Raw genomic sequence first — 230,686 nt, forward strand, 5'->3', positions numbered from 1 at the left:
TCATCTTTCCTGGCAAGTTCCGTTGTGTCGTTCATGATGCCCTCCTCGGTTCGGCGACGGGTTTTATTGAACGGTGATAGCCCGCGGCTTTGACGTCTCTCGCTTGCCGACGCTCACGGTCAGGCAGCCATTGGTGTACTGCGCCGTAACCTTGTCGGGATCCGCGTGCTGGGGCAGTTCGATGACGCGCCGGAAAGCGCCGACGAACCGCTCCTGTGCATAGGTACGGGTGTCGTCGCCCACTTCCAGCTGTGCGGGTCCGCGCTCGCCGCTGATGGTCAGCAGACCCTTGTCGATCGAAACGTCGAGTTTTGCCGGATCGACACCCGGCGCGAACGCGACGATTTCAATCGAGTCGTCGGTCGAGCCGATGTTGATCTGCGGGAAGGCGCCAAAGCGCCCGGAACGGATGCTTGACGGGAAACCGCCGAAGAGGCTCGCCATCTGCCGTTGCAGACGGTCGAACTCGCTGAACAGATCGGTCCCGAAGTAGAGATCGCTCATGGTCATTTCCTCCTTCAACCAGCAGGAAGACGAACCGGCCTACGCGCTCCAGTCCGTCTGCCGTGCTGCGGGCAAACAAATCGAAACACGCAGCGCGCCGGACTGCTGGCGCGACTGCCTGAGCGGAATTCAAGATAGGATTTCGGGCGAAAATTTCAAGGGGAGATTGCGACTTTCTGCTCTTGAATTCGGGTCACCCCATCCTACCTTCACCACGCCCCCAACGGACCATGCGAGGACACCATGGAATTCGACTACGATTGGCCGACCCTTGGCCGGCACCGGATCCGCTTGCGCTCAACAAAGGGTTTCCCGACCGAGACGATGCGTACCGCGGTCGAGGTGGTGCCGCCTATCCAGTGATGCGCCGCGGCAGGCACAGGCAAGGGCCGGATGCCACGCTCAGCTGCGATTGATGAGTGCCTGATCTGATCCGCAGGCCCAATCCGCGGGCATCCGGCAACTGGGGCGCAAGCCTGACCTTCTACGTCATCCGACACGGTGCGGTTATGTCCGGGCAAAGCAGCTTCGCGGCGGTGCTCATGTTCGCGCGACCTGCGAGCCGCTGGTCGGCCGGGCGAGGCTGACCTCGCCCAGATAGACACTTTCGCCGAGCTCGCATTCGCGCGAAGCGTTGCCGAGATCATGACGGATCTCGACCCGGTAGATGCCGCTGCCCTTCGCCAGGCCGCTGAAGCGGAAATCGCCGAAGCCGTCCGTGACGGTTTCGGCCTGCTTCTGGTTGCCGACGTACAGGGTCACCGCCGCATCCGTGACGCACTCGATCACGTCTCCCATGCGAGCGCTGACGCTACCGCCGATAAAGCAGCTTTCCCAGCGCTCAAGGCCGCTGTACCAGAAGCGCGGCTTCGTGCCCAGGTTGGGCCGCAATCCCTTGAGGCCCTCGCGCCGGGCCTTCTCGTCCATCGCGGCGTCATCCAGTTTGACCGTCTCGAAGACGTCGGTGGGGCATGACTGCTGGCAACGAGGCTGAGGCCAACCCTGGTCGAGCAGATGGGCGTCGACGGCATCGTCATTATCGACCCGGACAAGGCGCGAGGCCGGAAAGACATCGTGAAGGCATGCCCGTACAAGGCAATCGTCTGGAATGAACGAACTCCATGCCGGGCTCCTTCGCCCACAGGCGCCGCGGCGTCCCCTCGAATCCCGCATAGGCCCCGTTGGTGCTTTCCGGATCGCAGGACCAGAAGACGATCATCTCCGCTTCCTGGAGGCAATCCTCGACGCCGCCATAGCCGGATGGCACGCCGATGCGCATCGAGTTGCCGAAATGATGCATGGCACCCCAATACCAGCCTTCCCAACTGTCCGGATTTGCGGCGACCCGGGTAAAGCCGATCAGGTTGGCAAATCGCGTCAGCGCGCTGAGGTAGTAGCCCACGTTGCCCCACTGATGGTGGGACGACAGCGGAAAGGTAATCGAACCGGGACCGTGAACGCGCTTCTGCCGGGTGATTTCTTTAGCGAGCATGTCAAGCGCCTCGTCCCAGCCAGCGGCGAGGCCAAGATGCCGTCCGCAACTCAGCAAGACTCGCTGGCCGCGACTGAGCGCGTCCGCGCCCCATTCGGCGTCTTTCTAACGAATTCTCAAGCGCGAGCAACCATGCTATGTCGCGTTATCAAGCTCACGCATCTCGATGAACCTCTGTGTTTCCTTCAACCTGAAATCAGGTTCGCCTTTGCCCCCCGCACCCCGATGTCGTTACACTCGATGTCTGGCCATCGCTTCCTCACCTCCCGGCTCATGGATCTAAAGCAGATTCAATATTTCATCGCGCTGTTCGAAGATGGCTCCGTAACACGCGCCGCCAAGCGGCTCAATATCGTGCAGCCCGCGCTCAGCATGCAGATCGCAAAGCTCGAAACGGAACTGAACAGCCGGCTCTTCGAGCGCGGCCCGCATGGCATGACGCCCACCGACGCCGCGCGGCAGATGTACCGCCTCTACATGCCGATCATGCGTGACATCGAGCACGCGCGCGAGCAGCTCAGCCGGCACGACGTGATCGTCGCCGGGCGTATCTCGCTCGGGATGGTGGCGTCGGAAGCGCAGAGCGTCCTGCCGGAATCGCTCGCGCTATTCAACGCGGTCTATCCGCATGTCGAGGTGTCGGTGGCCGATGGTTTCAGCGCGCAACTGATCGACGCGGTGGAAGCGGGCCGGCTAGACGCGGCTATCATCAACCGGCCCCGCGGGCGGCTGTCGCTCGATACGTCGCCACTAGTCGTCGAAGAGATGGTGCTCGTCACGAGCGCGGAACACGGCCCGGCGCTGCCCGACACCATTACGGCATCCGCGCTGACGAAGCTCGAGCTCGTGCTTCCGACGCGCCGCAACGGCCTGCGCGGCGCGCTCGACGCCGCACTGCTGAACGCCGACATCGTGATCAAGCCGCAGTTCGAGATCGACCTGCTTACCACGATCGTGCAATTTGTCGAACAAAGCAGCATCGCGACGATCATGCCGCGCGTGGTCGTGCAGCGGAAGGTCGACGACGGCCGGCTGCGCGCGACGCCGATTTCGGCGCCGCGCATCGTGCGTCACATTGTTTGCGTGAGCCATCCGAAGCGGCCGATCGGTCCTGCCACGACCGAGCTCATCGACATCATCGCCGATCAGATCCGCCGCGTCACCACGGGGATCGAGATCGCGGACCCCGATCCAGCCGACGGCAACGAGGCGTGAGCCGCTTCGCTGGCGCCGGCTTTACGCCGGCTGGCGCGCGTCGCCAGGCGCATCGCTGCGGGTAGCGAACGGCGCGACGCGAGCCTGCCTGTCGCGCGCGATCAATGGGGGTCGCGCACCGGCGTGTTGTCGAGCTTGCCGAGCGTCTCAGGCACGACGAACGCGCCGATGAGAAAGATCACGCTGATCGCGCCGACGAACACGGCAAGCGTCATCGGCAGATCGAGCGGCGTCTTCGCGATCAGCGAGACGAGCGTGGGCATCATCCCGCCGATCGCAAAGCCGATATTCCACGACAGACCCGTGCCGGTCGCGCGGATCGCCGTCGGAAACCGCTCGTTCAGGAAGATCAGGATCGGCGCATAGCCGGCGCTGCCGAGCGCACTGAGGATGACCGCGTAGACACCGACCATCGTGATGGTCTGCGCCGTCGGCAAGAGCAGGAACAGTGCGGGCAATGCAAACAGACGGATTGCGCCGAGCAGGATGAAGGTCCGTTTGCGGCCGATGAACGTGCTCAGGTGACCGGCCGCGACCGATGCGATTACCACGGCCACGCTGCACAACATAAGGATCGCAGCAGCCGTCCCGTTCGGTGCGTGATTGACGACCTTGAGGAAGGTCGGCAGATAGCCCGAGGTCAGGTAATAACCGCTGCCGCCGCCGATCGTCAGCAGCAGGTTGACGAACAGGATCGAACGATAGTCGCGCGAGAACAGCGTGCGGATCGGCGAACGGACCACCTCGACCGGCGCGTTACGCGTCTTGTCGGCGGCGGCACGCACGGCCTTTTCCGCGGCGAGCTTCTTCCACAGCGGCGATTCCTCGAGACTGTTGAAGACGAAGAGTCCGAGCACCGAGCTGATGATCCCGGTGAAGAACATGCAGCGCCAGCCCCACACGTCGAACAGGTCGCCGGGAAACAGCGACGACATCGCGAGATACGTCAGCGAAGCGAGCAGCGCACCAAGGCCCGCCCCGCCGCCGCCGATCAACCCCGACACCGCGCCGCGATACTTCAGCGCAACGGATTCCGTGCCGATCGTGTGCGTCGACGCCACCACGCCGCCGACGAATACGCCCTGCACGAGACGCAGCAGCAGAAAGAGCACCGGCGCGATCACGCCCACCTGTGCAACGGTAGGCAGCAGACCGAACGCCGCCGTCGACAGACCGACACCCACCACCGCGAGAATCATCGCGCCTTTGCGGCCGCGCCGGTCCGCATATGAGCCGAACAACGCGGATCCGAGCGGCCGCATCAGCAGCGTGACGGCAAACGACGCATACACCGCGGCGAGCGACAGCATCGCGTGTTCGGAGGGGAAGAACAACCGGCCGACCACCGGTGCGACGAACAACAGGACGAACAGATCGAACAGATCGAGTGCCCACCCCAAACACGAGGCTACCACTGCGCCCATCACCTGCCGCCTGTTGATTGCGGGCACGGCGGCGCCACTTTGCGCTGCAACGGACATCATCATCTCCTAAGTTATTACCGGGCTGGTCCAGATGTGAACTCACCCGATGTGCGACGCGCTTCGGCCTCGTGAAAGGCACGGCGCGCTCTTGTTGCGTTGACGAAAATCGTTATGACGTCAGGCGCGCCAGACCGCGCTGGTCTCGCGCTGCAAACTGCGTCCTGCCGAGCATCGCGTCGGCGATCTTCTCGGCGATCATGATGGTCGGAATGTTGGTGTTGGCGGACGGCAGACGCGGCATCAGCGAAGCATCGACCACCCGTAGCCCATGTGCGCCATGCACTCGCCCTTCGGTATCCGTCACGGCGCTGCGCTCGCGCGCGTCGCCCATCCGGCAAGTACCGCTCGCATGCCAGACGCCAAACACGTTCGCGCGAATGAAGTCGTTCAATGCGCGCTCGTTGGCGAGTACCGACGACATCTGCACGCCGCGCGTGGCGAAGCGTTCGATCAACGCGTGGCGAATCGGCGCGGGTGTATCGAGCAGCAGTCCCAGCAGCGACGTGATCGCCGCATTGGTTTTGCTCACGCGGCTTAACGCCTTCACGCGCGGCGAAAAAGCGGCGGGGAAAAAGTCGCGCAGATCCTCGCTCAGGCCCGAGGCCGCGACCACCCGCGCCAACACGCGCACGCCCGCGGCGAGCCGTGCGACATCGCGTTCGTCATCGAGCAGATTGAGATCGACCTGCGGTGCGGCGAACGGATCGCTCGAAACGAGCTGCACGCGGCCGCGCGAATACGGACGGTTGCACCACAGGAAAAACAGGCCCAGCCGGCTACCGAGTGCATGCCACGCAGCGCGCGTCGCGCTCGACAGATACAGATCGGACGCCTCGCAATCCGCGACGCCCGAGGTGAATCGCGCGGCCGTCATGCTGGCGCGGCGCCGCGTGAGCGGCATGCGAAAGCGCGGCTCGAGAAAATGACAGAACGTCAACGACGGATGGTCCTGCAGATTCCGCCCGACGCCCGGCAGATCGAGCACACGCTCGATGCCGAGTGCGCGCAGTTCGCTCGCGTCGCCCACACCCGCTCGCATCAGCAGAGCCGGCGACTGCAACGCGCCGGCGCACACGATCGTTTCCCGCGCCTCGAAACGCAGACGCTCGCCGTGCGGCGAAACGGCAACCACGCCGCGTGCGGCCACCCCTTCCATCACGATGCGCTCGACGCGCAGGTTCGAAAAGATATGCAGGTTCGGCCGCTTGCGTGTTTCTGCATCGAGATAGGCGACCGCGGTCGATACGCGCCGGTCGTCGCGATTCGAAAACGCGCCGGGAAAATAACCGTCGCCGAACTGCGCGTTCTGGTCCTGCAACGCCGCGAAGCCGTTGCTGCGCAATCCGTGGGCGAACGCGTTGCAAAATGGCGGCCACTGCTGCGGCATAATGCGCCGGATCGGCACCGGCCCATCCGCGCCGTGCAGCGAACCGTATGGAAAGTCGACGTCGCTCTCGAGCTTGCGGAAATACGGCAGCACGTCATCCCACGCCCAGCCTGCCGCACCGCTCGCGGCCCAGTCGTCGTAGTCGCGCGGCAGGCCGCGATTGGCCGACTGCACGTTGATGCTCGAACCGCCACCCATCACGCGGCCCTGCTCATACACTTTAGCCGCGGAGTTCCGCGTAGCCTTCGCCTTGAGCTCAGGCCAGATCCAGGTCTCCCCGCAGAAAACAGGCATCGGGTAGCTGTCGAGGATCGCCTCCGGCACCGCGCCAGGCGGCGTATCCGCGCCCGCCTCGATCAATGCGACGCTCACCGACGGCACGGCCGACAGCCGATGCGCGAGCACGCATCCTGCCGACCCGCCGCCGACGATCACATAATCGAAACGCGCGCTTACCCGCTCCATGCCTGTCTCCTGAATTGCTCGATCTATGCGCTGCTATCAGCTGCCGCGAAACACGGGCTTGCGCTTGCCATGAAACGCCTCGACGCCTTCACGGAAATCGTCCGAACTGCGCAGCCGGCTATAGCAATGTCCTTCCAGTTCGATCGCGATCGAAAGCGGCGCGTCTTCGGTGTCATTCAGCAGCTTCTTAGCCGTGCGCTGAGCGAGCGGCGAGAAGGCGCGCAACTCGTCGACGAGTGCATCGGTCGCGGCTTCGAGCTCCGCATCGGGCACGCAGTCGACCACGATGCCCCAGTCATACGCCTGCTTGCCCGGAATGCGGCGCGAGCGCATCACGATGTCCTTCGTGCGGCCGACGCCGACCATCTTCTGCAGACGCGCCGAGCCGCCCGAACCCGGAATCTGGCCGAGCTTCTGTTCCGGCAGCGCGTAGAAGCTGGTGTCGGTCGCGATGCGGAAATCACAGGCGAGCGACAGTTCGAAGCCGACGCCGAAGCAGAAGCCGCGATTGGCCGCGATCACCGGCTTCGAGCACCGCGCGGGCGCGGCGACATTCCACGCCAGCTTCGACACGAGTTCCGGCGACGCTTCGAGAAAACCCTTGATGTCGCCGCCGCTCGAGAAGTGCTCGCCTTTCGCACGCAGCACGATCACGCGGACGCGGTCGTCCTCGTCGAGTGCTTCGAATGCGGCGCGCAGCTGGTCGCGTGCATGCATCGAGATCACGTTGAACGGCGGGCGGTGCAGGATGATGTCGGCGCGTTCGCGCGCGGCGTCGATTTCGATCGAGAAGCCGTCGAGTTCCTGCAGCAGCGTCTGGCCGCGATGAGTCAGGTCAGTCATGTGATACTCCTTTTGTGGTTCGGTCAGGTTGTGCGGCGTCGTGCTCCGGTTCGTACTCGCCCGCAGAAAGCTTGCGGCGCAGGATCTTGCCGACCGGCGATTTCGGAATGTCGTCGACAAACACGTATTCGCGCGGGCGCTTGAAGTTGACGAGATCGGAGGTCCGGCAAAAGTCGTCGAGCGCCCCGGCTTCGACGTATTGGGTCCGCTTGATGAAAGCGACAACACGCTGCCCCCAGCGCTCGTCTTTCACGCCAGCGACGGCCACTTCGTCCACCGCCGGATGCAGCGACAACACCGATTCGATATCGACTGGCGAGATGTTCTCGCCGCCGCTGATGATCATGTCGTCGACGCGGCCCGACACGAAGAGATCGCCGTCGTTATCGAAGTAGCCGGTGTCGCCGGTGAAATACCAGCCGTCGCGCAACGACTTCGCGTTCGCGTCCGGCCGGTTCCAGTAGCCTTCGAACGACTCGTCGCCGAGCAGGTCCGCGATGATCTGGCCTTCTTCGCCGGTTTGCGCGAGTTCGTCGGGCGACGTCGCGTCGAGCTTCACGACGCGCAGCCGCGTATTGATGCCGGCGCGGCCCGCGCTGCCGGGTTTCAGCGTCGCGTCCTGATCGATACTGAACGTGTAGACCTCGGACGAGCCGTAGTGATTGACGAACAGTTCCGGCTTGAAAGCAGCGGAAAGACGCTTCAGCAAACCGTCGTTCATCGGCGCGCCGGCAAAGCCGAGTTTCGTCACCGAACTTTTGTCGGTGCGCGCGAACTCCGGTGCGGCCAGCAGATCGTGATAGAGCGTGGGCACCAGATACAGACACGTCAGCCGGTACGTGTGGATGGAATCGAGCGCAAGGGTCGCGTTCCAGCGGCGCACGCAGACGAACAGCCCGTCGACGAGCGCCATCGCCAGCAGCGAGCGCACGCCCATCGTGTGATAGAGCGGCATCACGCCGAGCGTGCGTTCGCCGTGGCGATAGAGGTTCTGTGCGACATGCGCGAGCGCGGCGGCGCGTTCGTGGCGATGCCGGCGCGGCACGCCCTTCGCCTTGCCCGTGGTGCCCGACGTATAGAGGATCAGCGAGCAGTCTTCCGCGGTGGCCTGCGGGGTGACCGCGGCAACAACTGCGCCTTCGCGCCGGCGCTCGCGCAGCAGTGCATCGAACGAACTCGACGCGCCCGCCGCATCGTCCAGCGCAATGCGCGCAACGGCCTTGGCGGCGGCGCTTTGCGTGACGGCTTCGGCGCAAACCGGCTCGTACACGATGGCTTTGACGCCCGCATCGGTCACGCAGTAATCGAGCTCATCGGGTTTCGCCCGCCAGTTCAGCGGCACGATCGCCACGCCGGCGAACTGGCACGCCCAGTGCAGCGTCGCCATTTCCCAGCGGTTTTGCAGCACGACGAGCAAACGGTCGCCGTGTGCGAGACCGAGTTCGTGCAGACCGTCCGCAACGTTAAGGATGATCCGGTGCCACTGCGCATACGTGAGCGTCAGTTCACCATCGACGAGCGCCAGCGCGTTCGGGCTGCGCTCCACGCTTTGCAGAAAGGTTCGGCCGAGATCAAGCATCGCTCGTCTCCTTCTCTTCCTGCGCCTGGCGCCGGCGCGCCGCCACATCGAGCACGGCGGCGACGATCGGCGTATAGCCCGTACAGCGGCACAGATGGCCCGACAGCATGTCGCGCACCTGCGCCTCGTCTAGATCCGGCACGCGCTTCAGATAGTCGGCGCACGACATCAGAATGCCGGCGGTGCAAAAGCCGCACTGCAGCGCGTGATGACGCTGGAACGCCTGCTGAAGGTCGCCGAGCGTCTGGTCGGGTGCGAGGCCTTCTACCGTATCGATGCGGCGGCCGTCCGCCTGCAATGCGAGCATCAGGCACGAACGTCCCGCCACACCGTCGATATGAACCGTGCAGGCGCCGCACACGCCGTGTTCGCATCCGACGTGCGTGCCGGTTGCGCCCAGCTCGTGCCGCAGAAGATCGGACAGCAGATCGCGCGGCTCGCAATAGCCGCTTCGTTCGCGGCCGTTGAGCGTCACGGTGATTCGCTGCCGTTCGCCGCGCGGTTGTATGCCATGCGGCATCGTATTAACAGGGGTCTTCGGGGTCTTGCTCACATCGCCTCCTCTATCACGCGCCATCCCAGTTGCCGGACCAGATGCCGGCGATATGTCGCACTGACATGCGCGTCGTCCTGCGCGCCCAGCTTCCAGCTCAAATCGTTCAATGCAGTACGCAAGTCGTCGCCCTGCAGACGCGGCCAGCGCTCCACCACCGGCCGGTCGGCGACGCCGCCCACAGCGATCTGGATCGCCTTATCCGTCACCACCGCCGCGCACGACACGAGGGCGAAATCGCCATGACGGGCGGAGAATTCCGCAAAGCCATAGCGCTCGCCCGGCTTTTTCAGCGGAAACCGCACGGCCTCGACAAGTTCGTCCGGCTCGCGCGCCGTCATCAACATCCCCTGAAAAAAGTCCTCGGCGGCGAGCACGCGCCTGCGCTTTGTCGAGCGCAGCAGCACATCGCCGCCAAGGGCTGCCAACGCGAGAGGCAACTCGGCGCTCGGATCCGCGTGAGCGATCGAGCCGCACACGGTCCCGCGATTGCGGATCTGAAAATGGGAAATGTGCGGGAACGCGAGAGCGAGCAACGGCACTTCGTCGCGCAGAGACGGGCGCCACTCGACGCTGCCCTGCGTTGCCGCCGCACCGATAACGAGCTGCCCCGCCTCGTTGTCGACACGCACCGTATTCAACTCGTCGGTGCGGGAAATATCGACGAGCCAGCGCGGTTGCGCGAGGCGCATGTTCAGCACCGCCATCAGCGACTGGCCGCCGGCCAGCACGCGTGCGTCTTCGCCGCCATGCGCGAGCGCTTCGAGCGCATGTTCCGTACTCGTCGCGCGCAGATAATCGAACGGCGCCGGCTTCATGTTCTGCTCCTGAAGATTGCGAGGAAGCGCGAGAGCCACGAGCCTTGCGCGCGGCCTTCGTCGACGGGCTTGCCTGATGCTTGCCGGCCCAGTGATTCGAACAGTTGCCGCAGCACGACCTTCGCCGCGCCTTCGAGCATCCGCCCGCCGACTGCCGCAACCTTGCCCGACACCTGCGCTTCATAGTCGTACGACAGCCGCGTGCCGTGCTCCGTGGGCGTCAGTTCCACGAGTCCTTCGCCACGCGCGGTGCCAAGCGGCGAACTGCCGGCGCCCGCGAGGCGCAGACGATGCGGCGCGTCGATATCCGACAACCCGATCCGCGCTTCGAAGCGCGCCTTGATCATGCCGACGCCGACCGTCACATCGGCGCGATACTGGTTCGGTCCGGTCGCTTCGAGCGCGTGGCAGCCTGGAATGACCTTCGCGAGCGCCTGCGGGTCCAACAGCACCGCAAAGATCGCTTCGGGTGTGGCGTCGAGATCGACAGTGCCCCGCGCCGTCAGCGCCTTGCCGCCTGCAAGCGCCTTGTTCGACGCGGCGGCCGCAGCCGCTTCAAGTAACTCGGGACGCGAAGGCGGCGGATCGTCAATGCCGATCAGGTGCATCACCTTCGCAGGCGTGAGCGGCAAGCGGATATCCTCGACGCCGAGTGCATCGGCCACTGCGTTTGCGATGCACGGCGGCGTGCTCATGTTGTTGCCTTCGCCGAGCCCCTTCGCACCGAGCGGCGTGAACGGCGACGGCGTTTCCAGATGCACGATCATCGGATCAGGCACTTCGCACGAGGTTGGCATCAGGTAGTCGGCGAGCGTGCCCGACTGGAAACTGCCGTCCGCGCCGTAGCGGAACTCTTCCATCAGTGCCGCGCCCAGGCCCTGCGCGAACGCGCCGCGAATCTGGCCGTCGGCGAGTGCCGGATTGAGCAGCGTGCCGGCGTCGTGTGCGGTCACATAGCGGTCGATGCGCACCCGGCCGGTTGCGCGGTCCACTTCGACCGCGCACATGTCGAACGCGAAACCGTAGGCCGCCGATGTGTTGATGCGATCCTGCTCGTCGGGCGCGTCCATGTGCGGCGGCGTCCAGAACACCGTCTCGCGCAGGCCCGGCTCTTCGCCCTCGGGCAACAGCGCGGGCGCCCAGTGCGGCGCATTGCTCGCGACGCGGCCAAACGGCAGCGCGCGGTCTTCCTTGCCCTTCGCAAAGACGCGGCCGTCTTCGAAACAGATGTCCTCGGGCGCACAACCCGCTTGCTTCGCGACGATGCGGGCCACCTTGTCGCGCACACGCATCGCTGCCAGATGCACCGTGCCGGCCACCGCACCGGCAAAACGACTCGAATAGTTACCCGCCGCCACTGACCACGCGTCCTTGTGCGTGTCGAACTCGACGTTGACGACGATGTCGTGCGGATTCAAACCCAGCACATCGGCGACAACCTGCGCGCAGACCGTCATATGCCCCTGTCCCGCCGGCGTCGATGCAATCGTCACCACCACGCCGCCGAGCAGATCGACGCTGACTGTCGCGCTCGCGATGGCGCCGCTCTTCGGGCCGGCTTTCTTGCGCGCCTCGGCGGGCATCACGGTCGTGATGTAGCCCATGTTCGACACGGACGGTTCAACGATCGCCGCAAAGCCGATGCCATACAGACGTCCTGCGCGGCGCGCCGCATCGCGGCGCGCGACGAGTTCGTCGTAGCCGCCTTCGGCGAGCGAGCGGCGCAGCGCTTCCTGATAGTTGCCGGAATCGAGCAGCGCACCCGCTGCGGCGCGATACGGGAACGCATCGGCGGCGACGAAGTTGCGGCGATACACGTCGAGCACCTCGAGCTTCAGTTCGATCGCGATGCGCTGCATCAGACGTTCAAGCGCGAAATACACCTGCGGCCCACCGAAACCGCGGACGAGGCCCGTCGGCGTTTTATTCGTGAGCGCCACGCGGTTGCGCACGACGAGATTCGGAATCGCGTAAGCGCCCGTCAGGCAGCCGTGCATCCGGTAGAACGTGGCAGGCTCCGGCGCACGCAGATAGCCGCCGCAGTCCTCGATCTGGTCGTATGAAAGCGCGGTAATGCGGCCGTCGCTTTCAACGGCGGCTTCGAGCGTCGTCAGGCGCGCGGTGGCCGAGGTGGCCGCGCTCAGATGTTCGAGGCGATCCTCGACCCATTTCACCGGCGCACCGGCCTTGCGCGACGCAAGGCACATCAACACCACATACGGAAACACCGCCTGTTTCACGCCGAAGCTGCCGCCCGAGTCGCGCGGCGCCTTGTGCCGCAGACGATTCGCCGGCACGTTCAGCGCCATCGACATCACCGCATGCAGCGAGAACGGCCCCATGAAATTCGACGTGACGTCATAACCTTCATCGCCGGACAGATACTCGGCGATCACCACGCCGCATTCGATCGGCGCACACGTGTTGCGTGGATAGTGCGCGTCGATGGTCACGCGATGCGGCGCGCGTTCGAAAGCCGCTTCGGGCTCGCCATAGCGATAGTGACGATCGCTGATCACGTTCGTGCCGACCTTCGGATGCAGAACGGGCGCATCGTCGGCGATCGCGTTTTCGATCGAGGTCACCGGCGGCAGCGTCTGGTACTCGACCTTGATCAGATCGAGCGCGTCTTCAGCGAGCGCACGCGATTCGGCCAGCACCACGGCAACCGGTTCGCCGACGTAGCGCACCCGGTCCATCGCGAGCGCCCACTGCTCCATGGGCGACTTCACGCCGACCACGAACGGCCGCGACCAGCCCGGCAGATCGTCACGTGTGAGCACGGCGCGCACGCCGGCCAGTCTGAGCGCAGCGTCCGTGTCGATGCTGCGCAGTTCCGCATGGGCGTGCGGCGAGCGCAACACCGCGGCGTGCAGCGTGCCGGGTTTGACGGCGATGTCGTCGCCGTAACGTCCGCGGCCGGTCAGGATCGCCGGATCTTCGACGCGTTCCATCGAACGGCCCACGTGCCGCTGGCGCTGGCGCTCCGACGTGTCGGGCTCGCCGGCGGGCCGTGCATCCGCCACCAGTTCGGCAACTGTATCGCGCTGATTCAATTCATTGCTCCCTGCCCGCGCGTGGCGGCTGCATGGGCGTCGTCGCCCTCGTCGTTCTCGCGTCGGTTGAACTCACTGGCAAGACCGCTCCAGCGGCGCGCAATCTCGCGATGCTCGATCCCGAACAGATCCATGATCCGGCCGACCGTGTGATCGACGATGTCGTCGACGGTTTGAGGGTGCGCATAGAACGCGGGCACTGGCGGCATCACGATCGCGCCCATTTCGGTGGCGAGCGTCATGTTGCGCAGGTGCGCGAGATTGAGCGGCGTTTCGCGTGCGACGAGCACGAGACGGCGACGCTCCTTGAGCATCACGTCCGCGGCGCGCGTCAGCAGGTTGTCGGCGAAACCGTTGGCGACGCTCGCCAGCGTTTTCATCGAGCACGGCGCGATCACCATGCCCGCGGTGACAAACGAGCCGCTCGCCACCGCCGCGCCGATGTCGCGCACGTTGTGGACGACGTCGGCGAGGCCGTCGAGGTCTGAACGCGTAAGACCGAGCTCCTGCGCAGCGGTAATGGCGCCCGACGGCGACACGATCAGATGCGTCTCAACCGTGCCGAGCCGGCCCAAGGCCGCCAGCAGCCGCACGCCGATGACTGCGCCACTCGCACCCGAAATGCCGACGACGATCCGTTCACGCGATTGCGTTGACTGCATGGCTGTGCCTCGCTCAGACCGCATCGCGCAACTGGTCGCTGTGCAGGTAGGCATCGAACGGCGCGTTGTTCGTGGCGACGAGCCGGTCGAGATCGACGGTGTCCTGCCCCGGAATCCGCACGCGGGTGAATACATGTGCGGGATAGACGACCGGGCGCGTCGCATCGAGACCCATCTTGGCGCTGACGCCCTGCATGTGCGGCGGCGCATCGTCGGGCTGGCCGACGGTCGTCGATGGATCGAGCGGCGAGCCCTGTGCGCCGGCCACGATCACGAGATCCCGATCCGCCTGGAAGCGCGTCGCGACCGCCCATTCGATTTCGGCGGGATCGTGCACGTCCACATCGGTATCCACGACGACGACCTGCTTGATGTCGTAGTGCGCGCCGAACGCGCACAAAATCACGTTCTTCGCTTCGCCTTCGCGCTTCTTGTCGAACTGGACCCACAGGTGATACCGGCACACGCCGCCCACCGACAACTCCACGTCCTTCACGCCCGGATGACTGCGCTGCAGATGCGCCAGCAACGTCGCTTCGCGCGGAATGGCGCCGAGCAGCAGATGCTCCATTTCAGCCGGAACAATCGTGTGATAAATGGGCTGTTCGCGGTGCGTGACTGCCGTCACCTCGATCACCTCACGCGCTTCGCGCGCGCTGTAGTACTTCGGGAATTCGCCGAACGGACCTTCGGGCTCGCGCACCTTGGGCAGGATGCGGCCCTCGATCACGATTTCCGAAAACGCGGGTACACGCACGTCGTTCGTCGCGCACTTGACGACCGGCAGCGGCGCGCCGTGCAAGGCACCGGCGATCTCCAGTTCGTCGCTGTCGATCGGGGAAATGGCCTGCGACGCCAGCATCGTCAACGGATCGACGCCGATCGCGATCGCCACGTCGAGGGCGTCTCCCGCCGCTTCCGCAGCCTGATAGAACGCCAGCAGATGACGCGGCAACATCAGGATCGCCATGCGGTCCGGGGCGTGCACCTGAATGCGGTTGATCGACACATTCTGGATGCCGGTCCGCGGATTACGCGCAATCACGAGCCCGGCCGTGATGTAGGGACCGTTGTCGTGCTCGCTGTGTGTCGGGATCGGCAGCAATGCGTGCAGATCGATGCCCTGCGTGCGGACGACCTGCTGGCACGCGGCCTCCTCGCGTGGCAGTTCGTGCCAGGCAAGCGGATGCCCGGCCGCATCGCGAAAGCGTTCGAGCAGCGCGGCCTCGGGCACGCCCATCGCCTCGGCGATCCACGCGCGCTTCGACATGAAGCCGCTCACCACCGGAATGGCGTGGCCGCCGGGCTTGAGAAAGATGGCGGCCTGTTCTCCGTCGAGCCGTTTGGCGACTGCCGCGAGTTCGTGCTGGAGCGAAACCGGCTGATCGATGGTCGCGACGCGGCCCGTTGCCGACAGGCGTTCAAGCCAGTGGCGAAGCGTCGGCGCGATGCTCTGCGGTGCCCATGAGGATTGAGGTGTGCCGCTGCCTGCGGCATCGCGTGAGTTCATTTGCGTCTCCATCGGTGCTTGCCGTCGGGCGCCGGAACGAGTCTGTCGGGCGGATATGCAGCAAGTTGGAATGAAGCGTAACGAGAACGGGCTATAACTTCTAATATTGTTTTTTGATGCTTTTCATCATTTGTTTTGATATCAGTGTTAGCCCCGATGACGCCCTTCGTGCGCTCGGTTATCAATAGGCAACCCTTCCAGTAAGGGTCTTTCTCAGCTTTTCAGATAGTTACGCGGTGTGCGGTTTTCGCCGGCTTTCGTGAGTGACCTGATGGCCCGCGCAGCGGATATTAACTTTCGTGATGCACCCCGCAGCGCCCCGTCTGGACGTCAAATGGACCTCTCATGGACCTGAAGCAGATCCACTATTTCATCGCGCTGTTCGAGGACGGCTCCGTGACGCGCGCCGCCAAACGCCTGAACATCGTGCAGCCGGCGCTCAGCATGCAGATCGCCAAACTGGAGGAAGAACTGCATCAACAACTGTTCGACCGCGGCGGGCACGGCATGGCGCCCACCGCCGCCGGACGGCTGATGTACCGCCTCTTTCTGCCGATCGTCCGCGATCTCGCGCATGCGCGTCAGCAAATGGTTCAGCGCGACGAGATCGTAACGGGCCACGTGTCGATCGGGCTGATCGCATCGGTGACGGAAAGCGTGCTCGCTGATTCGCTGTCGCGCTTTCACGCGCGCTATCCGCATGTCGAAGTCACCGTCGCCGACGGCTACACCGCGACCTTCATCGACTGGGTGTCGGGCGGCCAGCTCGACGCCGCGCTGATCAACAAGCCGCGCTCGCGCCTGTCGCTCGACTCGCAGCCGCTCCTCGATGAAGAAATGGTGCTCGTCACCAGCGCTGAACACGGCCCGGAACTGCCGCATGCGATCGAGCTCGCGCAACTACCCGAACTCGAACTCGTGCTGCCCACCAAGCGCCACGGCCTGCGCGGCGTGCTCGATACGGCCGCGCAACATGAGGACGTGCTGCTTGCGCCGCGCTTCGAAATCGATGTGTTGAGCACGATCGTGAAGCTCGTCGAAAGCACCCGCTTTGCGACGATCCTGCCGCGCATCGCGGTTGAACGCGCGGTGCGCCGAGGCGCGTTGCGCGCCTATCCGATTCTCGCGCCGCGCATCGTACGCCATATCGTGCGCATCAGTCATCCGCGGCGACCGTTGAGCGCTGCTGCCGAGGCGCTCATCGACATCATCGCCGACGAATTACGTGAAGTGTCGAGCGAATCGACGCCCTGTGCCACGGATGATCAAGGGACCGCTTCGAGAATTGATTCATGATCGGCTTCCGTCCTGTCAGAAAGCCGTTAGGACATGAGCGGATAAGCCACTGATAGATTGCGCCGGTGGCGTCTCGCCGGCCATGCCGTCCTGCGATGTCGCTAGCTGCGGAATGGTTCTCCGCCCGGCCGCGTGCGAACTCCGGCAGCCAGACGCGTCCATGGAAGATCAGCGGGATCCGCGGTCATCGGGCCGGGAGCTTTCGCGACGAGCACCGCTTCGGCGATTGGCTCGAAGTCGGCCCGAAAATGCACCGAACTCTTGTTGACGAGAATTTTCATCTCTTCCGGCTGGATGCCCGCCACGCGATACAGATTGCGATCGAGCATTTGCGCCTTGCCGGAACTGACCGCGACCAGCACATCGTCGATGCGCAGGCACGCGACCGGGCCAAGTTCCGCGAGCATGCCGTTCATCATCGGGCCGTCGTAGCGGCAGCGGCCATCAGAGAGGAACATCATTTCAAAACGCCCGGTAAACGGTCGGTCACCAGGCACGCCCGACTGTCCGCCCAGCGCGATGTCGATCCGCGCGTGCAGGCCCGCTCGATGCGCCGCCGCCGTAGCGTCCGGATCGCAGATCAGGCCGATCGCCGCCCGCTTCGCGCCGTGACGCACGAGCGCGCGCAGCATCTCCATCGTGTTGGCATCGCCGCCCGCGCCGGGATTGTCCTGCGTGTCTGCAATCACGACCGGACGGGTCGCACGTTCCGACAACTGCATTGCTTGACGCACGGCGTCGTCCGGTGAGAGGAATGGGACACGCCACGCGAGTTCGTCATCTATCATGCGTCGATAAAACGCCTCGACGGCGGTATCCGCGGCGTCGGCGGTACTGCCGTATGCCCAGATGACCGGGCCGCATTCGGGGAAGTCTGCCGCCGGAAAACCCGGCGCGAACGAAGCCGACAAGACGTCACCCGCCTCAGCAGCGCCAACGCGCTCGAACATGCTGCGCGCCGGTTCCAGCAGCGTGCAACATGCCATTGACGGGGATGAGAAACGGCAGCCGGCGCGATGCCCGATGCAGCGTCTCGCCCGCCATCAGCCGTTCGAGCAGCATGGCCGCGCGCTCGCCGGTTGCCGCCATGTCGACGTGCGGATACGTCCGGTACGCGACGAGCGCATCGGCTGAACACAGCATACGCTCGGTGACGTTCGCATGCAGATCCACCGATGCGACGATCGGCACGTGCCCGCCGACTACCTCACGCACGCGCGCGAGCACTTCGCCTTCTCCATCGTCGACATGCTCGGCGACCATTGCGCCGTGCAGGTCGAGATAGACGGCGTCGAACGTGTGAGTACGCGGTCGCGAGCCCAGGCGTCGCCGAGCCGATGAGCGCCGGTACCGCGCTGTGATAGCGGCGCTCGCCGCGCCGGTCCGAACTGCGTCCCACGAGCGTCATGGCGATCGCCGCCGCGACGTACGGAATTGCTGAGTACAAGCCGATCTCCATCGTGTCGCTGACGCCCGCCGACTTGATGATCGATGGCAGCCAGAAGCTCACCGCGTAGATGCCGCAGATGAAGCAGAAGTACGGCAGCGCCAGCAGATAGACGCGCGGGTCCTTCGCGACCTGCGCGAACGAATGATGCGATCCGGACGAATCGATCTCGGAGGAGAGCAGGCGTACCTCATCGTCGCTGAGCCAGCGCGCATCGGCGGGCCGGTCGTCGAGCACGAACAGCGCGAGCACGCCGAACAGCACGCACGGCAGCCCTTCGATGAGAAACATCCACTGCCAGCAGTCCAACCCGTGCGTGCCCGAGAACGACGTCATGATCCACGTCGACAGCGGGCCGCCGAGCATGCCGCCGATCGGCCCGGCGAGCATCACGATCGCCATGACCTGCGCCATGCGGGCGCGTCCATACCAGTAGGTCAGATAGAAGATCATGCCGGGCGCGAAACCCGCTTCGAAGGCGCCGAGCAGGAAGCGCATCGCGTAGAACATTGGCTTGGAATGAACGAACAGCATGGCCGCCGATGTTGCACCCCACAGCACCATAATCCGGCTGATGGTCTTTCTCGGACCGATCTTCGGAAGCAGCAGATTGCTGGGCACCGGTCGGACAGCACGCCTCTCGCAGGTTGGCGACCCGTATCGGTCTCCATGTCGCCACAGTCTCCATGGCGCCCAGGGGCCTGGACCATCTTCCGCTTTCGTGTCGCCACGTCGCCAATGTCGCCCAGGGCTGCGATGACCGCCAGGGGACTACTTCCCTACGTACCGGGCCGCCACCTTCTCCCTGTTCTCGGAGTACCTGACGATCGGCTTTATCGCGAGATCCCGAAGCCTCTTTCGGGTCTCGCCCGGAGATTCATTGAATTCAACCGCGCCGTTTATCTCCTACTTCCCAGAACCTCCTTTGACAAGCGACGTTGGCCGCTTTCTCCCAGGCAGCCAAACAATAGGAAAACGCGCGCGACCATCGGCAACAATTCAGCGAACCATGCGACGGGTTGCTTCACGGCACGCTTCTGCTAGCGGTTATACAACCCATCGCCCATCGATGCCGTTCGTCTATTGGGCGGCATGAGGAGCCATAGGCATTGCCGGCGCGTCCACGCGCGCCGGCCCTCATCAACCGCGGCTGTCAGCCGAAATGGTCGGATTGGCCTGCATCTTGCCCCGGAAGAAGCTTGCAACGCCGAGCACGCCACCGATAGCGATCCACGCCTCGGGCGGGAAGCTCGGCTGCGCGATGTTCGGCCACCAGCCGCGCAGCACCGGGATGATGAAATACGCACCAATCCACGCAAACCCGAAACAGAACCCGACGAACGGCCGCCATGCATACGTGCGCCAGTGATCTGCCCTCGCCTCAACCTGCATCGTCTGATTGACTGTCGCCGTGTTCGCCTGATCGGCAGCGAGCTCGGCCTTCTCGACGCCGGCAGCAATCTGAGTTTGCGGTCGGCGACGTAATGACGAAGCCCTGCCCGCCTTTATATGGGTATAGCCGAAACAGAGCGCAGTCGCGCCTTCGCTGCCAGAGGATTGACGCAAATTGGACCTGTCAATCGGCTTGCGGCTGATCCTGTCTTTCCATATCGATCCGTGTCTATTTCTTATCGTCTTTTACCGCGAGACTGCGAACCGCGCAGGCGAGCGACGTGACAAGTCGATCGCCTGGCGGTGGGTGTCGGGGAAGATCAAGTGCGCGAACGAGGATGACACGTGCCCGGTGTCAAACTCCTGAAATTCGGTAACTTTCGCCAGTTACCAAAAAGCAATGAATGAAATAATAGAGTTGAAGGCCAGTCTGGCACAGCAGACGCTGTTCGCTACATCGGACGGAAAAACAATTGAGCGTCTTGCGAACGCAGCGCGGGTGGTGAACTTCAAAAGCGGTGCCTATGTGGCGTTTCAAGGGGAGGTCGAATCACCGCTGTTGCTCATCCTATCGGGGCAGCTAAGAGTATCGAGGCTACCGGAGAAAGGCGATGAAGCACCCATCACCACTGTTTCCGCCGGTGGATCCATAGGAGCGGTTCCAATCATTTCAAGCCGACCAAGTAACATCAATGTGATAGCCAATCGCGAGAGCACGGTGGCCATGATAGGCCGGACGCTGGCGCGCCAGGTACTTTGCGAACCTCTTGTGTCAATCGCGCTGAACGGCGTTCTCGCGTCTTTAGTTGGACACCTCGTCCATTGCCACAGCAGGCGTGATCCCGCGCGCCGCTGCGCGTGTAGCTGCGGTAATCGTTGACGATCTGGATCTGGCTGCTGATTTGGATGCAGCGCCCGCTGACCCGCGAAGTCACGCGACAATTGCCGCGATGGCAAAGGTGAGTCGTGAGACAGTTTCACGGGTGCTTTCGTCTCTAGAACTTCGAGGTCTCATTGCGAAGGAGGGCCGCCGTATCCGCGTTCTCGACCCAAATGCATTGCGCACGCTGGGCAATGGATAGGCTGGCCGTTCCAAATTTTGATCAAGGCGCGGGGCAGCAGTGATCGTCGAAAATGGGCCGCTTCGTTACGCGAAAGGTAGTTGCTACGTTAGACGTCCCGCCCGGTCAGCGAACCTCCGCCGCCCATGCCTCGGCATCCGCACCGGCCGGAATGCGCATTGGGGACGACGGGTCCGTCGCGGCGCGCCACACGGCTTCGGCGACGTCCGCTGCCCGGGTGATCGGCGAAGACGTGTCCTGCAACCCCGCGACGACTTTGCCGGCGAGATCCGCGTATGCCGCGTGGTCGAAGCCGTGTATGCGGGCTCGCGCGTTCTCACCGAACCGGGTGTCGGGCGCCCGGCCCGGCAGTACCAGCCGGACCCGCACGCCGAACGGCTCGACTTCGAGCGCCGTGGACTCGGTAAAGGCGTTAACCGCAGCCTTGCTCGCGCTATAAGCCGCGATCAGGGGCAGCGCCTTGAGCGTGACGCTCGACGTGACATTCACGACGACGCCAGCCCGACGCTGCCGGAACTGGGGCAGCACCGCTTGCGTCAATGCAATCGTGCCGAAGGTGTTGGTCTCGAAAATGTCGCGCACTGTCGCCATCGGGATCAGTTCCGCGGGAGACGCCGCGCCAAAGCCCGCATTGTTGACGAGCACGTCGATCGGGCCGGCCGCCACGACAGCTTTGCGGATGCTTTCCCGATCGGTGACGTCGAGCGTCAGCACGCGCAAGCGGTCTGAAGGCGGCAGCACGTCAGCGCGTGGCGTGCGCATCGTGGCCACGACTTGCCAGTCACGGTTCAGAAAATAGCGGGCGATTTCGAGGCCGAATCCGGAAGAGCAGCCAGTGATCAGAACAGTTTTCATGAGAACTCCTGGGGTGAGGTGGTTTACGTATGCCCTTACGATAGACCGCTGATACCGTACTCGCTACAATCTAAAATCCAAATTTCATTTGCAAGAGTCCGGCGATGATCGATCCGTTGGCCGAAGTCGTGACGCTGCTGCAGCCGGGCGCGCGTTTTTCCAAAGTGGTTCTCGGTGCGGGCTCATGGCGCGTGCGCCGCTCGGATAGCGGTCAGCCGCTTTACTACGTGATCCTCGAGGGCGCGTGCCGCATGCAGATCGACGAACACGAGCCCATCGACCTCGTCTCGGGAGATTTCGTGCTGATTCCCGCGGCCTATGACGTCGCGATGTCCAGCCTCGTACCGCCACCGTTGGGAGTTGAAACGCTCGCGCCGATCGCGCTGGGCAACAATGAATTCGGAATCGGCGAGCCGGATGGCCGGGTGGATTTGCGCATGATGGTCGGCCACTGCAGCTTCGGTTCACCCGACGCATCGCTGCTGGTCTCTCTGCTACCGCAAATCGTGCACGTCCGCGGCGTAGAGCGGCTGGCCACCCTTGTGCAACTGGTACGCGACGAATCACGTGCGCAGCGGCCTGCGCGTGAGGTCGTGCTGTCACGATTGCTGGAAGTGCTGCTCATCGAGGCGCTGCGGTCCACGGCGGAAACGACTGCGTCGCCGGGGCTGGTTCGCGGATTGTCCGATACCCGCCTCGCGGCCGCGATCCGCGTGATGCACGAACACCCTACCCGCGCGTGGACGGTTGCCGAACTCGCGAAGGAAGCCGCCCTGTCGCGCTCGACCTTCTTTGAACGCTTCAACCGCACGGTCGGGATGGCGCCCATGGAATACTTGCTCACCTGGCGCATGGCGCTCGCGAAGGACCTGCTACGCCGCAATAAAGAGCCTGTCGCCGAGGTCGCACAACGCGTTGGCTACAGTTCCGCCAGCACCTTCAGCGTCGCCTTCACGCGGCACGTCGGGCGGCCGCCTGCACAATACGCGCGCGAGGAGCAGGTGATCACCGACGACACGTGAGATAGAGACAAGACCACACGCCCGACAGGACGCGAGGTTGGTTACCCATGCGGCCGAATGCCGATGCGCTAGTCGAATTGCCAGTGGCTCGGAATCGCAGCGATAGCCGAATCACGAATTGGTGATTTCGCGCGTGATCGCTCATGCCGAAGGTGCCCTGATAAGTCAGCCCCGTGGTCAAGCCGAGCGGCAGCATCAAATCGACGCCCACGGAGGTTGTCAGCTGGTCGCAGATACGCCGATACCATTTGCCATCGGTATATGTTCTCTCAGGTTTTAGCCACCTCATGTCGGGAGTCGCGATGGATTGCCCTTAAGCTTTCCTTCAGCATCGCCCTCTACAATCGAATAGAGAATAATGAGAGGACGTCAAGCAGCGGAAAATGCAGCTAGTTTCTTCCACGCGCGATAAAGTCCAGAAAAAATGAGAGCGAAAAGGAACAATGCCACGGAGCCGAAGAAGCGGAGAGACGTTATCGTCTGCACGCAGCACTTATCTGGTGGAGCTGGCTCGGGGATGCTCCCATATCGCGAGCATGCTTACGCCCGAAACCGAGCAACGCGCCATTCGTGAGGTAATCGAAGAATTCCTCAAGCTGTATGGTCAAAAAAATACGGCGCTATTCCAGACACTGCTCGCGGAAGAACTGCAGCTGCGAAAGAAGAGCGCGGCGGCCCATGCTGTGCGCGCCTTCAAATCGACCAACGGTTGAACGATCCACCACTTTTAGTGCGATAGTGCTGGAGCAACTTGTCGGCGTAATCGCTAAAAAACCAGGCCTGATTTTTTGTCCGCCCTGATACTTAGTCGTACAACTGATTGTGCTGGCTGTACGACTGGCAAATCTACCTCCATGCAGCAGTTACGGCCATTTCTGGACAGGTGCCCGCCAGCTCGCGCATGCGTGCCGGTCATTGCGCGCGAGTGTGCTTAGAAGATCGATCGACGATTGCCAGCCCGAAGCGTCCAATAGGAGTGACGCTATACGCTTGAGGGAAACGCTCGATCAGCGCCAGGCGGGAACCTCCGGCCCGTGCGGATAGCACTCGAACGCGCTCGACACCTGGGTCTCAGCGTGCCTGACCACGACAGACCCAGATCCCTCCAGACGATGCAGGCGGTGGCCGAATCTCCCAAGTCTAAACGCTGGGAACAGCGTGTCCGACGCGGGCGGGCCGCTGGCCGTGACGTGCGAACCCGACATGCACTTGTAACCGACAGTAAATGTACAAACCATGGAAGCAGAATCTGACTGAGGGTGTGAGTGTCCCAGACACGTCTGTGCCAACAGAGCCAACGTCAATCAATCCATCGCCCCGAATAGCGCCTTCTTTAAAGTACACATCTCGTTACAAACAGATACTGTTGCCGGTCAATTGGCAGCGGACACTGGCTCTGTGCCACGTCTCCCTGTCTTCGCTCGAAATCGTCTCACACCGGCGGCTGAGTAACGCTATCGGATGCGCACTCTGCGAGGCAGCGTTTCGAGACGCTCGCGCGCAGGACGGCCAGGACTCGTGGACCCACGCGGCTCATATGAAGTAGAACAGATACACAAAGCCGCGCCTGTCGCTCTCAGAAATTGCGTGAACATTGCGATCGTTGCTCACTTCCCACGAGAGTTCAGCGTGGACATCCCTTTTTGGCGGCAAAATATGCAACAGACATTCGTACCCGTTCGGCGCTTCAAAAAAAATACGTCTGGTCGCGATTTTGTGGTCGGTGACCTCCACGGATGTTTTACGCGGCTAGGAAGGGAACTCGAGGCTAGCCAGTTCGACCGTTCCCGGGACAGGGTCTTTGCCGTCGGCGACCTGATAGACAGAGGATTCGAATCGCCAGCGGTCCTCGACGTGGTGCGTCGGTACGACATCCAGTCGGTGCGCGGCAATCATGAGGATTCGATCGTACGCTGGCGTCTTTGTGGCGCCAGTGACGGCTTCGTTCGGAACAATGGCGGCGGCTGGTTACTCGACATGGCGGGAGACGAAAGGTCCATCGACGCTATCGTTGCCTATATGGCGGCCCTTCCCTACGCGATAGAAATCGAGACGGACTTTGGTCTGGTCGGCATCGTGCATGCCGATGTGCCTCTGCGATCGTGGTCCAAAACGGTCGAAGCGCTGATGCAGGAAGGTATTGACGGGAAGATCCGCAGTAAGGCGATCTGGGACCGGTCACGCTGGAATCTGCGAGGAAAGAGAAGTTTCGGGTCGATGCGCCGCGTCGCAGCGCGAATGCTCAAGCGGTTTGGGTCCGGACACCGTGGCGCGTATGGCTGGGTGGAAGGAGTCGCGGCTGTCATCGTGGGACACACGCCCTCACCTGAGCCGAAAGTGAGCCACAATGTGATAAACGTGGACACGGGCGCTGTGTACGGCGGCAGCCTGACACTGCTGCGCCTCGATGAAATCCCCACCCTGCTGAGCCAAGGCGCCCGCGCGACACCTGCATTTAGCCAGATAGCGCAATACTTGCCGGCTCGCAAATCTGGGCAACTCTAGTAACGACAAATGTTTAGGCGCCACGGGTCCGGGAGGCGGCAAGACTGGGACACGCAAATGAAGGATGAGAGTCATTCGCCGCGTCTCAGACTATCTTGCAGCGCACACCTAGCAATCGACCTACATCGTCTCGTTAACCTGGCGGTCATGCGAACGCACGCCTTCCTCGAACAGTGAGGATGCGCCGGAATAGACCCGCTTCTCGGGTCAACAGTCCGCGATCCAGGAACCCCATTCGCGCTCCTTTACGCGCAACCTGTCCACTAACTCGACGTCCCGTGTCGCCGCCGGGTGCCGCAACCTCTCTCGGGACGTCGCTCATGGCAAAGACCCAGGCGAAGGGGAATGCGAGGGTCCGATAAGCAAGCGACGACGGATTCGGACACCTTTTCTGCATGTGTGTGGCAACGCGCGCGAGTCCCGTCAATTCTTTGCCATGCATCGCCTCCCATCGCTGCCTTTAGCGCGGAGAAAAGTATTCTCGACAGCCGGCAGAAATAGAAAGCAGTTTGAAACATAGGTGACGGTCAGCGCTCGCCCACCCGGACGGCCATGACCTCACAAACGCTGACGGCATGGGAATAAAAGATGTCCCCCTTCGGTAATACCTGTGTGTGCCGTTCTTTCAGGGCCGTCTGACGCCCTTTCGTGACCCGGCACCAAGTCCGGCGCCGCTGTCGAGCAAGTTGTACTGCGCCGGGGCATTTCCACGGACACTCTGGAGAATACGATGAAGATCCTTACCCTGATCCCTGTTGCCGTCTTGACGTTAGGCATGACACTGGCCTATTCGAATGAAAACGCGGATACGTCCAGCACGGCATCCAACAGCAACGCTGCGATGACGTCGGACGCAGTGGGCGGCACATTGGCGAGTGGAAGCGATAGCGGTGCACACGTCGGAAAGACCCGCGCCGAGGTCTATCAGGAATTGTGGCGTGCCGAAAAGGACGGCACATTGAATCGATTGAATGCGCTCTATGGCGGTGGTAACTGACGGGAAATGGTTTCCTGGCGCCGCGCGCCGTTCAGCGCCGCGCGGAGTTACAGGCACCGTTGGAAATGCACTCGTTTTTTTGCCGGAATCACGAGACCGAGTCGCGCGGATTACACTTATGAGACCCAGGTCGGAAGTAACGCAGACGCGGCGCAGGGCCGAACTAGTATAAGAAGCGACTGTCTGCTCGTTTGGCCTTTCGACAGGGCCGTTTTGTTGTAATCCGCATTGCACGGCCAACGACGCGGCCCACATAAGCGGCTCATCCCGGCGATAACAGACTGCCCTTTGGCATACGCCAAAGCAGGTCCGTGCGAATCGTCGCCTGGCCATAGCCATGATGATGATCCAGTAAAAAAATCATTCAATTCGCGCCGCACACAGCCGTTAACTCAGACAACATCTCACACCGATTCGTCGTCGCACGTCGCGCGCTGCGACGCCCGGCTTCGAATCGTCAGGGTCCGGACTGCAAGTTTGCCAGTGTTGGCAACACCGCACTATGCGCGCCCATGATGCAAGGCGTGCGATCGCACCATATATCCGTTATGTTCCTCAAAGGACTTTGTAGCGCGTTTGTCGCAGTAATGCTGAGCGCAGCAGCTGTATCGGTTTGCGATGCGCAATACTCGACCGGCTGGGTAGCCAACACCCATGGCACGGGCACCACCCGCGTGGGCAACGTGGCCCGCTCGATGTGGGTCGCACCCGAAGGTGTGATCTACACATCGTCGATGTGGGATGAAAACGAAGGCGGCATTGCGATCTATCAGAACGCCCGCAATATCGGTTCGATCGGGGCGCATGGCGAGTTTCAGGGCGGCGCGATCACGGGCAACTCGACCTCGCTATTCGCTTCGCTGCAGATCAGCGCCACCTACGGTAGCGGCAAAGTCGGCCGATACAACCGCACCAGCCGCGAGCGCGACTTGCTCATCACGGTAAGCGAGACGACCACCGAACGCCTCGCGGATGTCGTCACCGGACTCGCGACGTCCGGCTCGCTGCTGTATGCGAGCGATTTCCCGGGCAATCGCGTGCGCGTGTTTACGACGTCTGGTGTCTGGGTACGCGATATCAGCGCGGCGGGGCCGGGCGCCCTGGCGGTCGACGGGGGCGGAAACATCTGGGTTGCGCAACAGAGCCTCGGGGCTGTGGTTGAGTTCAGTCCGACCGGTGAGCGCCGCAACACCATCCAGTTGCCGGCGAAAGCGCGGCCCTCGTCTCTATATTTTGATTCGGCCACCGGCCAGTTATGGATTGGCGACGCGGGTCCGGATATGAACATCAAGATCTATGACGTGGCCGGCGCACCGTATGCCGCGAGAACGTTTGGTGTTCAAGGCGGCTTTCTCAATACAGTGACTGGTGTAAAGGGACAGGTGGGCGACAGACGCTTTACGCGCGTCGCCGGCATCGGCAGGGATTCCGCGCGCAACCTCTACGTTCTGAACAACCCATGGGGCGGGTCGTGGGACCTCGGGCGCAACGGCGGCACCGACATCCACGCATACGACGGAACCGGCGTTCTGCGCTGGCAGCTCCAGTCGGTCAACTTCGAAGGCAATGCCGCCCCGGACCCGTCCACCGACGGGGCGATTTTCTACGGCGGAATGAACATCTATTCGGGTACGGTGGGCGGCACTTTCGTTGCCAACACAATCGACCCATTCACCTACCCGTCCGATCCGCGGATCAATCTCGCCGACCACGAGCGCGGCGAACATTTTGCCCAGATCGCCAGCGTGGGCGGCCACCGGATACTCGTCGCCGCGAGCCAGAACCCCGATACCTTCTACTTTTTCCACTTCAACCCGGCGAGCGGATACATTGCGATTCCAGATGGCGCATTGCCGGGAACGGCCTTCGCGACGACGGCAAAAGTCCGCAATGGTTTCTGCCTGGATAGCAATGGCGATATCTGGGCGGGACTCGACAAAACCAACGCCATTTCACATTATCCGCTGACAGGTTTCGACTCGACCGGCAAACCGCTCTGGGGGGCGGCGATTACGATGCCGCTTCCACGCACCATCTCGCAGCTGACGCGCATTATCTACCTGCGTGAAAGCGACACGATGATCCTCACCCAGGGGGCAGCCGGCAGTTCGGACTGGACTGCGATCGGATCGCGCGTCGAGGTCTATCACGGCTGGCTGGCCGGCAACAGAACCAGCCCCAACCCGGTGATCACCCTCACTGCCGCGAATCCGAAATCCATTGCGGCCGCCGGCAATTACCTGTTTGTCGGCTACGTCCATACCGTGGCGAATATCGATGCCTTTAACCTCACAACCGGTAAGCTCGATATCACGCTCACCAATAGCAATCCAAACATGGTCGACGTGGGCAACGACGTGGACTCGATGTACGGACTTCGGGCGTATCGACGCTCGACCGGCGAATATGAAGTCACGAAGGACAACTACAACGGCTCAAGCATTGTGGTGTATCGCTGGACGCCATCTGTATCGACCGGAATTCAGGTGAGCCCGATGAAGACGATGTTGGCGTCGCCCTTCAGCGTCAATTGACGAATTGACGATGGGGGCGAGGCTGGTGTGTCAACTGCGATAGACCACTCAGCCTTCAAACGAGCCTGATTTCCCTAAGCTGCTATGAAGGTTGTACTTCCACGGTGACATGCGACAGGCCCTTGAAACGCTTGAGCACCGCATGATAGAAGCGCGAGTCGCGATGCGATTCATGGGTCGCAACGGACACTACAGCGCTCATATGGCCGGGGCCGAGTCGCCACACGTGGAGGTCGATGACCTTGTCACCCGCGTCTTCAATCACCTGACGGACGTTGTCCGCCATCCGCCGGTCAGGGTTGACGTCGAGCAGGATCGCCCCGGTGTCACGCATCAGTCCGTAGGACCAGTTTGCAATCACGAGCGCCCCGATCACGCCGGCGAGCGGGTCCATCCACAGCCATCCGAATGCGCGCGCCAGCAGGAGGCCCACAATGGCCAGCACCGAGACCGCTGCATCTGCTATCACGTGGATGTAGGTAGACCGGATGTTGTGGTCGCGAACGGCCGCATGGTCCACATCGTCGTGATGCTCATGTTCTTTGAATTCGACTTCGTACTCGCCGCCCGCCATCCGCACCATGGCTCTAAATGCATGCGGCTCCGGAATGTGGTCCTCGGACTCCAGATACCCACCCCGGTCTACCAAAGCAAACACCTGTCGCGATCCGTCAGCTCGTACGGTCGTAATGGCTCCCCCGGCCGCTTCCAGCCGCGAGCCCACAGTCGCAGGTGCAACACGAAAGACTGGAGGCACGCCGTCTTCGAAGATAGACACGTCAAACAAGCCGGACGCGGTCAAGACCGTCTGTACGTCGTCTTCGTGAGCATGGTCGTCGTGACCGTGCTCACGACCGTGCCCGTGACTGTGAGCATGGCCATGGCCGTGATGGTCGCCGCTCAGAAGCCAGACACTCGCGAGGTTGACCAGCAGGCCGACTACCGCGATCGGAATTGCTTCACCGAAATGGATGGGCACCGGCGAAAGGAAGCGTGACACCGCCTCGTAGCCAATCAACAAGGCAATCATTGCCAGCACGATGGCGCTAGTAAATCCTGCCAGGTCGCCCAACTTGCCCGTACCGAATACGAAGCGGGAATCCGTGGCATGGTTGCGGGCGTACGTGTAAGCAAGTGCCGCAATCAGCATTGCGCCCGCGTGCGTCGACATGTGGAGGCCATCGGCGACGAGCGCGAGCGAACCGAACACGCTGCCGCCGACGATTTCCGCGACCATCATGGCCGAGCACAGCACAATCACCGCCCACGTCCTGCGTTCGTTCTGTTCATGGGCTGAACCCAGAAAAATGTGGTCATGCCCAGCAAGGACCACGGCATCTTCGAAATCACTCATTTTTGACTCTACTTGAAATAGCTGTGAACAACTTCGATGAGCTGTTCGGTCGCGCTGTCACCTGGCTTCTCGCCGCTATCCGCATCGACAAGGTGGTTTCTGATATGGTCCTCCAGCACGACGGCAAGCAGGCCATTTATCGCTCCGCGACAACTCGTAATTCGCTGCAGAACGTCGGAGCAGCCATGCTCTTCTTCAAGCGCCCGCTCGATGGCTTCAACCTGCCCCTTGATCCGGCGAACCCGGTTGAGAAGTTTCTGTTTTTCCTGAACCGTATGACTCACCACGCTCCCCAGACACCCCTCGCGGGGCGAAAAATGAACCAGATTTTAACATAGGGGGTAGGGGTATCTTTGGTTTTTGCGACCTCGCAACCTTTGTCCACAACCGTGGTCCATGCGAGGCATGTCAAGACGGACAGTTGGTGACGGGGCAGGACCTCGGCTAACCGGAGGGAAGCGCCAAAGCAGTCATGAAGATGCTGGCCTGAAATGCGGCGAAGTGGTTAAAAACCCCGAGCAATTGCGGTGTCGGCGCTGTGGCCTCGCAGGACCACTTCGTAACGCTTGCACTTTGTGCGAGTGCATTTTTCCGGGGCGCGACGGCACCATCGTGTGCGCGCCACGTGAGGTCTCCCAAACTTCTTCGAGCGCTTCTTTAAGTTCGTCGCCAGAGGGTAAATGACTATCGTCGCAGAGTCGGCTAGTTAAAACACAGCAAGTGTGCGGCCCAACGGGCCTCATCAACGCAAGGACCCTGCGCGTCAAATCAGGCTTCGCGTCATGCGGCATTCAGCCATTGCAGAACGCGTCGCCAGTCCTGCGGCGTCATGGCGTCGAACCAGCTGTCGTGATCGGCGCTGGGCAACAGCATGAGCCGGGCGTGATCGTGTTCGCTCGCGAAACGCTGTGCATGCGCGACCGGAATCAGATCGTCCCGCTGCGCGCCGACGATGACAAGTGGACCGCGGTAACGCGATACGGCAGCGATCGAATCAAAGCCGTCGTGCAGCAGCCACCGCACCGGGAAAATCGGATACTTCTCAGCGGCCACATCGGCAAGCGAATCCCACGGCGTGATTAGCACCACGCCCGCGATCGCTGACTCGTTGCCCTTGACCACTTGCGATGCCATCCCCGCGCCCAGCGATTCCCCCACCAGATAGACCGGCCCGCGCCAATCCGAGAGTACGGCCGACAAAGCGTCACGCGAAGCAACGGTCGCCGCTTTCATGGCGCGCTCGCCGCGCCGTTTGCCGTGCCCCGGATACTCGACGATGACGATGCGATACCCGGCGCGCACGAATACCTCGGCAAGCGGTAACTTGGTCTCCGCCGACTCTTCGTTGCCGTGATAGAGGATGAACGTACCGCGGGGTTCGTGCCCGGTCGGCGTGACGAGATAACCCGCGTACGCGCCTTGCGCTTTCCACGCTTCAATATGGCTAACCGTGTTCACGACCGAGCGCAGATCGGCCGTGTCGGGCGTGGACGGAAGCAGCATGCGGTCCTGCATCAGATACAGCGCGAGCGCCGCTGCCAGGTAGGCGGCCATCGCCAGGCATAAGGCATAGGTGAGCAGGCGCATGCTTCATCTCGCACGGTAAGCTTCATTGATTTTGGCGCTAATACAAGGACTATTACCGGAACGATGCGCCAATCGCCATGTTTAGTTTGCCGCCATCGCACCGATGGGAAATACCGTCCGCTTCAAAATTTTGCCCGATATACCGAGTTATGTCACAAAAGTGTCTGGCACAATCACCGGTTTATGCGTCAACGTCACCGCGCTGTATAAAACGAATGAAAGTCAAAAATTCCCGACGATGGGCTCCGCGAGGCCGCAAACGGTGGATCATCGCAGCGGCGGCACTTTTTACCGCCGCCGCCATTCGCACGATGCTTCACCCTCTGCTCGGGCCGATCATGCCGGGTACCGCCTTTCTTATCGCCGCCGTGCTGGTGGAATATTATTGCGGCCTCGCGCCCGCGCTGAGCGTAATGCTCGCGGGACTCTGCCTCGCGGATTACCTGTTCGTCCCGCCGTACGGACGCATCGACATCATCGATGAATCGGACATCCGTCTGCTTGTCTCGTATACGCTCATCACGGTTTTGGTCATCACGCTGGTCGAGCGTCTGAGACGCGCGCAGTATCGCGCCGAACTGCTGGCGTCTGTCGCGCTCTCGCGCTATGAAATGCTGCTGCGCGGCGATAACGAACGCCTGATCGCGCGTCGTGCCACCGATGAAATGCATCGCATGCTGCATCACATCGCGCAGCACAACCAGTCGCTCATTCTCATCAAGGCGCTCGACCCGGCAACGAGCGCACCGCCTGGCAGTTTTGTCGCGACCGCGGCAACCTCCACGGCCGCCGGAATCATCGACGACGAAACGTTTCTTACGGGTATCGCTTACGGCGCCAGGCATTCACAAGTACATCAGGATGATCTCGCGCGCGTGAACGACCGGCTGGTGCCGGGTCATCACCGCATGCGCTTTCTATCAAATGGACACGGTTGGCGCGCAGTCGAATGTGTGTGCGAACGCTTCACTACGCCGTCAGGCGACTTTCTGATCCTTCGGGCGGAAGATTGATCATGAACACATCTCCATTTCCCACGGCTCAGGGCAGCGATCACGCCGTCCTGCTCTTGCACGGCCTATCGAGTTCTCCGGCGGAATTGCGGTTCCTTGCGCGCGCGTTGGTCGAAGAAGGGTTCATGACTCACACGCCGGAAATTCGTGGCTACAGCGCCGACACGGGACATGTCCCGATGGAACAGTGGATCACCGCAGCCGTCGCGGAATTTGACGCGCTTGCATCGCGACACCGACATGTTTCGGTATGCGGCCTCTCCATGGGCGCGACGCTGGCCGCCGCCGTCGCTCAGCAGCGCCCGGCCGCGCGCGCGTTGCTGTTGTTGTCGATCACGCTCAGTTACGACGGCTGGGCGATTCCCTGGTATCGATTCTTGCTCGACTACGCCTATTACACGCCACTGCGTTCGCGCTACCGTTATCGCGAGCACGAACCCTATGGCCTGCGCAACGAAGCGCTGCGCTCGAAAATTGCACGCGTGATGCAGAGAGGCGAGATCAGCGAAGTGGGACCCGCATCCATTGCGCTGCCCGCGCTTCATGAAGCGAGCCGGCTAGCGGGCTCGGTGCGCAAAAAGCTGAAGAGCATCAGCACCGACTGCCTCATCATTCATGCGATCGACGACGAGACGTCCAGCCCGCACAACGCGCGCTACGTCGTGACGAATGTGGGAGCGTCGTTTCTACGCACCATCTGGCTCGACGACTCGTACCACATGATCACATCGGACAACGAGCGTGAGGTCGTCGCGCGGGAATGCGCGCTCTTCATGCGCGAAAGCGCTGCGGCGTCGGCGTGCTGCAACAATCCGACGCCTGTCGTATCACGGGCGCTCGCGCGGCGCCTGAGACAACTGGCCGCTGTGGCGAGGAAAGCATGAGGCAGGACATGACAACTTTTGCACGCCGTTTTTTAGCGCTCGCGGCGGTCACGGCATGCTGCACGATGGGCGTCGCGCACGCCGATGAACCGCAGGCGGACAGCGACTGGAAAATTTCGGTCGGACCCGGCATGTACGTGTTCCCCAAGTTCCCTGGCTCCTCACAGCTCCAGGTGCTTCCCTTCCCCGTGCAGGACATTTCATGGAAGGAGCGAGTTTTCTCGCAGGGTCCCGATGTGCTCGGCGTCAACGTACTGCATGGAGAGAACTATCACCTCGGTATGTCGGTGAGTTTCGACTTCCAGTCGAGATCATCGTCCGACGATGCGCGGCTCAAAGGCCTGCCCGATGTGCACTATGGACCCAAGCTGCGGCTCTTCGGCGATTACACGTGGTGGGCGTTCACCGGCGCGGTGGCGGCCTATCAGGACATCGCGGGAACCGGGCAGGGTCTGACGGCGATGGCCGATCTGTTCGTATCGGCGCCGATCGGCAACTGGCTTATTTCGATGGGTCCGGGCCTCACCTGGGCCAACGCGACCTATACGCAGACCTTGTTCGGCATCACGCCGCAGGAAAGTGCGGCATCGGGATTGCCACGCTACGATACCGGTTCCGGCTTGCGTGATATTCACCTCAACGTGAATGCAACTTACAAAATCAGTCCGCACTGGTCGGCGAACGTTGCAGTAGTCGCGGGACGCCTCGAGCGTTACGCCGCGGGCAGTCCGATCACCGAGCGTCGACTCGACCTCAACGGGATGGCGTCGGTCCTGTACCGCTTCTAGCAGCGAACGTCGACTAACCGCTCGATGTGTACCAAGTAACCGTTTAGCGAGGCGAGCGGAGTTTCGACTACGCGCCGCAACATCGGCATTGTTCATGCTCGATCGCCGTTGGAAACATATGAACTCGCGTGATTACTGCGACGCGGCAATAGCCTGAATACTGACTCGCTATGATTGTTGCATCGCTCCTGTTTGGGGAGCCACTTCTTTTTTCCATCGGAGTTCAGCGACAGTCACGCAAAGGCCGCCAACGAGCGTAGGGCCGACGCAGCCGATGGCACCGAACAACCGACAGTTTGCCCGGGTTCCGACAGGAGGCAGCGATGCCGCAATATTCCGAGGAGTCGCGAGTTTCCCGGCGCAACATATTGTGCACGTGTGGGGCGGCGATGTTCACTTCTCTCCTCTCCGGCACCCTCGGGGGTACAACGTCCGCCCATGCGGAACCACTGACCAGCCCTGTGCCCGAAGTCGACCGCCTCGCGGTGCGAGTCGTCACCGATAGCTACCATTTGGCGATCTCACCCAACCTCAACGTGGGCGAGGTGCAGGTCCTGCGCTTTGGTATGCCTCCGGCGGGTAAATCGCTGTTAGAAGAGTTCGGCCTGGCGATGCACCTCGAATCGAAACGGGGCGAAGAAACGAGAAACATACTGCTTGATTTCGGCTTTACCCCGGAGACTTTCAACAACAACATTGCCATGCTCGGTATCTCGCCGAGGTCCGTCGATGCACTGATCCTGAGCCATGGCCACTACGACCACTTCGGCGGGTTAGTCGGTTTTCTCAAGCAGAACAGGGGTAAGCTGCGCACGGGTCTTCCTCTCTACGTGGGTGGCGAAGAGACCTTCTGCACCCGGGAATGGACCGTCGGCAAAGTGGAAGACTTTGGATATCTTGATCGAAATGCGCTACTCGGCGCCGGAGTAAAGATTGTCTTCGCGCCCACTCCGAGTGTCGTGGCGGACCACGCCTTCACCACCGGCACGATCCCGAATATCTCGTTCGAAAAAGTACTGGCGCCAACGCGCATGACCGTCGGCGTCAGAGACGGCATTGGCTGCTCTGCCGACAAACTTCCAGAGGCAAAGCAAACCGCCAAGGTCGTGCCCGACGACTTTCAACATGAACTGGCGACCTGTTTCAACGTCAAGAATCGCGGCCTGGTCGTGATCACTTCATGCAGCCATCGCGGGGTCGTGAATTCGGTCAAGCGTGCCGTTGAGGTGTCCGGCATCGACAAGGTCCATGCGGTGATTGGAGGATTTCATCTGGCGCCCCAAAAGGCCGATTACGTACACGAGACCATTGTGGCTCTGAAAAAAATCAATCCCGACGTCGTCATTCCGATGCATTGCACCGGCGAGACCTTCATCGAATTCATACAACAGGAAATGCCGGAAAAATTCATTAGATCTTACGCGGGCAGCCAGTACATCTTCGGAACATAGCGCGACGCCCGCCGCGTAGCGATGCGTTCTTGCGGCGCTGTCATGAATGTCTAACGTGGCGCATGGATTCGTTTCGGATCGAGCACGACATGCTTGATGTGAATCTTTTTCCATGTGTAGGTGATGTGAACCAGGCCGTCTGGAGATTGAATGATCGCCGGGTACGAAAACTCCTGATTCGGCTCGTTCTCGAGGTCCAGCACGCTACGATAGGTCTGATGATCGGTAGAGATAAGGACAGACAGCCTGTGTCGGTCCCAACGACCTTCGACGTAAGGTAGCGGATTCGTCACGATCAGATCGCGCCCGTCGGTCAAGGTCACTGCGTCCAGACCGGAATTCGAGTTAGGAATATCCAGCGGTGAGAGAGCGCTCCACGTCTTTCCCCAATCTCGCGACCTGGTGCTGAATACAAAGCCGTTTTTCGTGCGGACGAGCGCCTGCAACTTCCCGTGACCATGGTCAAGGATCGCAGGCTGGATCGCCTGAACTGGACGTGGCCCGGCCGGCGGGTACACGACGTCCCACGTATTGCCTCCATCCATGGAACGCTCGAAGTGGACTTTCCATCCGTCATACTCGGTGCTGCTTCCGGCTATCACGATTCCGTTTGATAGTTCCACGGGCTTGTCTTTCGCCGGCCCGGAGACACCTGGGCCAAGAGCAACCGGCTCTGACCAGGTCGCGCCGCCGTCGGGCGAAATCATCCGGAGCGGATGCCAATCCGCCGGCAACTTCCCACGGCTGTAGAACAACATCAAAGGGCCGTGTCGGGGAGAAAAGAGAATCGGATTAATCACCGTCAAAGCCTTACGGTCAGGCGACAGCCCATCTGCGACGCGGACAGGCGCACTCCATCGGCCGCCGGAGAAGCGCGCCACCCACACACCAACGTCGTTCGCCGCTTCTTTGCTGCCAGCCAGCCATGCAGCGACTAGATGGCCGTTCGAGTAGGCGATCGTCGACGCATGACAAAAGGCGATGTTCTGCGGCGGATTGATGATTTCCGTCGACAACATCGCATTGGAGTTGTTCCCGCTTTCCGCAGACGACTGGATCAACCACAAAGAAAGGATGACGAAAGATATATGTCGGCAATTTGATAAAATTCGCCGCTTCATACAGAATGGGCCGTTAGCATCGTTAATCATCGTTTTCAAAGACGAAAGATGGTAACCGATCTGAATGCTATATCTTCCGGATAAATTTCATATCCGGCCTTCTTTGCCCGTCATTCGGATCTTGCAAGCTCCGAAGCGCGGGCGGCGACGGGGTGTTCATCACCACATACGGGACTGGCTATCGTTTAGAGCCGGTCGTCAATGCCAGGCCGCCATCAAGCGGACGGGCAACGAGAGACGCGTAGCGGTAATCGTTCAACGTCCTGCCCCACCGCTCAGGTGCTCATCGAATGCTTTTGACGGCAGCGAGTCGATCAACTCGTGATCGACGTCCTTTAACTCGATTCCTTGTGCGTCACAGAGCGTACGGAGAGTGTCGCCGACGAAATCGATCACGTCGGCGAGGGTAACTTCTGGATCATCCATACAGTCGGTGATCGAGAGATCGCTTGCATTTGTTGGGGCATCTGATGACACGGCGACCTGTTCTTTTCAGAGGCGCTGATGGTGCGCGCCGCTTTGAAAAGGCCACAGGCCCAAGGGGCGGCCGATGATTTCAGCCAACCGTGCCAGCGCCGAATCCATCGACCTCGTCGTCGTCCAGCGCCGCCAGCACGTCAAGCAGGAACGCTTGAACAACCCTCTCGTATTCCGGCGTATCCTGGACACAGTCGTCAGGGTTCTTCAAACCGCGTGCCTTACGAATGGCTCCCACGGATATTTCAACGGCTTGCGAGACATCCCAGTTCGGGTCGTCTCGATCGAGTTTGGGTGGGGTGTTTGTATCCATGCCGGTTTTGTCGGCTCACCGGACGAAAACTTTAGAGGTATGAAATGAACGCGCGCCGTATTCTTTCGGCCACTCGATAGCGCGCACTGCTCGACGACAGCAACGCAATCGCGGTGCATGGCAAAACCGCTCGCGCAGCCGGCCCATTGGTTTCGTCGACCGCTCCGGCAACACTCAGCACTGCCGTATACGCAGGCCCGAACGCTGGTCGAAGAAATAGACACGCTCGCGGTTCGCCCGCAGGCCGACCTCCATGCCAATCTCTCCAGCAAACATGTTCGACACCTTGACGACTATTTGCTGCTCTCCGACGTTCAGCGTGACGAGCGAATGATCGCCGATCAATTCGACCGAATAAATGTGTCCCCGGAACTCACCATCAGCCGCGGTGACGAGCATGCAGTCTTCGGGACGCACGCCAAGCACGGCCTCCCCGTGATGATTGACGTCCGCAACCAGCGTCAGGCCTTCCGCCTCGAAGCGGTTGTTCGCCAGCGTACCGCGCAGAAAATTCATTGGTGGCGAGCCAATGAAGCCCGCGACGAACAGATTGGCGGGGTCCGAATAAATGCGCGCCGGGACGTCGAGTTGTTGCAGCACGCCTTTGTCGATCAGCGCAACACGATGCGCAAGGGTCATTGCTTCGATCTGGTCATGTGTGACGTAGATCGTAGTGACACCCAGTTCGTGCTGCATGTGCTTGAGTTCGGCGCGCATATGGCCGCGCAGCTTCGCATCGAGGTTCGACAGCGGTTCGTCCATCAGAAACGCCGCGGGACGGCGAACAATGGCGCGAGCGAGCGCGACGCGCTGCCGCTGGCCGCCCGACAGCTGGCGCGGATACCGGTCGAGCTGTGGTTCAAGATGAACGCTCGCCGCCACGTCGCGCACCGCCGCATCGATCTCTGCCTTCGCGCGCTTTCTCACGATCAGCGGGTAGGCAATGTTCTCGAACACCGTCTTGTGCGGATACAGCGCGTAGGACTGAAATACCATCGCAACATCACGATCGCGCGGCAGTTGCTGGGTCACGTCGTTCTCGCCGACGTAGATGCTCCCCTCGCTCGCCGATTCGAGTCCCGCGATGATGCGCAACGCGGTCGTCTTGCCGCAACCCGATTCGCCGAGAAGGACAAGAAACTCGCCCGCATGTACGTCCAGTGACAGGTCGTGCAGTACACGCGTGTCTCCGAAGGTCTTGCTGACGTTGCGCAGCGAGACACTTTTCGAATGCGGCACCGTCGAGCTCGCGAAATGCGACGGGCGTGGCGCCTGCCTCTCCATGTGGTTCATCCTTTGACCGCTCCCACGAGAATGCCTTTGACGATGAAGCGCTGTAGCGTGAGCGTGAGCAGCATCACCGGCAGGATCATGATCAGAATCAGCACCGACATGTTCCACCATTGCGGCCCCCTAGTGGCGTTCTGCGCGGCGACGAGAAGCGGCAGGGTTTGCGCGTTGGCCGTCGACAGAAAGAGCGCGAACAAATACTCGTTCCACGAGAGGATCAGCACCAGCAAGCCTGTCGCCACGATACCCGGCGCGACGAGCGGGACCACGATGCCAAACAGGATGGCAAAGCGTGTCGCGCCGTCGATCTGCGCGCTCTCCTCGATTTCTTTCGGCACGCTGGCGAAAAAATCAAACATCAGCCAGACGACAATCGGCACATTCGCTGTCGCATAGGTGATGATCAGCGCGCTCCGGGTGTCGAGCAACCCGATGCTCTTGAAGGTCAGGTAGATCGGGATCACCGTGACGACTGGCGGCAAGATGCGTTGGGAAATAATCCAGAAGAGAATGTCGTCGTTGGCGAAGTGACGCCTTGCGCGTCGAATGATCGGGCGCAGCAGCAGGAAAAAGAACGCGCCACACACGGCCACGGCGATCCGCAGGTCCACACCGCCCCAGCCGACGGCGGCCACCACCACGGCCAGCATCAGGACGCCGAGACCCACCGCTGCGACGGGCGGCCTGTACTCGATGCGCGCGAGGGCATAAGCCGCTATCGAGCCCAGGAACACGGCGGCAGCCGTGGAGAACGTGGCAATGATCAGCGAATTCACGTAGGGACGAAACGTGTCCGGCCCGAGGTCGACGAAGATGTAATGCCAGGCGTCGAGACTCGGCTTGAAGTCGATGAACGGCACGTAGGCCGGCCCGTTCGACACGTCGATCGGCAGCTTGAACGACGTGATCGCCATCCAGTACAAAGGAAACAATACGACCAGCGTCCATAAGCCAAGCAGGCCGTAGGCAATCACCCGGGTGCCGATGGGGATCTCATCGAGCCGTGCGGGAACGAAGAGGCGCCGGATCATGATTGCCCCCCTCGCGCGCGCCGCACGACGAGTTGAAAAAACGACACACACGCGATCGTCGACACGAAGAACAACATGTAGGCGACGGCCGAGGCGCCGCCGAGATTCAGCGTGCGCCACTCGATGAATGCGTGCAGTGTCATTGATTCTGTCGCAATGCCGGGGCCGCCATTGGTCAGCACGTTCGGCAGGTCGACCACCTTGAACGCTTCGATCAGGCGAATCAGCACCGCGCTCGCGGCGACGGGCGCGATCGACGGCCAGGTCACGTCGCGAAAGATCCGCCAGTTCGACGCGCCATCGAGTTGCGCGGCCTCGATCTGGTCACGCGAGGTGCCTTCCAGCGCGGCTAGCAAAACGAGGAACATGAAAGGCACCCACTGCCAGGTATCCCCAATGATGACCACGATGCGCGCAAGCCACGGATCCGCGGCCCAGGCGATCTGCCCCAGCCCAAGCCACGCCCAAACCGGCGCAAGCGGGCCGACTGCGGTATCCGCCATCATGCGGAACATGTAGGCGATGCCAACCGGTGTCACCATCAGCGGCAGAAAGAACAGAATCCGGAAAAATCGCCCGCCCTTGAGCGGCAACGTGCACAGGTAGGCGAGCCCGAGACCCAGCAGGAACTGCAGCGCCACGCCGAACACCACGTAAAAGAGCGTCACCATCAGGCTGCCCAGCTCGCCGCCGTGCCCGACCGTATTGGCGGTAAGCCACACGAGCGCCAGCAAGGACGCAGCTGTGATCAGGCGGCCGATCCCGCCGACCAGAGAGCGATGCCCGCCGCGCAGGTAACTGAAAAGCCACCACCCCGTAGCGAGCGCGGCAGCGACCATCACCGAGAAGCTAATCATGCCGGGCGGCCGGAACACGCCTACAAAGTGAAATTGCTGGCTGCCGCTGAAAAGCCTCACGTAGTTGCGCATGCCTACGAACTTCAGTTCGTAGCCTCCCTCGCCGAGCGAGAACCGGACCAGCGACAGATAGGCGGACGTGACTAGCGGAAAGATCGAAAAGCCGAGAATGAGCAGCACGGCTGGCAGCACGAACACATAGGGAGCCTGACGATCCAGCCAGTTGGCAACGGATGACCTGCGCGACGCGCGTCGCTGTGAAGCAGGTGACGAAACATGTGACGAAGATTGCATGAACCAGTCTCGTGTCATCGATACGGCAGACGAACGACGTTCGGACGCCGTTCGTCATCGCCTCTCCGGAAGCGGCGCCGGTTGCCGCGGGCCGGCGCGGCCTGCAGCTATTTCGCGCCGATCGACGCCTTATAGGCTTTCAACTGGCTGTCCTTTCCAAGGTCGTCGGTAATTTCATCCCAGCCTGTCTGGATCGCTTTCATGGTGGCGTCGGCATCAAGTTCCCCGGCGAGAAACCGCGCCACCGCGGTATCCAGTACGACCTGCTCGTAGCGCTGATTCTGCGGGATACGCAGATCGATGATCATATTCGGGCTTTGCAGACTGGCCTTGATGGCGCCGAGGTAGGAGGCCGCGGCCGCGTCGCTCATGCCGGACTTCTTCCAGATCGACATGTCCGTGAACTGCGATCGGCGATACGGGTTGAAACCAGTCGCACCGATCGTCACGTCAACATTCGATTGAGCAGGCTGGCTCATGTACGAGAGAAACGCGTACGCTGCATCCTTCACCTTGGGATTGGCCTTGGCATTGATCCCGCCGGACCACCCGCCGAATGCTGCAAAAGGCGCATGGTTGACGCCGTCCACCGCATACGGGCACGTAGTCTTGTCGCACGCAACCAGCTTGCCGGTGTCACGGTTCAACACCTTCGTCGAGCCGGGCAGGATGACCGCGCCGACCTTGTCGATCACCTTCGACTGCTTCGGGTCGATCGCCAGCACGCCGACGTCGCCCCAATCGAGCGTCAGCGCGCAGTGCCCTGAAATGAACGCGCTGCGCGTATCGCCGACGTCGAGATTGATTTCGTTCGGCGGCCCGTATTGGGTCGATTCCTTGTAGACGTTCAGCGCGGCCTTGAACGCATCGTTGTTGACGAGCGGCTTGAAGTTGGTCGGATCGAAGAAGGCGCCTTGCGCCGTCCCTTTCGACTGGATGTAGCCACCCGCAATCGAGATGATCGCCCAGTACGCCTGTGCGTTGCGCTTCTTCGAAATACAGGAACCCGCAACCGGTTTGCCGTCGCCGCCGAATACCTTGCCGTTCGCCGCCTTCGCGATGCCCAGGTAATCGTCCCAGGTTTTCGGCGGCTGCTTGCCGAGCTGTTTCAGGATGTCGGTCCGGTAATAGACCATCTGGAAGTCGCCGTCGAGCGCGATCAGATAGGTCTTGCCGTTGAACCGTTCCGAAAAATCGCGGAAGAACGGCATGACGTCGTCTTCCTTCAGCGCCGGATCATGGGCGACGCGCGCCGACAGGTCCTCGAGGAAGCCGCCCTTCGTATAGTCGACCATCCATTGCGGGGCGAACACCGCGGCGTCGACCGAGTTCGTACCGGAAGCCCAATCTGTCAGCAGCTTCTGGTACAAGTCGGAGAACGGCACGGTCAGAATGTTGACTTTGGCGCCCGTGAGCTTTTCGAAGTCAGGCGCACGGCGCTGCAGCGGCTCCGCGATTTGCGGACCCACGAACGTCATCACATTGACGGTGACGCCATGGAAATCCTCCGCAGCGAGCGCATGCCCCGCTGCCATGAACCACGCGGCTGCGAGGGCGGCAGCCACGCTTGCACGTTTGACGAGTTTCATTTTTGTCTCCTCCATACCGAGTTGACTACGCTGCGCCCGGCGGCTGGCGAGCAGCCCAGCCGATGCGCCCGGACTGCGGCGGTCCGGAGGCTCCTATGAAGACTCGTGCGAAGGCCGGTCTACTCCTCGAACAGATCGGGCCGTTCGCTGGCAAAGCGCCGCAACTCTGCAATGACTTCATCCAGATGACGGTGCATCGCGTGGGCCGCAGCTTCGGCGTCCCGCTCCGCGATCGCCTCGAAGATGCGCACGTGCTCCTCGAGTGTGTGAATATGACGTTCCGGAGTCCCCAGCAACTGGCGCGCACGATCAAGCGCGCCGCGCGACGTGGCGACGATTTCCTTTACGCGAGGCAAGTCGATAGCGTCGAGCAGGATCTCGTGAAAGGCGAGATCGAGCGGGTGAAATTCATGGGGCAATCCTTTGGCCACGGCCTCGCGTTGCTTGTCGAGGTTGGCGGCGAGCGCCTCCAGAGTCGCGTCGGAACGCGTCGACGACAAGCCGCGCACGGTCTCGACTTCGAGCGCGCTGCGGATGAACAGATGCTGGCGGATGTCGTGAATCACGATCGGCTTCACACGCGTGCCGCGTTGCGGCAACACCTCGACGAGCCCAGCGGTTGCAAGCTTCGCAAGCGCCGCCGACACGGGAAAACGCGATACACCCATCCGTTCGCAGACCGCCTGCTTGTCGATCATCATTCCCGGCTCCAGCGCCAGCGTGACGATAGCCTCGCGCAACGCCTCTGCCACGGCGTCGGTCAAACGACTCCGTTCCCCGCCCTGCAGTTTCTGCAATGCGGCATAAGGGTCGATGGCCGCTGACTTCATGGATCCAGAGGCTCACGAAGAGCTTGATTTACGACTAACATGCTAGCATGCTAGGTGGTGAAATCAGCGCTGTCAACGCGTGCTAACGCTTGGAGTGGGCCTTGTACGCGCTTGCCGGCGGCGCTTGGTGCGAGCCAGGCGCGCGTACCATCCTGACTGCCGCGCCGGTCACCCTAGGGGGCGTCCAGATGACCACGATCACGAACCTGTCCGTTCGGGACATTCGCTTCCCGACCTCCCGCTCGCTCGACGGCTCCGATGCGATGAACGCGGCGCCGGATTATTCGGCTACCTACGTCGTGCTCGAAACAGACTCGCCGGAACAGATCGCGGGACACGGACTCACCTTCACTATCGGCCGGGGTAACGAAATCTGCGTGACGGCGGTGAACTCGCTGGCGCCGCTCATCGTCGGCCAGGCTCTCGAAGACATCGTTGCCGATATGGGTGCGTTCTGGCGCGCCATCACGTCAGACAGCCAGTTGCGCTGGATCGGTCCGGAGAAAGGCGCGATTCACCTCGCGACCGCCGCTATCGTGAATGCCGTGTGGGACCTGTGGGCAAAGACGGAACGCAAACCGGTCTGGAAACTCCTGGTGGACATGAGCCCGGAGGCGCTGGTGCGCTGTCTCGACTTCCGCTACGTCACCGACGCACTGACACCCCACGAAGCGCTTGCGATCCTGCGGCGCCACGCGGCCACCAAAGCCGAGCGCGAAACGGAGATGCTGGCGAACGGCTATCCGGCTTACACGACATCGGCGGGCTGGCTCGGTTACGACGATGAAAAGATCCGCCGCCTCGCTCGCGAAGGCGTGGCCCAGGGATGGACGCACTTCAAGCAGAAAGTCGGCGGCAATCTCGACGAGGACGTGCGGCGCGCGCGCATTCTGCGCGACGAAATCGGCGCTGATCGCAAGCTGATGATGGACGCCAACCAGGTGTGGGAAGTCGACGAAGCCGTCGCCAACATGCGGCGCCTCGCGGAGTTCGATCCGTGGTGGATCGAAGAGCCGACGAGCCCCGACGATATCCAGGGACACGCGGCCATTCGCCGGCGCGTCGCCCCGATCGGTGTGGCGACCGGCGAACATTGCCATAACCGCGTGATGTTCAAGCAGCTATTGCAGGCGCAGGCGATCGATTTTTGCCAGGTCGACAGTTGCCGGCTCGGCGGTCTGAACGAGGTGCTCGTCGTGTTGCTGATGGCGGCGAAGTTCGGTGTGCCGGTCTGTCCGCACGCGGGTGGTGTCGGGCTGTGCGAGTACGTGCAGCACATCGCGCTGTTCGATTACATCTGCGTGTCGGCATCGCTTGAAAATCGCGTACTCGAATACGTCGACCACCTGCACCAGCACTTTGTCGACCCCGTCGTGATTCGCAACGGACGCTACAAGCCGCCGCAACTGCCAGGCTATAGCATCGAGATGCGCGCCGACTCGCTCGACCAGTTTGACTTTCCGCACGGGGCGGCGTGGCGGGCCTGAATTTTTCCCAGGCATTCCCAGAATACCGAACGACCGCCCGAGAACGTACACTCGTCGTTCTTCCCCGTGCTGAGAAAAACTGTGCCCGTTATCACCTGCATCGAAGATTTACGCGTGCTTGCTCAGCGGCGCGTGCCGCGCATGTTCTACGACTATGCCGACAGTGGCTCATGGACCGAAAGTACCTACCGCGCGAATGAAAGCGACTTCCAGCGCCTCAAGCTGCGCCAGCGAGTGGCGGTCAACATGGCGGGGCGCAGCACGCGCACGGAAATGATCGGTCAGGAGTCCGCCATGCCCGTAGCGCTCGCGCCGACGGGCTTGACCGGCATGCAACATGCCGACGGCGAAATCCTCGCTGCACGCGCGGCGGAAAAGTTCGGCGTCCCCTTCACTTTGTCCACGATGAGCATCTGCTCGATCGAGGACGTCGCCGCCGCGACCAGCAAGCCGTTCTGGTTCCAGCTTTATATGATGCGCGACCGCGATTTCATTGTGCGGTTAATTGAGCGGGCTCGCGCGGCACGCTGCAGCGCCCTGATGCTCACGCTGGACCTGCAGATCCTCGGCCAACGCCACAAGGACATCAAGAACGGGCTGTCGGCGCCGCCTAAACTGACCGCGGCAAACCTGATCAATCTGGCGACCCGGCCGCGCTGGTGCCTCGGCATGCTCGGCACCCGGCGGCGCACCTTCGGCAACATCGTCGGTCACGCAAAGGGTGTGGGCGATCTATCGTCCCTGAGTTCGTGGACCGCCGAACAGTTTGATCCGGCGTTGAGTTGGGCGGACGTCGAGTGGGTCAAGAAGCTATGGGGTGGCAAGCTCATTCTGAAGGCTCGTCGGCGGAATCTGTGGGTGGTTTGATGCGATTCATGAGGGACAGAGGAAGCGATAGAGTTTCTTGCAGGTAGCGTCAAAGGCGTTCTGCTCGTGCTCGGAGAGGTGCCTCGAAAGCGGGCCACCGAACTCGTGGATCTCATTGAGAAGCAGTGTGCGGGCATCCATGGCGGCTAAGTCCGGATCGACGTGACGGACTTCGATGAGATGGCCACCAAGCATCCAAAGGTGATCGCGGTGGCGGTGCAACGTTTTGCGGGCATAGCCGTGGGTCAGCAGGTGTTGCAGGAAAGGTGTGAAGACCTTCACGAGCGCCTGTCCGAATGGGATGTCCTCGTCCTCGAAGCGCCATGAGGCAGGCCAGTTCTGCAAGTCCGGGACGTAGCGCTCCAGTGCGTGCGGATCTGAGGTAACAATAGCGTCTTTACTGATTCCCGCGCGCTTGCTAACCATGTTGCTGACCCGCCTGCTCAATGCCTGCCATCATTTTCCCGGCTTCGTCTATGAAAGTGCCCGACTGTGCGAGCAGTCCAAAACCATCGAGATCGACGTGCGGCCACGCAAGGGTTCGAAGCCGATCTGTTCGTGTTGCAACCGGCCTGGCAGCGGCTATGACACGCTCGCATCGCGTAGTTTCGAATTTATTCCGATCTGGGGCTTCGCGGTGATTTTGCTGTACGCCATGCGCCGCGTCGACTGCCGTGAGTGCGGCGTGAAGGTCGAGACGGTGCCGTGGGCCATCGGCAAGCACACGCTGACCAAGGCCTACATGCTGTTTCTCGCGCAGTGGGCACGCAAGCTCTCCTGGAAAGAGACAGCGCAAAGCTTTCGCACCAGTTGGGAGAAGGTTGCCCAGGCGGTGGAGTGGGTGGTCGACTGGGGGCTGGCCCATCGCGAACTCGGCACCATCCGCGCTTTGGGCGTCGATGAAATCCAGTATGGCCGAGGGCACAATTATCTCACGCTGGTCTATCAGATCGAGGCCAGCTGCGTGCGCCTGCTTTGGGTTGGCCAGGAGCGCACGAAGGAAAGCTTCGCAAAGTTCTTCGTCATGATCGGCAAACGGTTGTGCGAGCAGGTCGAGTTCGTCTGCTCGGACATGTGGCGGCCCTACATCGAGATGATCGCACTACATTGCCCCAACGCGCTGAACATCCTCGACCGCTTCCACATCGTTGCCAAAATGAACAAGGCGATCGACGAGGTTCGCGCCGAGGAAGCTCGCCGCATGACCCGCGACGGCTATGAGCCAGTCCTCAAGAAGTCCCGCTGGTGTTTGCTCAAGCGGCCAGAGAACCTTACTGACAATCAGCGACTGCGCCTGCGCGATCTGCTGCACTACAACCTGCGCAGTGTCCGCGCCTATCTTCTCAAGGAGGAGTTCCAGCAGATCTGGGATTACATCTCGCCTGTCTGGGCAGGCAAGTTCCTCGATCAGTGGTGCACCCGGGTCATGCGCTCACGCATCGAACCAATGAAGAAGTTCGCACGCACCGTGCGCGCCCATCGAGAACTGATTCTCAACTACTTTCATGCGCGCAAGCAGTTCTCCAGCGGAATCGTCGAGGGTTTGAACAACAAGGCCAAAGTCACCATGAGAAAAGCGTACGGCTTCCGGACGTTTCGAACGACGGAAATCGCGCTATATCATGCACTTGGCAATTTGCCCGAGCCGCCGACAACCCACACTTTTTACTGACGAACCATTCTGAAAGGCATCATGGATGTCGAAGATGCACGCCTTGCCGCCAACAGCGGTGCGGACGCGCTGATCGTCTCGAACCATGGCGGCCGCCAACTCGACGGCGCACCCTCTTCGATCTCGGCACTCCCCGAGATCGCGCGCGAGGTCGGCTCGCGTATCGAGGTGTGGATGGATGGCGGCATCCGCAGCGGACAGGACGTTCTGAAAGCCGTTGCGCTCGGCGCCCGGGGCACGCTGATCGGCCGCAGCTTTCTCTACGGGCTGGGTGCGATGGGTGAGGCGGGTGTCACACAGTGTCTGCAGATCATCCAGAAGGAACTGGACATCACCATGGCCTTTTGTGGCCACACTGACATCCGTCAGGTGGACGAGCGGATCCTGCTGCCTGACAGGCTTTGAGGACGGGCGCGAGGCGCGACAAGAAAGAAGAGCCAGCGCACCAAGGTCGGCTGAATGTCCTGAGCACATTTCGAGGCCGGCCAGAGTCTGGGAGGCTTCAGAATATCCAGCCGGTCTCGTCCACGTTTCAGGCGCTTAGCGCCCGATTGAAGGGTTGCGCGTCAGCTGGCCGGCCGACTGCGAACTCCGTTCGACGCTCGAGCGACGCCTTGCGCTTTTCTTCAGCGTTCGCGATGAAGTCGGACAGTTCGCGCTCCATGGCCGAATCTTTGGCGCCCGGTTTCCACGCCGCGGCCCCATGTCGCCGACGCGTGGTCCGAGCTAGGGCCACCGCTGCCATCGCAGCCTTTGCACATTCGTATTCAACCTGGCCACAAAGGTCGATCGGCTCACCGAATTCGCGGAACGCTTCCACATACTCCCGCGCGGCGTACACCGTTGCCGGGTACTCGCGCAGCTCGGAGATGACTTTGCGGCTCAGGACGTGCCACTGAAGCTTGTCCGGATAGGCAAAAACGGGGATGGACACGCCCTTGCTGGCTTCGCAGTTCATGGGGCCGACCTGCTCCGATGCCGCCCAGGCGGCCTTATGCATCATTGTCCGACAGGTGCGAGCGTAACTTTCCAGCGATAACGCGAGCTCCAATGCAGTGTCGCGTCGCTGACGCTTGCGCGCCCCGGCATCCCTTGCTGAGATCCACGCGAGCGTAATGACAGAGCCGACCGCCCCTGACGCCAGCGCCAAAATCATTGGGGTGTTCCAGTCAAGTCGCTGGAGATATTCAAGCCATTCCTGCCGCATACGATACGCCTCGGGGAAAGAGGTGCTCAGATTATAAGCATCGTTTGCAGAGTATTCAGAGCAAAAAACGCGGTGTGTGTTTTCGCCACAAACGCTTCGATGGGGCGGCGCGCATCTTGACAGCCCGCGCCGAACCAGGGCACTCGTCGGCCCCGCACCAGGAGAGGGGCATCAAAAGATCCAGGCCGGTTCGCGGCTTAAGCGCACGGGTAGAGACGTGGGTCCGAACGCAGGCAATGTGCGGGCGTGCTGCCGCTCCTGGCAAGCACCGTTCGATCGCCAGGCGATCAGCAAGGTGCGGCCAATGTCGGTCGTGCATGATCAACGAATGAATGTCCGTTGACGATCAGCGAACTGCGATTGAATGGACGCTTCTCCCCAATGCGTGGCCCACAGCCGTCGAGCTATCAGTTGGGCAGCCTTTCCTCGCGGCGTAGCGTTAAGACCTGTACGCCCTTTTGGGTCACGGCCACGGTGTGTTCAAACTGCGCCGACAGTTGCCCATCGCGCGTGACCACCGTCCAGCCGTCTTCTTCGGTTCGAACAGATTGTCGCCCCTGGTTGATCATGGGTTCGATGGTAAACACCATGCCTTCGCGCAACAACAAACCCGTCCGCGGCTTACCCCAATGCAGCACTTGGGGCTCCTCGTGCATTTCACGCCCGATGCCATGCCCGCAATATTCCCGTACGACCGAATAGCCATTTTTGCGAGCGTGCCGTTCAATGGCATGACCTATATCGCCAAGTCTGGCGCCGGGGCGAACGGCCTTGATCCCTTTCCACATCGCTTCGTAGGTCACTTGCACGAGCCGTTCAGCTAGTGGAGACACCTTTCCCACAAGATAGGTCTTGCTGGAATCAGCGATGTAGCCATTCTTTTCCAGCGTAATGTCGAAATTAACGATGTCCCCGTTTTGCAGGATGTCTGTCGTGGACGGAACACCGTGACAAACAACATTGTTGCGTGAAGCGTTGAGCGCGTAGGCGTAGCCGTACTGCCCCTTGCTTGCCGGGCGCGCCTTGAGTTCGTTGACGATGAAACTCTCGACCACATCGTTCACCTGCATGGTAGACATGCCGATCAGGCTCATTTGATCCAGATAGCCAAATACATCCGCCAGCAACTGGCCTGACTCCGCCATCAATGCGATTTCTTCGGGTCGCTTGGTCATGTCAAAGCCACCTTGACGGCCTGCGCCACAACGCCCGCGGCTCTCAGTTCACGGGTAGCTATCTCGTTGAAACTCAGCGTCGGATTCATTTCGCACAACATGCCGACCTTGATCCAGAAGGCTGCTTGCGCGTTGATCGACCTGCATGACACTGCGCTTGCCTTACGTATCTGATCGTGCAAGTCGTCGTCGATATTAACAATGCCCACGTTAACCCCATATATACGAAACATATACGGATCATATATTCAAACTATCTGACAAGACAAGCGCTTTATGACATTAGATACGCCGGTTTGCGGATAGCAGCTACAAAAGGTGAGTTGGCGCGTGCGGGTCGAGCGCGCAACGGAGCACCGGCTGTGGTTCTGCAAGCAGACGTCCGCGCCCAGGGCAGATGAGGACCGTTTCCGATCGACGTGGCACGCCAACGCTTCGCATCGGTGCCAGCCCGCGTGTTGATGGAAGCGGTGAAACCGTGCGCCTGCACCGCACGGCACTTCGTAACGGCTGACCTACAATACAAGGATGGTCGCGACCTGATAAGGAGGCTGCCATGGCCCAGTCTATGATTTACTTCGTTGTCGGCTTGGCGGCCTTGTTGGTCGCCGCGTTCATGGTGGCGCAACGTTACAGGCGCGAACACCCCGCAGAAGAGATGACCCAGTGGCTTGATTCGCACCATATGGGTTGGCTGCACCGGCACAAACATTAATGCCGCATCGCAAAATGACGGGCCCCGCATGCCAGCGGGGCTTCGTGCGATACGTCGGAACTTTCGATCATCTGCAGTGTTCTGCTATCTCCGCTGGGGCGGCACTTATGTGACGATGAGCGGCGCTCCGATTTCCGCCGCGATTCGCACAGGGCGCGCACCAGTCACCGGCCACGGCGATGAGCGGGTACGAGACGATGAGGGACTTCAACATGCCCGACACCCGTCTCAAGCACTTTGCAAAAGCGGCTCGGGCACGGGCCTCGCGCTGCTTGGCGGCACTCTCGCTAACGTTGCTGATCTTGCCACCGGGACCGCCATACATCGTTGCTGCCGAGGATCACGCCATGACCTTGACGCTCACGTCGCAAGCCTTCCGGCAGAACGGCGAGATTCCCGCGCAGCATACCTGCCAGGGCGCCGATGTATCGCCGCCGCTCGAGTGGTCCGGCGTGCCCCCCAACACAAAAAGCCTGGCGCTGATCGTCGACGACCCTGACGCGCCGGACCCGGCCGCGCCGAAAATAACCTGGGTACATTGGGTGCTCTACAACATTCCGCCGACGGCAACCCGGCTGCCCCATGGCGCTACTGCGCAGGCTTTGCCGGGCGGAACGCTCGAAGGCATCAATGACTTCAGGCGTGCCGCTTATAGCGGCCCGTGCCCGCCCGTGGGACGCCACCGTTATTTCCACAAACTGTATGCGCTCGACACCGTCCTGCCCGATTTGAAAGGACCCAACAAGGCGGCGCTTGAAAGGGCCATGCAGGGGCACGTACTAACGCACGCGGAACTAATCGGCACCTATCAGAAGCGATGAGCGGCGCGTCGTTGCATGAATCGGGATCGAGGGCCAAGTAAATCCAGTGGTGCCGACGTTATACACGTGGCGCAGGCAGAACCCGGCCCGATTTCGGTCACTCGGTGATGCGGTCAAAATGGTCAACAATTGTCCAGCACACTTGAAGAACTGCGGCCTGCGCGTTTGGGCATCGCAGGGAAGCGGATCGATGCCCTTCAACGCCCTGCTCGCCCCCACTCTTTGCCGACTTCTACGTGCCCGCTATGTGACGTTGCGGATGCTGCAAGGCAGCCGCAATCGTGATCCGCCGGCAGCTATTTTCCCGTCGCGTCCCGACTCACGAGCGTCGAAGCGCGCCTTTCTATTTCACTGGCCGAAATAGAGACCTTCATTTTCACGCAATTAACAAGGACGGAGGCAACTCGTACATTGACTACTCCCAAACCAACTTGATGGAGTTTCAAATGGCACGCGTCGCGATCCCCACGAAAGAACAGGCGCCCGCAAAGGCGCAACCGATCCTTGCGAATTACGAGAAGGTCCTCGGCACGATTCCGAACTTCTTCGCTCTGATTTCCCAGTCACCGGATGCCCTGAAGGCGATCGCCGATATGCACGGTACGCTTGGCAAGAGCTTGGGCCACGGAACGCGCGAACGCATTCACATCGCCGTCGCGGAAGCCAATGGCTGCGACTACTGTGTATCTGCCCACACCTACTTGGGCGGCAAGCTGAGCGGCCTGACACAGGAGGACATGGAGCTCAATCGCGATGGCCATTCCAACGACCCGAAGGCCGACGCGGCAGTTCAGTTCGCCCACCGCGTGGCGAAGACGCGCGGCCACATCGACGCCGGCGACTTCGAAGCCGTGCGTGCCGCTGGCTTCTCCGACGCGGAAATCATCGACATCGTGGCCGAGCTCGGGTTCAGCTTCGTGACCAACCTCTTCAACAATACGTTCAAGACCGACATCGACTCTGTGTTCCCCGTCATTCACACCAAAAGCAAGCCGACTGCTTGAGTCCAGGCGTGAACGTGTTGGCTACCCGCTGTTCGCGGTAGCCAGGTGGGCCGCCATCGGGTACCGCTTCCTGCTTCAGATCCCGATCGGCCCACGCACCAACTTGTGATGCTGCTGCAGGAAATGCCGAAGACGTGGACGCCTCGTTTCCATATGACCGTTTTTCATTGAAGCCTTTCGAGGCCGCATGATCTCCAGAAACGCACCATTGCACCGCCCCTGAGGGTACCGACATGAATGATCCCGTTGAAACAATCCGTCGCTTCTACGCAAAGCTTGCCGAGGGTGATGCTCCCGGTGCGCTAGGCCTGATGTCGGCGAATATCGAATGGAATACGATGTGGCATTACAAGGTGGACGGAAGGGGCCCCGAGCGAGTGGCTGAGGGACTTTTCAGGCCGCTCAGGGCGGAATGGTCGAGCTTTTCACTCGAACCAACTGAATTTTTCTGTGAAGGAAATACCGTCGTTTCTTTAGGTCGATTCGTTGGGGAACATGGTGGCACTCGCAAGCGGGCGGAAGCCGCATACGCTCACGTTTGGTCCGTAGAAAACGGTAGGATCACGCGCTTTCGTCAATATATTGACACCCTTGCAGTCGCAGATGCACGCAAGTCTTAAGAACACAGCTCTACTGGATGCTCCACGGTAGCGCGCTTATGTCGGGCCGCATTGCAAGGACAACTCACCCGTTTGAAGTCTGGGACTTCACCCGTCGATCCGCTGCGCTCTGCGCGGCAGCGGCGTTGGGAGATAGCATAACTAATCGTCCCTGGCAAAAGCCACACGCGCTGGTTCATACCTATTACTCCGCCTTCGGGCGGCGCCTGGAAAATTCATGAAAACATCTTCCGATAACCTGCCGGGCGCCGCCGAAGTGCAGTTGGGAGACGAGGTCGGATTTTCGCTCTATGCCACGTCGCTCGCGATGACGAAAGCGTACAAGCCGCTGCTTCAGCCGCTTGGTTTGACCTCCCCACAATACATCGCAATGCAGTCGCTTTGGGAGAGCGACGAGGTCACCGTCAAAGCCTTGTCGACACGCCTTTCTCTGGACCCAGCAACGATAACGCCCCTCCTTAAGCGACTCGAATCACAGGGACTGGTCAGCAGGACCCGCGGTGTCACGGACGAACGCCTGGTATTTGTTAGCCTGACAACGAAGGGAGACTTGCTCAGAAACAACGCGGCTCTGATACCTGCTGCAATTACCGAAGCGACCGGTCAAAGCAGCCAGGTGCTGCTGCGCTTGAAGCGCGATCTCGATCAGCTTCGCAGCAGGCTGTAGGGCGCCACGGCCTGACGGGAGTGGCTGCCTACAGCGCTGGCCGATCAGGTAGCGCAGCCTGAGCGGCGGAGATGAAGGCCCTAACGCTTTGAGATTGCTGCCGGCCGCCTTGATATACCAGGCTTACGGGAAGCACCTTCTCGTCAGCGTTCGTCAGGACCTTGACTAGCCGCCCATCGGCCAGTTCACGCGCCACGTGATAGGAAAAGAGGCGCGCGATACCGAGGCCGCCCATTGCGGCTTCGATCGTCGCATCGACGCTATTAGTCAGAAACCGCGGTTCAATCTGGCTCCGGCTGCCCGCGCGTCTCCACTCCTCGTTCAAGCTGGCCGTTTCGAACGCAATCAGGTGGTGCGTCGACAAATCGGCTTCGCAGGCTGGCGCTCCACGTCGTGCAAGATAATCAGGGCTAGCCACCAACACGCGCTGAACGCTCGCAAGGGGCACCGCTCGCAGCGAACTATCCGGCAGCTGCCCAATACGCACACCGATGTCGACACCCTCCTCTGCCAGGCGGACAACCCGATCAACGAGGATCAGTCGTACCGACAGATCCTGATACTCACGAAGAAGGTTAGCGACGATCGGCATGACATGCATCCGGCCGAAGAGAACCGGCGCGGTTACCACCAGCAAGCCATGAGGTCCGGAATTTCCTCCTCGAACAGCCTCCGCAGCATCCTCCAACTCGGATAGAGCATGCCGCGTGCGCTCCAGGTAGTCGCTTCCCTGATCGGTCAGCCGTACCGAACGTGTCGTTCGCCTGAGCAACGTCACTCCGATCTCCTGCTCCAAAGCGGATACAGCGCGCGACGCTGCCACGGGCGTGATGCGGAGTTGCCGTGCGGCTTCGGCAAAACTGTTCAAATCCGAAACCATATGGAAAACCCGCATGCAGTCAAGTCGATCCATGAAAATGCCACTGAAAGTTTGGAAGTTGCTACGGACTGGCTGTCGCCCCCCACCGCCTGATGCTGATCGGGGACACCCGGACGACTTGTTCGCCGAGGCCCGGCAGTGCAGTGCCCGTGGTTCCAGGAGCCGTTGTCGCCGCCGCCATGTGACGACGTTTCGTATACCGAAGAGATCGCTTCTGCGCTGCGAGCGAAATTCGCACGAAGGTGGTTCCAGACAACGTGCAAACGAACGAGGTGGATTTCCAACGATGGCGATATCCGTTTGATCTTGACTGCGGCAACGCCTAGCAGCAGGGATGCGATTGCAATCGCATCCTTCGTTGTCAACGTACCGGGCGGCGCTACGAGGGTCGCGGCAAAGATCACCGTGCGCATCGCGAAGCACCACCTCCGGGCCCCGCCGAGATCGTCGCACAGCACCTCATAACCGCGGTCCGATTGCTGTCTCTTTTCGGAATCGTGCTGGGTTGTTGCTAATGCCGCTGTTGCAGTAAGCATTTCTTCGTCCTTCGATCTTTGGTTTGTGGGTTACGGCCGGCTATCGCATCAGGGGATCCAGCAGGTGCCGGTACACCACTCCTGCTCAATCTGCGAAGACGGCTTTGATCTCGGCCGCGACCTGGCATTTGTTCTCGTCGAGCACGAAGTGCCCGGCGTCCAGCCAAACAAGTTTGGCGTCGGGAAGATCTTTGATATAAGCCCGCGCTCCAGGTTGAATGAAAAACGGGTCGTTTTTCCCCCAGATGATCAGCGTCTTCGGCTGGTGCTGTCGAAACGCCCGTTGCCAGCTCGCATAGAGGCCGACGTTCGACTGATAGTCATAAAGAAGATCGATCTGGTAGTCCTGCACGCCCGGGCGATCCAGCAGCGCCTGATCGAATACCCAGTTGTCGGGATTCACGGCGCTCGGGTCCTTTGCGCCGACGAGCCATTGAAACTTCGTGCCCTCTGCGCTGATGAAGTCGCGTGCGGGTTTTTCGGTTTCAGGCGTACGGTTCTCCCACAACGGGAGGAAAACGCTTTTCGGAGCATCACCGACACCTTCCATATACGCGTTGGTGTTCTGAATGATGAAGCCTTTGACGGCCTCGGGACGCTGCGTAAAGAGCCGGAATCCGACCGGTCCGCCGTAGTCATGCAGGTAGAGAATGTAGGAATCCAGCTTCAACGCTTCAGTAAGGCCCGCAACGTGGTCCGCGAGATTGTCAAAGGAATACTTGAACTCGTCGCGCGAAGGCGCGTCGGAATGACCAAACCCGATGTAGTCCGGTGCGATCAGATGGAATCGATCGGCGAGGGCTGGGATAAGGTCTCGGAACATATGGCTGCTGCTCGGCAATCCGTGCAGGAGCACAATTGTCGGGAGTTTGGGGTCGCCGGCCTCGCGATAGAAAACCTTGCGTCCGTTGACGGTGGCCGTGCGATGAAACGTACGATTGTTCATTTGTCGGATCCTCTTCTGAAGGCGTCCCGGTAGCCCGCCTACCGTTTGACGCGTTGAGGGCATTCTGCGTGTTTCCGATTTCGATGAGCAGACGGTAAAATCGGAAAGCGCCCTCTCGTTTATTGGAAGACCGTGGATCGATTCGACGCGATGTCCGTGCTGATTGCCGCCGTGGAGAGCGGCAGCTTGTCGAAAGCCAGTCGTCAGCTTGGGCTCCCATTGGCGACGGTAAGCCGAAAGATGGCCGACCTGGAGGCTCATCTGAAGGCGACGTTGCTCGTGCGCTCTTCTCGCGGCCTCGAACTGACGCCGGCGGGCCGGTCATACCTGAGCGCAGCCAAATCGATCCTTGAACAGGTTGTTGAGGCAGAACGCGCTGCCGCAGGGGAATACCTGGAACCCAAGGGAGATCTCGTCGTGACCGGACCCAACATGTTTGGGCGGATGCACGTGCTGCCTGTCGTCACGAGTTTTCTCGCCGCATATCCGGATGTGTCGGTCGGCCTGATGCTAACGGACAGGGTGACGCATTTTCTGGACGATCAAATCGATGTAGCGCTACGAATCGGTGATCTTCCCGATAGCGGACTGGTTGCAGTCCGACTAGGGGCTGTGCGACGCGTTATCTGTGCAAGCCCCTCGTATCTTTCCGCGCGGGGAACACCCGCTACGCCTGACGCGCTTCCTGAGCACAGCGTTGTCTCCTTCGAAAGTGTGTCCTCGGCGAGCAACTGGAAATTCTGGTCGGGCGGATCAGATTTCGATGTGTCGTTCCGCTCGAGATTGAGCGTGAACACGATTGAAGCCGCGATTGATGCTGGGCTTGCCGGCTCGGGCTTGATTCGCACCATGTCCTACCAGATTGCAGAACACGTCCGTCGAGGCGACCTGCAGATTGTGTTGAGTGAATTTGAACCGCCAGTTCGCCCGGTCCATCTGGTTTACGACAAAAGAAATCGGCTGCCTCTCAAGTTACGGGCTTTCATCGACTTCGTGGTGCCTCGATTGCGAGAGCGCATTGCTGACGCCGCTCTCTAGCACCGACACTTTCCGCTTATCAATGTCGCTTTTGCCGTCCGAAGATCGCGCGATCTATTCCGTTCGGCAACCACATTGATCGAGCACTATCCCCGGGATCTGACGCAGCCGGTGTTGACGGGCCGACGGCGCCAGGATCTTGCTGTTATCGCGCCACGGTTGCTGGATTGTTTCAACTACAGTGCCAGAAGCGACGATGCACATCCGCGACCATCCGTGCGCCTCCCTTTGACTTCCCCGCGCGTCGCGTTGTCAATACCGTCGTCCTCGCATTGCAGGACACACTTTACGCATCGAACCCAAGGGAATGACCGCGGCTCTTTTTCAGGTCGTTGAGGACAAGCCGCGGACTGGGAGACGCATATCCGAAATGCATTGACACATCCCTCGGGGACAATTACTTTCCAATAATTGGGACAGATTATCCGGCTGATTCCCCGTGACCCGGGCTAAAGCAGTTGCGTCCACTGGACCGCACTGCATGCGCAGTGGACGTATATTTGGCAATCGCGGCAACATTCAATGCGCAGAGCGTTTTCACTTCTTGTAGTAGCAATTGCCGCATTGGCGGGGGCAGTTCAGGCGGCGCCCGCCACCCGGATCGGTGTGGTGCTCGCAGGCTCGGGCCTGAATTTCTGGGCGGCCATGAGCCAAGGCATGCACCGTGCCGCTGAGGATTTCCATGTCGAACTGGTAATGCGCAGTCCGTCCGACGGCATGTCACTCGGCGCGCAACCCAATATCCAGTTGAGAATGATCGACTACCTGGTGAAGAACGGCGTCGCGGGTATCGTGTTGGCACCCGAGCCACTTCAAGATGTAGCGACTCCGATTTCGGTCGCGGTTCCCACGGTACTCGTCGACCGGGCCAGCACGGATTACAAGGCGATTTCCATCGTCAGCACAGACAACTACGCGGCAGGTAGAACGGCGGCGATGAGTCTGGTACCTGTCCTGCACAAGGGCGCCAGAATTGCGGTGCTGAGACTCGCGCCGACTATCAGTTCGACGACCCAGCGTGAAGAGGGTTTTTTGGCGGTCGCAAGTGAAATGGGGTGGCGTGTGGTCATCGCCCCGTATGTCGGGTACCAGTTTCGCGAGACGGAAGCACGGGTGCACAAGGTCCTGTCCGGTGACGTAGGACGCCTCGACGCGATCTTCGCGCCGAACGAGACGACGGCCTATGGGGCCTTGCGCGTCGTCGAAGAGATGCCCGCAGGCACGCGTCCTCGTCTGGTCGTGTTCGACTGGCGCCCGGAATTTCTGGCGGCACTGGAACACAGCGTGGTGTACGCGGACATCATGCAGGACCCCTACCGTATGGGTTATCAGTCGGTCGAGACGCTGATCGCCGCCTTGCAAGGCCATCCGCCTCGCGCAACGATATTTATCGACGTGGTGACGGTGACACGCGCAAACATGAATGAACCGGCAATACGTGCCGCGATTGCCAACTACAATCGATAGCGACTAGTGAAAGGGCTTCAGGTCTTATATGAAGCAAACAACGATGGGAGCGGCATACAGGTCAACAAGTGTCACGCCTGCGCCCACTCGCTTTCTCGCGCATCCTGCCGAATAGAGCTCGTGAGTATTGCACTTCAAACTTGAGACAACATCCATTCCCGAAATCGCCTCAAGCTCGGTTGGGATTCGATACGCTCGGCAAAATAGCAAAGATAGTGTCCATGGTCGACGTCGATCGGTGCCGTCAGAGGCTCTACCAGGGTGCCGGCGGCCAGGTCATCGCGCACAAGGAAGGCCGGGATGAGGGCAAGCCCGAGGCCTGCCTGGGCTGCCTGGATTAGCACGGAATATTGCTCGAACCGCGGACCTGCGAGCACATGCATGTCGCACACGCCGTAGCGCTCCGCCCATTGACCCCATACCCGTTCAGCCTGACCGTGTAACAGCCGGGGCGCGCGTGCTGCGTCTTGCGGCTGGCGCAGCGGGTTTCTATGCCGGTAATCGGGCGCGCAGACTAAAAGAAAAGTGCGCCCGTCGATATAGTCGCATTGGACTCCTTCCCAGCTGCCGTCGCCATAGCGGATGGCTGCGTCCAGATCCAGCGGAAACATATCGCCGTGTGCAAGGTGCCGACTGAAACTGATCGTGACCCCCGGCGTACGAGACAGGAAATCCGGCAGCCGGGGAATCAGCCATTTCGTCGTGAACGTCGGCACGCTTGCGATTGTCAGCAAGTCGCTCTGTCCGGCGGCGCTCATCAACTCAAGCGACGCGTTGCCTATCTCCCGCAACGGATTGCCCACGCGTGCGCGGTAGAGGTTGCCCGCCCGGGTAAGAACAAGCTCGCGGCCATCGCGAATGAACAACTGCACGCCGAAAGAAGTTTCCAGGCTGGCGATCTGCCGGCTTACGGCGCTGGGCGTGAGGCCCAGCTCACGCGCTGCCCTGGAAAAGTTCAGATGTTTGGCGGCGCTTGTGAAGGCGAGCAGTTCGGTGACGCTCGGGTATAGGTGTTTCATCGGCGATTTGGCTTCGAAGTGTTCCGGATGCGCACAACGCAATGCGTGTTTTGTATCTTTTTTTCATGACGGCGCCATGTCGTGTCCGCACACTTGCGAGCAATTTGAAACCCTTCGCCGGGCTTCAGTCCGCCTCAAGAGGAATGCTTGCATGCAATCGCCCACCGCCCCGGCCATCCGGCCTCCTGTTCCAGCTCGTCACAGCAGCGGCCGCTCTGCGTCGCTGCAGCGCGCTGCGCTTCATGTCGTGGTCGTGCTCTTTGCGATCTACATGCTGCTGCCGATCGCCCTGCTTCTGATCGGCGCGTTCGGCGAGACGTGGACCAACACGTTGCTGCCGACCGGCATCACCGGACACTGGTTCGCGGAGCTCGCCGCCAACGCAAGCTTCCGCCGCGCTTTCGGTGTAAGCCTGATGGTCGCACTGGCTTGTTGCTGCGCAGCCGCCCTAACCGGCTTGCCGCTCGCGTATGCACTGCACTACCGCTCTCTAGCCGGGCGGGGCATAGCAGCTCGACTGATCGCGCTGTTGCCGGTGGGCGTGCCCGCGCTCACGCTGGGTTTCGGTTATATCGCCGTCTTCAGCGGCGACACGCTGCCATGGCTGGGAACACTGCCGTTGCTGATTGCCGCCCATACGGTGCTGACGCTGCCCTACCTGACGCAAACGCTGCTCGCCGACCTGCGGCACCTCGATATCGAGCGCCAGGAAGCATGCGCGGCGACGCTCGGCGCCACGCCGCTGCGGCAGTTCTTCACGGTCGCGTTGCCCAACCTCCGGCAGAGCCTGTTCTCGGGACTGGTCATGGTGGCCGCACTGTCGATCGGCGAATTTCAGGTGTCCAACCTGATCGCCGGTTTTCGCTACCGGAATTATCCAGTGGTGCTGCTGCAGGCGTTTTACGGTGCGACCGGTATCGCGTGCGCCGCCACCGTGGTGCTGCTTTGCCTCGCTGTGATCGCGACGCTCGTATCGATCCACGCTGTTCAACGATTGAAGTGAAACGATGAGCCTCCATTTCGAAAACGTGAGTTTTACTTATCCCGGCGCGCAACACGGTATCGAAGCCGTCACGCTGTCGGTCGCCCCCGGCGAGCTGCTCGCCGTGATGGGGCGCAGCGGGTCCGGCAAGTCGACGATCCTGCGGTTGACGGCGGGTCTGCTGGACGGCTATCAAGGACGGATTGCGATCGCTGGACGCGACGTTGCGGGCATTCCCGTGTGGCGCCGCGATGTTGGCATGGTGTTCCAGCAATACGCGCTGTTCCCGCATCTGAACGTGTTGGACAACGTGGCCTACGGACTGCGGATGCGCGGCATCGATGCCGCGAAACGCCGGGCTCGCGCGCTCGATATGCTCGAACGCGTGGGTCTTGCCGAACACGCCGGGCGGCGTACGACCTTGCTGTCGGGCGGGCAACAGCAGCGCGTCGCGCTGGCTCGCGCGCTCGTGTTCGAGCCAAAGGTGTTACTGCTCGATGAACCGCTTGCGGCGCTCGATGCAGGCATCCGTCAGCAGCTACGCGACGAGATTCGCACGCTGCAACGCGCATGCGGCGCCACCACCCTGCTGGTCACGCACGACCAAGACGAGGCGTTAAGCCTCGCGGACCGCGTGGCCGTGGTCGACGGCGGGCGTGTCTTGCAGGTGGATACGCCAGACCGTCTCTACGACCGGCCGGTAACGGCACAGGTCGCGCGCTTCGTCGGTCATTCGAGCATAGTGCCGGGACGCGTGATAGCGAACGGCACGGTCGACGTATCTTTTGCGCTGTTGTTCGCCGATACCCGCGCTTTCGTACCGGGCGACCGGGTCGACGTACTGATTCGTCCCGAGCACGTGCAGCCCGATCCGCCAGCGACCGCAGTCAACCGGCTCGCCGGCCGCCGCGCCGAGGTGCGCTACTTCGGCGCGACGTGCCGTTATGACTTCGTTCCGGATTCCACTCATGAACCGCTTTTGTGCGAAGGACGCCGGCTTGCCGAACACGCGATCGCCATCGACCCTGAACACTTGCACGTGCTGCGCGCGCAAACCAGTCAATTTTGCTAATTCACCTTGTTTGACGGAGAACCAGAATGCTTGCAGGGCTTAGTCTTATGTCGCAAGTCCGCCGTATCGCCGGCGTCGCTTATGCGTTGTCTTTACTGACTGCCGCGTCCGGCGCTCATGCCGGGCCGGCTGCGCCGCTCTACCCTGGAGAAGACGCGTTGTACGCGAAGGCGGCGGACGAGGGACTCGTCGTGTCGTTTGACACCGGTCCCGAATGGGCCAACTGGAAGGCACTGTTCGCCGAGTTCAGAAAGCGCTATCCGAAAGTCGAAATGACGTACAACGATATCGGCTCGGCCGCGACGGTGGTGGCGCTGGACAAGTCGCGGCGGCATCCTCAGGCCGACACCGCCTATTACTTTGCCGCGTCCGCGCTGGATGCGGCCAACAAGGACGTGGTGGCGCCGTTCAAGCCGCTCAATTTCGACAAACTGCCACCAGAGTTTCGCGAGCGCGATGGCCGCTGGTTCACCGTTCATTCGCTGAATATCGCCTTGCTGGTCAACCGCAAGCTCGTCAAGGATGTCCCGCGCGGCTGGGCCGATTTGCTCAAGTCTGAGTACCGCAACTCGGTTGTCTATCTTGACCCGCGTTCGACCGGTCAGGGCCAGGTCGCGGTCTTTGCTGCGGCGTATGCGTTCGGCGGCAGCGTCGACAATCCGAAGCCGGGTACCGACTTTTTCGGCAAGCTGCGCGACGCGGGCAACGTGATGCGCGTGGAAGGCACCACGCCGTACGCAAAGTTCATCAAGGGCGAGATTCCGATCCTGATCGGCTACGAAAACGACGGCCTCAAAGCGAAGTACGCCGACGGCATGGGCGACGCCGTCGAGGTGGTGATCCCGAAGGAAGCGACGGTCTGCGCGCCGTATGCCATCAGTCTCGTGAAGAACGGCCCGAATCCGAACGCGGCGCGTCTCTGGTTGAACCTTGTCATGAGCGACGTTGGCCAGGCGCTGTTCGCGCAAGGCTACGTGCGTCCTGCGGTGCCGGATGTGCAACTGTCCACGGACATTCGCGCGAAGATGCCCGACGTGCCGCAGGCGCATCCGCTCGACGTGGTGAAGGCTGCGGCAAAGAAGGCGGAAGTCGATGAGTTGTGGGCGCAGGCCGCGCTCGCAAGATAAGGGGCGGTAGATGGCGACTTCCTCGATGAACGAAGGGCTCGCACGCCGCTTCGGCGCGCTGCCGGCAGGCCTACTCCTCGCGCTGTTCCTTGCATTGCCGCTCGGCGCATTGCTGGTATCGGCGGCCGAGGGGAACGGCGTGGCCTTCGTGCGGTTGGCCCGCGATCCACTGGTAGTCAGTGCGTTCGGTCACTCGCTCGCGCTGGCGTTTGCCGCCGGCACCGTGTCGCTGGCGGTAGGGCTGCCGCTTGCCATGGTGCTGGCCGGACAGCCGCCGCGGCGGCGCCGCTGGTTGCTCGCGTTGCTCGGTGTGCCGTTGGCGTTTTCCGGTCTGGTGATTGCGTACGGGTTCATTCTCGCGTTCGGCCGTGCCGGCTTTGTGACGGGTGTCTTCGCCGTCATGGGCGCGGACCCCGCCACGGTCGGGGCGCTGATCTACACGACGACAGGTCTGGTTGCGGCTTACGCGTACTACCTGATTCCACGCGTCGCGCTGGTGCTTTATCCCGCGATTGCCAACCTGGACCGCCGTCCCATCGAGGCCGCCCTGACGTTAGGCGCGCCGCCGCTGCGCGCGCTACTCGATGTCGCGTTACGTGAACTGTGGCCTTCGATCGCCGCGGCCTGGTGTCTGGTCACATCGATTGCACTGGGAACCTACGGTACCGCACTCGCGCTCGCGGGAACGCAGATCAATATTTTGCCGCTACTGATGTACCTGAAACTTTCAGACGGACAGACGGATTTTCCGCAGGCAGCCGCGCTCTCGCTGGTGCTGATGGCCGTTTGCACGAGTGTTCTGGCACTGGGGGAATGCCTTGCAAGGCAACGACAACACTGAATGGTCCGACGCCGCCAACCTGGCGCTGCAGAAACTCGCGCTCCGCCAGATAAGCCCGACACGGCATGCAATGCCGGTGGGATTGATCGGACCGCGGGAGGCTACGGCGGAACAGTTGCGGGCAGCCAGACACCTCGGCTACACCCTGGCCGACGCCGGCATGACCATTCTCTGCGGTGGCAAAGGCGGTGTGATGGAAGCCGCCGCGTTTGGCGCGGCGCGCGCAGGCGGCATTGTGGTCGGGTTGTTGCCTGAAGACGATGCGAGTGGCGCCAACCCGTTTCTCACCGTGGCGTTGCCAACCGGCATGGGTATTACGCGCAATGCGTTGATTGCGCGCGCCTCGCTCTGTCTCATCGCGATAGGAGGCGGGCTGGGCACGCTGTCCGAAATAGCGCTCGGCCTGCAGTGGAACAAGGCGGTCTTTACGCTGCTCGACGCACCGCAGGTAAGCGGCGCCGAGGCGTTTCAGGACATCGATGCGCTCGTCACCCGCGTGGCGAACTGGCTGCTATCCGCGCAACAGACGCAAGCTATCGCTGGCTGAACCACGGTGCCGGCGCAAGCTGTCGACGCATACAAATGAAATCCTGAATGAACCTTTGTCCGAATCAACTCGATGTTTTTTTATAAATAGGTGTACTTATCATGATGAAAAAAACCGCATTGACATATTTCGCATTGAGCAGCTTGTCGCTTGCCGCCCATGCACAGAGCAGCGTGACGCTGTACGGAATCGTAGACGCCGGCCTTGGCTATACGAGCGGCCAGCGTGTCGCTGACACCAAGGGCGCGCCGGGCAAACCGGTTGTCTATCGCAACGCCTCGAACTATGGGTTTGCGAGCGGCACCTGGTCGGGCGACCGTTGGGGCCTGAAGGGCAAGGAAGACCTCGGCGGTGGCCTCGCGGCTGTGTTCCAGTTGGAGAACGGCTTCAATATCGGCACCGGGCAGATGGGTCAGGGCGGCCGCGAGTTCGGCCGTCAGGCATGGATGGGGTTGTCGAGCGAGAAATTCGGCAGGCTCACGTTGGGCCGGCAGTACGATCCGATCGTCGACTTCGTCGGCACGATCAGTGCCGGGACGTTCCTCACCGGCATGGGCGCGCACCCAGGCGACCTGGACAATATTGACAATCAGGCGCGCGAGAGCAACTCGATCAAGTACACGAGCCCATCCTTCTCGGGGTTTCAGTTCGGCGCGCTATACGGATTCGGCAATCAGGCGGGCAGCGTCAAGAACCAGAGCACGTGGAGCGTGGGCGGCCAGTACACGAATGGTCCGTTCGCGATCGGTGCGGCCTACATGCAAGCGAACAACGCCTATGGGGCCAACGGCGGTGCGTGGACAGGTGCGTATGACGGCACGTTCGCGTCGTCGATCAATGAAGGCTTTGCGTCGGCCAGGAATCAGCAGATCGTCGCCGCCGCGAGCACGTACCAGATTGGCCCGGTGACACTAGGTGTGTCGTACAGCAATACCCAGTACAAGCCTGGTAGCTTCTCGCTGTTTACCGCCAAGGAAACTTTCAATTCGGCGGGCCTGACCGTCGCCTATCAGGTGACTTCTGCATTGCGCCTCGCTGCCGGCTACGATTATACGCAGGGCAGTTCGATCAACGGCGCCCCCGCTCCGAAATACAACCAGGTCAATCTCGCGTCGTATTACTTCCTGTCCAAGCGGACGGCGCTCTACGGACTGGTCGGTTACCAGAAGGCAAGCGGCAAGACGCTCGATATGTCCGGCAATACGGTCAATGCGACGGCTTCGGTCGGCGACGTAGGCAACGGAATTTCGTCAGCCAGCAATGTTCAGACACTCGTGCGCGTAGGTATCCGGCAAACGTTCTAGAAGCATGGTGACAGGAGAGCGCTCGTCCAGGAGCGCTATCTTGCGGCTGTCGGCGAATTGAGAAAGGTTGCGCAGACGCATGCGGAATCGTAGCCGCGGTCCAGGCGCCTTCGCCAGCCAGTCGATGCCAATGTTTGCCATATGAAGAGCCCCGGACAATCGGAATGCAGGTTCGGCGTTCGGCCATTGGCGGGTGCCACTGGCGGGTCTACCCGCTTGCTCCGCGCTGCCTTGGCGCGGGGGCAATTTCCGCAACGACGCCGAATAGACTCAGGCTAACCATTTCGCCGTCGAAGATCAGGATGGCGGAAACGGGGTGGACCATAGATTTGGCACGTGGACGCCGTTCGGTTCTGGGGGCCTCCAGCCAGCCACGCGCCCCGGAGAGAGGGCGGCGTCCATTCCATCTCGGCCGCTCTACGTCCAATGGGCCCGGATGCAATCGGCCGCCTTCTCATAAGACCATTGCTTGATTCCCCACCGACCCGTGCAGTAGGTGAGTACCCATCGCGCCGAACGTTCGGGCGTTCATCACCAACCGGTTCGGCACCGAGCCATCTCACTGTGCCCGAACTTCGATGGAGACCCGCCTGTCCGGTTGCAGGCAAGCAATGACTGCCCTGCTCTCGCTCTCCGGACATTGCGTTGTTGAATCGCGGGAGCCCACTCCTGTTGCGTGAATCACCTCACCGTCGAGCCCGTGCTTGATCATGTATTCCCGTACCGTCTGTGCACGCGCCAGTGACAACGGCTGGTTGACCGTGTCTGGCCCAAGGCGATCGGTATGGCCTACGACCGAAATGAACTGAACACCCGTTCGCTGCTTGATCCGCGCGACGACCTGCTCGAGATTGACCGCCCCGCCCGGCAATATCGAAGTCAGGCTCGACTGCCCGAAAGCAAATAGGGTATCGGTTTGCAGCACGAATTGATCAACCGTTTGCGCCACAGGCACGAGCGGCTGCGAGGCCGCTGCAGCCGGGGTGTCCGGCGGGTCACCGCACGCGAAGGTGAGCCGCCGCGTGACATCGGCTTCGTCATTATCCGGCTGCAGACGTCCAACTCTCTGCACCGCGCGAACCGGTTCTCCGTGACATATCCGCTGGGCCACCTTCATGCAGGTAGCAGGTCCTTCCAATATCCCATGACATTCGACCTGATGAAGCCTGGAGCCGTCCGCCGCCGTAACCGTATACGCATTGAACGTCGGCCCGGAGGCACTCGAACATCCGACAAGCAAAACCACGCTCAGCGATAAACTCCATCCAGAAAGCCACTTCATTGTGTTCTCCATACTGTTTTTTCGTCCGCGCGCTTTGGCGCATGATCAGGTTGTTTGCACTTGAGCGAAGACGTCCGCGCTCTACCATTGCATGGCCGCACCCATTCCGAAGGTCGTGCCGCCCGGGCTCATACCAACGCCTGCTTTCATCTTGATGTTCTCGGTGATACGAGCCGTTCCGCCCAGCGCGACGGCCTGATAACCGCGGAACCCCGCGGTGCCGATGCCAAATGACAGGGTTTTGTCCTTGTCGACCTCCGGAATCATTGTCAATGCCGTCGCTGCGGCGATGCCGGAATAGGCATTGCGCGCGACGGAGTTGATTCCCGATTGCAACTGGTCCACCCGTTGATCGGTATAGGCATTGGCCTGCGCAAGCCCGGTATTGAGCTGGTCGACGTTGACTGCGTCCGTCCCCTGCGTTCCCGCAGCGACATTCGCCACCTGCCGCGTATCGTTAAGTGAGCCGACGGATACCACGTTGCTTCGGCCTCCGTCCGTGCTGCCGGCCCCCAGCGCCACCGAGTTATTGCCACTCGCGGCTGCGCCGACACCCACCGCGGTCGCGCCGGTCGCGCTGGCTTGCGAACTGTTGCCGACCGCAGTGCTATTGGAGGCCGATGCCGACGCGCCTTGTCCACCCGCCGACGAATTCGATCCCGTGGAAGCCGGTGGCGTAGGCGTCCCGGGCGAGGAGGAGAAGCTGCCGCCGCTGTTGGTGGTCCGTTGGTTGATCAGCGTGGTCAACTGGGTGGACACCGCATCCAGCTGCGAGACGTTCACCGCATCAGTTCCAGCCTTGCCGGCGGCCACGCCGGTGATCTGCCGGTTGCCGATACTGACCTCGCCCACGGACGACTGCGGACTGCTCAACCCGTACGCGATGTAGTTGCTTAACGCGCCAACGGTGGTCACCGATCCTGCGCCCAGCGCGACACTGTTTGCCATTGACGCGTTTGCGCCTGAACCCATCGCGACCGCATCGATGGCGCTGCTTTGCGCCCCCGAGCCGATAGCAACGCCACCTGCATTCGCAGCCTTGGCGTTCGCTCCTTGGGCGATCGACTGGGCACCACTTGCGATGGCGCCACTGCCGAGCGCAAGCGCGTCGGCCTGGGCCGCGTTCGAGCTTTCGCCGATCGCGACGCCGCCGGGCGCCGTCGCATCGACTATGGCGCCGTTGCCGATACCCACGCCGTTGTTACCGTTGACCACCGTTGTCGGCCCGACCGCAATCGACTGCGCGCCGACCGCCAGCGAATCTGCCGCCGTCGAATTCGCGTGAAAGTACATCTGTCCGGTCACGGCGAACGATGACAGCGCACCGGCAAGCTGCCTGACGGTGACCGCGTCTTGTGCCTGCGTGCCGTCCGCGACGTTGGTCAACTGGCGATAGGTGTTGCCGGCTGCGCTGCCGAAAGACACTGCGCCGAGCAGCGTTTGATCCGACGTGTTGAAGGGAATCGCATGGGTGCCATTCGCAATGGAACCGATGCCCGACAGAACCACGCGATTGGACACCGAGCCGGAGCCGATAGCGACCCCGCCCGCCACCGAGGCACTAGATAGCGCGCCCAGCGCAAGCGCGTTGTCCGCCTGCGCGGCAGCCCCGTTGCCGCCGGCGAAGCTGCTCACGCCGCTTGCCGTCGCCCCCACCCCCGCCGCCAGCGCATTGGTGCCGGTGGCGCCATCGTTGTTGTAGTTGCCGCCCTGCGTGCCGCCATCGTTGACACTGTAATAGTGCGTCTTACTGGCCGTCACCACGCTGGCGAGGCTGTCGACCGCCTGATCCGTCGCGTACAGCTGCGAGCCGTTCACCGCGTCGGTACTGGTCGCGTTCACCCGGCCTGCCGCCACGTTGGTCACCGTGCGCTCGTTACCCGCATTGCCCACGCTCACCGTGCTCGTGGGGGCAGTACCGGCGTACGTGTAGGCCGTGCCGTTGATCGTGTCGCCGGTTGTTGCCACTGCCGCAGCCGTGGTCGAACCGCTGCCCAGCGCAACGGCATTGGCATGATTGGCCGTCGCGCCCTGACCCAGGGCCGTGCTGTTGGCGCCGGCCGCGCTGGCCGCCACGCCTGCCGCAAGCGCGTTGGTGCCGGTGGCGCCGTCGTTGGCGTAGTTGGCGCTCTGAGTACCGCCGTCATTGACGCTGAAGTAGTGCGTCTTGTTGGCGGTTACCGTCGTGGACAGACTGCTGACTGCCTGATCCGTCGCGTACAGCTGCGAGCCGTTCACCGCGTCGGTACTGGTCGCGCTTACCCGGCCTGCCGCCACGTTGGTCACCGTGCGCTCGTGACCCGCGCTGCCCACGCTCACCGTGCTCGTCGGAGCAGCACCGGCGTATGTATAAGCCGTACCGTTGATCGTGACTCCTGTCGTCACCACCGCTGCGGCCGTGGTCGAAGCGCTGCCCAGCGCCACGCTATTGGCGAACGTCGAGCTCGCGCCGGCACCGAGCGCTACAGCGTCCGTGGCGGTACTCTGCGCGCCTGAACCCAGAGCTACACCGCCCTGATTAGCGGCATTCGCGTTGGCGCCCTGCGCAATCGATTGCGCGCCGCTCGCGACCGCGCCGCTGCCGAGCGCCATTGCGTCGGCCGCGGCCGAATGCGATTGCTGGCCGATCGCGACGCCGCCGGGCGCCGTTGCATCGACCACCGCCCCGTTGCCGACACCGACGCCGTTGTCTCCGTTGACGACCGTCGTCGGTCCGACAGCGATCGACTCCGCGCCCACGGCGAGCGAATCGGCCGCTGTCGAATTCGCGTGAAAATAGTTCGTGCCCGTCACCGAGAACGATGACAATGCGCCAGCGAGTTGCCTGACGGTGACCGCGTCTTGCGCCTGAGTGCCGTCGGCGACGTTGGTCAACTGTCGGTAGGCGGTGCTGCTGCCGACGGACACTGCGCCCAGCAAGGTCTCGTCGGAGGTGTTGAACGGAATCGCGTGGGAACCGTTGGCGATCGATCCGACGCCGGGCAGAACGGTGCGATCCGAAACCGATCCCGACCCGATCGCCACGCCGCCGACGATCGAAGCAGTCGCCTGCAGGCCGAATGCGGTTGCGTTGTTCGCCAACGCCTGGGCGCCGTTGCCCAGTGCCGTACTGCTGCCCCCCGAAGCCAGAGCGCCGACGCCCGCAGCCAGCGCGTCGGAGCCGGTGGCGCCGTCGTTGGCGTAGTTGGCCCCCTGAGTGCCACCGTCGTTGACGCTGTAGTAGTGCGTCTTGTTGGCGGTGACCGTCGAGGACAGCGCGTCGACCGCCTGATCGGTCGCATACAACTGCGAGCCGTTCACCGCGTCGGTACTGCTCGAGCTCAACCGGCCCGCTGCAACATTCGTCACGGTGCGTTCTGCGCCCACCGTGCCAACGCTCACCGTACTCGCCGGCGTGGAGCCGGCAAACGTGTAGGCGGTGCCGTTGATCGTCGCGCCCGGCGTCCCCACCGGCGCGGCAGTCGTGCTTCCTGCACCCAGCGCCACCGCGCCGGCGTTGGTGACCGCGGCGCCGGAGCCGATCGCAACGCCTTGCGTCGCCGCGGCCGACACCCTTGCGGCGTCGCCGAACGCGACGGAACCGGCGTTGTTCGCTTGCGATGCGTTGCCCAGCGCGACGGCGCCCTGGCCGGTCGCCGCATTGGCATTGCCGAGCGCCACCGCGCCCTGGCCGTTGGACGTATTGTTCGCGCCCATGGTTATCGCACCGGTCCCGATCGCCGAGTTCGGATCGCCGATGGCGACCGCGCCGTTACCGTTGGCCGTATTGCCCACGCCGATCGACACGGCCTTGCCGCCTGTTGCGGTTGCCGTCTGACCAATCGCTATGGCGCCGGCCGTGTTCGCGGTTGCCCCGGTACCCTGCGCGATCGAATCGCCGCCCGTGGCCTGGGCGCCGTTGCCCAGGGCAATGTCGTTGGCCGTCGTCGGTGCGCCGTTCACGCCGGCCACCGCATTCAGACCCTGGGCTATCGAATCGTTGCCGAATGCGTTGGCGACCGGTCCCACCGCAATCGCGTCGGTGCCAGTGGGAACGCTGTCCGCCAACGCCGAATTAGTGTGGAAATATTTGATCCCGCCGCCATTGTTGATGTTGGAGATCGCCGTGGTATTGGCCGTTACCTGCTGGTTGGTGGCGAACAGTTGGGAGCCGTTCACCGCGTCCGTGCTCGTCGCGTTCAACGCGGCCGGCGCCATGTTGGTGATGGTCACCGGAGACCCGGCTCCCGCCCCGCCGATCGCACCGAGCGTGATCTTCGTACCGCCGGCCGCGTCGTACTTGACCGCGATATTGGCCGTGTTGTCGATATTCGTATTCAGCGCGCTCAACGCACCGGCAACCGTCGTCTGCGCCGTGGGTCCGCTTACGGCGCCGGTAGCGCTGACGCTGTCGACCGGCTGGCTAAAGCCGCTAAGATCGCCGGTCGCGGCGCTATAGCTGGCGCCGCCGCCCAACGTGCTCGCTGTCGACGCGCCGAGATTATCGACGCCAGTGACAACGGTATTCAGTTGCGAGCCGTTGATTGCATCCGTGCTGGCAGCCGAAATCACGCCCGCTGCCACGTTCTGCAATTGCCGCTCCTTCCCAGCGGAGCCAACCGACACAACGCCATTGGCCGCGCTCGCGATGCCGGCCGCCGTGCCGCCGTAAAGCGCAGTGGTGCCCGTATGTGGCGCTGCGGTTGTACTGCCCGCGCCCAACGCGACGTCGTTCGCGTTGCTGGCTGACGCGCCGGCACCCAGCGCAATCGCACGGGCCTGGTTGGCCACCGCCGAATCGCCGAGCGCCAGTGCGCTCGCGCCGTTCGCATTGCTCGCGTTGCCCAGCGCGAGCGCTCCCTGACCATTGGCAGTATTGCCGTTGCCCTGCGCTACCGCGCCATCGCCCGTGGCTGTATTGTTCGCACCCACGGCGACAGCGCCATTGCCGCTCGCGGAATTGGGATCGCCAATCGCGACCGCGCCGTTGCCGCTGGCGGTCTGGGCCTGACCGAGCGCCACTGCACCCGTGCCACTGAGTACCTGAGAGTTGTGGCCGCCGGCAAACGAACCCACGCCGGCTGCGGCAGCGACGGCGCTGCCGTCGCCGATGGCGACCGTGGAGGCGGCGAGCGCACTTGCGGCGTTGCCGATGGCGGAAGCATTGGCCGCGTTAGCCCTCGCGGAGGTACCCATGGCGAGGGCATCGGTGTTGGCCCCCGTCTGAGCCGAATCACCTATCGCAATGGACGAGGAGCCAGCCGAGCTCGCGCCAGAGCCAATCGCAATGGCGCGAATGCCCGACGCCGCGGCACCCGCCACCGTCGCTGGGACAGACGCGCCGCCTTGCGCAACGGTATCGGATGACCCCAACGCTATTGAATTAGCACCAGTGGCTTGTGAGCCGTTCATCATGCCGAGCGCGTTGAGCCCTGAGGCGGCGGCGCCCGCTCCCAGAGCCACGGCATTCTGTGCCGTGGCTCTGGACACTGTGCCGGCGGCCAGCGAGGACGGACCGGAAGCAGTGACGTCCGTGCCGACACCAATCGCACCCGCCGCCGTTGCGCCCGTGCCTGCGACAGAACGCGGTCCGAGATAAACGGCATTGAGTCCGCTCGCGATGGACTGAAAACCAACAGCGACAGCATGCGTCCCGGAGGCCGCGGCGGTATAGCCCACCCCGACCGCTGCAGGTCCGCTCGCCACGGCCTGGAAGCCAATCGCAGCGGCATAATCGGCGTTAGAGGTGACGTCAGTGCCAATGGCAATGGACGCCGTTCCGGTCGAACCGGTGCCCGCCACAGTGCGCGCGCCCAGATAAACGGCGTTCGCACCGGAGGCACTGGCCCCCGAGCCGACGGCTATACCGTTGGTCTGCGAACCGGTGGCTCCGCTGCCCAGCGCGACGGCGCCCGACGCGGCAGCGTTCGCGCTCGCACCCAGTGCAACGCCGTTATCGCCAGTTGCCTTCGCCAAGGGGCCGACGGCAGTCGACTGGTTGCCGCTCGAGACTGCGTCCACGCCAACACCGATGGCAGCCGAGCCGCTGGCGGTGACATCCGTGCCGATGCCAATCGCCGACTCCGCGGTCGCGCCCGTACCCGCAGCTGTGCGCGCGCCCACGTAAATGGCGTTGACACCGGCGGCAATGGCCTGAAAGCCGAAAGACAAGGCGTTAATTCCCGTACTGTTGGCGGCGTAGCCTACCGCGGTGGCTCCGCCGCCAGAGGCTGTGGACTGAAAGCCCACGCACGTGGTGCTGCCGCTATAGAAGTTGTAGGGCGCCGACGAGCAGCTCAGCTGCGCATGCGCCTGCGCGGCCCATCCCCCCAAACCCAATAGCAACAGTACGGTAAGCACTTGCGGACTGAAGCCGTGCGGCGCCGAAGCATCCTGCCCGCCGCCGGCCCCGTCGCATACGGAGACGGAGGCAGCCGCTCCTGACTTTCCCTTGCCGCGCGACGCGTCCAGCTCCGACGCGGCTACGAAGGCGCCTAACGCATTGTTCCAGATGGTCCGATATGCTTTGTTCATGTCGTTGCCTCACCATGTAATTGAAATTCGAAGTTCACAGACACAAGCGTTTGCATGCGTCAATTTTATTCAGGATGCCTATTTATTACCTCCAAACCGCCTCGTTGCGGCATGAGCAGCTTCAGCGTTGGAACAGCCGCCAACCGCTCTCACCCTCGGCGAATCAAGAATCCTGAGCGCGAGCGAATACCCACGCCTGCAATGCGATTCGCATAACTAAGTAATTAATGAGGGTTGGTCAGATAGCCAGTTATCGACGCGCTGGCTCCTGAGACGTTTGGCGGACGTCTGGCTTATGAAGGTCCGAAGGGGAGACGCAAAGGAAAGGGGACCGCGTGGCGGAGAGCCCATTGCCATCCAGACTGAAGTGATTTCTTCGCCAAGGCAGCGCCCGACTCTGTTCCGACTGGGATACTCATCGTTACTGCCCCCTCAGTAGTCTGTTGCAACGTTTCCCCGGCTCGTGGCATGGCAACTCGTCTCGCGCCAGGCTACACGCACCGTTTTTTCTTTCTCGCAACATCTTGAGCACTATGTGAGACGAAGGCCGTCGAACTATCGCATCGAATGCGGTGGCTCCTTTCATTAAGGCATGTAATGAAAAGAAAGATGAGTGCCCGCGGCAACTCTCTCACAGGTGTTTTCATTTGTCTACAGAAAGCCTTTGGCGAAATCCGGGTATTGTGGGATTTAACGATTAGATTCCATTAACTCTATTTTCGATTCCAGAAAGGGGGCAGGATTTCCTGACATCTCTTTCAGGATATCTGCAATTATTTCTCTATTTTTTCAAGTCAGCTTCGTGTAGCAATGCGCATTAAAAAATGCACGACAGTTAATGAGAAGGAAACAGAAATCCATTCGACAGGCGGGCCTGGCAGGCTCTTCTAATTCTTCTACGGCTGCCTGCTGCTGCAGCACAAAGGCGGCAGCAGCAGGACACAGTCAAGCTACTTACCAGCGGTAGCCAACGCCCGCGCCCGCGCCCACGGAACCGTGACCTGAAACGCCCGTCGTGACCGAACCTTTAACCATCCACTTCTGCGTCGCGACCGACAGCCCCACAGCCATCGCGGATTGTCCACCGTAGTTGCCGCCTGCGAGTGCTACAACCTTCTCACCCGGCAACACAGCTTGCGGCAAATTCGCCATGGCGATTGCGGACGCTGTACCAGCGCTCGCGTCACGACGATATTTCTGCATGTCATCGCGAACGCTGTCGATTGCACCATTCAGCTGTCGCACGTTGACTGCGTCAGTCGGAGCCGTACCGTCCGCAACGTTGGTAATCTGACGCTCAGCACCCGGCGCACCGACCGAAACCGTGTTGTCCCGGTCTGCGACTGAATTTGCACCCAGGGCAACCGAATTGTTCGCGCTGGCCTGGCTATTGGTGCCGATTGCAGTCGAATCCGTGCCTGTGACTTTGGAATTGGTGCCGATGGCGGTTGCACGTGCAGCCGTGGCCGTCGCGTTCGTGCCGATTGCCGTACCATCTTGACCCGAAACGTTCGCACCGTTGCCGACAGCGGTTCCGTTCGATACTGACACCACCGAATTTTTACCCACTGCAGTATCGGTACCGTCAGTGGTCGTGCCATTCGAGCCGGATGTCGAGATCTTGACGACGGTAGTGGTGATTGACGCCAGATTCGTCGATAGTGCCGAAACCTGCGATGCAATCGAGAAAAGCTGCGAGCCGTTCACCGCATCCGTGCTGGTGGCGCTGATTTGACCTGCGGCGACATTTTGCAACTGATGTTCCTGACCCACCGCGCCGATACTCACGACACCGGTCGGCGTTGCACCCGCGAAGCCACCAAAGGTGACGCCGTTCAGCGTGACGCTGCTTACGTTCGTTGCCGCGCGCGTAACCGCGCCGGAACCAAGCGCCGTCGATTCAGCGGTCGACGCCGCGGCTGCGTTACCGATCGCGATTGAATTTAAGCCCGTCGCCTGTGTGACAGTACCCAGCGCGATCGCATTGGCCGATGCGGCATTCGCCCCGAAACCCACCGCAACGGACGTGTTTGACGATGCGGTTGACGACTGACCAACTGCAATGGCCGATCCGCCGCTCGCCACACTGGCGTTACCAAGCGCCACCGCGCTACCGCCGCTCGCCTTTGCGGCAAGACCCACTGCCATTGCGCTATTGCCGCTTGCGTTCGACCCGGCTCCTACCGCTACGGAATTCACATCAACTGCCGAGGCATTCTCACCAATAGCGATTGCGTTCTGGGCAGTTGCCTGTGCGCGGGAAACGGCAACGCTACCGATCCCAGATGCAACGGAATCCACACCTATGGACGTAGCGTCAGCCGCGCTTGCGTTCGCCTGAAAACCCACCGCCGTTCCGCCAACGGCTGAACTATTGGTGCCGACCGCCGTTGAGAACTCCGCAGTAGTGTGTGCCAGCGCACCAATCGCCGTCGAGTTGAGATTCGCCGCGCTCGCCCCACCGCCGAAAGCTACTGCCTGATTGCCGGTCGCGACCGAATTTGAACCAACTGCCGTGGCATTCCTGCCGCTTGCCGTTACCGTATCCCCCAGAGCGGTTGCGGCTCCGCCATTAGCGGTGACATTGATCCCGACCGCCGTATTCTGGCTGGTGTTGCTCGCGTCACCAGCTACAGCGGGATTGGTCCCACCTGTACTCGCGGACGGAGCCGTAGCACCTCCTATCGTCGCAGTCGTCGCGCCGACCTCGCCGCCAACAGCCAGGTTATCTGCATGCGCATATCCCGCCGAGAGCGTGAGCACCGTCAGTACAGCGAGCGCGACTTTCGACCTCGGCGGACGACCAACCTGGCCCATTTCCGCTTGCCCTGCTTCGCCCTGCACACCGCACTGCGTCCCGGCTGCCGCGACCAGCGCGCCAACTCGACGATTCCAAACCAACTTATATCGGCTCTTGTTCATTACGTTCCGCTCTCACTTGTCTGATAGTCAATAAAAGGATTCATATCCGGTCTCCGTCACGCTCTACCGCCGGGATCACGCCGCTGATGCCTAGGCTTACGAATGTATTAATTCGAAACGTTGTGTAAGGCCGCGAAGAATTATGGGCAGCGTTATTGCGTCAATCGTTTTGCCGGAGGGACGAAATGCTTTGCCGGAGGGAAAATTCTTTTGCTATCCGTGCGGAAAGCGCTCGATTTAAATTGAATTAACAATCTGGTACGCTTCGCGGCATTAAGCTGACGGCCGACCTCCATGAGGCTCAAGCCGCGCAATCCGCCGCCGTTAATCAGAACGTCACCTGTCAGCTCCTCTCGCCCACACGATGTCGCCCCGAAACAGTGCCCTCACGGACGCCCACCTTCTTCTGGTGGACGACCAGCCAGACCAGCTTCGATTGCTAATTGATGTGCTGCGCAACGCTGGATGCCGGATCAGCGTCGGATTCGACGGGTCACAGGCTTATCAACGAGCCCTGGCGATTTCGCCCGACCTGATCCTGATGGACGTACGAATGCCCCGCATGGACGGATTCGCCGCCTGCCGGCTGCTTGCTGCGGACCCTCGCACCTCTGCGATTCCGGTCATATTCCTCACCGTGGCCAGAGACCTTCACGATCGGATCAACGGTCTGGAAATCGGGGGCGTGGACTACGTGCTGAAGCCTTTCGAGCCGGACGAGGTACTTGCACGGATTCGCGTTCACCTCGCCCGGACACGCGGCAACCGGTATGCCGATCAAGAAGGTTCCGTTGTGGACTTCACGGGCAGCAGCGTTATCGTTCGTGCGGCGGTTCGGCATCTATCGCAGCGGTTGAGTGACGCCCCGACGGTCGAACAACTCGCGCGCCTGGTCGGGACCAATGAAAAACGACTGTCGCGTGCGTTCAGGGACAACCTTGGCAAGACAGTATTCGAGTATCTCCGGGACGAGCGGCTGCGGATTGCACAAAAGCTGTTGAGCAGCACGTCATTGAGTATCGCCAGCATTGGCGAAGAGATTGGCTTTTCTAGTGCCGCCAATTTTGCTACGGCGTTTCGAGAACGATTCGGCATGCCCCCGTCGACCTATCGGGAGGAAATTCGCGGCAGGGATCTGGCCGACACCGCGGAATCCACCCTCGAGGCAGAGTGACGACGTCATGACTCCGACTCGGTGGCTTCGTTTACTGTTCTTGTGTCTGAGCTGGTGGATCACCCATTCGTTGGCCGCCGGTCTCGACCCCTCTGGGACGCGGACGCAGGAAGTTCCCACCCTGGACCAACTGCAGGTATTCGAAGACGTCTCGGGCAAGATGCGCCTGGACGATATCCTCACACTGTCGGCGGGACCCGCGCGAGGCTTCCGTCCCGTGCAGCGGAGTCGATCGACACCGGGTTTCACCCGCTCGGCATGGTGGCTGCGCATGTCGGTGAGCAACGGCGGCTCAACAGCCCTGCCGCTCGTGCTCGTGTTCCAGGACGCGCGCCTCCAGAATGTGGACTTTTACACCGGGTACAGCGGCCACTGGATACATGCCGGCATCGATCGCGCCCGCCCCGTGTCCCTGTCCCTTTCGTCGCGTTATCCGTTGATGGATTTCACGCTCGCTCCCGGTGAACAGCGCCTTTTTCTCATCCGGGCAACCAGCGATACCGCGCTCACGCTCGAACCGAAGTTGTACTCAGCGGCGGCATACGACGCGCTGGAGAAACGCGCAGCGCTTTGGGACGGCGGATTGATTGGCGGCACGCTCGCACTGGCGTGGTGCGCGCTGCTCATCGCCTATTTTTCCCGCAGCGTCTCGTTTCTCGTATTGGCCGCCCTGTGCGCCATGACAGCGCTGTTCGAAGCTGCGGATCGCGGCTATACGAAGATATATCTGTGGCCTTTCGCAACCGGGTGGAGCGCGAGAAGTGTAACGGTGCTCGGATGTACTGCCGTGCTGTTGTTCATCGTCTTTATCTTGCGCATCTCGCGCAGCGAGAAGGCAAACCTGCCCGCTCGCTACATACTTTTCGGGTTTGTGTTGCTGGAGTGCGTCTCAACGATAGGCGCGATATTCGGCAACCTGTTCGTTTTCGCGCAAGCCGGCGTGTATGTCAATGCACTGTTCGGTGTCTTCACGGTGATTATCGCTGCACGGCTCGTGCGTCAGTCGACACCCACCGCGCGGATCATGCTGCTCGCCATGATTGTCTCCCTCTTCAATTTTGCGATGCGCATGCTCGAAACGCTCGGCTCCTTGCCGAGCGTTCTCACATGGTTGAATTCCGACATTCGTCCGAACCCGATCGTTGCAATCATTGGGTTAGCCACCAACCTTATCGTGCTTGCAGCCTGGATCAACCACGTGGGAAAGCAGCGAATCGCGGCACGAACCGAACTCGCAGCCTGGCAAAAAACCGAACACGATCGACTTCGCGAACAGGTTGCGCAGCGCACACTAGAACTGAACGATGCATTGCTTTACGCTGAGCAGAAAAACCAGCAGCTGATCGAAACCCTGGGTTATGTCAGTCACGACCTCCGTGCGCCGCTTGCTACGATCACGGGTTATGCCAGACAGTTGCGGGAACGGGCGGATTTCAGGCAGGTAAGACCGATAGAAGCCATCGAGCGCAGCGTGAACTATCAACTCGCCCTGATTGACGAACTGGTCGGGTACGCGAAAACTGAATTGCAGCCGCTGGACATCGCCCCGGTCGCCACCAATCTGCCGGCGCTTCTCGATGACATTGCCGAATACGCGGTCGCACTTTGCGCGCAGCTCAACAACCAGTTCAAGTATCAGGCACTGACGCCGCTGCCCCGTAGACTGACACTCGACGGTCGCCGGCTGCAACAGGTATTGCTCAATCTGCTGTCGAACGCATCGAAGTTCACCCGCGACGGCTTCGTTACGATGACGGTGAGCGCGCGCCTGCAGGACGATCAATGGCACATGGGTTTTGAGGTCGCCGATACCGGCATCGGCATCGACATCGAAGCGCAGTCGACACTCTTTACGGCTTTTCGCCGGATACAGGCTGTGAACGGCAGCACGGGCCTTGGCCTTATTATTGCGCAGCGCATTGTCAACACCATGGGCGGCGACTTGCGCGTGTCAAGTGCGCCAGATAGCGGCACCTCGTTTACCTTCGAACTCATCGTCCCATTTGCGGAAGATGAGGATGCGTTGCCCTCGAACGTCGTAGAGCATTCGTCCGGCGGTTCCGCTCCTATGCCCTCACAACGCAAACACGGGTTCGCCGTTGCCGTTCCTCCACGGAGCGATCTCCGGGATCTGGCCGCTCTTGCGAAGGATGGACGCCTGACTGACATAGAGCGATGGATAGAAAACATGATCGACGCTCACCCCACATGCGCAGCGTTTCTGACTGAATTGCGGCATTGCCTCGAAGCCCTGGATTTCGCAGGCCTCGAGGCTCTTGCTCTCGCGCCGCACGAAACATACGACGTCTCGCGCCCCTCGTAATGGAGCCTGGCAGTTTTCAAGCTGGCGCAACTTTCCGCCGATGTCCTCGAAACACTCTTGCGCAACCTACCGAGAAAAAAAACGCCACCGAAGCGTACGCCGCTCACAGGGGAAAAATGAGGGGGCGGCCGGACGGCTGTCGCTCATCGACAGACAGGCCAGCCGATCAGGCTGCCAGCAAAACGGAGCAGCAGAATAGAGTGTGGACGTCGGGCGCGAGGCAGCTTGCGATCACGGTCACAGTGAAGGGATGGCTTGCGCAGCGGCAGCCGGCCATGCACACGCGCAAGTGACAAAACCCACGAACCTCCACTTCACCGAAACCGGTTGCCCCGACGACGACAAGACGAGCGCCGTTGACTGCGGCTCCGACTGCTTACCGATTCGGTTCGGGATAAACGATCGTCCTGCCGAGTTGAATCACTGCGCCAGGCGTAAGGTGAGCCGGCTCCAGCCGCCCCCGTCCCATGATATGGAGTACGGTTTTCTCCGACGCAATAAGGTAGTCGGCGACGATGCGGCGGTGACATCGCCACCATACGGCCTCCGAACACATTATCACGCAGCGTCGCTCTCGCCCTACGTCGATCAGATGGTCAAGGCCAGCACGAAAAGTGTCCGAAAGCGCGTAATCGGCGTAATTGTGAAAACTCTCGTTCGTCCAGAAACCGTTGACATCCCGGGGCAAAGTTCGGGCTTTTCCGCGAAGGCCGCCAAGCGCGGCGACGTGTTCATATGAGATGCCAAACGCGGCCAGCGCGTCAGGAAGCGTCTCCTCGTTGAACAGCGGGTTGGCTCTCGACCTCGGCATCTTTCTGATGTCCACAAGAGCGCCTATGTGGGCGTCATTCAACAACCCGACAAATTCTGGAAGGGTTCGGTTCGAATGGCCAATGGTGCAGAATGGAAGCGTCACAGTTCGCCTTACCAGGGTGGGGCGCCCGAATGCGCGCCAGCCCACACCCGAGCCCAGATGCCGCACACGGCGAGAGCCGCTGCGAACAGGTGCCGTGTAATCCACTGTTTCATCCCGGCTTCTTTCATCAGGTGGCGTGGCATGCAACCGGAACCAACTCGCGTTGCAAGACGGCGTCTACAACCCCCAGATGATGTCGGCATTGTGCTTGCTGGCCTCACGCATCATGTCCAGAAACGGCCAGGCCCGCTGCGAAAGTCCACTGCCGAATTCATGGCGGCCCTCGCGCGAATACTGCAGCGATTCCAAGGCAATCTCAGCTTTTTCATCGTCTGAAATCGCTGCTTCGAGACGGTTGATTGCACGAGGCAGCTCGTCGTGGAGGATAACGCCACGCATATTGAGCCGCTTGCCCACGAGACCAAGCAGGTACTGGGCGAGATCTCTGAGCATCACGACATCTGGCGTAGCGGGCGATTGAAACGTGATCAGCATGATGGCTCCTTGCTTCGATCTGGGTTGCACCATCGCACCGGGGAGGCATTCGGACTCGCGTTGGCGGACCAGTGCAACGCGCGTTTCGCACCGTGACGCAGCGCAGAGCGCGCAAACGGTAACCGTCTCCTGCAACGATGGTCGGGGCCTTCAAGATGACCGGCTTTGCACATCGGCGAAGCACGGCATCCCCATGGGCGCGCGCCATCCGGACAAATCTTTCTTGTAGTTTCCTCCGGACCGCTCCTGTTCAACAGCCAGTCACCAGAAGGACCGCCTCCATTCTATATCATATTGTGATCTATTTAAGATGAAATGCCGTCAATCGGAGCGCACTGCGCCAGCCGCCGACGAATCTGACCCCGTGACCAGTCCCGCTCCGTCAGGGCGAGGCGACCGGAAGACACTTTTATATCACAATGAAATATAATCATGACAACGCGTTCTTTCGTTTCGTGAGGATTTGGCCTTAGTGTGTTGTGCCATCCTACGTAATATTCCCCCCTTTCTTATTCGAACCTTGTCCCGCTACGCTCTCATTCGCTGGCTCTCCAGCTTTGCCCCTCACCCCATTGCAGTCCGATGGCCTGAGCGCTTCAGATCGTGCCTCGGCGCGTTGCTGGGGATTGCGTTCACCGGCGGGACCATGCACGTCCTTCTCGGACCGGCTGCGAGCATCCCGCTCCTCGTTGCTCCAATGGGGGCTTCGGCCGTGTTGCTGTTCGCGGTTCCCGCCAGTCCGCTTGCCCAACCGTGGTCCATCATCGGCGGCAATATCGTCTCTGCGACGGTCGGCGTTGCCTGTGCAAGCTGGATCGCCGATCCGGTGGGTGCCGCCGCTTTGGCCGTCGCGCTGGCGATCTGTGCAATGTTTGCGCTGCGGTGTGTTCACCCACCGTCGGGCGCAGTCGCCTTGACCGCGGTCCTTGGCGGTCCGGCCGTGCATGCACTGGGCTACCGCTTTGTGGCCGAACCGATTGCGCTCCAGTCAGTGCTGCTGCTGTGCGCGGCCATCATCTATCACGCTGCTACGGGGCATCGATACCCGCACGTCGCGCAGAGTTCAGGCAAAGGTGCGGGCGCCTCGACTGCGGCGTCGAACGAAGGTTTTACGCGCGCGGACCTTGAGGCGGTGTTGAACCGGCGCGGTGAATTGCTCGATATCGACACGGACGATCTGGAGTCCTTGCTGCGCGACGTTCAGTTGCAGTCCTATGCCCGCACGTTCAATGAACTGACCTGCGCGGACATCATGTCGCGTTCGCTGGTCGCCGTATCGGCAACCACCAGAGCGTCGGCCGCATGGAGTTTGCTGAAACAGCGCCAAATCAAGGCTCTTCCGGTCACTGACGAGAGGCAGCACGTAATCGGCATCGTGACCCGCGCCGACCTTGTCGACAAACGGGCGTTCAGCAAAGGCGCCGGTTTATCATCCCCCGTGCAACGCTGGTTCCGACGCAGCATAACCCCAGCACCGCTCGTTGGCGCACTCATGCAGGTGGACGTTCAGACAGTCGACGAAACCACGCCGATCGTCGAACTGGTGCCTGTGTTTGCAAACTACGGACACCACCACATTCCGGTTCTGGACTCGAAAAAGCGGCTTGCCGGCATGATCACGCAGGCCGACCTCATCGCGGGACTCTATCGCCAGGCTTACGCCAGGCAGCGAACCGCAGCATAGCCACGGTCATCCACACCGGGATTGAACACGAACATACATATCATGTCGTGATATAATTTGCGTTATATCTCTTTCTCGACGGAACTTCGATGAAAACACTCGCTCGCGGGTTGACCAAGACGGACTTTGAGCAACTGTCAGAGTTTCGCTACCAGATGCGGCGCTTCGAAAGGTTTTCTGAACAGGCCGCCCAAGGCGAGGGCATCACGCCGTTGCAGTATCTGCTACTCCTGCATATCAAGGGGTATCCGGAGCGCGACTGGGCAACCGTCGGCGAACTTGCGGAAAGGCTCCAGGCGCAGCATCACGGCGTGGTCGCGCTGGTGTCCCGCTGCGAGGCGCTCGAACTGGTCCGCAGAAAAGTTAGCGAGACGGACCGCCGCCAGGTCGAAGTACATCTGTTGAAAGCAGGCGAGCAGGTGCTCGCCCGTCTCGCCGAGATGCACCGTGCCGAACTGAAGTCGCTCAAGGGTGCCTTTAGCGTCCCCCAGATTGATCTTTAAGTCACCATGAGTCACGATACCCATAAGCGCGACTTTTCCACCAACGCGCGACTTCCCGGCATTTCCGCACTGGCCGCGGTGATCGGCGCCCTGAGCACGCTCGCGGCGTTCGTGCTGCTGAGCCTGATTCATCTGTTCACCAATCTGTTTTTCTTCCAGCAATTTTCGTTTGCGGAGCGCTCACCGGCCCTCAATACGCTGGGTATCTGGGTGGTGGTTATCCCTGTGATCGGTGGCCTTATCGTCGGTCTCATGGCCCGTTACGGTTCAGAAAAGATCCGCGGGCATGGCATTCCCGAAGCGATCGAAGCCATCCTGTTCGGCAAGAGCCGCATGTCGCCGAAGGTGGCGATTCTCAAACCGCTGTCGTCTGGCATTGTGATCGGCAGCGGCGGACCGTTCGGCGCGGAAGGCCCGATCATCATGACTGGCGGCGCACTGGGGTCTCTGATCGCGCAGTGCGTGAAGGTCACGTCTGCCGAACGCAAGACCTTGCTGGTTGCCGGCGCGGCGGCGGGCATGACGGCGGTCTTTGGCACACCGGTGGCCGCCGTATTGCTGGCGGTCGAACTGCTGCTGTTCGAATGGCGTCCGCGCAGTTTTCTGCCGGTTGCCCTTGCTTGCGCAGTCGCGGGGTTTGCGCGCGCTGCATTCTTCGGCACAGGGCCGCTGTTTCCGCTTGAAACGGCGCCGCCCGGCGCGCTGTCGCTGGTGTCCTGCGTCATTGCAGGCCTGATGTCCGGCGCACTCGCCTCGGGTCTGTCAGCCGCGTTATACAAGACCGAAGACCTGTTCGGCAAGCTGCCTATCCACTGGATGTGGTGGCCAGCGCTCGGTGGCCTCGTCGTCGGCATCGGCGGCTTTCTCGAACCGCGTGCGCTGGGCGTCGGCTACGACGTGATCGGCGACCTGTTGCATCAGCACATTGCCATCCAGCTCGCGCTGGCAATCCTGATCGTGAAGGCGGTCATCTGGGTCGTGGCGTTGGGTTCGGGTACATCAGGCGGCGTCCTGGCGCCGTTGCTCATGCTGGGCGCGGGGCTCGGTGTGGTGCTCGGCCACGTGCTGCCGGGCGGCGAACCTGCCCTGTGGCCGCTCGTGTGCATGGCGGCTACGCTCGGCGCCACGTTGGGTGCGCCGTTGACCGCGATTGTGTTCGCGTTCGGCCTCACGCACGACAGCAACGCATTGCTGCCACTGCTCGCCGCGACGCTGATCGCGCATGGGTTTGCAACCGTCGTCATGAAGCGCTCCATCATGACCGAGAAAATTGCCCGGCGCGGGTATCACATCTACCGGGAATACGGCGTCGATCCGCTTGAGCGCCACCACGTCGACGAAGTGATGTCGCGTACGGTCGAGACGATCGATGGCGATATATCCGTGGGCGAAGCGCTAGCAACGTTCTTCGGAGCGACGCAGACACACCGTGCCTATCCGGTCGTGCGTCAAGGCATGCTGGCGGGTGTGGTCGATCGGGCGCTACTGGAAAAAATTCGTGATGACGAGGCCGCGGATTCGCTCGAGTCGCGCCTCGCTGACGTGTTGCGCCACCGTTCCCCCACATTTGCATTGCCGAGCGAAACCTGCCGGCTCGTCGCAACACGGCTTGCGGTGCATGGTCTCGAACGCTTGCCCGTGGTCGCGGATTCCGCAACGTTGCAACTGGTCGGCATTGTGTCGCGCAGCGATCTGGTCAAGCCCTCTCTTGCCCACTTCGACGAAGAGCACAAGAAAGAACGCTTCCGGCGTTTGCGCATTCAGCCGGGCAAGCGGCACTTCCCTCCGGCTCCGTAAATTAGCGGCCGGTTGGCTGCCAGAAACCGATTCGCGTCTTATGCGCCCCTTCGGGGGCACACCTCTCTCGTCTCTTCCCGCCGTTTCAGCATCCATTTCTTGGGCAATATCGTCCCCGCGTTGCGAAGCGATTCGAGCGTTCTATTACGCTCTTCAAGGAAGATGTCATGAAATCGTTCGCGCCGACGTGATTGTCACGTGGCCGCGGTCGCAAACTCGTCACGCGGAAAATCGTCACGGCGGAGTGTTTCCTGCGAATCTGGCCGACCTTTCCCGACGTCAGCGATAACGGCCGAGGTTTCGATTTGGTTGCTGCATGGGCTGGATATTCGTACGGTCTGCTAGGCATGGCCGAGCGCGCCCGGTTGATCGTTGCGAAACCGCTCAGTGAAATCGAGCCCGATTGTGGGTCCGCCGTGCGCCTCTTCGTTCTGGATGACGCGATCATCGCCGGGTAATTCCAGGTTCATGAGTCGATGCATGCGCTCAACCGGCGATTCTGGTACGACCGGACTCATTGGATCGGCACTGTAGCGATTCAATATGAAGATGCACGCTAGCTGTGCGAAACGCAGCGCACGCGCACGGTCGAGCAAAAAGACAACATGCCAGAAGAGGCGCGATTCCCCTATCGAAGCCGCGTCTTGCCCTTGCGAAGCCGCATACAGAACGTATACTTGCGATATAACTTTCGTGAGATACCGTGAACACCTCCCCCTCTTCAAGCCCCGAAAAGCTGGGCGAACTGGCTTATCAGACCTTGCGCAGGATGATCCTCGACAAGGCTTTGCGCAGCGGCGGCCCCGTCGTCGAGGGGCGCCTCGCCGAAGAACTCAACATCTCGCGCACGCCAATGCGAGAAGCATTGCTTCGCCTCGAAGGCGAAGGCCTTCTGGTGCGCGCGGGAGCACGCTCGTATTCGGTGCGCTTCGTCAGTGCTCAAGAGTATTTCCAGGCAATGAAAGTGCGCGAATTGCTGGAGACGGAAGCGATCGGGCTTGCAATCGGAAAGATCGACAAGAAGATCGTTCAGCAATTGATCAAGAAGATCAAGGCACTCAGTAGCGGCCAGCAGGAACAGGCGCACTGGCAACTGGACGACCAGGTGCATACGATGATGGCGCGCGCCAGTGGCAACGACGTACTAGCGCATATGATCGATCTGGTGCGCACCAATAGCCGGCTGTTCGAACTGGTCACGCCGTTCAATCGTATCGAGGAAGATCGCGCGGAACACCTCGCGATTCTCGAAGCGTATCTGGCCAACGACGTCGAAGCGTCGCGCGCCGCCGTCCGTACGCATTTGCAGAATCTGCGTCGCTTCGTGCTCGACCGGCTTGCGGAAGGCACCTACAACTGAGTCGTCTCATCGCCGCCGGTTCGCAGCGCGCCAATCCCCAGCGGCATCTTCAACAGCAGCGTACGCGGTCCAAGCGCCGCTTGACCGGTCGCCTCCGCGACACCTGCGCCGCACAGTCCCGCAAGATTTGCGGAGAATCGACTCTCGAGCGGCGCATCACACAAGCCCGACCGCGCCGGCGAACCGGTATCCATCAGTGACGCAAGATCTTACCGACGAACTCGCGCGTCCGCGCTTCCTGCGGTGCATCGAATAGTTGTTGCGGCGTACCGGTTTCAACTACGCGACCGCCCGCCATAAACACCACCTTCGACGACACCTCGCGCACGAAGCTCATTTCGTGCGAGACGATAAACATTGTGATGCCGTCCATTGCGAGTTCGCGAATCGTGTCCAGCACTTCGTTGACGAGTTCGGGGTCCAGCGCGGCCGTCACCTCGTCGAGGAATAGCACTTTCGGCTTCAACGCGAGCGCGCGGGCAATCGCCACGCGTTGCTGCTGGCCTCCCGACAGTTCGTCCGGATGCGCATGCAGCCGATGCGCAAGACCAACACGCGTCAGCAGACTAATGGCGTTCTTCTCGACTTCCTGACGCGACCAGCCTTTAATCTTAGTCGGCGTAATCATCACGTTGTCGAGCACGGTCATGTTCTGGAACAGGTTGTACTGCTGGAACACGATGGCTATATCCGAACGCAGCGCGCGAACCGCGGCCTTGTCCGCATAATTCACAACACCGCCGTTCAAACGCACGCTGCCATGCTCGGGCGGCAGCAGCCCTATCAACACGCGCAACAGCGTACTCTTGCCCGACCCGGACGGACCGATCAGGCTGACAATCTCACCTTTCTCCACTGAGAGGTTGATCCGTTCGAGCACGGTGTGCGGTCCATAAGACGCCTTCAGGTCAACGATTTCGAGTTGCGGCAAGTTTCTTCTCCATGCGCTTACCGAAGCGCGACAGCGGGTACGACATGAGGAAATACAACACCAGGATCGCACCATATACGAGCGTTGCAGAAAAGCCCTTGTTACTGAGCACTTTCCCGGCGGACGTCAGTTCCATCACGCCGATCTGAGATGCAAGCGCGGTATCCTTGATGAACATCACAAAGAAGCCGAAGGTGGGCGGGACGATCACGCGCCACGCCTGCGGCACGATTACATAACGCAGCGTTTCGAGGTAACTGAAGTTCAGCGTGCTCGCTGCCTCCCACTGGTTCACGTGGATGGATTCGAGCCCGCTGCGCACGATCTCGCCGAGATACGCAGACGCGATCAGGCACACGCTGATCAGCGCGACGCTGAACGTAGACAGGTTGGCATTGAGCGACTGCGTCGCGAAGAACACCAGCATCAGCGTGACGAGGAACGGCACGCGGCGAAACACCAGGCAATAGGCAAACACGACGATACGCACCGGCGCCATTGCGCGCGAACGCGTAATGCGCAGCACGGCAACCACGAACCCCGAGACAAAGCCCGCGAGGCAGCCAATCGCCGACAGTACGAAGGTGGCGGCAAATCCTTCCAGCAACAACAACAGGTTGTAGTAAGAAAACAGATGCGTGAGTTGAGTCATCATCGAACCGGCCATCAAAACACCTTTATCTTCGCGCGGCACACATGACGGCCAAACATTGCGAGCGCGAATGTCGCCAATATCGTGATGCCGATGTACATCAGGGCGGCCACACTGAATGCCTCGACCGACAGATAAGTCTGCGACGCGATATTGCTGGTGCGTCCGGTCAATTCCTCGACGCCGAAGATCGACGCCATCGAGGTGCCGAGCGTCATCACGATGAACTGGTTGGACAGCGGCGGAAACATCACCTTCATCACATGCGGAAAGATCACGTGACGTACGATCTGCGGCGTCGAAAAGCCGAGCACTTCGGCGGCTTCGATTTCCGCCCAGCGTACCGACTCGAACCCCGCGCGCTGGATTTCGCACAGATACGCACCGGCATTGAACGTGGCGCCGATCAGCACGGCCGTGTACGGCGACAGGGTTACGCCGATTTCCGGCAAGCCGAAAAACAGAAAGAAGATCTGCACCAGCTGCGGCGTGTTGGTCGCGAAGGTCACATAGGCCCTCACGACACGACGCAGGAACGCGGGTCCGTAGCGCAGGATCGACGCGCACACGAGACCGATGAACATGCCGAAGCCGAACGCGAGCACCGCGATCTGAAGGCTGAGCCACGCTCCGCCGAGCAGATACGGCCACTGCTCGAGGATGGGCCCAAACTGAAGCGTCATCGAATCAGTACTCCTTGCAACGAGTCGCGCAGTGCGGCGCCTTCAGGCGTGAGGGCGCCGCACTGCGTGCGATTGATAATTTACTGCGCGGCGACGGTCGGCGGCGCAGCGGTCGGGTCATACAGCATTGGACTGCCGAACCATTTCTTCCAGCTCGCGGCCACATAGCCGCCCTTTTGCAGCGCGCCGATTTCCTTGTTCAGACGATCGGTCAACGCCGTGTTGCCCTTCTTGATGCCGATACAGTCGTAGTCCACTTCGATCGGCGCATCGACCACACGCCATTTCGTCTGATAGTTCTTCGTGTAGCTGAGCATGAAGTCCAGCACATCGATCAGCGCGTCCGCACGGCCTTGCGCGATGGCGCGAACCGCATCCGGGTAGTTGTCCAGCAACAGCAGTTGCGCCTTCGGCAGCTTGTCCTGAATCAGCTTGACAGGCGTCGTGCCTCGCACTTGCACGAGACGCACCGACGGATCGTTCAGCGCCATATAGTCTTTATACGGCTTGTCTTGCGTGGTCAGCACGCCCAGCACTTCGGTGTTCACCGGATCCGTAAAGTCGATCACTTTCAGACGGTCGGCGTTGCGCGTCATGCCGCCCATCACCGCATCGATCTTGTCGGCCATCAAGAATGGCACGCGATCGTTCGAACCGACCGGCACGATTTCCAGCTTCACGCCGAGCGAGTCCGCAATCTTGCGTGCAATCGCGACATCGAACCCGTCGATATTGTTTTTTGCATCGTAGGTGCCAAGCGGCGGCAGGTTCGGGTTGATGCCGAACACGATCTTCTTCGACGCAATGATTTCGTCCAGCGTGCGAGCGCTGGCGTCGAGTGAGCCGAGCAGCGCACATGCCGCGAGACCGACGGCAAGCATGCGGCTCAGGATGATCGAGGGTTTCATACTATGACTCCGTGAGAGGGCGTGAAGGTGATCCAACTACTCCGACGAGGCATTCGCCGCACCGCGTTTTTTGGCGACTTTGCGTATACGTATCGTATACGTTAGTATCAAAACATCGCCTAAATTACTTGTCAAGCGAGGTGGGCAACGATGCCAGCACCGAAGTCTGAAGAGGACGCAATGCGTATCCACGATCCCCACCGCGCCGCCGCGATCGACCTGTTTTTTGACGGCAAGCGTTATGCCGCGCATGCAGGTGAGAGCATTGCGGCCGCATTGTTCGCAGCGGGCGTCAGGTCTTTGCGCGTAAGTCCGCGTTTAAATCAGCCGCGCGGCATGTTCTGTCTGATGGGTTCTTGCCAGGAGTGCCTCGTGATGGTCGACGGCAGACGCGTGCTTGCATGTCAAACGCCCGTTGTAACCGGCATGCATGTGGAAACCGTTCCGGAGACCGGCATCGATGTCTGAGACGACGGCCGCATTCGATGTGATCGTGCTGGGCGGCGGTCCCGCCGGCGCCCATGCGGCAATCACGGCAGCGGCTGCCGGATTGCGTGTCGCACTGTTCGACGAAAACCCTGCAGCGGGTGGTCAGGTGTATCGCGCCCCGATCGACGGCATCGCGCCGGCGCGAGGCGCGGATCGGACCGCAGGCGACGCATTGCGCCGCGAGCTTGCCGCAAGCACGGTGACCGCCTTTTTCCGCCATCCTGTGTGGGCCGTGACTGGCAATTACCGTGTCGATGCAACCGGCCCGAATGGCCCGCTTTATTGCACGGCGCGCGCGTTGATCGTGGCATCGGGCACGACGGAGCGCGTCGTGCCGTTCGAAGGATGGACAACGCCCGGCGTGATCGGTCTCGCGGCGGCAACCATTTTGCTGAAGTCACAACACATGCTTCCCGGACGCTCGACGCTGGTGGCCGGATGCGGTCCGCTGTTGGCGGCCGTCGCCGCAAAGACCATCGAAGGCGGCGGCAAGGTCGAAGCGATCGTCGACCTTGCGAGTACCGGAGACTGGGCGCGCTCGATGCCCGCAATGCTCGGGCGTCTCGATCTGCTGCGGCAGGGCTTCAAATGGTGGCGCACGATCCGACGCGCGGGTACGCCCCGTTATGCGCGACATACGATAGTGCGCGTCGAGCCGGTCGGCGGCCGTTTGCGCGCGACGCTGGCGCCATGCGACGCAGCCGGACGCGTGATCGATGGCGAGCACACGACTGTCCTGACCGATTGCGTCGCGGTCGGGCATGGTCTCACGCCTTCAACGGAAATCACGCGGCTGATGCGCGCCGAACATCGTTACTCGCGCTCGGCCGGTGGCTGGATCGCGGTCGCCGACGCGGATGGCCGTACATCGCGTCCGCTGCTCTATGTGGCAGGCGATGGTGCTGGCATCGCCGGTGCAGCCGCTGCGGCGACCCACGGCATTCTCGCCGGACTCGCCTGCGCGCGCGATCTGGGCGCCAAGGACGGCGTCTGCGACGAACGCATCGCACGGGCACGCGTCGCCCATCGCAATGCCGCGCGCTTCGGCCATGCAATGGCAAATCTGATGGCGCTGCGCCCCGGCCATGTCGACAGCATTGCGCCGAATACGATCGTATGTCGCTGCGAAGATGTGACGCGCGCTGAGATCGACGCCGCCTGTGATGCGGGCGCGCACGACGTCAATCAGCTCAAGGCGTGGACGCGCTGTGGAATGGGGCCTTGCCAGGGCCGCACATGCGGCGATATCGCAGGCGAGCTTCTGATGCGTCGCACGGGTGCCCACTCGCGCGAAGCCGTTGGCTGTTTTTCCGCGCGCACACCCTTGCGCCCCGTCACTGTCGAAGCCCTGACCGGCGACTTCAGTTACGGCGACATTCCGATTCCGAAGGCTGCGCCGCTATGAGCGAATTGAACGAAACCGTGCACGACACGTTGCATAAGCCGTTCGACGTCGCCGTGGTCGGCGGCGGCGTGATGGGCTGCACCACCGCACTGTTTCTCGCGCGCGCCGGCATGCGCGTCGCGCTGATCGAACGCGATGCGCTGTGCCGCGCCGCGTCCGGCGTCAACGCCGGCACGCTCACCTTGCACATGACACGCGCCGCGCTGGTGCCGTATGCAATACACGCCTGGAAGATGTGGATGGAAGCGGACGAATGGCTCGGCGAAGGCGTGCTTGCAACCGCCGCACCGGGCTTGTCCCTGGCGTTCACTGAAAACGAGCGGCAGTTGCTTCGCGCACGCGCCGCAGCGCGCCGAGAATACGGCGCGGAAATCGACCTGCTCGCGCCCAACGCCGCACTCGAGGTCGAGCCCGGTCTCAATCCGGCGATGCTCGAAGCCGCATATTGCGCGACCGACGGCTTCGCGAGCGCGTATCTGACCGGCCGCGCGTATCGCTCCGCGCTGTGCGCGGCCGGCGTGCAGATCTTCGAAATTGCGCCTGTCACACGCATCGAACAGTTGCATGGACGCTACCGCGTGCATGGCCCCCACACCGCCTCGGCGCCGCTCAGGATCGACGCGGCGCGCATCGTGATGGCCGGCGGCGTATGGCTGGAACCGTTGCTGGCGATGCTCGACATCCACATTCCGGTCAAGACACTGGTCAACCAGCTGATCGTTACCGAACGCATGCCGCCTGTGATGCGCACCGTGTTGAGCATCGCGAACGGGCTACTGTCGATGAAGCAGTTCGCGAACGGCAGCGTCGTGATCGGCGGCGGCTGGCAAGGTGTCGGCGATCGCGAGCGCGGTCCCGTCGAAACGATTCCGCACAATCTGACCGGCAATCTGCGACTCGCACAACACGTCATCCCCGCACTCGCGCGCGCACGTGTCGCGCGCATCTGGCTCGGACTCGAATCCGAAACGGCCGACGCGATGCCGATGATCGGTGCACTGCCCGGGCTCGACAACGCCTACGTGATCGGCTGTGTGCACTCCGGTTATACGAGTGGTCCTTATATGGGCAAACTGCTTTCCCAGGCAATTCTCGGCAACCCGCCCGAGCTGCCCTTGTTCGATCCTGCGCGATTGATCGCCGCGCCCGCCACGCAAGACGCGCCCGCACTTTCCCATCGAGAACACACGCAATGATTCCCTCGCACGACGCCCCTTTCAACGGCATCTATGCCGCCACACTGTGTCCGCTCGATGCGCATGGCCGTCATCTCGACGAAGCCGCGCTTGCCCGCCATATCGAAGCGGCCTCGTCCGTCGACGGCATTGCCGGCTTACTGATCAACGGCCACGCGGGCGAGAACGTCGCCCTGTCGCGTGAAGACAAGCGTCGGGTGGTGGAGATCGCGCATGAGGTATGCCACGATCGTTCGATCATCGTAGCTGGGGTTAACTCGGAAGACAGCTTTGAAGCGCAGGCCCACGCCGACGACGCGAAAAACGCAGGCGCCGATGCACTGCTGCTGTTTCCGCCGTATTCATGGGCGCTCTCCACCGATCTCACGACCGTCGTCAATCATCATCGCATCGCAAATGCCAATTCGAAATTGCCGATGATGCTGTATCAGGCCGGCGTGAGTACCGGCGCGATGGCCTACACGCCCGAGATGCTGGCCACGCTCGTCACGCTCCCCGAGGTTGTCGCGATCAAGGAAGGCAGTTGGGAAACCGCGACCTACGAAGCGAACCGGCGCCTCGTGAAATCTGTCGCGCCGCACGTGGCAGTGATGGCCTCCGGCGACGAGCATCTGTTCACGTGCTTCACGCTCGGCACGGAAGGCAGCCTCGTCAGTCTGGCCGCGGTCGTGCCCGAACTGGTCGTGGCGCTGTATCGCGCCGTACAGCAACACGACCTTGCCACGGCACAGCGCCTGCACGAACACGTTTATCCACTGGCAAAAGCCATTTACGGCACCGCGCCGGGCTCGCATGCGAATGTGCGGCTCAAGACCTGCCTGCATCTGCTCGGCAGATTTCCACATCCTTCCATTCGTCCGCCGATTCCGCCTTTGTCCGCGGCAGAAACTGGGCATCTCGAAGAGGCGCTTTCGTTTGCGCTGTCTTTTGATCTTGCGATTCACCACGACCGGAGCGATTCATGACTCAAACCACGACCCGCACGCTGATTCGCGGCGGACGACTGATTACCGCCGTCGACGACTACGTGGCCGATATCGTCGTCGAAGGCGAACGGATTGTCTGTATCGGCCTTCAACTCGAAGCTGGGCCGGATACCCGCGTAATCGACGCGAAGGGGCTGCTGGTATTTCCCGGCGGAGTCGATGCGCACACGCATATGGAGAACACGTTCGGCCCTTCGGTGACATGCGATAAGTTCGATTCGGGTACACGCTCGGCTGCATTCGGCGGTACGACGACGATCATCGACTTCGCGCTGCAAAACGCCGGCACGAGCCCGCTCGACGCAATCGCCCGGGCGCAGCAGAAAGCAGGTTCGGTGTCGCATATCGACTACGGCTTTCATGTGATCGTTACGCATGTCGACGACCAGGTGCTCGCCGACATGCAGCACGCAATCCGCCATGAGGGCGTATCGAGCTTCAAGATGTTCATGGCGTATCCGGGAACGGTGATGTCCGACGACGCGTCGATTTTTCAGGCCATGCGCATGGTCGGCCAGCACGGCGGGATGATCGCGTTGCATGCGGAAAACGGCACGGTGATCGATCTGCTGATTCGCGAAGCGCTTGCGCAAGGCCACACGTCGCCGCGTTATCACGCGCTGACCCGTCCCGCGATCATGGAGGGCGAAGCCACACATCGCGGTATCAAACTGGCGGAACTGGCCGATGCACCTGTCTATTTTGTCCACCTGTCCGCGAAGGAAGCGCTCAAACATGTGATCGAAGCCCGCGATCTCGGCATCCCCGTGTTTGCGGAAACCTGTCCGCATTACCTGTTCTTCGATGAATCCGCGTATGCCGACGATAGCTTCGATATGGCGCGCTATGTGATGAGTCCGCCATTGCGGTCGAAAGAAGCGCAAAAGGCGCTGTGGACCGCACTGAAAACGGACGACCTGCAACTGATCTCAACCGATCATTGCCCGTACTGCATGAAGGAAGGTCATCGCGGCAACGTCAATCAGAAGCCGCTTGGCGCCGACGACTTTTCGAAGATTCCGAACGGCGTGCCGGGTGTCGAAACACGGATGACGGTCGTCTACGACGGCGGCGTGCGCACCGGCCACATTTCACTGAACCGTTTCGTCGAACTGACTTCAACAGCGCCCGCGAAACTGTTCGGACTATTCCCGAAGAAAGGCACGCTCGCAATCGGCAGCGATGCGGATATCGTGCTATTCGATCCGCAAGAGTCACATACGATTAGCGCCGAAACACAGCATAGCGATTGCGACTTCACGCTGTTCGAGGGTCACAAGGTCACGGGCCGCGTAAAGAAAGTGCTGCTGCGAGGCGAACTGTTGATCGACGACGGACAATGGGTTGGACGCAGTGGCGCAGGCCAGTTCGTCGCGCGCGGCGAACTCGGCGCTCATTTCTGACGCGAGCCACGTCATGCCGATCTACAACTTTCGGTGCGGGCAGTGTGGCGTGTTCGACCAGATGCGCCGCGTCGCGATGCGCGATGAGCCAGCGTCGTGTCCGACATGCGGGGCGGCATCTGCGCGTGAGCAGAACGGCTTGCCGGTGCTGCTCACGCGCGGCGACGACACGGTGATGCCAGGCGAAGGCGCATATCTGGGCAGGCATGCGGGTAGTTGTCTGTGCTGCGTCGGACGCGACTAAAGGTCCTTGATGGCTATGCGTGGCCTGTATCGACCACATATGCCCTACCCTATCGCGCGATCGTCATACGGTGAACAGCCCGACTATGGAGAAAGGGGGCTGTTCGAGCGCGCGCCGCCGCTTGATGTTCTTCGGGGGCGACCACGGCCGAGCGCGGGTCATCCCCGGTCAACGCTTCAGATCTTCTCGAACGTGATGTCTTGCGCGCCTTCCCACAGTACCTTGACGCCGAGTTCGCGAAGCTTGTCTTTGCCTTCGACGATCGTCAGGAAGTGATTGCCAGCGAGTTGCCCCATCTTGCTCGCGAACAGGCACGAACCGTAAGCCATGATGATTTCGGTTTCACTGTAACCGCCCGGATAGAACAGGATGTCGCCAACCGACGGATGGCTCGTGTGATTCTCGAACCCGACCGCGACGCCGTCGTTTTCGAGCTTGAATTCGCCTAGGGGTACCCAGCAACCCTCCCCGCTCCAGCGCACGTGAATGATTTTTTGCGTGTACGGCAACAGTTTCAGGAATGCAGCGACGGTCTGGGGTGCGTCCGGATTGGTTTCGGCAATGAAACTCAGGCCGCAGGAAGTGATGCGAAGTCGGGTCATTACGGTGTTCCGTCGATCGTGGTTGGCAGGATGCAGACAGGTCCGACCATCATGCTTGAGTCGGCCGGTATCAGAGACTGGTCTGTTAATGGACATTCTGTCGATGGCCGGGACGCATCGACAGGGACAATTCATTCTCATTCGGTCAGGCCAATTTTCAAAATAGCCACTACGCCGATAGCGGCCGCTATGCGGCTGGAAATGAATTTCCGCCGTAGTCGCCAAGGTCATATAGAGATCTATAGAGGGTCCTGGGCCGGAGGAGTGAATGGGGTGAAGGGGCAGGACAAGCCACGCGGTCATCGGATTGACCGAGCGCGAGGGGCGCAGAGCTTTCCTGTTTTCTGGAGTTGCCGTTCGTTGTCGGCGCAGCCAGGCAAGGCGACGAGCCCCCGTCAGCCGGGTGCCGCGGCAACCCGATTCGCTCACGCACAAGCTTTTGTACGCTGTCGCCCAAGTGTTTCAATTCTGTCGCTCGTACGATTTGTCATCGGTCACGTCGCACCGATCGCACACTCTTACGGAGCTTAGGAAAGCATGCTTCACGACCTGCCTGCCATCCAGAAAAATGTTCACTGGGGATATTTTGACGCGGCACTAGCGCCCGCACTGATCGTGGAGAGCGGCGACTTCGTTCGCACCGAAGCAATCACGCATCATGCAGGCGACGCCCCCGAACTCATGATGGATGACAAGGTGCGCGCGCTCTACGACACGATTGCCGAAGCGGATCGGCAACCCGGCGTGCATCTGATGACCGGGCCAATCTTCGTGAAAGACGCGAAACCCGGCGATCTGCTAGAGGTGCGCTATCTGCAAATGATTCCGCGCTTCAACTACGGCTCGAATCTCGCCGCGCATTGGGGCCATCTATTCACTGACTTCGAGAAGGAACGCGTCACTATCTACGAACTCGATCAGGCATCGAACACCGCTCACGCCTTGTATGCGTATGACTATCCCGGCAAATATCTCGTGCCGGGCAAGCGCTCGGAGATCCGCGACTGCTGCCGCGAACTCGCGCTCGAAGGCATTCGCGTACCGGTGCGCCCTCATCTGGGCACGGCAGGCGTCGCGCCTGATGTGGCGGGCCGCGTGAGCACCGTGCCGCCGGGCGCGCATGGCGGCAATATCGATAACTGGCGCATCGGCGCCGGCTCAACCATGTACTACCCGGTTGCCGTGGACGGCGGGTTGTTCTCGATCGGCGACCCGCATGTATCGCAAGGCGACGGCGAAATCAGCGGCACCGCGATCGAGGCGTCCCTTAATGTGATGTTCCAGATCGTGTTGCGGCGCGACTTCAGATTTCCCTCGCCCCTACTGGAAACGCCGGACTACTGGATCGTCCACGGCTTCGACGAAGACCTCGACGTCGCGACTAAAAACGCTTCACGCGACATGTTGCTGCTGCTTACCGAACAGCAAGGTCTCTCGCGCGACGACGCCTATTCGCTCATGAGCGTCGCCGCGGATTTCTCCGTGACGCAGGTGGTCGACGGTCGCCAGGGAATACACTGCAAGATCCCCCGCAGCATCTTTCCTCCGAAGAAAAAACCTCGCGCGTGAGCTGCGCGCTGCGCCACAAGTGTGCGAAAACGCACCGTGATGGCGCAGCGTGGTAGCGCTAACCGCGTTGTCACCGATGGCACGGACATTGCCTTTCAATCAGTCGACTGACGTTCGTCAGGGTCCGGGAGCCAGGGTTGGACTTACTGCGTTTTACTACCGAGTCGTACGCCGAAGTAGACCGCCTGAGAGCATGGAACGAGGCCCTCGATCGGCTTGGTCTACGCTGCGGCGCGCCTCAGACGGCCGCGCGCCACTCGCACGGAACCATCAAATCGCGCAAGTCGAGCAACGGCTTCGAGTTGATCGCGCTGGCCGCGTTCGCACAGACCATCGAGCTTAAGGTCGACGGCGCCGACAGTCTTGTGATCGCGCTGCATCTCGACGGCGGCGTGATGCTCGTCGCCGACGGTGTGCGCACGCGAGTTGCGGCCGGCGACATTGTCTATGCGTCGTCGCGCGAGGAAGCGCTCCTGTCGTTCAACTCCGACTTCCGCGCGTTCGTGATCCGCGTACCCCGCACTGCGATCAACGCGCGCCTTCTTACACCATTCTCCCTGCGTGCCGGACGTTTGCCCGGAGACGCCGGTATCGGCCACGTGTTCTCCGGTTTTCTACGCTCGATTGCCGAAAGCGTGGAGACGTTGTCACTCGACGATCTGCGTCCCCTCGAACTCGCGCTCGCGGAGTTCCTGGTCGCAAGCCTCGTCGGTCACGACAAGGAAGGCAGCTTCAGCGGACTCACGCCCTCTCAAGCGGCGCTTTTTTCGCGCGTATGTCGAACCATCGAAGGCAATCTCGCTGACCCCGACCTCGGGCTGACATCGATAGCCAAAGAAGAGCGCGTCTCGCCGCGTTACCTGCAGAAGCTGTTCGAAGCGGTCGGACAGAATTTCTCGACCTACTTGCGCTCACGCAGACTGGAGCGCTGCCGCGCGGATCTGGTCAATCCCCTGTATGAAAAGCTGTCGATTGCCGATGTTTGCTTCCGCTGGGGATTCAACGATCCCGCGTATTTCAGCCGCGCGTTTCGCGAGCAGTATGGCGCGTCGCCGCGCACTTTCCGGCATGAAGCGAGTCTTGAACTGGCACGCCATCTCGTGCGGCGAATCTCACGCGGTCTGCCCGTCAATGCCGGAAGTCTGCTCGTGCATGCGGAACTCGCCGGACAGGCAGCCACTGACGAAGAGGCGGACGAGGCCGACCTTACAGAGCCGCCTGAAGCACCTTCGGCACCGCCGTCGCCCCGCGAGTCGGGCAAGCCGCGTCATCACCTGTTGCGAGCGACGGCCAACACGATTCACTGGGGTTACTTCAGTCACGATATCAAGCCCGTGCTGGAACTGAACAGCGGCGACACAGTGACGATCGAAACCCTCACGCAACACGCGGCGGACGATTGGGAGCGCATGGTGCAAGGCGATCCCGGCGCCGAAAGCGTGTTCCACTGGACTGCCGAGCGCAAGAACGTCAACCGCCGCGGCGCGGGCCCCATGGACGCGTCTATCTACGGACGTGGTGCGGGAGAAGGCTTCGGCGTGCATATCTGTACCGGCCCGATTGCCGTGCGCGGCGCGGAACCGGGCGATGTGCTGGAGGTTCGGATCCTCGATATTCACCCTCGCCGCTGCGCCAATCCGAAATTCGCCGGGCGCGCGTTCGGCAGCAATGCCGCTGCCTGGTGGGGGTTCCACTATCGCGAGCTATTGACCGAGCCGAAACCGCGCGAAGTCGTCACCATCTATGAACTCGACGCCAACCCGACTGCGGGCGAAACAGCCTGCGCGCGCGCCGTCTATAACTTCCGCTGGACGCCTCAGCGCGATCCCTTTGGCGTGATGCATCCGACGATCGACTATCCTGGCGTGCCAGTCGATCATTCGACCGTAGTCGAGAATCACGACATCCTGAAGAATGTCCAGATCCCGGTTCGTCCGCACTTCGGCGTGGTCACCGTCGCGCCGCAGCAGGACGGTCTGATCGATTCGATTCCGCCGTCCACCTTCGGAGGAAATCTCGACAACTGGCGCGTGACGCGCGGAGCGAGCGTATTCTTGCCAGTCGGGGTTCCCGGCGCTCTGCTCTCCGTCGGCGACCCGCATGCATCGCAAGGAGACTCGGAACTGTGCGGCACCGCGATCGAGTGTTCGCTCACCGGCGACTTCCAACTGGTGCTTCACAAGAAAGAAACGCTAGGCAGTCAGGTATTTTCGGACCTCACCTACCCGTTGGTCGAAACCGCCGACGAATGGGTTCTTCACGGCTTCAGCTATCCGAACTATCTGGCCGAGTTCGGCACCACCGCGCAAAGCGCGGTGTACGAAAAATCCACTCTCGATCTCGCCATGCGCGACGCGTTCATCAAAACGCGGCGCTTCCTGATGGCAACCAAGGGCCTTTCCGAAGATGAAGCGATCTCGCTGATCTCGGTCGCTGTCGACTTCGGCGTGACACAGGTGGTGGACGGCAACTGGGGGGTGCACGCAATCATCCGGAAATCGCTCTTCACCGCTTGAAGTAGCGAGTGGTGTGCTCCAATACGCGTGCGTACAAGAGTTTGTTCGCAGCAAGCGCGATGCGGCGATTTTGACTTCCCTACCATGGGTTCTGACGTGAACACAGGCGTACGCGCCGTTCGACAGGACTCACTGGATCATGGATTCTCCCGCACATCGCGCGCTGCCCGGCCACGGGCGCTTTCACTATTCACCGATCAACGGCCGCCCGGTTTATCGTTGGCCTGACGGATCCCGGCTGGCGGTTTATATCGGCTTCAACATCGAGCACTTTGCGTTCGGCGAAGGACTGGGACCGACTATTGGACCGGTCATGCCCGAACCCGATGTGCTGAATCACGCGTGGCGTGAGTACGCATTGCGGGTCGGCGCATGGCGCTGTCTCGATCTCTTCGACGACCTTGCGCTGCCGGTCGCGGCAATCATCAACACGGCGCTCTACGATCATTGTCCCGAGCTGGTAGCCGCGTTCGCGCAGCGCGGCGATGAACTCGTCGCGCACGGCCATACGAATTCGGAACGGCAAGGAACCCTCACTGAGGACCACGAACGCGCGCTAATCGTGGCCTGTCGCGAGCGCATCGCGGCGGAGAGCGCGCAGCAGCCGGCGGGCTGGTTATCGCCGTGGCTCTCGGAGAGTCGTGTCACCAGCGATCTGGTGGCGGAATCGGGCTACCAGTACACGCTCAACTGGTGCCATGACGATCAGCCGACGCGTCTTATTACGCGCAACGGTCAGCCGTTGTGGGCAATTCCGTATCAAGAGGAAGTCAACGATATCCCGATGATTCTTGCGCGCCAGATGGACGCGAAGTCGTTCGCCGATCTGATGATTGACCACTTTGAGGAAATGCTGCGCCAGTCGGCCCGAGAGCCGCTGGTCATGGGCATTGCATTGCATGCGTACCTGATGGGACAGCCGCATCGCCTGTGTCACATGCGCCGCGCACTCGAACATATTGCGCGCGCACGCGACGAAGGCCGGATCTGCATCACCACGCCGGGTTCTATTGCAAGCCACATGGATTTTCTGGCTCGTCGGCGGAATCTGTGGGTGGTTTGATGCGATTCATGAGGGACAGAGGAAGCGATAGAGTTTCTTGCAGGTAGCGTCAAAGGCGTTCTGCTCGTGCTCGGAGAGGTGCCTCGAAAGCGGGCCACCGAACTCGTGGATCTCATTGAGAAGCAGTGTGCGGGCATCCATGGCGGCTAAGTCCGGATCGACGTGACGGACTTCGATGAGATGGCCACCAAGCATCCAAAGGTGATCGCGGTGGCGGTGCAACGTTTTGCGGGCATAGCCGTGGGTCAGCAGGTGTTGCAGGAAAGGTGTGAAGACCTTCACGAGCGCCTGTCCGAATGGGATGTCCTCGTCCTCGAAGCGCCATGAGGCAGGCCAGTTCTGCAAGTCCGGGACGTAGCGCTCCAGTGCGTGCGGATCTGAGGTAACAATAGCGTCTTTACTGATTCCCGCGCGCTTGCTAACCATGTTGCTGACCCGCCTGCTCAATGCCTGCCATCATTTTCCCGGCTTCGTCTATGAAAGTGCCCGACTGTGCGAGCAGTCCAAAACCATCGAGATCGACGTGCGGCCACGCAAGGGTTCGAAGCCGATCTGTTCGTGTTGCAACCGGCCTGGCAGCGGCTATGACACGCTCGCATCGCGTAGTTTCGAATTTATTCCGATCTGGGGCTTCGCGGTGATTTTGCTGTACGCCATGCGCCGCGTCGACTGCCGTGAGTGCGGCGTGAAGGTCGAGACGGTGCCGTGGGCCATCGGCAAGCACACGCTGACCAAGGCCTACATGCTGTTTCTCGCGCAGTGGGCACGCAAGCTCTCCTGGAAAGAGACAGCGCAAAGCTTTCGCACCAGTTGGGAGAAGGTTGCCCAGGCGGTGGAGTGGGTGGTCGACTGGGGGCTGGCCCATCGCGAACTCGGCACCATCCGCGCTTTGGGCGTCGATGAAATCCAGTATGGCCGAGGGCACAATTATCTCACGCTGGTCTATCAGATCGAGGCCAGCTGCGTGCGCCTGCTTTGGGTTGGCCAGGAGCGCACGAAGGAAAGCTTCGCAAAGTTCTTCGTCATGATCGGCAAACGGTTGTGCGAGCAGGTCGAGTTCGTCTGCTCGGACATGTGGCGGCCCTACATCGAGATGATCGCACTACATTGCCCCAACGCGCTGAACATCCTCGACCGCTTCCACATCGTTGCCAAAATGAACAAGGCGATCGACGAGGTTCGCGCCGAGGAAGCTCGCCGCATGACCCGCGACGGCTATGAGCCAGTCCTCAAGAAGTCCCGCTGGTGTTTGCTCAAGCGGCCAGAGAACCTTACTGACAATCAGCGACTGCGCCTGCGCGATCTGCTGCACTACAACCTGCGCAGTGTCCGCGCCTATCTTCTCAAGGAGGAGTTCCAGCAGATCTGGGATTACATCTCGCCTGTCTGGGCAGGCAAGTTCCTCGATCAGTGGTGCACCCGGGTCATGCGCTCACGCATCGAACCAATGAAGAAGTTCGCACGCACCGTGCGCGCCCATCGAGAACTGATTCTCAACTACTTTCATGCGCGCAAGCAGTTCTCCAGCGGAATCGTCGAGGGTTTGAACAACAAGGCCAAAGTCACCATGAGAAAAGCGTACGGCTTCCGGACGTTTCGAACGACGGAAATCGCGCTATATCATGCACTTGGCAATTTGCCCGAGCCGCCGACAACCCACACTTTTTACTGACGAACCGATTTTCTAGGCCATTAATCAGTTCATTCCGACTTCCTTATACCGCCCTTTATCGCTCGTATTCCGTTTTCAACCTCAATAGGATTCGTCATGTTCATGTCAAAGGCCATCAAGCTGCTGTTATGCGCCCTCACCGGTCTGCTCCTCACACAAGGCGCGTCAGCGCAATCGTGCGAACCGTCCAAGGTCGCCCAGAAGTATCCATCGCTGGCGGGCAAGACCATCAAGATCGGCGTGGACCCCGAGTCGCCGCCGTATGCGTTTCGTGACGGCAAGGATTTCAACAAGATCATCGGCGCCGATGCCGATATGGCTCGTGCCGTGTTCGATTGCGCCGGCGTGAAAACGGAGTTCTTCACTGCCGGCTGGCCCGGGCTGCTGCCCGCGCTGCGTGCCGGACAGATCGATGTGATGTGGGACCTGCTGTACTACACACCGGAGCGCGCGAAGGAAACGACGTTCGTCACGTATATGCAGGCCGGCACCGGCGGTCTGGTGGCGGCCGGCAACCCCAAAAAGGTCGACGACATCTCGAAGCTCTGCGGCCTCACGGTCACGGCAGGCATCGGCACCGTCGAGCTGACGATGGCGCAAGCGCAAGCCGCCAAATGCAAAGCCGAAGGTAAATCCGATGTGACCATCATGACGTCCGCCGATATCGCATCCGGCGCGCGCCTCGTCGCCAGCCATCGCGCCGACGTCATGATGTACGACCTGGCGCTCGTCGACGGTCTCGCGAAACAGAACCCCCAGCTCTACACCCGCGGCTTCATGGTGACGAGCGGCATGAAGATCGGCGTGGGCGTAAAGAAAGGCAACGCAGACATGATCGCCGCCGTGTCGGATGGACTCAAGATCATGCAGGCCAATCAGACGCAGAAGAAAACCTTTCTGCAATACGGCGTAGATCCGTCGCTGGAAATGCCCGCCACACTGCTTACTCAATAAAGGCTGCCTGCACGGCACACCTTGCCGTGTGCCGGCAGCGTCATGGATCAGGTTCTGAAATGAAGGCATTGCGTATCAAACACAACGTCGTCGGCGCGCTCGGTATGGTCGCCATGCTCCTCCTTCAGCCGGCCATGGCCGCCGGTCTCGATGGCGTTCAGGTGCTCGACGGTTTCAAGGAACTGGTCGGTTATGTCGGCTCGCCGTTTCTGCTCGGCGGCGCGTGGATCGCGGTGAAGATTACGCTGATAGCGATGTCAATCGGGCTTGTGCTCGGGCTCGGCCTTGCGCTGATGCGGCTCTCACGATTCAAGACCTTGAACTCGGCGGCGTGGGGTTATATCTGGTTCGTGCGCGGCACACCGCAACTGCTGCAACTCGTGTTCATTTTCGACGCGTTGCCGCTGATCGGATTGCGCTTCGATGAAGTCACGACCGCGGTGATCGGCTTTGCATTGAACGAGGCGGCGTTCAGCGCTGAACTGTTTCGTGCCGGGATTCTGTCGGTGAGCCGTTCGCAATCCACCGCGGCCGCAGCACTGGGCATGGGACCGCTACTCACGTTACGCCGCATCATCCTGCCGCAATCGATGCGCGCGGTAATCCCGGGTCTCGCCAACGACACCATCGGCATGTTGAAGCTAACATCGATTGCGTCGGTGATCTTCGTCAACGAACTTACGTTCCGCTCGCAACAGGTCGTCGGACAGAACTTCAAGTTCTTTACCGTGTTCGGCGCGGCAGCGGTCATCTATCTGTTTCTGACGAGCGGAATTTCCTTGCTTCAGGTATGGCTCGAACGCATCTTCGATCACGAGCGCGATCGGAAACTCACGTTCTCGTGGTTCGGACTGCGCGCTTCGACACCTGATGCGAAACCGCTCGACGCACCGATTGTTTTGCCGGTCCCCGCCCAGCAGCCGGAGGCGAACGATCATGCATGGATCGGCACGCTGCTGCCCGCGGAAAGCCGCACGCCACGCCATCGCGATGAACCGTTTGTGGCGTGCAGGAACGTCTGGAAATCGTATGGCAAGCGCGAGATTTTGCGCGGCGTCGACTTGTCGATTTCCCATGGCGAAGTGGTCGTGATCCTCGGTCCGAGCGGCTCCGGCAAAAGCACGCTGCTCAAGCTCATCAACCATCTCGAACCGCTTGACTGGGGGACGATCAAGGTCGACTCACGGTATGTGGGTTATCGGGAAGTGCCGGGTGGCGGCGGCACCGTGCGGCCCCTGCACAACCTCGCACGTGCGCGCGCCGAAGCACGTGTGGGCATGGTGTTCCAGCATTTCAACCTGTTCAGTCATTTGAGTGCGCTGGAGAACATCGTCGAAGCACAGCAGCAGGTCTATGACGTGCCTCGCGCCGAAGCAGAAGCGCTCGGCCGCGAACTGTTGAAGAGCGTGGGCCTCGCCGCGCATGCGGATTTTCTGCCGCATCGGTTATCAGGTGGTCAGCAGCAGCGGGTAGCGATTGCGCGTGCGCTTGCGATCAAACCGAAGTTAATGCTGTTCGACGAACCGACTTCGGCACTCGATCCAGAACTCGTCGGAGAAGTGCTTGGCGTGATGCGCGGGCTCGCTGATGCCGGGATGACGATGGTCGTGGTCACGCACGAAATCCGCTTTGCCCGCGATGTCGCCGATCGCGTCGTTTTCATGGATGGCGGCGAGATCATCGAGCAAGGGACGCCGCAGGAGGTGATCGACAACCCAACTCACGAGCGTACCCGAAAATTCCTTAACGTCTTCGCCAATTAAATATGAGGCTCACATGACGGACTTCGAAACTTTCAGCCTTGGCCGCGTCGCGTTGCAGTCCGGCGCGACGATGCCTGACATGCGGCTCAGCTACAAGACATATGGCCAACTGAATGCGACGCGGGACAACGCGATTGTCTATCCGACGTTTTATAGCGGCAGCCATGTCGACAACGAGTGGCTGATTGGGGAGCACATGGGGCTCGACCCGCGAGAGTACTTCATCATTGTGCCGAACATGTTCGGCAACGGCGTATCGAGTTCGCCGAGCAATAACCCGCCGCCTTATGACCGCGGCCGCTTTCCGCATGTCACGCTCTACGACAACGTCGCGATGCAGCACCGCCTTGTGACCGAGAAGTTCGGCATCGAGTCGCTCAAGCTCGTCACCGGCTGGTCGATGGGCGCGATGCAGGCGTTCCATTGGGCCGCGATGTATCCGCGGATGGTCGAGCGAATTCTGCCGATCTGCGGTGCCGCGCGCTGCTCGCGGCACAATTTCGTGTTTATTGAAGGCCTCAAGGCGCCATTGCTGCTGGACCCGGAATTCAAGGACGGCTTCTACGATGCACCGCCCACGCGCGGAATGCGCGCTGCGGCGCGTGTGTTTGTCGGGTGGGGATTTTCGCAGGCGTTTCTGCGTCAGCGGCTCGACATGGAAGCGATGGGATATGGCTCGCTTGAAGACTTTATCATTCAGTTCTGGGAAGGCGATTTCCTGAAGAAGGACGCGAACAATATTCTGTCGATGATGTGGAGTTGGCAGCACGGCGATATTTCCGCCAATTCTCTTCACCAGGGAAACTTCGATCGCGCGTTGGGCAGCATCACTGCCAAGGCTATTGTGATGCCCGGGCGCACGGATCTGTACTTCCCGCCGGAAGATAGCGAGTATGAAGTTTCAAAGATGCCCAACGCTCAGTTGCGGCCCATCGAGTCGGTGTGGGGGCATTTCGCGGGCGGACCCGCGGCCAATGCAGTCGATGTCAAGTTTATCGACAACGCTGTGAGGGAAATTCTGGCTATGTAGTGGCCGGCACTTTTCCTACGCAATGCTTGCAGCCAGATCTCGCGCCGCGGCCGCGGCTCACCCCATGTAATCTTTCCAGACGCAATCTGCGGACGGCACCTTCAACGCGATTGCCGCAGATCGCCTACAGTCGATTGCGACCGCGATAGCGCTTCGATCGATCGCTCGACAGCATGTGCTGCGTTGCGCTGCGCGTCGTCACTCGGACCACTCGCTCACCACAATCTCAGATAGGGAAAACAGCACCCCTACCAGCATTTCTCTCCATCACAGCGGGGTCGTCGTGGCCGGAGGCACGTCGGGAATTGGCTTTGCCGTTGCCGAAGCTGCCGCGCGCGCCGGCGCCGCTGTCATCATCGCTTCGAGCAGGCCTGAGCGCGTCGCGGCGGCCCTGGAACGACTACCTCATGGCACGCGCGGCGAGTCGCTGGATTTTACCGACGAGGGGCAAGTGCGTGCGTTTTTTGCGCGCGTCGGTACGCTCGACCACTTCGTCTACACCGCCGGGGAATCATTGCTCCTGCAAAGCCTGGCTGAGCTTGGCATCGACGACGCGCAGCGCGCTTTTGAAGTGCGCTATTGGGGCGCGCTCAAGGCCGTCAAATATGCCGCTCCGCTTATTCGCGCCGGTGGCTCCATCACCCTCACGAGCAGAGTGGCCTCGTCGCGCCCGCTGGCTGGCTGGGCGATCCCGTTCAGTATCCTGGGCGCAATCGAATCACTTACCCGGACATTGGCCGTCGAGCTTGCGCCGCTGCGTGTCGACGCCGTGGCACCCGGTGTCTTGCGTACTGCGCTGTGGGACAACATGAGCGAAGCGGATCGAGCGGGTCTCTACGAACATATTGCCGGGAAGATGCCTGTGCGGCGCGTCGGGGAAGCAAGTGACGTTGCCCAGACGTACCTTTACCTCATGCAGCAGGGGTTCGGCACGGGCCAGGTGATTGTTGTCGACGGTGGTCACGTGCTGGTTTGATGGACGGCAACTCGCATCGTGCGCGAGTTGCCGCCCGCGAAAAGCCTGATCCGGCCTTGCCCTCGCCCTGACCTGTCTTCTCAGCCATAGACCTGATCTCGGTGACGCAAAGACTCAGGCAAAGCGAACAGCACGATCAGAGCGCACACGACACTCATGCCTCCGATCGCATACAGCGCCGGTGTGGTGCTGCCCGTTACGTCCATCACGCGGCCGACCATAATCGGACTCACGATGCCGCCAAGCTGGCCAAGCGTGTTGATCAGCGCGATCCCACCGGCCGCTCCCGCCCCTGTCATGAGCTTCGGCGGGAGCGCCCAGAAGGCGGGAATCGATGCAACGACGCCTCCGCCCATCACCGCCAGCGCGACAACCAGCAACGCAGTCTGTTTATCGAATAATCCCGCTGCGAAAAATCCCCCTGCCGCCGTGAGGAGCAGCCCACAGACGTACTTGCGACGTTCGCCGGACGCGTCGGATAACCGGCCCACGACGACCATGCAGATTGCGCCGCAGATGTAGGGCACGGCAGTCAGCAGGCCGATCACGGTTGGATTATGCGTACCTGCCGCGCGGATCAAATGTGGAACCCAGAAGTTCAGACCGTATGACGCGACCTGAATCAGGAAATAAACGAGCGCGAGTGTCATGAAGCCGGGTGTGCGAATCGCGCTCAGCAGCGAGCCTGCGTTGCTGGCGTGAACGCTTTGCCGGGCAATCTGGCCTGCGAGCAGCTTCTTTTCAGAGGACGATAGCCAGCCAGCATCCTCGATACGGTCCGTCAGTAGTTTCAGCACGAGAATGCCCAGCAGCACACAGGGCAAACCCCCTAGCAAGAACAGCCAGTGCCACCCGGGCATGCCGAGGACACCGTGCAGATGACCGAGCACGAGACCCGCGACTGGTGCACCGACCAGGCCGGAGAACGCTGACGCAAGAAAAAGCATCGAGGTAATCCGGCCGCGAGAGCTGGGCGGGAACCACAGCGTCAGGTAGTACAGCACGCCAGGCGCAAAACCCGCTTCCATCGCGCCGATCAGGAAGCGCAAACCGTAAAACTGCCACTCGGTGCGCACGAACACCATCGCGGCCGTCGCCAGTCCCCACGAAATCAGGATGCGCGCAATCCACCGGCGTGCGCCCACCTTGTAGAGCAGCATATTGCTGGGTACTTCGAATAAGACATAGCCAATGACGAAGAGGCTCGCGCCGATACCATATGCCGTATCTGACATTCCCAGGCTGGATTGCAACTGAAACTTGGCGAAGCTGATATTTATACGGTCGAAAAATGCAAACAGATAGCAGATCATGATCAACGGCATCAGGCGCCACGCGACCTTTCGAAGGATGGATGCGATGCCTTGTTCGTCTGCCTGATGGTTGCCTGCTTCGACTGCACTTAGATCGCTCATGATCGTCTCCATGCCGAACTGGCACACGCCGTCCGGTCGTATATCTGCTTCAGGGGTGAGTGGGTGTCAAATGCCGGCAACGTACTCGGGCGCAGGATGCAGATCGCAGTTGCGTCCCGCTTTTGCGAGTTGACCTGGGACATCGTGGCCAAGCAGCGGATGCAACTGGCGCGACAACGCGATCAGCTTCTCGAGGTCGATCGCGGTCGGAATGCCCATTTCCTCGCACATATTCACAAGGTCTTCCGTGCAGATGTTTCCCGATGCGCCGGGCGCGAACGGACAGCCGCCAAGGCCGCCCAGCGCCGCGTCAAAACGGCGTGCGCCCGCTTCATAGGCCGCGAGGACATTGGCGAGCCCCAGGCCGCGGGTATTGTGAAAGTGCAGGGTGAGCGCCTCGGCGGGCACGCATTCCAGCACGCGTGCGACCAGCCGTCCGACCTGTCGTGGATTCGCCATGCCGGTCGTATCCGCGAGCGTGATGCCTTGCATGCCCATCTCGCGGTAGGTGTCGACGAGATCGATCACCCGTGCCTCATCAATACTGCCTTCGAACGGGCAACCGAATGCCGTGGCTATCGTTCCGTTCAACGTGACGGACGTCCCCCTGGTGAACTCGACGATGTCGCGGAACGCGGCAAGCGAGCGCTCGCAACTCATCCGCATGTTCGCGCGATTGTGTGTCTGACTTGACGACATGACGAGATTCAACTCGTCGGCCCGCGCGGTCAATGCGCGTTGCGCACCCTTCAGGTTCGGTACCAGCGCGACGTAAATCACGCCGGGATCGCGCGTGATTTGCTGAAAAACGGCCTCACCGTCGCGCAGCGCCGGCACTGCCTTCGGTGAAACAAACGAGCCCGCCTCGATGCGCGAGAACCCGGCTGTCGAGAGCTCATTGATAAGCGCGACCTTGTCCGCAGTCTCGACCCACGTGGGTTCAATCTGCAAACCGTCGCGCGGTGCGACTTCCTGGACGAGCAGTTTGTCGAATGCGGCGGCGTTCATTGCACCGCTCCTTCGCGGCGCAACCGCTCGACTTCGCTTCGGTCCAAACCCAGTGTGCCCAGCACGCTATCCGTATGCTCGCCCAGCATCGGACCTTGCCAGCGTATTTCCCCCGGCGTCTCCGATAGCTTCGGCACGATGCCCGGCATCTTAACCGACACGCCACCCGGCAAATCGGCCTGCAGCAGCATGTCGCGCGCCCGATAGTGCGGGTCGGAAACGATATCGGCGACTGAATAAATGCGCCCGGCGGGTACTTCCGCGCTTTCGAGCGTTGCGAGCACGTCATTGGTCGAATGGTGACGTGTCCATGCCACAATGGCTTCGTCGAGTCGCGCGCATTGAGCGGCTCGGCCGTCGTTGCGGGCGAGCGCCGGATCGTCGGCCAGATCGGCACGGCCGATCGCATGCATCAGCCGCCTGAAGATCGGGTCGCTGTTGCCCGCAATCACGACGAAGCCGTTGTCTTCCGTGGGATAAGTATTCGACGGTGCGATCCCCGGTAGTGCGCCGCCGCTGCGCTCGCGCACATGACCCAGCAGATCGTATTCCGGAATGAGGCTTTCCATCAGGTTGAACACGCTCTCAACCAGCGATACGTCGACAATCTGCCCGTCGCCCTGTCCCGTCTTGACACGCAGCAGCGACATCAACGCGCCAATGACGCCATGCAGCGATGCCAACGAATCGCCAAGACTCACGCCGACCCGCGCCGGTGCCCCGTCGGCTTCACCCGTCGTGTAGCGGATGCCGCCCATCGCCTCGCCGATCGCGCCGAAGCCCGGCCGGTCGCGGTACGGTCCCGACTGGCCGTATCCGGAGATGCGGACCATCGTCAATTTCGGGTTGATGCTGTGGATGACATCCCAGCCGATGCCGAGCTTTTCGAGCGCTCCGGGCCGAAGATTTTCGATGATGATGTCAGCATCGGCGGCGAGCCGCTTGACGATGTCGACACCGTCGGCCGATTTCAGGTTCAGGCAGATGGATTTCTTGTTGCGCGACTGGAGATACCACCAAAGCGACGTGCCTTCGTGCAACTTGCGCCATTTGCGCAGCGGGTCGCCGCCATCCGGTGCCTCGATCTTGATCACTTCGGCACCAAACTCGGCCAGCAGCCGCGCCGCGAAAGGTGCCGCGATTAGTGTGCCAATCTCAATGACGCGGATACCCTGTAGGGGGCCACTCATCGTGCTGTCTCCTCATTGGAAAGGTATGGGAGACAGCTTAGAAGGCACGCCGAGGCCGCGTCCAACCGCATTTCGCCAACGACCGTTCGTGAACGGCGAACGCTCAGGCTTCGGATGCCTCGGCGAGACCCAGGTGATCGTAGAGCAATCGGCTGACGGGCGACAGCGCTCCGACATCGCGTGCTACGACGACCAGATCGCGCCGTGCCCAAGCGTCGTCGAGCGTAACGGCAACAAGCTCAAGCTGACGACCCATGATCTGATAGACCTTTAGCGGCAGCACCCCGACACCCATGCCCGCCTGAACCATCCGGCAGACCGCATCGAAGCCGGGCACGTGGATGCGCAGCCTCAGAGGCCGCCCGGCCTGTTGTGCTGCGAGGTGCGTGCGAGCATTGATCGAACTGGCGGCGTGCAGGCCCACATGGTCGCTGTCGAGCGTCTCGGCAAAGGCCACGCTCGACCGGCCGGCCAGCGGATGATCGTCGCGCATGACCACCACGAGCGAATCGTGCCGGTAATGCGCGACTTGCAGACCGCGGGTTTCCGTGTCACCCGAGCAGATGCCCAGGTCGACCAGATTGTCCGCCACGGCTTCCACCACGCCCCCGCTCGGCCGTTCCTCCAGATCGATCTTGACGCGCTCGTTGAGCGACTGGAATGCGCGCAGATCTTCCGGCAGGAACTCGACGATCGCCGACAGATTCGCCACCATCCGCACGTACCCGCGCACGCCGCTCGCGTGTCCGGCGAGTTCAATGCCGATGTTCTCGATATCGCGCATCACCCGCCGTGCGTAATGCAGCAAGGTCTCGCCCGCCGGTGTCAGCGTCATACCGCGCGCGTTGCGATGAAAGAGCGATGCACCGACTGCATGCTCGAGTTCGACCAGGCGCTTGCTTGCCGCCGAAACCGCGATTGCTTCGCGTTCGGATGCGCGTGTCAGCGTGCCCTCTTCATAGATCGCCAGAAAGAGTTGGAGGGTCGTGAGGTCGAGCCGTCTTAGCAGGTTTTTTTGTACCATGTCTTGAAGTTCGCCAATTCCGCTGCCGGCGTCCGTTGGAACGCTAATCGCGACCAGTCATTCCGCTAACGCGGGCGGCCGCAGTCCTTGAACCTACGCATCTCACTATAGCGGCTGATCGCGCGCAACGCAGCGGCGAAGTGACAGGGACCGACGAAATGCGCAAGCGCGCACCATGTCGCGATTGCGCGCGAAAACCGTTGCACGGTGACCCGACACGATTGAATCGAACTGACCGTCGATCGTTCCGATACTGATTGCGCGGTAGTCCCGATGAATCGAAACAGCACGGATCAGATCTTTACGACCTCCAGTCCAACCGAGGCGGACCCCGCAAGCGATTTCCCGTCAATTGTCGAATCGCTGTTCCGTTGGGCCGGAGAATACTATCGGCCGCTGGTACGCGCGCCGGTGCCGAAGAATTGACCTTGTCGGAACATCAGCGGATTGTTGACGCGATTGCCAAACACGATGGAGACGGCACCGCTGCAGCGATGCGTATGCACCTGAATCGAGCGAACGAGTTATATCGGACTCTTAGCCGGGGATAGATCCGTCGATCCTCTGCTTCCAGATACCTGTTCCGTTGTCAGCGACAGTTCCAGCGCATCGAGACGGAAAAACGCTCGTCACGCCGATCCTGACCGTACCGTCAACCGACCCGGTTACGCGGCATCCGCCAGCATCGACCGACGGCAGCCCACGGTGCTACACCGGCACGCGTACTGACGTCGCGTGTCCTCGTCCTGGGGGTCGTCAACCGCCAGCAGATATTCAATAAAGAGCTCTTCGCCTGCTCCGATTGGCCTGAGCGTGTGGATGAAGATGCGTCCGGCGTCTTCGATGGTCTCGCAATTAGGCGCACACGCGTGATTCAACCAGCGAGCGCTGTTGCCGCCGCGGCTGCCGTCAATCACGCGGCCATCCGAGAGGCCGAACAGGAACGTGTGCCCTTCGATCCCTTCGCGACGGTACCTCCGTACGGCTTCCCGCCAGCCTGTGATCACTCCCTTGTATTCGAGCACACGCTCACCCGCAGTGAGCACGCGCAGTGCGAAAACACCTTTCCCATGAACTGGCGACTGCCGGACGATCACGCGCCGCATAACGATTCCGCGATTGATGGAGACGCTCAGTATAAAGCTGGCAATTTCCCGTTTCCACTGCTTCGCGACGACCAATAGGCGACGTTGGGTGGGGGTGGATTGGCGTGTGTGCGATCGACGCTCTGAGGTTCGTTCCCGCCGCTGCGGCTTCCTATCGCCATTCGGCGGCAGTCGACGGCGGAGAGGGAATGCCCGTCAGGGATATTCGTATTACTTACAGCGGAAGTGCCAAATAGTGCAGGCCGGTCGAGTCGACGTGTCTGGGGCGATTGCCGACACCATCAGCCTTTCGCTTCGAAGCCGGGAATGTCGATTTCGATCATGGAGATTTTTTGTAGCGGGCTCTACACGATTTCCGACGGAACACTTTCAAAATGCGCTAACGCTCGCTCAACTCATCCACGGCGTCGCTTCATTGAAGCGGTGGACGGCTATTACCTGCTGATGTTTTGCGTTTCCGGCAGCGCGGAGGTGAATGCGGCAGGCCGCACCATTGAAGTCAACGACCGGCAAGGCGTGGTTCGCGCACCCGGTGAGTCGTTCAGTGCGAAGCTCTCGCCCGATTGCGAGCAGCTCTCGTGTTACGTATCGAGCCCACCGCCCTGCCGCACGACGCGGCACTCGGCGCGGAACCGGGCGGCGCGCTCGTGCGCTTCGCGAACGGCGCGATGCGCGCATGGCAAGACCAGTTGAAGCTGATCGCCAGTTCGCCGGACCTGCTCGCCAGCGCGTGTGGCAATGCTCGCGTGGGCGCGCACGTCGAGTCGCTGCTGGTCAATCTGCTCGCGGCGGGCTCCGCCGAGTGCGGCGCCCCGGCTGCCTCCATCCCGCGCCCGGGCATCACGCCGGGTTTCGTCCGCCGCGCTGAGGACGTGATGATCGCGCGGCTCGGCTCGCCATTGCAGCTTGCCGATCTCGCCGATGCGGTCGGCATGCCGGTGCGCACGTTGTGCGACGGCTTCATGCGCTTCCGTCAGAGCAGCCCGATGCACTTTCTGCGGCAAGTTCGGCTGGAGAGCGCTCGCGAAATCATTCTCGCGACGCCTGCGGACGTACGCATCGCGAGCATTGCACTCGATTGCGGCTTCACCCACTTTGGCCGCTTTGCGCAGAGCTACAAGGACCGCTTTGGCGAGTCGCCGTCGCAAACTGCCCGCCTGCGTTAGCGTGGTGCGCGCCGCGCAATTGCCGCGCGCCCGGACCCGACAGCGCATCCGGAGCGCCCACGATTGCGTTACTGCTGGGCATGCTTCGCTGCGTCCTCGATCACTGCGGCGACTTCCTTCGGACGCGATTCGTAGACCGAATGGCTCGCGCCTGCCAGCACCGTGGTATGGCTATGCGCGCGCTGGTAATAGAAGCGTTCGAGATCCGGATTGATGATCTTGTCGTCCGCTGCCACGATGCCCCAGCTCGGTTTGGTCGTCCAGGCAGCCACCGTCATTGGCGCGGAGAAGACTTTCGCCGCCGTCAGAATCTGCGAGTGCGATTCGAACCTGGCTTCCTTGAGCGGCAGATCGGCCGCGAAGTCCTTCGGGAAATCCGCGGGATTCAGGTAGGTATAACCGTCGTCCGTCTTCTTGATGGCGCCCGCCTGCTTCGACGTGTAGCTGGGCATCTTCTTGCCCAGATCGCTTTCGTCCTCGCCGACAGCCGGCGCATGGGCCGCGACGTACACCAGACCCGCCACCTTCGGATCAACGCCTGCTTCCGTGATCACGGACCCGCCATAGCTGTGCGCCACCAGGATGGCCGGACCATCCTGCAGATCGATCACGCGCTTCGTGGCGGCGACGTCGTCGTCGAGCGAAGTCAGCGGCTGCTGCACTATCGTGACGTGATACCCGTCTTTAGTGAGGATGTCGTAGACCGGCTTCCACCCTGATCCGTCGACCCACGCACCATGGACCAGAACGATGTTTTTGATCGAGCCGGTGTCCGATTGGGTAACTTGCGCCATGGCGCTGGTGGATGCAAAAACCGAGGCGACCAAGGTCAAAACCGATGCAGCGAAAGGAAAAATCTTCACGACGATACTCCAATGATAAGGATGGGTTTGAAGAAGGATCGGCTTGAACCGCTACCGCACATGGTTGCGCGATGCACTCGTTGATCAAGCCGCCTGGCATCTGGGAATGGAACCGACCGGGACCCAGTGCTTGACAGCAAGGGGCACAGGGTCCGGCTCGCGCCGCTTAGCTGCCGGAGTAGAGATTGCAGAAGCTGACCGGGCCGACGCAACCCGAGTGCATCGCCGTATGGAGTGGAGCACCCGATTCAGAGGTGCCGTTCAGTACGACACCCCCTACGGCCTGCGCATTCAGTTGCAGATCGTTCTGCGCGGCGATCTTTGCCTCTGCCGCTTGAGCATCAGCCGGGTATTTGACGTCGTCACCTCCGGCCGGGTTGTAGCCTGCCTGTTCGGCACGAACGAGATCAGCGCGAACTTCTGCTCGCGTGAGCGGAATGCTCGACTGCGCGAAACTGACAACCGGCGCGCCGAGGGCGGCAACGGCGAGAGCAAGACTCAAAAGCATTTTCGACATGATATAGACTCCTAAATAAACATTATTCGATCAGACGAACCAGTCGCCCGCGGAAACGTCATACAACGGTGCTGAACCGGCATTCCTTGGACTGCCGTAAGTCTGCTCCGCCCGGCGTTTCAGAACAGCGACCCGATAATTACAAATTTGACATGTTCAAAGGCCAACTGAATTTCGAAACGCATGACTAACCGGGCAAAGGTCACGTTTCGCCGCTGAACGAAGAGCGATCTGCTCTGCGCTCGTCCTGTGACGACTAACCGCTCGGCCTCTGTCTACATGGAGGCAAACACCCCATTGCAGCGTTTATTCCAGAATTTTTTCAGTCGACCAAAGCGTGGCGTTCACACGCCAGCAACTCATTTCAGCGTGGGCACCGGTGCTTACCGCTGGAAGACCGCGATGTTTTCACGCAGCCAGTCAGACAATGAACGCGGACGCTTACCGGTCAATCTTTCAAAAGTCGACGTGGTTTCTGCGAGCGCAGATTCACGAACCAGCCTGTCCAAACCAAGAAGCAAGTCGGCGACCAACGGCGGCAGACCATCCGCGAGCAAGGCCGCGCGATGTTCTGTGGGTGATCGATCGTTATAGACAACCGGGCGTCCGAGCAGGTGCGACAACTCCTGTGCAACCTCCGGCATCGTCCAGTTCCGCGGTCCGCTCAGGTGATACGCACGCTGGGATTGGTCAGCCATGTTTTCGAGCAAGGCGACGCGCGCCGCTTCGGCAACATCTCGCGTATCGATAAAGTTGACGCTTCCTGCGCCTGCTGCGCCGGCCCAATTGCCCGCAGCGACGTGGGCACCCGCGCGCTTGAGCACGTCGGCGAAAGTCGTTGGTCTAAGTGCAGTTGACGCCACCGGCTGGCGAGCCAGATGTGCTTCAATCTGCATGTGCCAGGCGAATGGATTCAGCCGCGTTGCCGGTCCCATGACCGAGAGTTTGACAATGTGGCGAACACCCGCGGCGACGGCGGCATCAATCAGCGAGATTTCGTTTTCCACCTGCCGGGCCGATGTGCCGTGCGCTACAAAGAGCTTATCGACCCCACGAAGCGCCTCCTCAAGCGTGGCCGGTCGCTCGAAGTCCACCGTGGTGACAGCGACCTTCGATGCAAACTGTGCCGTAGCATTCTGACGCGTAAGCGCGATGACATCGACAGGATCGGTGCCCAACCGATCGATTAACGTAGCGCCGACACGGCCGGTAGCCCCTGCGACGGCGATGCGCAAATTGCGCGATCCCTGAACGGTTTGGTTGAGCATGAAGACTCCTTGATGTACGATGGAACGATCAGTCCAACAATGTTGGAACAGTCGTTCCAGATTGTCAACAGGAGAATTCATGAGTGGAAAGCCTCAATACGACGAGGCCGCCGTTATCGCTGCTGCAATCGACGTTTTCTGGCGGCACGGCTATGCGACCGCGTCCATCAATGACCTCACCGACGCGACCGGCTTATCCCGCTCCAGCCTCTACCAGCGGTTTGGCGACAAGGACGGCTTATTTCGCGATGCGCTGGCGGTCTACACGGAGCGTGTGCTCAAACGGATGAACTCAGCCCGTGCGGATTCAGCGCGGGGGAGCGTGGAAGCGATACTCCGTGATTTTTTGCCGAAGCCCACAACGCCGCAGCGGCCGGCCGGTTGCCTGTTATCGCGAAGCAGTGCCGAGATGGTAGACCTCGCAGCGGCGGGAAAAACGACTACGCTTGCCGGCATTGCACGGCAGCGCCAGATCTTCGCGGATCTGCTGCACGAAGGTGTCGCGAAGGGTGAACTTGCGCCGGAGATCAATGTGGACGCGCTCGCCTGGTACTATCTTGGCGTCTTGCAGGCCGTTGTGAACCTTCCGCAGGGCGGCGCAACAGGCGAAGCGCTTGGCGGCATGATCGACGTTGCGATGTCCGCCTGGCCTGCCGCGGGCCGCTCCGCTTCGTGCAGTCCCGGGGATACGGGAATGAAGAGAAGGTCGACTGTGCGGGGATAACCCGTCATTCAGCTGGCCGCGGTGTGTGTTCCGACGCGCCCGGCTCGCGGGCCGCCACGCTCATGCGTTGCCCGTCCTTGACTCGCTGCGCGGCCGGCGTCTTGAACTCCGCTGCATAGTTTCGCCCTGGCTCGCCGCTCGACACTATGACTGCCTCAAATCGTGAATGATCCAATCGAGACATGACTGCGCAAGCTCGTCGAGACTTCGTCCGGCGAGCGTCAGCACCTGAAGACGGCGCTGCGTGAGTAGCGGATTGTCGAATGGAATGGCCTTCATTCGATCCACGGCGAGTCGCTTCGCGACGGAAACGTAACCCGACGGCATGATCGCCTCCGGCACCGCCAATGCGAAGCGGTAGAGCGCGGCGACATACCGGCTCGTCATCAGCGGCGTGATCTCGACGTTCTCGACGTTGCAGGCGATGTCGAAAAGCTGTCGATTCGTCGTGCCTTTGTCCTGAAGCAGTACCGGATATGAACTGAGGTCCTTCAGCGCGATCTTCGTCTTGCCCGCGAGCGGATGCGTCTCGTGCATCAACGCCATGACCGGCGCGCGCTGCGTGAACTGCACGACGACACCCGGTTCGGGCTTGAAGCTGAATGCGAGCGCGATCGACGCCTCGCCGGACAGAATCATCTGGCTTGCGCGCTCCGACGGCACGACTTCGAGCTGAATGGCGACATCGGGATGGTTTTGGCAAAACGCCCCCAGTGATACCGGCAGGAAGTCGAACGCAAAGCCTTCCGTGCAGGCAATCGTGAGGGTCCGCGCGCGCCGCCTCTCCTCGCCCTGAATTTCGTCGAATACGGCCTGCGCGTCGGAAACGGTGCGCTGCGCGTGACGCAACAGCAGGCGTCCCGCATGCGAGAGCACCATGCCGCGCGCATGCCGCTCGAACAGAGGCACGCCGATATCGCCCTCCAGCTTGGCGATATGCCGGCTCAGCGCCGACACGGTCAGGCCGAGCTTCTCGGTGGCGGAGGTAAGCGAGCCAGCCTGGGCCACGACCGAAAAATAGTAAAGCGATGGCTCCATCAACTTGCGCATGGCGATGCTCGGAACGCAGGGAACCGATGAGGTTTGATGTACTCGCAAATGTACCTTGTTTGATTGCGAATACAAAAACACTTCGACGCGGCTAATCTGCACCCAGCCGATCAAAAAGACACGTTACCGATATGTCCCGACAAAGCGCCATCACCCAAGTCCGCTCGCACTTCGACAGCGGTGCCTTCCTCGACACTCTCAGCCGCCGCGTCGCGCTCGCAACGGAAAGTCAGCGTGCCGACGCCGCGCCGCTCCTGCGCCGCTATCTTTCCGAAGAGATCCAAAGCCAACTCGGTTCGCTCGCCTTCATCTGCGAAATAGTGGAAAACCCGGTGTCCGGCATGCCGCCATTTCTCGTTGGAGAGCGCATCGAGTCGCCCGAGTTGCCGACCGTGCTCCTGTATGGGCACGGTGACGTCGTCGGCGGGGACGCGGCCAACTGGAGCCCTGGCCGCTCGCCCTGGCAAGTGAAAGTCGAGGGCGACCGGTGGTACGGACGCGGCATCGCCGACAACAAGGCGCAGCACTCGATCAACCTCGCCGCCCTTGCGGCTGTTTTCGCGGAACGCGGCGAACTGGGCTTCAACGCGAAGATCATCTTCGAGATGGGCGAGGAAGTGGGCTCGCCGGGACTCGACGCCATTTGCGCGACCTTGCGCCAGCGACTGCGCGCCGATGTGCTGATCGCCTCCGACGGCCCGCGCCAGCGCGCATCGTCGCCGACGGTGTTCCTTGGCTCGCGTGGGGCGCTGCATTTCCGGCTGGCGCTAACCAATGCATTCGGCGCGCGTCACTCCGGCAACTGGGGCGGCGTGCTCGCCAATCCGGCAACCGTGCTCGCGAATGCGCTCGCGAGTCTCGTCGACGGTCGCGGCCGCATACGAATCAACGGCCTGTTGCCGCCCGCTATTGCGCCGCAGATACGCGCGCGCGTCGCGCATCTGGAAATCGGCAACGACGAGGGCGATCCGCCTCTGTCGCCGAATTGGGGCGAACCCGGTTTGACTCCCGCGGAGCGCGTCTTCGCGTGGAACACGCTCGAAGTGCTTGCGATGCAATCAGGTAACGTCGCCAACCCGGTCAGCGCGATTCCGCGGTCGGCCGAAGCGGTGTGTCAGTTGCGCTTCGTCGTCGGCACCGACTGGAAACGCGCCAAGGAACTGATCGAAGCACATCTCGTGCGGGAAGGCTTCGATGGCGTCGAAGTCACCATCGAGGCATCGGGCGCAGCAACGCGCCTCGATCCGGACAACCCGTGGGTCGCCTTCGCCGAACGGTCGATAGAAACCTCGACCGGCAAACGGGTCACGCTGCTGCCGAATCTCGGCGGCACGATCCCCAATGAATCGTTCGCCGACACGCTCGGGCTGCCGACCATCTGGATTCCCCATTCGTATCCCGGCTGCCGTCAGCACGCTCCAGACGAGCACGTGCTCGCGCCCGTCATGCGCGAAGCGCTGGAACTGATGACCGGCGTCTTCTGGGATCTCGGCGAGCCCGGCGTGCCGCGCAGCCGTTGACCGTTTTCCTCATCCCGACCTTCACCCCTCACCCGGAACCCACACCATGGATTCGACTGTCATTGACGATGACGTGCGCCACCCGGACCCGAAGCCCATGCGGCGCCTGATCGTCGCGACGAGCATCGGCAACGCGCTCGAATGGTTCGATTTCGCCGCGTACGGATTCTTCGCCGTCACCTTATCGAAGCTGTTCTTTCCCGCTCACGACGAAACGGTCTCCCTGCTCATGACGTTCGGCACCTTCGGGCTGTCATACGTGTTCCGGCCGCTCGGCGCCCTCCTGCTCGGACGTTACGCGGACCGGCGTGGACGCAAGGCCGCGCTCCTCGCCGCCCTCGCGCTGACCACCGTTGGTACCTTCATTTGCGCGGTCATTCCGACTTATGCGCAGATAGGGCTCGCCGCGCCCATCGGCCTGATGGCGGCGCGCATTCTCATCTCCTTCTCGACTGGCGGCGAGTTTGGCAGCGGTACCGCGCTGATGATCGAGCAGAAGAGCAAGCGCAAGGCGTATCTCGCGAGCTGGCAATTCTCGAGTCAGGGCATGAGCACGGTGCTTGCATCGTGCGCGGGTCTCGCCCTCAGCACGCAATTGTCGCCGGAGCAGATCGAGACCTGGGGATGGCGCGCGCCGTTCATCTTCGGGCTGCTGGTCGCGCCGGTAGGACTGTACATCCGCAAGCATATCGACGATACGCTGCCTGGCGCGGCACACGGTTCGGCTCATGCCGCGGCACGCAACCAACCCGTGCGCGAGTTGCTCGCGCAGTGCAAGGGCCGCATTCTACTGGCCGCGGGCATCATGGCCGTGTCGACCGCCGCCAGTTATCTCATGATCCTTTACATGCCGACGTACGCGGTCAAGCAACTGCACCTGCCGGCCTCGACGGGCTTCGCCGCGACGGTCGTCACCGGCGCCATCCTGATGCTGTTCACGCCGATCATGGGCCACCTTGCCGATCGCTACGGGCGCAGCCGCATGATGTTGGTCTCGGCCGTCGCCACGCTGGTGACGATCTACCCATGCTTCGCCTGGCTGCTGTCGAGCCCGTCGTTCTCCGTGCTGATGACGATCATGGTTCTTGCGGGTGCGTTGAAAGCGATCTACTTCGGCCCGCTCGCGGCAGTGTTGTCCTCGCTCTTTCCGACCCACATGCGAAGTACCGGCCTTGGATTCAGCTACAACATCGGCGTAATGGTGTTCGGCGGCTTCACACCGTGGCTCGTCACCGCGATGATCGGCGCAACGCACAACCCGCTGTCGCCTGCGTTCTACCTGATGGCATGCGCAGTGTTGAGCCTCGCCTGCATCGCGGTTTATCACTACAAGCTCACCAAGCATATCTGAAACATGAACGACCCTCTGAATGACCTCACGTCCGATTTCAGCGGCTGGCTGATGTACCACTCGGTTGGCGTATATCCCGGCCACCGCGAAGCGATGAAGGAGGCGCTCGCGGACTTCGCCACGACCTGGTGCGCGCCCGACGACACCCGCTGGGACGCCGCCCTCGCGGCACGCGCGAAACTGTTGTCGGATTGGGCCGCGCTGATCGGCGCACAGGACGCGAACGTGTTCGGCGCACAGAACGTGACCGATGCCTTCGCGCGCTATCTCGACGGCCTCGCGAACGACGTTCTGTGCAAGCGCACCGTGCTGGTCGCGGCGGACTGCTTCCCGAGCCTGCATTACCTGCTCTCGGGCCTGGCCGAGCGGCGCGGCTTCACGCTTCGCACCGTGCCGGTGCGCGAAGGCGAAGACTACGTGCGCGACGAGGACTTTATCGAAGCCTGGAGCGGCGATGTCGCGCTCGCACTGGTCACGTGGGTGTCCTCGCTGACATCGAAGCGCGTGAACCTTGCCGCGATGTCCGGGCAGGCACGCCGTCGCGGTAGTCTCGTGGCGCTCGATGTGACGCAAGGCATCGGCATTCTGCCATTCGATCTCAGGGACACGCCTTTCGACTTCGTGTGCGGGTCGACGCTGAAGTGGCTGTGCGGCGCGCCGGGGACCGGCTTGGGCTATATCGCGACGGACGCGCTGCAACGAGGCGCGAAGCCGGCGGTGCGCGGATGGTTCAGCCAGGAAGATCCGTTCAACTGGAACATCGACGCCTTCACGTATGCCTCGGATGCGCGCCGCTTCGATACCGGCACGCCCTCGGTGCTGCCGTTCGTCGCATCGCAGCCGGGCATGACGTGGATGCGCGCACAGCCCCAGGGCAGCGTGCGTGCGCACAACCTTGCACTGTGTCACTCGCTGATCGCGCTTATCGACGAAAAGGGTTATCGCCTGCTGTCGCCACGTGCCGACGACGAACGCGGCGCGAGCATCATGGCCGAGGTGCCCGCGCATCTCGATGCGGCGAACATCGTCGTGAAACTGAAGGGTGCGGGCCTGTTCGTCGATTCGCGCGGCCGCACGCTGCGCTTCTCGCCGGGCATCTGCTCGACGCAAGCGGGCCTCGCGAGACTGGCGCAATGTCTGCCACGCTGATCACGGCGCGCATCTTCTCGCGCGCGCCGCGGCGCATGGGTATCGCCTGCGTGCTGACGGGGCCGCCGGGTTGCGCGAACCGCTAGCCACCCCGCCACCCTTTCATCACCGATACGAATGTCCATGACCTCATTCTCTACCACTCGCGCTTCCACCGACGCCATCATCGAGGGCGTGCGCGGCATCGTCATGCCGATGCATTGCACCGATCTTCCCGCTACGATGCAGTTCTTTATCGCGCGCCTGGGATTCAGGCTCGACGCGATCTTTCCAGCCGACGCCCCTCGCACCGCGATCCTCTCGCGCGACGGCTTCACATTGCGACTCGGACTCGACGTGGCCAATGGCATCGATACGCTCCAGGTGCTCTGCGACGATCCCGCGCAAACCCCTGGCGAAACACGCGAGATCATTGCCCCGAACGGCGTGAGAGTGCGTCTCGTGCACGCCAGCCCGCCGATGGTGCTGCCGCCGACGCGTCAACAACTGGTGCTGTCGCGCATGGACGGCGACGCGCACTGGAGCGTCGGCCGCGCGGGCATGCGCTACCGCGATCTGCTTCCCGAACGGCATGGCGGTGCGTTTATCGCATCGCACATCCGCATTCTCCAGGGCGGCCCGGTGCCCGACTATGTGCACTTCCACAAGATCCGCTTCCAGACCATTTTCTGCCGCAAGGGCTGGGTGCGCCTCGCCTACGAAGGACAGGGCGAGCCTTTTCTGCTCGAAGCGGGTGACTGCGTGCTGCAGCCGCCGGAGATCCGTCATCGCGTACTGGAAAGCTCGGCGGGCGCGGAAGTCATCGAGCTCGGCAGTCCCGCCGAGCACATCACGATGGCCGATCATGCGATGACGCTGCCCTCGACGGTCTACGGCCCCGAGCACGATTTCAACGGTCAACGCTTCGTGCGTCATGTCGCGAAGCAGGCCACGTGGGCGCCGTGGAAATCCCCCGGCTTCATGGTAACGGACACGGGCATCGGCGCGGCGACAAAGGGACTCGCGGGCGTGCGCGTGGTTCGCCCGCAAGGCGAAGGACAGGAAGCATCGCGCATGCACGCCACCGAGTTCTGCTTCTTCTTCGTGCTCGCGGGTAGTCTCGAAGTGGCTCAGGGCAACCAGGCATGGCATCTGCGCGCCGACGACAGCATCGCGATCCCGGGCATGTTGCCTTATGCGTTCCGCCATTGCAGCGCGGATCTCGAGTTGCTTGAAGTGACGCTGCCGGCCGATTTCTCACTCAATTGAAGGTCTGGAGAGGCTGTTTATGATCGATCGCCACACTATCGCCTTCGTTTCAGGCGCGAACCGCGGCCTCGGGGCGCAGTTCGTCGCGCGGCTGCTGGCGCGCGGCGCCGGCAAGGTCTACGCCGCATCGCGCGGAAGTCACGTCCAACACGCTGATGCGCGCGTGATTCCAGTTACGCTCGACATCACCGATGAAGCGAGCGTGGCGAACGCCGCGCGTCTTGCCGACGACACCACGCTGCTCATCAACAATGCAGGCGTGAACCACCAGTCCGCATTTTTGTCGCCGCTCGCCGTCGAGCATGCCCGCGCCGAAATCGACGTCAATTTCCTCGGCACGTTGCGCATGGCGCGCGCGTTCGCGCCGATTCTGATCGGCCAGCGCGGCACGATGATCAACGTGTTGTCGGTACTTGCTCGGGTCAGTCTGCCGGCGATGGGCTCGCTGTGCGCATCGAAAGCGGCCGCGCTACGTCTTACCGAATCACTGCGCGCGGAACTCGCACCGCGTGGCGTGAGCGTACTTGCCGCATTGCCCGGCGCCATCGACACCGACATGAGCCGCGACTTCGACGGCCCGAAGCTCGATCCCGCCTTTACCGCCGATGCGGTGCTCGACGCCTTGCTGGGCCACACGGGCGAGGTCTATATCGGCGCGATGGCGCAAAGCCTGGCGCAAGATCTGATGGTCGACCGCGCCGCGACGCAGGCGCGAATTCTCTCCTTAGCTTGAAGGGCGGCAGCGACATGGGTTCGTATATTGACATCGACAGTCACGACGGTCAGCGCTTTCGTGCTTATCACGCGACGCCGGCCCAAGGGTCGGCGCCCGGCATCGTGCTGTTGCAGGAAATTTTCGGCATCAACGGCTATATGCGCGAGATGGCGGATCGCTTCGCGGAAGAAGGCTACGTGGTGCTAGTGCCGGACCTGTTCTGGCGTATGAAGCCGGCTGTAGAACTGGGCTACGGCGAAGCCGACTTTCGTGAAGCGCTCGGCTACAACGAAAGGCTCGATATCGATCTCGCCGTCAGCGATATCGGCTCGACCCTGAAGGCCTTGCGCGCGCTGCCGATGCTCGCGGGCAAAGTTGGCGCGATCGGCTACTGTCTCGGCGGCAAACTCGCGATGCTGGCCGCCGCGCGTCTCGATCCCGATTGCGCTGTGAGCTACTACGGTGTTGGTCTCGATGCCTACGTCGATGAAGTACCGTCGATTGGCTGCCCGATGCTGTTCCACTTCGCGGGCGAGGACGCCCACTGCTCGCCGGATGCGCGCGAAACGATGCTCGCAGCGTTCGCCGAGCGTCCGCATCTGGATGCCCATGTATATCCGGGCTGCGAGCATGCCTTCGCGACACCCGGGCGCCCACACTTCGACAAGCCCGCGGCGACAATGGCTTACTCGCGCACAGTCGCGCTATTGCGCCGCACGCTCGGCCCGATTCACGACCTGAACGCGCTTTGGGAGCGTCACTGCTACTATGAATTCGCGACGCGCGACGTCGATGCCATCCTGCCGACGATGGTCGCGCAACCGTATGTCAACCATGTACCGACCATGACCGGCGGCGTCGGTCATGACGAACTGAAGCGCTTCTATCGCTATCACTTCGTGAATTCGAACCCGGAGGACACGCGGCTCATACCCATTTCGCGCACGATCGGCGCGGACCGCATAGTCGATGAGTTCGTGTTCTGTGCGACGCACGATCGCGAAATCGACTGGCTGCTGCCGGGCCTCGCGCCGACGGGCAAATACTTTGAGGTGCCGATGCTCGCGGTCGTGTGCTTTCGCGGCGACAAGCTCTATAACGAGCATATCTATTGGGATCAGGCTTCCGTGCTCGTGCAAATCGGCGTGCTCGATCCCACCGGATTGCCGGTGAGCGGCATCCAGAGCGCGAAGAAGTTAATCGACGAAAGCCTGCCGACGAATACGCTCATGTCCAACTGGTCATCGAGCGAAAACAAGCCGGTCTGATCTGGTCCTGCTCCGCCGAGAAAGGCGCGTTGCCCGCATGCGGCAACGCGCCTTTCGTCATTTGCGCGGCAGCATGAAGCGTTGCAATTCCCGCAAACGCAGCTTGATAGATTTCGAATACCAGAATGTTTTTACGCAAGTAATGTTGCATGAGCGGTCGGTGCTGCTTGCACTCCATCCCCAATCGACGTTCACAACTCACTACTTCGCCATGCCAATCAAAATCAAGACGATATCGGCCACCGCATTGATCGCTGCATGCGGTGCGGCCCACGCCAACACCAGCTCTGTCACGTTGTATGGTCTCATCGACTACGGCGTGAATTACACGAGCAATAGCGCAGGCGGGCGCGTGATCGGCGGCGCGAGCGGCATCATGCAGGGCTCGCGGTGGGGCTTCAAGGGCGTCGAGGATCTGGGCAGCGGACTATCGGCCATCTTCCAGCTCGAGAACGGCTTCGACCTCGGCAAAGGCACGGCCTTGCAGGGCGGCGCGCTATTCGGCCGGCAGGCGTATGTGGGGCTGGCGAGCAAGACATACGGCACAGTGACGCTTGGGCGCCAGTACGATTCGCTCGTGACCTTCGTCGAATCGCGCATGAACTCCGCGAATTATGCCGGCGGCACGACCGCGCATCCGGGCGATCTGGACAACCTGAACAACAGCAAGCGCGTGAACAACTCGGTCAAGTACACGAGCCCCGAGTTCAGCGGCCTGACCGTGGGCGGCGTGTATGGTCTGGGCGGCCAGGCCGGCGACTTCGCGCGCAACCAGATCTGGTCCATCGGCGCAGGCTACGAGTACGGCGCCTTCTCGGCGGGCGCCGCGTATATGAACGTGCGCAACCCGAATCAGTCGTTCTTCACGGCCACGCCGACCAATGTCGCGGGCTCCGCACTCAACAACATGACGGCAAGCCCGATCTACAGCGGCTACGCGTCGGCGCACTCGTATCAGGCCGTCGCCGCCGCCGGACGCTATACGGTCGGAGCGGCCACTTTTGGTCTCGTCTACAGCAACGTGCAGTTCAAGAATCTCGGCGACACTTCATCCGGCTCGAATCCATTGCGGCTCACGGGCACCGCGAAGTTCGACACCGGTGAATTTAACCTCACGTACTTCTGGACGCCGTCCCTTGCCAGCGAGTTCGTCTATAGCTATACGCATGGCTCGGGCGTGGGCACCATCGGTAGCTCGGCGTACAACAACCTCTCGATGTCGCTCGACTACTACCTGTCCAAGCGAACCGACATCTACGTCCTCGGCAGCACGGAGTTCGCGAGCGGCACGGACTCCACCGGCCACGCGGCGCGCGCGACCCTCAACGCGCTGACAGCGTCATCGACGAATCGGCAGACCTTCGTCCAGTTAGGGATTCGGCACAAGTTCTGATGGCGGTGGCGGACGGTGGCAGGCAGGCCATGCCGACACACTGAATGAAACCGGAGTCGACAGAGCCTCAATGCCTATCCGGACGCCGGTCTCGCAATACGTGATTGAACGCGTTCAATTGCCGATGCCGGCGCGCGTCAGCCAGATTCACCGTCGCCACAGATCATCTCCTGGATGTTCTCACCTTAGGGCCCATCCAGGAACATCTCACCTGTCGCGCGACGCGGCCGCATGACGTCTTGGGATCGTTTGGCGCTGCGAAGCAGCGTCTGGGTGGAGCTCGGAAAACTAGACCGTTAGTTGCATTCGATCGTTAATCCGATGCCCTCCTCGGCCAACCGTGACGGAGTGACCTCATATTGCGAGCGCCCGAAGCAGGCACGTCAGGACGACGACTCCGCCATGCTTTGCAGCCCGATAGCTATCGCGTGCACTGACAACCGGACTAGTGATGGGAATAGAGCGGGTCGGCGCCCATCTTTGTCGTTGCAGGCGCACTCATCTGCGAAGAGCCATTCGCCACGCCCCCCGTACCGCTGTTGTTCGATGCCGCCACATCCTGCGCGTTAAGACGCGCCTCTGCCGCCTGGATATCCGCCGGATAACTCATTTTGCGAGGCCGGTAGCCGGCCTGTTCCAACCGGACCAAATCCGCCTGTACCTCCGCGCGCGTGACTGGCACACTGGCGCTCTCAGCAAAGGAGACCGTCGGGAGTGCGAGCAGCCCGGCAACCAGGGCGATATAAAGATTCGACTTCATCGTGGATGACCTCATGAATGTTAGGTGGGCCGGCTTCGATCATTGATCGAAACCACTGACCGCTCTTTTCGTCGCAACCGGAGTGAGCAAAGTCCATTTTGCTTAGCGAAGGTGGACGGATCCTGACACGCGCATTACATCCGCGTCATGTTCGGATCTGGATGCCGGGAGTGAGCCGCCACTTTTTGCGTTTGTGATCGTGCTGTCCGCCTCATGCGGCGCAATCGCGCCATCTCCCCAAACCAGCAGACAACGGATCGCATAGTCGCCGACTGCGACGGCGTGTCCTGTCGCAATCGGAACGTACACATGAGACCGGCTGTCTGCCTGTTTCGGCGAACCCCGCTTCGGACACAGGGAGCCCACATAAGGTGATGATGATCATCTTCGTTGCAGGCGAACGGCTACCCTGGAGCCGCAGGACATTGGCCGCCCGATATCATGTCCAGAATCGACGCACTGCCGGCTACGCCCACCCATCGTCGGGCGTCGCTTCCCCGCGCCGCTCACTCTTTCGACAACCCGGAGACTCCGTGAAATTCGACACCACTACCATCCGGCTGATCCTCGCCATCGCCGAGGAGGGCAGCATCTCCCGTGCTGCCGACAGACTCAGTCTGGCAGTGGCGGCCGCATCCCGCCGCGTGACGGACCTGGAAGACCAACTCGGCGCCAGACTCTTCAAGCGCGTACCGCACGGAGTCGAAATCACGGAATCAGGCAACAAGCTGCTCCAATACGTCCGGCAGATCGACAACCTCATTGACCGGCTCGAAGGCGATGCGCAGGCGCTCAACCAGGGCCTTGACGGCCGCATTATCATCGGCGCGCCCAAGGCCGTCGTCATTCAGTTTCTGGCGCGCGAAATTGCCGACATCCAGCGCAAATATCCCGGCATTTCCTTGAAGATAGTCGAGGAGAACAGCAAGATCGTGCAGCAGCTATTGCGCGACAAAGTGATCGACGTCGGCATCTACGAGAAGAAGAGCGGCTTTCTCGATCTGGCGAAGTCCGCGTACAAGGAGGACCGCCTGGTGCTGGTCTATAGCCGCCCGCAATTCAGGTTTCCCGACGGACCTGTCGGAATCGACGATATTCTCGATCTCCCTATCGTGAGTCTCGGCAAGGGCTCCGCGGTGCTCTCCGCCGTGAAGCGCGCGTACCGCAGCCGCGGGCGGCTGTTCCCCAACAATCTCACCGTCAGCGGTTTCGACACCATGCTGGCGATGGTGCGCCACGGCCTGGGTGTCGGCCTGATGCCGCCCGACGTGCTGCGCAGTTTTCATCCTGAGGACTCGCTGGCATCGGCCGAACTCGAGGGCGACTGGCACCAGCGCAGCTACGTCCTGTCCTGCGTCGAGGGCCACGCTCAGACGCAGACCCTGCGCAACGTCGTGACCGAACTGCTCGGCAAACCGGCCTAGCCCCCGGCGCCACGCGCCGCCCGGTTTCGCAACGCGCGAAACCAGACATGCTCGAGGCGTTCTTGCGGCGGCCTGGTCTGTAGCGGACAGTGAGAGCAGAAAACCGATGGCCATGTCCGGCATGGCCAGGCGGTCTCACTCACACCTTCTACAGAGGAGACTCGGGATGACCGAATCGAAGCATCTGCCGCTGCAGGGCATCCGCGTGCTGGACGTCAGCCAGGTCATGGCGGGCCCGTTTGCCTGCATGCTGCTGGCCGATATGGGCGCGGACGTGATCAAGGTTGAGCCGCCCGAAGGCGACCAGACCCGCGGCGCGATGGGCTTCAAGATGAAGGGGCCAGACAGCATGGGCTTCCTGAACATGAACCGCAACAAACGCTCGCTGACGCTCGACCTCAAGAGCGACGAAGGGCGCGAGTTTTTCTACAAGCTCGCCAGGACCGCCGACGTGATCGTCGAAAACTACCGGCCAGGGGTGGTGCAGCGTCTGCGCATCGACTACGAGTCGATCAAGGCGATCAATCCGAAGATCGTCTATGTCAGTATCTCCGGCTTCGGGCAAAGCGGACCGTGGGCGTCGAGGCCCGGCTTCGATCTCATGGCTCAGGCCATGTCCGGCGTGATGAGCGTGACCGGCTACAAGGGCGGCAAGCCCGTCAAGGCCGGCGTGCCCGTGGCAGACATCGGCTGCGCGCTGTTCGCGGTCTACGGCCTGCTGTCCGCCTACATCGGCGCGCAAAAAACCGGCACCGGCCAGCACATAGACGCGTCGCTGTTCGATTCGGTGATGGCCTTCTCGATCTGGGACATGTCGGAATACTGGGGCACAGGGATACCGCCGACGCCTCTGGGCACCAGCAACAAGATGAGCGCCCCCTACCAGGCCGTGAGGGCGCGAGACGGCTACTTCGTGATGGGCGCCACCAATCAGAAGCTCTGGACGAAACTGTGCGAACTGCTGGAGCGCCCGGACCTCGCCACGCACGCCGACTATGCGAACGTGTCGCTGCGACTGAAGAATCGCGAGGCGCTGATCGAAGCCCTGGAGCAGGAATTCATCAAGCGCGACGGCGCCGCCTGGGTCGAATCGATGCTCGCTGCCGGCATTCCGGCCGGCCCGATCCTCTCCTACCCCGAGGCGTTCGAGAGCGAACACGCCACGCACCGCCGCATGTGCATGGAGATCGCGCATCCGAACGAAGGCACGGTCAAGAACATCGGCTTTCCCGTCAAGATGCTGGGCACGCCGCAGACGGTGCGTCGTCATCCACCGCTGCTGGGCGAGCATAACGACGAGATCTTCGCCGAGATCGACGGGACCGCGCCATGAATGAACGCGTCAGTCTCACGATCCATCAGTCGGGCGCGGCGGAGATTGTGATCGACCGCCCTGAGCGGCATAACGCGATGACGATCGATATGTACGAGTCGCTGCTCACGCTGATCGCCGACTGCGCGAACGACAGCGACGTGCGCTGCGTCATGTTTCGGGGCGCGGGCGGCAAGTCATTCGTGTCAGGCACCGACATCGCGTACTTCAAGGACTTCCGTAACGGCCGTGACGGCGTGGCCTACGAGGCCTTCGTCGAGCGCGTCATCGACACGGTCGAGCGCATTGCGGTGCCCACGATTGCCGTGATCGACGGATGGGCTGTCGGCGGCGGCCTGGCGCTGGCCACCGCCTGCGATTTCCGGCTCTGTAGCAACGGCTCGCGGTTCGGCGCGCCGATCGCGAAGACGCTCTCCAACACGCTGTCGTCGCGCAACATCGCACGGTTGTATGCGGCGCTCGGTGTGCCGCAGGTCAAGAGGATGCTGCTGCTCGCCGAATACCTCACCGCGCAGGAAGCGCTGGCGTGCGGCTATGTCTATCACGTGTGCTCTCAAGACACCCTGCAGGACGACGCCCATACGCTCGCGCAACGACTCATGGCGCTCTCGCCGGTCACCCAGAAGGCAGTGAAGGAAAGCCTGCGCCGCATGGTGGTCGAACAGCGGCTCGACGACGAAGATCTGATCGAAGAGGTGTACGGCAGCGCCCAGTTCAAAGACGCCGTGGTCGCCTTTACCTCGGGATCGTCGACACAATAACAACGAACTGTGTGGAGTGAGACATGAAACGAATACAGCTTAAGGCGACCACTACCGTCCTGCTGATGTTGTGCCTGATGTACTTCATCACCTACGTCGACCGCGTCAACATCAGCACTGCCGCCGGACAATTCAAGTCCGAACTGGGGCTGAGCAACACGCAGCTCGGCTTCATCTTCTCGGCTTTCGCGTACCCGTACGTGATATTCCAGTTCATCGGCGGCTGGGTCAGCGACCGCTTCGGCGCCAAGCGCACGCTGATCGCGTGTGCCTTTATCTGGGCAGTGGCAACCACGCTGACGGGCTTCGCCGGCGGTTTTGCGACGCTTGTCGCGGCGCGGCTGCTGCTCGGTTTGGGCGAAGGCGCCACCTTCCCCGCGTCCACCAGCGCCATGGCGTCATGGGTGCGGAAGGACAAGCGCGGCATGGCCCAAGGTATCACTCACTCGTCGGCCCGGCTCGGCAATGCGGTGGCGCCAATGCTGGTGCTGGCGCTGATGACTGCGTTCGACTGGCGATTCGCCTTCTACCTGCTCGGCGCGTTGAGTTTCGGCTGGCTGGTTCTGTGGTACGTGTCCTACACCGAAAAACCGGCGGATCATCCGCGCATTACCGCTGGCGAAATTGACAGCCTGCCGCCGCCACGAATTCGTCCCGTGGAAGTTCCCGGCACCTGGGCGCGTCTCTATCGCCGCTTGCTGCCTGTATCCGCCGTGTACTTCTGCTACAACTGGATCCTCTGGCTGATGCTCGACTGGATGCCGCTCTACTTCATGCATAGCTTCCATCTGAACATCAAGAAGGCGGTGATTTTCACCTCAGGCGTGTTCGTTGCAGGTGTGTTCGGCGATCTGATTGGCGGCCTCATCAGCGATAAACTGCTTCGGCGCACCGGCAATCTGAAACTGGCACGCAGCATTCTGGTGGCGTTCTGCATGACCATGACCGGGTTGTCGCTGATCCCCGTCGTGCTGATCCACGAGCCGATGTACTCGCTCATTTTCCTGGCGGCGGCAATGTTCTTCAACGAAATGAATATCGGGCCGATGTGGGCTATTCCGATGGACATCGCCTATGACCGCTCGGGTACGGCCAGCGGCATCATGAGCGGAACGGGCTTCACGGCGGCTATCGTCAGCCCGGTCGTCGCGGGTTATCTGATCGACCGGCTGGGCAATTGGAACGTCACCTTTCTGCTGTCCATCGGCGTGATGGCCTGCGGTGTATTGCTGACGTTTGTCATGAAACCGGATATGCCGTTCGTCGCCACGCCAAAGCGAGCGGCACCCTCGGGGCACTCGGGTCGAGATGCAGCCTTCCCCGTCGTCGATAAGAACTGAAAGAACGTAAGTGCTTTAGATCGCTTGTGGCGAAGTGGAGAGGCACTAGCGTCGACCCATTTCGCTATTGCATACCTGCAGGACAACAAAAGCCGTATAGAGACGAGACGCACACTTTCTTGCGAACTTCTTTTCGGGGAAGTCCGAACTCACAGTCGAGAAAAAAGCCGCCGCAATACGCGGCGGCTTCGCTGGTTCGGACCGGTTGACGCAGGTACCCCGAACGTCGACCTAAGTCAGCTCAGAAAGGCCACCAGCCCTTTGCGCCGCCTTGTCCGTCCGAATCTCCATCGTCGTGGCCCGCGTTCCCGCCACCGCTATGGTTCCGTCCGAAATTGAACGTGTCGAACAGGTCGCCAATTGCGGGCGCATTGACCGGCACGTACGGGTTGTCGCTCCGCTGAACCGGATTCGGCAGATTGTCCCGGCTACGTCCGGTGATCGGTGGCAAATGCCAGTTACGCTCGATGAATTTGCTGAGCGACGCGTGATCCGAGTAACCGTGCGCAACGCGTCCACCGCGCGAATACGGTGACACCAGGATCATCGGAATACGCGGACCATCGCCGAAAAAGTCCACCGGCTGGATATAGCCCGAGTCATAGTAGCCGCCGCCCTCATCCACCGTAATGAAGATCGCCGTGCTCGCCCATAGTTTCGGATTGCTTTGCACCCCGTCAACGATCTTGCGCACGAACGCCTCATACAGTTCGAACTTCGAGGAAGTCGGATGCCCGTCGAGCCTGCCGCCCGGCTTGACGAACGATACCGCCGGCAGGTCGCCCGAAGCAATGTCCGAATACAGGTCGGTCGTGTCCGCAAGGTGTGCGTCGCGCACGGCCTTGTTTGTCATGATCGACGACTCGTACAGGAACGGGTTGCAGATGTTGCAGTAGACGCTGGTCTTCGGCGTGGTGATGAAAGTGTTCCAGCCTTCGCCGTAGTACTTCCAGGGAATGTGCCGCTCCAGCAGCGTGTCGCCGATCGTGCGCACCGGTGACGGCGGGATCGTGAACGGGGACGTCGTTCGGTCGAGCACCGTGCCGTCGCCGTTGTAGCCCGGGTTGTAGTTGTTCAACAGATAGTAGTGCTGCGGCGCGCAGTTCATCTTCGGATGATACGTGAGCGACGCGAGATACTTGCTGATAGGCCCGACTCCCGGTTGACTCGTATCCGAGCAATTGCTGTAGCTTCCGCCCGAGTAGCCGTCCTGCGTGTACCAGTTGTTGGAACCGGGCGCCGGATTGGGGTTCTCGATCTGATTCAACGGCGGCGTGGACGGCTGCCCGTTGCCATCCGTGTAGTAGTAGGCATCGGCGGCACCAATCATGATGCTGTTGGCGCCCGTGCCACCCATTACCGGCTGGTGGTAGTTGTCGCTGATCGTGTAGTCGCGCGCGAGCTGGACGAAATACGGCACGTCGCCGTTATTCACGTTGTGAAAGCCCAGTGCATTCGAGCCTTCCCTGGTGGTCTGGTCGTTGAATGCCGCGGGCTGCGCATTGCCGTTGCTGCCAGCGCCGATGGTTGTTTCCACCCACGCGAACAGGTCCATCAGGCAGCCGCTCGGATTGGTACGGCTGGCATGCGATACATCGCAGTCGGACTGCTGCCAGTTCTGATAGAAGCGATGAACCGGACCGCCCAGATAAGCATCGTACAGCGACGTTTGCCCCGGCGTTTGCAGTGGATAGGGACCGTTCTGCAGCGCATTGTAGTTGGCGATGCGCGAGTCTCTGGAGCCTGCCGGCAAACCAGACGCCCCCGTCATCAACTTGCCGATGTCGGATGCTTCAAGCGAATCCCCCTCGGCTTGCGCAGCTGCGTTATAGGTCGCGTATGGCGAACCGCTTGCGTCGCTCGCCGCAGTCGCGGTGCCACCCGTGTTCGGCGAGGGCAGCGTGCCATAGGGAGACTTCGTCGACGGTGCAAGCGCAAACTGCGCCGTTCCTGTCACGGTCGCCTGGAACTGGCGCGATTTCGCGAAGTTCGGTCCCGGGGAGCCATCCGCATTGACAATACCTTCCGACAGGAGGTTCTGCACTGACTGTCCATTGCCCGGCTCGTATGTGCCAAAGACGTGATCGAACGTGCGGTTCTCACCGACGATCACGATCACGTGCTTGATCGGCGTCTGCGTAGCAGACTCTTCACTTTGCACTGCACTTGCGGCACTGACGGGCAGCGCCGCAAACGAAACCGCTGCGATGCCAGCGGCGGCCGCGACAACGGCGTGCGCATTGGCAAGTTGACAGCGTGGGGACCTCTGCTGCTTTTTCATTGTTCGTCTCTTACGTTGGGTTGCAATCGCATGCAACGTTAAAGAGGGGACATGAACGCGACGGGACAAAATCGCTGCAATTCCCTTACATCATGTGGCACTTTGTAACGATTTGTACGATCCGAGATCGAGTCACCTGTCTACGCACTGATTTGCATACCGAATTATATTGATGTCTATCACGTTTCCGACACGCGGCATTGAACACGTGACACACCGCAAACAGCAAAGCACGCTCTTCTGCCGGCCAGGCATAGCGGTTGCGCGCCTCTACGCGATCAGCGCAGCAGTGCTTGCGCACCATGACCGGATTCAAGTACGACCGCGATCAACATCGGCGACGATTCTGGTGCTGCATGTATTGCCGAGTGACTGTCACGACTCGGGGCGTCCCCCTCGGCTCTGACGTTCGACGCGCGACTGCGCGCGGAAATGCCTCAGACGTTCGTACGCAAGCGACAGCACACTGAGCGGCGCTCGACGCAGTTGCCGGTCGTAGATAGTCACCATGGGTGCAAATGAAGCGAAACCGACCTGATCGAGTTGCCATTGGCCGGTTCGGTGGCCACACTCCGCGCATTGCCCGATCGCAATTTCTGCCGCACGAATCTGCGCTTGCGTCACTACGCCCAAGCCCAGGTCTGCGATAAGGACGACAAGAAGCAGCACGTCCGCAAGAAGGTGTACGCTATGCAGATTGCCTTGTCCCCGGCGCAACAAATCGAGCGTAATGTGAATCCGCAAAGCCGTGGCGTTGGCATCAGCACGCGGTAGTGGGAGCAGCATTGCCTTGGCGTGCCGCGCCTGGGTCACGTGGGCTGTGCGAGAGAAGGAACTGACTGACTTGGTCATACACTTGCTGATACCAGACAATAGACAACGAATTCAAAGGTGATCGTTCCACTGAGCATGCAATGCTCTCCCTCGATAACCCGAGGAAGGCAAACGCGCAGGGATACAGAAGAGGATTATTTCAACTGCTAGTGGAAAGTGCTAGAAGGTACTTGACGGTTCCATACTTTCCACGCGGAAACAAATTGACGTGACGGCGCTTCGCGTCGATTAGCTCGCCGCGCATTGACGATGCATGAGTTCTTCCTGAAGAATTTCGTCCGCATAGAATTGACCCATCCAACCCAGGACAAAGAGGTCACCGGCCATGCCTGATCAGCCGACGGTCAATGCAAGCGAACGCGCCCCTTACCTCGCGCTCGTCGAGGAGCTCATTCGCTACGACACGACGAGCAGCCGTTCCAATCTCGGCCTGATCGAAGCAATCCGGGACCGCCTTCGAGCACACGACGTCGAAGCCCTGCTCGTCTATGACAGGGACCGGAAAAAGGCGAATCTGTTCGCGACACTGCCAGCAAGGCTCGGCGAGACGAATGGCGGCGTTGTGCTGTCGGGCCACACCGATGTCGTTCCGGTGACCGGCCAGCATTGGTCGAGCGCCCCTTTCGACCCTGTGGTGCGCGGCGATCGACTCTACGGTCGAGGCTCGTGTGACATGAAAGGGTTCATCGGGGTGACGCTCGGTTTGCTGCCTGAAATCCAGCGGCGTGCGCTGCGCGAGCCGATTCATCTCGCGTTTTCTTTCGACGAGGAAGTCGGTTGTCTCGGTGCACCGTTGCTGCTGGCGGAACTCGCGCAACGCGGCATCCGCCCGGCCGGGTGCATCGTCGGTGAACCGACCGGCATGCGGCCGGTCGTCGCGCACAAAGGCAACAACGCTTACCGTTGCTGCGTGAAGGGTCTGGCCGCGCATTCGTCGCGCACGCCGAGCGGCGTCAACGCGATCGAATATGCGGCGCGGCTGATTTGCCGGATCCGCGAGGCCGCCGATCTGCTTCGCCGCAGCGGCCCATTCGATCGCGCCTTCGCCGTGCCATTTTCCACCGCGCAGACCGGCATGATTTCAGGCGGCATTGCTGTCAACACGATTCCCGAGCACTGCGAGTTCTTCTTTGAATATCGCAATCTGCCGTCAGAAGATCCGGAACGCTTTTTCGAGCAGATCGTGCGCTATGCCCGCGAACAACTGGAACCGGAGATGCGCGCAGTGGCCGGCGCCGCGTCGATCTCGTTCGAGAAGGTAGGCACCACGCTGGCGCTGGATAGCGCTGAACAGGCCGCCATCACTCAACTGGTCCGCACGCTGTGCAACGACTTCGAAACACGCAAGGTGACTTACGGCACCGAAGCCGGCCTGTTCTCGCAAGCCGGCATTCCCACGGTAATATGCGGCCCGGGCGACATCGACGATGCGCACAAGGCCGATGAATCCGTCGAACTTTCGCAGTTGGCCGCGTGCGACCAGTTTTTGCGGCGCGTACTCGACACACTTACGGCACCCTGAGTCTCGCCGCTATCACAGGCCGTGAACGAGGATGGCCTCCAGGTCGTCGTTCTCTTCCTCCGGGTCGTGCAGCCGCAACGTGGCTTCAATATGCTCGAGATGCTCGTCCATGATTTTTTGAGCCAGCTTGATGTTGCCCGCTTCCACAGCGTCGATCAGACGTGCGTGTTCATCGTGCAGACACGCCTGCGCAGTGGGCGCGTTATAGAGCAAAATCGTCAGGCACGTGAGCATCTGCAACCCGCGCATGGTCCGCTCGATGAAGCGGTTACCCGACACCTGCGCGAGCATCACGTGAAATTCGCCTGAGAGCCGTACCGTAGTGCGCCTGTCATCGCGCTTGCGGGCCTCGTCTTCCTGCGCCACATGCGCGCGCAAACGCGCGATGTCCTTCTTTGTGGCGCAACGGCACACCTTTTCGATGATCGGCAATTCGATCTGACGCCGCGCCTCGAACAACTCGCGCGCCTCCTCCACCGTCGGGCTCGCCACGAAAGCGCCCCGATTCGGCACGATCGTCACGACAAGTTCGTGCGCCAGTTGCTGCAACACCGATCGCACCGTGGTGCGGCTCACGCTGAAAATGGCGGCGAGCCGGTCTTCAGCGAGCTTCGTGCCGGGCTGCAGTCGATGCTCCGAGATCGCATTCATCAGGCGTTCGTAAATGACGTGGCGATGCGCGCCGTCGAAGGAGCCAGCCACTTCGTTTTCGGCTGCCTTCGCCTTCCTGTTAGTCGGCATGAAAGGGTCCTGGTAATGAGTCGAATCACGACAAGGGCAACGTACGCGACCGAATGCACCGTCTGCGCGACCCCGACGCGATACAGATTATCGCTGATATTGAACACAAGTTGCACACCAGATTGTATTTTTGTTGCGAGAACAAACTGCGGGACCGCGCATTTCGCTTACTTACATTCAGACTGAATGGGCTCGACCGCGTGATGCCCTGTCACTGTGCCGAACGCGACATGAAGGTGCACGACTGGCTTTTTGGCCACATCGTGGTGCGCCTTTTCGAAGACGAGTTGAGTCAATATTGTGTACAACATTCACAATTTGTATAAAACAATCTATCTCCCATACTGTAAACAAAGAGACGTGTGGCGAAGCGCACGCAGTGCCGCTCGCTGGCACAGTCTTCGCTAAACATGGTCAAGCCCTCGCCGGCCACAAGCCATTCGTCCCCGCGATTTCCTGACGCTCTGGATTCCAGTATGCAAAGACTGCTCCTCGCGCATGGCAGTGCGCTTTCCAATCTCGCGTTGTTCGTTGCGGTCGATAGCGGCTTGTTCGAGCGCTATGGCCTGCAGGCCGAAGCACCGCCGCTGACACATTTCAGTTCCACCGCCGCCTTGTTGCGAAGTGGCGAGGCCGATCTCGGCACCACCGGCTTTACGCAACCGCTGGTCGATCATGGCCGCCCCGATCCGCTGCGCATTATCGGCGGCAGCGGCAAGCTCGGCATGGCGCTCATGGGACAGCCGGGCCTGTCGATGAGCGATCTGTGCGGCCAGCGCGTAGGAACGTTCGCCGACGATCCGATGGAAGTCCTGCTGCACGATGCACTGCGAGTGCACGGCATGGACCCGATGCAGATCGACCGCGTGCTGTACCCCTCACTTGCCGAGGCGCTCGACGAGCTGACCACAGGCCGCCTCGCGGCGCTGACGTTGATCGAACCGTGGATTTCCCGCCTCAGGCTGCGCGGCTTCGAGGTGCTGTGCGACGGCTTGCATGCCTGGGGCGGCGACTATCCCGACACGTTGCTCGTCGCCCGCAAAAGTTTTGTCGATGCGCACCCCGAGATCGTCTGCGCGACCTTACGCGCGATGCTCGATGCGCAGGAAGCAATCACGAGCAATCCCCGCGAAGCTCTGCGCGCCAGCGCGTACCGCTACCCCGAATTCACGCTCGACGAACTGCTGACCGGTATCGCGGCGCAACCGCCCATCATCGACATTCGCCCGCTTCGCGAGTGCATTCTCGCCCGCGCCCGGTCGCTGGAAGCGCTCGGACGAATGCAGGCGTCGGATTCGATCGAAGAGATTTTCAGCTTCGACCTTTTGGCAAGAACGCTCGCGCAACCGTCTGCGAAAACCTTCGCATCCCAAACTGCCGTTCAACCTCTCTAAGGACCACGTGATGTTCAGGAAATTTGTTCAGCAAGACCCGAATGGTGACTCATTGACCGAATCTGGCAGTACGCGACGCGAATTCCTGGTGCGTGGTGCGTGTCTGGCCGGCGCCGCGGCGTTGGGGGGCGCCTATCTGCCACAGGCCATGGCGGCCGGCCCGCTGACCCTCAAGGCGACGCACGGCACGGGCCTCTGCAATTGTCCGTTTTTTCTCGTCAAGGAACGCAATCTCGCGCAGGGCGTCTCGCTCGACTTCGTGACGACGCCGTCGAACGCCGACATCGCCGCGCTGTTCGGCGCGGGCGTGGTAGATGTCTCCGTCGTTCCGTACACCAACTTCATGACGCTCTACGATGCCGGCGCGCCGATCAAGATCGTCGCAGGCTCAGGCGTGCAGGGCTGCGTGATCGTCGCGCAACCGGGCATCACGTCGGCGGCGCAACTGCGTGGCAAGACCATCGGCACATTCCAGGCCGACACGCTAGAGATGTTGCCCTATGATTACCTGAAGAAAGCCGGCATGAGCTTCGCCGATGTCAAGGTACGCTACTTCGGCACGTCGCCGGAACTGGCACAGGCGTTTATCGCGGGTAACGTCGATGCCATGTGCCACATCGAACCCTACGCGACGCAGGCATTGAAAGCGAAACCGGGATCCGTACAGCTTTCGAACGGTGTGGACGTATACGGCGCGAACTACTCCGACTGCGTTCTCGCGGTGCGCAGCAAGCTGCTGCAGGAAAACCGCGGCGCGGTGAAGGCGCTGATCAAGGCCATGATGGTCGCGCAGCATCAGGAAGAACTGGACCGTGCCTCGGCCGTCAAGGACACCGTCGGCAAGTACTTCAAAACGAGCTACGACGCCACGCTCGACGCGGCTGCCAAACAGCCGGCCATGATCGATCAGCGCAGCAACCAGAACTTCATCCTGCAGCGCGCGCAGAACCTGAAGGACCTGCGCTACATCAAGCGACTTCCCGGCCCTGACATGTTCGACTGGGGTCCGCTCACTGAGGTGATCAAGGAAAACGGCGATCTCTACGGCCAGCTCAAGCTGAAATCCGCATGAAAGCCGATCTACCGACTCTTTTCGCGCGCAGGCCCACCGTGCGCCCGGTGACGAATGGCCGGCGGCGCTCCGGTCTGGTTCGGCGACTCGTGCCGCTCGGCTGGGGCATCGCCTCGCTGGCGTGCTTTGTCGGCGCGTGGGAACTGGCGTGGGCCGCTGGTTGGGTTGACCCGCTTTTGCTGCCGCCGCCGCACATCTTCCTGCGCAACTTCGCCTCGCAAGCGCAGTATTTCATCCCCACGGACGTGATTGGCGAGACGTCCAATGCGACCGCGCTGAAGTCGCTCGCCATGACCATCGGCGCGACGACATTGCGGGTGCTAAGCGGTCTCGTGCTGGGCTTCGTCTGCAGCGTGGCCACGGGCGTCGCGATCCGCTACTTCCGGCTGTTCGGCAACCTGACCTTGCCGACCATTACGCTGCTCGCGCCCATTTCGCCGATTGCATGGCTGCCGGTCGCGATCTTCCTGTTCGGAATCGGCAATGCGCCGGCCGTCTTCATGGTGTTCATTTCGCTCTTTTTCGTCATGACCGTCTCGACGATCAGCCAGATCGACAACGTCAGCCGGACCCACCTGAACGTCGCTGCCGTCATGGGCGCGACGCGCGCGCAAACGTTCCGCCATGTGATTCTGCCGGCCATTTTGCCGTCGCTTTTCATGGTGCTGCGCATGAACCTGTTCGGCGCGTGGATGGTCGTGCTGGTGGCGGAAGCGACCGGCGTCGGCAGCGGACTCGGGCAGATCGTCATGCTCGCGCGCAATACCTTCAACTCCAGCCTGTCGTTCTTCACGATGACACTGATCGGCGTCACCGGGTTCGCGTTCGACGTTGCGCTGCGAATCGTCCAGCGCAAAGTGCTGTTCTGGGTGCCGAGTAACGGCTTGGGGAAATGATATGAGCCAGAACGGATCAGCTTCCGTGCAACCGCCGCTCGTCACCTGCAAGGGCGTCGGCAAGACTTGGCAGACAGATGGCGCGCCGTTCGTTGCCTTGCGTGACATTGACCTGAATATCGCACGCCGCGAATTCGTCGTGTTCCTCGGCCCCAGCGGGTGCGGAAAAAGTACGCTGCTCTATCTGATCTCAGGGCTGGAGCAGGCATCCAGCGGCCGCATCGTGTGTGGAGGCGCCGAGGTGAGCGGACCGGGCACGGACCGCGGGCTCGTCTTTCAGGATGCCTCGCTCTTTCCGTGGCTGAGCGTGGGCGAGAACGTCACCTTCGGCCTGAAAATGCAGCATATGCCGAACGAAAACCGGCGGCGTGTCGCAGAGGAAATTCTCGAGCGTGTCGGCTTGTCCGAGGCCATCGACAAACGGCCCGACCAGCTCTCAGGCGGCATGCGTCAGCGTGTCGCCGTGGGGCGCGCACTCGCGCTCAAACCCGAGATACTGCTGCTCGACGAACCGTTCGCCGCGCTGGACGTGCAAACGCGCGCGAAGATGCAGGACTTCCTGATCCAGGTCTGGCAGCAAAGCAACGTGTCGATGGCGTTTGTCACGCATCACATCGACGAAGCCATTGCGCTCGCCGACCGCATCGTCGTGTTTACAGCACGCCCGGGACGTATCAAGACCATCATTCCGGTCAATCTCCCTCGTCCGCGAGATACGCGCAGCCGGGCGTTCCATGATCTCAGCGTGCACCTGACCGACCTCATGCGCGATGAGGTCGACCGCGCTTTCGCCGAGCAGGAGCGGGTCCGATGAATCCCTCGGTAGCCCTGAGCACACTTCGGGTCGCGGCAGTGCAATTGCCTGCCTGCACGAGCGACCTTGCCAGCAACGAGGCCGCGGCATTTGCCGCCGTGCGCGCCGCCGCCGATGACGGCGCCCAGTTCGTCGTCTTACCGGAACTCTCCATGGTGCCGTATTTCGCGAGCGTGCCGGGTGGGCAATATCGTGACTGGGCGCAGGCCGCCGACGGTCCCCTTGCCGCGCGTTGCGCCGCGCTGGCCCGCGAGCGTGGGATCGCCCTGTTCGTGCCATTCTACGAATTCGATCGGGCGAGCGGACGCTATCACAACGCCGTGCTCGGCTTTGACGCCGACGGCAAGCCGCTGCGGGCCGGCCCGGTTGCGCGCAAGCTCCACCTGCCGGTCGGCGACGATCCACCGCCCGGCTACGACGAAACCGCGCATTTCACGCCCGGCGACGCACTGCACATAGTCCGGGTAGGCGCGTGGCGCATCGGCACCCTGGTCTGCTACGACCGCCGCTTTCCGGAATGCTGGCGCGCGTTGCGGGCGGCCGGTGCTGATCTCGTCATCGTGCCCGTCGCGGGCAGCGGTGGCGACGATATGGATTTCTTCGTCGGAGAGCTGCGCACTCACGCACGGGAAAATGGCTTGGCGGTCGTTTGCGCGAACAAGAGCGGTGACGAAATCCTTGATGGCGTGCGCATCGACAACTACGGCGAGTCGTGTGTGATTGCCGCCGACGGCGCCGTACTCGCCCGCCGACCCGGCAACGCAGGACCCGGCGTCGTCAGTGCGACGCTCGCGCACGCAGAGATCGCGGCAACCCGCGAAAAGCTGTCTTACTTCGACCACCGGCGTATCGATCTATACGACACACCGACGTTCTGAAACTCTCTTCTATTCAGGTAAAAACACAACCATGTCCGAAACATTGATTGTTGCTGGCTGGATCGTCAAGGGTGTCGCCGACCGGCACACCGCAGAGGTCATCCGCGACGGCGCGCTGTATCAACGCGATGGCGTGATCGTCGAGATCGGCGATGCACAGGAACTGGTCGCGAAGTACCCCAACGCGCCGCGTCTCGGCTCACCCGATACGGTGTTGATGCCAGGCTTTGTCAACAGTCACCACCACGTGGGCCTGACGCCGCTGCAACACGGCTCGCCGGACCACGCACTGGAACTGTGGTTTGCAAGCCGGATGGGGGCCCGCGAGATCGATCTTTATCTCGACACGCTCTACTCCGCGTTCGAGATGATCGCTTCCGGCATTACCACCGTGCAACACATCCATGGTTGGAGGCCGGGTCCGTTGTCGGCGATCCATGAGGCGGCGTCGCGCGTCCTGCAGGCGTATCGCGACATCGGCATGCGCGCGTCTTACAGCTTCGCCGTGCGCGAGCAGAACCTGCTCGTCTACGAAGCCGACGAAGACTTCGTCAAACGCTTGCCGGCCGATATCGGACCCAAGCTCGCCGCCCATTTGAAAGCCCAGCGCGTTCCTCTGGCCGAGCATCTCCAGCTATTCGACACGCTCGTCCAGGACAACGAAGGACAATCCCTCACCAGGATCCAGCTTGCACCAGCGAACCTGCACTGGTGCGGCGACGAGACGCTGCTCGCCATCAAGGAACGCGCCGATCATGCCGGCGTTCCGATGCACATGCATCTGCTGGAAACCGCCTACCAGAAGGAATACGCGCGCCGCCGGACCGGCAAGACGGCCGTCGCGCATCTGAACGATCTCGGCCTGCTTGGTCCGTCTCTGACCCTCGGCCATGGTGTGTGGCTGACGGAGGAAGACATTGAAATGGTCGCCCACACCGGGACTTGCATCTGCCACAACTGCAGTTCGAATCTGCGCTTGCGCAGCGGCGTCGCGCCGTTGAATGCGTTTTCAAGGTACGGTGTCACCGTGGGTATGGGTCTCGACGAAGCCGGCATTAACGACGACCGAGACATGTTGCAGGAGATGCGCCTCGCACTGCGCGTACACCGCACGCCAGGAATGGACGACGACGTACCGGCTTGCCCGCAGATACTGAAAATGGCCACCGAAGACGGTGCGCGCACCACACCGTTCGGCGAACAGATCGGACGCCTTGAAGCCGGACGCCTCGCCGATCTCGTGCTGATGAACTGGAAAACGGCCACGTATCCCTATCAGGACGATGGCATTCCGATGCTGGATGCACTCATGCAGCGCGCCAAAACGAATGCGGTCGACACGGTGATGATCGCAGGCGAGGTCGTGTATAACCAAGGTCGATTCACGCGCATAGATCGTGATGCGATCCTGCGCGAGATCGAGCAGATTCTGGCGAAGCCGCGCACGTCGCAGGATCAGGCCAGGCGTGAATTGGGTTCAGCGGTGTTTCCTTACGTGAAGGCGTTCTACAGCGAGTATTTTGCGCAGACACCAAAGCGTGAACCCTTCTATGCGCCCTCGTCGCGAACCTGATCTGAAGGCCCCCTGAAGTAACCCCTCGATGCCCTGCCTCTTCTAAAGGTGGGGCATTTCATTTCGTTGACCGACAGATGTCAGCGACTCCAACGCACGGATCGGCTGCTGGCCGTTCACTGCACGTTGTTCAAGCGTGCAATCCGACGCGCATCGCACAAGCGGTGCGTTGCAACGCCCCCTTGGTCGTGAACGTCCTGAACATGTCTGATTTGGCAAACAGGATGCCATTCATTGGGCACTGCTAGCGCGTCTTAACAAATGGCGGATCCAGATAAAAGGCGGGGCGTGTGCCTCGGGTTTCTGGCAACCCATAAGACACCCCAATTTACGCAACTGAAGAGACCAATTAACTCAATTTACGAAACTATTAAATTATCCTTTTTAATTTCAGCAAATCGATACGCCAATCATAAACACATGAGTAAAAATACTCAATTATCGCCCAATCTCTTGACCCGGGTGAGACGCACACCGCCCTCACCCCTTCTCGTTGACCTGGTTGATAAGACTGTATCCTCAATCTCCCCCACGCAAATAGCCAACTCATTTTTTCTTTCATTTTAAGAACAAATTTTATTTTTGAAAGTAATTCGGCAACTATTGAAATGATAGAAAAAAGAGATTGGATAATAGAACGCCTGGGTCATAGGATTTCTCCGGCCTCCCCTTGAACCAGGAATATAAAGTGAAAGTATTGAAGACACAGATTGCTGCAAGCATTTTCTCGATCGTCTCAGCCATTGCGCTCGCTCAACCGGCGCATGCCGTGGATATGACCCAGGACAGCGGGTCGCCAGTCGGCGACAACCAGAACTCTCAGACAGCGGGGCCCGAAGGTCCGGTCCTCCTGCAGGACTCTCATCTCATCGAGAAACTGCAGCGCTTCGATCGGGAGCGCATACCCGAACGCGTGGTGCATGCGCGTGGCACGGGTATCTTCGGCGAGTTCGTGCCGACTGCGGACATCAGTTCCCTCACTTCCGCCCAGGTCTTCACGCCTGGATCGAAGACGCCCGTCTTCGTTCGATTCTCGACAGTGATGGGCTACCGCGGTTCGCCCGAGCAGGCACGCGACCCACGCGGTTTCGCCGTCAAGTTCTACACCCAGCAAGGGAACTGGGACATGGTCGGCATCAACTGGCCGATTTTCTTCATTCGGGATGCCATCAAGTTTCCTGACTTCGTGCATGCGAACAAACCATCGGCATCGACAGGCGTGCAGGATCCGAATCTGGCGTTCGACTTTTTCGCCCATTCGCCCGAAGCAACCAACATGCTCACGCACCTTTACACGGACGAGGGCATGCCGGACTCGTATCGCCACATGGACGGCTTCGGTGTGCACGCTTTCAAGTTCGTCAATGCGAAGGGTGAGGTTCACTACGTCAAGTTTCACTGGAAGAGCCGTCAGGGTATCGAGAGCATTCGTCCACAGGATATTGCGCATTCGATCGGCGCTGACTGGAATTTGATGACCAATGACCTGTACAACTCGGTCAAGGCGCATTCGTATCCGCAGTGGGACCTTTACATCCAGGTGCTTTCGCCGAAGGATCTGGACAAGTTCGATTTCGATCCGCTGGATGACACGAAGGTATGGCCCGCTTCCATTCCCGAGCAGAAGGTGGGCACGATGACGCTAAACCGCGTTCCGGATAATTATTTTGAGTCCACGGAAGAGTCGGCATTCGCGCCGTCGCGGCTCGTGCCGGGGATCGAGCCTTCCGAGGACCGGATGTTGCAGGGCCGCCTGTTCGCCTATGCCGACACGCAGATGTATCGGCTTGGCCCGAACTACAACCAGTTGCCGATCAATCGTCCCGTCGTGCCGGTCTACAACAACAATCAGGACGGCCTCATGAATGAGGACGATCGCAAGGGCGAAGTGAACTACGAGCCATCCGGCGTCGCCGAAATCGCCCAGCAGGATAAGTTCAAGCCCGTGCAGACTCCGCTTAAGGGGACGACCCAGCAACGAGCCATTCACAAAACACTCGATTTCCGTCAAGCCGGGGAGTACTACCGGACGCTGTCCGAGACCGACAAGACGGACCTGATCACGGCATTGTCGGGCGACCTCGGTCGCGTGACCAACGACGCGAACAAGTACGCAATGCTCTCGTACTTCTATAAGGCCGACGCCGACTATGGTTCTCGCCTCGCGCGCGCGACCCATGCGGATGTCTCGCGCGTGAAGGATGCGGCGGCACACCTGGGCGACAACTGACGCGAATGGGGGAACCTGCGCAAGCAGGTTCCCCGCTGAACCGGTTTGCTTTCTCAGGAGAATGTAATGCGACGCTTTTTTGCTGCCCGGGGCCTTGTTCGGACCGTGGCGGTTGCCACGCTGACCGCACTCGCAACCGCGAGTTGCGCGCAGCATGTGTATCAACAGGGAACGTATTCGGCCGTAACGGACACGCCGCGTTATACCGAAGACTGGTTTGCCGCGGCGCGCGCGGGACGCACGGATATCGTTCGGGCATTGATCGATGCCCATTTCCCGCTCGAGGCAACGACACCCGAGGGCTACACCGCGTTGATCCTTAGCGCGTACGACAATCACCCGGACACGTTGAAGGCGCTGCTTTCCTCAGGCGCCAACGCTTGCGCGGCCGACCGGCACGGCAATACGGCACTGATGGGCGCGCTCTTCAAAGGCGAGACGAATATTGCAACGATGTTGCTCGACACGCATTGCGACATCGACCAGACCAACAACGCGGGGGAAACGGCATTGTCGTTTGCCGCGCTATTTGGCCGGCTCGATATGATTCCGGTGCTCGTCGCACACGGTGCCAAGGTCGATCATGCCGATGCGCGCGGCGGGACCGCGTTGCAAATGGCGATCGCGCAACACAATCCGGCTGTAGAGGAAGCGCTACGCCACGTCGGCGCAACGCAATGAGAGGCGGCCAATGAGCCGCCTTTCATGCCGCGCCGACGACCCGCTGATCAGGTGAGCGCGATACCCGCGCAGCCTTGCCTCCCCCTCCGGCCGTTCGCCGCTCACGCCCGCTTCAAGAGCGCGCTATCGACCGGCAATGCCCGAATCCGCGTGCCGGTCGCGTGGTGGATCGCATTGCAAATCGCAGCCATTGTCGGTGGCACGCCCGGTTCGCCGACACCGCCAGGCGGCGCCGCGCTCGGCACGATATACACATGCGTCTGCGGCACGGAGTCGATGCGGGCGACCCGGTAGTCGGTAAAGTTCGACTGCTCGGCGGCGCCCTGACTGAATGTCAGTTCGCTATACAGCGTATTGCCCAGCGCCATGACCACCGCGCCTTCGAACTGCGCGACCACGCGGTCGGGATTGACGATACGTCCGCAGTCGACCGCCAGATCGACACGGGTCACGCGCACCGAGCCATCGTCGGCCACCTGCACCTGCGCGACCGCGGCAACGTAGGTGAGAAAGCTGCGATGGACAGCGATGCCACGCCCGTGGCGTGCCGGCAATGCCGCGGACCAGTTCGAACGCACCGCCGCCGCTCGGACCACTGCGGCAAAGCGCGCGGTATCGATGGGATACTCGTCGATCGACGCACCGTAGTTCGGATAATCGACCCCCAGCGCGTGCAGATCGACATGCCGTGGACTACCCAGCAGCGCCAGCAGATGCTGCACCGGGTCCTGCCGCGCCGCAGCGGCGAGTTCGTCGACGAACGAGCCCTGCGCGAAGCCGTGCGGAATGTTGTACACCGAGCGATACCAGCCGATTCGTGTATGCGCCGGCGCGGCGCCGTTCTCGCACTGCACATTGGCAACGTCATAAGGCATGTCCGTCACACCCTGACCGAGTTCGCCCGCCGAACCATACGTCACGTTCGGTGTGAAGGTCGACCCGATCGACGGAAACACGCTCCGGTGCAGCCATGCGATCGTCTTGCCCTGCGCGTCGAGTCCGCCCTCCATGTGCTGCGCGCACACCGCGTGGAAATAGTCGTTACGTATGTCGTCCTCACGTGTCCACGTCAGCTTGACGGGAGCGCCGACTTCGCGCGCCAGGTAGGCGGCTTCCGCCACATAGTCGGGCTTCGACTTGCGGCCGAAACCGCCGCCGAGCAACGTGACATTGATCGTTACGGCCTGCTCCTGCACACCGAGTACCTGCGCGACGGTCGTACGTGCTTGCTGCGGATTCTGCGTAGCGGTCCACACCTGCACGGCGCCGTTCGCAAACGATGCAGTCGCTGCGAGCGGTTCCATCGCGGCGTGCGCCAGATGCGGCACGTAGTAGTCCGCCGACACGTGTCGAGCGGCGTTTGTCAGCGCGCCCGCGGTATCGCCGTTGCCGCGCACGACCTTGCCCGTTTTGCTTGCCGTGTCTTCAAGCGCCTTGCGATAGGCCTGGCTATCGTAGGTGCCGTTTGGCCCGAGGTCCCATTCGAGCTTCAGCTTCTGGCGTCCCTGCGCCGCGGCCCACGTGCTGGTCGCGATCACTGCGACGCCGCCCAGCGGTCGGAAGCCGGCGGGCAGCGGCGCCGACGCAATGCGCACGACGTGCAGCACGCCGGGCACCTTCATCGCGTCAGTCGAGTCGACGCTTTTGAGCGTCGCGCCATACACGGGCGAACGTTCAACCGACGCGTAGGTCATCCCGGGCAACACGACATCGATCCCGTACGTCGCGCGACCGTGAACGATGTCGTCGAGATCGACGATCGGCAGGGACTTGCCGATATAGCGCCACGTCTCCTCGTTTTTCAACTGCAGCGTGTCGCGAGCGGGCACCGGCTGGCGCGCTGCAGCCTCCGCGACCGTGCCATATGACACGCGCCGCCCGCTTGCCGTATGCACCACGTGGCCGGGTTCGGTCCGGCAGCTCGCCGGGCTCACGTGCCACCGCGCGGCCGCGGCCGCGATCAGCATCTGCCGCGCGGAGCCGCCTGCCTCGCGCAGTGGCTGGAAAAACTGGCGGATGCTGCGCGAGCCATCGGTATTCTGGTCGCCGTACTTCGCATCGCCTTGCGCCTGCACAACCCTGACGGTGTTCCAGTCGGCATCGAGTTCGTCCGAGAGGATCATCGCGAGGCTGGTACGGATGCCGGTGCCCATCTCGGAGCGATGCACCACCAGTACGATCTCGCCAGACGGCGCGACCGACACATATACGTTCGGTGCGAACACTGCTTTGACACCGCTCGCCGAGGCAAGCGGACTCGCCGCGAACGCCATGCGTGCGCCGTCGACATGCAGGCCCAGCACCACGCCGCCCGCCAATGTGCCCTTCAGCACCCGGCGCCGGCTCAGATTGACGATCTCGCTCATGACGCCTGCTCCGCAGCTGCCTTGATGGCGATCTTGATACGTTGATAGGTGCCGCAGCGGCACACATTGCCGGACATCGCTTCGACGATCTGCTCGTCACTCGGCTTCGGCGTCTGTTTGAGCAGCGACGCGGCCTGCATCATCTGGCCAGGCTGGCAGTAACCGCACTGCGGCACATTGGCCGCTTTCCACGCTCGCTGCACAGGATGCTCGCCGCCCTTGCCCAGGCCTTCGATGGTCGTCACGGACCTGCCCTGTGCATCCGCAAGCGACGTGACGCACGAGCGCACTGCCACGCCGTCGAGGTGGACGGTGCACGCGCCGCATGCGCCCACGCCGCAACCGAACTTGGTGCCATGCAGTCCCAGCAGGTCGCGCACCGCCCACAGCAACGGCATGTTCGGGTCGGCGTCGACGTTGTGATGCGCGCCATTCACAATCAGTTCCATCCGTTCACTCCTTGTTGTCGACGCACGCCACACCGGCGGGCGCCACGTGGTGACCGACTTACCTGCGCGCGCGGTTCATGCTCTTGCCTGATACGCATTGCACCATCCAGTTCCGCTCACCTGCCTTGCGCCGAACAGCGCACAAAGCGCGTTGGCATCGGTCGGCTTACCTTGGTAGAACTGGCAATTCGCGCAGCGCTGGTTGTTGCTGAAACGCGGGTATTTCGTACGGTCGACGTGGGCCGCATCGGCCTTGTATCCGAGCGCCTGCGCTGCAGGATCGCTCTCCTGCAGCTGTGCGGGCGCTGCCCGGACGGAGCGCCCGGTGATCGCGAGCGCGGCGGCGCCGATTGAATGAATCATGAAGGTGCGTCGAAGAGTTCGCATGTTCAATGGCTCCTGTCAGGCTACGAGCAAACGTTGCGGCGGCGCCATGAACTCCGGCCCCACTGGATCCTTGACGAACTGCGCGACGATCGTGTCGATCTGCGCGAACGCCTTCTCGTCGAGGCGCCAGCCGAACACTGCTTCGATCCCGTCGAGTTGCGCCGGACGACGCGCGCCCCATAGCGCGATCGTCGGGCCGCGATCGAGCACCCAGCGCACCGCCAGCGCGAGCACCGATTTGTCGAAGTTATCGCGCGCAAACGCATTCAACGCTTTCACGGCCGCAACATATTGCTTACGGCGCGGCTCGCGAAACTTCGGATCGCGCTGGCGCAGATCGTCGCCCTCGAAGCGCGTCTCGACGCCGATACGCCCCGCAAGCAGGCCGCGGCATAGCGCCCCGTAGGCCAGCGCGACGAGGCCATGCTGCTTTGCGTAGGGCAGCACGTCACGATCGATATCCCGCTCGAACAGGTTGTACGGCGGCTGTGTGGCCGACAGCGGCGCCACGCGCCGGAATGCATCCATTTGCGCAGGCGAGAAGTTGCTGACGCCCAACGCCCGCACCTTGCCTTCCTTGCGCAGATCGTCGAGCACCGCGGCGGTCTCTTCGATCGGCACGAGCGGGTCGGGCCAGTGAACCTGATACAGATCGATGTAATCTGTCCGCAAGCGACGCAGCGTATCCTCTACTTCCTGACGAATGCGCTCCGGCGACGAATTGCGAAACACCTCGCCGTCTTGCCATTCCAGTGCGACCTTGGTTGCGATGACCGCCTTGTGCCGATACCCGTCGGCGAGCGCCTTGCCAACAATTTCCTCCGAGGCGCCGAAGCCGTACACCGGCGCCGTATCGATCAGATTGACACCACTATCAAGCGCCCGGCGGATCACCGCGATCGAGTCTTTTTCGTCGGTGCCACCCCACATCCATCCGCCGATGGCCCAGGTGCCAAGGCCGATGCGTGAGACGGGGGTCGTGATACCTTCAATTGCGATGGTTTCAATAGTCATGTGAAGCTCTCAAATCAAAGCACTGCGTAAAGCACTACCTGAAGCACCGCATCCGGGTCGAATGCGATCTGACTAACGGCAACGCGCCCTTCGAACAGGCAGGGCGAACCGATTATTTCAGCGGCATCCGGCGATCACAAGAAGGCACTTGACGGTTTCATACTTTCCCCATGGATACAAATTGCTGCGACGGCGCTTCCGCCCACGACAACCCGCAAAAAAGAACTGACGACCTGGCGCGCAACATCATCGAGCAGATCGCGGACAAGTGGACGATCCTCGTTATCGATGCGCTCGGCACGCACGGCGAGATGCGTTTTTCGCGGCTGCGCGACATGGTCGAGGGCGTCAGCCAGAAAATGCTCACCAAGACATTGCGGCAACTCGAGCGTGACGGCCTCGTGACGCGTTACGTGCATCCGGTGATTCCACCGCGGGTCGACTATCAACTCACGCCACTGGGACGTAGCCTGCTCGACAAGATCTGCGGGATATGGGACTGGGTCGAAGTCCACATGAGCGAAATGGAAAAGGCGCGACACGAGTTCGACCACGGCGAAAAAGCGGCCCGATCATCCGCATCCGCGTGACGTGCCCTCTCATTCAGGTAGCCACTGCCCTGCGAGCCCGGCACCCACGTCACGTCGAGCGGCCAGCAGAGTTCTGAGAAATTGCCCATAATTGCGCGTGGTCTTCGAGCAACCGTTGGGATGTTTAAATGAAAGTGGCTTCTGGCGCAGCGCAATCCCCCATCGCATTTCTCGCCGTAGCGTTAGCGTTCGCCATCAACATGATGGGGACAACGCTGCCAACGGCAATCTATCGGTACTACCAACTGCAGTTCGGTTTTACACCCACTGTCATTACCGTAATCTATGCTTCATATGCGATCGGCGTGCTAGGTGCGCTGCTGCTGATCGGCAACTGGTCCGATCAGCTGGGGCGTCGCCGCATGCTGCTGGCAGGGTTGTGCGCATCGGCCGCGTCGGCGCTGACTTTCCTGCTCAGTGACGGACTGGCGCTGCTGATGCTCGGCCGCCTGCTGTCCGGAATATCTGCCGGGATCTTCACAGGAACCGCCACCGTCGCCGTGATCGAACTCGCGCCGCCTGCGTGGCGCGGCAAGGCCATGCTCGCGGCGACCGCCTCCAATATGCTCGGGCTCGGTTGCGGTCCTTTGCTCAGCGGCATCCTGGTCGAACTCTTTCCCTGGCCGATGCGCTTGCCCTATGCAGTGCATCTGGCGCTTGCCGGCATCGCCGCACTAGCCGTCCTCGGCGTGCAGGAGACCGCCGCGATTCCCGCGCGGGTGAAGCTCGGCATGCAGAGAATTTCGCTTCCTGTCGAGGTGCGCCGTGCGTTCATTCCGGCCGCACTCGCGGGGTTTGCCGGTTTCGTGGTGGTGGGCTTCTTTGCGGCGGTCGCGCCGCAGCTGATTCGGGTCGTGCTCGGCTTTCACAGCGGTGTCGTGACCGGCTCGATTGTGTTCCTGCTGTTCGCGTGCTCCGCCCTCGGGCAGATCGTGCAGACCATCATAGCGGCCCGTTGGCGGCAGGCGGTCGGCTGCCTGGGACTCGTGGTGGGACTGATGTGTGTCGGCCTGTGTGTGCCGGAACGCTCGCTCAGCGTGCTTCTGCTCGGCACCGCACTGGCGGGAATCGGCCAAGGCATCAGCTTCCGCGCCGGGCTGGGCGAGATCGCGGCGGTGGCGCCTGCGCACAGGCGAGCGGAAGTCACGTCCAGCTTCTTCGTCGTGCTTTATGTGGCGATCTCACTACCTGTGATCGGCCTTGGCATCGCTGCGCAGCTCGCCGGCATCGAACGCGCCACGCTGCTCTTTGTCGGCTTGACGATCGCCCTCGTGCTGATCGCGCTGCTTCTGCTGATGCGCGGGCAAGCGAATCTGCAGCCGGACGCTGAAGCGATCCGTGACTGAAGCTGAACCCCTTGCAGCGAGAGTCCGGCACCACCACGCGTGAGCAAGCGTGGCGACGGCCCCGTGCAAACCGGCTGTCATCTACCCGCTCGCGTTTGCGGACGTCCCGCCGGCACGAATGAGTTCGTACCGGCACATTCTTCAGGATGGTCCAGCGAATGACCACCGGTCTGCGCGAATGGATGATCGCCAGGTCGACCGCCCGAATCTGTGACGTTTGCTCACAGAGTCAATATTTTTCGTGCATTGTCGTACCCTCTTTCAGAGCGCCTAATCATCCTCAAGAGCATGCCGTCACGCGCAAATCTGGAGGAAAACCATGGATTTCGGGCCGCGCAAACCCGCGATTTCTGATCGGTTGATGAAACGGATCGCCTGGCGGCTCGCGCCGCTAATGATTGTGATGTACATCGCCAACCAGCTTGATCGCGCGAACATCGGCTATGCGGCGCTCACCATGAACGCCGAGCTCCACATGACAACGGCGCAATACGGCTTCGCCGCAAGTCTGTTTTTTCTTGGCTATATTCTGTTCGAGGTGCCGAGCAACCTGTGCATGCATCGGTTTGGCGCACGGCTGTGGATGACGCGCATTCTGCTCAGTTGGGGTCTGCTCTCCTCGCTGACGAGCTTCGTCCCGGACTCCCGCTGGCTCTATATCGCCCGCTTCTGTCTGGGCGCGTTCGAAGCCGGCCTGTTCCCGGGCATGGTGTATTACCTCACGCTGTGGATGCCGGCGCGCAATCGCGTATGGATGATGTCCCTGTTCGTGACGGCGATCCCGCTGACCGGCGTGCTCGGGGCACCCGTATCGACATGGCTGATGGCGCATGCAAACGTGTTCGGGATCACCGGCTGGCGTGCCATGATTCTGCTGGAGGGCGTACCTGCAATCATCCTGGCCGCAATCACCTTCTTCTGTTTGACGGACAACCCGTCCCGCACCCGCTGGCTTTCCGCTGCGGAAAAGAGTGAAATCGCCGCCGCGCTGGCAGCCGAACGGGCCGAGGCCGAGGCCGGGGCCTCGCCGGTAAGCGCCTGGAAGGCGCTTGCCAATCCGAAAGTCTGGGCGCTGGGTGTCGTCTACTTCGGCACGAACGCCGGCATCATCGGCTTGCTCTATTTTCTGCCGCAAGTCATCAAGACGTTTGAAAGCACTTTCGGAGTGAAGTACAGCCTCGTGGATATCGGGTTGATCACTGCGATTCCCTTTGGCGTGGCCACTGTCGCGACGCTGGTTTGGGGGCGTGTGGTGAGCCGCCATCCAGTCGGCGCCCGGCACGTGGCGGGGCCCCTGCTGGTGTGCGCGGCCGCGCTCTCGGTGGCCCTGCTGCTGAAGTCTCCGTACCAGGCGATCATCGCCCTCTCGATCGGCGCCGCGGCCTGCTTCTGCAGCATCACGACCTTCTGGCAGTTGCCCAGCCGCATCCTCACTGATCGCGCTGCTGCGGCCGGCATCGCGCTGATTACGAGCATTGGGGTGTCGTCAGGATTTTTGCTGCCTTATCTTATTGGCTGGGTGAAGGATACGACCGGCACGTTTGTGCTCGCATTTGTCGGCATCGCCGCGACGATGGTGCTCGCATCCATCACGGTCACGCTGCTCGAGACTCGCTGGCGTAATGTCGGCCGGGCGCAGCTTGCCAGTGAATGAGCGTGGGCAGCGCCTCGCAGTCCTTCGGTCTATCATCGAAGAATCCATTGCCCAATTCTTTTCGCCAGCAAGGATTCCCGATGCGCCGCGGTGTTCCCAGTCTCAGTGCGCTGCAAGCTTTTGAAGCCGCAGCGCGACATGAAAGTTTTTCGAAAGCCGCGATCGAGCTGTCGCAAACGCATGGTGCCGTCTGCAAGAAGGTCAACGAGCTCGAGGCTCATCTGGGCATCTCGCTGTTCGAGCGGGTACGCCAGCGGCTGGTACTGTCCGCGGCGGGCGCCGAGTACGCGCGGCGCATTCGCGTCCATCTCGACCAGATTCGCCGCGATACGCTCGAGTTGATACGCCAGCAAAGCGAGGTGAAGATCCAGTTGGCGGTCGGCGTCACGTTCGCGTCTCAATGGCTGATCCCGCGTCTGCATGACTTTTACGCGCTCAATGCGGATCTGCAACTTCACATCATGGGGCGCGACCAGCCGACGTTCTTCGACAATTCAAGCTTCGACGCGGCGATCTATTTCGGACAGAGCCTGTGGCCCGGCATGCCGGGGCAACCGCTCGTGAGCGACGACAGAATTCTTCCTGTCTGTGCGCCGGGGTTGATCGGCAGGTGCGATAGCTTGAGCAGCGAAAAGATCAGCACGCTGCCATGGATTCACACCCGCGATCTTCCGCGCGCGTGGGCTGCATGGTCCGAAAGCGCGTCCACGCAGATCACCGAACATAGCGCGGCGAACCAGCACTACGACATGTTCATCATGGCAATCAACGCCGCGCTTTCCGGGCTAGGCGTGGCGTTGCTCCCACGCATCCTGATCGAACGGGAGCTGCGCAGCGGCGCACTCGTGCAGGCACATCCTCATTCGATTCCCAATCCGGAAACCGTCTACTACTCGTTTCCCGAGCAGAAGCGCGACTGGGAGCCGCTTAAGCGTTTCGATCAATGGCTGGGCGCGGCCGTGCGCAACTATCGCGAAAGCTGCCAACATGACCGCACGGCAGCCTTCGAAACAACGCTTGCGTCAAACTGACGACGTCCGTGTCGACGCGAGTTCGCGCAGATCGGGGCTGTCACGCAGGAGTTGCTGGTAGAGCCCCTGAAAGTTGAGCCATGCTACGTAGTCCGATCCCAGTTGCGCGCGCGTTGCCCGTGCGTCCTCATCCGATAGCGGCTCAATCGGACCTGCCGCCTCGGCCAGCAATTGCACCTGGCAGCAGCGCTCCATGGCAATGAAACGATAAGCCGCTGCGTCGACCGAAGAACCGACGGTCAGCAGCCCATGATTGAGCAGAACGGCTGCACGCTTTGTACCCATCGTCTCCGCGATCCGGCGGCCCTCTTCGGTCGCGAGTACGACTACCTCGCCGCGAAATAGCACGTGATCGTCGTAGAAGAGACAAGCTTCCTGATTGAGCGGCGCAAGAAGCCGAGCGCGCGCTGAAAATGCGCGGCCAGAAGGCGTGTGTGTATGGGCGGCCGCAACGACATCGGGATTCGCGCCATGAATGCCGCAGTGAATCGCCGCCGCCGCGGCATTGACGGGCCCGCTCCCATGATGAACGTTGGCCTCGTCGTCAATGCAAACGAGATCGTCGGGATGGATCGACGAAAAATGCTGCGCGTACGGATTGACCCAGAACCGGTCATGAAACTCCGGATCGCGGACCGTGATATGTCCGGCTATGCCTTCGGCCAGCCCGAATCGCGCAAAGATGCGAAATGCCGCAGCGAGTTTGAGCTTGCGGTGTTGCCGTTCTTCGTCGAGGCTGGCGAATACCGGCGGCGGCGGCAAGCGTCCGCCGATTGGTTTGGGAATCTGCAACTCGCGGACTTCCGCGTGGCCCATGGCATACTCCTGCGTGCTGATCGGAGTTGTGATTTTCATCTGCGCCGAGGACACGAGTCCATCGACGATTTGTCACAGGATCGCGTCTTGCGCTCACAACGCGCATCTCACAGCGCGTCGGTTGAGTCGGTGATCGTGCGCCCGGCGCGCGGCGAGTGCGAACAGGGCTCTGCCGGCGGTTCTGGGCGAATACCTCGCGCGACTCCCGGGTCACTGCGGTCGATTGCAGCCGGCTCTGGATCGGCGCGGCATAGTGTGTCAGAGTATGCATCTCGTATGCTACCGACGCTGGATGACTATGCTGCCGATTGCCGACCGATGGTTCGAACTAAAACGTATCAGCGACGATATCACGCTGCTGTGGGAGCCTCATGTCGTGCCGCTGATGCGCTGCAATATCTGGCACATACGCGGTCGCGACCGCGACCTGATGATCGATACCGGCATGGGCATCGCCAGTCTGCGGGAGGCGGCCCAGCATCTTCTGCAAAACAACGTGACGGCCGTTGCAACGCACACGCATTCGGACCACATTGGCGGACATCATGAGTTCGCGCATACGCTGGTCCACGAGTTGGAGGCCGATAACCTGCGTTCGCCGCGCGAGCGCGGCACACTGCTCGCATCGGTACTGGGCGAGAAGGCGATACGCCGGTACCGTGAAGCGGGCTATCCGTTCGACGGCGATTTGATCACCGCTCTGCCCCACGCGGACTATGTGATGTCCGACTACGAGATACGCGCGGCATCCGTTACGGAAATCGTCAAAGAGGGGAACATTGTCGACCTCGGCAACCGGCACTTCGAGGTACTGCATCTGCCTGGCCACTCACCGGGCAGCATCGGTCTGTGGGAGGCGGCATCCGGCACCCTGTTCTCCGGCGATGCAATCTACGATGGCCCGCTTCTGGATGAAATTGGTGGCGCCGATATCCCAACGTATGTGCGCACAATGAAGCGTTTGCGCGAATTGCCCGTGCAGGTGGTACACGCCGGACACGACGCAAGCTTCGGGCGAGAACGGCTGGTCGCGTTGGTTGACGCCTACCTGGCCAAACGCGCATGAGCCTCGACTGGCAAGAGAAACGACTGCAGCGACGAGCGCCACATATAGCGACGAAATGATTCAGGCGGTGCGCTTGCGTCGTTTCGGCGGGACGGTCCATTCACCGCCTTCCTCAACGTGTTCCGTCAGTTTGTCGACGCAGTGAAACAGCACTCGCTTCTCCTCCGCTGACAGAACGGACATGAGCTGCTCGTCGAAATCCTTGCCGATCCGGTCGCACTTGCGAACAATGGTTTTCCCCTTCCGGGTCAAGTGCAGGTTGATGACACGTGCGTCAGTCGTGCCGGTAGAGCGGGTCAGCAAGCCGCGATTGGCCAGCGTGGTGACCAGCTTGGAAACCAGCGTCTTTTCAAGGTATGTCAGCTCGATCAGCGGACCGAGGGAGATGCCCGGCTGCATGTCGACGAAACGCAGCACGCGCAGGTCGCGCAGGGTGACATCGCATTCGGCTTCATAGAGGCCAGACGCCACGCCCTTGGCCAACTCGCTGAGTACGTCGAGGCGGAAATTCAAATGTTCCAGTCTTGGATACGGCGCCTTCGACATGCTGTTCTCCCATTCACGTACTTTGATTCCGTTGCACACTACAACATTTGAATTTTACGCAATTCCCATCCCACGCAACAGTTGCGCCATGACCGCCAGAAACTCGTTGGGTGCTGCTTAGTCCGACGGATAGATCGGCACAACCGGCTTAAGGAACGCTTCGATGAACCCTCCAGGCATTGCCGTCGGTGCATTAGGCGGCACGATATGCATGACCGCGGACAGCGCCGACGCTGGCGCGCTACCGCGTCTGTCCGCGCATCAATTGGTAACCGCGGTCCCCGGTCTGGCCGGGATCGCGCAAATTCACGCCGAAACGCTTTTGCAACTGCCCAGCCCTTCGCTGAAGCTTGCGCATGTGCTGGAGAGTCTGGGGTGGGCGGAACGCATGGTGGCCAACGGCGCGGCCGGGATCGTCCTCACCCAGGGAACCGACACACTCGAGGAAACCGCCTTTCTGCTCGATCTTCTGTGGACGCACCCGCAGCCGCTGGTGCTCACAGGCGCAATGCGCACGCCGCTGACCGCCGGTGCGGACGGGCCCGCCAACATTCTTGCCGCGGTGACCTGCGCTGCGCATGGCGGCAGTCGCGGGCGCGGGGTCGCCGTGGTGATGAACAACACGATCCACGAGGCGCGCTGGGTGCGCAAAGCGAACTCGATGTCCGTCGAGACCTTCGAGTCGCCCGTCGTCGGGCCGGCCGGCATGGTGCTCGAAGGTTTGCCCCAGTATTTTCGTCCACCGCCCAGACGTTATTCTCAGCGCTTTGCCGTTCGCGATCCGTCGGTTCGAGTCGCCCTCGTCGAAACATGTCTGGGCGAGACGGGCGAGATGCTCGACGCAGTCGCTCAAGCGGGATATCACGGCATCGTCATCGCCGCCTATGGCGCGGGCCATGTTTCGGAAGACGAAGCAAAGCGCATCGAGGCGCTTGCGCCGCGCCTGCCGATCGTCATCGCCAGCCGCACCGGATCGGGAACGACGGCAGCGCGCACCTATGGCTTCGCCGGTTCAGAAATGGACCTCGCCCGCCGTGGCGCTTTGTTCTCGGGCTGGCTCGGGCCGCGCAAGGCGCGTCTGCTTCTCTGGCTGCTTCTCGCCACGGGCGCGTCGCGCGATGCCTGCGCCACTGCATTCGCATTCTGGGAGCGCGTCAGCGATACGGACTAGATGCGCGGCACCATCCCGGTTGCCAGCCGGGCTCGATTGACGCGTTACGGGCTGCAGTGCGAATCGCAGGTGACCGACCGGCCTAATTCTGCATTTCAGCCCGCTCTCCCTTTGCAGCAATGACATGTGCCGGAAACCACACGGTTTCTTTAAGTGCGGTGCATCGATACAGCTGCATATCGCATGGCCTTTTTTTGGGGTCCCAGTCGCAAAGCGCCAATGGACGCGCTTAGGCGATCGCCGTCGCACACCACATCAGTTCCGCAAGCGACTCCCGCATTGTCCTCCACGCCTGAATGTCTTGCGACCGCCTTTCGCCACCCGACAATTGCGTGTCGACCAGCGATGGTGCGCCGCCGATATCGTTGTGCCCGATGCACCTTCGTCGCGCACATCTGCACGCTTCCCGAACATGGCAACGTGCCCCAAGTTCGCTCGTAAATAAGCGATTCGCGCTTGCACATAGGTTTTCCCCGCGATGGCACGTTTTATGCACATCAATGTGAGAATTTCAATTGTTGCAATTTGCACGTTTTTTTCGTCGGCAGGCGTCGAAATCGGCAATAGCATTCGCCGGTCGGGCATCACACTCGCCGACCAGCCGTGTACCGACACAGCGCGCAGTTGCAACGTAAGCGACGCGCGCAGTGATTCCAGTTCAGCACGAGGACCAGCATGGCAGTTCAACTAGCGTTGCGAAACATTCGCAAATCCTTTTCCAGCAAGCAGGGATCAGTCGATGTGCTGGGGGGCCTGTCGTTCGACATCAATGAGCGAGATTTCGTCAGCATCATTGGTCCGTCGGGCTGCGGGAAGACGACCGTGTTCAACGTGATCGCCGGCCTTCTCGAACCCGACAGCGGCGAGATCGTCTATCGAGGCGAGGCGGTCACCGGATTGCGCGGCAAGGTGGGCTACATGATGCAGCGGGATCTGCTGTTGCCGTGGCGTACCGTATTGCAGAACGTTCTGATCGGCCCGGAATTGTCCCGCATGCCGGTTGCGCAAGCGCGTGAAACGGCAATGGAATACCTCAATACCTACGGCCTCGCAGGTTTTGAAAATGCCTATCCCCGCATGCTGTCGGGCGGCATGCGTCAGCGCGTCGCGCTGATCCGCACCTTGATCAACGACCCCGACATCATCCTGCTGGACGAGCCGTTCTCAGCTCTCGACTATCAGACCCGGCTGTATCTGGAAGGCGTGCTGATGGAAGCAGTCGAGACATTCCACAAGACGGTCGTGCTGGTCACACACGACATCGACGAAGCAGTCGCGCTGTCAAAGCGTGTTGTGGTGCTAGGCGGCCGCCCTTCGCAAGTCAAAAAGGTCTATGACATCGAGATCGCCTCGCGCTCGCCAATCGGCGCGCGCAGCGATCCGAACTTCCCCGGCTACTTTCACGCGCTTTGCGCGGAACTCGATATCCAGACCGAGGTTAAAGCAGCATGAGCAGCCCCGCATCCATCAATAACGCGAAAGTCTCCGCGACAGGCAGCCAGGCGCGTCCAGGCCCAGTGCTGAATACCGGATGGGGACGCACGGCTCTGCAACTCGTCGCGGTGATTGCATTCTTTGCGATATGGGAAGGCGCTGCGCGCCTTGGCTGGGTATCGAACTTCCTGGTCGGCTCGCCGACAAAAATCTACGACGCGTTAGCTCGCTCCGCTGGGTCGGGCGATCTGTTCGTCGATATCGGCTACACCATGTTCGAAGCCATGCTCGGCTTTCTGTTCGGCACCGCCGTCGGCTCGGTCTGCGGTCTCGCACTGTGGTATTCGCCATTCGTCGCGCGGCTGATCGAGCCGTTTATCGTCGCGATCAATAGCGTGCCGAAGATCGCTTTCGCCCCGATCGTGATTCTCTGGTTCGGTACCGGCCTCGTTTCGAAAGTTGCGCTGGCAATTTCGCTAACGGCAATTGTCGCGCTAATCGCCGCCTACGAGGCAGCGAAAGAGGCCGATCCTGATCTTCAGGCACTCCTTGTCACGCTCGGCGCGAACAAGAACGACGTATTCCTGAAAGTCGTGATTCCGTTCACGCTGCCTTATGTGATCTCGACGTTCCGCATCAATATCGGTTTCGGTCTGGTGGGCGCGGTAGTGGGTGAATTCATTTCGTCAGAGAAAGGGCTCGGCCACATGATCTTTACGGCTTCAAGTCTTTACGATCTGAACACCGTATGGGCCGGCCTGTTCGTGCTGATGGCGATTGGCTTCGTGCTGTATTTCCTGATCGACCTGATCGAACGCAAGCTGCTGCCGTGGCGACAGGTGTCCAACGCACCGACGCTGCGGGTTTGACGGCATCGCCATACAACGTCGAATGTCTGCTTTTTTGCCCGTCAATCTAACTTTTCTCTGGACCTGAAAATGGCAATCCGTGCAAGAAGAATGCTGGCAGCGCTGACCACAGCAGTCGCCATGTCTGCCGTCAGCATCGCAACGCCCGCGGTGGCCGCCGACAAAAAGGCGGTTATTTCGCAGGCCTTTCAGTCGATGCTGTATCTGCCGCTTTACGTCGCTATCGACGGCGGTTTCTTCACCAAGGAAGGGCTCGACGTGACCAAGCAGACGGCGGGCAGTCCGAGCGCGGCGTTATCGGCCGTGCTGTCGGGCAGCGCGGACTTCTCCCTGCATGGTCCTGAATGGACTGCCGTCGCGGCGGAAAAAGGCGCCGATGTCGATGTGATCGCCAACGTTGTGAACGGCGCCGCGGTGTGGATCGTCGCCTCGCCGGACAGCAAATTCTCCAGCATCAAGGACGTGAAGGGCCAGACGGTCGTGTCGGGTCAGATGCCGACCACCAGCACGTCGCTATTCTTCAAGTTGATGAAAGAGAACGGCATGTCGCCGGCCGACGTGAAACTCTCCCAGGTCCCGCTCGGCTCCGAAATCGGCCCATTGGTCGCGGGCCAGTCCAGGATTGCGGTGATGTACGAGCCCGGCGCTGACCAGGCCGTTGCCAAGGGCATGAAAGTGGTGATCGGCTTCCCGAAGTTATACGGCGAATATGCATTCTCGGCGATCTCGGCGAAAAGGAGCGTGGACCCCGACGTGGCGGCACGGTTCGTAAAAGGTATGGAACAGGCACTCGTCTTCATGCAGAACAATCCTACGGAGACCCTGGCAATCGCCCGCCGGGAGTTTCCCGGCCTCGATCCGGAGGTCGTGAACGCCGCGGTAAAACGCATGCTGAACGAAGGCGTGTATCCGAAGAACGTCGACATCACCCCGAAAGCGCTGACGGTTGCCATGGATACGCAGATCTCACTCGGCAACTTGAAGCAGCAGCCGAAATACACCACCTTCATCGAGCAGAACTACATTCATCAGGCACTGGCCGCGAAATGAGCCTTTCTTCCCCCTTCCCGACTATCCGCGAAATTCGTGACGCGATCCGCGGCGGAACGCGCACGGTCGAACAGACTGTCCAACAGGCATTCGACGCCGCGCACCGAATGCAGCCTCAGTTGCAGGCATTCATCCATCTGCCGCCTTCGCCGTTAGTCAATCGTGCCGATCCCGACGCGCCGCTCGCGGGCGTCGCTGTCGGCGTCAAGGACCTGATCGATACGGCCGATATGCCCACCGCGTATGGATCGCCTGCCTACGAGGGCCGCCGGCCGGAGAAGGACGCATGGGTAGTCGCCCGTTTGCGCGAAGCGGGCGCCACTGTACTCGGCAAAACGGTCACCACCGAGTTCGCCTGGCGTCAGCCCGGCGCAACGACCAACCCCTGGAATCGCGATCACACGCCTGGCGGTTCATCGAGCGGTTCGGCCGCCGCCGTTGCGGCAGGCATCGTGCCGCTCGCGCTCGGCACGCAGACGTTCGGATCCGTCATCCGTCCCGCCGCGTATTGCGGTGTGGTCGGGGTAAAGCCGAGTTACGGCACGATCGCGCGGACCGGCGTCCTGCCGTTGTCAGGCTCGCTCGATCACCTTGGCGTTTTCACCACCAATGTCGCCGATGCCGTTCATGCGCTGTCCATTCTGGCGGGTACCGATCCGGACGATCCACACGCCTCGCATAGCAACCGCCAGGGGAAAGACCCAGGCAATGCGACGAAGCGGCCGCCACGCATCGGCGTGTTGCGCGAGCAGATCGGTGGACCGGTCGACGAGGCGCAGCAACACGTTCTGAGCCAACTGGCCTTACGTTTGCGCGCGGACGGCGCTGAAATCGTCAATGCCGACTTGCCCGTCGAACTGGCCGACGCTGCAAGGCATGCTGCGGTCCTGCTCGCAGTTGAAGCCGCGCTGACACATGGCGAACTGATAGACCGTTCGCCGGCTATGGTCAGCGCATCGATTACCGCTCTTGTCGAGCAAGGCCGCGCTTTGCCTGCTACTGAATATGCGCAAGCGAAGGCATTGCAGGTACAGATGGCGCTTCGCTTCGACCGGTGGCTCACCGAAACGGCGGGACTGGACGCGCTGCTGGTGGCGCCCGCATCGGGCGAGGCACCGCGCGGGCTCGACTATACGGGCGATGCGGCGTTCTGCACGCCCTGGACCTTCCTCGGCGTGCCGGCTGTGACGTTACCGGTTGGCTTCGGTCCGGCCGGGCTGCCGCTTGGCGCGCAACTGGTCGGTGCGAGTCGATGCGACGCCGCGTTGCTCTCGCTTGCGAAGTGGGTAGAAGGCAGAACCGGCTGGGCAGCCGAAGTGGCTTCTCGCTAAGGCCAGCATCGTTGTGTGCAGCAAGTATCACGCGGTCATGCGAACCCGTAGCGGCTGAACGGCTGGCAATGATCGTTTTAATTGATGAGGAAACATGTCAGCAGAATTCCTGAATCCTGCGCGCGGCATTCGCGGGATGGCGGTCACACCCCATGCGCTCGCGTCGCAAAGCGCGCTCGCGATCCTGCGCGATGGAGGCAATGCCGTCGAGGCGATGATTGCCGCAGCGGCGACCATCGCAGCGGTGTATCCGCATATGAACAGCATCGGCGGTGACGGCTTCTGGTTGATTTCGCGGCCGGGCGAAGAGCCAGTCGGCATCGAGGCGTGCGGCGCGGCGGCATCGGCGGCGACGATCGACGCCTATCGCGCGCGCGGCCTGCAATCCATTCCGTTTCGCGGCCCGATGGCGGCGAATACCGTGGCCGGCACCGTATCGGGTTGGGCGTTGGCGCATCGTTGGTCCGCTGACAACCTCGGCGGCAAGCTCCCGGTCGCGCGCCTGCTGGAAGATGCGATCACTTATGCGGGCGGCGGTATCCCGGTCACGCGCAGCCAGTCCGAATGCGTCGCGCTCAAGCGGCAGGAACTGGTGTCGGTGGCGGGGTTTGCCGAAACGTTTCTGACGGCCGACAACCCGCTGGGCGTGCCGGCCGTTGGCGAGCGCTTTGTGCAGCCACGTCTTGCCGCGACGCTCGAGCGTCTCGCCCACGCGGGTCTCGACGACTTCTACCGCGGCGACCTCGCGCGCAGCATCGCCGCCGACCTGCACGCCCTCGACAGTCCACTGTCGCTGGCAGACCTTGAACAGCATCACGCGAGGCTGCGCACGCCGCTGGCGCTCACACATTCGCTCGGCACGATCTACAACATGCCGCCGCCCACACAGGGGCTTGTATCGCTGCAGATTCTCGGTGTGCTCGACCGCGTCCTGCGCGACGATATGGATCCGCTCGGGCCCGAATACGTCCACGCGTGCGTGGAGGCGGCCAAGCTCGCGTTCGCCGTCCGCGACAAGCACATCACCGACCCGGATTACATGCAGGTCGATCCGCAAACGCTGCTTGCGCCGCCTGTGCTCGACGCGATGGCCGCGCAGATTTCGATGTCCGCGGCGGCCCCGTGGGGTCGCGGTCTCGGACCGGCCGACACGGTGTGGCTCGGCGTGATCGACGGCGATGGCGTGGCGGTCAGCTTTATCCAGAGCATTTATCACGAGTTCGGCAGCGGACTCGTGCTTGCGGATTCGGGCATCAACTGGCAAAACCGCGGCTGTAGCTTCTCGCTCGATCCGTCCGCACGCAATCCCCTTACGCCGGGACGACGGCCGTTTCACACGCTGAACCCGGCACTCGCGCGCTTCACTGATGGACGCACGATGGTGTACGGAAACATGGGTGGCGACGGTCAGCCGCAATCGCAAAGCGCCGTGTTTTCGCGGATCGCGCAGTTCGGCTGGAATCCGCAAGCCGCTATCGATGCGCCGCGCTGGCTGCTGGGCCGCACCTGGGGGCGCACCAGTGAAACGCTCAAGCTGGAGGCACGTTTTCCCGCCGAGACGTTCAATGCGCTGCGCCTTCTCGGCCACGACGTGGAGCAGATGCTGCCATACGACGAGGCAATGGGCCACGCCGGCGCGATCGTCCGGCACAGCAACGGATGTCTGGAGGCGGGCTATGACCCGCGCAGCGACGGATCCGCAGCGGGCTGGTAAGCGCGTCTGCTGAACCGCGGGCGCCCGTTGCGCCCGCACCCTTTTTTCAATGACGACCCGCGAGCGTTCGCGCCGACGGCAAGGACGGCGCTCGTCCGTCCATCTGTCGATACGTCAAGCCAAAACGGAGAGAATCACAGTGAACACCCGTACGCAACCATTCAGAGGCGCCGCCTCGCCCGGCGCGCAAACGGCCGCGCATACCCGCTGGATCCAGCTCGGACTCGGCCTGGTTTGTATGATGACGATTTCGAGTCCGCAATATGTATGGACGCTGATGACGAAGCCGCTCATGGCCAAACTCGGCATTGCGCTTCCGGAACTGCAAGTGACATTCTCCCTGCTGGTTCTGCTGCAAGCATTCTTTTCACCATTCCAGGGTGCCCTGATCGATCGTTTCGGGCCGCGCATGCTGATCTCGATCGGTACGTTGCTGGCAGGCGTGAGCTGGGTGCTGGCTTCGTATGCGCACACCACGTCGATGCTGTACCTCACGTATGGCGGCATTGGCGGTCTGGGTACCGGCATCGTCTACGTCGGCGTTGTCGGATTCGTGGTTCGCTGGTTTCCCGATCGACGTGGCTTCGCCGCCGGTGTAGCGGCAGCAGGCTACGGCATGGGCGCCATTGTCACCACTTTTCCAATCTCCGCATCGCTGGCGGCGCACGGTGTCGAATCCACGCTGTGGCTATACGGCATCATCTTCGCGGCCGTCGGCCTGCTCGCCTCGCAGGGCCTGCGCGTACCGCCCGCTGCGCCTCATATCGGCTCGGCCGTATCCCCGACAGCGCCCGCGACGCGCGACTACCGTCCGTCCGAGATGCTCAAGACGCCGCTGTTCTGGCTGATGTTCGTGATGATGACGATGATGTCCACCTCCGGCCTCATGGTCACGTCCCAGATGGCGAGCTTCGCCGCCGACTTCGGCGTCAGCAAGGTACTTGTCTTCGGGCTCGCCGCGTTGCCGCTGGCATTGACGATCGACCGCTTCACAAACGGGCTGACCCGTCCGCTGTTCGGCTGGATATCGGATCGTCTGGGGCGCGAAAATACGATGTGTTTCGCGTTCGCGCTGGAGGGCGTGGCGATGGCCCTCTGGCTGATGACGCGCGACAACGCGGTCCTGTTCGTGCTGCTGTCCGGCGTGGTCTTCTTCGGCTGGGGTGAGATTTTTTCGCTGTTCCCCTCGACGCTGACCGATACCTTTGGCACCCGTTTTGCCACGGCGAATTACGGCTGGCTGTATATCTCGTTCGGCATTGGCTCGATCTTTGGCGGCCCGCTGGCCGCGCTGCTGCATCAACAAACCGGTAGCTGGGTGCCGGTGTTCGGCTGTGCGATTGTGCTCGATGTGAGCACGGCCGCGCTCGCGATGTTCCTGTTGAAGCCGACGCGCGCGCGGTTTGTCAGAGGGCGAGGATAAGCCGTCAATTCGGGCGACATCTCTTCCGCAAGCAAGGCTTGTCTCGACACCCTGAGCCGCACGACCGCGCGTTAGGGGCTCGGTGGTGACGTCAATGGCAATGGCCGCTATCGCAGCGGCCATTGTTGCTTCAGCGGTGCCGCGCAAAAAACCTGCACGAGGCGCGCATACGTGATCAGCGATTTCTATCGATTGTGCGGGCGGCTTTCGATTATCTCGCTTCAAATCCGCGCACCTATACTCAATCACATGCAGCACTAAACGGACGCCTGCGGCGTAGCAGATGACCGTTGATAAACCGCCAGTGCGCAACGCGCCGCGCGTGTATGACCTTCAAACGGCGAATCAGGAGAACAGGCATGAGCAGAGCAACTTCAGCGGTCATGGTGCACGCCCAGTCGAAGACGTCGGTTCGCTGGAAGATCTTCCTCATCATGTTGCTGCTGGTGACGGTCAACTATATCGACCGTGCCTCGCTGTCCGTCGCGATGCCGATGATCGCAAGCGAGTTCACGCTTTCACCGGTCATGCAAGGCATCATCATGAGTTCGTTTTTCTGGTCGTACACGCTGATGCAGATTCCGGGCGGCATGGCAGTCGACCGCTTCAAGCCGCGGCTGGTCCTCGCGCTTTGCACTCTGCTCTGGGGGGCCTTCCAGGGTCTTGGCGCGTTGACCACCAATGCGATGAGCCTGCTTGCCACGAGGCTCGGACTCGGTGTGGCCGAAGCGCCCGTTGCCTCTGCGGGAGGTGCGCTCAATGCGATGTGGCTTACTCAGCACGAGCGGGTCCGTGGCGCATCGCTCATGGATGGCGGCTCGCCGCTCGGCGCGGCACTCGGATCGGTGCTGATCACCTGGCTGATCGTGGTCGCACACTCATGGCGCACAGCGTTCGCGATTGCCGGCGTCGGCACGATCCTGTGCGGCATCGGAGCCTGGTACTACATCAAGAATCAGCCGCGCGAGCACGCCGGGGTCAACGAAGCCGAAGCGGAACACATCGAACGGGCCCGGCGCAAGGAAGATGAAAAGGAAGCCGACAACCTGTCGGGCAACGCGCTCGATTTCTTCAAGTATCGCTCCGTATTGCTGATGTTCGTGGGTTTCATGTGTTGCACGACGCTGTACTACGGCCTGCTGACATGGATGCCCACCTATCTCCAGAAAGTGCAGGGTTTCAATATCCAGCAAATGGGCGGTGCCAGCTTCGTGATCTTCTTTTGCGGTTTCGTCGGTGAACTCTCGGGAGCCTACGTCGCCGACAAGTGGCTCGCCAGCGGTGCGGCGCCGAACCGCGTCATGCGCACTTTCTTCGGTATTGCTGGCGTGGTTGCGACGATCGCCGTGTTTTCAGTGGCCCATGCGACGAGCCCCACGATGGTCGTGATTCTGCTGTCCATTACGCTCTTTTTTCTGCGGTGGGGCGGTCTGTACTGGTCGATCCCCGCGATGCTCGCCTCGCGCAACAAGGTGGGCGTGCTCGGCGGTCTGCTCAATTTCGGTGGGAATCTCGGCGGCATGGTGATCCCGATCGCAATCGGCGCGATCGTTCAATTCACGGGCTCCTACTTCCTTGCGCTGATGTGTTTCGCCGCAATGGGCATCGGCCTGCTGCTCTGTTCGATCGGAATCGATTATGAAACGAAGATTCCGGTCTGAACGATCGTCGCGCCTCGCATGAACAACGTTGCTACTGAGATTGGAAAATGGGAATTGCAAAAGTCGAAGACATCATTGGCCAAACCGTCCGGCGCGACATTGGCCGCATGAAGCGGTTCGTCGAAGGTCAGCTGGAAGCCGCTGCGCGTTCGATCGTAAGCACGCCGAACGCCCACGTCGGTATCGTGACCGGTTTTTTCATACGCAATGCCGTCCCGCCCTCGCCGGAGACGGACGGTCTGGGCGGCATGGCCCATCTGGCCGCCGCGCTGTCGAACCTGGGCATACCGGTGACGGTGATTTCGGACGCGCCATGTTGCAAGGCGGTCTGGGCAGTCATCACCGAGCTGCCGAAAGACGTGGCGTTCGAAATCACCTCGGTGAGCGCGGCATCGGTCAAATCCCTGCGAGCGCGGCTCAGCGAGGCTGAACGTCCTGTCACCCATATGATCGCGATCGAGCGCGTGTCGCCCGCGAGCGACGGCAAGCCGCACCGCGAGTACGGCGCGGACATGTCCGACGATACCGCTCCGCTGCATCTGCTGTTCGAGGATCCCGGGTGGCCGCGTCCGTGGATCACGATCGGGATCGGCGACGGTGGCAATGAAATCGGCATGGGCGTGCTGCCCGAGGACATCGTTCACGACGACATTCCCAACGGCAAGCTGATCAGCGCCGCCATTCCCGCGGACTACCTGATCGTGTCCAGCGTCTCGAACTGGGGCGGCTGGGGATTGGTCTCCGCGATGGCGATGGTCGCGCCACGAGACGCCGCGGTGCGGCTCCTCGCCGATTTCACGCCGGAACGCGACCGGGCCTATCTGACTGCGGCCGTCGAGGTCGGTCAAGCGGTCGACGATAGCCGCATCGACCGCCCCGCGACGCCGAAGATGAGTGTCGACCGGCTGTCCTGGGAACAGCATGCACAGGTGCTGCGTCAGCTCAGGGCGCATGTCGACGGATATCTTGCAGAGCCGTCGTACTCGTGAGCGCACCCCCTTTTTCATTGCTTGGCAGACCCACCATGTCCGGCCTTTCGACCACCACTCTCAAACGTGCGCCTTCGTGGGCCGTCAGCCTGCCAGAAGAATTGCAGACGCCGTGTTTCATCGTGTCCGAGCGCGGCATTATCGATAACCTGCGTGCGACCGCCTATGCGTGTGGAGGGGTGGAGCGGCTCATGCCGCATGTGAAGACGCATCGCTCCGGCTGGGTCGTCGAGAGGCTGCTTCGCGAAGGCGTCACCGCATTCAAGGCCGCTACCGTCGCCGAAGTGGCAATGGTGCTCGAGGCGGGCGCACAGCACGTGGTCTGGGCGTACCCGACCGTGAACCGCGCTCATATCCGCACCGTGCTCGCCCTGGCGCACGCGCATCCAGACGCACGGGTCGAAGCTCTCGTCGACTCGACGGCGGGCGTGGCCGCATGGCGTCTCGCGGCGAACGGCACGCCGCTGATCAACCTCGCGCTGCTCATCGATCTGGATGCCGGCATGGGCAGAACGGGCGCGCCAATTGCGGCGCCGACGCTGCAATTGGCCCGGGAGCTGGCCACAAGCGGCTGCTTTGGAGGATGGCATGTCTACGACGGCCATATTCATGACCTCGACCGCGCCGTACGCGGCGCGCGGGTGGCCGCCATCGTGGAGCAAGTGGCGGCGCTGATGCACGCGGCCGATGCCGCGGGACTGTCGACGCGGCTCATCGCCGGGGGCAGCTATACGTTCGATCTTTGGCCGCCTGCACTCGCCGACTTCGTCTCCCCGGGCAGTTGGACCTATTCGAGCGCTCAGCACGACTCGGAGTTGCCCGCGCTCGGCTGGGCGCCCAGCGCCTATGTGCTGGCCACGGTGATTTCACGCACCAGCACGACCGCCACGCTCGATGCGGGCTCGAAGGCTATCTCGCCCGACAAGCCGCTCGCCGAGCGCTTTCGCTGGGACGGCAAAATCCTGATGATGAGCGAGGAGCACGTGGTGGTCGAGAACACCGATCTCGCGGTCGGCGATCGGGTCATGCTATTGCCGCGGCACGCCTGCACGACTGCTTATCTCTATCCCAGCGCACTGGTGCTTGACTCCGAAGGATCGTGGGAAGTGCGTGAGCAACTCGGGAGCCGTCGATAAGCTACCGGGCCAACAACGGACAGGTATCGATCGAAACGATGCAGCGCGACGCAGCCGCGCAAGGCGAAGGGACAAACATGAGCAACAGTGGCACGCCCCGCGCATTGCGCGGCGTCAATCCGGCCGACGTCAAACCAGGTGGGCACTATTCTTCCGCGATGATCGCGGGCGACTTCGTGTTCCTGTCCGGCCAGACGCCGCGCGACGCGGACCGCCAGGTGATCGGCGACTCGATCGAAGAACAGACCCATGCGACGCTCGCCAATGTCGAGCGGGTGCTGGCCGCCGCCGGCGCGGGACTCGAGGACGTCGTCAAGGTCACCGTGTATCTGACCGATATGACGCTCTTCAGCCGTTTCAACGCGCGCTATTCGAGCTGGTTTGCCAGGCACGAACCGGCGCGAACGACCGTGGAGGTCGGTCTGCAGGGTGTGCTCGTGGAGATCGACGTGGTGGCCTACCTCGGCAACTGATAAGCGAGGCGCTGTGGCGCGCCGCACGTTTGCTAAAAGCTGTAAAGCCTTGCGGGATTTTCAACGAGTATTCGATGCCGTGCCGATGCATCGGGTATCCACAGCGTCAGATCGTCCAGCAGGAGGGCGGCGTCCGGCTTGTTACCGGGCGCTTGCGTCGGATGAGGCCAGTCCGATCCCCATAGCGTCCTGTCCGGGGCAAGCTCGGCAAACCTGCGCGCGACCATGCCGGCATCGGCGTAGACCGGTGCTCCGCTTTGCGACGCCAGATAGGGACCACTCAATTTGACCCAGCTACGGCCACGGGCCAGCAGCGCCTCGATCATCCGGAACGCGGCGTGCTCCGCGCCGCCCGGTTGCGGGACCTGTCCCATATGATCGATCACGAGCGGCGACGACAGACTCGCCAGCAACTGCTGATGCGCGAGTAGCTGCGCAGCGGTGGCATTGACCTGAATGTGCCAGCCGAGCGGTTCGATCCGCTTCGAGAGTGGCGCCATCATCGATACCGTGACGCCGACCAGGTATTCGAGGTTAAACCGCAGCCCGCGTATGCCCATGTGGTGAAGACCGGCCAGTTCGCTATCCGTGATCGTGACCGGCACGGTCGCGATACCACGCGCGGCGCTTCCGAACCGCGACAAGGCGTCGAGCAGGCAACGGTTGTCGGTTCCATACGTCGACGGTTGAACGACGACATGTCGCTCGATACCCAGCTTCCGCTGCAGCGCACCATAGTCGGCAACGGTCGCATCGGGCGGCTGCAATAGTGATGACGGATCGACGGGATATCGCGCATCGTAGACGTGGTGGTGACTGTCGGTCGCCTTGGGCGGAACGGGGAAACGCGGCTGGCCGATGCCTGCGGCTCGTGCCGACTGTTCGGGAGAGGCCGATTCGCCGGGTGAAGCCGGTGTGGTCTCGCGCCTCGTCATCGAAGTGTCGCGGCGAGAGTCTTTTCCGCTTCGGAGTAAATCACTCACGGTGGCCTTCCTTTTTTTGCTTCAAACCGCAGTCCGTTAGCCAGCGGGTTCATCGGAGCGCGGACCGTCCTGCTGCGCTGGACCGACGACGCACCGCGCTCCATTTCAACGCGCAGCGTGGATCAGTATATGCAAGCAATTTGTCCAGGAGATAATCAAAGTCAGCGACACCGGCCGATAAAAACCTTCGATCATGCGCATTACTCTTCAGCAAATTGAAACCTTCTATTGGGTGGCGCGGTTAGGAGGATTTCATGCGGCAGCGCGTCATCAGCACCTCACGCAGCCGACTATTTCAGCACGCATCCAGGAGTTCGAAGAACATCTCGGCGTGCAGCTTTTCACGCGCAGCCGGTCGCGCTCGGAACTCACGCTGGCGGGCCGCGACGCGCTCGCCAACGCGGAGCAGGTGCTGAAGCTCGCCGGGAAGCTCGAACAGATTGCGAAGCGAGCCGACCCCATGTACGGGCTTCTGCGTCTCGGCGCGATTGAGTCGATCGCGCTCGCGGGGCTTGCCGATCTGCTGACGCAGCTCAAAACGCGATATCCGCAAATGAAGATCGAACTCACGATCGATGTGGGCGTCGCGCTGGGACGCAAACTCGGTGCGCATGAACTGGACATAGCGATACTGAACGACTCCACCGATGCGCCCCACGTGATCGAGACCGCCATCGGCCACACCGATCTGCACTGGGTTGCGTCGCCACAACTCGTGCCCGACTTCAATGTCACGCCTCACGATCTTGCGTCGGTGCCGATCATCACCGTCTCGCAACCGTCGTCGAATCATTCGCTGGTGATGAACTGGTTCCGCAGCGCCGGATGCAATCCGGACAACGTCAGCTCATGCAATTCCCTGTCCATGATGTCGCGACTGGTCGCGGCCGGACATGCGGCAGCCGTCATGTCGCCCGCGATCATGCGCGCGGAGATCGATGCCGGGCTGATTCATGTACTGAACACTGAACGCCCGATCACACAGCAAGGTTTTTTCGTCGCCTATCAGGAAGAGTGTCTGAGTGGCGCGGATACCATCGTGACGTTGGCAAAAGAGGTGCTCACACGCAGCCGTGTGCTGATACCGGGGTAGTTCGCGCGAGCGCGCAGAGTAACGTGCGCCCCGCGGCCGCACCGGAATCAGCGCGGCGGAATTCGGTGCCGCCTTGAACGAACATATCGTCGCTCACTCCGCGCCGCGCGTTGGAACCCTAGGCGTTGCGGGGACGCGCCGTCGTGCCGCGCACGATCAGGTCGGTCGGCACGATGTACTGCGAACTCACGGGCCGTCCTTCGATCCGTGCAAGCAGATACTCGGCGCTGCGCGCACCGATTTCATCGGCGGCAAGCCGCATGGTTGTCAGCGGCGGCGACGTGAAGCTGGAGAATTCGATGTCGTTGATGCCCGCGATCGACAGGTCGCCCGGCACGTCGATACCCGACTCGCGCGCCTCGGCCAGTGCGCCGATTGCAAGCAGATCGGTGCCGCAGATGACAGCCGTCGGACGGTCGGGTCCGTTCATCAGCGCCTTCATCGCCATTTGGCCTTCAATGATCTTGTGCGGCATCTCGATGAGATGCTCGTGGCGCAACTGCAGCCCACGCGACTGCAACGCCGCGCGAACGCCGATGATGCGATCCGCCGCGCGATCGCTGTGCTGCGTCATCTGCGTGATCATGCCGAAGCGCGTGTGTCCGAGATCGAGCAGATAGTCGGCGAGGCGGCGGCCGACCGCCACGTTGTCGAAGCCGACATACGGGTGGTCGTGATCGACTGTCCAGCCATTGACGAGCGGAATCTGTTCTTTTTCAATCAGTTCGTACAGCGCGGGGGAATGGCTGCGACCCACCAGCATCAGCCCGGCGATGCCGTCCGCGATCAAGGCGCGGACCTGCTTCAACTCGTCTTCCTGATCGTAGTACGAGCATCCAAGCAACAATGTGTAGCCGGCTTCCCCGATGCGCTTTTGTAGCGCGAACACGCCGATCGCGAAGTTCTGGTTTTCCAGCGATGGAATGACCGCACCAATCGTTTTCGAGCGCTGCGATGCCAGCGCGCGCGCCGCGGCGTGCGGCGTGTACCCGAGTTCCTGCGCAATGTCGCGCACACGGTTCTGCAGTTCGACTGCCACCTTTGCGTTGCCGTTCAACACGCGCGAAACCGTCGCAGTCGATACCCCTGCCGCGCGCGCCACATCCTGCACGGAAATCGAATTCGATTTGCGACGAGGCGCCCTTTTCTTTGTTTCGTTGGTCAACTTGCACCCTGCCCAGTGTCGAGGCGCACCATCGCGCCATCCCTGTGCGCCATACTATAACGCGGCACCCTGAGAAATGCCCATTGCCCGTGGGCCTTTGCCTGCCTGGCCCGTGCGGGGTTCGCAGCGAACTTCATTGCCGGGAGCGCAGCCGGACTGCGTCACGTTTGTTCCCGCTGTCACGTGCGTTGCCCGAGACACTGTTCTCGATCACCGAGTGGGCGTCGGGTTGATCGATGCAGCGCTTTGACAGTCGCACCACATCGAGATGAGCAGCCCATAATGAAAAGTTGGCGCGGGCGGTGCGTGGGATCATCAGGCCACGGCGATGAACATGACGAGCGTGACGCGGGCGTGCTGTGAGGCTTCGAAAAGGTCGTTGCAAGGTTCGATATTCAAGTCCCGGAAACCGCAGCCATGTGACATGGGGCACGCCAGCACGCCTTCGCACCCGCAATCAATTCAAGTAACCGCTTTCAATATCGTTCGAAATCACGGCATTTCGTCATGGGGAAATGCAAAGAATGTTGCTTGATTTTAGCGGTCAACTGGGAACAACTCAAGAGAAAGCGCTTACTCATTTGCCCTGTGCCGGGACTTCGTGAATGCCCGGTGCAAGTGCGAGCGGGTTGCACACCATCGTAATCACCGGGAGCCGCGGCACCTAGCAAGCTTGAAGCACGTTGATGACGCGGCTCACGAGCAACGCGCGAGTATTGCGTCCATATTCGGCCATATGCGTTGAGGCCGCATGCGCCCTCAACGCTTCCGCGCTTTCCCAGCGCTCGATGACAGCAAACGTGTCATTGCCGAGCGGCGTCTGAATCGTCCCGAAGTCAGGCACGTCGACTACCGCCTCGTAGCTGATGCATCCCTCTTCCGCCAGCACCGCCGGACGATTCCTGTTGAAGAGTGCCAGCACAGCTTCACGTTGACCGGGTTGGGTTGTGATCGTCGCAATGACATGGATCATCTGGGCCTTCTCCTTTCCTGTTTCGGCGCCGATCGCCGCACGAAATCATAGCCGTGTTCGGATGCGCTTGCTGACAGGGCGCCGCAATTTACCCGTTCGTCACGTCACCAGGTTGTGGCTTCCGCGTGCGCACACGTGCGGCTTTTCTGATTTCGCCAGCGACATACGAGCTGAACGTATTGGCAACGTCCGGCAGATTCAGAATGTTGGCCTCGGTGACGTTGGCCGGTTTGAGCATTTGACGCTCGATGGCGCGAAGCCCCATCGTGCTCGACGCAACAAACTTCCGGACAAGGTCCTCGCGTGTCTTCTTGTCTGCCGTGTCGAAGAATTCGCGCGCGAGGCGAATTTCCTCCTGTCGACGTTTGTCGGCTGCGGCGTTAGCTGCCGCCAGGCTGGCCGCGACGGCCTTCTGCCTGTCAGACTTGGCCCCCTGCTCGCCCGTCGTCGCGTCGACAATCTGAGCCTGAATCAGTTCGACCTGCCTGTCGGCATCGGATACTCGGTAGTTGTCCGAAAGAGCCCTCATCAGGTAGGCGGAAGCTCTTTTTACCTTGGTACCTTGTCTGATTGTCCAACGCGTGTAGTCGATGGCTTGTTGAATGCGCTCATCGGTCCAGACGGCCCTGTTCTCAGCGATTTTTTCAAACTGTTTATCCGACAGACCGAACTCATCCTGAAGCATTTTGAAGAGTGCGACCGAGTTGAGCATGGCCGCTTTGGATGCCAATGCCCCTTCCTTGCGTTTGAGCCTGAAGCGAATCTGGTCCTTCTTTCGCGAGCCGGGCGTTCCGGCGCGGGTCTCGTACGACATCTCGATGTCGGACAGCTCGTTGATCTGGTTGACGGCGGGTTCGAGATAGTCGCGCTTGAAGTACTTGAACTCTGCGTTGTTTGCCCAGGACTTGCCGGGCAGGTTTCGAACGAGATCGAGTGACAACCAGTCCGTTAGCCCGCTGGGTACGGCCGGCAACACATGATCGTAAATGCCGCGAGCGTAGATCAGCGTGAATCTCGAGGTGACCAGCAGGCTAGTCCAGTACGAATTCTCGGGATCCTTGATGAGGCGTTGCAACTCGACAGGCACCCGGAAGCGAATCCGGCCGTTTCTCACGCTGACCCTGCCGATCAACTCGAGCCAGTCCCCGTCTTCATTCTGGACCACCAGGTCCTCGTCCGCGTCGTCATCACCCGTGCTGCCCTCCTCGCCCGGCTCCTGAGACTCCGTCAGCATTCGTCCTTTCGAATCAACGGACACCACCGGCGCACTCATCACTTCGAGCATGGAAGATTTGACGCTGCGGATAACGCTGGAGAAATGCTTTTTGTTCCTGCTGTCATAACGCATCAGCCATTTGAAGAAGCTGAGCGTCACGTCATAGGTTTCCTGGATTTCCGGGTCCTGCGCGACGATGAAGTAAGCGGCATCAACAAAGCGTCTGGCGGACAGGCCTAAACCGATAATGCGTGCAAAGACCCGGTTCTTTTGATAACCGATATCTTTGTCTGGACTGGCCTCGTCGATGGACCTTTGCGCCGGCGCCATTTCCACGAATAGATCCAGAGCGAATTGAAGAGGAGTTACTCGTCGGTCGACGTTGCCGGACATGCCTGTTCCCTTTGATTTTCAGCAGACTCTAGGCATACGGAGGTGAGATGTCAATAAAAAAGTCTCACCCTGAGCACCGTGGCGAACCGGATGCACATCATCTCTCACCATCAGCACACTATCTCTCACCCCTACTGCAAAGCGCGACACTTGAGCCCATGATGGTCGGGGGTTCGGCCGGTTATCCACAGGTGTCGCGGCAAAATCTCTCACCTTTAAGGAAACGTGCTTTGGCCTCTCACCTTCACAGACCTTGAATCTCCTCTTCGACCGCAGAATATCTCACCCCAGGCGCACATTTTTTCTCACCTTCGGCACATTGAATCTCACCTCTCGATGATTAACTGTTTGATAACAAAGGATTCGTGTTTCGCCTGTATGTTTGTTAGTACGTTTTTTTTATAAAACAACTAACAAACCGGTGGACAACGTAAGCGATTGACGCGCTCCGCCTCCAACTCCGCGAGAGATTCGAGGGCTGCGGCGTGGACGCGCCACTGGGATAGCTGGTGGCTCCGGTGCTCTTCAAAATCAAGGTCTGGATAAACTGCTCGGTGACGTTCTAGCCGACGAGTGACGCACCACTGCCCCTGTTTAAGCCGCACGGCGCCCATACGATATCTCGCAGCATACAAATTGGTCCTAATTCTGCCGACGTCTTCAGCCCTTCAGGAAAGGTGAGAGATTGTGTGCAGCGTCTTCGGCGAGTCGTTCGATTCGACGCCCTCCGGTGCCCGCTACTTGTGGCCGTCATCCGCGATAGACATCGCCCCAACGCCACGCTCTAAGCGGTCGACGTCGCTGAATCATAGGTGAGAGATTATGTGCAACGGGAGACACGCTCGATGTCGGCATCAACGCCCGCGCACACTATCTCTCACCTTTGTGCCTCCATTTAGCCATCTGAAATAAAAATGTAATGTAACCGGTGACGTTTGATCGTTCATTACGTCGCCAAGCGCTTCGCGCGCAATCTTTTCCTCGGCTCTTAGCCTCGGTGCGCCGGGCCCTGGACATAATCTCTCACCTTTTCGCTAAAGGCGCTCGAAGGAGAATCGATGCGTCCGTCAAAGGTGAGAGATTTTGTGACGGGATCTTCTTTATCCCGGCTGGCATCATTTCAGCCGAAGCCATACAAAACAGCGGCTTACGGGGGATACTTGAGAAACTGGACTATGAGATAAGCCTGTTTTTGCGTTTTTCCTGTATTCTTCGTTTAGCTTCAATTTCCATGGAAAACTCAGAAATGGCCAATGTCAGCCAACCGATGCCAATAGACCGAACCGTGACGCTTGAGGAAATCTCAGATTTCGCGGATGTCGTCACCGATTATGCAACTGAACTGCGGGACCAGATTCTCGCGCCGCGCCCACGCAAGGAAGCGCCGGTGTTTACGACAGGTGAGGTTGCGGAGTTGTGCGGTCTGACGCGCCAACAGGTGCAGTACCTGGCAACCAAGGGAGACGGTGTGCTGCCAGAAGGGCAATCCACCGGGACAGGGCGAAGCCGTAGCCGCCTCTTCACGCTGCCTGAAGCACGAAACTGGGTACAGCAGGTATCGGACATCTACCAGACGCCTCTGGTGGCTGGGCCAAGCGATTTCGAAGGCAAGGTCCTTATTACGTCGCAGTTGAAGGGCGGCTCGGCTAAAACCACAACCTCGATGTGTCTCGCCCAAGGGTTGAGCCTCCGCGGGCGAAAGGTACTCGTCGTCGACCTTGATCCGCAGGCATCGCTTTCCGAATTATGTGGTCTGTATGCCGAGAAGGAGGTCTCTCCGGACGACACCGTGCTTCCTTTTGTCTACGACCAAAAGATCGAGGGAGGCCTGCTCGCCAAGGTGCAGCCGACGTATTGGGATGGGTTGGACATCATTCCGGCGCATACCGAACTGGTCGGGGCGGAGTATCACCTTCCGGCTATGCAGATGAAGCTTGCGGGATTCAAGTTCTGGCAGGTGCTCCGGGATGGGCTGGCGCCGTTGCGTAAGCACTATGACTACATCATCCTGGATACGTCGCCGTCCTTGTCCTATCTGAACCTGAACGCACTGATGGCAGCTGACGCGATGGTAATGCCGATGGTCCCCGAGAATCTCGATTTCTTCAGTTCGCTTTCCTTCTGGCGGTTGTTCTCCGACGTCGCCAAGTCATTCATTAAATATGAGGCTAACAAGAAGTACGACTTCGTTTCGGTGTTGCTGACGCGCGTGAACTACAGCAGCACTTCCTCGGCACCGGTTGTGCGTACGTGGGCGCAAGGGGCCTATCGCCACTGGCTTGACCCGTTCGAAGTTCCTGCCAGCTCCGTAATGAGTTCCGGCGCGCTGGCATTTACGACTGTTTTTGACATCAGCAGCTCTCATAGCCAGGCGAAATCGTTGGCACGCGTCAAGCAGCCGTTAATCGAATACTGCCGATGGGTCGATGACATGTTCGTCAAACAATGGAGGCCAGCACAATGAGCACCAATAATATCCGTGACCAGATGTTGGCTAAGACTGCGAATCTTCGGTCGACAGCAGAAAGGACTCCCGATGCTAGTCGGCGCGCGAATCGCACGGAGACGGCGCCTGGAATGGCCGGAGCGTTAGCCGCGGCACAATTAAGAGTGCAGGAGCTTGAGTCAACGGGAACGACGTCGCAGTTGCCAGTGACGGAAATCGTTCCTAATCCCTGGCAGCCGCGAAGGGTCTTCAATGAAGTCAAGTTAGCCGAACTGGCGGAGTCTATTCGCGAAGTCGGGCTGATGCAGCCTATTGTTGTTCGTCGAGTTGATTCGGCCTATCAGATTGTCGCGGGGGAGCGGCGCTGGCGGGCGCACAAGATTCTCGGCGCGGAGCACATCAAAACGGTGGTGATCGACTGCTCTGACCAGGACATGATCGTGCTGGCGCTGGTCGAGAATATGGACCGGGACGATCTGACTGACTATGAAGTGGCCATTTCCCTTCGTCGGTCTGAGAGCGAGTTTCCGAGCCGCAAAAGGCTGGCGGAAGCGGTCGGCCTTTCACGTACGGGGCTCTATCAGTATCTAGCGTTCGAAAATCTTCCGGACTTCATGAAGAAGGACCTTGATTTGCAGCCTTCCCTGCTGGGCTGCAATGCTGCAGAGGAAGTTGTTTCGGCGCTTAAGAAGCATGGTAATGAAGCTGAGTCAGCCGCACGCGAGCTCTGGCCAGATGTAGTCAAGGGGGAGCTGCCGCAAGGCAAACTTGCGCCGGCCATTACTGCTATGGTCACGCGCCGCACTTCCGGGACAACGGCTCGTGAGAGGCACATCGAGAAGTTCTTTGCCGGAAAAGACCAGGCGGGAAGTATTACCAAGGACGTCAACAGCTTTACCGTCAAGATTAAAGCTGCCGCGTTGACGGAGGCCCAGGAGGCGAGAATCCGGCAGCTTATCAGTGAGCTTTACAAAGGCGAGCCGCGCTGACAAGCGCTCTCGCTGAAAAAAGCCCGCCTTGCGCGGGTTTTTTTGTGCCTGCGCGTTGGTCGCGTCAGTATTACTGACACTAGCTTGGAGGCGAGCCAATGATGTTCTGTTGGCAGGGGCGGAGTCTGTTCCCGTTGGCAGCAGTGGCGTCCGCTTGATGGGGCGTCCCGGCGCGGACGCATTCAGTAAATCAAGATGTGTTAGCCGAGTCGTTACGGCAAACGTGGCTGGCAGTTGCCAGTATTCCACCGGCCCGGCCCGGCTTGGCCCGTGCGCGTGTCCTGGCCGGTGGTGCCTACATTGGTAGATTGGCAAACAAAAAGGCGGCCGGGCGCACGCCTTAACTGTTCTCGCACCGCCGTCGGAAGATGGGTCAGCAATGTCCTCTCGGCAACCTTATAAGGCACGATCATGGAACGCGCCGGTCTGTGGCGTTTCTGATGCGCTTCCCCGAAGACAACGACAAGCATTCATCGATGAGGCAGGAGACTTTTTTGCCAAGGATCTCGTCGACAACAATGAGTTGAGCGCACGATAACGCTGGATTTCGCGCGCTCAACTCAGCACTTCCCCGGCATTCCTTGTGTCCTTTCTCCGATTGATCAAATCTCCAGGGCGTTCTGCGCGCAAGAAAGCGGAGGGGAACAGGCCTGTGTCGAGTCTGCCGCGGGCTTCCTGATGGCCGTCGTTCGTCCAATGAAGGATGAGGCGCCGCCGCGTTCGGGGCAGGAGAGGAGTAACCAGATCGCATGCCCAGACGACAGTCTGGACGTAAGCGTACCCGGTCCTTGATGTTCTCGTAGCCAGTTGTTGCCCGCGCAGACCCTACGGACTCGTCACGTTGCTTTCACCACAGAATCTCTTCATAGCAGCGCGAAATCGAGACCTTCCGCTTGACTGCATGGCCGGACGCACCACGCACTCACGGCCTTAGAGTTTGCACGACTGTCCCACGATGGAGTCGAGAGTTGGGGGCGATTTGCGCCAGAACTGCGCCGACGTGGTCAAGGCGGAAGGTCCAGGTGTGGGGAAGGCAGTGAGAAACGCAGCGGCAACGCGCGTGCGTAAAACGACGGAATGGTCGCATGCGGAAAAATCACACCCGGACGAAAGGGCTGCACGGTGGCGACCAGATGGCACAGCTGGACGAGCGCACGGTGCCGCCGCCGCGGAAACACGCACTGCACGCCGACGCCGTCCAAGTGTCGGTATTACTGACACTGATGTCGGCAGCACGGACCTCCGCCCGTCGAAGCATTTTCTGCCATGATGTCAGCATCGCTGAGCCGTGTTCACGCCTCACTCTTCATCCGACGCAGCACAAGTGATTGGCAATACGCCCCAACGCTGAGCCCCGATGTCTGCGCTGATTGATGCGTCGCAGAACGCCCCGATAAGACTTTTCGCCTCCGATAGACCGTGGGTGCTCTCTGTCGCTGATCGACCATCGGACGGACGCCATGGCTTAGGAATCTCGTGCGTCGACTCGCCGGTGGGTATTAGGTTAGGCGTGTGTCGTGTCATCTTGGGTGGTAGGTGGGGCTCCCCATCCGATGAGTAAAAAACCACTATCTTCGACGAGTAGTACCAGGGTCGGCGTCGTGACCACACACAATTTGTCGGTGCAAAATCGCTTGCCAGACCGAGTCTGGAGCGCGCACTGGAGGATCGGCGGCTTGCCTTGACGGTTTTCGTGGTTGGTCTAACCAGTGAGCGCGGCGAGGCATCTCGTTTTGGACCACGCAAAGACGGTGATTGTGATTGACCTGAGCGCACATAGCTCTTCGCCGGCCGAGGTCAATAACGCTCACCCGCCCGTTGCAGAGTCCAGAGTTTCAGCCCGTCAAATATCTTCACCTTTGCTCTCCTGCTGGTGCCTCGCCTCGGCCGAATCTCTGCCTCTCTCGTGAAATCCGGCGAAAACCGTCAGAAAGGGTTATGCGCGCGCGAAGGTATCGCGCCCCACCGTCTTCGCGTCTCTTGACTCCGCCTTTCATGAGACCGCTGAGAGCGGATGGGTTGCGTGGGCAACGGTAAGGCAGCCCACGTCCAAGGCTTGGAGATTCCGATTTCATTTCGGTCGACATCTTGAGTGGCTTAGCGTCTGTCCATCTTCTCGATGATGGCCAAGCGCCGCTTCGCCGGGTACAACGACCGGCGGTTCCAGCGGTGCCGCTTTGATGTCTGGGCCACGCATCTCGATTCGCGCGCTGGTCAACTCTTGACGTACGAGCAGTTGATCTGCCCAGATCATATTACGAGGGGCACAGCTCATCTGAGGTCGGGTGTCCCAGTCGCAGTCTTAACAAAACAGTGATCACCCTCTCAGCCGACCGTTTAGCTTCCGGGGGTCTATCCGGCTAATCTCAAGGTTCGGAATTCATACGATATGCGGAGATGCGCGCGGTGTGAGTCGCCGCAAACGATGCTCCGTAAGAACTTTGTTTAGACGGCAAAGAAAGACCGCTTGTCTGGCGCCGCGGCACCGTTCGGTCTAAACCCATAGTCGTGCTTCGGCGTTGTCTATGAATGAAGCGGAGGTCAACATGGCGATCCAGACCGGGACAATGATCGAGGCGACACCGGCAAAAAGAGGCCAGCGAGTGTTGTCGCCAGAAGGATAAAACTTCGCCAAGGCAGACGGTCTACGCTAATTGGCCGAGCTATCGTGGAGGATCTGTTCGCGCACCGAGGTGTTGTCCGGCCTGCGGCCGACGTTCACACTGGGATTTTTCCGGCAGGACGTGCAGGGCGTTCGCCGCCGACAATGCCAGAAAGCGGCAGCCCGTCTGCAGAGCGTTCTGTTCACTCGGACTAGGCTCGCGTCAGGCATGCACGGACGAAACTTGCTGCTGACAATAGAGGTCGACGTCTCGTCGTTTCCACCCGTGGCATGGGTCCTAACCTCGCCTTGCTTGATCGCTTCTGGTTAGATACGCATGTCCGGCACCAGGATAGGGGCGTACTTGCACTTGCCATCGTGCCCGCTGTCCCGGTGGATGCCTGTTGCAGTACCGCTTCACAGTCATTCACCTTCCCGAGGACGAGGCAGTTAGCGACCGGATATTCGACGCCTGCGCCGACCAGAAACCCCTTACGCTTAATAGAATTTGTATATCAATTACATATTTTAATAGCTTGTAATTCAAGTGTAACGTCCTTCATTACTCGGAAGTGCCGATATGCATGTCCTCGCTGCGAGACAATCACGCGCTAAACAGAAGACACCTTTCAATAAACTTTCTCGGTTAGCACTCTTCTGGAAGAGCCTATCGATAGAGCGACGGGAATATTGTCGAAGGTCATACCCTCATCCCGCCACCTGATGCGTGACGGGAAACAGCAGGGCGCGTTCCCTTTCTTCAACGCTAACAACTGGCAACGCAGTGCGCTCGACAAGTAGGCCAACTCGTACGGATTCGCCGTTCACGACGAGGGCCGCGCGACGGCCCATGAGAAGCCGACCGAATCGTGCCGCAGGCGCACCGCGCCAAGCTGCTTTCGCACCGCGTGACCAGAGGAAGCAACATGCGGGAAGTACCCCACGCCTGCGAGCCATTCGAAAGTAGCTCACGTCGCGTTTGCAGGAAAGAGCTCGCAGCGGGGCTTCAAACTTCGAAAAGCTATGCTCCGTGAAACAATTGGGTTTCTATGGCAGCGACAAAAAAACGTCGCACAAACAAGGAATTGACACACTTTTGATTGCAGCATCTTCCGACTGTTTCACGACCACGCGCATGCTAAGAGTATGAAAACGCTGAAGGCGTGGCAAATATCATTCAGCAGCGTGTTCGTAGCCTGCATGTATTAAATACTACGTATTCTGTAGTTCATGACTTGCATGCGAATGTGACGGACCGGCGCCATTTTCCGACGACGAGCAGACTGTGCCGTTTTCCACTGCGTGATCGCGTGAAGATTGGATGTGAGTGACATCCGCCTCAGCACAATCGTCGGATCGGTCATGAAAACCAAGATCGGTGGTTGCAGTCCCATCCGCAGTTCGGCTCCGTCACGCGATAGCATCCGAACTCCAGAGCGCCTCGCGTCCCCGATGCATGAATCCGCGCACGGCCTCGACTGCAATCCGCCGCCTACCGTTACGAGCGGAATCCGAACCTGTGCGGCAACGGCACCGTATATCCGCCCGACTGCAACCGCGCTTCGAGAGCTCGCGCCTTCGTCGCCCTGGACGCAGGCGACGCATCCAGATGACAGGTCATGGGTCGATCCAGCGGGTCGTTGGCGTTCTGCGCATCGATCACCTTTGCCATCCGCTGAATCGTTTCGTTCACCGGCGCTTCCGACACCATCCCGTGACGTAGCCGGTCCGCAATCTGCTGGCTCGAAATGCGCCGCATCGCGCGATCTTCCATCAAAGCGATATCGTGAATGCCCGGCAAGAGTGTCCGGCAGTTTTGAATATCCGACGCCCTGATCAATCCACCACACCACGTGACCCGGAATCCGTGGCGCGTTGTGCAGGACATCCGCGCGGATTTCCTCATCCGACCGCTGCACTCTTTCGACCAGGAGTGGTCAGCAAGCCATCGAGCGAGCAGTTCATCGCGTGCAGTGTCACCGGCCATCATTTCCCACCCTTGCTGCGTAGCCCGCCTCGCTCGACCATTTCACCCATCATCTGCGCCAACAATTTCAGGTATCGATCATTCAACCATCGAGGCTGTTCACTGCGGTTCTGGCCACCTGCGAATCCTGATCCGGCTTGACACCGGACACGCCGACCGCGCCCACGACGTGCCCGTCGACCGTGACGGGCACACCACCTTCCAGCGTGCCGGCGAGCGGTGCGCTCAGGAAAGCGGTCCGGCCGCCGTTGATCATGTCTTCGTACTGCTTCGATTCACGTCGGCCGAGCGCCGACGTGCGCGCCTTTTCGGTTGCGATGTACGCGCCTATCGGTGCACAGCCGTCGAGGCGAAGCAGGGCCAGCAGATGACCGCCGTCATCGACAACCGCGATGGCGACTGCCCACTGGTTTTTTTCCGCTTCCACGCGTGCGGTTTCGAGAATTCGCGTCGCTTCTACGACGGTCAATACAGGTTTGCTTTGCATGTCAGAGTGATCAAAGTCAGTCATTCGAAGTGAAGTGTCGCGACCGGCGCACGCCGGTGGCCGCGATCCATGCCGCGGCGAACCGGGTTATCCGCCCAGCGCGCCCTGCGTGTTGACGTGGACCGCATAGATGGACTGCGACGACGCCATGAACAGCCGATTGCGTGCGCGTCCGCCAAAACACAAATTCGCGCAACGCTCGGGCAACGCGATCCGGCCAATCAACTTTCCTTGTGGCGAAATGACCATGACGCCATCGAGTTCGTCGTTGCCCATGCCCCAACCGCACCACAAATTGCCGTCCACGTCCGCACGCATCCCATCGATCGTGCCGGCCCCCGCGTCGTAGAACATCCTGCCCTTGCCGATTGAGCGACCGTCCGCGTCCATTTCATAAACGTGAATCATCCGGTTGGGCACACCGCGCGATTCGATGATGTAGAGCAGCTTCTCGTCGGGTGAAAAGCACAGGCCGTTCGGCCCTTTCAGGTCGCGAGTGACGACGGACGCTTCGCCCGTCACGCCATCGATCCGATAAACCGAGTGGGGGAGTTCCTGCTCCGCCTTGATTCCTTCGTAGTGTCCGGAGATGCCCATCGGCGGATCAGTGAACCAGATAGAGCCGTCCGATTTCACTACCAGGTCGTTGGGAGAATTGAGCGGTTTGCCTTCAAAGGAATCGAGCAGGACGGTGATGCTGCCGTCGTACTCGGTGCGCGTGACGCGGCGGCCGTGCTCGCATGTAACGAGCCGCCCCTGCCTGTCGCGGGTGTTGCCGTTTGCGTAATTGGAAGGCTTCCGGAACACGCTGACCACGCCCGTTTCCTCCTCCCATTTCAACATCTGGTTGTTCGGAATGTCGCTCCAGAGCAGGTAGCGACCATCGCCGAACCATACCGGACCTTCGGTCCACCGATAGCCGGTAGCCAGCCGTTCGACAGCCGAAAAGGCCACGCGATATTTGTCGAAGGACGGATCTAGCGAAATCACCCGCGGGTCGGGGTATCGCTCAGCTTGTTGCCACATCTCAGTCTCCTGTTCAAGCGTCCGGATTTCCGCCCATGCGGCGGCTCGACCGGTAGTATAAAGGTAAATGAGTAAGCGCTTTCTCTTGAATTCGATCCGCAAGTACCATAAGATGCTTGAAATTATTGAGGTGCGAGCAGCCGCCGCAACGTCCGTAGCGGTTCTGTAAGAAAGCGATTACTCGTTTTCCCGTTTTTATCGCCCGGTGCACATTCTTTGGAAGGGCAATGCCTGATGATTGAGATGACGAGCAAGAACGTAACCGGACCGGTGATCCGGTTGCATCCCGCTGACAACGTGGTTATTGCGCGCGTCGACGTCGCAATCGGTACGCCGGTTCCAGTGGAAGACTTTGTTTGCCGCAGCCAGGTGGCCGCGGGCTACAAGATCGCGGCGAGGCCCATCAAGAAAGGCGAGCCGGTTCGCAAGTACAACGTGGTGATCGGTTTCGCCGCGACGAATATCGCGTCAGGCACGATGGTCCACAGCCATAACGTCGAGTTCCGCGAGTTCGACCGGGACTACGCATTCGGCGCCGACTACCGGCCCGTCGAGATGGTGCCCGAAGCCGGGCGAGCCACGTTTCAGGGCATCGTGCGGGAGAACGGCGAGGTTGCCACACGCAACTACATCGGCGTCCTGTCGACAGTCAATTGTTCGGCCACGGTCGCACACAGGATTGCCGAATGGTTCACGCCGGAACGGCTGGCGGACTACCCGAACGTCGACGGCGTAGTCGCATTCACGCATTCGATCGGTTGCGGCATGGAAATGAGCGGTGAGCCGATGGCGCTGTTGCGCAGGACCATGGCCGGTTACGCGCGTCATCCCAATCTCGCCGCGGCGCTGATCGTCGGGCTGGGTTGCGAGCGCAACCAGCTGGCCGGGCTGATGGATCAGGAAGGTCTGCGGGCCGATTCGCGGCTGCACACGTTCATCATGCAGGAGCGCGGCGGCACCCGCCGGACCATCGAGGCCGGCGTGGCCGCGGTTCAGGCTCTGCTAGCCGACGCGAACCGCATGAAGCGCACGACGGTTCCCGCAAGCCATCTGAAGATCGGTCTTCAATGCGGCGGCTCGGACGGTTTTTCGTCGATCACCGCGAATCCTTCGCTCGGCGCGGCGATGGACTTGCTGGTTCGTCATGGCGGCACGGCCATCCTCTCCGAAACGCCCGAAATCTACGGCGTTGAACATACGCTCACGCGGCGTGCGGTCAGCCGCGAAGTCGGCGAGAAACTGGTTGAACGGATTCGCTGGTGGAAAGACGAGTATTCGGTCGGGCGAGACGTTCAGATTAACGGCCAGGTCAGCCCCGGCAATCAGGTGGGCGGACTCGCGAACATCTTCGAAAAGTCGATTGGATCGGCGATGAAAGGGGGCACCGGGCCGCTGATGGAAGTGTATCGATACGCCGAACTGGTGAAGCAATCCGGACTCGTATTCATGGACACGCCTGGTTTCGACCCCGTCTCCGCGACGGGGCAGATTGCGGGCGGGGCCAATCTGATTGCCTTCACCACAGGGCGCGGTTCCATGTTCGGGGCGAAGCCCGTGCCGTCGCTGAAGCTCGCCACCAACACGCCGATGTACACGCGCCTGACCGAAGACATGGATCTGAACTGCGGCGGCATCCTGGATGGCATCGAATCGGTCCAGAGCACGGGTCAGAAGATCTTCGACGCCATTCTTGCGGCCGCGTCGGGCGAGCGCACAAAAAGCGAAATGCTCGGGCTAGGGGATCACGAATTCGTGCCCTGGCAGATCGGGATCATGAGTTGAGTCTGCATTGACCCACCACATCGCAAGGGCGAACGGCCATTTACACCGATAAGTAAAACCGCGCCCTGTATGCAGCCGAACACAATAGCGGAGACAGCCCTTGAGCACCCAAACCCCGGCAATACGAATCCCTGACAGCGCGGCAAGCAACTCGATCTATACGCGAGTGACCTGGCGCTTCATGCCCTTGCTGTTCGTCTGCTACGTGGTGGCGTATCTGGATCGCGTCAACGTGGGCTTCGCCAAGCTCCAGATGCTCAGCGATCTGAACTTCAGCGAGGCAATGTACGGCTTCGGCGCCGGCATCTTCTTCATCGGGTATTTCTTCTTCGAGGTGCCGAGCAATCTGTTGCTGCACCGGCTCGGCGCGCGCCGCTGGATTGCCCGAATCATGCTCACGTGGGCGGTGCTCTCGGCTGCGACCGCGTGGGTCACCACGCCCACGATGTTCTACGTATTACGTTTTTTTCTGGGCGTGGCCGAAGCGGGCTTTTTCCCGGGGTTGGTGCTGTATCTCACGTACTGGTTTCCCTCGCACCGGCGCGGCAAGATGATCGCGTTCCTGATGGCGGGCAATCCGGTGGCGGGTATTGTCGGCGGCCCGATATCGGGTTTCATCATGCAGCGCCTCGCGGGCAATGCGGGGCTCGCCGGCTGGCAATGGCTATTCATTCTGGAAGCGGCACCCGCGCTGATCCTGGGCGCCGTCATTTTCTGGTTTCTCGACGACCGGGTGAAGGACGCGAAGTGGCTGTCGGTTGAGGAGCGCGACTTCATAGCATCGGAAATCGATGCGGAAGCACGCACCAAAAGCCACGGTTCCGTGCGCGAAGTCTTCACGTCGCTCAAGGTCTGGACGTTATGCACGATTCTCTTCGGTATCGTGATGGGCTCTTATGCGGTCGGCTTCTGGCAACCGACCATTATCAAGAGTTCCGGAATCACGGACGCCTTCACCATCGGCCTGCTGACCGTCGTGCCTTATCTTGCCGCGTTGATCATGATGATTGCGGTCGGCCGCCACGCGGACCGCACGCGTGAACGCCGCTGGCACGTCGTGCTGCCGCAATGCATGGCGGCAACGGGTTTCGTGATGTGCGCATACGCCGGCAACAACACCTATATCGCGTTGCTGGGTCTGACGCTTGCCGCCTCCGGCGTGATTACGGCCTTACCCATGTTCTGGGCCTTGCCCACGTCGTTTCTCGGCGGAACCGGTGCGGCCGCGGGCATCGCCTTGATCAACTCGACAGGCAATCTCGCGGGCTTTGTCAGCCCCGCGCTTGTGGGTTGGCTGAAGACGGTCACGCATTCACTCGATTCGAGCCTGTTCCTGATTGCGGGGTCGCTGATGATCTCCGCATGTCTCATCTTGACGCAGCTTCCCGCCAGGCTTGTCAACAAATAGGACCGCCAAGGCACTCGATAGAAAAGCTGGATGAGAATATTCGGCATCCTTATTTAAATGGAATGGAGACAGCATGAAAACCGGGAAGTATCGCTACGTCGTCGCTTTGCTGCTGTTTATCGCGGGCGCGATCAATTACATGGACCGTGCGGCGCTGGGTGTGGTCGCGCCTGTCCTCAACAAGGAGTTGAGTCTTTCGCCGTCGCAACTCGGCGTGGTGTTCAGCAGTTTCTTCTTCGGCTATTCGATCTTCGCCTTCGTCGGCGGGCAACTCGCCGACAAGTACGGACCGCGCCGGGTCTTCTCCTGGGCGATGGGGACGTGGTCCATTCTGTGCGGGTTGACCGCGGCCGCGACGGGATTCGGCACGCTGCTGGTCTCCCGGGCGTTGTTCGGTTTCGGCGAAGGGCCGATGAATTCGACGACCAACCGGACTATCACCAACTGGTTTCCCCGGCATGAAACCGCGACCATGGTCGGCTTTACCTTTTCGGGCCAGACGGTAGGCAGTGCGATTGCGGGGCCGGTGGTCGGGCTGATTGCCATAGCTTACGGCTGGCGCACGTCATTCGTGATTGTCGCGGCGCTCGGACTGGTGTGGATCGTCGCCTGGCGCATGTTCGTGACCGACAAGCCGTCTCAAAGCGCGCGGGTCGGCGAGGCCGAACGTCAGATGGTCGAAGCGAGCCGAAGCGCCGCGCATCCGGCAGAGGGCGGCGATGAGAGCACGCCGCTGCGCGGCTACCTGTTTCGTCCGAGCACGCTTGCGCTTGGCGTCGGACTTTTCGCGGTGAACTACACGCTGTTCGTGTTTATCTCGTGGATGCCGAGTTATTTCACCAACGCGCTGCATCTGGACATGAAGCACATGAGCATTCTGAGCGCGGTGCCATGGGCATGCGGCGGAATCGGATACTTCGGCGGCGGCCTTCTCGCCGACGCGTACTTCAAGCGCATGACCAACAAGCTGCTGGCGCGCAAGATCTCGGCGATCGTGCCGCTCGCGCTGTCGGGTCTCGCCCTCCTGGGCGTCAGCATGGTCGATTCCGTGACGCCCGCAGTACTGCTCGTCGCGTTCGCCGTGTTGTTCCTGACGGCCTCGTCGCAAGCGTGCTGGGCCACCATGCACGAGTTGGTGCCGGGCCGGCATCTCGGCGGCGTAAGCGGCTTTGTCCACCTGATGAGCAACATTTCGGGCATCGTCGGTCCGACCATGATGGGCTTTGCGGTCCAGTACTTCGGCGGTTACAGCAGCGGCTTCCTGCTCGGCGCGGCAGTGGATCTGGTCGGCGTGCTGGCCATGTTGCTGGTCATCGGCCGGCGTGCGGCAGGCGAAACAGCCGGGACGCCAACCACCGCCGCATAAACGATCCGTTCTTCCACGCAGGCCGTCACGACGCCGTGCAAACGGCCACACGCGTGCGACTCCATGCGGGGCCGCACGATCGGTCGCGCGAGCGTGGCTATCTTTTCGAACCGGCATACCGCTATGAAACACGTCATCGGCGAATCTGAGCAAACTGGTTATCAGACACGTGCGCGGATCGTCTCAGTCGAGGCGCGCACCATCCGCGTGCCGCTTGAGCGCCACGTTGCATTCTCGACCCGCCTCGTCGCCGCTCGCGACTACACGGTCGTGCGCGTGACGACCGCGGACGGCCACTACGGCATCGGCTTTTGCTATAGCGGCAACCGCGCCGGCATGCTGGTCACGTATGCGGTGCGCGAATTGTTTGCGCCGCTGTTGCGCGGACGTTCCGCACTCGATGTCGAGGGCTCATGGAGCGACATGTACAACGAGTCGCTGCTGCAGGGGAGGGCCGGTTCGGTGATGCGCGCGCTGTCCATCCTCGACATCGCCCTGTGGGACCGAAATGCACGCGCCGCGGACCTGCCGTTGAGCCGCTATCTCGGCGGTACGTGCAGCACCACGGTGCCGGCCTACGCCAGCGGCGGTTACTACCTCGAAGGCAAGACGCCCGAGCATCTCGGCGAGGAGATGGCGGGCTACGTCGCAATGGGGTTTCGCGCCGTGAAGATGAAGGTGGGCCGGCTTGATCCGCGCAGCGAGGAAGCGCGGATCAGGGCGGCGCGAGAAGCGATCGGCAATGACGTGCTGCTGATGCTCGACGCCAACAACGCCTGGTCCGACGTTCCCACCGCGCTCGAATACATGCGCCGGTACGAGCCCTTCAACCCGTACTGGATCGAAGAGCCGTTCAGCCCGGACGACATCGAGAGTCACGCGCAACTGAGCCGGCGCACGCCGGTGACCGTTGCGACCGGTGAAATAGAAGCAGGGCGCTGGCGGCATCAGGCACTGCTCGAGAAGCGCGCGGCCACGATCCTGCAGTCGGACGCGGCCGTATGCGGCGGCATCACCGAATGGCGACGGATTGCGGCGTTCGCCGCGGCGGTGGGCGTGACGATGTGCCCGCACTGGTTCCACGATTTGCACGTGCATCTGGTGGCGTCGACCACCAACGCGCGCTACGTCGAATTCTTTCCTGACGATCAGGTGCTGAACTTCCGTCGGCTGGTGGATACGCAACTGTCTTTCGCGGACGGCCAGCTGATTGTGCCGACGCGTCCCGGCCTGGGATTCGACTTCGATGACGCCGCGCTGAACGAATACGCGCTGGACGATTGGGCGTGAAGCCGAAGCGATGAATCGCCGGCCCGCCGGCAGCGTATGCAACCGGCGGTGTTCGCGCATGGCGTCAGGCGCTGACTTCGACTCCCGGCATCGAGAAGCCGTTTTCGCGAAGCGCGGCGGCGAGCGCATCGCGTTGCACCGGCGTCAGATCGACGAGAGGAGGGCGTACGACGCCCCAATCGGGATCGTTCGAGTACACGCCGATCGCTGCCTTGAGCGCGGGGATCATCGGGAACCTGGCGAACACCCCGCGCGTGGCGTCCAGTGCTGCCTGACGCGCATCGGCGTCGGCCGATTGCCAGTGACGATACAACTGCACGATCGCCGCCGGATTGACGTTGCCCGTTGCCGTGATGCAGCCGACTCCGCCCGCCCGCATGGTGGCCAGCAGGAAGTTTTCGCTGCCGGCGAACACATCGAAGCCATGTGGCTGGAAGCGTTCGAGCATGGCCTGCGTGTTGCTCCAGTCGCCCGAACTGTCTTTCACGCCGGCGATCACGTTGGGAAAGGCAGCGAGCAGCCGCTCGATGAGTGCGAGGCTAAGCGGCACCTGGGACACGGGCGGGATGTGATACAGATAAATGCGCAATGCGTCCGACCCCACCCGTTCGATGATCTGTGCGTAGCTGCGGAACAGGCCTTCGTCGGTGACGCCCTTGTAGAAGAACGGCGGCAACATCAGGACATTGTTCACTCCCAGCGAGAGGGCGTGGCGCGTCAGTTCGACTGTGTCGGTGAGCGCCGAGCAGCCGGTGCCCGGCATCAGACGATCGAGCGGAATGCCTGCGCCAACCAACGCTTCCAGCAGCTTCATTTTCTCGCCGACCGCGAGCGAATTCGCTTCCGAATTGGTGCCAAAAACAGCGAGCCCGACGTCCTGTTCGATAAGCCATCGGCAATGACGGATATAGCGGTCGTAATCGGGAAGAAGGTCTTTCGTGAACGGCGTGACCACGGGCGAATAGACGCCGCGGGGCCGGTTGACTGAGGTCATCGCATGTTCCTCTTGATTGCGGTGGGGGTGTTTCGCTCCATTCAACTGGCGATCTGTTGCGCCCGCGAGCGGGCGTGAAGCGCTTCGGGATTGACACAGGTCGAGGAGAGCTGGCCCTCGAGTGCATCGATGAGATTGCGCACCGCGCGCATAGCCATGTTCTCGCGCGTCTGTCGAGTCGCGGAACCGATATGCGGCACCGCTACCACGTTCGATAAGCGGAGCAGCGGCGAGTCCGGCGACACCGGTTCGCGTTCGAACACATCGAGACCGGCGCCGAGAATGCGCCCTTCACGCAGATGCGCGACGAGGGCGGCTTCGTCGACGACCTGTCCGCGCGCGCAATTGATAAGGATGGCAGACGGCTTCATGGCCCCCAACTCGGCGCTGCCGATCAGGTGCTCGGTGGCGGGCGACAGCGGCACGAGCACGCATACGAAGTCCGCCGTCGCGAGCAGTTCGGGAAGCGGCCGCCATTGCGCGCCGTAGCGCTCCTCCGCGTCGGGGTTGCGGGAGCGGTTCGAATAGATCACGTCCATGCCGAAGCCGAGGGCGGCGCGCTTCGCGACCGCGCTGCCAATACGCCCAAGCCCGACGATGCCCAGTGTTTTGTGATGCACGTCGACACCGAATTGCGCCTCGCCGATCGTGCGCGTCCACTGTCCGCGGCGCGTCCAGTCGGCGAGTTCGGCAATGCGCCGGGCGGTCGCGAGAATCAGGCTGAACACGAGGTCAGCGGTGGTTTCGGTGACTTCCTCCGGCGTATTCGTCAAGACGATGCCGCGGCGCGAGAGGTCGGCGACGTCGAACGCATCGAAGCCGGCGGAAATGGTGGACGCGACCTGAAGCAGGGGCGCTGCATCGAGGATCTCCGGGGTTATCTTGAGGTTGTTGCCGACCATTCCATGAGCCTTGCCCAGGGCGCGCGTGAGCGGCGCGAGGTCGCCGGCGGAAACGTCGACCAGTTCGACGGAGCAGTGCTCACGAAGTAGCCCCAGCACGGCAGGAGGCAACGGACGATAGGCCACGACATGCTTCATGAAGACCTCGGCGGAATGCTGTTTGAAAGTGTTGGGACGCGGCATCGGCCGCGACGAAAAAGAATCGCTTGCGTACGGACTATAAGTATCGGTAACATTCCCGTCAAGATTATTGATAATTTAATCGGAAATTCAGGAGCGTTAATGAGCGAGAAGAAAAGCGGCTTGCGGCAGGGCCTGACGAACTACGGCGACGAAGGTTTCTCGCTATTTCTGCGCAAGGCGTTCATCAAGGGCGCGGGCTATACGGACGACGCGCTGTCGCGTTCGATCGTGGCCATCGCGAACACGGGCAGTGCCTACAACCCTTGCCACGGCAACGCGCCGCAGTTGATCGAGGCGGTCAAGCGCGGAGTGATGCTGGCGGGCGGGCTGCCGGTCGAATTCCCGACGATTTCGATCGCCGAGAGCTTTTCGCATCCCACCAGCATGTACCTGCGCAACCTGATGTCGATGGACACGGAGGAGATGATCCGGGCCCAGCCAATGGACGCGGTGGTGCTGATCGGCGGCTGCGACAAAACCGTTCCGGCGCAACTGATGGGTGCGGCGGCGGCGAACGTTCCCGCCATTCAACTGGTGACGGGCGCCATGCTCACGGGTTCGCATCGCGGTGAACGGGTCGGGGCATGTACGGATTGCCGCCGCTTCTGGGCGAGTTTTCGCGGCGACCAGATCGACGAAGCGGAGATCGAAGCGGTCAACAACCAGCTCGTCGCAACGGTTGGAACCTGTTCGGTGATGGGCACCGCGAGCACGATGGCCTGCATTGCCGAAGCCTTGGGCATCATGCTGCCGGGCGGTGCGTCAGCGCCTGCCGTGACGGCGGACCGGATCCGTATTGCGGAGCGCACCGGTGCGCAGGCCGTGGCGATGATCGGGCGCGAGCTGAGCCCGGCGACCATCCTGACGCCCAAGGCAATCGAAAATGCGTTGCGCGTGCTGCTGGCAATCGGCGGCTCGACCAACGGCATCATTCACCTCACCGCGATCGCGGGCCGCCTCGGGATTCGCATCGACCTGGAGCAACTCGACCGGATGGCGCGTGAAACGCCGGTGCTCGTCGATCTGAAACCGTCCGGGCAGCACTACATGGAGGACCTGCATCGCGCCGGCGGCCTGACTACGGTCATGCGCGAGTTGAAAGGGCTGCTGCATCTCGACGCGCTGACGGTGACCGGCCGTACGCTCGGCGAGGAACTGGATGCCGCTCCGGCGAGCTTCCCGCAAGAGGTCGTTCGCCCGTTCGACCGTCCTGTCTTTCCGCAAGGCGGCATTGCGGTGCTGCGCGGCAATCTCGCGCCGGGCGGCGCGATCATCAAGCAATCGGCGGCAAGCGCCAGCCTGATGGAGCACGAAGGGCGGGCCGTCGTTTTCGAGGACGCGGAGGATCTGGCGCGCCGTATCGACGATCCGGAACTGGACGTGCAGGCGCACGACGTACTCGTGCTCAAGCGGATCGGTCCGGTCGGCGCACCGGGGATGCCGGAAGCGGGCTACATTCCGATCCCGCGCAAGCTCGGCCGGCAGGGCGTGAAAGACATGGTGCGCATTTCCGATGGACGCATGAGCGGCACGGCGTCCGGCACGGTGGTTCTGCATGTCACGCCCGAAGCGGCCATCGGCGGTCCTCTGGCGATCGTGCAAACGGGCGACCGGATTCGCCTGAGCGTGGCAAAACGGTCGATCGAACTTGCCCTCGGCGACGAGGAAATTGCCGCGCGTCTTGCCGCACTGCCGGCGCGCCAGGCCGATCCCGACGAGCGTGGTTATCGCAAGCTCTTCCTCACGACGATCACTCAGGCCGACGAGGGCTGCGACTTCGACTTTCTGCAGGCTAGCCGCATTACCGCGACCGTTCCTGGCAACGGAAACAAGGGTTAAAGGTCATATTTTCGTATAGGCTCGCGGGTTAGATCATTTTGCGGACCCTTCTATGAGCAACGCTGCCAAGCCCAAGCGCTCCGATGCACCCACTGCGAAGACGGTCGAACGCGACCGCAATGTCGACGAGACGCTGCGCAGCGTCGCGGACGAGCTCGAAGAGCAGATCGTCCTTGGCGTTCTGCATCCGCGCGAACGACTCGTGGAAGACGATCTGTGCGAGCGCTTCAACCTGAAGCGCCACGTGGCTCGCCAGGTGTTGGTGGAGGTGGAGCGGCGCGGGCTGGTGGAGCGGCGCAAGAATGTGGGCGCGCTGGTCAAGTCGTTTTCCACGCGCGAGGTGACCGAACTGTATGCGCTTCGCGAACTGCTGGAGGTGGACGCCGCGAGGCGCATCGTGTTTCCGGTCAGCAAGGAGGCGCTCGATGCGTTGACGGCAATTCAGGCAGAGCACGACGCAGCCGCCATCGCCGGCGATCTGCGGCGCGTGTTCCGCGCGAACATGGCGTTTCACCATGCGTTCTTTGCGTTGTCGGAAAGCCAGGTTCTGGCCGAGGCGATTCGCGAATATGAACGCCGCACGCATGCCATCCGCTCGGTATCCATCGTGTTTCCGCAGTATCTGGAGAAGGCTCGCGCCGAGCATCATCAGATAATCGAGGCGCTGCGAACCGGCGACCGGGACACATTGATCAAGTTATGCCGGGAACATCTGGTGCCCTCGCGCGACGCGTATCTCGAGGCGCACCATCGCCGCTCGGCTGGCTACACGGTACAGAAAGGCGAAACCGATTAACCGTTTTCAGCTGAATCACAGAGAGGGTATCAATGACTCGAGTACTGATTACCGGCGCGGCCGGTCACATTGGACGTGTGCTCCGCGCCGGTTTCCAGGGTCACTATGCACTGCGCCTCGCCGATATTGCGCCGCAGGCGCCGGCGCAGGCAAATGAGGAAATCGTGAGCGCGGACATCACGCGGCTGGAGGATCTCCTGCCGGTCATGAAGGACGTCGACGTGGTTGTCCATCTGGCCGGCGTTCCCGACGAGGATCGCTGGGAGCGCATTCGTGATCTGAACATCGAGGGTTGCTACAACGTATTCGAAGCGGCGCGGCAAGCAGGCGTCAAACGCGTCGTGTTCGCGAGTTCGAACCATGCAGTGGGTTTTCATCGTCGCGACCGGATGATCGACAACACCGTCGAGCCGCGCCCGGATAGCCGCTACGGCATCTCCAAGGTGTTCGGCGAGGCGCTGGGCCGGATGTATGCCGACAAGCACGGCATGTCGGTGGCGTGTATCCGGATCGGCTCGTTTCGCCCGGACGACCGGCCAACCGTACCGCGGCATCTGTTCACCTGGATCAGCCATCGCGACATGGTGCAGGTGGCGCGCCGCTGTATCGACTATCCGGACATCCACTTCGCGGTTGTGTATGGCGTCTCCAATAACGCGCGCAACCGCTGGGACAACGCCAACGTGCGCTATCTCGGCTTTGTGCCGGAAGACGATGCCGAACTGTACGCGGCGCAGATCAAGGCGAGCGGACAGAAAGAAGAGGCGCGTGAAGCGCTGTTTCATGGCGGCCCTGGCTGCCTGGTCGAATTCGACGGTGATCCGCTCGGAATCGATTGAGCGCGGCGGTCTATTGTCGGGGACGATTGCGTCGCGCCAAGGCAGGCGGTCGCAAACCGCCCCCTCATGAGCCGAGCCAGGAACCGCGTGGACGCGGAATATCCGCGTCCACGCTCGCGTCTGCCTGCGAACAGTGCCCCGCGCTTCGCGTCGGCTGCCTTCATCGGAAGGCAGATCTCGCGCTGAGTGGTTGCGCCTCGTTCATCCGGCCAGCGGACCCACCTCGAAACTGAAATTGCCGACACCGTCCACTCCCCCCGCGACCTTGTCGCCCGGGCGCAGTGCGCCGACGCCGGCGGGTGTTCCGCTGAAGATCAGGTCTCCCGGCTTCAGCGCGACCGCCTGAGAGACGTAACTGATGATGTCTGCAACAGGCCAGATCATCTCGTTGAGATCGCCTTGCTGCCGGACCTCGCCATTGACGGACAACCATATCCGGCCGCAGGATGGATGCCCCGACCCGGACGCCGGTTTGATTTCGCTCACCGGCGCTGACGCGTCGAAGCCTTTTGCCCAGTCCCACGGGCGGCTCAGTTTCTTCGCCGTCGCCTGAAGGTCCCGGCGTGTCAGATCGACGCCGACTCCGTAACCCCAGACAAAATCGAGCGCGTTTTCCGGGGCGATGGCCATGCCTTCCTTACCGACCGCAATGACGAGTTCAATCTCATGATGCAGATCGGCGGTAAGGGGAGGGTATGGCACCACGCCGGCTGCCGGCACAACGGCATCGGCAGGTTTGGAAAAGAAGAACGGGGGATCGCGGTCCGGGTTGGCGCCCATTTCGCGCGCATGGTCTGCATAGTTGCGCCCGACGCAGAACACGCGGCGCACGGGAAAGCGGCTCGTCGATCCGCTGACGGCAACGGACGTGATGGTGGGCGGTGTGACTGAGTATTCGGTCATGGTAAGCCTCGCTGTTGTATTGGCCTACCTACGGTACCGCCCCGCGAATTGTCCGTGCAGGACAAATCCGCACAACACCAGGACGATCTTACGGTGCTTCCTTGCGCGCGGTGGTGCCATCGTTTCGTTGCCCCGCATTCCTGTGCATGTCGCGAAAGTCGCTCGGAGACTGACCGACTGATTGACGAAAGCGCCTGGAAAAATAGGCTTCGTCGCGATAGCCGACCAGAAACGCAATATCCTTGATGCGCCGGGTGTCGTTGGCCAAAAGATCCCTTGCACGTGCAATGCGGCGCTCGGTCACCCACTCGACAAACGTCCGGCCCGTTTCTTTCTTGATCAGATGCGTCAGATAGTTCGGTGACAAAAACGTAGCGGCAGCGGCGGAGGTCAGAGACAGCGCGTCGCTCGCGAGATGTGCGTTCACGTGACGGTTGACACGCGCCAGAGCGTCCCGTCGGCCGAGTTTCTGAACGTTGCGCGAGGAAAGCCGGACTATCTGCTCCGCGTGTCGCTCGCATACGATCCCGATGAGTTGCAGAAGGTATCCGCGAAGCAGGGTGGTCGCGCCAAAGCGCCGCGTCTCATTGACCTTCAGCATACGTGCGAGAAGTGGCTCGATTTCGGCGAGATCGGCGTCCTCCAGAATGAAATCGATATGCTCCTGAAGCCTGAATGGGGCGAGTTCGGGCGCCTGCGTCAGCGGCACGTCCTCGAGGTCCAGGGGGTCCGCAATGCCGCTCGTGTCGGCGCGTAGAAATGCTTGCGTAAAGTTGATGACAATGAAGCGTGAATGCGCGGGATGCGGTATCAGATGCAAGCGATGCGGCAGGATAAAGGCGATCGCACCGGCAGGAAACGGCCGGCGTACTCCACCGATGTGCTGTTCCGTATCGCCGCCCAGGTTGATCTGAATCTGAAAGTATTCGTGCTTGTGCGGCTCTTCAATCGCGGAGCGCGAGCCCTGGTCGCGTATGTAGAAATCGAGGCGATCGCTGCGCTCCGGCATCGCATAAGTGCGTGAGACTTCTGCCCGCGACGCGGTCATGGCTGCGTGCTCCGATTGATCCGCGATTGCGTGGGCGGCGCGCGCCTGACCGCCCCATCGCGCGCGAAGGTGATGTCTGTCACATCCAGTTGACGCACGCATGCCTCCTTGTCCAGATTACGCACCGGTAAACGGATGACCGGCCTCCCGATCACATCTCTTCTCGCCGGCCAACCCCAGGCGCGTTGCAGCGCCGCCTAGCTGCCGTGCAGCGTATCGATAATCGCCTGCGTGATGGCGCGTCTGTCATACGACGCGCGGTGGATCATGCCGACCGTGCGTAACACCGGTGAGTTCGAAATCGACAGCACGCGTAGCGACGGATCGTTGTGCCAGTTGCCGCGGTGCAGAAGTGGCAGCACCGTGACGCCGATATTCTCGCGCACCAGCGCCACGATCGTCTCGATCGAATTGAGTTCGAGGTACTCGTTGACCGCGAGGCCTGCCGTCTGCAACGCATGCTCCACGACGCGCCCGGTGCGCACCCGCCGGTCGAAGCGCAGAAAGGGGTGGCTGAGCAGGATGCGCTGCGGATCGGTGTCGGTGATCTTGCGGCTGATTATCAGCATCAGCGGCTCCGTGTAGAGCGTCGTCCACTTCAGCGTGTCCGGCAGCGAGATGTCGGCACGCGCGACGATCGCCGCGATATCGACCTCGCCCGCCTCCACCATCTTGGCCAGTTCGTCGGAGCGCGACGATAGCAGCCGCACGTCCAGTTGCGGATGGGCGGTCTTCAGCCGGGCGACGACTAGCGACAGCGCGCCGATCACCGACACCACCGCGCCGATAGTCACCGGTCCTACCATCGAATCCGTCGGCGTTCCCTCGAGCTCGGTGAGCAGATCGAAAATCTGCTCGACTTTCGGCCAGATCTCTTGCCCGTGCCGGTTCAGCGCGATCTGCCGCCCGCTGCGATCGAACAGCTGACGGCCGAGTGCCTGTTCGAGTGCGCGCATCTGCAAGCTCACCGCCGCCTGAGTCAGCGCGACGCTCTCGGCCGCGGCGGCGAATGACCCGGTCCGTGCGACGGCCCGGAAAGTTCTCAACATGCGCAGCGTCGGCATTGCCCATCCACAAGAAAAATTTAAGTGTGACCAAGAAATATTAATATTTTCCATTGTAAAGCGCACCAGATAATCGCCCCAAAACGTCCGCATTGAACAGGACCATTAGTCCGATATGGAGCTTTTAAGCATGCCCGATGCCGACCGTAGACCGGTACTGGAGGTCCGCGGCTTTTCGTTGAAGTTCTCGCGCGCCGCCGGGGTGCCGAACCTCGTGCACGACGTGTCGTTCTCAGTTGGCACGGGCGAGACGCTCTGCATCGTCGGGGAATCGGGTTGCGGCAAGAGTGTGACCTCGCTCGCGCTGATGGGTCTGCTCGCAAGCCCGCCTGCGCACCGCGTCGGCGGCACCGCGCACTTCGAAGGCAGGGACCTGTTCTCATTGTCCGAGCGCGAACTGGCCGATATTCGCGGCAACCGGTTGTCGATGATCTTCCAGGAGCCGATGACATCGCTGAATCCGGCGTTCACCGTCGGCGAGCAGATCGGCGAAAGCATCCGGCGGCATCGCCATGTCGAGCGCGGCCAGGCGCGCGAGCAAGCGCTCGAGATGTTGCGGCTCGTGCGGATCCCGGCGCCGGAAACCCGGTTGGACGCGTTCCCGCATCAGCTTTCCGGCGGCATGCGCCAACGCGTGATGATCGCGATGGCGCTCGCCAACCGCCCGCGCCTGTTGATTGCCGACGAGCCGACCACCGCGCTGGACGTGACGATCCAGGCGCAGGTGCTGTCACTCGTGAAGAATCTGCAGGCCGAGACCGGCACCGCGATGGTGTTGATCACGCATGACCTCGGCGTCGTCGCGGAGGTCGCCGACCACGTCGCGGTGATGTACGCCGGGTGCATCGTCGAATACGGCACCGTCGCCGATCTGTTCGACGACCCGCAACATCCGTACACGATCGGACTAATGGGTGCGATTCCATCGGTCGGCAAGCGTGAAGGCGCGCTCGCGACGATCCGCGGTTCCGTGCCGTCGCCCGAGTTGATGCCGCACGGCTGCCGCTTCGCGCCGCGCTGCCCGTTCGCGGAGCAACGCTGCATTGACGCCGCGCCGCCCGACAAGGTGATCGCCGGTGTGCATCGCGTCGCATGCTGGCTAGCGCCGGTCGAACAGGTCGCGGCGCCGCTATCGCGCAAGGAATTCGCATGACGAGGTTGACTCCGACAACGCCGCATGCGGACGCGGCCTCAAGTGCGCCGTCGCCGATCATCGAGGCGCGCGCACTGACGAAGCATTTTGGCGGTGCGCGGCATCTCTTCACGCGCACGCCCACTGTCTATGCGGTCAACGACGTGTCGTTCGCGGTCAACGCCGGCGAGACCTTCGCGATCGTCGGCGAATCCGGCTGCGGCAAGTCCACGCTGGGCCGACTCCTGCTCCGACTGATCGAGCCGACAGACGGCCGCGTGTTCTATCAAGGCGCGGACATCACCCACCAGCAGGGCACGCCGCTGCGGCGGCTGCGCCGCGAAATGCAGATCATCTTTCAGGATCCGTTCGCGTCGCTGAATCCGGGCATGACGATCGGCCAGATCGTCGGCGAGCCGATCGCGCTGCACGGGCTCGCGCGCAACGGCGTCGAGCATCGCGAGCGCGTTGCCCAACTGCTGCGCACGGTTGGCCTGCAACCGGCCTACGCGGACCGTTACCCGCACGAATTCTCCGGCGGCCAGCGACAACGGATCGGCATCGCCCGCGCTTTGGCCGGCGAGCCGAAGCTGATCGTCGGCGATGAACCGGTGTCGGCGCTCGACGTCTCGGTGCAGGCGCAGGTGATCAATCTGCTCGAAACACTGCAACAGAATCTTGGCCTCACGCTGATCATGGTTGCGCATGATCTCGCGGTTATCCGCCATATGAGCGATCGCGTCGCGGTGATGTATCTGGGCGAGATTGTCGAGCTGGCGGATGTCGATGCACTGTTCGACGCGCCGTTGCATCCGTACACGCAGGCGCTGCTGCGCGCGATTCCGGCGAGCAGCCCGCACGAGCGGCGCGCGAAGCCGGCGTTGTCCGGCGATCTGCCGAGTCCGACGGCGCCGCCGTCCGGTTGCCGTTTTCATACGCGCTGTCCGCACGCGAAGCCGCACTGTGCGCAAGTGCGGCCGGCCAGCGAGCGACTCGAAGACGGACGGCAGGTGGCGTGCCATTTCTGGCGCGAGATCCAGAACGCCGGCGGCGGTGCGCCGCTGGTCACGAGCGTGAGCCCCAAATTGGCCGAGCGGCTCGCGATCTACCGTGACCGCCAGGCGACGCTGGAAGACATGAAAATCGATTGAAGAATCGAATTGCCGTCGCACCGATGCCCGTTTAGCGCACCATTTTTTTGAATTGGAAGAGAAAGGGAAAGTCCTCATGCGAAGAATGTTGATTGCCGCGGCGCTCGCGCTCGGCGCCACTGCCGTGATGGCCCAGACCAGCCAGACGATACGGATCGGCCTGCAGGACGACATCGGTTCGCTCGACCCCGCGCGCAGCGTGCAGCTCGTCGACCGGATCGTGTTTGCGTCGCTGTGCAACTCGCTGGTGGATATCACGCCGGACCTGAAGATCGTGCCGATGCTGGCGACGTCGTGGACGACGAGCGCCGACGGCAAGACGCTGACGTTCAAGCTGCGCCAAGGGGTCAAGTTCCAGGATGACGAGCCGTTCAACGCGGCCGCCGTCAAGGCGAACCTGGACCGCGACCGCACGCTGCAGACGAGCAACCGCAAGAGCGAACTGGCGTCGGTCGATCACGTGGACGTGATCGACGACTACACGGTCGCGATCGTGTTGAAACAGCCGGACGCGGCCCTGCTCGCGACGCTGACCGACCGCGCCGGCATGATGCTCGCGCCGAAGACGCTGGCCGATCCGGCCGGCGTCGCCGCGCATCCGGTGTGTTCGGGCCCGTACAAGTTCGTCCAGCGCGTGCAGAACGATCGCGTCGTGCTCGAGAAATTCCCCGGCTACTGGGACGCCGACAAATACCCGGTCCAGCGCGTGATCTTCCTGCCCATTCCGGACAGCACGGTGCGGCTCGCCAATCTGCGCTCGGGTTCGCTCGACATGCTCGAGCGCCTCGCGCCCTCCGATGTCGCATCGGTCAAGAACGACGCAAGCGGCAGGTTCGCGCCGGTCAGCGGGCTCGGCTACTACTATGTGACGTTCAATATCGGCAACGGCAAGCGCAGCAACGCGCTGCTGAAAGACAAGCGCGTGCGGCAGGCATTCGACCTAGCACTCGACCGTGACGCGATCAACCAGGTGATCGGCGCGGGCATCTTCACGCCGGCGAATCAGGCGGTGCCGAAGTCGAGCCCGTACTACAACGCGTCGCTGCCAATGCCGCATCGCGACGTCGCGAAAGCGAAGGCGCTACTGAAAGCGGCGGGCCACGAGCACGTCGACATCGAGTTCACCTATCCGAACAACACGGTGTCGAGCCAGATCGTGCAGATGATGCAGGCGATGGTCGGCGAAGCCGGCTTCAATTTGAAGCTGCGGCCGACCGACTACGCGACCGAGCTCAATGCCGCGCACAGCGGCGACTTCGAGGCAATGTACCTCGGCTGGTCGGGCCGCGTCGACCCCGACGGCAACCTGCATCAGTTCAACACATGCGCGGGCAACCTCAATTACGCGCACTACTGCAACCCGGAAGTCGACCGGTATCTCGACGCCGCGCGCGTGAAACTGACCGCCGCGGACCGCAAAACGGATTACGACGCGGCGTCGAAGCTGCTCGCCGAGGACGATCCGATCGTCTATGTCTATAGCCAGCCCTGGCCGTTCGAACTGTCGAAGAAGGTGCAGGGCTTCACGCCCTATCCCGACGGCCTGATCCGCCTGCGCGGCGTCAGTATCAAGGGCTGACCGATCATGCTGCGGATCATCGCCAATCGCATGCTGGTCGCCATTCCGACGCTGATTCTGGTGTCGATGCTGATCTTCGGCCTGCAGAAGCTGCTGCCGGGCGACCCGGTGACGGCGATGGCCGGGGAAGATCAGGATCCACAGCTGATCGCGTCGCTGCGCGTCAAGTACCATCTCGACGAGCCGGTGCCGACGCAGTACGTCCTGTGGGTTCGCGACGTCGTGCACGGCGATCTCGGCGCGTCGCTGCGAACCGACGTGCCGGTGACCTCGCTGATCGCGCAGAAGTTGCCGGTCACGCTGCAACTCGCGGCGATGGCGATGATCTTCGCAATGGGTATCGGTATTCCGGCCGGCGTCATCTCCGCCGCAAGCCGCGGTGGCGCGCTCGATTACGGCGCGAACATTTTCGCGCTGTCGGGCATGTCGATCCCGAACTTCTGGCTCGGGATCATGATGATCTTCATCGTGTCGGTGCGCTGGCATCTGCTGCCGTCGTCCGGCTACGTGTCGCCGACCGAAGACTTCTGGCTGAGCATCAAGACGATGCTGATGCCCGCGCTGGTGCTCGGCGCGTCGCTCGGCGCGCAATTGATGCGTCACACGCGCAGCGCGATGCTGAGCGTGCTGCGCACCGACTATATTCGTACCGCGCGCGCCAAAGGGCTGCTGCGCGGCACCGTGGTCGTCAAGCACGCTTTTCGCAACGCGCTGGTTCCGATCGTCACCGTGCTCGCTCTGCTGTTCGGCGAACTGCTGGCGGGTGCGGTGCTGACCGAGCAGGTTTTCACGATCCCCGGCTTCGGCAAGCTCGTCGTCGATGCCGTGTTCAATCGCGACTACGCGGTCGTGCAGGGAGTCGTGCTCGTCACCGCATTGTGCTTTATCGTCGTGAACCTGTGCGCCGACGTTCTGTACGTCCTCCTCAATCCCCGACTTAGACGCGGCTGATGGCTACTCCCACAACTCCCGTTCACGCGCGCGCCGCATCGCACACGACCGGCTTGCCGCGCCGCAAGCGCCGCGGAATCGCGAAATTCATGCGCAATCGCGCTGCCGTTCTCGGCGCGGCGCTCGTGCTGCTCATCGTGCTGATGGCGGTATTCGCACCCTGGCTGTCACACTACGACCCGGTGCAGGCGAGCTTCATGACCGTGCGGCAGGCGCCATCGGCCGCGCATTGGTTCGGCACCGACGAACTTGGCCGTGACGTGCTGAGCCGTCTGCTGTGGGGCGCGCGCGCGTCGCTGCTTGCTGGTGTCGTATCGGTTGGCATCGCGGTCTTGATCGGCGTGCCGCTCGGTTTGCTGGCCGGCTACTTCGGCAAGCTCGTTGACGGCGTGATCTCGCGAATCGCCGATGCGTTGTTGTCGATCCCCTTCCTGATTCTCGCTATCGCGCTCGCCGCGTTCCTCGGACCAAGCCTGACCAACGCGATGGCCGCGATCGGCATCTCCGCGATGCCGCGCTTCGTCCGCTTGACGCGCGGCCAGGCGATCACCGTGAAGGCCGAAGAATACGTCGAAGGCGCGCGCGCAATCGGTCTCGGCCACGCACGGATCATCATGCGATACATTCTGCCGAACGTACTGCCGCCGATCATCGTGCAGGCCAGCCTGACGATCGCGACCGCGATCATCGCCGAAGCGAGCCTGTCGTTCCTCGGGCTGGGCCAACTGCCGCCGGCGCCGTCGTGGGGCTCCATGCTCAACACCGCGAAGGACTTCGTCAGTCAGGCGCCGTGGATGTCGATCTTTCCGGGCATCGCGATCTTTCTGGCGGTGCTCGGTTTCAACCTGCTCGGCGACGGCCTGCGCGATGCGCTCGATCCGCGCGAGTCGTAACCGGATTCCATGACCGCTTCACTGGGCGGCGGCCCCTTCATCACTTTCGTTTGAGTTTTCAATGACACGTTTCAATTGGCAAAACCCGTATCCCACCCCCCGTTTGCCCGTCTTCGCGCGCAACATTGTTTCGACCTCCCATCCGCTTGCGGCGCAAGCCGGCCTGCGGATGTTGTGGAAAGGCGGCAACGCCGTCGATGCGGCGATTGCGGCGGCGGCCGCCATCACGGTGGTCGAGCCGGTCTCGTGCGGTCTCGGCAGCGACGCGTTCGCGCTGGTGTGGGACGGCGCGAAGCTGCATGGGCTGAACGCGTCGGGTGTGGCGCCCGCCGCATGGAATGTCGATTACTTCAAGCGCAAGTACGGTGAGGAGAACGGACTCGCGAAGCAGCCCAAGCGCGGTTGGGATGCGGTGACGGTGCCGGGCGTGATCGCCGGCTGGGAGGCGCTGCATCAGAAGTTCGGGTCGCTGCCGTTTGCGGACCTGATGGAGCCGGCCATCGAGATCGCCGAGCGCGGGCATGCGGTGGCAAGCGTCGTCGCCTACAAGTGGGCGGCCGCCGTGCCAGAGTTGAAAGACCAGCCGGGCTTTGCCGACACATTCATGCCGCGCGGCCGTGCGCCGGAAGTGAGTGAGCTGGTGCGCTTTCCGGGCCACGCGAAGACGCTGCGCAAGCTGGCCGAGCAGGGCCCGCGCGCGTACTACGAGGGCGAGATCGCCGAACAGATTGCCGCGTTCTCGCGTCAAGGCGGCGGCGCGCTCACGATGGACGACCTGCGCAACTATCGCGCGGACTGGGTCGAGCCGATCGGCAAGGGCTATCGTGGTCATACGGTGCACGAGATTCCGCCGAACGGGCAGGGCATCGCCGCATTGATCGCACTGGGCATTCTCGAACAGTTCGACGTGGGTGCGTTGCCGGTCGACTGCATCGAATCGCAGCACTTGCAGATCGAAGCGATGAAGCTGGCGTTCGCCGACGTCTACCGCTACGTCGCCGATCCGCGTTCAATGGAAGTCACGCCCGAGCAGATGCTCGACGAAGCGTACCTGAAGTCGCGCGCCAAACTGATCGATCCGAAGCGCGCCACGCAGTTCGATTTCGGCATGCCGAAAGCGGGCGGCACGATCTATATGTCGGTGGCCGACGAGCGCGGCATGATGGTCAGCTTCATCCAGTCGAACTACATGGGCTTCGGCTCGGGCATCGTCGTGCCGGATGCCGGCATTTCGCTGCAGAACCGTGGCTACGGTTTTTCGATGGATCCGAAATCGGCGAACGTGGTGGAAGGCGGCAAGCGGCCGTTCCATACGATCATCCCGGCGTTCCTGACCCAGCAGGTGGACGGCCGCCAGGAAGCGGTGATGAGCTTCGGCGTGATGGGTGGCGACATGCAGCCGCAAGGGCATCTGCAATCGATCGTGCGGATGCTCGACTACGGCCAGCAACCGCAGGCCGCGTGCGACGCGCCGCGCTGGAAGGTCAATCGGGACTTCACAGTCGACGTCGAGGCGACGCTCGACAGGAACACCGTGCGCGCGCTCCAGGAGCTCGGCCATACGATCAAGTCGGTGGAGGACCCGTATATGGACTTCGGTTCCGGGCAGTACATCTGGAAGCTCGACCGCAACGACCCGGAGCGCGGTTATGTTGCCGCGAGCGACACCCGGCGCGACGGCCTGGCCGCCGGGTTCTGATCCGGGCAGCCGTCGAGGACGCCTGGGCTCTCGCAGACGGCGATCCGCCGTTCGCGAGGGTCCGGCCTCGAAGAGCCCGGATAGCGTGCCGCGGGGCGCACGGAGATCAGCGAACGCATGGCGAAAGCGCAGCGCGGCGTGATGCGCTACACGATCGGCTCGTCCGTTTGCCGTGCGATGTTTGCAGAGTTCGCGGAAACAGGCAGAGCGGCGACCTTACATGCAAGTTCTGATTGCCGCAGGGCACGCCCGCGTAATCGACCACTGTGCCAACCGGTGCCGGTCGGCTTGAGGCGAAATGGCGCGATTGCAATGGCGGCTGCGTTCCGCAACCGGACAGCGCGACCGCAAACACAAACATGGTACGAAGTCGTTTCACGAAGGCTCTCGATGGGTCCAAAAGTACTGCGCCGCTGAGGCATGGCGACAGCCTTCCTCAGCACGGGAGAGCCCATTGTCGTGTTGTGCAGGTGATTGAGATGTGGCCCGGAGATTTCAATTCGGACATCTTTAGACGGCACGTGCGGAACACGCCGTTGATCTGGGCCGATCAGGAAACGGAACGCCACGCCACGAGGAAAAGATGCAGCGTGACCGCGCCGAGGGGCGCCTTATGGCGTCACGCGGTAACGGAAGGAAAGTAGAGCGTAAAGGTCGTCAAGCCGGCGCGGCTTACGACATCGACCCGGCCACGATGCAACTCCATGATCGAGCGGACGATGGCGAGGCCCAGGCCCATGTTCTTCGCTGACCCTTGCCGTGCAGAATTGATCCGATAGAAACGGTCGAAGATCTTGCCGATATGCTCCGGCGGAATGGTTTGCCCGTGGTTCGTTACTTCAACGGCAACGTACGCGTCGCAGCGGAAGGCGCGCAGTGCTATCTCCGATTCGGCGTCGGCATGCGCGATTGCGTTCGATACCAGATTGCTGAGCGCGCGTCGAAGCATCGACGGGTCGGCACGAAGCCGGATTGCGCCGTCGACAGCGAAATGGATGCCCTTGTTTTCGGCCACTCCTTCGAAGTAAGAGGCGAGCCTCGCGAACTCTTCATGACAATCGAGTACGCCTAACCGGAGCGGCTCCTTTGAGTGGTCCGCTCGCGCGAGGAACAGCATGGTCTCGATCATCCGTTGAAGGCGCTGACATTCTTCAATGTTCGAGTCGATCAGCGCTTCGTATTCCTCGGTGGATCGCTCACGCGAGAGCGTGATTTCCGATGCGCTGATTATGTTGGCGAGGGGAGTGCGCATATCGTGCGCCAGATCGGACGAGAACTGGGAGAGTTGCGCAAATGCGCGTTGAAGCCTGTCGAGCATCCGGTTCACCGGAACGGCGATGTCATGGAGCTCGACAGGGCCGCCGCCTATGTCGAGGCGCTCGCCAAGATTGTGGGCTTCGATGCGCGAAATTCGTTGCCCGATGATCTTGACGGGCGACAATCCCCGCTTTGCGATGGCGTAGCCGAGCAGCCCCATTAAGGCGGAACCACCGAGGAGTACGAGCCATACATCGCCCTGATACTCGCGAAGGACGGACTCGCGCGTTGTCGCTTCATGTGCAAGCAGCACACGTATCGATTCACCTGAATGCAGCGTCTCGTCGCCGAATACGCAGCGCGACGGCCCGATAGATGGGGGAGCGCATGAGTAAGGATGTTGCTGCGGCGGATTGCCCGGCCCAATGGACCGCAGGCGCTGATCCTGCCGGCCCGAGTCGGCGAGCACCCTTCCTTGACCATCCAGTATGGCGAACGAGATCGCGGGATGCGTGACCAATTCCTCTCGTAACAGGTCGCTATGGTTGCCAATCGCCTGCGCCGAGCCGAAACTGCGAGCCGCCGCGAGAAACTCGTCGAGCTTGACCGAGATCTCGCTGTCGTCGCGATGCGTGAGTTGGCTAGACAACGAGTGATAGAGAAGGCCACCCGCCATCGAGAGCACCAATATCGCGACGATAGTAAAAGCGAAACTCAGACGCCTGAGCAGCGAATACGCGCCGTCTGCGGCGGTCATGGTCGATCTTCCATCACGTAGCCCATGCCGCGGACCGTATGGAGCAGCTTCTTCTCGAATGGGTTGTCGATTTTTGCGCGCAGGCGTCTGACCGCGACTTCAACGACATTCGTATCGCTGTCGAAGTTCATGTCCCACACGTGCGACGTGACGATTGCACGCGTGACCACTTCGCCCTTCCTTTCGGCAAGGAGCTTCAAAAGCGTGAATTCCTGCGCGGTGAGGTCGATGCGTACGCTGCCGCGATGCACGCGGCGCCTGGCGAGGTCGATTTCCATATCGCCGACACGCAGCACGGTGTCGACCGATTGCGTGGGCCTGCGCAGCACCGCACGGATCCGTGCAAGAAATTCGGAGTAGACGAACGGCTTGGCCAGGTAATCGTCCGCCCCCGATTCAAGTCCGGCAACTTTGTCTTCGACCGCATCGCGCGCCGTCAGGAGCAGCACAGGAGTGCGTTTCTTTTCCCGCAAGCGTTTGAGTATCTCAAACCCGTCGAGGCCCGGAAGCATGACGTCGAGTACGATGAGATCGTAGTCCTCGTGGAGGGCGAGGAACAGACCGTCGTTGCCATCGTTGGATATATCGACGGCGAAGCTTGCCTCCATGAGACCTTTGCGAAGGTACGAGGCCATTTTCGGTTCGTCTTCGACGATCAGGATACGCATGATGAAACCCTTACGCGCAGCAAATTGCGCGTCCGATGCCGGCAGTACATGACGCTGATTGGATCCGCACAACCCATGGCCTTAATGGCAGAGTCAATTGGCTGGCATGACTGGCAACGCTAATGTGATCGGCCCGGATGTGCTTTTCAAAACGGGCTGGAAAGTCATTCTAGAAAGACCTTCCTTGCGGCAAGATGGATGGAAAATGACAAAAACGTCATGAAGCGGGCGCGGGTTCGGTCGTGGCTCAAGCGGTGCTGAATACGAATGCGCAGCGATAGCCGCAGCGACGAGGTATGACGCGCGGATTGCCTTCGTGGCGGCTATCGGTCGAGCCGGCGTGACATGTCCCGGTGCTCGACGCCGGATCTTTCCGGTTCGTGCGGGATGTCTTCAATCAGTGCGATATTGCGGGCGACGGCTAGCTTGCCGCTTGTTTGCCTTACGCGTTCGTAGCGGGCATGAACTGCCGTCCAACAAAATCGATGTGCGCGAACATCGCCTGCTGCGCGGCTTCCGGATTGCGTTCGCGCACCGCGAGGAAAATCAATTCGTGCTGGCGCATGCGCATGGCGGATTGCACGGCTGCGTTCGCGTTGTTCGCGGTGGCGTCGAAGGTGTTTGCGGCGATGTGGTCGCGCAACATGGTGATCACGCTGGCATAGAACTGCCCGAGCATCCGGTTGTGCGCCGCTGCCGTCAGCGCGGTGTGAAACTCACCGTCCATTCGCGCCTCGGTATCGACATCGTGGCCGATCACCGCTTCGTGCATCCGCGCGAGCAGGGCTTCCAACCGGCGTAGCTCTTCCGGTGTGGAGCGCTGCGCGGCGAAACGTGCTGCCGCGCATTCAAACACCATTCGGAACTCGAGTGTCTCCTCGCGTAGCGGCGGGTGCTCGGCGACAAGTTGCAGCCACGGCGAAGTCAGTGCGGGAAGCTGCTTCTGCACCACGTACACACCACTGCCGCGCTTCGCTTCGAGCATCCCCTTGCTGATCAGGTGCCGGATCGCCTCGCGCACGGTCGGGCGCGACACACCGAAATGCTCCGCGAGCACGCGCTCGGCCGGCAGACGCGCAGACAAGGCCCAAGTGCCGTCAAGCACGTTTTCCTCGATCTGCCGCACAACCTTGTCGAGGATGCCGGATGAAAGTCTGTGAAATCCCATCTCTGCTCCGGCCGAAGTGGCCTGACCAATTTGCGCCGCTCCTGGCGAGAAACGACCATTTGCCAGAACGGACACATTGAGGAGAGGCATCAATCTCGGGTGCGTCCGTCCCCCACGATTCAGGAGAAAAACATGACGGATTCTACTTCACTGGTCATCAGGCTGCATGCGGACGACGACGTCGCGATCGCGCGCGGTCCAATACCTGCGAACACGACGCTCGCCGAGGCCGGCGGCATTATTACGCGCGCCGATATCCCCGGCGCGCACAAGGTCGCGCTTCGCGCGCTGAAAGCCGGCGATCCGGTGCGGCGCTACGGGCAGATCATCGGTTTCGTCACGCAGGATATCGAACCCGGTGCGCACGTGCACACCCACAATGTGTCGATGGGCGATTTCGCGCGCGATTACGCGTTCGGCAAGGACGTCAAGGCGGTTGCGCCGGCCGGAGAATCGCGCACGTTCATGGGTTTTCGTCGTACCGATGGCCGGGTGGCGACGCGAAACTACATTGGCGTGGTGAGCACGGTCAACTGTTCGGCAACCGTGACCAAGCTCGTCGCGCAGCACTTCTGCGCGCCCGGCAGGCTGGATGCGTATCCGAACGTCGATGGCATCGTGCCGGTCACGCACAGCTTCGGTTGCTGCATTGATCACAATGGCGAAGGCGTGCAGCAACTGCGTCGCACGATTGGTGGCTATATCCGCCACCCGAATTTCGCGGGCGTGCTGGTGATCGGGCTCGGCTGCGAAGCGAACCAGATGGGTGCGCTATTTATCGCGGAAGGCGTGGAGCCAGGCGCAACCATGGTGCCGCTCGTGATTCAGGAGCAGGGTGGCACGCAGAAGACTGTCGATGCGGCAATCTCGGCGATCGAGACAATGCTGCCGGCCGCCAATGAGGTCAAGCGCGAGCCCTTGCCGATCTCCCACCTCAACATCGCACTGCAATGCGGCGGCTCGGACGGGTACTCGGGCATTACAGCGAACCCGGCGCTTGGCGCGGCGGTGGATCTGCTGGTTCAGCACGGTGGCACCGCCATCCTCAGTGAGACGCCGGAGATCTACGGTGCTGAGCATCTGCTGACGCGCCGCGCGATTACCGCGGAGGTCGGCGAGAAAATCGTCGAACGGATCCACTGGTGGGAAAGTTACGCGGAGCGGGAAAAGGGCAGCATCGACAATAATCCGACGCCAGGCAACAAGGCAGGCGGGCTCACGACGATTCTCGAGAAGTCGCTCGGCGCGGTCGCCAAGAGCGGCTCGACGCCGTTGATGGGGGTGTACCGCTATGCCGAGCCAGTCGACACGAAGGGACTCGTGTTCATGGATGCGCCAGGCTACGACCCGATGGGCGCGACTGGGCAGATTGCGAGCGGCGCGAACCTCGTTCTGTTCACAACCGGCCGCGGCTCATGCTTTGGCGCAAAGCCGGCGCCGTCAATCAAGCTCGCGACCAACACGAAGATGTACACACGCATGGTCGACGACATGGACATCAACTGCGGCGACATCATGGATGGCAAGACGACGGTCGAGCAGAAGGGCCGGGAGATCTTCGAGATGATCATCGAGGTCGCATCCGGCGCGCAGAGCAAGAGTGAGGCGCTGGGGGTGGGCAACGAAGAGTTCGTGCCCTGGATGATCGGCGCCCAGATGTAACGCATGCTTGAACCGGACTGTGGCAGTGCCCTGGCAGCCTGCGCAGTCTGTGAGGTCGGCTTATTGAATATGGACTACGGCGGAGCGCCCTGCTCACAGGAGCGGGCGCGTCCACCGACGGAGACGAGTCAAAATGAAGATCAAGGAAACCATCGAGAAATTTCCCGGTGGCATGATGGTGATTCCGCTGCTGTGGGGCAGCCTGCTTAACACGTTCTTTCCGCACGTACTTAGCATCGGCAGTTTCTCAACCTCGCTCGCGCACGGAGCGCTGCCGATTCTCGCGGCGTTCTTCGTCTGCATGGGTGCCGAAATACAATTGAAAACCGCGCCGCGTGCGCTGAAGAACGGTGCGGCGATCACCCTGGCCAAGCTCGCGAGCGGCGTGGCGATCGGCTTGCTGGTCAGCTACCTGTTCAAGGGACGCCCGGTGTTCGGACTGTCCAGCATGGCGATCATCGCGGCGATGACCAACGCGAACATGGGGCTTTACGCGGCGCTGACCAAACAGTTTGGCGACGAGGTCGATCGTGGCGCGCTCGCGGTACTGTCGATTCTTGAAGGCCCATTCGTGACCATGCTCGCGCTCGGCATGTCCGGTCTCGCCAGGATTCCCTTCATCGACCTGATCGCCACAATTCTGCCGATTCTGATTGGCATGTTGCTCGGCAACCTCGATCGCAACATGCGCGCGTTTCTGAAATCGGGCAGCGACCTCCTGATTCCTTTCTTTGCTTTCGGCCTCGGCGCGCAGATCAACCTGCATTCGATCCTTGGCGCTGGCGCGTCGGGCATCCTGCTCGGGCTGGTAACGCTCGTCGTCGGCGGCGTGGTCAACATCGCGGCGTCCCGTCTCGCGGGTGGTTCGGGCGTGGCGGGTGTCGCCGTGTCGACGACCGCCGGCAACGCGGTCGCGACGCCAATCGCCATTGCGGCCGTCGATCCGCACCTCGCGTCGCTCGTCGCAGTCGCGACACCGCAGATTGCCGCATCGACGATCGTCACGTCGCTGCTGGCGCCGTTGTTGACCGCACTATTTGCGAAGTATTGTGGACGGCAAAAAAAGATCATGGGCGACGAAGGATTCGCGACTTCACGGCTTGCTGAGCGGACGGACGCGATGTAAGCGTCCACGGACTGACGCTCCGCGACCGCCGTCCAATAATCAACATAAGCAGTCCGGAGTTGGGCTGCTTTGACCGGTGTCCACTTCACACGGCGGATTCAACAGTGGCTAAGGGGCGATCGACGGCGAACCGTTGTCGATTGCCCCGTTGCCCGGCAATTTCTGCGGTCGGCCTCGCGTTTCGTGTCATCGCCAGTGACTGTACGAGCGTTGGATAGTGACGGTCTCTATCGCGACCGACCAATTCCGACGTCTCGATTACATTTCACCTCAAAGTACTTTTACGCGTGATTACGATCCGTATGCCATCTTCTATCTTTTCCATTACAAGGGCTGGAGCGCTCGCCGCGACGCTGTGGGGTATGTTGGCCATCACGAACTGTGCGAATGCGGTTGATAACGTCATCGTGCTCGATTCCGGCGAAGCGCGACTCACTCTGATCGACGAGGCCACGCACAAGGTCATCGGCACGGAGTCGACCGGCAAGGAGCCGCACCATCTGATGATCACGCCCGACGGCCGCTCCCTGATCGTTGCCGATTCGGTGTCGAACAACCTGATGTTCGTCGACCCGCACACCGGCAAAGTGCAGCGTACCGTGCAGGATATCGAAGACCCGTATCAACTGGGCTTCTCACCGGATCACAAGTGGTTCGTCACCGCTGCGCTGCGCATGAATCGCGTCGACATCTACCGCTATGACGGCACGAATATGGTGCTGGTCAAGCATATCGAACTGGCCAGGACGCCTAGCCACATGACGTTCGCCTCAGACAACCGCACCGTGTTCGTCACGTTGCAGGATTCGGGCGAACTCGCGGCGATCGATTTGCCGACCCAGACAGTGCTTTGGAAGATGCACGTGGGCAATGAACCCGCGGGTCTGTGGATGACACCCGGCGACCGCTATCTGCTGGTCGGCATGACCGGCGAAGACGACGTGACCGTGGTGGACTGGCGCAAGCAGCAGATCGTCAAGAAGATTCACACGGGACGTGGTGCGCACAACTTCCGCAATCTCGACGACGGCAAGCACGTGGCGGTCTCCAATCGCGTTGAAAGCACCATTAGCATCATCGACTACACCACGCTCACCAATGCCGGCGATATCACTGGCTTGCTGCCGGGACCGGACGACATGGAACTTACTCCCGACAAGCGCTATCTATGGGTAGGATTCCGTTTCGCGAGGCATGTGGGCGTCATCGATCTGACCAGCCGTAAGCTGATCGACACCATTGCGGTGGGCCGTTCGCCGCACGGCATCTTTTTCGACAACCGCGCGCCGGTCGTGTCACCCAACCCGGACTAGGCAGTGCGAGCCGCTTCGAACTTGCCGCTGGCTGAGCGTTCGCCGACCTGCTAGAACACGAGGATTCCGATGTTTCATGAAATCGTCTCGCAACTCGACAATATGGTGTCCGCGTTGCAGACGCTGCTCTATGTCGACGTCGTGCAGCCGTTCTTCTATCGTTTCGGCTTGATGGGTTACGACGAAGACACCTATGACGCACTGTATTGGGTGATAGTGGGTGTGCTGGAAATCGTGGTGACGTATCTGGCGTTACGGCCGCTCGAAGCGCTGCGCCCCGTCGAGCAATGGCTGGATCGCAAGGCGCTGCGCGCCGACGTGATCTACACGTGGATCGTCAAGCTCGGCATCATCAACATTGCGTTCTTCCTGGTGTTGCAGCCGCTGTTCAATCACTGGCAGAGTTTGATGTCGATCTACCGCATACCGAATGTCGATATCGACAGCATCTGGCCAGGTGTGACGGATCAGCCGGTCGTGTCGTTCATGATCTATCTGGTCGTGCTCGACTTTGCCGGCTACTGGTATCACCGCTGGCAGCACCGTTTCGGCGTGTGGTGGGAACTGCACGCGGTACATCACAGCCAGCAGCAAATGTCACTGTGGGCCGACGACCGCAACCACTTTCTCGACGACCTCATCCAGGCGGCGTTTTTTGCGGCGATCTCACTGTTCATCGGCGTGCAGCCGAACCAGTTCGTGGTGCTGGTGGCGTTCAGCAACTTCATGCAGAGCATCCAGCACGTCAATGCACGGCTGCCGTATGGCTGGTTGCTCGAACGCATCATCGTCAGCCCGATCTTTCACCGCCGCCACCATGCAGTGGGCTACGGCCACGAAGGCACGAAATACGGCTGCAATTTTGGCGTGCTGCTGCCATGGTGGGACATGCTGTTCCGCACTGCTTCATGGAATCCCGCCGTCGAGCCGACCGGCATCCGCGATCAACTGCCTGTGCCGCATGGCGCGGGGCTTTCGTATGGCGACGGATTGATCGCACAGCAATGGCACGCGTTTGGCCGAATTGTGAGGCGATTGCGCGGGCAGAGGATTACGCGAGTCGTGCCATGATCAGCACATCCGGGCCGCTAGAAGCGGCTCGCCCTCTAACACCGTTCCGGTCAACCAGCTGTAAGCCATTGTTTATAGCCAGCACGGATTGCCGATCGACGATCCGCGTGCACTCTACGAAGCGGAATTGCCGAAGTCCGAGCCGGGGCCGCGCGATCTGCTCGTGAAGATTCGTGCCATCGCCGTGAACCCGGTGGACACCAAGGTCCGTGCAGGCATGCTCGGCGACACACCGCGCTTGCTGGGCTGGGATGCCGTCGGGACGGTCGAAGCCGTCGGTGCCGCCGTGACCCTGTTCAAGGTCGGCGACAACGTGTTTTACGCCGGCTCCATTGCCCGCCCGGGCGCCTATGCCGAGTACGGCATTGTCGACGAGCGCATCGCCGGTCATTCGCCCACCACGCTCGATGCCGCGTGCGCCGCCGCGTTGCCGCTCACTTCACTTACAGCCTGGGAACTGCTCTTCGATCGGCTCGGCCTTGCCGAGGCGGGGGCAATGGCGGTGCGCTGCTGATCGCCGGATCGGCGTCGATCAGGTGCGCTTTGTCGCGAGCCTCACGCATACCGAGGCGCGCTTTGCCGAGATCGTCGAGGTACTCGCGCCGCAAGGCAAGCTGGGCGTCATCGACGATCCGAAAACGCTCGATGCGATGCCGCTCAAGCTGAAAGCGGTCTCGCTGCACTGGGAACTCATGTTCACCCGGTCTCTATTCGAGACGCCGGATATGATCCGCCAGCACGAGATTGTCGAGCGCGTCGCAGCGCTGATCGACGTAGGCACGCTGCGTACCACGCTCGGTGAGCATTTCGGCGCGATCAATGCCGAAAACCTGCGGCGCGCCCACGCCCTCATCGAAAGCAATCGCGCGCGCGGCAAGATCGTTCTCGAAGGGTTTTGAGTCACTACTCGGCCTTCTGCTTTGATTGCTTGCCCGTCTTCATGAGAACCATGCGCACGGTTCATCCGGTCGAAGATGGACTCTTCTGGCCGCTCGGCCCTATCGCGATCAAATGAGCCGGCGTGTCTCGGCCAAGAAAGCATGCGTGGTGAGCGTCACGCAAGTTCATGGCGGCGAGGTCTGGAACTACCGGCGCATCGTATCGGCTGAACCTCGTGAACGCGTTCGGCGTTGCGCGTGCGTGAAGCCTCGCGGTTGTCCCAGGCGGCTGCGTGGTCCGAAATGGTCGCGCGGCGCCGCCCTCGGGACACGATCACCGTCCCTGGGGCAGAGGCTGGCGAACCTGTTGCGACGCGGTTTCGATCGTCACCTCGCTGTGCAGCAGGAACGTTGCCAATTCGGGCGCGCCCGGTTGCGCATCGGTCACGAGAGTCCAGTCGCGTTCGAGCGGCGTCCAGTGCTGCTGGCTCGCGCGATCCAGCTTGTGCGAAGTCACCAGTACGAAGATGTTGGCGGCTTGCCTGATGACGCATTCCTTCAGATAGGCCTGCTCGGCGGTTGCTTCGCAGAGTCCACGGCCGGCGACTACACCGTCTGCTCCGAGAAAGGCCTTGTCGACGGACAGGCGGTTCAACGCGAGCTGCGCGAGCGGCCCGAGCGTACTCATGCTCGAGGGGCGCAAATCGCCGCCGATCAAAGTGACCGGCACCTCGCTCGATGCCAGCAGGCCGATTGCCAGCAGATTGTTGGTGACCACGCGAATGTCGCGCCGTCCGGCCAGCAGCCGGGCCATTGCGGCGGTGGTGGTGCCGCCGTCCAGAAAGATAGTGTCGCCGTCCTGAACGTGGCTGACCGCCACCTGCGCGATCGCATCCTTTTGCTCGCGGAAGCTTTCCCGCCGCAGGTCGAGCGACTCCTCGGGTTCGTGAATCCCGACCGAGGCGGCCGCGCCCCCATACGTGCGCACGATCAGCCGTTCGTCGGCGAGCGCGCGCAGGTCGCGTCGCACGGTTGCTTCGGACATGCCGAAATGCTCGCACAGGGCGCCTACGTCGTTCATGCCGGACAGGACGGCTTTCAGCATTGCCTCGCGGCGGTTCGTAACTTTCATGGTGATCGAGGGTATCGGGTTCGCCCGCACGCTGCGCGCGATAGAGATAGAAGGCATGAACGGACGTAAGTGTAATCAAACCCACGGCCAGGGCAACGCCGCCGGCGGAGCGTGACCGCGCGCGTCCAATTTGATCGATTCGATCAAATTGGACGCAACGTCCGCCTGTAGCGGCGTTTTCCCGCAAATTCGATCAAATCCGCCACATCGTAATGAGCGGATTGCGCATCGCCGATTGGTCGCGTACACTTGGAATGATCGAATCAATCATTTAGTGTGATTGTATCGATCATTCTAATCAGGAGACATTGATGGCCCAACTTCCTATCAAACGCGCGATCGAACGCGTTCCGGGCGGGATGATGATCGTCCCGCTGCTGTTCGGCGCTCTGATCGCCACTTTCTTGCCGAACATGCCGAAGTTCTTCGGTTCGTTCACGAATGCGCTGTTTTCCGGCGCGTTGCCCATTCTCGCGGTGTTCTATGTGTGCATGGGCGCGTCGATCGATGTGAAGGCCACGCCTTATCTGCTCAAGAAGGGCGGCGCGCTGTTCGCGGCGAAGGTTGGGTCGGCGATTGTGGTGGGTATCGTGCTGGGCCACTTTCTGGGTGAGCAGCCGGTTTCGTCCGGCCTGTTCGCGGGAATGTCGACGCTGGCGGTGGTCGCCGCGATGAACGACACGAACGGTGGCCTGTACATGGCGTTGATGGGTCAATATGGCAAGTCTGAAGACGTCGGCGCTTACACGATCATGTCGCTCGAATCCGGCCCGTTCCTGACGATGGTCACGCTCGGTGTGGCAGGGCTGTCGGCGTTTCCGTGGCAGACGTTGGTGGGCAGCATTCTGCCGCTCGCGGCCGGCATGCTGCTCGGCAATCTGGACCGTGAGATGCGCAACTTTCTCGGCCGCGCCGTGCCCGTGATGATTCCGTTCTTCGCTTTGGCGCTGGGCGCGAGCCTCGACCTGCACAAAGTCTGGCAAGCCGGCCTGCTCGGCATCGGTCTGGGCATTGCGGTCGTGATCCTCACGGGCATCCCCCTGTATTTCACCGATCGGCTGACCGGAGGCACGGGCGTCGCGGGCGTGGCGGCGGCCAACACCGCAGGCAACGGAGCCGCTGTGCCGGCACTGATTGCCGCGGCCAATCCTGTCTATGCCGAGGCCGCGAAAAGCGCGACCCTGCTGGTCGCCTCGTGCGTCGTCGTGACCGCGATCGTGTCGCCGATCCTCACCGCGGCCGTCGCGAAGCGGGTCGGCAAGCATGCCGAAGCAAGCCGCGCTGCTGAATTGAGGGCGTCCCAGTGAGTTTATCGAGCATCCTGATCATCGCCGACGACCTGTCCGGCGCCGCCGACTGCGCGATTGCATTTGCAGGCGCAGGGCGCAATACGGCGGTCACGCTGAACGCGTCGCGCGCGACGGGCGCGGCGGAGGTGATTGCGGTGGACACCGACACGCGCCGCATGCCACCGGACGAAGCCGCGCACCGCACCCGCGCCGCGTGGCTGGCGCAACGCGCGCCGGGGCGGCGTCTGTACAAAAAGATCGATTCGACGTTGCGCGGCAACTGGGCTGCGGAAGTCGCCGCGTTGCAGCCGCTCGCGGGTCTCGCCATCGTCGCCACGGCTTTTCCCGCCACCGGGCGCACCGTGCGTGAAGGCCGCGTATTCGTGCGCGGGGTGCCGCTCGAAGACACGGAAACGTGGAAGCTCGAACACGCCGCGCATTGCGCCGACCTCAACGCCATGGTCGAGGCGGCCGGCTTGCGCACTGCGGCGCTGGATGTCCACGCGCTGCGCGGCGATCCCGCCGGGTTGCGCGAGGCCATTGCCGAGGTGGCGCGCGGCGGGGCGCAGGCGCTCATCGTCGATGCGGAAACGGATGCGGATTTGCGGGCGCTCGCGCAGGCGACGGCGTCGATGGACGAAGCCTTGTTCTGGGTCGGCTCAGGCGGTCTGGCGCGCGAACTGGCTTCCTTGAGCGACCTGTTCGATGGTGTCACGGACGCCGCGCGGGACGAGCCACCGCAGCCGGCGCACAAGCGAAGCGCGATCCTGATTCTGGTGGGCAGCCTGTCGGCCATTTCGGAACAGCAATGCGTGATGCTGCGCGAACGTGCGGGCGTGGGCGAGTTGATCGTGCCGCCGGTCGTGCTGCGGGCGGGTGAGTTTCATCCGGAGTGGGCGGGCTGGCAAGCGCGCGTCGGCGCGCAGTTGAGCGCGCATACGGACCTGCTCCTGCGAATTGGGCGCGACGATCTGTTCGATCCCGCCGAGGGCGCCCAATTGTCGGCGGCGCTCGCTTCGCTCATCGCACCGTTTTTCACGCATCTGAGCGGCTTGATCGTGACGGGGGGCGAAACCGCGCGCGCGATGCTCGGGACCGCCGGCATCGACAGTCTGCAATTGCTTGCGGAAATCGAGCCGGGGGTGGCGGTGGGCCGCCCGCACGGCAACCCGCGCCTCACCGTCGTCACCAAAGCCGGCGCCTTTGGCAGCGAACACGCGCTGTATGGCGCCTACCTTCATCTGCGGGGTACACCGGAGTTCGCTCACAGCGATTCCGGATCGGCTCAGCCGAGCGGCACGGCGAGATCTTCGCCGGCTCGCGAAACGAACCAATGTCATTCAGGCAAAACATCATGAGCAACTATCTTCCAGTCATCGGCATCACGATGGGCGACGCAGCGGGCGTAGGTCCGGAAATCGTCGTCAAGAGCTTGACGCACGAGTCCGTCTATCGGCAGTGCCGTCCGCTTGTCATCGGCGATGCGGCGCGCCTCGAGCAGGCCAACCGGATCGTCGGCGGCAGCGCGAAAGTGCGCCGCATCGCGAAGCCGTCGGATGCGCAGTATGCACTGGGCACGATCGACTGCATCGACCTTGCGCTGATTCCCGCCGACCTGCCTTTCGGCGCGCTGTCGGCGCTGGCAGGCGACGCCGCGTATCAGTACATCGCGCGCGCCGTCGAACTGGCGAAGGCCGACGAGATCGATGCGATCTGCACGGCTCCGCTGAACAAGGAGGCGTTGCACGCCGGTGGTCACAAGTATCCCGGCCACACCGAAATGCTCGCGCACCTCACGGGTATCGAGGAGGTGTCGATGATGCTGGTCGCGCCGAAACTCCGCGTGATCCACGTGACCACGCACATCGGCATTATCGACGCGATCCGCAAGATCGAACCGGGTCTCGTGCAGCGCACGCTCGAGCGGGGCCATGCGACGCTGGTGAAAGCGGGCATTGCCAATCCGCGCATCGCCGTGTGCGGCATCAACCCGCATGCCGGTGAAAACGGCCTGTTCGGTTACGGCGAGGAAGAGGAAAAAATCGTCCCGGCCGTGAAGCGCTTGCGTGAACGCGGTTGGGACATCGAGGGCCCGCTTCCGGCCGACACGCTGTTCTTCCGTGCGGGCCGCGGCGACTTCGATCTGGTGGTGGCGATGTATCACGACCAGGGCCATGGTCCGGTCAAGGTGCTAGGCCTCGAAGCCGGTGTCAACGTGACGGTCGGCCTCGACGTGATCCGCACATCGGTCGATCACGGCACCGCGTTCGATATAGCCGGTAAAGGCATCGCCGACGAACGCAGCCTGCTCGAAGCCCTGCGTCAGGGTGCCGAACTCGCGACGCGCCGCGCCTGACGCTGCTTGAGATGGATGGATCGGCGCGGCGCGACACCGCGCTTATAGGACTGTAGTTACTGGTTATGCAGACACGACGCACTGAAGCAAAGACGCATTCGGTGCGGCAATCCTGCAGCACTACGCGCAGGAGCAAGCCGATGAATGCGAATATCGAGCACTCGCAAGCCGGTGCAGCAATTGGCGGCGGCTGCAACCAGGCAAGGTCGAAAGACGCACGCTCAACCGATCGCTAAGCCGACCCGGAACGCAACGCTTCTGCGACCGCCAACAGATTGCAATAGCACTGGATAGGGAACGCACGCCGAAGTAGTTAGAAATACCAGGCGTGCCGTTCCGCTCCGTGCAGTTCCCTTCAATCAGTACTGTGTCGCGCCGCGGTCTCGACGAGTGCCGGCGCCGCGGCCACCTGGGCGAGTTCATCGCTCGACCATCCGCCGCCGAGCGCGTGCAGGAGTTGCACATTCGCGTCCAGCTGGCGTGTCTGGATATCGAGCACGCTGCGTTGCGCCTCGAGTGCGACGGTCTGTGCCTGCACGACATCGAGGTAACCCACTGTGCCTTGGCGATATTGGCGTAACGCGAGCTCGACCGAGTACTGGGCCGCGTTGGCTGCATCCCGTTGCTCGCTCAGCGCAGTGCCGAGATACGATAGCAGGGCGAGATTGTCTTCGACCTGCTGGAATGCGGAGAGCACTACGCCGCGGTAAAGTTCTCCCGCTTCTTCGGTTGCCGCTTTGGCGGCGTCGAGTTGCGCACGACGGTACCCGCCGTCGAACACGTACTGCACGAGTTGGGGGCCAATTGCCCAGAACAGATTGGGCGCGCTCACCAGACCGGTGTAGGCGGCGCTTTGCACGCCACCCTGCAAACTGAGTGTGATGTCCGGGAAGTAGGCCGCCCGCGCGACGCCAATTTTTGCGTTGGCTTCGGCCACCCGGCGTTCCGCCGCAGCGACGTCGGGGCGCCGCTGCAGCAGCGTGGAGGGCAGGCCGGTCGGTATCGGCGGCAACGCCATGGCGGCGGTCTGGGACGGCAGGCTGAATTCGGACGCGGAGGCGCCAACCAGGACCGCGATCGCGTGTTCGATCAGCGCCCGTTGTGCCAGATTCTGCGACAGTTGTGACCTGGCCGACGAAAGTTGCGTCTGCGCCCGGGACACGTCGAGCCCCGACACGATCCCGCTGTTATGCAACGTTTCCGTGAGTTGCAGGGCCTTCGCATACGCCACGACAGTTTCGTTCAACAGCTCGGTTTGCTGGTCGAGGCCGCGCAAGCGGATGCAACTGTCGGCCAGTTCGACCTGCAGGCTAAGCCTGACCGAAGCGAGATCGGCCTTGGTCGCCTGCGCCTCGTCCTTGCCCGCCACCACGGAGTCGCGCACGCGGCCCCAAAGGTCGAGGTCGTAGTTGATTTCGCCGCCGAGCGTGGCGGCGTTGTAGTCGTTGGGGCCGCCCGCGCGCAGCGGCCGATTGTCGGACTGGCGATTACGCTGCGCCACCGCGCTCGCACTGATCGACGGGTACAGTCCCGACTCCACCTGCGCCACGAAGGCCTGCGCTTGCGCATAGTGTGCGTACGCCGCGCGCAAGTCGGTGTTGTTGGCGAGCAGACGTGCTTCAAGCTCGTCGAGCTGCGCGTCGCCATACATCTTCCACCAGCCGTTGCGGTCTATCCGGTCGGCGGGCTGCGCCGCGGTCCACGGGCCAACCGTCTTGTATTGCGCAGCGATCGGCGTGGGCGGGACCTGATATTGCGGCGCGAGCGAGCAGGCGGTGAGTGCGACGACGCTCGCGAGAAGCGCCGGAAGTCCGTGCTTAACCATGTGCAACTGCCTTCTTGCTGGTCGCTGTCGAAACCTGCACGTTGTCGCCGTCAGCGAGTCCGTCGGGCGGTGTGTCGATCACGCGATCGGTTGCGGCGAGTCCCGAGCCGATCTCCACCGAGTCGCCCAGATCGCGGTTGATCTTCACCTGCTTGAACAGCACGTGACCGCTCGCGCCAAGCGTGGCGACCACGACACCGCGGCCGTCGAAGACGAGCGCGCTGGCGGGAACACGAAGCGAATCGGCGGAGGCGGGCAACGAGAATTTCAGACTGGCGAACCCGCCTGGCAGCAGCTTGCCGTTTGAGTTGTCAACCAGCAGTTGAACCAGCGTCGTTCCCGAACTCGAATTGACCGAGTCCGCCGCTGCAACCACGCGTGCGGTGAACTGCTGGTCGGGGTACTCGGGAACGGTCAGGATGGCGGTCGTGCCGTCATGTATCGCCGGTGCGTAATTCTGTGGCACCTGGACGTACGCGCGTAACCGCTTGACGTCGGAGACCGCGAACAGTTCCTGGCCGACTCCGCCGCTGCCGGCGTTGACGAGTGCGCCGACGTCGGTATCGCGGGCGGTCACCACGCCGTCAAATGGCGCGACGATATGCGCAAACGCCTTGGTGGCGACGAGGCGTTCGACATTGGCCTTTGCGGCCGCGACGATCGCTTCCTTGGCAGCGTAGTCAGCGGTGCGTTGATCGACATCCTGCTGGGCGACGGAATCCGTGCCGCTCAGCGCTTCCCAGCGCTTGGCCGTCGTACCCGCCACCAAGGCATTCGCCTGCGCGCTCTGCAGATCCGCGCGCGCCTGCAACAGCTGCTGGTCGAGCTCGGGCGTTTCGATCTCGGCGAGCACCTGACCTGCTTTGACCGGCGCGCCGATATCGACATTCCATGATTTCAGATAGCCGCTGACCTGCGCGAAAATCGGCGCCCGCGTAAATGCTTCAAGGCGGCCGGGCAACTGCAGCGAGGGGCCGTTGGCATCACGCAAGGGCTGGATCACGTTGACCGTCGGTACAGCCTGCGCGTCGGTCCAGGTTTTCAGCTTGCGGGCATCGGTGGCCCGCAGCGTGACGCCCGCGACGACGATGCCCAGGACGACCAGCAGGCCGACCACGCCTGCTGCGAGAAGTGGGCGGCGCGACGGTGCAGGCGTGGAGACAGTGGATTCAGACGACATGAGCAGGACCTCCCGAGACGGATGCCGGGGTAGCCGCGCGCCCAGGGCGCGCGTGCACGATACAAAAAACGACGGGGACGAGGAACAGCGAAGCGGTGGTGGCAAACAGCAGACCGCCGATCACGGCGCGGCCAAGCGGGGCGTTTTGCTCACCGCCTTCGCCGAGCGCGAGCGCCATCGGCATCATGCCGATGATCATGGATAGCGCGGTCATGAGCACGGGGCGAAAACGCGTAAAGCCCGCCTCAAGTGCCGCCCTGAACGGGTCGCCGTGCGCGGCGAAACGTTCGCGGCAGAAACTGACGACCAGAATCGAGTTGGCCGTCGCCACCCCCATACACATGATTGCGCCGGTCAGCGCGGGTACGGAGAGCGTCGTGTGGGTCGCGAACAGCATCCAGACGATGCCGGCCAACGCGGCAGGCAACGCGGACACGATAACGAACGGGTCGGCCCATGACTGGAAATTGACCACGATCAGCAGATAGATCAGCACGACCGCGCCAAGCAAGCCGAACAACATGCCCGCAAAGGCGCTGTTCATGGTCTGCACCTGGCCCAGCAGCGCGACCGTGGAGCCCTTGGGCAAGGTGCGGGCGTTGTCGCGCACGATGCGCTGGATATCGGATGCCACCGCGCCTAGGTCACGGCCCTGAGTGGTCGCGAAGATCTCCACCATGGGCTGGATGTTGTACTGGCTGACAACCTCGTTGCTGCTGGTGCGCTCGACTGTCGCGAGGCCGCCGAGGATCTGCGCGGTGCCTCCGCCGTTGGCCGTGATGGGGAGATTTTGCAAGGCGGCGAGCGAATCGAGGTTGTATTGCGGCGTTTGCATCACGATCGGATACGACACGCCGTTCGCGTTGTTCAGCCAGAACGTGGGCGCGACCTGGCTGGAACCCGCGAGGTTCACCACCATGCTGTTCGTCACGTCGCGCTCGGTGATGCCTAGCAACTGCGCCCGGGTGCGGTCGACATCGACGTTGAAAGTCGGGTTGCCGTGCGACTGGGCGATCCGCGCGTCGACTACGCCCGGAACGTCGCGGACCGCGCGCAGCAGACGATCCGCATACGCGTAGTTGGCGTTGAGGTCATTGCCGCGAATCTGCAGGTCGATCGGCGCCGGCGAGCCGAAATTCAGGATCTGGCTGATGATGTCCGCCGGCGGGAACGAAAACGTGACGCCGGGGAATTCACGCGGCAATCGCTCGCGCATGATGCGAACATAGTCGTCGGTGGGGCGATGACCTTCGTTCAGCGCGATCTGGATGTCGCCGTCCTGCGAGCCGACCGTGCCGGTGTTGTTGTACGCGGTATTGATGCCGCTGACCGGCAGACCCATGTTGTCGACCACGGTGCCGAGATCCGCCGGTGGAATGATCTGGCGGATCGCGCCTTCAATGTCCGCAAAGATCTGCGCGGTCTTTTCAACGCGTACGCCAACCGGTGCGCGCGCATGCATCAGGATTTGTCCCGAATCGACCGAAGGGAAGAAATTGCGGCCGAGGAACGGCACCAGCGCGAACGAGAGGGCGACAAAACCGAGGAAGCCGGTGACGAACGGACGCCGGTGAATCAGCGCGCGTTCGAGCAATCCGCGGTAGGCATTGCGCACCTTTTCAAAGCGCGCTTCGAAGCCGCGCTGGAAACGCCCGAGCGGACCGGGGCGCTTCGTTTCGTGGGCGTGCTCGTCCTCGTTCTCGTCCCGTACATGCTGTTTCAGCAGGTATTTCGCCATGGTCGGCACCAGCGTTCTCGACAGGATGAACGACGAGATCATGGCGAAGATCACCGCTTCGGCCATCGGCACGAACAGGAAGCGCGCGACGCCATTCAGGAAGAACATGGGCACGAACACGATGCAGATACACAGCAGCGAGACGAACGCCGGCGTGACGATCTGCGCGGCGCCGTCGAGAATGGCGGTCTCTACCTCCTTGCCATGCTCGAGGTGCCAGTTGATGTTTTCGATCGTCACCGTGGCGTCGTCGACCAGAATCCCCACCGCCAGCGCGAGGCCTCCTAGCGTCATGATGTTCAACGTCTCGCCGAGCGCGGACAGCGTCGCGATGGAGCCGAGGATGGCGAGCGGGATCGAGGTCGCAATGATGATCGTCGAGCGCCAGCTGCCAAGGAACAGCAGGATCATCAGGCTCGTCAGCACGGCCGCGATCACACCTTCGCGCGCCACGCCGGTGATGGCCGCCCGGACGAACAGCGACTGGTCGCCGATGGGCTCGATCTGCAGGTTATCGGGCCACGACGCCTTTCCTGCAGCAAGCCGCTGCTTGATGCCGGAGATGATGCCGAGCGTGGAAACCGAACCGTTCTTGAGCACGGACATCAGCACCGAACGCCGGCCGTCGACGTGCACGATATTGGTCTGCGGCGGACTGCCGTCGCGCACGTTCGCAATGTCGCGAATGTAGACCGTGGTGCCATTGGCCGCCTTAACCGGCAGATCGCCCAGGGCTTTGAGTTCCGACGGTGCATTGTTCAGTTGCAGCGTGTACTCGTAGTCGCCAATCTTTTCGGTGCCGACCGGCGTAATCAGGTTCTGCCCGGCAAGGGCGTTGGCGACATCCTGCGCGGAAAGGCCGCGCGCCTGGAGTGCCGCCGGATCGACGTCGATCTGTACCTGACGTGTCTTGCCGCCGAACGGGTAAGGAATCGCCGCGCCTGCGACGGTCGAGAGAACCGGGCGCACCGAGTTCAGGCCGAGGTCGCCGAGGTTCTGTTCAGAGAGTCCCTTGCCGGAGAGCGCCAACTGGATGATCGGCACGGTCGACGCGTTGTAGTTCAGGATCAGAGGTGGCGTCGTGCCCGCAGGCAACTGCCGCAATTGCGTTTGCGCGACGGAAGTCACCTGCGCGTTCGCCGTGCTGATATTCACGCCCGGCTGGAAGAAGATTTTGATAATGCCAAAGCCCGCCACCGATTCCGCCTCGATGTGCTCGACGTCGTTCACGGTGGTGGTCAACGTGCGTTCGAATGGCGACGTGATGCGGCCGACCATCTGGTCCGGCGGCAGACCCGTGTATTGCCACACGACGCTGATCACGGGAATCTTGATATCCGGAAAAATGTCGGTCGGCGTCCGCATTGCGGACAAGGGACCGATGATAAGGATAAAGATCGCCAGGACTACGAATGTATAGGGTCGCCGCAAGGCGATACGTACTAGGCCGAGCATGAGAATTCCAGAGCTTGGAGAAAAA

The 230,686-nt window shown here is 61.5% G+C and carries 192 protein-coding genes and 10 pseudogenes (1 of these 202 only partly in view); 116 read left to right on the forward strand and 86 right to left on the reverse strand.

Annotation, left to right across the window (positions count from 1 at the left end; translation table 11 throughout):
* The 3 genes and pseudogenes from CJU94_RS33555 to CJU94_RS33565 form a co-directional block, all read right to left on the reverse strand.
* Positions 1-35, reverse strand: the 5' end (the start) of a protein-coding gene (locus tag CJU94_RS33555; protein WP_095422987.1) for an Hsp20/alpha crystallin family protein. The gene continues 373 nt to the left of window position 1, outside the view; 35 of the gene's 408 nt are visible here — the first part of the coding sequence; it begins with the start codon at positions 33-35; its stop codon lies beyond the left edge, outside the window.
* A 28-nt stretch (positions 36-63) separates the two neighbouring features.
* Positions 64-504 carry an Hsp20/alpha crystallin family protein gene (locus CJU94_RS33560; protein WP_095423393.1) on the reverse strand — a complete coding sequence of 147 codons (441 nt, stop codon included), beginning with the start codon at positions 502-504 and terminating at the stop codon, positions 64-66.
* 540 nt (positions 505-1,044) lie between these two features.
* A pseudogene (locus CJU94_RS33565) lies at positions 1,045-1,530 on the reverse strand (carboxypeptidase-like regulatory domain-containing protein); the annotation flags it as partial.
* On the opposite strand from CJU94_RS33565, the pseudogene CJU94_RS41975 reads away from it, so the two are divergent.
* Positions 1,528-1,617: pseudogene (locus CJU94_RS41975) on the forward strand (4Fe-4S dicluster domain-containing protein); the annotation flags it as partial. The pseudogenes CJU94_RS33565 and CJU94_RS41975 sit on opposite strands and share 3 nt — an antisense overlap.
* On the opposite strand, the pseudogene CJU94_RS41980 reads toward CJU94_RS41975, so the two are convergent.
* Positions 1,613-2,017, reverse strand: a pseudogene (locus CJU94_RS41980) (molybdopterin-dependent oxidoreductase); the annotation flags it as partial. The pseudogenes CJU94_RS41975 and CJU94_RS41980 overlap by 5 nt on opposite strands.
* A gap of 252 nt (positions 2,018-2,269) precedes the next feature.
* Here CJU94_RS41980 and CJU94_RS33575 point away from each other — a divergent pair.
* Positions 2,270-3,211: a LysR family transcriptional regulator gene (locus CJU94_RS33575; protein WP_095422988.1), complete on the forward strand. Its 942-nt coding sequence runs from the start codon at positions 2,270-2,272 to the stop codon at positions 3,209-3,211.
* 101 nt (positions 3,212-3,312) lie between these two features.
* Here the strand turns inward: CJU94_RS33575 and CJU94_RS33580 are convergent, their stop codons facing one another.
* The 9 genes from CJU94_RS33580 to CJU94_RS33620 form a co-directional block, all read right to left on the reverse strand.
* Positions 3,313-4,692 carry an MFS transporter gene (locus CJU94_RS33580; protein WP_095423394.1) on the reverse strand — a complete coding sequence of 460 codons (1,380 nt, stop codon included), beginning with the start codon at positions 4,690-4,692 and terminating at the stop codon, positions 3,313-3,315.
* 112 nt (positions 4,693-4,804) lie between these two features.
* The gene (locus CJU94_RS33585) at positions 4,805-6,547 is read right to left on the reverse strand and encodes a GMC family oxidoreductase (protein ID WP_095422989.1); all 1,743 of its coding nucleotides are present in this window, start codon (positions 6,545-6,547) and stop codon (positions 4,805-4,807) included.
* A gap of 36 nt (positions 6,548-6,583) precedes the next feature.
* Positions 6,584-7,390 carry an enoyl-CoA hydratase/isomerase family protein gene (locus tag CJU94_RS33590; protein WP_095422990.1) on the reverse strand — a complete coding sequence of 269 codons (807 nt, stop codon included), beginning with the start codon at positions 7,388-7,390 and terminating at the stop codon, positions 6,584-6,586.
* Positions 7,383-8,969, reverse strand: coding sequence for an AMP-binding protein (locus tag CJU94_RS33595; protein WP_095422991.1), 1,587 nt, complete (start codon positions 8,967-8,969; stop codon positions 7,383-7,385). Before CJU94_RS33595 ends, CJU94_RS33590 begins: the two co-directional genes overlap by 8 nt.
* Positions 8,962-9,489, reverse strand: coding sequence for a (2Fe-2S)-binding protein (locus tag CJU94_RS33600; RefSeq protein ID WP_095422992.1), 528 nt, complete (start codon positions 9,487-9,489; stop codon positions 8,962-8,964). The genes CJU94_RS33595 and CJU94_RS33600 overlap by 8 nt, the downstream gene beginning before the upstream one ends.
* 29 nt (positions 9,490-9,518) lie before the next feature.
* Positions 9,519-10,340: an FAD binding domain-containing protein gene (locus CJU94_RS33605; protein ID WP_095422993.1), complete on the reverse strand. Its 822-nt coding sequence runs from the start codon at positions 10,338-10,340 to the stop codon at positions 9,519-9,521.
* Complete coding sequence (locus tag CJU94_RS33610; RefSeq protein WP_425272242.1) at positions 10,337-13,396, reverse strand: xanthine dehydrogenase family protein molybdopterin-binding subunit; 3,060 nt, start codon at positions 13,394-13,396, stop codon at positions 10,337-10,339. The genes CJU94_RS33605 and CJU94_RS33610 overlap by 4 nt, the downstream gene beginning before the upstream one ends.
* On the reverse strand, positions 13,393-14,058 hold the full coding sequence (locus tag CJU94_RS33615; RefSeq protein WP_095422994.1) for a UbiX family flavin prenyltransferase: 666 nt from the start codon (positions 14,056-14,058) through the stop codon (positions 13,393-13,395). The genes CJU94_RS33610 and CJU94_RS33615 overlap by 4 nt, the downstream gene beginning before the upstream one ends.
* 13 nt (positions 14,059-14,071) lie before the next feature.
* A complete protein-coding gene (locus CJU94_RS33620) occupies positions 14,072-15,568 on the reverse strand; it encodes a UbiD family decarboxylase (RefSeq protein WP_095422995.1) in 1,497 nt (498 codons plus the stop codon).
* A 345-nt stretch (positions 15,569-15,913) separates the two neighbouring features.
* Between CJU94_RS33620 and CJU94_RS33625 the strand changes: the two genes are divergently transcribed.
* A complete protein-coding gene (locus CJU94_RS33625) occupies positions 15,914-16,864 on the forward strand; it encodes a LysR family transcriptional regulator (protein ID WP_095422996.1) in 951 nt (316 codons plus the stop codon).
* A 101-nt stretch (positions 16,865-16,965) separates the two neighbouring features.
* Here CJU94_RS33625 and CJU94_RS33630 read toward each other — a convergent pair.
* From CJU94_RS33630 to CJU94_RS33640, 3 genes and pseudogenes are all read right to left on the reverse strand, one after another.
* A pseudogene (locus CJU94_RS33630) lies at positions 16,966-18,238 on the reverse strand (M81 family metallopeptidase); the annotation flags it as partial.
* Positions 18,165-18,932, reverse strand: a pseudogene (locus CJU94_RS33635) (MFS transporter); the annotation flags it as partial. The pseudogenes CJU94_RS33635 and CJU94_RS33630, both read right to left, overlap by 74 nt.
* Before the next feature lie 519 nt (positions 18,933-19,451).
* Positions 19,452-19,877 carry a TspO/MBR family protein gene (locus CJU94_RS33640; RefSeq protein WP_157763841.1) on the reverse strand — a complete coding sequence of 142 codons (426 nt, stop codon included), beginning with the start codon at positions 19,875-19,877 and terminating at the stop codon, positions 19,452-19,454.
* A gap of 244 nt (positions 19,878-20,121) precedes the next feature.
* Here CJU94_RS33640 and CJU94_RS33650 point away from each other — a divergent pair, with 244 nt between their 5' ends.
* The gene (locus CJU94_RS33650; protein WP_157763842.1) at positions 20,122-20,583 is read left to right on the forward strand and encodes a cyclic nucleotide-binding domain-containing protein; all 462 of its coding nucleotides are present in this window, start codon (positions 20,122-20,124) and stop codon (positions 20,581-20,583) included.
* Positions 20,540-20,785, forward strand: a complete 246-nt coding sequence (locus tag CJU94_RS42630; protein ID WP_157763843.1) for a helix-turn-helix domain-containing protein — start codon at positions 20,540-20,542, stop codon at positions 20,783-20,785. The genes CJU94_RS33650 and CJU94_RS42630 overlap by 44 nt, the downstream gene beginning before the upstream one ends.
* A gap of 105 nt (positions 20,786-20,890) precedes the next feature.
* On the opposite strand, the gene CJU94_RS33660 is transcribed toward CJU94_RS42630, so the two are convergent.
* A complete protein-coding gene (locus CJU94_RS33660; RefSeq protein ID WP_095423000.1) occupies positions 20,891-21,640 on the reverse strand; it encodes an SDR family oxidoreductase in 750 nt (249 codons plus the stop codon).
* Between the two features lie 104 nt (positions 21,641-21,744).
* Here CJU94_RS33660 and CJU94_RS33665 point away from each other — a divergent pair, with 104 nt between their 5' ends.
* The 5 genes from CJU94_RS33665 (at position 21,745) to CJU94_RS33685 (ending at position 28,698) form a co-directional block, all read left to right on the forward strand.
* The gene (locus CJU94_RS33665; RefSeq protein WP_095423001.1) at positions 21,745-22,662 is read left to right on the forward strand and encodes an AraC family transcriptional regulator; all 918 of its coding nucleotides are present in this window, start codon (positions 21,745-21,747) and stop codon (positions 22,660-22,662) included.
* 536 nt (positions 22,663-23,198) lie between these two features.
* Positions 23,199-23,375 carry a hypothetical protein gene (locus CJU94_RS33670; protein WP_244221134.1) on the forward strand — a complete coding sequence of 59 codons (177 nt, stop codon included), beginning with the start codon at positions 23,199-23,201 and terminating at the stop codon, positions 23,373-23,375.
* Positions 23,376-24,249: 874 nt separating this feature from the next.
* Positions 24,250-25,167 carry a metallophosphoesterase gene (locus CJU94_RS33675; RefSeq protein WP_157763844.1) on the forward strand — a complete coding sequence of 306 codons (918 nt, stop codon included), beginning with the start codon at positions 24,250-24,252 and terminating at the stop codon, positions 25,165-25,167.
* Between the two features lie 730 nt (positions 25,168-25,897).
* Positions 25,898-26,164, forward strand: coding sequence for a DUF4148 domain-containing protein (locus CJU94_RS33680; RefSeq protein WP_095423004.1), 267 nt, complete (start codon positions 25,898-25,900; stop codon positions 26,162-26,164).
* Between the two features lie 548 nt (positions 26,165-26,712).
* A complete protein-coding gene (locus CJU94_RS33685) occupies positions 26,713-28,698 on the forward strand; it encodes an SMP-30/gluconolactonase/LRE family protein (protein WP_095423005.1) in 1,986 nt (661 codons plus the stop codon).
* Between the two features lie 82 nt (positions 28,699-28,780).
* On the opposite strand, the gene dmeF is transcribed toward CJU94_RS33685, so the two are convergent.
* The 3 genes from dmeF to CJU94_RS33700 form a co-directional block, all read right to left on the reverse strand.
* The gene (gene dmeF / locus CJU94_RS33690) at positions 28,781-30,052 is read right to left on the reverse strand and encodes a CDF family Co(II)/Ni(II) efflux transporter DmeF (protein ID WP_095423006.1); all 1,272 of its coding nucleotides are present in this window, start codon (positions 30,050-30,052) and stop codon (positions 28,781-28,783) included.
* 8 nt (positions 30,053-30,060) lie between these two features.
* Complete coding sequence (locus CJU94_RS33695) at positions 30,061-30,336, reverse strand: metal/formaldehyde-sensitive transcriptional repressor (RefSeq protein ID WP_095423397.1); 276 nt, start codon at positions 30,334-30,336, stop codon at positions 30,061-30,063.
* A 496-nt stretch (positions 30,337-30,832) separates the two neighbouring features.
* Positions 30,833-31,639 carry an alpha/beta hydrolase gene (locus CJU94_RS33700; RefSeq protein ID WP_095423007.1) on the reverse strand — a complete coding sequence of 269 codons (807 nt, stop codon included), beginning with the start codon at positions 31,637-31,639 and terminating at the stop codon, positions 30,833-30,835.
* A 215-nt stretch (positions 31,640-31,854) separates the two neighbouring features.
* Between CJU94_RS33700 and CJU94_RS33705 the strand changes: the two genes are divergently transcribed.
* From CJU94_RS33705 to CJU94_RS33720, 4 genes are all read left to right on the forward strand, one after another.
* Positions 31,855-32,652: a DUF4118 domain-containing protein gene (locus CJU94_RS33705; RefSeq protein ID WP_095423008.1), complete on the forward strand. Its 798-nt coding sequence runs from the start codon at positions 31,855-31,857 to the stop codon at positions 32,650-32,652.
* A 2-nt stretch (positions 32,653-32,654) separates the two neighbouring features.
* Entirely contained in the window at positions 32,655-33,536 is an 882-nt protein-coding gene (locus CJU94_RS33710) for an alpha/beta hydrolase (RefSeq protein WP_095423009.1), read from the forward strand.
* An 8-nt stretch (positions 33,537-33,544) separates the two neighbouring features.
* Entirely contained in the window at positions 33,545-34,324 is a 780-nt protein-coding gene (locus CJU94_RS33715) for a MipA/OmpV family protein (RefSeq protein ID WP_425272243.1), read from the forward strand.
* A gap of 323 nt (positions 34,325-34,647) precedes the next feature.
* Positions 34,648-35,775 carry an MBL fold metallo-hydrolase gene (locus tag CJU94_RS33720; protein ID WP_095423011.1) on the forward strand — a complete coding sequence of 376 codons (1,128 nt, stop codon included), beginning with the start codon at positions 34,648-34,650 and terminating at the stop codon, positions 35,773-35,775.
* Between the two features lie 50 nt (positions 35,776-35,825).
* Here the strand turns inward: CJU94_RS33720 and CJU94_RS33725 are convergent, their stop codons facing one another.
* From CJU94_RS33725 to CJU94_RS33755, 8 genes are all read right to left on the reverse strand, one after another.
* The gene (locus tag CJU94_RS33725) at positions 35,826-36,926 is read right to left on the reverse strand and encodes a sialidase family protein (protein WP_095423012.1); all 1,101 of its coding nucleotides are present in this window, start codon (positions 36,924-36,926) and stop codon (positions 35,826-35,828) included.
* Positions 36,927-37,151: 225 nt separating this feature from the next.
* On the reverse strand, positions 37,152-37,373 hold the full coding sequence (locus CJU94_RS41075) for a hypothetical protein (protein WP_157763845.1): 222 nt from the start codon (positions 37,371-37,373) through the stop codon (positions 37,152-37,154).
* Between the two features lie 79 nt (positions 37,374-37,452).
* Positions 37,453-37,686, reverse strand: coding sequence for a hypothetical protein (locus tag CJU94_RS33730; protein ID WP_095423013.1), 234 nt, complete (start codon positions 37,684-37,686; stop codon positions 37,453-37,455).
* A 174-nt stretch (positions 37,687-37,860) separates the two neighbouring features.
* Complete coding sequence (locus CJU94_RS33735; RefSeq protein ID WP_095423014.1) at positions 37,861-38,970, reverse strand: ABC transporter ATP-binding protein; 1,110 nt, start codon at positions 38,968-38,970, stop codon at positions 37,861-37,863.
* 5 nt (positions 38,971-38,975) lie between these two features.
* Positions 38,976-40,007, reverse strand: a complete 1,032-nt coding sequence (locus CJU94_RS33740; protein ID WP_095423015.1) for a carbohydrate ABC transporter permease — start codon at positions 40,005-40,007, stop codon at positions 38,976-38,978.
* On the reverse strand, positions 40,004-41,158 hold the full coding sequence (locus CJU94_RS33745) for a carbohydrate ABC transporter permease (RefSeq protein WP_244221135.1): 1,155 nt from the start codon (positions 41,156-41,158) through the stop codon (positions 40,004-40,006). Before CJU94_RS33745 ends, CJU94_RS33740 begins: the two co-directional genes overlap by 4 nt.
* A 107-nt stretch (positions 41,159-41,265) precedes the next feature.
* Complete coding sequence (locus CJU94_RS33750; protein ID WP_095423017.1) at positions 41,266-42,747, reverse strand: extracellular solute-binding protein; 1,482 nt, start codon at positions 42,745-42,747, stop codon at positions 41,266-41,268.
* 119 nt (positions 42,748-42,866) lie between these two features.
* Complete coding sequence (locus CJU94_RS33755; protein ID WP_095423018.1) at positions 42,867-43,577, reverse strand: GntR family transcriptional regulator; 711 nt, start codon at positions 43,575-43,577, stop codon at positions 42,867-42,869.
* 188 nt (positions 43,578-43,765) lie between these two features.
* Between CJU94_RS33755 and CJU94_RS33760 the strand changes: the two genes are divergently transcribed.
* Both CJU94_RS33760 and CJU94_RS33765 read left to right on the forward strand, forming a co-directional pair.
* Positions 43,766-45,064 (forward strand): L-fuconate dehydratase, encoded by a 1,299-nt coding sequence (locus tag CJU94_RS33760; protein WP_095423398.1) that lies wholly within the window; start codon positions 43,766-43,768, stop codon positions 45,062-45,064.
* A gap of 141 nt (positions 45,065-45,205) precedes the next feature.
* Positions 45,206-45,901, forward strand: a pseudogene (locus tag CJU94_RS33765) (alpha-hydroxy acid oxidase); the annotation flags it as partial.
* 36 nt (positions 45,902-45,937) lie between these two features.
* Here CJU94_RS33765 and CJU94_RS33770 read toward each other — a convergent pair.
* A complete protein-coding gene (locus CJU94_RS33770; protein ID WP_095417045.1) occupies positions 45,938-46,357 on the reverse strand; it encodes a hypothetical protein in 420 nt (139 codons plus the stop codon).
* On the opposite strand from CJU94_RS33770, the gene CJU94_RS33775 reads away from it, so the two are divergent.
* Positions 46,356-47,603, forward strand: a complete 1,248-nt coding sequence (locus tag CJU94_RS33775) for an ISL3 family transposase (RefSeq protein ID WP_095417046.1) — start codon at positions 46,356-46,358, stop codon at positions 47,601-47,603. The genes CJU94_RS33770 and CJU94_RS33775 overlap by 2 nt on opposite strands.
* Positions 47,604-48,008 (forward strand): annotated as a pseudogene (locus CJU94_RS33780) (alpha-hydroxy-acid oxidizing protein); the annotation flags it as partial.
* A gap of 127 nt (positions 48,009-48,135) precedes the next feature.
* Here CJU94_RS33780 and CJU94_RS33785 read toward each other — a convergent pair.
* From CJU94_RS33785 to CJU94_RS33795, 3 genes are all read right to left on the reverse strand, one after another.
* Entirely contained in the window at positions 48,136-48,810 is a 675-nt protein-coding gene (locus CJU94_RS33785) for a hypothetical protein (RefSeq protein ID WP_095423019.1), read from the reverse strand.
* A 407-nt stretch (positions 48,811-49,217) separates the two neighbouring features.
* Entirely contained in the window at positions 49,218-49,985 is a 768-nt protein-coding gene (gene map, locus CJU94_RS33790) for a type I methionyl aminopeptidase (protein WP_095423020.1), read from the reverse strand.
* Positions 49,982-50,194 carry a ParD-like family protein gene (locus CJU94_RS33795; RefSeq protein WP_095423399.1) on the reverse strand — a complete coding sequence of 71 codons (213 nt, stop codon included), beginning with the start codon at positions 50,192-50,194 and terminating at the stop codon, positions 49,982-49,984. Before CJU94_RS33795 ends, map begins: the two co-directional genes overlap by 4 nt.
* 347 nt (positions 50,195-50,541) lie before the next feature.
* Here CJU94_RS33795 and CJU94_RS41500 point away from each other — a divergent pair, with 347 nt between their 5' ends.
* The 5 genes from CJU94_RS41500 (at position 50,542) to CJU94_RS33815 (ending at position 53,812) form a co-directional block, all read left to right on the forward strand.
* Entirely contained in the window at positions 50,542-50,700 is a 159-nt protein-coding gene (locus tag CJU94_RS41500) for a hypothetical protein (protein WP_167397607.1), read from the forward strand.
* A gap of 347 nt (positions 50,701-51,047) precedes the next feature.
* A complete protein-coding gene (locus CJU94_RS33800; RefSeq protein ID WP_095423400.1) occupies positions 51,048-51,521 on the forward strand; it encodes a YbhB/YbcL family Raf kinase inhibitor-like protein in 474 nt (157 codons plus the stop codon).
* Positions 51,522-51,967: 446 nt separating this feature from the next.
* A complete protein-coding gene (locus CJU94_RS33805; RefSeq protein ID WP_095423021.1) occupies positions 51,968-52,525 on the forward strand; it encodes a carboxymuconolactone decarboxylase family protein in 558 nt (185 codons plus the stop codon).
* A gap of 233 nt (positions 52,526-52,758) precedes the next feature.
* Positions 52,759-53,145 (forward strand): nuclear transport factor 2 family protein, encoded by a 387-nt coding sequence (locus CJU94_RS33810; protein ID WP_095423022.1) that lies wholly within the window; start codon positions 52,759-52,761, stop codon positions 53,143-53,145.
* Positions 53,146-53,362: 217 nt separating this feature from the next.
* On the forward strand, positions 53,363-53,812 hold the full coding sequence (locus tag CJU94_RS33815; protein WP_095423023.1) for a MarR family winged helix-turn-helix transcriptional regulator: 450 nt from the start codon (positions 53,363-53,365) through the stop codon (positions 53,810-53,812).
* Positions 53,813-53,840: 28 nt separating this feature from the next.
* On the opposite strand, the gene CJU94_RS33820 is transcribed toward CJU94_RS33815, so the two are convergent.
* From CJU94_RS33820 to CJU94_RS33825, 3 genes are all read right to left on the reverse strand, one after another.
* The gene (locus tag CJU94_RS33820) at positions 53,841-54,725 is read right to left on the reverse strand and encodes a LysR family transcriptional regulator (protein ID WP_095423024.1); all 885 of its coding nucleotides are present in this window, start codon (positions 54,723-54,725) and stop codon (positions 53,841-53,843) included.
* Entirely contained in the window at positions 54,677-55,228 is a 552-nt protein-coding gene (locus CJU94_RS41080) for a hypothetical protein (protein WP_157763846.1), read from the reverse strand. Before CJU94_RS41080 ends, CJU94_RS33820 begins: the two co-directional genes overlap by 49 nt.
* A gap of 85 nt (positions 55,229-55,313) precedes the next feature.
* Positions 55,314-56,174 carry an alpha/beta fold hydrolase gene (locus CJU94_RS33825; RefSeq protein WP_095423025.1) on the reverse strand — a complete coding sequence of 287 codons (861 nt, stop codon included), beginning with the start codon at positions 56,172-56,174 and terminating at the stop codon, positions 55,314-55,316.
* A gap of 132 nt (positions 56,175-56,306) precedes the next feature.
* On the opposite strand from CJU94_RS33825, the gene CJU94_RS33830 reads away from it, so the two are divergent.
* Complete coding sequence (locus CJU94_RS33830) at positions 56,307-57,212, forward strand: LysR family transcriptional regulator (protein ID WP_095423026.1); 906 nt, start codon at positions 56,307-56,309, stop codon at positions 57,210-57,212.
* Between the two features lie 522 nt (positions 57,213-57,734).
* On the forward strand, positions 57,735-58,679 hold the full coding sequence (locus CJU94_RS33835) for a substrate-binding domain-containing protein (protein ID WP_095423027.1): 945 nt from the start codon (positions 57,735-57,737) through the stop codon (positions 58,677-58,679).
* 134 nt (positions 58,680-58,813) lie between these two features.
* Here the strand turns inward: CJU94_RS33835 and CJU94_RS33840 are convergent, their stop codons facing one another.
* The gene (locus CJU94_RS33840) at positions 58,814-59,698 is read right to left on the reverse strand and encodes a LysR substrate-binding domain-containing protein (protein WP_095423028.1); all 885 of its coding nucleotides are present in this window, start codon (positions 59,696-59,698) and stop codon (positions 58,814-58,816) included.
* Between the two features lie 271 nt (positions 59,699-59,969).
* Between CJU94_RS33840 and CJU94_RS33845 the strand changes: the two genes are divergently transcribed.
* From CJU94_RS33845 to CJU94_RS33870, 6 genes are all read left to right on the forward strand, one after another.
* Positions 59,970-60,701, forward strand: a complete 732-nt coding sequence (locus tag CJU94_RS33845; protein ID WP_244221153.1) for an ABC transporter permease — start codon at positions 59,970-59,972, stop codon at positions 60,699-60,701.
* Between the two features lie 4 nt (positions 60,702-60,705).
* On the forward strand, positions 60,706-61,752 hold the full coding sequence (locus CJU94_RS33850) for an ABC transporter ATP-binding protein (protein WP_095423030.1): 1,047 nt from the start codon (positions 60,706-60,708) through the stop codon (positions 61,750-61,752).
* Positions 61,753-61,778: 26 nt separating this feature from the next.
* Positions 61,779-62,879 (forward strand): extracellular solute-binding protein, encoded by a 1,101-nt coding sequence (locus tag CJU94_RS33855; RefSeq protein ID WP_095423031.1) that lies wholly within the window; start codon positions 61,779-61,781, stop codon positions 62,877-62,879.
* 10 nt (positions 62,880-62,889) lie between these two features.
* Positions 62,890-63,720 (forward strand): ABC transporter permease, encoded by an 831-nt coding sequence (locus CJU94_RS33860; RefSeq protein ID WP_244221136.1) that lies wholly within the window; start codon positions 62,890-62,892, stop codon positions 63,718-63,720.
* Between the two features lie 70 nt (positions 63,721-63,790).
* Positions 63,791-64,267 carry a TIGR00725 family protein gene (locus CJU94_RS33865; RefSeq protein WP_095423401.1) on the forward strand — a complete coding sequence of 159 codons (477 nt, stop codon included), beginning with the start codon at positions 63,791-63,793 and terminating at the stop codon, positions 64,265-64,267.
* 104 nt (positions 64,268-64,371) lie between these two features.
* Positions 64,372-65,571, forward strand: a complete 1,200-nt coding sequence (locus CJU94_RS33870) for a porin (RefSeq protein ID WP_095423402.1) — start codon at positions 64,372-64,374, stop codon at positions 65,569-65,571.
* A gap of 559 nt (positions 65,572-66,130) precedes the next feature.
* Here the strand turns inward: CJU94_RS33870 and CJU94_RS33875 are convergent.
* From CJU94_RS33875 to CJU94_RS33885, 3 genes are all read right to left on the reverse strand, one after another.
* Entirely contained in the window at positions 66,131-66,853 is a 723-nt protein-coding gene (locus CJU94_RS33875) for an OmpA family protein (protein ID WP_095423033.1), read from the reverse strand.
* Between the two features lie 81 nt (positions 66,854-66,934).
* Positions 66,935-73,366, reverse strand: a complete 6,432-nt coding sequence (locus tag CJU94_RS33880; protein ID WP_095423034.1) for an ESPR-type extended signal peptide-containing protein — start codon at positions 73,364-73,366, stop codon at positions 66,935-66,937.
* 954 nt (positions 73,367-74,320) lie between these two features.
* Entirely contained in the window at positions 74,321-76,288 is a 1,968-nt protein-coding gene (locus tag CJU94_RS33885; protein WP_095423035.1) for a YadA family autotransporter adhesin, read from the reverse strand.
* A 364-nt stretch (positions 76,289-76,652) separates the two neighbouring features.
* Here CJU94_RS33885 and CJU94_RS33890 point away from each other — a divergent pair, with 364 nt between their 5' ends.
* Entirely contained in the window at positions 76,653-77,462 is an 810-nt protein-coding gene (locus tag CJU94_RS33890; RefSeq protein ID WP_095423036.1) for a response regulator transcription factor, read from the forward strand.
* A 7-nt stretch (positions 77,463-77,469) separates the two neighbouring features.
* A complete protein-coding gene (locus CJU94_RS33895; protein WP_095423037.1) occupies positions 77,470-79,785 on the forward strand; it encodes a sensor histidine kinase in 2,316 nt (771 codons plus the stop codon).
* A 376-nt stretch (positions 79,786-80,161) separates the two neighbouring features.
* On the opposite strand, the gene CJU94_RS33900 is transcribed toward CJU94_RS33895, so the two are convergent.
* Positions 80,162-80,701, reverse strand: a complete 540-nt coding sequence (locus CJU94_RS33900) for a DUF488 domain-containing protein (protein WP_095423038.1) — start codon at positions 80,699-80,701, stop codon at positions 80,162-80,164.
* Positions 80,702-80,878: 177 nt separating this feature from the next.
* Positions 80,879-81,196 (reverse strand): DUF1840 domain-containing protein, encoded by a 318-nt coding sequence (locus CJU94_RS33905; RefSeq protein WP_095423039.1) that lies wholly within the window; start codon positions 81,194-81,196, stop codon positions 80,879-80,881.
* A 520-nt stretch (positions 81,197-81,716) separates the two neighbouring features.
* Here CJU94_RS33905 and CJU94_RS33910 point away from each other — a divergent pair.
* From CJU94_RS33910 to CJU94_RS33920, 3 genes are all read left to right on the forward strand, one after another.
* A complete protein-coding gene (locus CJU94_RS33910; protein WP_095423040.1) occupies positions 81,717-82,880 on the forward strand; it encodes an HPP family protein in 1,164 nt (387 codons plus the stop codon).
* A gap of 89 nt (positions 82,881-82,969) precedes the next feature.
* Positions 82,970-83,383 (forward strand): MarR family winged helix-turn-helix transcriptional regulator, encoded by a 414-nt coding sequence (locus tag CJU94_RS33915; RefSeq protein ID WP_095423041.1) that lies wholly within the window; start codon positions 82,970-82,972, stop codon positions 83,381-83,383.
* A gap of 6 nt (positions 83,384-83,389) precedes the next feature.
* A complete protein-coding gene (locus tag CJU94_RS33920) occupies positions 83,390-85,180 on the forward strand; it encodes a chloride channel protein (RefSeq protein WP_095423042.1) in 1,791 nt (596 codons plus the stop codon).
* Between the two features lie 341 nt (positions 85,181-85,521).
* On the opposite strand, the gene CJU94_RS42335 is transcribed toward CJU94_RS33920, so the two are convergent.
* On the reverse strand, positions 85,522-85,650 hold the full coding sequence (locus CJU94_RS42335; RefSeq protein WP_279636662.1) for a hypothetical protein: 129 nt from the start codon (positions 85,648-85,650) through the stop codon (positions 85,522-85,524).
* Between the two features lie 233 nt (positions 85,651-85,883).
* Between CJU94_RS42335 and CJU94_RS33930 the strand changes: the two genes are divergently transcribed.
* Positions 85,884-86,540 (forward strand): GntR family transcriptional regulator, encoded by a 657-nt coding sequence (locus CJU94_RS33930; RefSeq protein ID WP_244221137.1) that lies wholly within the window; start codon positions 85,884-85,886, stop codon positions 86,538-86,540.
* A gap of 193 nt (positions 86,541-86,733) precedes the next feature.
* Here CJU94_RS33930 and CJU94_RS33940 read toward each other — a convergent pair whose 3' ends face one another.
* The 4 genes from CJU94_RS33940 to CJU94_RS33955 all read right to left on the reverse strand — a co-directional run bounded on the left by CJU94_RS33940 (position 86,734) and on the right by CJU94_RS33955 (position 89,714).
* Positions 86,734-87,471: an amino acid ABC transporter ATP-binding protein gene (locus CJU94_RS33940; RefSeq protein WP_095423045.1), complete on the reverse strand. Its 738-nt coding sequence runs from the start codon at positions 87,469-87,471 to the stop codon at positions 86,734-86,736.
* Positions 87,449-88,126 (reverse strand): amino acid ABC transporter permease, encoded by a 678-nt coding sequence (locus CJU94_RS33945; RefSeq protein WP_244221138.1) that lies wholly within the window; start codon positions 88,124-88,126, stop codon positions 87,449-87,451. Before CJU94_RS33945 ends, CJU94_RS33940 begins: the two co-directional genes overlap by 23 nt.
* Positions 88,127-88,137: 11 nt before the next feature.
* Positions 88,138-88,806 (reverse strand): amino acid ABC transporter permease, encoded by a 669-nt coding sequence (locus CJU94_RS33950; protein ID WP_095423047.1) that lies wholly within the window; start codon positions 88,804-88,806, stop codon positions 88,138-88,140.
* A gap of 80 nt (positions 88,807-88,886) precedes the next feature.
* A complete protein-coding gene (locus tag CJU94_RS33955; RefSeq protein WP_095423048.1) occupies positions 88,887-89,714 on the reverse strand; it encodes a transporter substrate-binding domain-containing protein in 828 nt (275 codons plus the stop codon).
* Positions 89,715-89,864: 150 nt separating this feature from the next.
* On the opposite strand from CJU94_RS33955, the gene CJU94_RS33960 reads away from it, so the two are divergent.
* From CJU94_RS33960 to CJU94_RS33985, 6 genes are read left to right on the forward strand one after another with little or no spacing between them, the layout of a single operon-like run.
* Positions 89,865-90,182: a (2Fe-2S)-binding protein gene (locus CJU94_RS33960; RefSeq protein WP_244221139.1), complete on the forward strand. Its 318-nt coding sequence runs from the start codon at positions 89,865-89,867 to the stop codon at positions 90,180-90,182.
* Positions 90,175-91,608, forward strand: coding sequence for a (2Fe-2S)-binding protein (locus CJU94_RS33965; protein WP_095423050.1), 1,434 nt, complete (start codon positions 90,175-90,177; stop codon positions 91,606-91,608). The genes CJU94_RS33960 and CJU94_RS33965 overlap by 8 nt, the downstream gene beginning before the upstream one ends.
* On the forward strand, positions 91,605-92,804 hold the full coding sequence (locus CJU94_RS33970) for an NAD(P)/FAD-dependent oxidoreductase (protein ID WP_095423051.1): 1,200 nt from the start codon (positions 91,605-91,607) through the stop codon (positions 92,802-92,804). Before CJU94_RS33965 ends, CJU94_RS33970 begins: the two co-directional genes overlap by 4 nt.
* Entirely contained in the window at positions 92,801-93,769 is a 969-nt protein-coding gene (locus CJU94_RS33975) for a dihydrodipicolinate synthase family protein (protein WP_095423052.1), read from the forward strand. The genes CJU94_RS33970 and CJU94_RS33975 overlap by 4 nt, the downstream gene beginning before the upstream one ends.
* On the forward strand, positions 93,766-95,193 hold the full coding sequence (gene hydA, locus CJU94_RS33980; RefSeq protein ID WP_095423053.1) for a dihydropyrimidinase: 1,428 nt from the start codon (positions 93,766-93,768) through the stop codon (positions 95,191-95,193). Before CJU94_RS33975 ends, hydA begins: the two co-directional genes overlap by 4 nt.
* A gap of 13 nt (positions 95,194-95,206) precedes the next feature.
* Entirely contained in the window at positions 95,207-95,437 is a 231-nt protein-coding gene (locus CJU94_RS33985) for an FmdB family zinc ribbon protein (RefSeq protein WP_095423403.1), read from the forward strand.
* A 176-nt stretch (positions 95,438-95,613) separates the two neighbouring features.
* Here CJU94_RS33985 and CJU94_RS33990 read toward each other — a convergent pair whose 3' ends face one another.
* Positions 95,614-96,039, reverse strand: a complete 426-nt coding sequence (locus CJU94_RS33990) for a DUF3830 family protein (protein WP_095423054.1) — start codon at positions 96,037-96,039, stop codon at positions 95,614-95,616.
* Between the two features lie 537 nt (positions 96,040-96,576).
* Here CJU94_RS33990 and CJU94_RS33995 point away from each other — a divergent pair.
* The 3 genes from CJU94_RS33995 (at position 96,577) to CJU94_RS34005 (ending at position 101,187) form a co-directional block, all read left to right on the forward strand.
* Positions 96,577-97,608: an acetamidase/formamidase family protein gene (locus CJU94_RS33995; protein WP_095423055.1), complete on the forward strand. Its 1,032-nt coding sequence runs from the start codon at positions 96,577-96,579 to the stop codon at positions 97,606-97,608.
* Positions 97,609-97,745: 137 nt separating this feature from the next.
* A complete protein-coding gene (locus tag CJU94_RS34000) occupies positions 97,746-100,124 on the forward strand; it encodes an acetamidase/formamidase family protein (RefSeq protein ID WP_095423056.1) in 2,379 nt (792 codons plus the stop codon).
* 139 nt (positions 100,125-100,263) lie between these two features.
* The gene (locus CJU94_RS34005; RefSeq protein WP_095423057.1) at positions 100,264-101,187 is read left to right on the forward strand and encodes a polysaccharide deacetylase family protein; all 924 of its coding nucleotides are present in this window, start codon (positions 100,264-100,266) and stop codon (positions 101,185-101,187) included.
* 6 nt (positions 101,188-101,193) lie between these two features.
* On the opposite strand, the gene CJU94_RS34010 is transcribed toward CJU94_RS34005, so the two are convergent.
* A complete protein-coding gene (locus tag CJU94_RS34010) occupies positions 101,194-101,613 on the reverse strand; it encodes a hypothetical protein (RefSeq protein WP_095417045.1) in 420 nt (139 codons plus the stop codon).
* On the opposite strand from CJU94_RS34010, the gene CJU94_RS34015 reads away from it, so the two are divergent.
* The 5 genes from CJU94_RS34015 (at position 101,612) to CJU94_RS34035 (ending at position 107,582) form a co-directional block, all read left to right on the forward strand.
* On the forward strand, positions 101,612-102,859 hold the full coding sequence (locus CJU94_RS34015; RefSeq protein WP_095417046.1) for an ISL3 family transposase: 1,248 nt from the start codon (positions 101,612-101,614) through the stop codon (positions 102,857-102,859). The two genes, CJU94_RS34010 and CJU94_RS34015, sit on opposite strands and share 2 nt — an antisense overlap.
* A gap of 96 nt (positions 102,860-102,955) precedes the next feature.
* On the forward strand, positions 102,956-103,813 hold the full coding sequence (locus CJU94_RS34020) for an ABC transporter substrate-binding protein (protein ID WP_095423058.1): 858 nt from the start codon (positions 102,956-102,958) through the stop codon (positions 103,811-103,813).
* 59 nt (positions 103,814-103,872) lie between these two features.
* Positions 103,873-105,576, forward strand: coding sequence for an amino acid ABC transporter permease/ATP-binding protein (locus CJU94_RS42340; RefSeq protein WP_095423059.1), 1,704 nt, complete (start codon positions 103,873-103,875; stop codon positions 105,574-105,576).
* Between the two features lie 13 nt (positions 105,577-105,589).
* The gene (locus tag CJU94_RS34030; RefSeq protein WP_095423060.1) at positions 105,590-106,606 is read left to right on the forward strand and encodes an alpha/beta fold hydrolase; all 1,017 of its coding nucleotides are present in this window, start codon (positions 105,590-105,592) and stop codon (positions 106,604-106,606) included.
* A gap of 283 nt (positions 106,607-106,889) precedes the next feature.
* The gene (locus CJU94_RS34035) at positions 106,890-107,582 is read left to right on the forward strand and encodes an SDR family oxidoreductase (RefSeq protein WP_244221140.1); all 693 of its coding nucleotides are present in this window, start codon (positions 106,890-106,892) and stop codon (positions 107,580-107,582) included.
* An 80-nt stretch (positions 107,583-107,662) separates the two neighbouring features.
* On the opposite strand, the gene CJU94_RS34040 is transcribed toward CJU94_RS34035, so the two are convergent.
* The 4 genes from CJU94_RS34040 to CJU94_RS34055 all read right to left on the reverse strand — a co-directional run bounded on the left by CJU94_RS34040 (position 107,663) and on the right by CJU94_RS34055 (position 112,219).
* Positions 107,663-108,997: an MFS transporter gene (locus CJU94_RS34040; RefSeq protein WP_095423061.1), complete on the reverse strand. Its 1,335-nt coding sequence runs from the start codon at positions 108,995-108,997 to the stop codon at positions 107,663-107,665.
* A 66-nt stretch (positions 108,998-109,063) separates the two neighbouring features.
* Positions 109,064-110,005, reverse strand: a complete 942-nt coding sequence (locus CJU94_RS34045; protein WP_095423062.1) for a hydroxymethylglutaryl-CoA lyase — start codon at positions 110,003-110,005, stop codon at positions 109,064-109,066.
* Positions 110,002-111,195: a CaiB/BaiF CoA transferase family protein gene (locus CJU94_RS34050; protein ID WP_095423063.1), complete on the reverse strand. Its 1,194-nt coding sequence runs from the start codon at positions 111,193-111,195 to the stop codon at positions 110,002-110,004. Before CJU94_RS34050 ends, CJU94_RS34045 begins: the two co-directional genes overlap by 4 nt.
* 103 nt (positions 111,196-111,298) lie before the next feature.
* Positions 111,299-112,219: a LysR family transcriptional regulator gene (locus CJU94_RS34055; protein ID WP_095423064.1), complete on the reverse strand. Its 921-nt coding sequence runs from the start codon at positions 112,217-112,219 to the stop codon at positions 111,299-111,301.
* Positions 112,220-112,561: 342 nt separating this feature from the next.
* Between CJU94_RS34055 and CJU94_RS34060 the strand changes: the two are divergent.
* Positions 112,562-112,770: pseudogene (locus CJU94_RS34060) on the forward strand (FCD domain-containing protein); the annotation flags it as partial.
* A 114-nt stretch (positions 112,771-112,884) separates the two neighbouring features.
* On the opposite strand, the gene CJU94_RS34065 reads toward CJU94_RS34060, so the two are convergent.
* On the reverse strand, positions 112,885-113,325 hold the full coding sequence (locus CJU94_RS34065; RefSeq protein WP_095423405.1) for an SET domain-containing protein: 441 nt from the start codon (positions 113,323-113,325) through the stop codon (positions 112,885-112,887).
* Positions 113,326-113,769: 444 nt separating this feature from the next.
* Here CJU94_RS34065 and CJU94_RS41995 point away from each other — a divergent pair, with 444 nt between their 5' ends.
* Positions 113,770-114,018, forward strand: a complete 249-nt coding sequence (locus tag CJU94_RS41995; protein ID WP_244221155.1) for an AraC-like ligand-binding domain-containing protein — start codon at positions 113,770-113,772, stop codon at positions 114,016-114,018.
* A complete protein-coding gene (locus CJU94_RS34070) occupies positions 113,904-114,491 on the forward strand; it encodes an AraC family transcriptional regulator (RefSeq protein WP_244221141.1) in 588 nt (195 codons plus the stop codon). The genes CJU94_RS41995 and CJU94_RS34070 overlap by 115 nt, the downstream gene beginning before the upstream one ends.
* Positions 114,492-114,559: 68 nt before the next feature.
* Here the strand turns inward: CJU94_RS34070 and CJU94_RS34075 are convergent, their stop codons facing one another.
* The 3 genes from CJU94_RS34075 to CJU94_RS34085 all read right to left on the reverse strand — a co-directional run bounded on the left by CJU94_RS34075 (position 114,560) and on the right by CJU94_RS34085 (position 117,139).
* Positions 114,560-115,285, reverse strand: coding sequence for an alpha/beta hydrolase (locus CJU94_RS34075; RefSeq protein WP_425272244.1), 726 nt, complete (start codon positions 115,283-115,285; stop codon positions 114,560-114,562).
* 235 nt (positions 115,286-115,520) lie between these two features.
* On the reverse strand, positions 115,521-115,871 hold the full coding sequence (locus CJU94_RS34080; protein WP_095423066.1) for a DUF4148 domain-containing protein: 351 nt from the start codon (positions 115,869-115,871) through the stop codon (positions 115,521-115,523).
* Between the two features lie 383 nt (positions 115,872-116,254).
* Positions 116,255-117,139, reverse strand: coding sequence for an NmrA family NAD(P)-binding protein (locus CJU94_RS34085; RefSeq protein ID WP_095423067.1), 885 nt, complete (start codon positions 117,137-117,139; stop codon positions 116,255-116,257).
* Between the two features lie 79 nt (positions 117,140-117,218).
* On the opposite strand from CJU94_RS34085, the gene CJU94_RS34090 reads away from it, so the two are divergent.
* The gene (locus tag CJU94_RS34090; protein WP_095423068.1) at positions 117,219-117,863 is read left to right on the forward strand and encodes a TetR/AcrR family transcriptional regulator; all 645 of its coding nucleotides are present in this window, start codon (positions 117,219-117,221) and stop codon (positions 117,861-117,863) included.
* Between the two features lie 144 nt (positions 117,864-118,007).
* Here the strand turns inward: CJU94_RS34090 and CJU94_RS34095 are convergent, their stop codons facing one another.
* A complete protein-coding gene (locus CJU94_RS34095; RefSeq protein WP_095423406.1) occupies positions 118,008-118,913 on the reverse strand; it encodes a LysR family transcriptional regulator in 906 nt (301 codons plus the stop codon).
* Between the two features lie 131 nt (positions 118,914-119,044).
* Between CJU94_RS34095 and CJU94_RS34100 the strand changes: the two genes are divergently transcribed.
* From CJU94_RS34100 to CJU94_RS34130, 7 genes are all read left to right on the forward strand, one after another.
* The gene (locus CJU94_RS34100; protein ID WP_095423069.1) at positions 119,045-120,433 is read left to right on the forward strand and encodes a M20 family metallopeptidase; all 1,389 of its coding nucleotides are present in this window, start codon (positions 119,045-119,047) and stop codon (positions 120,431-120,433) included.
* 46 nt (positions 120,434-120,479) lie between these two features.
* Positions 120,480-121,784, forward strand: coding sequence for an MFS transporter (locus CJU94_RS34105; protein ID WP_095423070.1), 1,305 nt, complete (start codon positions 120,480-120,482; stop codon positions 121,782-121,784).
* 3 nt (positions 121,785-121,787) lie between these two features.
* A complete protein-coding gene (locus CJU94_RS34110; protein ID WP_095423071.1) occupies positions 121,788-122,933 on the forward strand; it encodes an aminotransferase class V-fold PLP-dependent enzyme in 1,146 nt (381 codons plus the stop codon).
* A 123-nt stretch (positions 122,934-123,056) separates the two neighbouring features.
* On the forward strand, positions 123,057-124,181 hold the full coding sequence (locus tag CJU94_RS34115; RefSeq protein WP_095423072.1) for a cupin domain-containing protein: 1,125 nt from the start codon (positions 123,057-123,059) through the stop codon (positions 124,179-124,181).
* Positions 124,182-124,200: 19 nt separating this feature from the next.
* Positions 124,201-124,914, forward strand: a complete 714-nt coding sequence (locus CJU94_RS34120) for an SDR family NAD(P)-dependent oxidoreductase (protein WP_095423073.1) — start codon at positions 124,201-124,203, stop codon at positions 124,912-124,914.
* Positions 124,915-124,928: 14 nt separating this feature from the next.
* Complete coding sequence (locus CJU94_RS34125; RefSeq protein WP_095423407.1) at positions 124,929-126,164, forward strand: dienelactone hydrolase family protein; 1,236 nt, start codon at positions 124,929-124,931, stop codon at positions 126,162-126,164.
* 211 nt (positions 126,165-126,375) lie between these two features.
* Positions 126,376-127,557 (forward strand): porin, encoded by a 1,182-nt coding sequence (locus tag CJU94_RS34130; protein WP_095423408.1) that lies wholly within the window; start codon positions 126,376-126,378, stop codon positions 127,555-127,557.
* A 445-nt stretch (positions 127,558-128,002) separates the two neighbouring features.
* On the opposite strand, the gene CJU94_RS34135 is transcribed toward CJU94_RS34130, so the two are convergent.
* Positions 128,003-128,317, reverse strand: coding sequence for a DUF4148 domain-containing protein (locus tag CJU94_RS34135; protein WP_095423074.1), 315 nt, complete (start codon positions 128,315-128,317; stop codon positions 128,003-128,005).
* Between the two features lie 533 nt (positions 128,318-128,850).
* Between CJU94_RS34135 and CJU94_RS34140 the strand changes: the two genes are divergently transcribed.
* From CJU94_RS34140 to CJU94_RS34155, 4 genes are all read left to right on the forward strand, one after another.
* Positions 128,851-129,741, forward strand: a complete 891-nt coding sequence (locus tag CJU94_RS34140) for a LysR family transcriptional regulator (protein WP_095423075.1) — start codon at positions 128,851-128,853, stop codon at positions 129,739-129,741.
* Positions 129,742-129,907: 166 nt separating this feature from the next.
* Positions 129,908-131,074: a CaiB/BaiF CoA transferase family protein gene (locus CJU94_RS34145; RefSeq protein ID WP_095423076.1), complete on the forward strand. Its 1,167-nt coding sequence runs from the start codon at positions 129,908-129,910 to the stop codon at positions 131,072-131,074.
* Positions 131,071-131,835 (forward strand): enoyl-CoA hydratase, encoded by a 765-nt coding sequence (locus tag CJU94_RS34150; RefSeq protein WP_095423077.1) that lies wholly within the window; start codon positions 131,071-131,073, stop codon positions 131,833-131,835. Before CJU94_RS34145 ends, CJU94_RS34150 begins: the two co-directional genes overlap by 4 nt.
* A gap of 23 nt (positions 131,836-131,858) precedes the next feature.
* Positions 131,859-133,175, forward strand: coding sequence for an MFS transporter (locus CJU94_RS34155; protein WP_095423078.1), 1,317 nt, complete (start codon positions 131,859-131,861; stop codon positions 133,173-133,175).
* 241 nt (positions 133,176-133,416) lie between these two features.
* On the opposite strand, the gene CJU94_RS34160 is transcribed toward CJU94_RS34155, so the two are convergent.
* Complete coding sequence (locus CJU94_RS34160) at positions 133,417-135,456, reverse strand: alkaline phosphatase family protein (RefSeq protein WP_095423079.1); 2,040 nt, start codon at positions 135,454-135,456, stop codon at positions 133,417-133,419.
* 549 nt (positions 135,457-136,005) lie between these two features.
* Between CJU94_RS34160 and CJU94_RS41085 the strand changes: the two genes are divergently transcribed.
* Positions 136,006-136,230: a hypothetical protein gene (locus CJU94_RS41085; RefSeq protein ID WP_157763847.1), complete on the forward strand. Its 225-nt coding sequence runs from the start codon at positions 136,006-136,008 to the stop codon at positions 136,228-136,230.
* Positions 136,231-136,615: 385 nt separating this feature from the next.
* Positions 136,616-137,812, forward strand: coding sequence for an acetylornithine deacetylase (argE, locus tag CJU94_RS34170; protein ID WP_095423081.1), 1,197 nt, complete (start codon positions 136,616-136,618; stop codon positions 137,810-137,812).
* Between the two features lie 12 nt (positions 137,813-137,824).
* On the opposite strand, the gene CJU94_RS34175 is transcribed toward argE, so the two are convergent.
* Positions 137,825-138,553: a GntR family transcriptional regulator gene (locus tag CJU94_RS34175; RefSeq protein ID WP_095423082.1), complete on the reverse strand. Its 729-nt coding sequence runs from the start codon at positions 138,551-138,553 to the stop codon at positions 137,825-137,827.
* A gap of 476 nt (positions 138,554-139,029) precedes the next feature.
* Between CJU94_RS34175 and CJU94_RS34185 the strand changes: the two genes are divergently transcribed.
* From CJU94_RS34185 to CJU94_RS34220, 8 genes are all read left to right on the forward strand, one after another.
* Entirely contained in the window at positions 139,030-139,947 is a 918-nt protein-coding gene (locus tag CJU94_RS34185; protein WP_157763848.1) for an ABC transporter substrate-binding protein, read from the forward strand.
* A 10-nt stretch (positions 139,948-139,957) separates the two neighbouring features.
* The gene (locus tag CJU94_RS34190; protein ID WP_425272245.1) at positions 139,958-141,019 is read left to right on the forward strand and encodes an ABC transporter substrate-binding protein; all 1,062 of its coding nucleotides are present in this window, start codon (positions 139,958-139,960) and stop codon (positions 141,017-141,019) included.
* Positions 141,016-141,915 (forward strand): ABC transporter permease, encoded by a 900-nt coding sequence (locus CJU94_RS34195; RefSeq protein ID WP_095423085.1) that lies wholly within the window; start codon positions 141,016-141,018, stop codon positions 141,913-141,915. Before CJU94_RS34190 ends, CJU94_RS34195 begins: the two co-directional genes overlap by 4 nt.
* Before the next feature lie 25 nt (positions 141,916-141,940).
* Positions 141,941-142,729 carry an ABC transporter ATP-binding protein gene (locus CJU94_RS34200; protein ID WP_167397608.1) on the forward strand — a complete coding sequence of 263 codons (789 nt, stop codon included), beginning with the start codon at positions 141,941-141,943 and terminating at the stop codon, positions 142,727-142,729.
* A complete protein-coding gene (locus CJU94_RS34205) occupies positions 142,726-143,607 on the forward strand; it encodes a carbon-nitrogen hydrolase family protein (protein ID WP_095423087.1) in 882 nt (293 codons plus the stop codon). Before CJU94_RS34200 ends, CJU94_RS34205 begins: the two co-directional genes overlap by 4 nt.
* 31 nt (positions 143,608-143,638) lie before the next feature.
* Positions 143,639-145,180: an amidohydrolase family protein gene (locus CJU94_RS34210; RefSeq protein ID WP_095423088.1), complete on the forward strand. Its 1,542-nt coding sequence runs from the start codon at positions 143,639-143,641 to the stop codon at positions 145,178-145,180.
* Positions 145,181-145,955: 775 nt separating this feature from the next.
* Entirely contained in the window at positions 145,956-147,410 is a 1,455-nt protein-coding gene (locus tag CJU94_RS34215) for a catalase (protein ID WP_208645438.1), read from the forward strand.
* A 66-nt stretch (positions 147,411-147,476) separates the two neighbouring features.
* On the forward strand, positions 147,477-148,091 hold the full coding sequence (locus tag CJU94_RS34220; protein WP_095423089.1) for an ankyrin repeat domain-containing protein: 615 nt from the start codon (positions 147,477-147,479) through the stop codon (positions 148,089-148,091).
* A gap of 101 nt (positions 148,092-148,192) precedes the next feature.
* On the opposite strand, the gene CJU94_RS34225 is transcribed toward CJU94_RS34220, so the two are convergent.
* The 4 genes from CJU94_RS34225 to CJU94_RS34240 all read right to left on the reverse strand — a co-directional run bounded on the left by CJU94_RS34225 (position 148,193) and on the right by CJU94_RS34240 (position 152,307).
* Positions 148,193-150,457 carry a xanthine dehydrogenase family protein molybdopterin-binding subunit gene (locus tag CJU94_RS34225; protein WP_095423090.1) on the reverse strand — a complete coding sequence of 755 codons (2,265 nt, stop codon included), beginning with the start codon at positions 150,455-150,457 and terminating at the stop codon, positions 148,193-148,195.
* Positions 150,454-150,906, reverse strand: coding sequence for a (2Fe-2S)-binding protein (locus tag CJU94_RS34230; protein WP_095423091.1), 453 nt, complete (start codon positions 150,904-150,906; stop codon positions 150,454-150,456). The genes CJU94_RS34225 and CJU94_RS34230 overlap by 4 nt, the downstream gene beginning before the upstream one ends.
* 75 nt (positions 150,907-150,981) lie before the next feature.
* On the reverse strand, positions 150,982-151,293 hold the full coding sequence (locus CJU94_RS34235) for a high-potential iron-sulfur protein (protein WP_095423092.1): 312 nt from the start codon (positions 151,291-151,293) through the stop codon (positions 150,982-150,984).
* Positions 151,294-151,308: 15 nt separating this feature from the next.
* Entirely contained in the window at positions 151,309-152,307 is a 999-nt protein-coding gene (locus CJU94_RS34240) for an aldo/keto reductase (RefSeq protein ID WP_095423093.1), read from the reverse strand.
* A gap of 170 nt (positions 152,308-152,477) precedes the next feature.
* On the opposite strand from CJU94_RS34240, the gene CJU94_RS34245 reads away from it, so the two are divergent.
* The 4 genes from CJU94_RS34245 to CJU94_RS34260 all read left to right on the forward strand — a co-directional run bounded on the left by CJU94_RS34245 (position 152,478) and on the right by CJU94_RS34260 (position 156,928).
* Positions 152,478-152,897, forward strand: coding sequence for a winged helix-turn-helix transcriptional regulator (locus CJU94_RS34245; protein WP_095423094.1), 420 nt, complete (start codon positions 152,478-152,480; stop codon positions 152,895-152,897).
* 128 nt (positions 152,898-153,025) lie between these two features.
* Positions 153,026-154,243 carry an MFS transporter gene (locus tag CJU94_RS34250; RefSeq protein WP_095423095.1) on the forward strand — a complete coding sequence of 406 codons (1,218 nt, stop codon included), beginning with the start codon at positions 153,026-153,028 and terminating at the stop codon, positions 154,241-154,243.
* A 319-nt stretch (positions 154,244-154,562) separates the two neighbouring features.
* The gene (locus CJU94_RS34255) at positions 154,563-155,897 is read left to right on the forward strand and encodes an MFS transporter (protein ID WP_095423096.1); all 1,335 of its coding nucleotides are present in this window, start codon (positions 154,563-154,565) and stop codon (positions 155,895-155,897) included.
* Positions 155,898-155,977: 80 nt separating this feature from the next.
* Positions 155,978-156,928, forward strand: a complete 951-nt coding sequence (locus CJU94_RS34260) for a LysR substrate-binding domain-containing protein (RefSeq protein ID WP_167397609.1) — start codon at positions 155,978-155,980, stop codon at positions 156,926-156,928.
* On the opposite strand, the gene CJU94_RS34265 is transcribed toward CJU94_RS34260, so the two are convergent.
* Entirely contained in the window at positions 156,920-157,744 is an 825-nt protein-coding gene (locus CJU94_RS34265; protein WP_095423098.1) for a class II aldolase/adducin family protein, read from the reverse strand. The two genes, CJU94_RS34260 and CJU94_RS34265, sit on opposite strands and share 9 nt — an antisense overlap.
* A gap of 298 nt (positions 157,745-158,042) precedes the next feature.
* Here CJU94_RS34265 and CJU94_RS34270 point away from each other — a divergent pair, with 298 nt between their 5' ends.
* The gene (locus CJU94_RS34270; protein WP_095423099.1) at positions 158,043-158,810 is read left to right on the forward strand and encodes an MBL fold metallo-hydrolase; all 768 of its coding nucleotides are present in this window, start codon (positions 158,043-158,045) and stop codon (positions 158,808-158,810) included.
* Positions 158,811-158,870: 60 nt separating this feature from the next.
* On the opposite strand, the gene CJU94_RS34275 is transcribed toward CJU94_RS34270, so the two are convergent.
* On the reverse strand, positions 158,871-159,356 hold the full coding sequence (locus tag CJU94_RS34275) for a MarR family winged helix-turn-helix transcriptional regulator (protein WP_095423100.1): 486 nt from the start codon (positions 159,354-159,356) through the stop codon (positions 158,871-158,873).
* A 163-nt stretch (positions 159,357-159,519) separates the two neighbouring features.
* Between CJU94_RS34275 and CJU94_RS34280 the strand changes: the two genes are divergently transcribed.
* The 11 genes from CJU94_RS34280 to CJU94_RS34330 all read left to right on the forward strand — a co-directional run bounded on the left by CJU94_RS34280 (position 159,520) and on the right by CJU94_RS34330 (position 172,607).
* Entirely contained in the window at positions 159,520-160,527 is a 1,008-nt protein-coding gene (locus CJU94_RS34280) for an asparaginase (protein ID WP_095423101.1), read from the forward strand.
* A 675-nt stretch (positions 160,528-161,202) separates the two neighbouring features.
* Positions 161,203-161,979, forward strand: a complete 777-nt coding sequence (locus CJU94_RS34285; protein ID WP_095423102.1) for an ABC transporter ATP-binding protein — start codon at positions 161,203-161,205, stop codon at positions 161,977-161,979.
* Positions 161,976-162,830, forward strand: coding sequence for an ABC transporter permease (locus CJU94_RS34290; protein ID WP_095423103.1), 855 nt, complete (start codon positions 161,976-161,978; stop codon positions 162,828-162,830). The genes CJU94_RS34285 and CJU94_RS34290 overlap by 4 nt, the downstream gene beginning before the upstream one ends.
* A gap of 69 nt (positions 162,831-162,899) precedes the next feature.
* Positions 162,900-163,880, forward strand: coding sequence for an ABC transporter substrate-binding protein (locus CJU94_RS34295; RefSeq protein ID WP_095423104.1), 981 nt, complete (start codon positions 162,900-162,902; stop codon positions 163,878-163,880).
* Positions 163,877-165,211, forward strand: coding sequence for an amidase (locus tag CJU94_RS34300; RefSeq protein ID WP_095423105.1), 1,335 nt, complete (start codon positions 163,877-163,879; stop codon positions 165,209-165,211). The genes CJU94_RS34295 and CJU94_RS34300 overlap by 4 nt, the downstream gene beginning before the upstream one ends.
* A 94-nt stretch (positions 165,212-165,305) precedes the next feature.
* Complete coding sequence (locus CJU94_RS34305) at positions 165,306-166,925, forward strand: gamma-glutamyltransferase family protein (protein ID WP_244221144.1); 1,620 nt, start codon at positions 165,306-165,308, stop codon at positions 166,923-166,925.
* Positions 166,926-167,064: 139 nt separating this feature from the next.
* A complete protein-coding gene (gene oxlT / locus CJU94_RS34310; protein WP_425272246.1) occupies positions 167,065-168,348 on the forward strand; it encodes an oxalate/formate MFS antiporter in 1,284 nt (427 codons plus the stop codon).
* 359 nt (positions 168,349-168,707) lie between these two features.
* Positions 168,708-170,009, forward strand: a complete 1,302-nt coding sequence (locus CJU94_RS34315; RefSeq protein ID WP_244221145.1) for an MFS transporter — start codon at positions 168,708-168,710, stop codon at positions 170,007-170,009.
* Positions 170,010-170,056: 47 nt separating this feature from the next.
* A complete protein-coding gene (locus CJU94_RS34320; RefSeq protein ID WP_095423108.1) occupies positions 170,057-170,998 on the forward strand; it encodes a glutamate cyclase domain-containing protein in 942 nt (313 codons plus the stop codon).
* 35 nt (positions 170,999-171,033) lie between these two features.
* Entirely contained in the window at positions 171,034-172,134 is a 1,101-nt protein-coding gene (locus CJU94_RS34325; protein ID WP_095423109.1) for an alanine racemase, read from the forward strand.
* Positions 172,135-172,211: 77 nt separating this feature from the next.
* Entirely contained in the window at positions 172,212-172,607 is a 396-nt protein-coding gene (locus CJU94_RS34330; RefSeq protein ID WP_095423412.1) for a RidA family protein, read from the forward strand.
* 32 nt (positions 172,608-172,639) lie between these two features.
* Here the strand turns inward: CJU94_RS34330 and CJU94_RS34335 are convergent, their stop codons facing one another.
* Positions 172,640-173,590, reverse strand: coding sequence for an amidohydrolase family protein (locus CJU94_RS34335; RefSeq protein ID WP_244221146.1), 951 nt, complete (start codon positions 173,588-173,590; stop codon positions 172,640-172,642).
* A gap of 193 nt (positions 173,591-173,783) precedes the next feature.
* Here CJU94_RS34335 and CJU94_RS34340 point away from each other — a divergent pair, with 193 nt between their 5' ends.
* Entirely contained in the window at positions 173,784-174,683 is a 900-nt protein-coding gene (locus tag CJU94_RS34340) for a LysR family transcriptional regulator (protein WP_095423111.1), read from the forward strand.
* Between the two features lie 118 nt (positions 174,684-174,801).
* Here the strand turns inward: CJU94_RS34340 and CJU94_RS34345 are convergent, their stop codons facing one another.
* The 3 genes from CJU94_RS34345 to CJU94_RS34355 form a co-directional block, all read right to left on the reverse strand.
* On the reverse strand, positions 174,802-175,743 hold the full coding sequence (locus CJU94_RS34345; RefSeq protein WP_244221147.1) for a LacI family DNA-binding transcriptional regulator: 942 nt from the start codon (positions 175,741-175,743) through the stop codon (positions 174,802-174,804).
* A gap of 769 nt (positions 175,744-176,512) precedes the next feature.
* The gene (locus CJU94_RS34350; protein WP_095423113.1) at positions 176,513-176,821 is read right to left on the reverse strand and encodes a putative quinol monooxygenase; all 309 of its coding nucleotides are present in this window, start codon (positions 176,819-176,821) and stop codon (positions 176,513-176,515) included.
* An 88-nt stretch (positions 176,822-176,909) separates the two neighbouring features.
* Complete coding sequence (locus CJU94_RS34355; RefSeq protein ID WP_095423114.1) at positions 176,910-178,430, reverse strand: replication initiation protein; 1,521 nt, start codon at positions 178,428-178,430, stop codon at positions 176,910-176,912.
* Positions 178,431-179,676: 1,246 nt separating this feature from the next.
* Between CJU94_RS34355 and CJU94_RS34360 the strand changes: the two genes are divergently transcribed.
* Positions 179,677-180,894, forward strand: coding sequence for a ParA family protein (locus CJU94_RS34360; RefSeq protein WP_095423115.1), 1,218 nt, complete (start codon positions 179,677-179,679; stop codon positions 180,892-180,894).
* Entirely contained in the window at positions 180,891-181,865 is a 975-nt protein-coding gene (locus tag CJU94_RS34365; RefSeq protein WP_095423116.1) for a ParB/RepB/Spo0J family partition protein, read from the forward strand. Before CJU94_RS34360 ends, CJU94_RS34365 begins: the two co-directional genes overlap by 4 nt.
* 1,043 nt (positions 181,866-182,908) lie before the next feature.
* Here the strand turns inward: CJU94_RS34365 and CJU94_RS42000 are convergent.
* The 4 genes and pseudogenes from CJU94_RS42000 to CJU94_RS34390 all read right to left on the reverse strand — a co-directional run.
* A pseudogene (locus CJU94_RS42000) lies at positions 182,909-183,055 on the reverse strand (glycosyltransferase family 1 protein); the annotation flags it as partial.
* Between the two features lie 2,910 nt (positions 183,056-185,965).
* The gene (locus tag CJU94_RS41090; protein ID WP_244221148.1) at positions 185,966-186,457 is read right to left on the reverse strand and encodes a hypothetical protein; all 492 of its coding nucleotides are present in this window, start codon (positions 186,455-186,457) and stop codon (positions 185,966-185,968) included.
* A gap of 79 nt (positions 186,458-186,536) precedes the next feature.
* Entirely contained in the window at positions 186,537-186,941 is a 405-nt protein-coding gene (locus CJU94_RS34385; RefSeq protein ID WP_095423119.1) for a heme-binding protein, read from the reverse strand.
* Between the two features lie 87 nt (positions 186,942-187,028).
* Positions 187,029-187,967 (reverse strand): SMP-30/gluconolactonase/LRE family protein, encoded by a 939-nt coding sequence (locus CJU94_RS34390; protein WP_095423120.1) that lies wholly within the window; start codon positions 187,965-187,967, stop codon positions 187,029-187,031.
* A 234-nt stretch (positions 187,968-188,201) separates the two neighbouring features.
* Here CJU94_RS34390 and CJU94_RS34395 point away from each other — a divergent pair, with 234 nt between their 5' ends.
* The 4 genes from CJU94_RS34395 (at position 188,202) to CJU94_RS34410 (ending at position 193,813) form a co-directional block, all read left to right on the forward strand.
* Positions 188,202-189,749, forward strand: coding sequence for a UxaA family hydrolase (locus CJU94_RS34395; protein WP_095423121.1), 1,548 nt, complete (start codon positions 188,202-188,204; stop codon positions 189,747-189,749).
* 100 nt (positions 189,750-189,849) lie between these two features.
* Positions 189,850-191,157, forward strand: a complete 1,308-nt coding sequence (locus tag CJU94_RS34400; RefSeq protein ID WP_244221149.1) for an MFS transporter — start codon at positions 189,850-189,852, stop codon at positions 191,155-191,157.
* Between the two features lie 73 nt (positions 191,158-191,230).
* On the forward strand, positions 191,231-192,523 hold the full coding sequence (locus tag CJU94_RS34405) for an MFS transporter (protein WP_095423122.1): 1,293 nt from the start codon (positions 191,231-191,233) through the stop codon (positions 192,521-192,523).
* A gap of 123 nt (positions 192,524-192,646) precedes the next feature.
* Complete coding sequence (locus tag CJU94_RS34410; RefSeq protein ID WP_095423414.1) at positions 192,647-193,813, forward strand: mandelate racemase/muconate lactonizing enzyme family protein; 1,167 nt, start codon at positions 192,647-192,649, stop codon at positions 193,811-193,813.
* Between the two features lie 64 nt (positions 193,814-193,877).
* On the opposite strand, the gene CJU94_RS34415 is transcribed toward CJU94_RS34410, so the two are convergent.
* Together CJU94_RS34415 and CJU94_RS34420 are read right to left on the reverse strand one after the other, a co-directional pair.
* Positions 193,878-194,807 (reverse strand): dihydrodipicolinate synthase family protein, encoded by a 930-nt coding sequence (locus tag CJU94_RS34415; RefSeq protein ID WP_095423123.1) that lies wholly within the window; start codon positions 194,805-194,807, stop codon positions 193,878-193,880.
* 41 nt (positions 194,808-194,848) lie between these two features.
* Positions 194,849-195,847, reverse strand: coding sequence for a 2-hydroxyacid dehydrogenase (locus CJU94_RS34420; protein WP_095423415.1), 999 nt, complete (start codon positions 195,845-195,847; stop codon positions 194,849-194,851).
* 144 nt (positions 195,848-195,991) lie between these two features.
* Between CJU94_RS34420 and CJU94_RS34425 the strand changes: the two genes are divergently transcribed.
* The 3 genes from CJU94_RS34425 to CJU94_RS34435 are packed head-to-tail and all read left to right on the forward strand — an operon-like array spanning position 195,992 to position 199,366.
* The gene (locus CJU94_RS34425) at positions 195,992-197,731 is read left to right on the forward strand and encodes an IlvD/Edd family dehydratase (RefSeq protein WP_095423124.1); all 1,740 of its coding nucleotides are present in this window, start codon (positions 195,992-195,994) and stop codon (positions 197,729-197,731) included.
* A 52-nt stretch (positions 197,732-197,783) separates the two neighbouring features.
* Entirely contained in the window at positions 197,784-198,527 is a 744-nt protein-coding gene (locus tag CJU94_RS34430; RefSeq protein WP_095423125.1) for a GntR family transcriptional regulator, read from the forward strand.
* Positions 198,528-198,559: 32 nt separating this feature from the next.
* Positions 198,560-199,366, forward strand: a complete 807-nt coding sequence (locus CJU94_RS34435) for an NAD-dependent epimerase/dehydratase family protein (RefSeq protein WP_095423126.1) — start codon at positions 198,560-198,562, stop codon at positions 199,364-199,366.
* A gap of 201 nt (positions 199,367-199,567) precedes the next feature.
* Here CJU94_RS34435 and CJU94_RS34440 read toward each other — a convergent pair whose 3' ends face one another.
* The 3 genes from CJU94_RS34440 to CJU94_RS34450 all read right to left on the reverse strand — a co-directional run bounded on the left by CJU94_RS34440 (position 199,568) and on the right by CJU94_RS34450 (position 202,381).
* Positions 199,568-200,269 (reverse strand): fumarylacetoacetate hydrolase family protein, encoded by a 702-nt coding sequence (locus tag CJU94_RS34440; protein WP_095423127.1) that lies wholly within the window; start codon positions 200,267-200,269, stop codon positions 199,568-199,570.
* Between the two features lie 88 nt (positions 200,270-200,357).
* On the reverse strand, positions 200,358-201,278 hold the full coding sequence (locus CJU94_RS34445) for a helix-turn-helix transcriptional regulator (protein WP_244221150.1): 921 nt from the start codon (positions 201,276-201,278) through the stop codon (positions 200,358-200,360).
* Between the two features lie 236 nt (positions 201,279-201,514).
* Complete coding sequence (locus CJU94_RS34450; protein ID WP_095423129.1) at positions 201,515-202,381, reverse strand: LysR substrate-binding domain-containing protein; 867 nt, start codon at positions 202,379-202,381, stop codon at positions 201,515-201,517.
* Between the two features lie 130 nt (positions 202,382-202,511).
* On the opposite strand from CJU94_RS34450, the gene CJU94_RS34455 reads away from it, so the two are divergent.
* From CJU94_RS34455 to CJU94_RS34480, 6 genes are all read left to right on the forward strand, one after another.
* Positions 202,512-203,534 (forward strand): ABC transporter ATP-binding protein, encoded by a 1,023-nt coding sequence (locus tag CJU94_RS34455; protein ID WP_095423130.1) that lies wholly within the window; start codon positions 202,512-202,514, stop codon positions 203,532-203,534.
* Positions 203,531-204,664, forward strand: coding sequence for an ABC transporter ATP-binding protein (locus tag CJU94_RS34460; RefSeq protein WP_095423131.1), 1,134 nt, complete (start codon positions 203,531-203,533; stop codon positions 204,662-204,664). The genes CJU94_RS34455 and CJU94_RS34460 overlap by 4 nt, the downstream gene beginning before the upstream one ends.
* A gap of 76 nt (positions 204,665-204,740) precedes the next feature.
* The gene (locus CJU94_RS34465; RefSeq protein WP_095423132.1) at positions 204,741-206,243 is read left to right on the forward strand and encodes an ABC transporter substrate-binding protein; all 1,503 of its coding nucleotides are present in this window, start codon (positions 204,741-204,743) and stop codon (positions 206,241-206,243) included.
* Positions 206,244-206,249: 6 nt separating this feature from the next.
* On the forward strand, positions 206,250-207,194 hold the full coding sequence (locus CJU94_RS34470; protein ID WP_095423133.1) for an ABC transporter permease: 945 nt from the start codon (positions 206,250-206,252) through the stop codon (positions 207,192-207,194).
* Complete coding sequence (locus CJU94_RS34475) at positions 207,194-208,087, forward strand: ABC transporter permease (protein WP_095423134.1); 894 nt, start codon at positions 207,194-207,196, stop codon at positions 208,085-208,087. The genes CJU94_RS34470 and CJU94_RS34475 overlap by 1 nt, the downstream gene beginning before the upstream one ends.
* Before the next feature lie 61 nt (positions 208,088-208,148).
* Positions 208,149-209,786 (forward strand): gamma-glutamyltransferase family protein, encoded by a 1,638-nt coding sequence (locus tag CJU94_RS34480; protein ID WP_095423135.1) that lies wholly within the window; start codon positions 208,149-208,151, stop codon positions 209,784-209,786.
* 619 nt (positions 209,787-210,405) lie between these two features.
* Here the strand turns inward: CJU94_RS34480 and CJU94_RS34485 are convergent.
* From CJU94_RS34485 to CJU94_RS34495, 3 genes are all read right to left on the reverse strand, one after another.
* On the reverse strand, positions 210,406-211,800 hold the full coding sequence (locus CJU94_RS34485; RefSeq protein ID WP_095423136.1) for a heavy metal sensor histidine kinase: 1,395 nt from the start codon (positions 211,798-211,800) through the stop codon (positions 210,406-210,408).
* Positions 211,797-212,468: a heavy metal response regulator transcription factor gene (locus CJU94_RS34490; protein WP_095423416.1), complete on the reverse strand. Its 672-nt coding sequence runs from the start codon at positions 212,466-212,468 to the stop codon at positions 211,797-211,799. The genes CJU94_RS34485 and CJU94_RS34490 overlap by 4 nt, the downstream gene beginning before the upstream one ends.
* Positions 212,469-212,910: 442 nt before the next feature.
* Positions 212,911-213,636 carry a FadR/GntR family transcriptional regulator gene (locus tag CJU94_RS34495; RefSeq protein WP_095423137.1) on the reverse strand — a complete coding sequence of 242 codons (726 nt, stop codon included), beginning with the start codon at positions 213,634-213,636 and terminating at the stop codon, positions 212,911-212,913.
* 132 nt (positions 213,637-213,768) lie between these two features.
* On the opposite strand from CJU94_RS34495, the gene CJU94_RS34500 reads away from it, so the two are divergent.
* The 5 genes and pseudogenes from CJU94_RS34500 to CJU94_RS34520 all read left to right on the forward strand — a co-directional run bounded on the left by CJU94_RS34500 (position 213,769) and on the right by CJU94_RS34520 (position 219,707).
* Positions 213,769-215,298, forward strand: coding sequence for a UxaA family hydrolase (locus CJU94_RS34500; RefSeq protein WP_095423138.1), 1,530 nt, complete (start codon positions 213,769-213,771; stop codon positions 215,296-215,298).
* Positions 215,299-215,431: 133 nt separating this feature from the next.
* Positions 215,432-216,424 (forward strand): 2-keto-3-deoxygluconate permease, encoded by a 993-nt coding sequence (locus CJU94_RS34505; protein ID WP_095423139.1) that lies wholly within the window; start codon positions 215,432-215,434, stop codon positions 216,422-216,424.
* Between the two features lie 362 nt (positions 216,425-216,786).
* Positions 216,787-217,737 (forward strand): YVTN family beta-propeller repeat protein, encoded by a 951-nt coding sequence (locus CJU94_RS34510; RefSeq protein WP_244221157.1) that lies wholly within the window; start codon positions 216,787-216,789, stop codon positions 217,735-217,737.
* A gap of 69 nt (positions 217,738-217,806) precedes the next feature.
* Positions 217,807-218,808 carry a sterol desaturase family protein gene (locus CJU94_RS34515; RefSeq protein ID WP_095423141.1) on the forward strand — a complete coding sequence of 334 codons (1,002 nt, stop codon included), beginning with the start codon at positions 217,807-217,809 and terminating at the stop codon, positions 218,806-218,808.
* Positions 218,809-218,875: 67 nt separating this feature from the next.
* Positions 218,876-219,707, forward strand: a pseudogene (locus CJU94_RS34520) (alcohol dehydrogenase catalytic domain-containing protein).
* A gap of 313 nt (positions 219,708-220,020) precedes the next feature.
* On the opposite strand, the gene CJU94_RS34525 reads toward CJU94_RS34520, so the two are convergent.
* Positions 220,021-220,818: a DeoR/GlpR family DNA-binding transcription regulator gene (locus CJU94_RS34525; protein ID WP_095423142.1), complete on the reverse strand. Its 798-nt coding sequence runs from the start codon at positions 220,816-220,818 to the stop codon at positions 220,021-220,023.
* Between the two features lie 311 nt (positions 220,819-221,129).
* On the opposite strand from CJU94_RS34525, the gene CJU94_RS34530 reads away from it, so the two are divergent.
* From CJU94_RS34530 to pdxA, 3 genes are read left to right on the forward strand one after another with little or no spacing between them, the layout of a single operon-like run.
* Entirely contained in the window at positions 221,130-222,125 is a 996-nt protein-coding gene (locus CJU94_RS34530; RefSeq protein ID WP_095423143.1) for a 2-keto-3-deoxygluconate permease, read from the forward strand.
* Positions 222,122-223,465 carry a four-carbon acid sugar kinase family protein gene (locus CJU94_RS34535; RefSeq protein WP_095423144.1) on the forward strand — a complete coding sequence of 448 codons (1,344 nt, stop codon included), beginning with the start codon at positions 222,122-222,124 and terminating at the stop codon, positions 223,463-223,465. Before CJU94_RS34530 ends, CJU94_RS34535 begins: the two co-directional genes overlap by 4 nt.
* Positions 223,462-224,463, forward strand: a complete 1,002-nt coding sequence (pdxA, locus tag CJU94_RS34540) for a 4-hydroxythreonine-4-phosphate dehydrogenase PdxA (RefSeq protein ID WP_095423145.1) — start codon at positions 223,462-223,464, stop codon at positions 224,461-224,463. The genes CJU94_RS34535 and pdxA overlap by 4 nt, the downstream gene beginning before the upstream one ends.
* A 355-nt stretch (positions 224,464-224,818) precedes the next feature.
* On the opposite strand, the gene CJU94_RS34545 is transcribed toward pdxA, so the two are convergent.
* The 3 genes from CJU94_RS34545 to CJU94_RS34555 are packed head-to-tail and all read right to left on the reverse strand — an operon-like array spanning position 224,819 to position 230,661.
* Entirely contained in the window at positions 224,819-226,288 is a 1,470-nt protein-coding gene (locus CJU94_RS34545) for an efflux transporter outer membrane subunit (protein WP_095423146.1), read from the reverse strand.
* Positions 226,281-227,468: an efflux RND transporter periplasmic adaptor subunit gene (locus CJU94_RS34550; protein ID WP_095423147.1), complete on the reverse strand. Its 1,188-nt coding sequence runs from the start codon at positions 227,466-227,468 to the stop codon at positions 226,281-226,283. Before CJU94_RS34550 ends, CJU94_RS34545 begins: the two co-directional genes overlap by 8 nt.
* Positions 227,458-230,661: an efflux RND transporter permease subunit gene (locus CJU94_RS34555; protein ID WP_095423148.1), complete on the reverse strand. Its 3,204-nt coding sequence runs from the start codon at positions 230,659-230,661 to the stop codon at positions 227,458-227,460. Before CJU94_RS34555 ends, CJU94_RS34550 begins: the two co-directional genes overlap by 11 nt.
* Positions 230,662-230,686 lie beyond the last annotated feature (25 nt).

This window comes from Paraburkholderia aromaticivorans, from assembly GCF_002278075.1.
GTDB lineage: Bacteria > Pseudomonadota > Gammaproteobacteria > Burkholderiales > Burkholderiaceae > Paraburkholderia > Paraburkholderia aromaticivorans.

Coding starts and splice junctions, on each gene's coding strand:
- CJU94_RS34390 (WP_095423120.1), bottom strand. CDS start 187,967: ATGTGGCAACAAGCTGAGCGATACCCCGACCCGCGGGTGATTTCGCTA.
- CJU94_RS34120 (WP_095423073.1), top strand. CDS start 124,201: ATGATCGATCGCCACACTATCGCCTTCGTTTCAGGCGCGAACCGCGGC.
- CJU94_RS33625 (WP_095422996.1), top strand. CDS start 15,914: ATGGACCTGAAGCAGATCCACTATTTCATCGCGCTGTTCGAGGACGGC.
- CJU94_RS33810 (WP_095423022.1), top strand. CDS start 52,759: ATGAATGATCCCGTTGAAACAATCCGTCGCTTCTACGCAAAGCTTGCC.
- CJU94_RS34510 (WP_244221157.1), top strand. CDS start 216,787: ATGTTGGCCATCACGAACTGTGCGAATGCGGTTGATAACGTCATCGTG.
- CJU94_RS33970 (WP_095423051.1), top strand. CDS start 91,605: ATGAGCGAATTGAACGAAACCGTGCACGACACGTTGCATAAGCCGTTC.
- CJU94_RS42335 (WP_279636662.1), bottom strand. CDS start 85,650: ATGAACCTGGAATTACCCGGCGATGATCGCGTCATCCAGAACGAAGAG.
- CJU94_RS34095 (WP_095423406.1), bottom strand. CDS start 118,913: ATGCGCAAGTTGATGGAGCCATCGCTTTACTATTTTTCGGTCGTGGCC.
- CJU94_RS34040 (WP_095423061.1), bottom strand. CDS start 108,997: ATGAGCGATCTAAGTGCAGTCGAAGCAGGCAACCATCAGGCAGACGAA.
- CJU94_RS33965 (WP_095423050.1), top strand. CDS start 90,175: ATGTCTGAGACGACGGCCGCATTCGATGTGATCGTGCTGGGCGGCGGT.
- CJU94_RS33620 (WP_095422995.1), bottom strand. CDS start 15,568: ATGAACTCACGCGATGCCGCAGGCAGCGGCACACCTCAATCCTCATGG.
- CJU94_RS34340 (WP_095423111.1), top strand. CDS start 173,784: ATGCGCATTACTCTTCAGCAAATTGAAACCTTCTATTGGGTGGCGCGG.
- CJU94_RS34215 (WP_208645438.1), top strand. CDS start 145,956: ATGACCCAGGACAGCGGGTCGCCAGTCGGCGACAACCAGAACTCTCAG.
- CJU94_RS33815 (WP_095423023.1), top strand. CDS start 53,363: ATGAAAACATCTTCCGATAACCTGCCGGGCGCCGCCGAAGTGCAGTTG.
- CJU94_RS33665 (WP_095423001.1), top strand. CDS start 21,745: ATGATCGATCCGTTGGCCGAAGTCGTGACGCTGCTGCAGCCGGGCGCG.
- CJU94_RS34270 (WP_095423099.1), top strand. CDS start 158,043: ATGCTGCCGATTGCCGACCGATGGTTCGAACTAAAACGTATCAGCGAC.
- CJU94_RS34210 (WP_095423088.1), top strand. CDS start 143,639: ATGTCCGAAACATTGATTGTTGCTGGCTGGATCGTCAAGGGTGTCGCC.
- CJU94_RS34225 (WP_095423090.1), bottom strand. CDS start 150,457: ATGAGCGAGATCGTCAATCTGAGCCGGCGCCGGGTGCTGAAGGGCACA.
- CJU94_RS34350 (WP_095423113.1), bottom strand. CDS start 176,821: ATGATCCATGTCATTGCGACGATCACAACCCAACCCGGTCAACGTGAA.
- CJU94_RS34410 (WP_095423414.1), top strand. CDS start 192,647: ATGAAACACGTCATCGGCGAATCTGAGCAAACTGGTTATCAGACACGT.
- CJU94_RS34330 (WP_095423412.1), top strand. CDS start 172,212: ATGAGCAACAGTGGCACGCCCCGCGCATTGCGCGGCGTCAATCCGGCC.
- CJU94_RS33990 (WP_095423054.1), bottom strand. CDS start 96,039: ATGACCCGACTTCGCATCACTTCCTGCGGCCTGAGTTTCATTGCCGAA.
- CJU94_RS34175 (WP_095423082.1), bottom strand. CDS start 138,553: ATGCCGACTAACAGGAAGGCGAAGGCAGCCGAAAACGAAGTGGCTGGC.
- CJU94_RS34240 (WP_095423093.1), bottom strand. CDS start 152,307: ATGACTATTGAAACCATCGCAATTGAAGGTATCACGACCCCCGTCTCA.
- CJU94_RS34495 (WP_095423137.1), bottom strand. CDS start 213,636: ATGGGATTTCACAGACTTTCATCCGGCATCCTCGACAAGGTTGTGCGG.
- CJU94_RS33860 (WP_244221136.1), top strand. CDS start 62,890: ATGGCGACTTCCTCGATGAACGAAGGGCTCGCACGCCGCTTCGGCGCG.
- CJU94_RS33770 (WP_095417045.1), bottom strand. CDS start 46,357: ATGGTTAGCAAGCGCGCGGGAATCAGTAAAGACGCTATTGTTACCTCA.
- CJU94_RS33870 (WP_095423402.1), top strand. CDS start 64,372: ATGAAAAAAACCGCATTGACATATTTCGCATTGAGCAGCTTGTCGCTT.
- CJU94_RS34420 (WP_095423415.1), bottom strand. CDS start 195,847: ATGAAGCATGTCGTGGCCTATCGTCCGTTGCCTCCTGCCGTGCTGGGG.
- CJU94_RS34320 (WP_095423108.1), top strand. CDS start 170,057: ATGGGAATTGCAAAAGTCGAAGACATCATTGGCCAAACCGTCCGGCGC.
- CJU94_RS33745 (WP_244221135.1), bottom strand. CDS start 41,158: ATGCAATCTTCGTCACATGTTTCGTCACCTGCTTCACAGCGACGCGCG.
- CJU94_RS33945 (WP_244221138.1), bottom strand. CDS start 88,126: ATGATGACTCAACTCACGCATCTGTTTTCTTACTACAACCTGTTGTTG.
- CJU94_RS34430 (WP_095423125.1), top strand. CDS start 197,784: ATGAGCAACGCTGCCAAGCCCAAGCGCTCCGATGCACCCACTGCGAAG.
- CJU94_RS34075 (WP_425272244.1), bottom strand. CDS start 115,285: ATGGCGCAAGTTACCCAATCGGACACCGGCTCGATCAAAAACATCGTT.
- CJU94_RS34150 (WP_095423077.1), top strand. CDS start 131,071: ATGAATGAACGCGTCAGTCTCACGATCCATCAGTCGGGCGCGGCGGAG.
- CJU94_RS33685 (WP_095423005.1), top strand. CDS start 26,713: ATGTTCCTCAAAGGACTTTGTAGCGCGTTTGTCGCAGTAATGCTGAGC.
- CJU94_RS34235 (WP_095423092.1), bottom strand. CDS start 151,293: ATGCGAACTCTTCGACGCACCTTCATGATTCATTCAATCGGCGCCGCC.
- CJU94_RS33705 (WP_095423008.1), top strand. CDS start 31,855: ATGAAAGTCAAAAATTCCCGACGATGGGCTCCGCGAGGCCGCAAACGG.
- CJU94_RS34465 (WP_095423132.1), top strand. CDS start 204,741: ATGCGAAGAATGTTGATTGCCGCGGCGCTCGCGCTCGGCGCCACTGCC.
- CJU94_RS34435 (WP_095423126.1), top strand. CDS start 198,560: ATGACTCGAGTACTGATTACCGGCGCGGCCGGTCACATTGGACGTGTG.
- CJU94_RS34015 (WP_095417046.1), top strand. CDS start 101,612: ATGTTGCTGACCCGCCTGCTCAATGCCTGCCATCATTTTCCCGGCTTC.
- CJU94_RS33950 (WP_095423047.1), bottom strand. CDS start 88,806: ATGACGCTTCAGTTTGGGCCCATCCTCGAGCAGTGGCCGTATCTGCTC.
- CJU94_RS33855 (WP_095423031.1), top strand. CDS start 61,779: ATGCTTGCAGGGCTTAGTCTTATGTCGCAAGTCCGCCGTATCGCCGGC.
- CJU94_RS34105 (WP_095423070.1), top strand. CDS start 120,480: ATGGATTCGACTGTCATTGACGATGACGTGCGCCACCCGGACCCGAAG.
- CJU94_RS34305 (WP_244221144.1), top strand. CDS start 165,306: ATGTCAGCAGAATTCCTGAATCCTGCGCGCGGCATTCGCGGGATGGCG.
- CJU94_RS34080 (WP_095423066.1), bottom strand. CDS start 115,871: ATGTCGAAAATGCTTTTGAGTCTTGCTCTCGCCGTTGCCGCCCTCGGC.
- CJU94_RS33580 (WP_095423394.1), bottom strand. CDS start 4,692: ATGTCCGTTGCAGCGCAAAGTGGCGCCGCCGTGCCCGCAATCAACAGG.
- CJU94_RS34545 (WP_095423146.1), bottom strand. CDS start 226,288: ATGGTTAAGCACGGACTTCCGGCGCTTCTCGCGAGCGTCGTCGCACTC.
- CJU94_RS34250 (WP_095423095.1), top strand. CDS start 153,026: ATGAAAGTGGCTTCTGGCGCAGCGCAATCCCCCATCGCATTTCTCGCC.
- CJU94_RS33785 (WP_095423019.1), bottom strand. CDS start 48,810: ATGCGGCAGGAATGGCTTGAATATCTCCAGCGACTTGACTGGAACACC.
- CJU94_RS33825 (WP_095423025.1), bottom strand. CDS start 56,174: ATGAACAATCGTACGTTTCATCGCACGGCCACCGTCAACGGACGCAAG.
- CJU94_RS34470 (WP_095423133.1), top strand. CDS start 206,250: ATGCTGCGGATCATCGCCAATCGCATGCTGGTCGCCATTCCGACGCTG.
- CJU94_RS34515 (WP_095423141.1), top strand. CDS start 217,807: ATGTTTCATGAAATCGTCTCGCAACTCGACAATATGGTGTCCGCGTTG.
- pdxA (WP_095423145.1), top strand. CDS start 223,462: ATGAGCAACTATCTTCCAGTCATCGGCATCACGATGGGCGACGCAGCG.
- CJU94_RS33800 (WP_095423400.1), top strand. CDS start 51,048: ATGACCTTGACGCTCACGTCGCAAGCCTTCCGGCAGAACGGCGAGATT.
- CJU94_RS33875 (WP_095423033.1), bottom strand. CDS start 66,853: ATGAAGTGGCTTTCTGGATGGAGTTTATCGCTGAGCGTGGTTTTGCTT.
- CJU94_RS33920 (WP_095423042.1), top strand. CDS start 83,390: ATGAGTCACGATACCCATAAGCGCGACTTTTCCACCAACGCGCGACTT.
- CJU94_RS33975 (WP_095423052.1), top strand. CDS start 92,801: ATGATTCCCTCGCACGACGCCCCTTTCAACGGCATCTATGCCGCCACA.
- CJU94_RS33895 (WP_095423037.1), top strand. CDS start 77,470: ATGACTCCGACTCGGTGGCTTCGTTTACTGTTCTTGTGTCTGAGCTGG.
- CJU94_RS33725 (WP_095423012.1), bottom strand. CDS start 36,926: ATGATTAACGATGCTAACGGCCCATTCTGTATGAAGCGGCGAATTTTA.
- CJU94_RS33775 (WP_095417046.1), top strand. CDS start 46,356: ATGTTGCTGACCCGCCTGCTCAATGCCTGCCATCATTTTCCCGGCTTC.
- CJU94_RS34555 (WP_095423148.1), bottom strand. CDS start 230,661: ATGCTCGGCCTAGTACGTATCGCCTTGCGGCGACCCTATACATTCGTA.
- CJU94_RS34195 (WP_095423085.1), top strand. CDS start 141,016: ATGAAAGCCGATCTACCGACTCTTTTCGCGCGCAGGCCCACCGTGCGC.
- CJU94_RS34155 (WP_095423078.1), top strand. CDS start 131,859: ATGAAACGAATACAGCTTAAGGCGACCACTACCGTCCTGCTGATGTTG.
- CJU94_RS34125 (WP_095423407.1), top strand. CDS start 124,929: ATGGGTTCGTATATTGACATCGACAGTCACGACGGTCAGCGCTTTCGT.
- CJU94_RS34065 (WP_095423405.1), bottom strand. CDS start 113,325: ATGCGGCGCGTGATCGTCCGGCAGTCGCCAGTTCATGGGAAAGGTGTT.
- CJU94_RS34205 (WP_095423087.1), top strand. CDS start 142,726: ATGAATCCCTCGGTAGCCCTGAGCACACTTCGGGTCGCGGCAGTGCAA.
- CJU94_RS34135 (WP_095423074.1), bottom strand. CDS start 128,317: ATGAAGTCGAATCTTTATATCGCCCTGGTTGCCGGGCTGCTCGCACTC.
- CJU94_RS34450 (WP_095423129.1), bottom strand. CDS start 202,381: ATGCCGACGCTGCGCATGTTGAGAACTTTCCGGGCCGTCGCACGGACC.
- CJU94_RS41080 (WP_157763846.1), bottom strand. CDS start 55,228: ATGCTTACTGCAACAGCGGCATTAGCAACAACCCAGCACGATTCCGAA.
- CJU94_RS33885 (WP_095423035.1), bottom strand. CDS start 76,288: ATGAACAAGAGCCGATATAAGTTGGTTTGGAATCGTCGAGTTGGCGCG.
- CJU94_RS34550 (WP_095423147.1), bottom strand. CDS start 227,468: ATGTCGTCTGAATCCACTGTCTCCACGCCTGCACCGTCGCGCCGCCCA.
- CJU94_RS34405 (WP_095423122.1), top strand. CDS start 191,231: ATGAAAACCGGGAAGTATCGCTACGTCGTCGCTTTGCTGCTGTTTATC.
- CJU94_RS33710 (WP_095423009.1), top strand. CDS start 32,655: ATGAACACATCTCCATTTCCCACGGCTCAGGGCAGCGATCACGCCGTC.
- CJU94_RS34445 (WP_244221150.1), bottom strand. CDS start 201,278: ATGCCGGAGCGCAGCGATCGCCTCGATTTCTACATACGCGACCAGGGC.
- CJU94_RS34100 (WP_095423069.1), top strand. CDS start 119,045: ATGTCCCGACAAAGCGCCATCACCCAAGTCCGCTCGCACTTCGACAGC.
- CJU94_RS33575 (WP_095422988.1), top strand. CDS start 2,270: ATGGATCTAAAGCAGATTCAATATTTCATCGCGCTGTTCGAAGATGGC.
- CJU94_RS34290 (WP_095423103.1), top strand. CDS start 161,976: ATGAGCAGCCCCGCATCCATCAATAACGCGAAAGTCTCCGCGACAGGC.
- CJU94_RS34265 (WP_095423098.1), bottom strand. CDS start 157,744: ATGGGCCACGCGGAAGTCCGCGAGTTGCAGATTCCCAAACCAATCGGC.
- CJU94_RS33865 (WP_095423401.1), top strand. CDS start 63,791: ATGCCGGTGGGATTGATCGGACCGCGGGAGGCTACGGCGGAACAGTTG.
- CJU94_RS33960 (WP_244221139.1), top strand. CDS start 89,865: ATGCCAGCACCGAAGTCTGAAGAGGACGCAATGCGTATCCACGATCCC.
- CJU94_RS34230 (WP_095423091.1), bottom strand. CDS start 150,906: ATGGAACTGATTGTGAATGGCGCGCATCACAACGTCGACGCCGACCCG.
- CJU94_RS33560 (WP_095423393.1), bottom strand. CDS start 504: ATGAGCGATCTCTACTTCGGGACCGATCTGTTCAGCGAGTTCGACCGT.
- CJU94_RS34190 (WP_425272245.1), top strand. CDS start 139,958: ATGTTCAGGAAATTTGTTCAGCAAGACCCGAATGGTGACTCATTGACC.
- CJU94_RS33615 (WP_095422994.1), bottom strand. CDS start 14,058: ATGCAGTCAACGCAATCGCGTGAACGGATCGTCGTCGGCATTTCGGGT.
- CJU94_RS34115 (WP_095423072.1), top strand. CDS start 123,057: ATGACCTCATTCTCTACCACTCGCGCTTCCACCGACGCCATCATCGAG.
- CJU94_RS33720 (WP_095423011.1), top strand. CDS start 34,648: ATGCCGCAATATTCCGAGGAGTCGCGAGTTTCCCGGCGCAACATATTG.
- CJU94_RS41090 (WP_244221148.1), bottom strand. CDS start 186,457: ATGATGGCCGGTGACACTGCACGCGATGAACTGCTCGCTCGATGGCTT.
- CJU94_RS33995 (WP_095423055.1), top strand. CDS start 96,577: ATGCTTCACGACCTGCCTGCCATCCAGAAAAATGTTCACTGGGGATAT.
- CJU94_RS33600 (WP_095422992.1), bottom strand. CDS start 9,489: ATGCCGCATGGCATACAACCGCGCGGCGAACGGCAGCGAATCACCGTG.
- CJU94_RS33915 (WP_095423041.1), top strand. CDS start 82,970: ATGAAAACACTCGCTCGCGGGTTGACCAAGACGGACTTTGAGCAACTG.
- CJU94_RS34355 (WP_095423114.1), bottom strand. CDS start 178,430: ATGTCCGGCAACGTCGACCGACGAGTAACTCCTCTTCAATTCGCTCTG.
- CJU94_RS34090 (WP_095423068.1), top strand. CDS start 117,219: ATGAGTGGAAAGCCTCAATACGACGAGGCCGCCGTTATCGCTGCTGCA.
- CJU94_RS42340 (WP_095423059.1), top strand. CDS start 103,873: ATGAAGGCATTGCGTATCAAACACAACGTCGTCGGCGCGCTCGGTATG.
- CJU94_RS33890 (WP_095423036.1), top strand. CDS start 76,653: ATGTCGCCCCGAAACAGTGCCCTCACGGACGCCCACCTTCTTCTGGTG.
- CJU94_RS34365 (WP_095423116.1), top strand. CDS start 180,891: ATGAGCACCAATAATATCCGTGACCAGATGTTGGCTAAGACTGCGAAT.
- CJU94_RS34525 (WP_095423142.1), bottom strand. CDS start 220,818: ATGAAAGTTACGAACCGCCGCGAGGCAATGCTGAAAGCCGTCCTGTCC.
- CJU94_RS34130 (WP_095423408.1), top strand. CDS start 126,376: ATGCCAATCAAAATCAAGACGATATCGGCCACCGCATTGATCGCTGCA.
- CJU94_RS33820 (WP_095423024.1), bottom strand. CDS start 54,725: ATGGATCGACTTGACTGCATGCGGGTTTTCCATATGGTTTCGGATTTG.
- CJU94_RS33670 (WP_244221134.1), top strand. CDS start 23,199: ATGCTTACGCCCGAAACCGAGCAACGCGCCATTCGTGAGGTAATCGAA.
- CJU94_RS34490 (WP_095423416.1), bottom strand. CDS start 212,468: ATGCGTATCCTGATCGTCGAAGACGAACCGAAAATGGCCTCGTACCTT.
- CJU94_RS33840 (WP_095423028.1), bottom strand. CDS start 59,698: ATGAAACACCTATACCCGAGCGTCACCGAACTGCTCGCCTTCACAAGC.
- CJU94_RS34255 (WP_095423096.1), top strand. CDS start 154,563: ATGGATTTCGGGCCGCGCAAACCCGCGATTTCTGATCGGTTGATGAAA.
- CJU94_RS33595 (WP_095422991.1), bottom strand. CDS start 8,969: ATGCTTGATCTCGGCCGAACCTTTCTGCAAAGCGTGGAGCGCAGCCCG.
- CJU94_RS41995 (WP_244221155.1), top strand. CDS start 113,770: ATGTTTTGCGTTTCCGGCAGCGCGGAGGTGAATGCGGCAGGCCGCACC.
- CJU94_RS34440 (WP_095423127.1), bottom strand. CDS start 200,269: ATGACCGAATACTCAGTCACACCGCCCACCATCACGTCCGTTGCCGTC.
- CJU94_RS33905 (WP_095423039.1), bottom strand. CDS start 81,196: ATGCTGATCACGTTTCAATCGCCCGCTACGCCAGATGTCGTGATGCTC.
- CJU94_RS33880 (WP_095423034.1), bottom strand. CDS start 73,366: ATGAACAAAGCATATCGGACCATCTGGAACAATGCGTTAGGCGCCTTC.
- CJU94_RS34185 (WP_157763848.1), top strand. CDS start 139,030: ATGCAAAGACTGCTCCTCGCGCATGGCAGTGCGCTTTCCAATCTCGCG.
- CJU94_RS34050 (WP_095423063.1), bottom strand. CDS start 111,195: ATGAGTGGCCCCCTACAGGGTATCCGCGTCATTGAGATTGGCACACTA.
- CJU94_RS41500 (WP_167397607.1), top strand. CDS start 50,542: ATGGCCCAGTCTATGATTTACTTCGTTGTCGGCTTGGCGGCCTTGTTG.
- CJU94_RS34220 (WP_095423089.1), top strand. CDS start 147,477: ATGCGACGCTTTTTTGCTGCCCGGGGCCTTGTTCGGACCGTGGCGGTT.
- CJU94_RS34295 (WP_095423104.1), top strand. CDS start 162,900: ATGGCAATCCGTGCAAGAAGAATGCTGGCAGCGCTGACCACAGCAGTC.
- CJU94_RS34275 (WP_095423100.1), bottom strand. CDS start 159,356: ATGTCGAAGGCGCCGTATCCAAGACTGGAACATTTGAATTTCCGCCTC.
- CJU94_RS33730 (WP_095423013.1), bottom strand. CDS start 37,686: ATGGATACAAACACCCCACCCAAACTCGATCGAGACGACCCGAACTGG.
- dmeF (WP_095423006.1), bottom strand. CDS start 30,052: ATGAGTGATTTCGAAGATGCCGTGGTCCTTGCTGGGCATGACCACATT.
- CJU94_RS34425 (WP_095423124.1), top strand. CDS start 195,992: ATGAGCGAGAAGAAAAGCGGCTTGCGGCAGGGCCTGACGAACTACGGC.
- CJU94_RS33735 (WP_095423014.1), bottom strand. CDS start 38,970: ATGGAGAGGCAGGCGCCACGCCCGTCGCATTTCGCGAGCTCGACGGTG.
- CJU94_RS34300 (WP_095423105.1), top strand. CDS start 163,877: ATGAGCCTTTCTTCCCCCTTCCCGACTATCCGCGAAATTCGTGACGCG.
- CJU94_RS33955 (WP_095423048.1), bottom strand. CDS start 89,714: ATGAAACCCTCGATCATCCTGAGCCGCATGCTTGCCGTCGGTCTCGCG.
- CJU94_RS34480 (WP_095423135.1), top strand. CDS start 208,149: ATGACACGTTTCAATTGGCAAAACCCGTATCCCACCCCCCGTTTGCCC.
- map (WP_095423020.1), bottom strand. CDS start 49,985: ATGACCAAGCGACCCGAAGAAATCGCATTGATGGCGGAGTCAGGCCAG.
- CJU94_RS34005 (WP_095423057.1), top strand. CDS start 100,264: ATGGATTCTCCCGCACATCGCGCGCTGCCCGGCCACGGGCGCTTTCAC.
- CJU94_RS33850 (WP_095423030.1), top strand. CDS start 60,706: ATGAGCCTCCATTTCGAAAACGTGAGTTTTACTTATCCCGGCGCGCAA.
- argE (WP_095423081.1), top strand. CDS start 136,616: ATGCCTGATCAGCCGACGGTCAATGCAAGCGAACGCGCCCCTTACCTC.
- CJU94_RS34110 (WP_095423071.1), top strand. CDS start 121,788: ATGAACGACCCTCTGAATGACCTCACGTCCGATTTCAGCGGCTGGCTG.
- CJU94_RS34260 (WP_167397609.1), top strand. CDS start 155,978: ATGCGCCGCGGTGTTCCCAGTCTCAGTGCGCTGCAAGCTTTTGAAGCC.
- CJU94_RS34280 (WP_095423101.1), top strand. CDS start 159,520: ATGAACCCTCCAGGCATTGCCGTCGGTGCATTAGGCGGCACGATATGC.
- CJU94_RS34385 (WP_095423119.1), bottom strand. CDS start 186,941: ATGCAAAGCAAACCTGTATTGACCGTCGTAGAAGCGACGCGAATTCTC.
- CJU94_RS34485 (WP_095423136.1), bottom strand. CDS start 211,800: ATGACCGCCGCAGACGGCGCGTATTCGCTGCTCAGGCGTCTGAGTTTC.
- CJU94_RS34055 (WP_095423064.1), bottom strand. CDS start 112,219: ATGGTACAAAAAAACCTGCTAAGACGGCTCGACCTCACGACCCTCCAA.
- CJU94_RS34505 (WP_095423139.1), top strand. CDS start 215,432: ATGAAGATCAAGGAAACCATCGAGAAATTTCCCGGTGGCATGATGGTG.
- hydA (WP_095423053.1), top strand. CDS start 93,766: ATGACTCAAACCACGACCCGCACGCTGATTCGCGGCGGACGACTGATT.
- CJU94_RS33605 (WP_095422993.1), bottom strand. CDS start 10,340: ATGAAGCCGGCGCCGTTCGATTATCTGCGCGCGACGAGTACGGAACAT.
- CJU94_RS33805 (WP_095423021.1), top strand. CDS start 51,968: ATGGCACGCGTCGCGATCCCCACGAAAGAACAGGCGCCCGCAAAGGCG.
- CJU94_RS34020 (WP_095423058.1), top strand. CDS start 102,956: ATGTTCATGTCAAAGGCCATCAAGCTGCTGTTATGCGCCCTCACCGGT.
- CJU94_RS33750 (WP_095423017.1), bottom strand. CDS start 42,747: ATGAAACTCGTCAAACGTGCAAGCGTGGCTGCCGCCCTCGCAGCCGCG.
- CJU94_RS33700 (WP_095423007.1), bottom strand. CDS start 31,639: ATGCGCCTGCTCACCTATGCCTTATGCCTGGCGATGGCCGCCTACCTG.
- CJU94_RS34500 (WP_095423138.1), top strand. CDS start 213,769: ATGACGGATTCTACTTCACTGGTCATCAGGCTGCATGCGGACGACGAC.
- CJU94_RS33585 (WP_095422989.1), bottom strand. CDS start 6,547: ATGGAGCGGGTAAGCGCGCGTTTCGATTATGTGATCGTCGGCGGCGGG.
- CJU94_RS34395 (WP_095423121.1), top strand. CDS start 188,202: ATGATTGAGATGACGAGCAAGAACGTAACCGGACCGGTGATCCGGTTG.
- CJU94_RS34245 (WP_095423094.1), top strand. CDS start 152,478: ATGGATACAAATTGCTGCGACGGCGCTTCCGCCCACGACAACCCGCAA.
- CJU94_RS34530 (WP_095423143.1), top strand. CDS start 221,130: ATGGCCCAACTTCCTATCAAACGCGCGATCGAACGCGTTCCGGGCGGG.
- CJU94_RS34460 (WP_095423131.1), top strand. CDS start 203,531: ATGACGAGGTTGACTCCGACAACGCCGCATGCGGACGCGGCCTCAAGT.
- CJU94_RS34010 (WP_095417045.1), bottom strand. CDS start 101,613: ATGGTTAGCAAGCGCGCGGGAATCAGTAAAGACGCTATTGTTACCTCA.
- CJU94_RS34030 (WP_095423060.1), top strand. CDS start 105,590: ATGACGGACTTCGAAACTTTCAGCCTTGGCCGCGTCGCGTTGCAGTCC.
- CJU94_RS33715 (WP_425272243.1), top strand. CDS start 33,545: ATGACAACTTTTGCACGCCGTTTTTTAGCGCTCGCGGCGGTCACGGCA.
- CJU94_RS34455 (WP_095423130.1), top strand. CDS start 202,512: ATGCCCGATGCCGACCGTAGACCGGTACTGGAGGTCCGCGGCTTTTCG.
- CJU94_RS34045 (WP_095423062.1), bottom strand. CDS start 110,005: ATGAACGCCGCCGCATTCGACAAACTGCTCGTCCAGGAAGTCGCACCG.
- CJU94_RS34160 (WP_095423079.1), bottom strand. CDS start 135,456: ATGAAAAAGCAGCAGAGGTCCCCACGCTGTCAACTTGCCAATGCGCAC.
- CJU94_RS34085 (WP_095423067.1), bottom strand. CDS start 117,139: ATGCTCAACCAAACCGTTCAGGGATCGCGCAATTTGCGCATCGCCGTC.
- CJU94_RS33740 (WP_095423015.1), bottom strand. CDS start 40,007: ATGATCCGGCGCCTCTTCGTTCCCGCACGGCTCGATGAGATCCCCATC.
- CJU94_RS33755 (WP_095423018.1), bottom strand. CDS start 43,577: ATGAAGTCAGCGGCCATCGACCCTTATGCCGCATTGCAGAAACTGCAG.
- CJU94_RS33680 (WP_095423004.1), top strand. CDS start 25,898: ATGAAGATCCTTACCCTGATCCCTGTTGCCGTCTTGACGTTAGGCATG.
- CJU94_RS33985 (WP_095423403.1), top strand. CDS start 95,207: ATGCCGATCTACAACTTTCGGTGCGGGCAGTGTGGCGTGTTCGACCAG.
- CJU94_RS33835 (WP_095423027.1), top strand. CDS start 57,735: ATGCGCAGAGCGTTTTCACTTCTTGTAGTAGCAATTGCCGCATTGGCG.
- CJU94_RS34145 (WP_095423076.1), top strand. CDS start 129,908: ATGACCGAATCGAAGCATCTGCCGCTGCAGGGCATCCGCGTGCTGGAC.
- CJU94_RS34325 (WP_095423109.1), top strand. CDS start 171,034: ATGTCCGGCCTTTCGACCACCACTCTCAAACGTGCGCCTTCGTGGGCC.
- CJU94_RS33590 (WP_095422990.1), bottom strand. CDS start 7,390: ATGACTGACCTGACTCATCGCGGCCAGACGCTGCTGCAGGAACTCGAC.
- CJU94_RS34415 (WP_095423123.1), bottom strand. CDS start 194,807: ATGACCTCAGTCAACCGGCCCCGCGGCGTCTATTCGCCCGTGGTCACG.
- CJU94_RS34315 (WP_244221145.1), top strand. CDS start 168,708: ATGAGCAGAGCAACTTCAGCGGTCATGGTGCACGCCCAGTCGAAGACG.
- CJU94_RS34475 (WP_095423134.1), top strand. CDS start 207,194: ATGGCTACTCCCACAACTCCCGTTCACGCGCGCGCCGCATCGCACACG.
- CJU94_RS34360 (WP_095423115.1), top strand. CDS start 179,677: ATGGCCAATGTCAGCCAACCGATGCCAATAGACCGAACCGTGACGCTT.
- CJU94_RS33845 (WP_244221153.1), top strand. CDS start 59,970: ATGCTGCTGCCGATCGCCCTGCTTCTGATCGGCGCGTTCGGCGAGACG.
- CJU94_RS33760 (WP_095423398.1), top strand. CDS start 43,766: ATGACCACGATCACGAACCTGTCCGTTCGGGACATTCGCTTCCCGACC.
- CJU94_RS34285 (WP_095423102.1), top strand. CDS start 161,203: ATGGCAGTTCAACTAGCGTTGCGAAACATTCGCAAATCCTTTTCCAGC.
- CJU94_RS33660 (WP_095423000.1), bottom strand. CDS start 21,640: ATGAAAACTGTTCTGATCACTGGCTGCTCTTCCGGATTCGGCCTCGAA.